Source organism: Bradyrhizobium sp. CCBAU 53340 (assembly GCF_015291645.1).
Classification (GTDB): domain Bacteria; phylum Pseudomonadota; class Alphaproteobacteria; order Rhizobiales; family Xanthobacteraceae; genus Bradyrhizobium.
The window spans coordinates 6377299-6607984 of the sequence record NZ_CP030055.1; the positions used below are offsets into that span (position 1 = coordinate 6377299).

A 230686-nucleotide genomic window follows, 5' to 3' on the forward strand; every position below is an offset into this window, starting at 1 on the left:
CCAATACGACGCGCATGGGACCAAGCTCGCTCAGACGATCACCCATTCGGACGGCTCGACGGTCAACGACACCTTCAATGCCTTTGGGCAGGTCACCAAGGATATCGTCACCAATGCGGACGGCTCCTCTTCGACGTCCCTGTTCGTGGACGGAGTGAGGACGAAGATGTACGTCCTGAATGCGGATCACAGTCAGGACAACTACGCTTACGGCGTGGTCGGCCAATCATACGTCAACGTCGTCCAGCATACCGATGCTGCCGGGAAGCTCACCTCGGCTATGCGCACCCATGCTGACGGTACGCTCGACTACACGCTTGCGACCGGCTCCGACGGCACCACGACTGCGGCATATTACGACGCGAAAGGCGTCATGGGATCGAAGGTCGTTACACAGACCACCGGTGCGAAGGACGTGTTCACGTTCCTGTCGACTGGCGTTCAGGACCAGAGCTACTCCGCATCGGGCGTGCTGCAGAAAACGGACCTGCTCAAAGCCGACGGCACGCATGTAGAGACGGCAAACGCCGCCGGCGTGACGCTTCGCGCCGGGATCGGAAACGACGTGTTTGCGTCGGATGGTTCAGCGACCTTCGTGTTTGACCGAGGCAACGACCAGATCCAGAACTTTCACGCCGGGGCAGCAGCGGATCACGATGTCATCAAGATCTCGCAGTCGCTGGTCACGGACTACAGCCATCTGAGCGTTACTCAGGCCGGAGCCGACGCAGTGGTGCATCTGGGTGATGCTGGATCGATCCTGCTCGCACACATCAACGCCGCTCAGCTTACGCACGACAACTTTCTGTTCGTGTGACCTGAAGAGAGCGCAGGCTTCGTCTGCGCCCTTCAGACCCGCCGCGGCAAAGCATGGCCCGGCGTCCATATCCGCATGACGGGCAAAATATGGGCGCCGCCTGCCGCAAGTCGGCGCAGCTCAGCATGCCTGCTTCGCGTCTATTTCGCCGGAGACGAGAAAAGCAGAGCATGAGGATCGGCCGTGGCCATGAATTGCCACAAATTTCCAGCTTAGTTGGGCCCGCCAACAAGAGGTTCGCGCTATCGCCTTGCGTGTGAGCGCAAATGCGGAATATGGTCGAAATCAGAGTGTTCTGTGGATTAGTTATGTCTCTATCAAGCCACTTTTCGAATGACGCATGATTTGTCGGGGCTGAGAATAGTCCATGTAGCCGAGACGGTTCGCGGTGGTATCGCAACCTATTTCAACGAACTGCACTCCCTTCAATGCCAGACTTTTAGTCAGGAAAACGTGCATTATGTCGTTCCGTTGGACCACCGGGACGATCTGATCGGAATCTCGGACGCGAACATCGTCCCTTTCGATCGCTCAGGTCGCAATTTCGCCAGCCTGATGCGGCTCGCTGTCGAGACGATGCAACATGTGCGCGCCACCCGACCCGACATTGTGCACGTTCACTCCACGCTGGCCGGCATAATCGTGCGCCTCATGTTGATGCTCGTTCGGAACCGGCCGGCAGTGGTCTACTGTCCTCACGGCTGGGCCTTTTCGCGCGACACGTCGTGGCTGAGCAATTATGTCGCCAAGTTGGCAGAGTGGTTGCTCGCCAAAGTCACAGACCGGATCATTTGCATCTCGAGGAACGAGTACTCCGCAGCACGGGACGCCGGCATTCCGGAGGAAAAACTTAGCCTCGTTCTCAGCGGCATGCGCAACGAACGCTTGAGTGTCGACCCTGATGCCCCCGATTGGGGCACAACGAAGCTGAAAGTGCTTTTTATCGGGCGCCTTGATCGCCAGAAGGGCTATGACTTCCTCATCGAGGCCGCTCAGGAACTCGACAGCACGATCGACGTCCGAATGATCGGATCCGCCGTTGTCAGCGAGGAAGGCGACCACAATCTGCCTCCAAACGTCACACTGCTCGGCTGGCTCGCGCGCACGAGCATCGAGGCGCAGCTCAACCTCGCGGATATTGTCGTCATTCCGTCACGTTGGGAGGCTTTCGGCTTTGTCGCACTCGAAGCGATGCGCGCGCACAAGCCAATTTTGGCATTTCGCGCAGGAGCGTTGCCGGAAATCGTCGAACACGGCGTGACCGGGCTGATTTGCGATCCTGTTGGGCCTCGAGCTCTCGTCACGGGATTGAAGGAAGCTGCGCGAATTGACCTGCCGAAGCTTGGAGAGGCGGGTTATCAGCGTTTCGTTTCGATGTTCAGCGTCAGCCGTACACACGAACAGCTGCTCAAGGTTTATGCAAACGCACTGAGGTCGACGTCGAAGCGATTGCCAAAATTGGCGCTGTGATCGACGCTCACGTGGCCCAAATGCAACAACGCGGTTTGAATCTTCCCTGCCGACGTGCCCAAACGCTGGTTCGAAATCCCGCTCCTGCTAAAAGGCATTTGGGCGGGAATTGAAGATAGGAAGCGCTTTGCTACAGCCAGTGTTACGAGTATCTCCAGCGCTTGTGATCTCAACCTTCATCCTTGCGGGTTGTGGAGGATTCACGCCACAAGATGCGCCGAATAGTGCAGCAATCGTGACCAATGCGGCGCTCACGGTAGCGCCGAGCCCGCCGCTTCCATACGCCGTTCTGGCCGTAGATCCCGGAATCCTGAAATGGGCTAACTCCATCAGCGATCGCGGTGGCGGCTCGTTCAGCAAGTTGCCGGGTGGTAACTACAAGGACATCACGATTGGCGTCGGCGATATCGTCGCCGTGACGATCTTCGAGGCCCAATCCGGCGGACTCTTTATTCCCAGGGAAGCCAGCGTCAGACCGGGCAATTTCGTCGACGTTCCTCACCAGCAGGTCGACCAGTCCGGGAACATCACGATTCCGTATGCCGGCTCGGTCAAGGTCGCCGGGCTCACCGCTCGCGCCGTCGGCGACATCATCCGTGAGCGCATCAAGAACCGCGCCATCGACCCGCAGGCCGTGGTTTCGGTTGTCGAGCAACGCGGGAACCAGGTCAGCGTCCTTGGCGAAGCCAACACACCGCTGCGGTTCCCGATCGATCCGGGCGGGATCCGGGTTCTCGGGGCCATCGCCCGTGCGGGCGGCCCGAAATATCCGTCGTGGGAAACGAAGGTCAGGATCAAGCGCGGAGGCCGAACCTTTATGGAGTCGATGAGCTCGATCGTCCGCCATCCGGAAGAAGATGCCTTCCTCGCCCCCGGCGACGTCGTCTATCTGTCGCGGGAACCTCGGATCTTCATGGTCTTCGGATCGACGCCGTCGCCCGGCTCGATCGGCGGCACCAACAACCGCAGGTTCACGTTCGAAAACGACTCGATGACCCTTGCCGAAGCGATCGCCAAGGCAGGTGGCCTGGATGGAGCCCGAGCAAATTCGACGTCGGTCTATGTCCTGCGGCTCGAACCGAAAAACCTCCTGAGATCGGCCGGTATCGATGTCGAGCGCTTCGGCGGCGAGCTGGTGCCGACCGTATACAATTTCGACTGGAGCAAGCCGGACGGAATGTTCTTTGCCGACTCGTTCCAGATCCGGGATCACGACGCGATTGTCGTGTCGGAATCGCCGAGCACCGAGCTGATCAAATTCTTCACCCTGATGATCGCCGGAACGGATACGGCTGTTAACATCCAGACACTGACGAGATAACGCGCGTTCACACTGGATGAGACCTGCACGCAGCGCTGCAATTTGCAGCGCTGCACATGCTTCCAATATCGCCTGAATTGTACGCGGCTTGGCTGCCGGGGCCTCGTTTTGGCTCGGCGGCAAGCCGCGCATTTGGCCTGGATAGTGCAGGATGGTCCGCGCACGTCATAAAAAGGCGCCGTGTCGGCGGCTAGACGAACCAGATCCCTGGTCATTTGGAGCTTGAGAGTATGCGCATTTTGGTCGTCTCGGCCATGTTCCCTCCGAACGTGCTCGGCGGTGCTGAAATTTCCGCATTCAACCTCTCATCATGGCTCCTGAAGCAGGGACATGAAATCGGCGTACTCACGGCTGCAAAGTCGCCCGCAGAGGAGAAGTTCGGCGAGATCGTCGACGGCATGAGAATATGGAGCATCTACATGCCGCGCCCCTACCCGATCTATGCGCAAGGCGCGGTTCAGCAGAAATATCTCAAGCCCGTTTGGCACCTCCAGGATCATCTCGACCCGCGCAACCGAAGTATGGTCGCCAAGGTCATCGAGGAATTCAGGCCTGACTTCTGCAACGTCCACTATCTCACGGGGATCGGCCACAATGTGCTTTCCGAGCTCGGCAAGCGCGACATTCCCGTCATGTATGTGATGCCGGACCTCGCATTGTCTTGCGTGCGCCTGACCATGTTTCGCGATGGAAAGACCTGCGAACGACAATGCTGGCCCTGCAAATTGTCGGCAGCCTTGAAACGCAGCGACTTTCGCACGGTTCGGCGTATCGGGTTTTGCGCGCCGTCGCGCGCAAATCTGGACCGCAACGCGCGTTTCCAGGCACTCGACGCTTATCCAACCGCTCATATCCTGAACGCCAACAAGTATCCGGCACCAACAGTTACGAGGACCCCGTCCGCCACGGTACGTTTCATCTACGTTGGGCGGCTGCATGCGGCCAAGGGCGTCGACATACTGATACAGGCCTCCGATATGATTCAGGGTCTGGATTTTTCCCTCACCATCGTCGGCGGCGGAGCGGAAGAAGAGGCCTTGCGACAGAAATACGGCCAACATCCGCGCATCGCGTTCACGGGCCACGTGCCGCTGCAAGAGGCCATCAATCGCATAGCCGAAAGCGACGTCCTCTGCATTCCGTCGATCTGGCTGGAGAATTCTCCGGGGGTCGTCATCCAGGCACTCGGCATGGGTGTCCCCGTCATTGGCAGCGAGGTCGGAGGCATCCCCGAGCTGGTTCAGCACGATGAGACGGGGCTGCTTGTGGCGCCGGGAGACATTGCGGCATGGAGCAACGCTCTCAAGCTGCTGATCGTCGACCGCGAGCGCCTCGATAAATTTCAACGGAATGCCGCGAGCCGCGCCAGCGAGTTTGACCAGGATTTCATCGGCAGACGCTATGTCGCGTTCATGGATCGGATCGTGAAATTTGGGGGCTTACCGGCGCAGTGACATGGAGGGCCGCAACTACATGACATTTCCGATAGCCCGCATCGTAAAGCCCATTGCGGCGACCATAGGCCTCGCCCTCCTCCTCGGGCGACCTGTGGCGGCAGAGACGAAGATGGTCGTTTTCGCCCATCGGGATGCACCTGCAACGGCACCGCGGCACGCCATCTACGGCGCCAACATCCACTATGGGTTGCGGCGGACGCTCGGCTACAACTCGGTCGAGCAGGGCATCAAGCAGCTCAACGCGATCGGCGCGGTCTCATTCCGCGATTATCTGCCTTGGCAGTCGTTCGATTTCAGGTCGGGGACTCCGTCTCTGGTCTACTCCGAGCGGTTGATGAGCTTTCTTCCGCAGGCAAGGTTCAAGCCGCTCCTCAACCTTGGAGGCGCCAACAGTCAGGTTCCGGGCGGCGTCCCTCCCGTCTCCGACGAAGGCCTGCAATACTTCGTTCGTTATCTGGAGGCGGTCGTCGGAGCCACGAAGCAATACGATCCGATCTACGAAATATGGAACGAATGGAATATGTACGTCGGCACGGGACCTCGTGCGCCGCGCATGCAGGGCGCGGGCGATACGAGTGATCCGCGAGCCGCGGTTCATTATGCGCGCATTGCGAGAACCGCAGTGGACGCGATCAAGAAGACAAATCCTCATGCAACCGTGATCGTGGGTGCCGTCGGCGACGATGCTGATTGGATGTGGGCCCAGGCCATCACGCGGTACGGCGCGCTCGATCACGCCGACGGCCTGTCGGTCCACCTCTACAACCAGTGCGCGAGGCTGGTGTCCGACCGAACGGCCAAGGAAATGATCGTTCGTCTGGAAAAGCTTCAGGACGCGTTGAGAACGATCAGAAATGGTCAGCCAACGTCCATTTACGTCACCGAGTTCGGCTGGCCGACCTCGCAAGGCAATTGTGGCATGCCTCTGGATGTTTCTGCTTACAATTTCGCCCACTTCATCTTACAGAGCGCCACGTTGCCATGGCTCAAGGGAGCGTGGATGCATGAACTGAAGAACATTGGGCCAGATCCAGTGGATCGCGAAAACAACTATGGCCTCTTCACATTCGACGATCAGCCAAAGCCTGCCGCCTGCTTCATGCGCGAGGCCATAGATCTGGTCAAATCTGCCAAGGTGCTGGAATTGCGCGAGCCGTTCCCGGATGTCTTTGTGCTACGGGCCATCTCGGCTGGACGACAAACCGTCGCACTCTGGACATCAGGACCCTTCAGACACGCGAGCTACAAATTCGAAGAGCCGGCATTGCGAGGCCGCATGATGTGCGGCGACACAATACCGACAAGCCCGCGTGCCAACCTGGGAGCGCAACCCGTAGTCTACGAGTTCGACCAAAACGCCCAAATAAGTGTAGCCGTGGATACGGGAGAACTCCCCGCTCTAGGGACGAAGTGAAGCGCGCGACTGGGCCCTGAAGCAATACGAGTTCCGATGCTGTTGTACTGCAAGACACTTATTTCAGAGCTGCGCAAGACGAAGCCCGGCTCGGCTCGATTGTGGTTCATCGGACCGATGCCACCGCCCATTCACGGGCAATCCGTCTACAATACAACCTTGCTGGAGTTCCTGCGGCATTATCGCGAGCCGACGTGCTTGCCGCTGGGTGGAACCCGGTCGGAGAAGATGGCCGGCGCGCTGCTGTTGCCCTTGATCATGCTCGTTTTCGCCCGCCGCGGCGACGACGTCTATACTTCGCCACCCGGCCAGGGCGGCGTCTGGGCGTTTCTGCTCACGATCGCAACGCTGCGCGTTCGCCGTCTCGACCACTACATCCACCATCATTCCTTCCGGCCCATCAATCAATCTCCGGCGCTGTCAGCAAAGCTGCTGGCAGGCATAGGAGGCAAATACCAGCATCATATTTTCCTGTCGGACGGCATGAGGGAACGATATGCGGCGCTCTATCTGAACGGCCAGCAACAATCTCAAAGCCTGGTGCTCCCCAATTCCTTCTTATTTTACGAGCCCATAGACCATATGCCCGAACGTTCGGGGCCCGTCACGCTGGGACATCTGAGCGTGATCACCCGTGAGAAGGGTATTGTCTACCTGATGGAGCTCGCCGATCGAATGTTCCGGGTGCGAAGCGATTTCCGCTTGGTGCTGGCTGGTCCGGTTCGCGACCCTTCCCTCAAGGAAGAGATACTTGCATTTTGCGCGCGCCATCCCGACAAGGCTGTGTACCTGGGGCCGGTCTACGGCAAGGAGAAAGCCGCGTTCTATCGGGCAATCGATATCTTCGTTCTTCCATCGCGCCTGCTCGACGAGGCCGACCCTCTCGTCCTGCTCGAGTCCTACAGCAGCGGCTGCGACGTCGTGGCTTCGAGCACCGGCTGTATTCCCGAGCGGATTCGCTCGGATGACAGACTGCTTTCCTTTGTTCCGAACGACGACTGTACCTTGATGGGTCGCATCATCGATCAATGCAACATAGATAGAGGAGGCGTCTCCTCAATGTGCGTGACGCATGCCCGGCAGCTCTATGCCGACGCACGACAGGCAGCCATGCGATTTTTTGGAGCATTGTCGATCTCGATTCCGGTCAATGCATTCCCCGATAGATCTGAAAGGGCTCAAAAATTGTGACCATGTCTGTCCGCCCAATTTGCCTGACGCTGCTGACATGGTGCATGCGCGACAAACCGAGAAGGTGATCGTGCAAGAACGATGTGCATCAAATTCATGCAGAAGATGACTCTAAAAGAGACGCCTCGCGACGGTGTTTGTTGCATGGTGTTCCAGGGATTTGTGATATGAGCCGTGACCTGAAGGCCATGGAAGGCAGAGCGCTGATGACCGGCACCGCGGTTAGCTGGAACGTCGGCATGACGTGTCCGTCCATTCGAGATTGCTCCGACCGGATCGATGACTTGCTACAGTTCTCACTCTGCAGGAATTTCGCTCAATGAGCTGCCCGAGTAAGCTCCAGGCGATCATCGTCAACTTCAGAACTCCTCAACTGACCATTCGCTGCATAAAGTCGATGCTGGAGCATCGCGTGGTGGACCGGGATGGTGTGCTGGTCGTCGACAATTGTTCCGGCGACAATTCGCTCAAGGAGATTCGCGAGGCTCTGCCCGACATCCAGACCATCGCTGCCGACCGCAATGGCGGGTTTGGCGCCGGTGTAAATCTGGGCGTGGCGAAGACGACTGCCGACTATCTTCTTATCCTCAATCCGGACACTTATTTCGAATTCAACAGCGTCGCGTCCGTCGTCGACTTCATGGAGCGGAGCCCTGACACCGCTCTGGTCGGGATGGATTTGGTCAATCCCGACGGCAGCCGTCAGTATTCGGCTCGCCGCTTTTACTCGGTGTTCGACGTCCTCGCCCGGCGTGTGGATTGGATCGGAGCGATGGTGCCTCAGCGTGCCAAGAGCCACCTGATGATGGACGCCTGGGAGACCGGCAAGCCGTTTGACGCTGAATGGGTGATGGGGACCGGCTTTGTCGTCAGGCGCTCCGCATTCGAGGAAATACGGGGAATGGACGAGAGCTATTTCCTGTACATGGAGGATGTTGATCTCTGCGCCCGCCTCTGGCGGGCGGGATACAAGATCAAAGGCATGCCCGGGGCCAAGCTGGTCCATGACCATCAACGATCAAGCGCTGCCGGCCCCCTCACATTTGCCGGCAGGACCCACATTCACAGCCTGTTCCTGTTCCGGTCCCGGTTTACGGTCCCGCTCTTCCGGCCACCGGGCGTCGGCAGAATCATCGGGCGCAAGGCTGGGCACTAGGTGTTCGGTATCGTCACGCCGCGACTTGACCGGGGGAGCGACCCTTCATGACGTACGAGCTTTCGAAAGAGGGTGTCCCGGCGCCGCGGCGAGGACAGCTGCTACAGCTGAACTGGGTCAGGGCCGTCGCAGCGTTGCTCGTCGTTGCCTACCATTGCGAAGTGACCATGGTGCTGCCAAAATATTTCGGCGTCAGCACGTTTCCGCTGTTCAAGGCCGGCCACTCGGGCGTTCAACTTTTCTTCGTTCTGAGCGGCTTCGTTATTTACCTGGCGCATCATCGCGATTCCGAGGCTGACGGCAGCATGGTCGCGCGATTTGCGGCCAAGCGATTCCGTCGCATCTATCCGTCGCTCTGGATCGTCCTCGTTCCCCTGATCATCCTGTCGTTTCTCGGCTTCGCAACAAGAGCGCCGAGCAACGCCGACGTCGCCTTGTCGCTGCTGATCTTGCCGGCAAAGGAAGAGGTGATCCTGGCCACGGAATGGACGCTCCGCCATGAAATTCTCTTCTACGCCCTGTTCGCCTGCTTTCTCTGGAATCGGAGAATCGGGTCCTGGCTTCTGCTGACCTGGGGCTTCATCGGCCTCCCGCTCGCCCTGTTCGACGACAAGGGTTGGCTGATCGACTTCATCTTCAACAACAACCATGTGCTGTTTCTGTGTGGAGTCGGTATCGCGTGGCTCTACATACGCGGACATTCTGCCGGCGGTCCCTATTTTCTGGTCGCCGGGCTGGTCATCTTCGCGGTGACCTTCTATTTCGCCATATCGAAGCGGATTCCTCCAAACGGCGAACTCCTGCTGTTCGGGCTGGGCGCCGCCGGAATTATCCACGGCGCATGCTCCATGCCATTGCTGAATCGGAAAATTGCTCCGCTGGAGGAGGCGGGGGCTGCGTCATACGCCCTCTACCTTCTTCATTATCCGCTGATCTCGCTGCTGGTGAAGGTTGCGGTCAAACTCAACGCAACCATCGCAGCGCCACGCGCTCTGTATTTCGTGGTCATTGTCGCGATCTGCCAGATGATCGCCATCCTCTTCCATCGCCTGATCGAAGCCCCACTGATGAAGGCGGCCTGGATGCAGAAGTTATTCCTCGCGAGCGGGGCCAAAACAATGGCCTCAGGCTTTCACGGAAGATCGCAGGGTATTGCGGACCGCAACGTGCCGGCGTCCTCGCCGGACTAAAGTGCGATGCGATGAAGATGAACCGTCATCGCGCTTCAGGTTATCGTTTGAGCATGATCGGGAAAACCGCTGCGCGCTCTTCCGGATCATGCTCTATAGGGAATCGACCAACGCCTGAGCCGACGAGATCCACGTATACCGCGACCTCTGCGCCAACTGGCGGGCGAGCTCGGCTTCAGACAGCGCTCCCTTTTCGATCCGCTCCCGCATCAAACGAGCCAGATGTTCGGGATCGGTCGAACTGCAATATTCGGCTGCATCCCCGCAAACTTCGCGCAGCACCGCAATGTCCGACACGATGACGGGACATCCGAACACCATGGCTTCCAGCGGAGGCACGCCAAACCCCTCATACAGGCTTGGAAAGATCAGCGCCGTCGCATGGCTATACAGGGCCGTGATGGACGCATCCGAGATGTGCCCCGTCGGGATCACCCGATCGTCGGCCGTTGCATCGTTGCGGCCAAAGACCCGCTCATTGACGCCGCCCACGATCACCAATGGGTAATCTCTGGGAAGAGATTTTATCGCACGGGCTACAAGCTCGATATTCTTGTTTCGCTTGTTGGAGCCGACAGCCAGAAAATATCGTCCCGGCACCAGGTTGAGCCTGCGCAATACCGCATCATCGGGCGGAATCCTGGCCAGATGCTCGGCGCTGTTTGAACAAACCGAGATATCGTCGACCGGAATGTTCAGGACGTCGGAGAGCTCTCGCCGGGAAAAATACGACACCGTTATGATGCGTGCGGTCCTGGCATAGAGCCAGCCGAGACAACGGTGAAACCATCCATAGCTGCGACTGAAGAACTCGGGATGCCGAAACACCTGCGCGTCATGAAGCACGATATGATGCCGACGATGGAGCACGGGCCCGGAATTGGCGAGGCTGACGAGAATGCCGCTCCGCGCGGCCATGGCGAGATCGATCTGGTCCCAGGCGTGCCCCGTCCGTTTTCCGATCTTGGCGACGCGGACGTGCTTCAGCGAAAGACGATCCTCGGCATTCGGAGGCACAAGGAGAGTCCAGTTCGCGCCGCGGAGACGTTCGGGCAGCTGCTGCCGATCAATCAACTGATCGATCGCCTCGACGATCTCCGCGGCAAATCGCTGAACGCCGCTGACGGGCTGCGAGAGAAAGCGACCGTTTATGAAAACATCAGGCATGCTTCTTGCGGCTTCGCTGGGTCTACGGCAGCTTCGAACGGCTCAGAACCATGAGAGACCATCCGCCGACAAGCCGGACCGTAGCGTCAGGGGCAGCGAGAAACGCCAGGCGCCGCGGCCATGCGGCGAGCCGCTTCTTCCAGGTCTTGTAGGACTGATCGATCGCCCATGCCGTGTAGAAGAAGTCGATCGTCTCCAGGCCCGACTCCGCAATCAGAGACAGCGCGCTGTCCCGCGAGAAATAGTGAATATGACCCAGTGTACGACGGGCTTCGGGCAGCACCCAACCGCGGCCGACCGCGAGGGCACTCATGTCGAGCGGAACATGAATGACTTGCCAGCGAGACATCTTGCCCATCGACCGGAGGAATTCGAAGGGATTCTCGACGTGCTCGATCACGTCGATCGCCATCGTCAGGTCGAATTGCTTCCCACTCTGAAAAGCATCCTCCATGCTGAAGCTCAAATTGTCCGACGCTCGCTTGAGGGACAATTCGTGCGCATAAGGCGAGACTTCAAATCCCTGCAATCTCGATTGCGGATATTGCCTGGACAGGATCTCGAGGATTGCACCTGTCCCACAGCCGATGTCGGCCAGCGTCCTCCACTGGAGACCGTTGCGATCGATGATCGTCCGGATATGCGCGGCCTTCCATGGCGCATCTTCTTCATGCCAATTCGGATTGTCGACGGCGTAGTCGTCCTGCCTGTATCGGCTCGTTGCGTCGGGCGCCGGCTGTTCCATCGAAGAATTCATGCCGGCTGCATCCTCACGCTCTCGTAGAAGGCAACGACCCGCCGCCCCAAAGTGTCCTGATTGAACTCTTGCATTGCCGCGCCGGCGCTGTCCTTGTACGCCTCGAGGCGCTCCGGATGATCGAGAATGCCTTCGATCGCCGCACCCCAGGCTCTTACATCGCCTGCCTCCACAAGGATACCATTTTTGTCGTGCATCACGAGCTCCGGAATTCCACCGGCATTGCTTCCCATGACGGGAAGGCCCTGCCCGAGCGCTTCGATGATCACCCCGGGAGAGTTTTCGAACCATATCGAGGGCACGAAAAGAAGGTCGCTTTGAGCCATGCGATTGGCGACTTCCTGCACCGAGACGTGTCCGGCGAACTCGATCCAGCGATGATGGCCAAAGCGCCGCTTGAGATCGTCTTCGCTGGGGCCAGTGCCCACCAGGGTCAGGTTGAACTCGTGGCGCGCCGCCAATGGCTCGAGGGCCTGGAGCAGGACGTAGACCCCTTTCGATTCATGCAGACGGCCGACATACAGGAAGCGGACGACCTTCGATGCAGTGGTCTCGACAGTCGGACTCGGCGGTTTGTTGGGATTCAGGATGTGGGCCTGGGGCCAGGCCTGGATCGGTTGAAACGCCGACAGCCGTCGGAGAATCGCGAGCGAAGGCGAGATGAATCCCAGCCGTGGCACCGAGCGTAGAAAAGCGAGCTTGGCTCTCGACGAAAACGCGCAGGGTGCGCATAGCTGCTCGCATTCGCGACCGGATTTGAACATCGCCATCCTCACACAAGCAAGGCTGAGGTCGTGAAGCGTGAAGACGACGGGTATGTTCCTGCCACCGATCATGCGGAGGGTATTCCAGCCGATACCCTGCAGAACGTGGATGTTGACCAGGTCGGGCGCAAATTCGTCGAGGACCTGACGCATGATCCGATCGTTGCGAGGATCAAAATGGTCTTGAAGATGCCAGATTGATTTCTGTAGACCGGACTTTTGGGCAGCTTCAAACACCTGATACGGCCGAGGCATGTGGATGCGCCAGACTTTGAGACCGTCAACAATCTTCCCCCTCACCTCGTCCGCGGGAGTCGGCGACGTGGTCAGAACGGCGACCTCATGACCGTTCGTATGAAGCCATGTCGCCAGATTGCGCGCGGAAAGTTCAGCTCCACCTTGGACAAAGGGCGGAAAGAAGGCTGAAACGATGAGAATTCGCATGTACGTTCGTTACCTGACACAATAAGGACGAAGATGGCCAAAGCGGCGAAAAGAGGGGTGGCACTCGCGATCATCGCAGCGGGTCTGCTCTTCGGCAAAATCTATGCTGCCAATGAAACGACATCCTTCTCGATTGGCAAGCAGCCGGTGGCCGAACGTGCCGATCGGCCGATCATCGGTGTTGGCGTACACTTCGGGATAGGCGGAGAATATGGCTATTCCCCGCAAAAGTCTGCGCTGATATTGCGTTCCGATGCCTTCGATTCGGTCAGAGACGATCTGGCCTGGAGCCTGTTTCAGGCCGGTCCTGCGGTTGGTGACACAGCAACTCAAGTCGCCCGCGAACCCGCCAAATTGTTCGACTTCCTGGATCAAACTCAGGCAAGGCCGCTACTCATTCTTGGCCATCCCAATCCTCTCGTTCCTGACGGCGCACCTCCCCTGGCCGATGTCGGCCGAAAGAGCTTTGGCGACTTTGCGGCGAAGGCCGTTCTGGCGACCGCGAAACGAAATCCAATCTACGAGATCTGGAACGAATGGAACATGAACGCCGTGCAGGGGCGCCCATTCCTGGTCGGCGAAGGCGATCCAAGCGATCCACGCGCAGTGAGCCATTATTCAGCCCTCGCGAAGGAGGCGCTCGCACGGATACGCAGCGTAGCGCCGAAAGCGCAGGTGCTGGTCGGAGCTGTCGGGATGGATCCCGATTGGAAGTGGACGATGGCGCTCGTGCGCTCCGGCGCGCTCGAGGGCGCCAGCGGCCTGTCCGTCCATCTCTACAATCATTGCGAGCGCGAGGTGTCCAACCGAACTGCCTCGGCTGCGATCCGGCAAATCAGCACCCTGCGCCAGTTGCTCGATTCGGCCGGATCGAACATCCCGATCTACGTCACCGAAGTTGGCTGGCCTACGACTTCGAAGATGTGTCCAATCTCGACGCAGGCAGCGGCAAACAATATCGCGCAATTCCTGCTCTGGACGGCGGCCACACCCTGGATGAAAGGGGCGTGGGTCTACGAAATGAAGGATCAGGGCCATGATCCAGCCGCGCTGGAGGATAACTTTGGCCTCTACGACTTTGCTTTTGCGCCGAAGCCGGCTGCGTGTTCAGCCCGCGAGGCGATCAGCATCATCAAGAGCGCAAGCTCGATGAGTTTTGAGCGTCCCCTTCCCGAACTGTCCGTCATCGAAGCAACGACCTCGGCAGGAAAGCGGCTGATTGCCTGGACGTCGCAAGAAAAAATCTCGGCAACCCTCGAATTTCCCGACGGCACGGAACCAGAATACGCCCCATTGTGCCAACAGAAGGCTGCATCGAAGACGATACAGATCGGGGCCACGCCCGTCGTGATCACATTGCCGACGACCGCTCCAATCGACTTGAAGGCAAAGATCGTTCGATAGAGATCGTTCGGTAATGCCCTGCGTCCACCAGGTCATCTCGCTGGAGACCTCGAGCTCCCTGACCTGAAGCAGCCGGGCGCTTTCCTCGCGGCGAGGCGCGTCGTCACGACTTGGCGGAGGGCATCAGGAGTAACATCGGCCGGTCAGCGCCTGCGATTTGCAGGGACCCCGGCAAGGCCTGTGGGGCGCGCCTGGCGCGACACCCAATGGCCCTCAGATATTCTAGGCGGGGAAAAGAACGAGCCGTCAGTACGCTTCCTGATGGACCAGCGCCAAGGCCGTCTTGAAGATGATCTTGATGTCGAGCCAGATGCTCCAGTTGCTGACGTACCAGACATCGTACTCGACGCGCTTCTCCATCAGATCAATGGTCGGCGTTTCGCCGCGGAAGCCATTCACCTGAGCCCAGCCCGTCAGACCCGGCTTCATATGGTGGCGGTAGACGTAGTTGCTGATCATCGGATCGTAGTAATTGTCGTGCGCCAGCGCATGCGGCCGCGGTCCGACCAGGGACATCTCACCGCGCAGAACGTTCCAGAGTTGCGGCAGCTCGTCGATGCTGGTCCGGCGCAACACGCGTCCGACGCGCGTGACGCGGGCGTCGCTCTTCGTCGCCTGCGTGACGGTGTGGCCGTTCTCTGCCACCGTCATCGAGCGGAACTTCCAGATCTCGAATGGCTTGCCGTTGAATCCGCGTCGAGACTGCTTGAAGATGACGTTCCCGACCGAGTCGAGCTTGATCATGATCGCGGCCGTCACCAGCAGCGGCGCCAGCAGCAGCAGGGCGAGCGAGGCGAGGCCGATGTCGAGGCAGCGCTTCTGCGCGCGCTCGAACACGGTGAGCGGCGCACGCTGAATTTCGATTGCGACAGTACCGCTGACAGGCTGGAACGGGCGCGACACCAGATCGGCGATCGGAAAATCGGGCAGGAGCCGGATCGGCTGCGGAACCACGCGCAAGTGCTGGCTCAACTTCTGCAGCAGCGGCATTTCATCCCAGTCGATGACCAAGAGATACTCTTCCGCGTCCGCGGTCCGCGCCTGCCGCACCACATCGCGAATCTCACGGTCCCATCCCTCGCCATCTTCAGAGGGCTCAAGCATGAAATGCCGCACGACGTTGAAGCCGTGCTTGCGGAGATCCTTGAAGCGGCTCGACGTAAAGTCGAGCGGCTTGAGACTGAGGAGCACGACTTTCCTGTCGACCAGGCGGCCCTTCGCATAGCTCGAGTTCAGGGCGATCCGCCACAGCACGCGGAGCCCTCCCAGGGCAATTCCGCCGGTCGCCGCAAACAGCAGCGTGGTGCCCCGCGACAGATCCGCGGAGGATTTCAGCAGGAACGCCTCGACCGCGAGAATGGTCAGCGAGATAACCCAGATCGCGAGCGTCTTGCGGAGCTGCCAAAGCGTATTCAGGAGACGGTGATGATCATAGATACCCTGGAGATACGAGATCATCACGAACACCGCGGCCACGACCAGACCAGCGCCGACGGATGAATCCTGCTCGGCCACCAGCAGGCGATACAAGCCGTTCGCCACAAAGTAGCTGAGCAGAAGTGTGAGGAAGTCGCACGCGATCAGAGCGATTTGGAGAGGTCTCTGGAGAGCGCCCCGGCGGTTCGATACAACCGGATAATAATTTTCCGAACCATAAGTCGCTACAGCCATCCGATCCTCGCTGCCTCGTCACGCGCTCGCAATCCAGAATTGCAAGGAGATCGATTCAATCGTCGATGTGTCTCGGGGAATGTCTTAACTAAACAAAGCAACATTGCGGCACTGCAACGAAAAAATCAAACCGATTTTCTGCAATACGTCGCACGCATACGTGCATGCTCAAACTGCTGTCACGGGCCTGACATTTAACTGAGCATCGCGGCGCGTTTTGCATCAATTCGAGATAATTTTACACGTCATCACGCGCGCATTTGAACGGTTGTTCAACCCTGTTGCTTAAGCCGTCCTTAGGTCAGCGCCATTAACACTCGTGGCAGTTTCGGGGGAGTTGTGCCGTGAGTACCGTTGCCGTTTTTAGCCTGCTGATCGGATCGTTGCTTGGAGGCCGATTCCGATTTTTCATCCTGCCTCCCGCCATCATTCTCGGTGCAGCGCTGATCGGCGCCGTCTCTGCCTGGCAGGGACAGGGGATGGCTCACACGGTCGTTATGATCCTTGTCTTTGCGACGGTGCTCCAGCTCGGCTATCTGTGCGGCGCGATGCTGGTCCGCGCTCGTGCGGCGATGTATCGCACCAAGGCCGCACCGTCGTTCGACCACCGCAGCTTCGGCTGATCCGGACCACGCGGGGCAAATCAACGCCTCGTCAAACCGCGCGGAGACGCAAGAGCCGCGCGAATGGGCGTTCACACGGCATGGACGAAAAAAAGCCGCTCATGCTGACCCGAATTGATCGATAGCATATTGACATCTCGGGCCAAGCTCTCTCCAAGAGTTGGACCCCATGGTCACAACCCCGACTCAAAACTCGCCCCGGCCGAAGCTGCCGAACGGCGTGCGGATTTACGCCCTCGCCGACATCCACGGCTGTGCGCATCTGCTTGAGCAGATGTTCGCCGTCATCGATGCAGATATGGCAAACAGCCGGCCCTATCGTGCGATCGAGGTCTTTCTCGGGGATTACATCGATCGCGGACCGGATTCGCGTCATACCCTCGATCTGCTGATCGACCGCAGCCGCCGCCGCAACACGGTCTTTCTTAAGGGCAATCACGAGGCCTATTTCACCTCGGTGCTGGACGATCCCTCGCGCACGGCCGATTGGTTTCAGTTCGGTGGCGTCCAGACCCTGATGTCCTACGGAATCTCGGCGAGCCCCGATCTCGGCAAGGACGAACAGTCCGATCTCGTGCGCGAGCTCACCGCCGCGATGCCGCGGCAGCACATCGCATTCCTGCGCCAGCTACGGCCGACATTCACCTGTGGTGACTTCTTCTTCGTGCATGCGGGCGTTCGTCCGGGAATCCCGCTATCCGAGCAGCGTGAGCAGGACCTGCTCTGGATCAGAGACGAATTTCTCCAAAGCAAGAAGCGCTTCGGGAAATACGTCGTTCACGGCCATACGCCGGTGCGCCAGGCCGAACTGCTCGAGAACCGCGCCAATATCGATACCGGCGCATATGCCACCGGCAATCTGACGCTGCTCTCGATTCAGGGCAACAGCATGCTCGCGATCTAGCAACGCGCCTTGCGCGCAGGGTCTCAGTTGGTCTGGCCTGCCTGCGGCCGGTATTCCGGAAACCGGCTGAGCATCGCCGCCTTCAGGAACTTGAAATGGGCGATCGAGGCACCAAGCTCCTTGAGCCTGCGCTGGCCATTCAGGATTTCCTTGTCGAACAGATCCTGGTGGTGATTGTCCAGCGCCTCGCGCTCGAGATATTCGTCATCGCCGTTGCCGATAGTCACGGCCGCGCGCGCCAGCACGTCTTCCACCCGGCGGTTCAGGCCGGACTGCTCCCGCTCCGCCGCATGCAGCGCATCCTCGATTGCAGCCATGATGGCCTCAATCCGCGCGCGATCGGTTTCGGCGTCGCGCTCCGGCGAACGGGCACGGAATGTCTGCTCTCCGCCGAAACGGTCCTTCAGGAAATTGTGAGTGCGGGCCCGCAAGAAGAGCTGAAACATGTGCATTTCCGGTTCGAGGCGCCAGACCGGAAAATGGGCCCTGGATGGTTAACAAAGTTTAAAGGCTTCAGAACCTTGTGCTCCGGCGCAGCCCCGAGAAACCGGGCGCAGGCGTTCAGATCGTGGCCTTCAGAACATCCAGCTCCCGATCGAGTGCTTGCTGCCAGCTGGGCGGCGCAATGCCGAACCGCTCGCGCAGCCGCGTGAGATCAAGGCGAGAATTGGACGGCCGCTTCGCCTTCACGGGAAATTCGTCCGAGCGGATCGGAACAATTTCCTTCACCGCGAATTTAGCGCCCCTCGATTGCAGCCCAGAAACGATTGCAGTCGCAAAGCCATGCCAGCTGGTCTCGCCCGCACAGACCAGATTGACGACGCCGCCTCGCGCCTCGAAGATCTTGCGAAGCTCTTTGTCACTCCGCGGCAGCATTGCAACCACCGCTTGTGAAATCGCATTGGCACTCGTCGGCGCACCGATCTGATCGGCGACGATGCGCAATTGCTCGCGTTCTCCGGCAAGCCGCACGATTGTCTTGAGAAAATTTGCGCCGGTTGCAGCGTACACCCAGGACGTGCGCGCGATCACATGCAGGGCACCGGCCTCGGCAATGACCAGATCGCCGGCGAGCTTGCTTTGACCATAAATCGATAGCGGCGCCGTCGCACTATCCTCGCGCCAGGGACGATCGCCGGAGCCGTCGAAAACATAGTCAGTCGAGAAATGCACCAGCGGCACGCCGCGGGGAGCGGCCCATCGGGCGATGGCCCTGGGAGATTCCGCGTTGATGCGAAACGCGAGCTCTCGCTCCTCTTCCGCGCGATCGACAGCAGTGTAGGCGGCAGGATTGATGATCAGATCCGGCTTGATCGACTCCAGCTTGCCAGCAAGCTCATCCGGCCGCGACAGGTCGAACTGTTCCCGCAACGGCGCCACGACATCGGCCCGCTCGCGAAGCAGCGGAAGCAGAGCTCCGCCCACCTGCCCCGCGGAGCCCGTCAGTAGGATCTTCATGTCAGATCTCTCTGTAACGCGGGAGATTCTTCACATCCGCGAGCAAGGGCGCGTCGGCATCCTTGGCAGAAAGCGACGGATCTGCAACACCCCAATCGACGCCGATCGCCGGATCGTTCCAGCGCACCGAGATCTCGTCTTTCGGGCTGTAGAGCGCGTCGCATTTGTAGAAGAAATCAACCGTCTCGGAGAGAACGGCAAATCCATGCGCGAAGCCACGAGGAACCCACAATTGTCGGCGATTATCCTCATTCAATTCGACAGCAACGTGGCGCCCAAAATTTGGGCTGCCGACGCGGACATCGACTGCAACATCAAGGACCCGACCGCGGAGCACCGTGACAAGCTTGCCCTGCGCGCCCGGATTCTGTAGGTGCAGCCCACGCAGCACTCCATAACGCGAGCGTGACAGATTGTCCTGAACGAACGGCTGTGCAACCCCGCTCTGCGCGTAGCGCTCGAACTGATAGGTCTCCAAGAAAAAGCCGCGTTGATCACCAAATAGCTTCGGCTCGATGATCAAAACCTCAGGCAGATCTGTCTTGATAACGTTCATTCCAGCGACTTCAGCTCCGCGCACACAACAATCTTGTGCAGCGCACACTATCTGATATTTTCGGAGCGGTAAACCAGAGGGACCTATGAAGGGAATTATACTCGCTGGCGGAACTGGCTCGCGCCTTTATCCCGTCACGACTGTGGTGTCGAAGCAGCTGCTGCCGGTTTTTGACAAACCGATGATCTACTATCCGCTGTCGACATTGATGCTCGCTGGGATTCGCGACATTCTCGTCATCTCGACACCGCAGGACAAGCCGCTGTTCCAGCGCTTGCTCGGCGACGGGTCGGAGATCGGCGTCGACTTCTCATACGCCACTCAGGAAACCCCGCGCGGTCTTGCCGACGCATTCATCGTCGGCCGCGAATTCGTCGGATCAGATTCTGTCGCTCTGGTTCTCGGCGACAACATCTTCTACGGCCACGGGCTTCCGGAAATGCTGGCCAAGGCCGCGGCACGCGAGAGCGGCGCCACGATCTTCGGCTACGTCGTCAACTCACCCGAACAATACGGCGTGGTCGAATTCGACAATGCCGGCCGCGCGCGCTCGATCGAAGAGAAACCCAAGCAGCCGAAGTCGAATGTGGCCGTGACCGGCCTCTACTTCTACGACAACAGCGTCGTCGACATCGCCGCAAGCATCAAGCCGTCGGCGCGGGGCGAAATCGAGATCACCGACGTGAACAACGCCTACCTCGCCCGGGGCGATCTGTTCGTCGAAGTGCTCGGACGCGGGTTTGCCTGGCTCGACACCGGCACGCACGCGTCGCTGGTCGAGGCCAGTCATTTCGTTCAGATCCTGGAGCAGCGCCAGGGCTTGCGCATTGCCTGCCCCGAGGAAATCGCCTTGCGGCGCGGTTACATCTCGCTCGACGCCTTCACCAAGGTGGCCGAGAAGACCGCAAAGAGCAGCTATGGCCAATATCTGCAATCGGTGGCCCGTTCCTTCGCCGCTCAAGACTGAGGCATATCATCCATGCGTTTCGACGGCTCCACGATTTTCGTCACGGGCGGTGCGGGTTTCATCGGCTCCGCAGTCGTCCGTCATCTGCTTCGCGACACGCGTGCGCGCGTCGTCAACATCGACAAGCTGACTTATGCGGCGAACCTCGAGTCGATCCCTGGCGCCGAAGCAAATCCGCGTTATGCGTTCGAGAGGCAATGCATTTGCGAAGCTGCGTCGCTGCGCAAGCTGTTCGAAAAGTATCAACCCGCCGCAGTGATGAACCTTGCGGCCGAGAGCCATGTCGATCGTTCGATCGACGGTCCCGGCGAATTCATCCAGACCAACATCGTCGGCACCTTCACGCTGCTGCAGGAAGCGCTGCGATACTGGCGGACTCTGACGCCCGACCGCCGTGCACAGTTTCGCTTCCTTCACATCTCCACCGACGAGGTGTTCGGCTCGCTCGGCAAGGACGGCTATTTCACCGAGACCACGTCCTATTCGCCCAATTCGCCCTACTCGGCGAGCAAGGCGTCGTCCGACCATCTGGTCCGCGCCTGGCGCGAGACCTATGACCTTCCGACGATGGTGACGAACTGCTCGAACAATTACGGGCCCTATCACTTTCCCGAGAAGCTCATTCCTCACATCATCATCAAGGGGCTCGCTGGGGAGCAACTGCCGGTTTACGGCGATGGACAGAACATCCGCGACTGGCTTTACGTCGAGGACCACGCCAAGGCGCTCACCCTCGTGCTCGAGCGCGGTGCGATCGGCGAGACGTACAATGTCGGCGGCCGAAACGAGCGAACCAACCTGCATGTCGTGGAAGGCATTTGCGACCTGCTCGACGAGATGTCACCGCGCGCGGCGGGCTCCTCCCGGCGTGGCCTCATTTCCTTCGTCGCCGACCGCCCCGGCCACGATCGCCGCTACGCCATCGATGCTTCAAAGCTCGAGCGTGAGCTCGGATGGCGAGCCGACGAGAATTTCGAAAGCGGTCTGACCAAAACGGTTCGCTGGTTCTTCGACAACAGGCAATGGTGGGAAGCCATTCTCAATCGCGGCTATCAGCAGAAGCGGATCGGCCTCGGCTAGCCGATAGACCGCCCTTTCGCCGGCGGCCGCCGTCTCGCAAGACGGCGCGCCGCAGAAGGCTAAAGATAAGGCCGATCAACGCGGCTCTGCGCCATCCAGACCTTCCATGCATCTTCATGTTTGGCATATAGCTCCAACCAGCGCCGCTCCCCCGGAGCTGGCTGAGAATCGCGCTCGATCCATATTGCTTCGGTTCGACTTTCATTCGGCTCTCTATCGAGCCGTTCGAACTCAAAGGTCTCCTCGGGCGTAAGACCGATCAGAACGCGCCTGCCGACCGCATCGACGAAATATCGCCGCGGCGCGTTGTTGCTCCTCACGCTGGTCATGGCGCACCTCCTTCGCGATCCACAGGTGGCTCAGATCAACAGGATATGCCCGCGACAACCGTGCGCGACCCGATGAGAACATGCGTGGGGAGCAATGTTCGGCGCGCCCTCGTCTGCCGGGTAAGGTTACCGTCGCATCGCATGCTCTGCGCTGACCTCATTCGCCGCGCACACATCGCGTAGCCGATACACACCAGGCCGGCAACGACCGAAATCAGCAACGAAACCCATATCATCCGAAGATCTCTCTGCTCGCCGCGCGTCTGCGCCTGCATCGGCCCCGCCAACATTCTCATCTTCGAGTTGTGTCGAGATCATGATTGCGGCTGCCGATTTTATCGTCACAGACGGGCATTTTTGGGCAGCAGCGTGCTTGCTTCCCGATCGTTCGCATCAACCGACCAGCCAGAAGAAGAACCTCACGGACAGCAAAATGACGAAATAGGCCCATCCCGCCATTGCGACCAGCGCAACACCGAGAAAGACACCTTCGAACGCCCGCTCTCTCATCTTCGTCAAAGGCTTGGCAGATAGTGTTTTTTGAAGCATCTCGATCTTCTTCTATTCGTATCGTTCGCGCGATCATAGCCGAACGAATTCGACGATCTCGTGACCAATGCAGGCAAGAAGCGCCTGACGTGCAGGCGAGCTCCGTCACGACATTGAACTTCAACGAATTTTGAGTCGGCGCGGCACGCAACATCGAGCGACGGAACAATATCTCCAATGGCGCGCTCGAGCGAGCGCCTGACCTGATTCGAGAAATTACAACTTACACGGGATACGATCCGACTGCATACGCAGATTTCGTCAGCGATCTTGCAGGGGCCCGCGTGCCGGTTCTGCGGACGCCAGCTCGGAGGACGATTGCCGGCGCCGATCGGCACGACATCAAGAAAACCCCGGAGTTGTACGGAGCGCCCGGCCCCGATTTCATCGCGGTAAGGTTGAGCGGTTAGCTTAATCCGCGTTGTTTGTTGCGAAGTCTCGCGGTTCGCATATCCATCTCTGCACTGGGCTTCCCCCAAAGCCCGGCCCACCCAAGCAAAGCCGTCGAGCGACATGGGTCCGCTTGGCGGCTTTGTCGTTGTGTCGATGCAGGAGGATCATTTCGGTTATGGCGCGGAAGCCCTGGTCGTTCAAGGAAGACCGCCGGCTCATGGAGCTGGCCAAGTCTTCGACGTCGCTGGAGGAAGCGGCGAAGCAGCTCGGGCGATCACCCGACGCGATCAAACGCATGGCCTTGCGTCTCGGCCTGGCGCTGAAATCGAAGGCCGCCAAGAAGGGCTAGCTCCCTTGCGCCGGACGGGCGGCAATTTGTGGCCACAGGCGATTGCCGTCGGCATCGGTTGTATCCGACGTTGTCCCGCGGGCCCGCCGCGCCTTTGCTGTCTGCCTTCAATGGCGTCGGCGCGAGGGTCCTCCAATCGGCGGTGAACGCCGCAGCGCGGCCGCATGCTGAAGCGATCGGCCTTGTGCGTGCTTCCATGGCCAACCAGCCGATGACGCGAATTTGGGCAATGATGACGACGGGTCCATCTCTGACGCGCGGAACTCCCGACCCGCCCCAGCATTGTTCGCCAAAGGAATGCGGGAGGCCATCATGGCAAATTCCTTGCTCATCATGGTGTCGATCTGGTTCGCCCTTAATGGCCTGTTCGTGGCGTGGAGATTGTGGGTGACCAGGCCGAACAGCCGGCAAATTAGAGCCCGGCCTCGCCGGCTCAGTCCCGTCAGCGTGAGATGGCATTTGCGTCGCCACGTCTGACGCTTTACCCGCCCCTTGGTGATCTGCTCGGCCTATTCTGGGACGCTCGAATTCAACAGGGCTGGGTCGACCGGGCAGACATGATTGCCTCGCGGGATTCGAAGCTGATGCTTCCGCGTCGAGCAGTTCGGCGGCGACGCAGTCGGGGACATCGGCGACAAGAAGGCGCTGGTCGCCGATGTGCGCCCCTTAACGATGTTCTCCGCTTTTGAGAGCGCGTGCCGGTCGAGCGGCTATGATGCCGCAATGCGCCGAAATCATCTCATCGCAGCTGCGGCCATCTGCCTTGCGCTGATCGTCTATGCCACGCTGGCCACGCTTGCGGGCAGGCCCGTGCTGGTGGGCCATGCAGAGGCCTATTGGGTCGTCGTCATCGAGCGCTTCAGCGCCTATTGCCTGCTCGGCTTCCTGCTGTCCTTCCTGCTGCCGGGACGCTTCAGGCTGGCTTGTGCATTCGTGATCGCCGTCGCCATCGGGCTCGAGATCTTGCAGGCGATCGTGCCGGACCGCGATCCGCGGCTCATCGACGTGCTGCAAAAGGCGGCCGGCGGCATCGTCGGCGTCATGCTCGCCCAGACCATTCTGGCTTTCCTGCCCAGACCACCGTCCTGACGCGCGCGACGTCGGCTCATATCGCGAGCGCGACGTACGGCTTAGCTGGTCCTCCCGCCCGGATCCCGGCGGTCTCGACTTGTTCCGGTGTGATACACCCGAGGTCGTAACCAGATTCCGGCTGCTCGATTATGCCTGATTCGAACGGAGCCGACCGCCGCCGAAGCGGCGGACTTACGCCACGCCGCGCCTGAAGCTCTCTTGGTCGGAGCTGATGCCGCGGGACATCTGCCGGTGCGTAGCGCGCAGTGCCGAGATCGCCTCATCAGGACCGAATTCGGCGTTGCGAATGGTCTCGAAGAACCGGCTCATCAAGGCGAAGTCCAGCTTGACGCGGGTGTTTCCATCGCGGCTCTTGCGGCGGTCGAGCGACATCTGTAGCGCCTGCAGCCTGGCTTCGGCAGCACTGCAGCCGCTTAGCGTCGCGAGTTCATCATAAGTCATCCAGATCTGAGGCATATCCCTGTCCTTCTTCTGTTATGAGCCTCAACCTAGATTTCACATCTAAAAGCACTCTTGCCGCAGTGCGGTGGCCACATGCTTTCGCGTGAACAGCGTCAACGCAAAGCTAAAGCGCTGTTAATGTCAGGACGCAGGAGATCTGGAGGACGCGAATGGAGGCCGCGGGCGCGACCGGCTGTCGAGCCCCTTGGGCAATTTGTCGGCATTGAGCTTCACGATCGCGCATTTGGTGTCGACTGGAACGGCTTCCTCCTGGCTGTAGATCAGCGTCGCCTCGAACTCGATCTCGGGCACCTCCCTCGCCGTCCCCGAGCAGGTCGCCATCGCGCCGCGGCACGTGCCGGCCAGATCGACATCGACCTCGTCAGGACCGAACACGCTCGGATTGCCCTCAGTATGCCGTCTCACGGTCAGAACAGCCGTGAAGCGCTGCTGGTCGACCTGATAGGAGCCACCGTAGGTGAAGAAGCTGTCGCTGCCCGAGATTCGTCCGTCGACCAACTCGACGAGGCCTGTGCCCTGACCACGTGAGGTCCTGAACCAGGCCGCGTATTTGCCGTCTCTCAGCATGAAGAACATCCGCCGTAAAATTCGAACGTATTTGCGACCAATTCTGGGGCGCGACAATGACCGATGCGGCGCGGATTCCGCCACGGTTAATGCACTGCAAAGTCAACTCGTCAAATTGCCCACGCCGCTGCGCAAGCGTCGGCGGCAGGCTCAAAACAGTTCGATGCCGTCATCCGCCGACGCGACCGCCTCGACCCGGCGTACGGCAGCAGTCGATGAAAGCCCGAGCGATCGCAGGAATTCGCGGTGGACGTCGCGCTCGCGCTCCATCGTGTAGCGCGCGAACAGATCGTCGAGCAGCATCTCGTCCTGCGGCTGCGGACGATGCGTGCCTGCGCTTGCGGTCTCAAGGCGTACGGCGACCGCGGGCAGCGTCACAGAGCTGTCGCCAAGCGAGCTCATCAGGCCTTGCGCCGAATTCATCAGCCCCTCGAACTCGGCACCTTCGTCGACGAGGCGGGTCATCAGCTTGCCGAGCCGTTCGTTGCCGGCTTCGACCTCGCGCAACGCCTGGAGGATCTGCGGCTCGAGCTTGGCGAGCTGGGCGGGATCGCCCTGGACGCGGAGCTCTTTCAGCTCGTTGGCCGACTGCTCGATACCGTCGAGGACCGGTCGCAAGCGTCTGGCGCCTGCCGAGACCTGGTCAGCCGTCGCCTTGAGCTCGTTGGCGATGACGACGAAAGCGCTGCCGCGGCTGCCGAGATGGCTTGCCTTGAGGCCCGCGTTCATACCGATCAGCGTGATATCGACCGTGGCTTCGGCGAGACCTGCGATGGCCTGGCGGAATTTCGCCAGCGTATCCTCGACAACCGCCAGTGCCTCGTCGACCGAACGGCCTGCGCTCTCGCAAGTGGCGATCAGGGTCGAGGCATGGGCCAGCGTCTGCTTGATGCGGGCGAGGAACGACGATGAGGAGCCGTTCTCACCGCCGAACAGCGAGCGGCCGTGACCGACGACGCTCCCCGCATCATTCAGGATCGCCGACAGCGCCCGGATGATCTGGCCGATGTCGCCGCCGAATTCGCGCTGGGCGTCCCTGAGCTGGGCCGCCTGCAGCTTGCAGATCGCGTGCGCGCCGTCTTCGCTTGCGACCGGCCCGGGAACGAGGCTCGGCGCCGAGCCCGAGGAGAGAGGCAGGCCGTGGCAGATGTGTTCGAGGCGTTGTCGCGTGCTGTCGCCGGCCTGCAAGGAGATGATCGCGCTGCCGACCGCATCGGCGATCTTCCGCGTGCTGGCGCTCGCGAGTTCGGCGAGATGGCTGCTCTTGCCGCGCTGGTCGCGCAGGCCGGAATAGGCCGCGCCAAGCTCGGCGCTCTCGGCGGCCAGCTGATCGCCGTAGCGGTTCTCGAACTCCTTCTGCCGGCCGGATGCTGTGGCGACCGCTTCCGACAGACGCTGCTGGTCCCGCGCGCAGCCTTCGATCGAGCCCTGCACAGCCTTGCCGAGATCGTAGGCTTCTTGCGTGAAGGCGAGAAAACCCTCGCGATCGCCATCGAGCGATGCCGCCTCGATCCGTGCGCTGCGTGCGATGATGGTGATCATCTGGATGTGCTTGAACAGCGGCTTCAGCAGCGCGGACGCCTCGGTCGTGCTCTTGCCGATCATCGCGAGCAGCGCGCTCTCGGCCGGAAGCGCGCGCGCAAGCTCGCTCAGCCGCGCACCGATCTCCTGAAGCGCGGTCGCAGCGCCTTCGATCTCGGTGCCGGAGAGTTCTCCGGAGAGAGACGCGAGCCCTTGATTCAGCTCCTTGAAGATGATGTGGCCGCGACCGAGATCATGACCGACGCGCGCAAAGACGTCCTCGATGCGCGACGAGACGCCTTCGACCGCGGCAATCGCATCCGTCAAATTGCTGGCGGGATTGGCGGTCATCGCCATCAACCCGCCACCGCCGGATGTCCGGCCTGATACCACTGCATGATCTCGCGCGGAATGTGATGCAGCGCGACCACTTTCTCGACACCGCCGTGAGCGATGGCTTCCTTGGGCATGCCGAACACCACGCAGCTCTCTTCGTCCTGCGCGCGGGTCGAGGCACCGAGCTTGCGCATCTCCAGCATGCCACGCGCGCCGTCATCGCCCATGCCGGTCATGATGACCCCGAGCGCGTTGGCGCCGGCATGCTGGGCTGCCGATCGGAACAACACGTCGACCGACGGGCGATGTCTGGACACCGGAGGACCGTCCTTGATCGCGATCTGGTAGCGCAGGCCGACACGCTGGAGCAGCATGTGGCGGGCGCCTGGAGCAATGTAGGCGCAGCCAGGCAATACCGGCTCACGATCCTCCGCCTCCTTGACGCGGATCTGGCAAATGCTGTCGAGGCGCTTGGCGAACGCAGCGGTGAAGCCCGCCGGCATATGCTGAACGACAAGAATCGGAGGACTGTGCGCCGGCAGCATTTCGAGGACGTCATTGAGCGCCTCGGTTCCTCCAGTCGACGCACCGATACACACGATGCGCTCCGTGGTCGGCCGAACCTTCCCTTGCACCGGCGGCGGGATGATGGCATCGGCCGTCAGCTTCTTCTCGATCACGCGTCGCTCTGCGCGCGGACGTACGCGGGCACGCGCCGCCGACTTGACCGCCTCGCGCAGGCGCGTCGAACATTCGAGCAGCGCCTGCCTCGTGTCGATCTTCGGCTTGGGCACGATGTCGACCGCGCCGGCCTCGAACGCCTCGAACATCACGTTCGAGCCTTCTTCGGTCAGCGAAGAGCAGATAATGACCGGGATCGGACGCTGTGCCATGATCTTGCGCAGAAAGGTCATGCCGTCCATCCGCGGCATCTCGAGGTCGAGGATCATGACGTCGGGGATTTCGTCCTGAAGGCGCCGTGCCGCAACGAACGGATCGGACGCCGTCGCCATCACCTCGATCTCAGGATCATCGTTCAGGATCGTCTGCAGGATTTGGCGCACCGACGCCGAATCGTCCACGATCAGTACGCGAACTTTCTCCCTCGGCATGTTGCAAAGTGCTCCCGATCAAACCTGAAAAATGGTCGGCTGAACCTGCTTCAGGCCCGGAACGGAACTGTGGATCATCGACTCGGAGTGTCCCACCAGCAAATACCCGCCCGGCCGCAAATGACTGCAAAGCTGTTCGACAACCTTGCGCTGCGTCGGCTTGTCGAAATAGATCAGCACATTGCGGCAGAAGATCATGTCGACGTCTCGGTCGACGGGATAGGATGAATCCATCAGGTTCATCCGCATGAAATGCGTCATGCGGCGCAGTTCGGGCGCCACCCGCACTTCGCCGCGCGACTTGTCGCGCGACGACAGGAAGTACCGCTTCACGAACGGTTCCGGCACCGGCGCGAGCACGTCGCGGGTGTAGATCGCGGTCTTGGCGAGGCGCAGCACCGCGGTCGAGATGTCGGTTCCCAGGATGCGATACTGAAACTTCGATCCGGCTCGCGTCATGTCGTCCAGCACCATGGCAACCGTGTAGGCTTCCATGCCGGTCGAGCTCGCCGAGCTCCAGACTTTCAGATTCGCATTCTTGCAGCCGTGCGACCTGAGAAGCGCGGGGATGGCGACCTCCCGCATGAAGGTGAAATGCTGCGGCTCGCGAAAGAAGTCGGTCTTGTTGGTGGTCACGACATCGATCAGATGGGTGAGCTCGGTGTCGAAATGATCGGCTTCGAACAGGTTCTCGACATATTCGTTGAGATCGGAGAAGTTCAGCGCGCGCACACGCTTGTGCAGGCGCCCCTCCAGCATCAGCCGCTTGCCCTGCGGCAGCTTGATGCCGACCTGACCCTCGATCAGTTCGGCAATGGTGCGGAAATGGCGGTCCGACAGATGCACAGCCGTATCCTGCATGGCGGGCATCATGGCCGCCAGCCCCGGCCCCGAAGGCCCGCATGCAGTGAATATCGGGCCATCGGGGCCATCTGGAATCCTACGCGGTTACGACAAAAGAAGGCAGGCCCACGCCTGGGCGAACCTGCCCCGAAAACCCTCAACGCTGAAAATCAGCGTCCCGATCATCCTCACCTTCGTGCATATCGAAAGCAAAGCCGCCGCCGCCCGCGACCTTCACGGCGCGCGCAGGCTTCGCCTGCGGCTTCCTGGCGGGACGCTCGACCGCTGCCATGGTCGCAGCCTTGGCGCGGAGCTGAGTGACGGCCCGATCGATCGACGCCGGCGCCTGGCTCTTGCTAGCGCGATCGATGCGGAAATAAGCGATCGTCGACTGAAGCTGTTCGGCCTGTGAGGCCAGCTCTTCCGAGGTCGAGGACACCTGCTCGGAGGCGCTGGCGTTCTGCTGCCCGACCTTGTCGAGCTGCTGGATCGCCTGGTTGATCTGCGAGGATCCGACATCCTGCTCGCGGCACGCGGCGGTGATCTCCTCGACCAGCTCAGCCGTCTTCTTGATGTCAGGAACGAGCTTGGACAACATCACACCAGCTTCCTGCGCGACCTTGACCGTGTCGGCCGACAGCGTGCCGATCTCGGCGGCGGCTGCCTGGCTGCGCTCGGCGAGCTTGCGCACCTCGGAAGCCACCACTGCAAAGCCCTTGCCGTGCTCGCCGGCGCGCGCGGCCTCGACCGCGGCATTCAGCGCGAGCAGATCGGTCTGACGCGCGATCTCCTGCACGATGGTAATCTTCTCGGCGATGGTCTGCATCGCGTTGACGGCGCGGCCGACCGCAGCACCGCTGGCCTCGGCATCCTTCGCCGACTGCGCTGCGATCTTCTCGGTCTGGTTGGCATTGTCGGCGTTCTGCTTCACGTTCGAGGCCATCTCTTCCATCGAGGAGGAGGCTTCCTCGGCCGACGAGGCCTGCTCGGTCGCCCCCTGCGACAGCTGCTCGGCGCTTGCCGACAATTCCTGGCTGCCGGCCGAGACGTTCTGCGCCGCGGTGAGAGCTTCCGACACAATCTGGCGGAGCTTCTCCACCATGCTCTCGAGCGCGAGGCCGAGGGTGTCCTTGTCCGACAGTGGCTTGGCTTCAATCGTCAAATTGCCCTGGGCAATCTCGTTGGCCACCGCCGCAGTGGCATTCAGGTTCTTGGTCATTCCGTTGAGCGACTTGATGAGATCGCCGATCTCGTCATTGCTGGTGGCGTCGATCTTGCGGCTGAGGTCTCCAATCGCAACCGCATCGGCAAGTCCGACCGCGCTGCTCAGCGCGCGGCTGATGCTGAGCGCGATCCATATCGCGGCCACGGCGGCAATCATGAGCGAGGCGATCACGAGGCTGAGCAGCATCAGCTCGGCACGGCTGCCCTCTTGGCGCGCCTGCTCGCTCTCCTCGGCCATCGCTTTCTTGACATAATTAATGTAGTCGTTCGCGGCGTTCAGTGCCACCGTCGTGGCCTTGAGGCCATCGTTCATGGAATGGTCGGTCGCCTTTGCCCTGTCCTGCCGGATCATCTTGATGGTCTGATCTTGCACCGTGTTTGCGTTGGCATAGGCGGCTCCAAACGCATCGAGCATCTTCCGGCCGGCTTCGCTGGCCCCGTTGTAAGCCTCGTCTTTGATCTTAATCACATGCTCGCGGAGCTCGGCGATCTGGCCTGCGAAGCGGTCCTGATCGGCCTCGCTCGCCGCAAGGATCGCATTCTTCTCGGCCCGCACCTGAAGCAGGACGCTCGCCTGCATGTCAGCCACCTCGGCGAGGCGAGCCGCTCTGGCCGACAAATGTTCGGTCGTGAGGACCGTCTCATTCAGCTTCAGATAGGCGACGCCGCCGGCGATCATGGAGAGGAGAATGACGAGGCCGAACGCGCTCGCGAGCTTGGCCTTGACCGTGAATCTCATGACAGGTCTCATTGGTTCAAAATTGATGTGCTTACGCCAGACTACGCTCTGTTCCAAATATCAGGCCGCGCGGGACGCATCCGCGGCCTTGTCTCTTCCTTCCGGGATCTCGTCGTTCGCCATCAGCTTGGCGAGATCGAAGATCACGACGAATTTCTCGCCCTTGCGGCCGATGCCGGCGGCGTAATCCGACTGCCACTTGCCGCCGACCTCGGGGATCGGCTCGATCGCCTGCTCGTCGATGTCGGTAACCTCGAACACGCAGTCGGCCACAAAGCCGACGCCGACCAGGCGGTCCTTCATCGGCACGTCGAGGATGATGATGCGGGTCGCCTCGGTGGCTGCGACCGCCGGAAGGCCGAGCTTGGTGCGGAGATCGACGATCGGATATCCCGCGCCGCGCACATCGATCATGCCGAGCAGGAAACTCGGCGCATGCGGCAGACGTGAGATCGGCCGCATGTCGAGAATCTCCCGGACATTGCGAATGCTGATGCCGAACGTCTCGCCGGCGAGCCCGAGGGTCAGATATTGCGAGGTTGCGGCCATTGCTAAAGTCCAGGGGTCAGATGGTTGTTGATGTCAGCGCTGAAATTCGGCGTCGCGATCGTCTTCGCTGTCGTGCATGTCGAAAGCAAAGCCACCGCCGTTGGCGACCTTGATCGCGCGAGCTGACCTGGGCACGGGTTTCTTCGCGCCACGTTCCGTCGCCTGCATCTGCACTGCCTTGCCGCGGAGCTGGGTGACGGCGCGTTCGATCGGCGCGGATGCGGCACGCTCGCCCCGCTCGGCTTGCTCGATACGGAAGAACGAGATGGTCGATTGCAGCTGCTCGGCCTGCGAGGCGAGCTCTTCCGAGGTCGAGGACACCTGCTCTGAGGCGCTGGCGTTCTGCTGGCCCACCTTGTCGAGCTGCTGGATCGCCTGGTTGATCTGCGTGGAGCCGACATCTTGCTCGCGGCAGGCCGCCGTGATTTCCTGGACCAGCTCGGCCGTCTTCTTGATATCGGGCACCAGCTTCGACAGCATGTCGCCGGCGTCCTGGGCGACTTTCACGGTCTCTGTCGAGAGCGTGCCGATATCGGCTGCAGCAGCCTGACTGCGCTCGGCAAGCTTGCGCACTTCGGAGGCGACCACCGCAAAGCCCTTGCCATGCTCGCCGGCACGCGCGGCTTCGACCGCCGCGTTCAGAGCCAGCAGGTCGGTCTGACGCGCGATCTCCTGCACGATGGTGATCTTCTCCGCGATGGTCTGCATCGCCTGGACGGCCCGGCCGACGGCGACGCCGCTGGCTTCGGCATCCTTGGCCGACTGCGCGGCGATCTTCTCGGTCTGGTTGGCGTTGTCGGCATTCTGCTTCACGTTCGAAGCCATCTCTTCCATCGACGAAGAGGCTTCCTCGGCGGAAGAGGCCTGCTCGGTCGCGCCCTGCGAGAGCTGCTCGGCGCTCGCCGAAAGCTCCTGACTGCCGGCCGAGACATTCTGCGCAGCTGTGATTGCTTCCGAGACGATCTGGCGAAGCTTCTCCACCATGGTCTCGAGAGCGATACCCAGCTTGTCTTTGTCGGAGATGCGCTTGGCTTCCACGGTGAGATTGCCGCGGGCGATTTCGTTGGCAACCTGGGCATTGGTGTTGAGGCTCTTGATCATGCGCTCGAGCGCGATCCCCAGGGTGTCCTTGTCGGACAAGCGCTTCGCTTCCACGTCCAGATTGCCCAATGCGATCTCGTTGGCAACCGCGGCTGTCCCGTTGAGATTCGCGGTCATGGCATTCAGTGCTTTGACGAGATCGCCGATCTCGTCGTTGCTCTTGACGTCGATGGTCTGGCCGAGATCGCCAACCGCGACGGCATTTGCCAAGCCAACGGCTTTCGTCAATGCTCGGCTGATGCTGAGCGCCATCAGGGTTGCGGCGGCAGCGCCGATGACCAAGGAGGCAATGAGGATGGCGATGAGGATCATCTGGGCGTGGCTGCTATCCGCCCTTGATTGTTCTGCCCGGTCATCCATGAGCTTCTTGAGGAAGCCGACATAATCCTCCAGGCCCTTTGACGCCTCGGCGACTGCCTTGCGGACCGGTCCGGTCGACTGCTCCAGAGCCTTCGCCTTGTCGGATCGCGCCAATTTGAGCGACTCATCCTGAGCCGCGTTTACGCTGCCATAGAGCGACGAGAGCCGGTCGAGCATCTTCTTTCCGGTTTCGGTGGCCGTCGCGTAGATTTCATCCTTGGTCTTGAGTAGGTCCTCGCGAATCTTGCGGACCTCGCTCACATAGCGATCAACGTCGCTATCCGACTGCGCCAGGATGGCGTTCTTTTCAGCGCGGACTTGCAGCAGGAGATCCTTCTGCAATTCGTCGGCCTTGATCGATCGACCTGCGGCCCCGATCAGGACCTCGGTCGTGCTCGCCATCTCGCTGAGCTTAATATAAGCAACAGTGCCCGCAATGATGGAGAGGAGAAGAACCACCCCAAAGGCAGTGGCAAGCTTTGCTTTGACGGTGAAGCGCATAGTCAAGACCTTCGGGCCTGGCCCGGTTTGATGTTGGAAACCACGAGCGACATCACCTGCTGCGCCCGTCCAGCACCCTCACTTAGCGTTGGAACTCGGCGTCGCGATCGTCTTCGCCGTCATTCATGTCGAAGGCGAAACCGCCACCACCCGCCACCTTCGTCGCGCGCGCCGGCTTGCGCGCGGGCACAGGCTTCTTCGCGCCGCGCTCCGCCGCCTGCATCTGTCCCGCCTTGCTGCGAAGCTGGGTGACGGCACGCTCGATCGGCGCGGCCGCGGCGATCTCAGCACGCCCGGCCTGCTCGATGCGGAAGAACGAGATGGTCGATTGCAGCTGTTCGGCTTGCGAGGCGAGTTCTTCCGACGTCGAGGACACCTGCTCGGAGGCGCTGGCGTTCTGCTGGCCCACCTTGTCGAGCTGCTGGATCGCCTGGTTGATCTGCGAGGAGCCGACATCCTGCTCGCGGCAGGCGGCGGTGATTTCCTGCACCAGCTCGGCCGTCTTCTTGATGTCGGGCACGAGCTTCGACAGCATGGAGCCGGCTTCCTGCGCGACCTTTACGGTCTCGCTTGACAGCGTGCCGATATCGGCCGCGGCAGCCTGGCTGCGCTCGGCGAGCTTGCGCACTTCGGAAGCGACCACCGCAAAGCCCTTGCCATGCTCGCCGGCGCGCGCAGCCTCGACCGCGGCATTCAGCGCGAGCAGATCGGTCTGACGCGCGATCTCCTGCACGATGGTGATCTTCTCTGCGATGGTCTGCATCGCTTCGACGGCACGGCCGACGGCAACGCCGCTGGCTTCCGCATCCTTGGCCGACTGTGCCGCGATCTTCTCGGTCTGGTTGGCGTTGTCGGCGTTCTGCTTCACGTTCGAGGCCATCTCTTCCATCGAAGAGGATGCTTCCTCGGCGGAAGAGGCCTGCTCGGTCGCGCCCTGCGAGAGTTGCTCGGCGCTGGCGGAGAGCTCCTGGCTGCCGGCAGAGACGTTCTGGGCGGCGGTGAGCGCCTCCTGGACGATCTGCCGAAGCTTCCCGACCATGGTGTTCAGCGACTTGATCAGATCGCCGATCTCGTCATTGCTGGCTGAAGGGATCGTCTGGTTGAGGTCGCCGTCGGCGACAGCGCCGGCAAGGCCGACGGCGCGGCCGAGCGACCGGCTGATCGAGATCGAGATCCACAAGGCCGCAGCGACAGCGACCAGGAGCGAGGCGCCCAGCAGCGTCATCAACATCAACTGCGCCTGATGCCCCTCCTCCTTCGACTGGACGGCCTGTTCAGCCATCTGCTTCTTGGTGTTCCCCACATAGACGCCCACAGCATCGAGGGCGTCCGCGACCACCTTGCGGCCTTCGCCGATGGTGCGTTCGGTTGCCTTGACCTTGTCGACCTTCGCCAGGCGGATGGTCTCTTCCTGGTAGGCATTCATCTTGCCGAGCGCGACGGTGAAGACATCCAGCAGTTTCTTGCCTTGTTCGCTCGCGAGCGCGTAGACCTCGTCCTTGGTCTTCAGCGTCTGCTCACGGCGGTTGGCGGCGTCCGTGACAAATTGCTCGTATTCGTTCTCCGAAACCAGGATGGAATTCTTTTCGGCCCTCAACTGAAGCAGGATGAGCTTCTCGATCTCGGCCGCCTTCTCCATGCGCTTGGCGCGCAGGACCATGGTATCGGCCGTCGCCATCATGTCGCCGAGCTTGAAGTATGCGACGCCGCCCGCGACCATACAGAGGACGATGACCAGGCCGAACGCACTGGCAAGCTTTGCCTTGACCGTGAATCTCATATCCAGCCCCTTGAATTCCAGTCTCGCCCCGAGACCTAGTTTCAATTCAGAATGCGTTCCATGTTCGGAACGATGACGAACTCTTCACGCCATTTCGCAATGAAGCGAATGAACTCGGGCTTCCAGTGCATGCCGACGCGCGGCGTCTGCTGCACAGCGGCCTGCGATATCTCGGTGACCTCGTAGACTTTGTCGGCGGTTACGCCGACAAGTACCGGTTCGTTGTCGAGTTCGATCTCGATCACCACGATCCGTGTTTCGGCGGAATCCTCGAGCTGCGGCATGCCGAAGCGGATGCGTAGGTCCGCAAGCGGGATGACATTGCCACGCACGTTGATCACGCTCGGAACGAAGGACCGCGCGCCGGCGACCTTCGTCACGGGCACGGGGTCGATGATCTCGCGGACTAGACCCGCGTCGAGCGCAAATTTCTCCTCGCCGAGGCCGATCATCACGACCTGCATTGCGCCTGACTGGTGTTCGGCTGCCTGTCCGTCCGTCATCACGCCGCCTCGCTGATGTGCTGCTGCTCGACCTTCGACTGCGCCAGCGTGACGAGCTGCGCGACATCGAGGATCAGCGCCGCTGTGCCGTCACCCAGGATGGTCGCCCCGGAGAAGATGGTGACGTCCGAATGCAGCTTGGACAGCGACTTGATGACGGTCTGGTGGTTGCCGATGATCTGATCGGCAACCAGGCCGACGTGAGTCTCGCCGGTCGAAATGATGATCGTCTTCTGGTGACGATCCGGCGCACCCGACGACGACATGATCTCGCGCAGGCGCAGAAATGGCACCAGATTGCCGCGCACATTGAGGAAGTTGCGGCCGCGCGAGCGCTCGTCCTCGGCGGTCAGCTCGATGCATTCCTCCACCGCCGACAGCGGAATGATGTAGCGGCCCTCGCCGACGCGGATCAAAAGGCCTTCGATGATCGCGAGCGTCAGCGGCAGGCGCAGCGTCACAGTAGTGCCCTGGCCCGGCCGCGTCGACAGGTCGATCGAGCCGCGCATGTTCTCGATGGTGCGCTTGACGACGTCCATGCCGACGCCGCGGCCGGACAGCGCCGAAATGGTCTGTGCGGTCGAGAAGCCCGGATGGAACAGGAACTGGTGGATCTCGTGATCGGTCAGCACGGCACCGGCCGCGATCAGGCCCTGCTCTTCGGCCTTGGCGCGGATGCGCGCGGTGTTGAGACCGCCGCCATTGTCCCTCACGGTGACGAGCACTTGCGCGCCGGAATGCACGGCCGCGAGCTCGATCCGGCCCTGCTCGGTCTTGCCGTTGGCAGTGCGGGTCGCGGTGTCCTCGATGCCGTGGTCGATGGCGTTGCGGATCAGGTGCACCAGCGGATCGGCCAGGCACTCGATCATTGTCTTGTCGAGCTCGGTATCCTCGCCCGAGGTGACGAACTCGACCGGCTTCGACAGATCGCGCGACAGATCGTGGATCAGGCGGCGGAAGCGACCGAACAGCGAGCCGATCGGCACCATGCGCGCGCCCATCGTGGTGTCGCGCAAGGAGGAGGCAAGGCGCTCGATCTCTTCAGCGATCATCTTGATCGAGAGATCCGAACCGGAGGCAGCAAGCTGGCTCAGCCGCGCTTGCGCGATCACGAGCTCGCCGACCCGGTCCATCAGCTCGTCAAGGCGCTCGGCCTGGACGCGGACCGTGGCGATGCCGCGCTCGTCGCGCTTGGCTTCGGCCTTCGGTTCAGGTTTCGGTTCGACTTTGACGTCGGGCTTGGCCTGCGGCGCGGGCTCTGCCTTTGCGACGGGCTGCTCGATGACGGGGGCTGCAACGGCCTCAACGACCGGTGCGGGCATCTCTGCCACCGAGATCGGCTCTTCGTCGAGCAGCTGGAACAGCGGCGCCGGCGCGGGCGCTTCGACGTGCTCCAGCGGCGAGAGTGTCAGCTTCATCTCGTCGGAGACGAACATGAAGACGTCGTCGATCGCGTCCTTGTCACAGGCCGCGTGCAGCTTGACGTCCCACTTCAGATAGCAATCTTCCGGTTCCATCTCGTCGAGGAACGGGACGCCGTCGGTCACGGGCACAACGAAGCAGGGACCGAGCTTGCAGAGATCCTCCAGCAGATCGAGCGGGTTCGAGCCATTGCGCAGGATGTGGGATTCGAATTCCAGGTAGAGATGCCAGCCGGCCTGCTTGCTCTCGACGGGCGCGAGCGGCGGCGCTTCAGCGATCTCGGCAACGGCAGCAGCGGGCTCATCCGACGACACGAAACGCTTGAGATCGTCGAGGATGGCTTCTCCGATGATGTCGTCGGTCGACTGCGGATCCTCGATCAGCGCGCGGATATAATCCTTGGCCGCGAGCGCGACCGAGATCAGCTCCTGAGTCGGCTTGATCTCGCCCTTGCGGACACGGTCGAAGGCGGTCTCGAATTCGTGGGTGAAGGAAGCGACCTTGTCGAAGCCGAACATCGCACCCGATCCCTTGATCGTGTGCAAGGCGCGGAAGGCAGAATCGACCAGTTCGCGGTCGTCGGGACGCTGGCCGAGGTCGAGCAGCGCCCCTTCAAGGACTTCGAACAGCTCGCTGGCTTCCTGGCGGAAGACCTCGGTCGGGTCCACCGCGCTCATGCGCGCACCAGTTTTGCGACGACGGCGAGCAACTGCTCAGGCTTGAACGGCTTGGTGATCCATCCCGTCGCCCCGGCGCTCTTGGCTTCCTGCTTCACCGTGTCGTTGGATTCGGTGGTGAGGAACACGATAGGCATGCCCACCGCGCTCGGCAGCTTGCGCAGCGCCTTGATCAGCTCAAGGCCGTTCATGACCGGCATATTGAGGTCGGTGATGACGAGGTCGAGCTTGCTGGCCTGTGCCTTGGCGAGGCCTTGCGCGCCGTCACCGGCCTCGATCACGCTGTGACCAGCCGGCTCGAGCACGACCTTGATCATCTGCCGGATGCTGGGAGAGTCGTCGACCGTGAGAATCGTGGCCATTAGATGCCATCTTTCTTTTGCGGGAAGTGCTGATCGATCATCGCTTCGCTGGCAAAGCCGGCGCGGCGAAGGGTGTTGCGCAGAGACTTGGAAAAAGAAGTCAGCACTACCGGGCGGCCTTGGGCGTCGCCGGTCTTGGCTGCCGACAGCAGTAGCTGGATCGAGGTCACGTCGGCCTTGTCGACGCTCGAGCAGTCGATCTCGAGTCGGTCCTGACGACTGAAAGCTTCGCGGATCAGGTCGTAGACGCTACGGATCGCAGCAATGCTGCAATCTGCAGGCAGCCGCAGGGACCACTTCGGCGTGGTGACATCAGACGACATTCGTCCCCCAAATTTCATCGGGATTCGCCGCGCGCAAGGCGCGAATCCCGCACGATGACTATCCGCATCGGAGAGTATGCAAACTCCTAATGGAGCGGGCCGTACAACTACGGGTCACATTCCTCATAACTTCGCCTATGCATGCAAGCGTGCACGGAAACGCTCAAATCTCGTGCGCTGCGCACAATGTTGAAGCAGATTGCGGCGGCCCGCGCGTTTGCTCCACGTTAAATCGCGGGGGTTATTTGTTGAGGCCATGCCTCGCCATCCGAACGAGTCCGGCCGCCGATGCTGACCCAAGCGCTTCTGGTTGATGACAGCCGCTCTGTCCTCAATTTCCTGAAACGTCTTATCGAAGCGGAAGGCCTCGTCGAGGCCACGACATTTCTCGACCCCGTCGAAGCCTTGGCCTGTGCGCGCGAGCGCGTCTTCGACCTCGTGCTTGTCGACTACGAAATGCCGCACCTGGACGGCATCAGCTTCATTCGCACGCTTCGTACGCTGCCTGGCTGCGCCGACATTCCGATCGCGATGATCACGTCGCGTCAGACCGACGACGTCAAAATGGAAGCGCTGCAGGCAGGTGCAACCGATTTCCTGCCCAAGGCACCGCAAAGCGTCGAGATGACGGTGCGCTTGCGGAATTTGATTCAGCTTGGTGCAGCCGTACGCAAGCTCAACGATCGCGCCGCGCATTTGGCGAGCGAAGTCGCCGCCGCAACACGCAAGCTCGGCGAGCGTGAGGAAGAGATCATCCTGCGGCTGGCGCTCGCAGTGGAATACCGTGACAACGATACGGGCGAGCACACGTTGCGGGTCGCCCGCTACAGCCGGATCATCGCCGAACAGCTCGGTCTTCCCGCCCGGCTCTGCCGTGACATCTATCTCGCCGCGCCCCTGCACGACGTCGGCAAGGTCGCCATTCCCGACAACATCCTGCTCAAGCCGGGCAAGTTGACCAGCGACGAGATGGCGGTGATCCGCACTCATGCGACGATCGGCGCGAGGATTTTGGCCGATTCCAGCTGCGAGCTGATTCAGCTCGGAGCGCAGATTGCCGCAGGCCATCACGAGCGTTGGGACGGCGCCGGCTATCCTGATGGCCTCAAGGCGGAGGAGATCCCGGTCGCCGCGCGGGTGGTCGCGGTCGCCGACGTCTTCGACGCCCTGACGACGCGACGGCCATATAAAGAGCCGCTGCCGCTGGAATCGGCGCGCGACTATCTGGTCGAAAACCGGGGACGGCAGTTCGACCCGGCCTGCGTCGAGGCCTTTCTGTCGCGCTGGGCGGAGGTGGCGGCGATCGCCGCCGGGCAAGCTGGGACAGCCTTGCTGAAATCCGAGACTGCGCTCGCGCCCTTTATATCCGGGGCGATCGGGGTCCATCCGGACCAGGACCGGGCACCGGAGACAGCCCCGGTCTGACCTTGAGCATGCAATGCCGGTTTGCCGCGGCGCCGTTTTCTGCCATCAACGGTTCAAACCTGTTGCTGCTAGGGTGCTGCAATGCCAAGAGTGATTCTGATCACACTAGCCGGAACGATCCCCTGCTAGGCTCGCGCCGGGACGTGGGTCCGTCTCCTATCGATCGAACTGGATGAGAAAGTCATGAGAAGCCTGATCGGCGCCATTGTCGGCCTGTTTTGCCTGAGTGCGCCGGCCGTCGCAGAAACGCCGGCCGCCATCGTCGAGGACGTTCAGGGCAAGGTCAACGGCATCGAATTCATGGACTATGTGGCGCCCGGCAAGATCATCAAGCTCGGCCCCAAGGCCGGCATCACGCTCTCCTATCTGAAATCCTGCCTGCGCGAGACGATCACCGAAGGCGTCGTGCTGGTCGGAGCGGAGCAGAGCACCGTGCAACTCGGCAACGTCGAGCGCGTCAAGGTGCCGTGCGATGCCAGCGCCGTGCAGCTCTCCGAACGCGAGGCGAACCAGAGTGCGGCGACCACGTTCCGCACCATGCGAGCCGATCCCGGCAGCGCGCCGGCCAAGCTGCCGACGATCTACGGTGTCGCACCGCTGATTCAGGCCAAGCGCGGCAGCACGTTGGTGATCGAACGCACCGACGGCAAGGAGCCCACGATCAGCGTGTCGCTCGGGAGCGACAACATGGTGGCCGGAAAGTTCTACGACTTTGCGAAAGCCGGAAAATCGCTGACCCCGGGCGGCAGCTATCTCGCCAAGATCGGCACCAAGCGCTACACCTTCCAGGTCGACGCCAGCGCGACGTCGTCGCCGACGCCGATTGTCGGCCGCCTGCTGCGGCTCGAATAGACGGCGCGCGTCAGCAGCGATGCGGCGGATCGGCAGGCGGAACATCGTTGCGGCGATCCTGATTGCGCTCGTTGCGGGCGCGGCGTTCTCGTCTCCGCCGCTCCAGAGACTGCAAGGTCTCTCGCTCGACATCCTCACGGCGCTGCGCTGGAAATTGATTGGCGACCGTCGCGATCCCGCCACATCGCCGGTGGTGGTCGTGGCAATCGACGGGGAGACCTACGACACGCCACCCTTCAAGGGATCGCCGACGCAGACCTGGACGCGTGAGATCGGCCGCGTGCTTGGGAGCATCACCGAGGGCGGCGCCAAGGTGATCGGATTCGATGTCATCTTTCCCAGCTCGATCGAGCAGTCCGAAATTCCCTTTGGCGACGCCTCATTCGGCAACCGTGTGAAGGGATTTGACCGGGACTATCTGATCGCGCTCAGAAAGCTCTCCGACAGCGGCAAGCTCGTGCTCGGCGAGATCCTGAGCAACGACCATCCGGACAGACCCGATCGTGCGCAGCAGCTGGCGGTGAAAGGCAATATCCGCGCCCTCAATGTCCATACCGACGCCGACAATGTGATCCGGCGGATGCCGCTGAGTTTTTCCATCGAGCGCCAGCCGGTACCGGCAATGGCCGTCGAACTCGCGGCGCGATCCCTGGATGCAAAGCCCGAGACCGGACCGAGCGGCGCGACGATTTTGTCCGGCTATGCGATCCCAAGCGCAGTCCCCAATACGCTCACCCTCAACTTTCGCGGCATGGGCCGCGACATCCCGGCCTACTCTTTCGCCGATCTGCGCGCCTGTATCGAGAAGGGAGACACCGACTTCTTCCGCCGCGCTTTCGACGGCAAGATCGTGCTGCTCGGCAGCATCCTCAATTTCGATGACCGCAAGCTGACCTCGATGCATCTGGCGGGCGGATATGACGGGGTGCCGGCGGCGCGATGCGCCCTGCCCAGCCCTGCAAGCGTACGGCAAATGGCCCGGAGCTCAGTAGCCGGCGTCTTCGTCCACGCCACGGCCGTGCGGAATCTGATCGAGCATGATGCCATCACCGAACTCGGCGTGCCGGCGCGGCTTATTCTGACGATCGTGTTCGCGGCCGTCATTGCCGCGGCCGCCTGCCTGCTCGCTCCGACCGGCGCGGCGATCACCTGGCTTGCGCTCACCGTCGCCTATACTGCCGTCGCCGTCAGCACCTTCGCGCATGCCATCGCGCTTCCTCTGACCGAACCCGTGCTCGCGGGCCTCGCCGCTCTCGCAATGATGATCGGCTACCGCTTCGTGATCGCCGACCGCGAGGAACGCTTCCTGCGCAAGAGCTTTGCGTTCTACCTCGCGCCCGAGGTGATCGACAGCATGGTGGCCTCCGGCAAGATGCCCGTGCTCGGCGGCGAGATGCGCGACATCACCATGTTCTTCTCGGACCTCAGCGGCTTCTCCTCGATTGCCGAGAAGATGACGCCCGCCGAGCTGGTCGCGTTGATGAACGAGTATCTCTCCGCCATGACGGACATCATCGAAAGCCATGGCGGCTATGTCGACAAATATATCGGCGATTCCATCGTCGCCATGTTCGGCGCACCAGCCGACGATCCCGACCACGCGCGGCACGCGGTCGCGGCCGCGCTGCAATGCCGCGACCGGTTGGAGGACCTCAACGACAACCATCCCGCATTCCGGGGCCGCGGCCTTGCCCATCGCATCGGGCTGAACAGCGGCGAGGCCGTGGTCGGCAATATCGGCTCACGCCGGCGCTTCAACTACACGGTCATGAGCGACACCGTAAACCTCGCCTCGCGACTCGAAGGCACCAACAAATATTATGGCACCGTAATCATGGCCTCTGAGGCAACTGTGAGCCAAAGCCGCGACGCCTATACCTGGCGCGAACTGGACCTGGTCAGGGTGCAGGGCCGCGACGAGCCGATCCGGGTGTACGAGCCGCTCGCCGAGAAGAACCGGGAGACACAGGAGCGAGGCATCCGCGCGGCGACCTACGCCAGAGGATTGGCATGTTGGCGTGCGCGCGACTTCGCCAAAGCGGCCGAACTGTTCGAAGCCGCCGCCGGCGATGATCCGCCGTCTCGATATTTTGCCCGGCGCGCCCGCGCATTGGCGACGAATCCACCGCCGGCGGACTGGACCCCAGTGAATACGCTGGAAGGGAAGTAGCGATCTCTTACCCTCCCCTGGAGGGGGAGGGTCGGCTCACATTGAGCGTAGCGAAATGTGAGACGGGGTGGGGTGATCTCTCCCCACGAACGCTGTACGTTGCGGAGAGACCGTCACCCCACCCCGCTCGCGCTTCGCGCGATCGACCCTCCCCCTCCAGGGGAGGGTGAGAGGCCGACGCTAAAACGGCAATCCCACATAATTCTCCGCGAGCAACCGCTGCGCCGTCTCGGACGAGAACAGGTACTCAAGCTCCGTCTGCTGGAGCCGGTCTTCATACTCGGAACGGTCGGGGAAACGATGCAGCATCATCGTCATCCACCACGAGAAGCGCTGCGCCTTCCAGATCCGCGCCAACGCTTTGGCGGAATAGCCTTTCAGCCCGGAATCGTCGCCCTGCTGATAATGGCCGAGCATCGCATGATAGAGATAGTAGATGTCGGAAGCAGCACTGTTCAGCCCACGAGCTCCGGTCGGCGGTACGATGTGGGCGGCATCGCCAGCGAGAAACAGGCGGCCATAGCTCATCGGTTCGGCGACGAAGCTGCGCAGCGGTGCAATGCTCTTTTCGATCGAGGGGCCGGTGATCAGCCGTGCAGCGACCTCGTCCGGCAAGCGACGTTTCAGCTCGGCCCAGAACGCATCGTCCGACCAGTCCTCGACCTTGTCGGTGAGCGGCACCTGGACATAATACCGGCTCAGCACCTGTGAGCGCAGCGAGCAGAGCGCAAAGCCACGTTCGTGCTTCACATAGATCAGCTCCGGGGACACCGGCTTGGTCCGCGACAGCACCCCTAACCAGCCGAACGGATAGACCTTCTCATATTCACGCAGTACGTCCTTCGGGATCGATTTGCGGCTGACGCCGTGAAAGCCGTCTGCGCCGACGATGTAGTCGCAATCGACGCGAATCGTCTCGCCGTTCGCGCGATACGTCACATAGGGCCGATCCGACGTCAGATCATGCGGCGTGACGTCCTCGGCATTGTGCACCACCTTGCCGCCGAGCCGATCACGCGCCTCGTAGAGGTCGCGCGTCAGCTCGGTCTGGCCGTAGACCAGCACCGAATTGCCGCCGGAATGCTTGTGCAGATCGATATGGGAGAGCACGCCGTCATGGGCGATCTCGAAGCCGTTATGGATCTCGCCCTCGCGGTCCATCCGCTCGCCGCATTGCGCCTCGCGCATCAGCCGTGCGAAGCCGTGCTCGAGCACGCCGGCGCGGATGCGGGCCAGCACGTGGTCGCGGCTGTACTTCTCCAGCACGACCGTGTCGATGCCCTTCAGGTGCAGGAGCTGGGACAGCAACAGCCCTGACGGCCCACCGCCGATAATACAGACCTGAACTTTCATTTTTCCGTCCTCCCGTCGGCACTTTTTTGCAGATTTTGCAGTCCGGACCGATGGAGGCTTTCGCCATTATCTTGTACTATTCGAACATGATAGGCGCAGCCCCCACTCCGGCCATCCGGGTCTACAATCTGTTCGGCGAAGCCGGCGACCTGCCTGACGTCGTCCATTGCGAGACGATCGCGTCCCGCTCGGTGCTGCATGACTGGACTCTTGCCGTGCACCGGCATGCCCGGCTGCACCAGGTGCTGCTGATCGAGCGCGGCGGCGGCGAAGCGACGCTCGACGGACGCCTGGTTCCCTTGAAGCCGATGCAGATCGTCAACGTCCCGGTCGGCCATGTCCATGGCTTCCGCTTCATTCCAGACACACAAGGCTGGGTCCTGACTATCGCCGCGGAAATCCTGGACGAGGCGCTGCTCGCCGCCGAGGGTCTGCGCAGCGTGCTGGCGCGATCCGCCGTGGTGCGCGGCACGCCGCAGATCCGTGCCACCATGAAGCAAATCTTCGCCGAGCATGCCGCACGCGATTTTGGCCGCGCGCATGTCCTGCGCGCATTGTCGGCAGCCATGATCGGCCTCGTGGCACGTGCGCTCACGGGGGAAAGCGGCGACAGCGGCAGCGCGGAATCAAATCTGTTCCGCCGCTTCGAGGTCCTGCTGGAACAGCATCATCTCGAGCGCTGGAGCGTTGCGGACTACGCGAAGGCGCTGGCGATCACGCCGACCCATCTCAACCGGGTCACGCGGGCAGCAACCGGCGACACCGCCTCGCACCTGATCCTCAACCGGCTGATCCGCGAGGCGCGGCGCAACCTCGTCTATACCAACCTGCCGGTCTCGACGATCGCCTACGCCCTCGGCTTCGAGGACCCCGCCTATTTCAGCCGGGTCTATGCCGCAGCCACCGGCCTTTCGCCACGCGCCTTTCGCGCGCAGCTTTACGGCGACGAATAGCGCCACCACTCGCACCTCTTGCAAACGGCGCGGTCCTCCCTTATGTACGCGCCTCACTTTGTAATCAGGCAACCGACAATGCGGCAGTCACAGCAAGCATCAGCGCTGATGATGACGGGAGGGCTAATGCCCTCGTCCGCCGTGGATCTGCTTTGCGCCTGAACGAACGTCACACCTGACAATCGAAGCGGCCCGGAGCGGATACGGCTCCGGGTGCCGAACGAGCTCTCGCGGTGCCCCGAGTCGTGCAAATCCAGCACGGGAGCTCGAGCACCACAGGTGTCCTATGTCCAAAGAGAAGTTCACTCGCCTCAAGCCCAACTGCAACGTGGGCACGATCGGCCATGTGGACCACGGCAAGACGACGCTGACGGCGGCGCTGACGAAGGTCTCGGCCGATTACGGCTGGGGCGCCTTCGTCTCCTATCAGGACGTCGCCAGGGCATCGGCTGCGCAAGGTACGCGTGACGATTCCAAGATCCTGACGATCGCGACAAGCCACGTCGAGTTTTCGACGGCGACGCGACACTATTCGCACGTCGACTGTCCAGGCCATGCCGATTATGTGAAGAACATGATCACGGGCGCGGCGCAGATGGACGGCGCGATCCTGGTCGTCTCCGCAACCGACGGGCCGATGCCGCAGACGCGCGAGCACATCCTGCTGGCGCGCCAGGTCGGCGTACCGCGTATCGTGGTGTTCCTGAACAAGTGCGATGTCGCTGACGATCCCGAGCTCATCGATCTCGTCGAGATCGAGGTGCGCGATCTCCTGTCGAAATACGCCTACGACGGGGACAACGCGCCGGTCATTCGCGGCTCGGCCATCCAGGCGCTGCGCGGCGAGACCGGTCCGCTGGCGGATCAGGCGATCCTGAAGCTGTTTGATGCGCTCGATAGCTATATCGAGGTGCCAGAGCGGCCGAAAGATCGTCCGTTCCTGATGCCGATCGAAGGCGTGCAATCGATCTCCGGCCGCGGCACCGTCGTGACCGGGCTGATCGAGCGCGGCACGGTCAAGCTCGGCGACGAGGTCGAGATCGTCGGCCTCGGCGAGACGCGCAAGTCAGTGGTGACGGGCATCGAGACCTACCGGAAGATCCTCGAGCAGGGGCAGGCCGGCGACAATGTCGGCTGCCTGCTGCGCGGGATCGACCGGGAGACCGTGCAGCGAGGCCAGGTGCTGTCGCGCCCGGGCGCTGCGAAGCCGCACCGGGCGTTCCGGGCGGAGGTGTACGTGCTGACGAAGGACGAAGGCGGGCGGCATACGCCCTTCTTCAAGAACTATCGTCCGCAGTTCTACTTCCGCACGGCCGACGTCACCGGCACCGTCCAGCTCGGCGATGGCGTCGAGATGATCATGCCGGGCGACAGCGCCGAGCTCTCGATCGAGCTCAACAAGGCGATCGCACTCGAAGAGCGGTCGCGCTTCGCGATCCGTGAAGGCAACCGCACCGTCGGTGCCGGCATCGTGACTGCGATCGTGGAGTAACGGATGGGGGCCGGATCAACCGGCCCCCATTCACGCGATGATCAAACTGAAGTCCCGGGCAATGCGCCTTACTGGTGCGCGGTCTCCCGCCCAGGCTCCGCGGACATATCCTCCGGGTGCCGCTTCTCGTAGTGCAGGAAGAGATCCAGCAGCGCCAGAAGCACGATGGCGATCCCGAAGCCGATGCTCAGATGCATCGCCCGCGTGTGCGGAAATCCGAGCAGCCAGGGCGAGGCGATGAGCCAGACGCCCATCAGGACGTTGGTCCATTCCTCCCAGTCCCGGTAAGCGATGATCGCCGCCAGCGAGAGCACGACGATGATCGCACTCGTAACCCATAGATCGATCTTGCCTTGGCTATTGGTCAGCTTGAACAGCCACGGCGATACGAAGAGGACGGCGGCGAGAAACAGATTGTAGACGTCAGGGGCCGTTTCGCGTTCTTGCAGCCTGCTCATGGCACAGCCTCCGCGAGGAATCTGTCAAAGCAAAGATCCGTAGGCGATTTGGTTCCTTTTCGTCGTGGACCAACTGGCTAGACTTTGGTCTCATTCACGAGCCGAAGCGGCGGCGATAATCCTGCGGCGCGGTCGCGAGCACGCGCAAAAAACTGCGGCGCATGGTCTCTTCCGACCCGAAGCCGCAACGCTGGGATATCCGCTTCACCGGCAGGCGTGTCTCCGACAGCATTCGCCGAGCCGCTTCCACCCGCAATCGTTCGATCGCGCGCAGCGGCGTCAGTCCGGTGGCCTTGGAATAGTGGCGGCTGAAACTGCGCTCGCTCATGCCGGCCTGATGAGCCAGTCGCGGCAAGGAGAGGTCGCCGGCGAGATGCTTGTTGATCCAGTCGTGCAGCGCGCCGAATTCGTCCTCGGCCGATTGCAGCGACAGCGCCTCGCTGAACTGCGCCTGACCACCCGGCCGCTTGAGGAAGACGACGAGATAGCGCGCCACGGCGAGCGCGGTGGTGCGGCCAAGATCCTCCTCGACCAAGGCCAGCGCCAGGTCGATGCCGGCCGTGACCCCGGCGGAGGTCCAGATGGCGCCGTCGCGCACGAAGATCGGATCGGACTCGACGCGTATGGCGGGGAAACGCTTCGCGAGCTCGGCGCAATATGACCAATGAGTCACCGCGCGCCGTCCGTCCAGGGCGCCCGACGCACCGAGCAGAAATGCGCCGGTGCAGACCGATGCAACGCGCCGCGCCTTTCTCACGCGCTGCCGCAACCAGCCCAGCAAGGCTGGATCGGATGCAGCGAGATCAACGCCCGGGCCTCCGGCGACCACCAGCGTGTCCAGCGCGCTGCCGCTGCGCGGAAGCGGCTCCGCTGCAATCTCGAGTCCTGACGACGCCGTCACGCGCGCGCGATCTTTCGCGACCACGCGAAGGACATAAGGCGGCGTTCCTCCGGCCTCCACGATCTGCTCGTTGGCGGTCGCGAATACCTGGAGCGGTCCGGTGACGTCGAGCAACTGCACCGACGGATAGGCCAGCACCTCGATCACGCGCGCGGAGCTGGCCCGCGCACGGGACAGTGAACTTGGCGAGAAGCGAGGGGTCTTTGGCATTTGCGCCACAGCGTGCCCGGTTAGAATGCCGCTGTCCAGCATCGAGTTGAGAGCGAAGCCATGATCCCGCCCGAGACCCATCTGCAAATCGGATCCCTGCTGTTCGACGACCTCGACCAGATCGACCTCACCGGTCCCTTCGAGGTGCTATCGCGCATCCCCAACGCGACCTATCGCGTCTATGCGAAAACGACCACGCCGGTGCGCGACCTCAAAGGCTTGCGGCTGACGCCGGATGCGACGCTCGCCGATGCGCCTCGGCTCGACGTGCTTCACGTGCCGGGCGGCTTCGGTCAGGAAGCCATCATGGAGGACGAGGAGGTGCTGTCCTGGATCCAGAAGCAGGTCGCAGGCGCCGGTCACATTTTCTCCGTCTGCACCGGTGCCCTGCTCCTCGGCGCGGCAGGATTGTTGCGCGAACGCCGGGCGACGACCCATTGGGCCTCGTTCCACCTGCTGCCGTTGTTCGGCGCCACTCCTGTCAATGAACGGGTGGTCGTCGACGGGAACTGGATCTTCGCCGCCGGGGTCACGGCCGGAATTGACGGTGCCCTCTGGCTCGCAGCCGAGCTCCGCGGCGACGACACCGCGCGCGCGATCCAGCTCTACATGCAGTATGCGCCGGAACCGCCATTCGACAGTGGCACGCCGGAACGTGCCCCGCGCCCGATCCTCGACCAGGCGAGGCGCGCAGTCGCCGGCATCACCGCACAGCGCGAGGCAACGGCCCGGCGGGTCGCGGCTCGGCTCGGAATCGCCGCCGCCAATCTCTAGCTCGCAACGCTCATATCGACCAACCGAAGGAGAACAGCATGAGCATAAAAACCTTTACCAGGACCGCTCCACCGGACTGGCTGCTCGCGATGTGGAAGGAGATCGACGACAAGACGTTCGGCAAGGGTTTCGACTGTTTCGCCGAAGATGCCATCTGCAATCTCGGCGTCGCCGATTGGCACGGCCGCGAGGCGATCCGCAACAATCTGCGTCAGTTCATCGACCGCGGCTTTACGGCGCTCCACGACGTCGTCGAGTTCTGGGATAGTCCAGAGCTCAAGATCTTTCACGGCAAGGTCGCGATGCGTTTCGACGACCCAAACATCGCACCCGTGAGACCGACGATGGTCCATTTCTTCTATATGGACGAAAAGGATCCCACCAGGGTCAAGCGCTGGGTCGGAGCAGTCGGACCGACGGGATTTTAGCTGGCGCGTCGCCGACGGAATTCGGCGATGCAGGTTCCTCCACGACAACAGAGCCGGCTGCATCTCGGGATGTGGCCGGCTCATTCCTGATCAGGTGACGCAAACATCGAAGAAGACAACCTCCTCCGGCCCCTGCAGATTGGTCGCGACGGAATACACGACCTTGACGCGCGCTCGTCGCTCGAAAATCGAAGACGGCTATCATCGGGATCAGACCAATTCGGACCGGGCCCGCCGCCATTCCCGCCGCTCCTACTTACCTTCGTATAGAGCGACCAATCCTTTGGATAGAGGTCCTTTACCTCCGTACAATTGAGCGTGAAACGCACACGTCTTAGCGTGGCTGCATTCGGTGCCCCGACGCCGGTGGCATGGACCTCCCATAGCCTTGGCGCAAGACGGCCATGCCTGTCCGGTCGTCTGCGCCACTTTTTCAACGGGCGATTGTCCCTTTTCAGTGTTTCATGGGGGCACACAGGACCCGGCACCTAGCAGCTTCCAGGCGGAACTGGGGATTTGTGCATCATGTCCTGGCCCAAGATCGCGCTCTTCATCGACGGCTCGAATCTTTATGCGACCACCAAGGCACTCGGCTTCGACATCGATTACAGGCGCCTGCTCAGCGAATTTCAGGGTCGCGGCACCCTGCTGCGGGCCTTCTACTACACGACGATCATCGAAGATCAGGAATATTCGTCGATCCGCCCGTTGATCGATTGGCTCGACTATAATGGCTACACCGTCGTCACCAAGCTGACCAAGGAATTCATCGACGCCACCACCGGCCGCCGCAAGGTGAAGCGCAGCATGGATGTCGATCTCGCCGTGAATGCGATGGAGCTCGCCGGGCACGTCGATCAGATCGTACTGTTCTCCGGCGATGGGGACTTTCGGTCGCTGGTGGAGGCCGTGCAGCGGCGTGGCGTCCGCGTGACGGTGGTCTCGACGCTCATCACCCAGCCGCCGATGGTCGCCGACGAGCTGCGCCGGCAGGCGGACGTCTTCACCGATCTGGCAGAACTAAAACCAAAAGTGGGGCGCGATCCGGCCGAACGGCCGGGATCGCGGGAAATACGTCAGCAGCCATCGCAATTCCTCAGCCGCGGAACGGTCAATCGAAGTGATCGGGTCGAATGATCCTGGCTGACGGCTGTCAGTTCGTCAGACGTCGAAGAACACGGTCTCGTCCGGCCCCTGCAGATTGACCGTGAAGGAATACACGACCTTGCCGGCACGCTCGCTCCGTGTGGCGATCAATGTCTTGCGACGCACTGGCGGCTCGACCAGGTTGAGCACGGGATCGGCGGCGTTAGCGGCTTCCTCGTCGGAGAAATAGAGTCGCGTGTTGAGGCCGATATTGATGCCGCGCGCGACGATCCAGAGGTTGACGTGCGGCGCGCATTTGCGACCCGTCCTGTCGACGATCGCGCCGGGCTTGATGGTCTCGAAAGTCACCACCCCGCTCTCGAAGTCGGAGCCGGCGCGACCCCAGCCGCGGAAGTCCTGATCCAGCGCACCGGTTGAGCGGTGGGCCGGATGGTTGTAGCGGCCGGCGGCATTGGCCTGCCAGATCTCGAGCAACACGTCGCGCAACGGCGTGCCGCTGCCGTCGAGCACCTTGCCTTCCAGCGTGATGCGTTCGCCTTGCGTGTTCGGCGTCACCAGCACGTTGGAAAAGTTCTTCTCGAAGATGTCGAAGCCGGCCATGGCCGGGATGAGGCCGATGTGGACATAGGGCCCGGCGGTCTGCGAGGCGGTTTCCTTGAGATAGTTGAGCGGCTGCGGCATTTGCTCAGTTCCCTTCGGGACGATTTTCGAAATAGGTGGAACGCTGGCCGCGCAGCACGATGTCGAAGCGGTAGGCGAGCGAGTCGAACGGCGTCGAGGCGTTGAGGTCGAGCGGCGCGACCAGACGGTCGAGCGCGTCCTTGTCCGGGATCGTCGTCAGGATCGGGCAGATCGGGATCAGCGGATCGCCCTCGAAGTACATCTGCGTGATCAGCCGCTGCGCAAAGCCCGAGCCGAACACCGAGAAATGGATGTGGGCTGGACGCCAGCTGTTGACGAAATTGCGCCAGGGATAGGGTCCGGGCTTCACGGTGCGGAAATAATAGTAGCCGGTGTCGTCGGTCAGCGCGCGGCCGCAGCCGCCGAAGTTTGGATCGATCGGGGCCAGATACGTATCCTTCTTGTGCCGGTAGCGGCCGCCGGCATTGGCCTGCCAGAACTCGACCAGCGTGTTCGGCACGCCGCGGCCGGTCTCGTCCAGCACGCGGCCATGGACGATGACGCGCTCGCCAACGGGATCGCCGTCCTTGGCGTAGTTGCGGATCAGATCGTTATCGAGCGGCCCGAGATCATTGTGACCGAACACCGGCCCTGTGATCTCCGAGACCGAGTTCTCGATCGACAGCAGCGACTGGCGCGGTGAGCGGAGCACCGAGGATTTGTAGCCGGGCGCATATGCCGGCGGATGGATCGAGCGGTCGCGCTGGAAGAAGCCGCCGTCGCGCGGCGTGAACGGCTCGGGGCGGTTGAGGCGAGGATCCTGCAAGGCTGGCGCCTGGACGTTCATCGGCGTTGTCTCTCCCTTGGGCGCCCCGGGGCCCGGGTGCGCGGCTTATTGAACGATAATGCCGCCCCCTATTCTCAAGATAAATAGATCGATTATAATGAATCCCATGAACAAAATCGATCATTTGGCCCTCGACGGCCACGCCCTCGAACTGTTCCTCGCCGTGCTGGAGGAAGGCTCGGTCACGGCGGCCGCGACGCGGCTCGGCCTGACGCAATCCGCAGTCAGCCACAGCCTCAACAAGCTGCGGCGGATCGTCGGCGATCCGCTGTTCGCAAAATCCGGCCGCGGCATCGTCGCAACCGCCCATGCCCAGGCGCTGGCCGCCAAGGCACGCGCGCTGATCGACGAGATGCGGAGCTTTGCCGGTGGCGTCACGTTCGAGCCGGCAAGCGCGCAGCTGTCGCTGACGATCGCCGCCAACGACTTCCAGCGCGACCTGCTGTTGCCGCGGTTCTTCGACCATGTCGCGGCGCAGGTAAAGAGCTTGAACCTGCGCGTGCTTCCCTCGCAATCTCCCACACCCGCGATGTTGCGCGAGAACCGCTGCGACCTTCTGATCACACCGCTGCCGCCGTCCGGCGTCGACATCGTACAGAAGCGCCTGCTGAGCGATCACTATGTCTGCTATTACGACGCCAAGGCGCGTCCCGCGCCAACCGACCGCAACGCCTATCTCGCGGCACGCCACATCACCGTGGTTTACACCGACAACGAGCGGCTCGACTTCGACCGTCGGCTCGCTGCCAACGGTTTCCATCGCGACATTGCCATCTCCGTGCCGAGCTTCTCCGGCGTACCGTCGTTTCTGCGCGGCTCGCAGATGCTGGCGAGCATGCCGAGCCTGCTCGCCTCCGGCGTCATGCACGGATTCGCACAGGCGCGGATTCCGCTAGCTTCACGCACGCGTACGCTAGCCGAGCTGCCGATGTTCATGGTCTGGCACCAGCGCTACCAGAAGGACCCGGCGCATCGCTGGGTCAGGGGCCAGCTCGAGACGATCGCAGCGACGGCCGCGGACGGCTGAACGCATCGGCTGCGTCCTATCGGCCACACCCACGTGCGGAAATGCTGCGCGGAGCGCAGTAGCAAGCCGACTTCAACCGAACGGTTGATGCGCAATCTGTGATTGCTCGTCACGGTCGCGCCACAGGCGTGACGAGGTGAATCAATGAAGAAAAGACTTGCGCTCATGATCGGTGCAATTGCGGCGTTGACGACGACTGGCACCGCTGCCGGTGAACTCGAAGACGTCAATGCGCGCCTTGAACAGCTGGAACGCCAGAATGCTGCAATTCGTAAGGAAAATGCCGCTTTGCGCGAGAACCAGCGATTGCTGGAAGAGAATAGCCGGCTGAAATCGCAGGGCACGCGCGCTTCGATCGAACCCGGCAGGACTCCGCTCCGATCGCACCAGGAAAAGGCTGCGTTCGCCTCGACCACCGTTCCTTCGCCACAAAGCCGCGATCCGTTGCAGGCCCATGCCGCCTTGGCGGTCAAGGCCCTGCCGACTGAAGCGCCGGGGCAGTTCAGGGCCTGGATCGAGGGCGGCGCGATCTGGAGCGGTGGGGATCCCGTATTCAGCAACTACAGCGGCAACAACAATGTCACAGGTGTCTTTGATCTGACGCCCAAGGTCGGCTGGGAAACAGCTGTCGGATTCGACCATCGCTTCGCCGGATCCTTCTGGCACATCGGCGGCCAATTCCGCTACGGCGAAGGCGGCAAGACCGACGGCACACGAACGATCGGCTTCAGCGGCGGTGGGCTGACGGGAACGCAGACTCTTGGGGCCGCTTACAAGGAGACCCACTGGCTTGCTGATCTTGCGGTCGGGCGTGATATCGCTGGACGCGGCCCAGACGCACTCCAGCTCAAGGCTGGTCTTCGTATTGCAGAGTTTGCCGTCCGGAGTTCGACTTCCAATGTCCAGGCGGCCACAGCCCCCGGCATCTCCGCCACGCAATCGAATTTCGATGATACGCGCGCGAGCTTCCTGGGCGCCGGACCGCTTATCGGTCTGGAAGGCTCGGTCCGATTCGCCGGCCAATGGTCGTTCGATTATAGCGGCGACGTCGCCTTGCTATTGGGTCGGCAGCAATCGCAGATCACAGCGAGGAGCTTGTTTGTTGGTAGCCCGCCCCCCACGGTGATCGATCAGATCGCTACAGGCAGTGACCGGCTGTTTGCCGGCGCGCTGAGCGCCGACATCCAGGTCGGCGTTTCCTATTGGGTGACGCAGAACCTCAAGCTTGGTGCCAGCTACCGGCTCGATGCCTTCGTCAACGTGTTCAACGAGACCGGCTCGTCCAACGCCGGTTTCACACCGGACCGCACGCACGGTCCGCGCGTCACGCTCACCGGGCAGTTCGACGCAATGTAAGGCACGATCGCAGAGGATCGTTTGGGTGCGCGGCACCCGGCTCGGCGCGCGGTCACCAGCGACGGCCTGTCCCGCCCGAAACCCACTGGTTGCGCGCGGGCGGCCACGCTAGAATTCGGTCATGACAGTGACCGACATTGCGAGCCGAACCTACAATCACAGCTGGCGGCTGGATCCCATCATCCGCAGCCTGCTTGATACCGATTTCTATAAACTATTGATGTTACAGATGATTCGGGAGGACTACCCGGATCAGCAGGTCACCTTCTCGGTGATCAACCGCTCGCGCCATGTGCGCCTTGCCGAGACCATCGACGAGGGCGAGCTGCGCGCCCAGCTCGACCACGCCCGGACCATCCGCTTCTCCAAGAAGGAGCTGATCTGGCTCGCCGGTAACACCTTTTACGGCAAGACCCACATGTTCTCGGCGGACTTCATCCGCTGGCTGGCAGAATTCCGCCTTCCCGAATACGAGCTGCGCAAGGTCGAAGGCCAGTACGAAATCCATTTCCACGGGCCGTGGACCCACAGCACGATGTGGGAGATTCCGGCGCTCGCCATCCTCAACGAATTGCGCTCGCGTTCGGCGATGAAGGGCCGCGGCCGCTTCGAGCTCGACGTGCTCTATGCCCGGGCCAAGGCCAAGCTGTGGACCAAGGTCGAGCGGCTGCGCAAGCTGGAGAATTTGCGGCTGTCCGATTTCGGCACGCGCCGTCGCCACGGCTTTCTCTGGCAGCGCTGGTGCGTGGAAGCGGTGAAGGAAGGTCTGGGATCGTCCTTCATCGGCACCTCCAACGTACTGCTCGCCATGGACAACGATCTCGAAGCCATCGGCACCAATGCGCACGAGCTGCCGATGGTCGCAGCCGCGCTCGCCAAGGACGATGAGGAATTGCGCTGGGCGCCCTATCGCATCCTCGACCAGTGGCGCCAGACCTATGGCGGCAATCTGCTGATCGCACTGCCCGACGCCTTCGGCACCAAGGCTTTCCTGCGCGATGCGCCGGAATGGGTGGCCGACTGGACCGGCTTCCGCCCCGACAGCGCGCCGCCGATCCAGGCCGGCGAGGAAATCGTCGCCTGGTGGCAGAAGAAGGGCCGCAACCCCAAGGACAAGCTGCTCGTCTTCTCCGACGCGATGGACGTCGGCTCGATCGAGGACACCTATCATCACTTCGCCGGCCGCGTCCGGCTCTCCTTCGGCTGGGGCACCAACCTCACCAACGATTTCGTCGGCTGTGCGCCGGACGGCTCGTTCAACCTCGATCCCATCTCGCTGGTCTGCAAGGTGTCCTCGGTCGACGGACGTCCGGCCGTCAAGCTCTCCGACAATCCGGAGAAGGCAACCGGCATGCCCTCGGAGATCGAGCGGTATTTGCGCGTGTTCGGCGATGCTGGTCGCGTGCGCAAGCCGGTGCTGGTCTAACGCCAGGCTGAAATTCTCTGGATCGGGTGAATCGCGAAGGCGGGATTTGCGACATGGGTGCGCAAGTTCCGGCTGCGTAGCATTTGCCGCGATCTGCGTGCATCCGTTTCATGGCGCTTTCACCCTGCGCGACGGTCTCGCTGCTATTTCAGGTAGAGTTAAGCAGCATTTCCCTCTGGTTCGCGTTATCAGCGAACGCTCCGCTGGGATCGTCGAGCGATTTGGGGAACGCAGTGTTTCACAGAACAGCAACGTCGGCGAGGGAACGCAGCTTCCTTCACGTCATCAAGCTCGTCTCGCCCTTCGTCATGGTCGTTGTGCTCCAGGCGACGATCGCGGGATTCAGCCTCGAGGTGATGTCATCGGTTCGCGCCTATGTCGCGGGCGAGGCGATGTGGTCGCGCTCGCAGAAGAACGCGGTCTATTTCCTCAACCTCTATCTGCATTCGGGCGAAGCCGGCCAGTTCGCACAGTACCAGACGGCGCTCGCGGTCCCCATCGGCGACGAATATGCAAGATGGGCGCTCGAGCGCGATCCGGTCGACGTCGAGATCGCCCGCATCGGCTTCCTGCAAGGCGGCAATCATCCCGATGACGTTCCCGGCCTGATCTGGCTGTTCCGCTATTTCAACCAGGTCAGCTTCCTCCGCGAAGCGATCCGGGAATGGGCCGCCACCGATCCGATGCTGCTGGAGCTCAGCGTCTTCGGTGAAGTCATCCGGAGCGAGCTGAAGCATGGTCCGATTCGCGACAGCGAGCGCCAGCAATTTCTGTCGTCGCGGCTCTCGGAGCTGAACCGGCAGTTCACGGGACATGCCGAGCGGTTCTCGACCGTGCTGGGCGAGGGCTCACGCGCCATCAAGCTGACGCTGACAAGCCTGAACGTCGCCACCGCCGCGACCCTGATCCTGCTCCTGATCTGGCACACGCGGCGGCTGGTGCTGCAGCGACAGGCGTTCGAGGATGCGCTACATGCCGAGAAAGAGCGCCTCGCCTTTCAGGCCTCGCATGACTGGCTGACCGGTATCGCCAACAGGCGCGCCTTCGAGGCGCGCCTGCAGCGCGAGCTCGATGGCGGCGGCGAAGGTGCGCTCAGTCTCATCCTGCTCGATCTCGACCAGTTCAAGAGCGTCAACGACAGCTGCGGCCATCTCGCGGGCGATCGGCTGCTGTGTCAGATCGCGCAGCTGCTGCAGCAGGATCGGCGGCCGCGCGATCTGGTCGCCCGGCTCGGCGGCGACGAATTCTGCCTGATCCTGCCGCAATGTCCGCCGTACGATGCCATCGATATCGCCGAGCGGCTGCGGCGGACGCTCGAGCTGTTCAACTTCGCCTGGGACGATCGCTGCTTTGCGGTGACCGCCAGCATCGGCGTTACCTGCATCACCGACCGCGACACCACGCTCGAGGAGGCGATGCGTCGGGCCGATGCGGCCTGCTATCACGCCAAGGAGAAGGGACGTAACCGGGTTCAGGTCGACAACGGGAAAGCGGACGTCGTCCTCGTCGCCGCGAGACCGCGCGAGGCCGCCCGCGCATGAGGGCGACCATCGCGTTTATCGTGCCGGCAGGATTCCGAGCCCGACGAGATGCGCGTCCAGGAACTGCGTCACCTGCTGGCGCAGCATCTGCGGCGGCACGGCGACCATACGTTCTTCAAGGCCGAGCGAGATGATTCCATGCACCGCGGAAAACAGCGTGCGTGACAGCAGCGCGATCTTCACGTCATCGGCATCCGGCAACACCCGCACCAGCGGCGGATGCATCAGCGCGAAGGCATCCATCACCATCTGAAGGATATCGTCGGGGTAAGGACGGTCGTCCTCCATTCGATGCTCGAACAGCGAGCGCAGCAAATTGGCGTGCTCGGCGAAGAAGTCGAGATAGGTCTCGGCCAGCCCATAGAGCTGGCGGACCGGATCCTCATCCGGAACCCCGCGCAGCCGCGCCGTCAGCGCCTGAACCGTCTCCCTGTTGACGGTCAGGATCACCCCGTCGAAGTCGCCGAATTCGTTATAGACGCTGCCGACCGAGCAGCCGGCAGCCTCGGAAACGTCCCGAACCTTCAACGATCTCAAGCCCTTAGTCGCGATAATGCGACGGGCGATCTCCAGGATCTGGAGCCGGCGCCGATTTTTTTTCTGATCCCGCACCGATTCTTCTTGAACATTGTTCATTTTCAAGCTACTCATGTGAACATTGTTCAAATTAACCTGGAGACCCGCAAAATGCAAACCCTCGCTGTTGATATCGCCTCCACCTTCGTCGACGACGCCGTAGCCCTCGTCACCGGATTCGGCCGCGCCCTGCTGCGGTTCGCCATGGCCCCGATCGATCGCATCGCGAATGCCTGCGACATTGCCGGCGTACTGGCTGAACGCCGTGCGACCTTCCGGATGTGGCGGGCCAGCCGCGCTCGTGCTCGCTTCGAGAGCCGCCGCTTCGGCCTGCTCGGCCGTTTCAATCCGTTTCGCCATCTTGCTGACCTCACTTGAGCGGAGGTTTGCGCGCATGCGAGTCCGTTCGAATGCGAGGGCTCGATGCAACAAAGGACTTACTATGTCCGGACATTCGCGGCCGATTCGCCCGATATCGACGATGCGGTTCAACGTTTCCTATCCGTTGGCGCGATACGGCGATCAGCGCGGCATTTCCGCCCACCTGCGCCCGCGACCGGATATTTGCGAACCTAACGGGACCACTTGAAGACCAACAGGATCGGAGGAACCGGGGGACCCGGCAGGCTGACGACCAAAGTCGCCCTGCAATCGCTCCTCCCACCCTCTTCCGGTCGTGACGTTCGACCAGCAACGTAATTTCCTCAGGCTGCCTCTCCAAATCAGGACTAGTCATGATCAGGGATTTGATGTCGTCACGCCGTTTCGCCCCGCTGTTCTGGGCGCAATTCTTCTCGGCGCTCAACGACAACGTGCTCAAGAACGCGCTCGTCATCATCCTGCTTTACAGCGCAGCGACAGGCCACGGTGATGCGCTTGTGACGGTGGCAGGCGCCGTCTTCATCTTCCCCTATTTCATCCTGTCCGGGCTCGGCGGCCAGCTCGCCGACAAATATGTCAAATCGGTCGTCGCACGACGATTGAAATTCGCCGAGATCTTCGCGGCAGGCTTTGCCGCCGCCGGCTTCTTCATGCACTCGGTGCCGCTGCTGTTCACATCGCTCGCACTGTTCGGCATCATCGCCGCGCTGTTCGGCCCCGTGAAATATTCCATGCTGCCGGACCAGCTCGAGCTCGGCGAGCTCGCGACCGGCAATGCGCTGGTCGAAGGCGCGACCTTCATGGCGATCCTGCTCGGCACCGTCGCCGGCGGTCAGTTCGTGGCCGGCTCCGCTCATATGGCCTGGGTCGCATCGGCCGTGGTTGTGCTGGCTCTGCTGTCCTGGGCCTTCGCCTCCCGCATTCCGCAGACGACGCCCTCGGCGCCCGATCTGCCCGTCGATGCCAATCCCTGGACCTCGACGCTGAGCCTGCTCAAGACGCTGCATGCTGACCATCGGCTGTGGGACGGCACCGTCATCGTCTCCTGGTTCTGGCTGGTCGGCGCCATCGTGCTGTCGCTGCTGCCGGCGCTGGTCAAGGACGTGGTCGGTGGCACCGAAGGCGTGGTGACGCTGTGCCTTGCGACCTTCGCGATCGGCATTGCCATCGGCTCGCTGTTCGCGGCCAGCCTGAGCCATGTTCGGCCGAACCTCGCCTTGGTGCCGATCGGCGCCATCATCATGGGCTGTGCCGGCCTTGACCTCGCCTGGGCCATCGCTGTGACCACCAAGGGCCAGGACATCGCAGCGGTCGACTTCGCGACCTCGTTCGCGGGCTTGCGCATGCTGGCCGACTTCGTCGCCTTCGCGTTCGGCGGCGGCCTGTTCGTCGTTCCTTCCTTCGCTGCCGTGCAGGCCTGGTCGGTCCCGAACGAGCGCGCCCGCATCATCGCCGCCGGCAACGTGTTGCAGGCCGCCTTCATGGTGGTGGGCTCGCTGTTCGTCGCGTTGCTGCAGGCGGGCGGATTGCATGTCGGCTGGATATTCTTCGGCCTCGGCATCGCCAGCTTTGGCGCGGTGTGGTTCGTGCTGACCAAATGGGGCAAGGAAGGCGTCCGCGATTTCGGCGGCCTCTTGTTCCGCGCGCTGTTCCGCACCGAAATACGCGGCCTGGAAAACCTGCCGCCTCCCGGCACGCGGATGCTGATCGCCCCCAATCATGTCAGCCTGATCGACGGCCCTCTGCTGCACGCCGTGCTGCCGATCGACGCGAGCTTCGCGGTCGATACTGGCATCTCGAAGGCCTGGTGGGCCAAGCCGTTCCTGCGCGTGGTCAAGCACTACACCATGGACCCGACCAAGCCGCTGGCCGCGCGCGACCTGATCAAGCTCGTCGCCGCCGGCGAGCCGGTCGTGATCTTCCCGGAGGGACGCATCACTGTCTCCGGCTCGCTGATGAAGGTCTATGACGGCACCGCGATGATCGCCGACAAGGCCGACGCCGTGGTCGTGCCGGTTCGCATCGAGGGCGCGCAACGCTCGCACCTCAGCTACCTCAACTCCAGCCAGATCAAGCGCTCGTGGTTCCCCCGGGTGACGGTGACGATCCTGCCGCCGGTCAAGCTGCCGGTCGATGAGCAACTGAAGGGCAAGGCGCGCCGCAACGCTGCCGGCGCAGCACTTCAGGACGTGATGATCGACGCCCTGGTGAAGAACGCCATGCTCGATCACTCGCTGTTCGAGGCGCTCGGACATGCCTATCGCGACCGCGACACCGGCAAGGTCATCATCGAGGACGCGCTGGGCACCAAGCTGACCTATCGCAAGCTGATCCTCGGCGCGCAGGTTTTGAGCCGCAAGTTGGAGGCCGGCACCTCGGCCGGCGAGAATGTCGGCGTGCTGCTGCCGAACTCGGCGGGCGTCGCGGTCGTCTTCATGGCGCTGCAGAGCATCGGCCGCGTCCCTGCGATGCTCAACTTCTCCGCCGGTCCGGTCAACGTCCTCGCCGCCATGAAGGCGGCGCAGGTCAAGACCGTGCTGACATCGAAGGCCTTTATCGAGAAAGGCAAGCTGGACAAGCTGATGGCCGCGATCTGCGACGAGGCCAACGTTGTCTATCTCGAGGATATCCGTGCCTCGATCGGAACAGTCGACAAGATCAAGGGCCTGCTCGCAGGCACCGCTCCGCGGGTCGCCCGCCAGGCCAACGATCCGGCCGTCGTGCTGTTCACGTCGGGCTCGGAAGGCACGCCCAAGGGCGTGGTGCTGTCCCACCGCAACATCCTCGCCAACGCGGCGCAGGCGCTGGCGCGGGTCGATGCCAACGCCAATGACAAGGTGTTCAACGTGCTGCCGGTGTTCCACTCGTTCGGGCTCACAGGCGGCATGATGATGCCTGTTCTCGCGGGCATTCCGATCTACATGTACCCCTCGCCGCTGCACTACCGCATCGTGCCCGAGCTGATCTACCAGACCGGCGCCACGATCCTGTTCGGTACCGACACGTTCCTGTCAGGCTATGCGCGCTCGGCACATGCCTACGACTTCCGCACCCTGCGCCTCGTCATCGCCGGCGCCGAGGCCGTCAAGGACCGGACGCGCCAGGTGTTCATGGAGCGCTACGGCATCCGCATTCTCGAAGGCTATGGCGTCACCGAAACGGCGCCGGTGCTGGCGATGAACACGCCGATGGCTAACCGTCCCGGCACCGTCGGCCGCCTGTCGCCGCTGATGGAAAGCCGCCTCGACCCGGTGCCCGGTATCGACGAGGGCGGACGCCTGTCGGTGCGCGGACCAAACGTGATGCTCGGATATCTCAGGGCTGAAAACCCGGGCGTGCTCGAAGTGCTCCCCGAGGGCTGGCACGACACTGGCGACATCGTCGCGATCGATGCGGCCGGCTTCATCACCATCAAGGGCCGCGCCAAGCGCTTTGCCAAGATCGCGGGCGAAATGGTCTCGCTGTCAGCGGTCGAGAGCCTCGCGACCACGCTGTGGCCGCAGGCTGCCTCAGTCGCCGTGTCGATCCCCGACCAGCGCAAGGGCGAACGCATCGTGCTGCTGACGACGGAGAAGAATGCCGAGCGCAGCGCAATGCAGGCCCAGGCCAAGGCGATCGGCGCCTCCGAGCTGACAGTGCCCGCGACGATCATGATCGTCGACAAGGTGCCGCTGCTCGGCACCGGCAAAACCGACTATGTCACGGCAACGACGATGGCTCGCGAGCAAGCGTCCTCGCCGGAGCGCGAGGTTGCGTAGCAGGGATGCACGAGGCGCCTGACATGCGCAGCGCGCGGTGTGCTGGAGTGGTTCTGCTTCATGGCATCGCGCGCGGCTCCTCATCGCTGATGAGGCTCGAGCGGTCACTCCAGACAGCCGGATTCGCAACGCTCAACCTCGACTATGCGAGCCGCAGCAAGCCGATCGCAGCGCTGGTCGACGATATCCACCCGGCGATCGCCCGCTTTGCCGAACGCGAGGCTCCGCTCCACTTCGTCGCGCACTCGATGGGCGGTCTCGTGACGCGCGCCTATCTCGCGAAATACCGGCCGGGCCGCCTTGGCGGCGTGGTGATGCTGGGCACGCCGAACGGCGGCAGCGAGGTTGCCGATCTCCTGAGCGGGTCTCGGCTCTACCGCGCCTTCTACGGCCCGGCCGGGCTCGAGCTTACGACAGCGAGGCGACCGAACGCCCTGCCCGATGTGGACTACCCTGTCGGGGTGATTGCAGGAAACCGCTTCATCGATCCCGTCGCCGGCCTCTTCGTTCTACCGAAGCCGAATGATGGCCGGGTCTCAGTCCAGAGCGCGATGTTGGCGGGCATGGCCGACCATGTCGTCGTGAAGGCGTCCCATACGGGACTGCCGCGCAACAGCGTCGCGATCGAGCGGACGATCGCTTTCCTGCGCGAAGGCTGCTTTAGGGCGTGCAATCATGAATCGAGGCGGCTCTGATCACGCGTTTTCGATGTGATGTCCGCTATGTTCCTGACAGCAACGAAAAAGCGGACATTGCCGTTGGGCCGAGATGGGCCACAAGCGGAACTCGCTTTTTCGATCACGTGGTCTGCGCGGCCGGCCAGCGTTAGCGTGGTGGCCAAGGTCGCTCTCCAAAGATGGGGATCAGCAGCGGGTGAGATAACGGCAGACCACTTCACGAACGAAGCGCAGGCGTCGATTGGCATAGGCGCGGCCGCCAAAGAGCCGGAAATCGACAAAACTGACCCGCGCCACGACGCCTTCGGTGATTGACATCGAATAGTTGCACTGAAAGACCGGGTTTAGCGGCGGGCCGGGACAGCGCGCTGAGAAAAACTCGTCGTCGGATCCACCGGCATAGTAGGAAAAGCTGGAGACGCCCCGGTAATGCGCCAATCCTTCAAAGCTGTCGTCTTGGCGATGCGGCGCGGACCGTGTCACGTCGGCACGCATAGCATCCGCATAGGCTGAAGTCGGAACGCTGCTGGGGCCGATCTGGACCGTCGTCTCTTCGGCGCGCATGCGATGACGGGCCGTGGTGGAGTCGATACCATCTCGCCGCGCTCGCTCCGCCACTGCGACTGTCCAGGCTTCACCTGTGCCGTCAACGAACATCAGCCAGACATCTTTCGAGCTGAGTTGCGAGGGCAAAGGTCCCTGGCCAGGTAGAAAACCACTGACGTAGTAAATGTAGGCTCGCGGCACCACGAGTTCGGGAAAATTCGCCTTCCCGATAACCTCGTGCACCAGACTGATCCGGATCGGAGTCATGTCGAGCGAGGAGAAGTGGAGATAGTCCGCGCGGGCGGAGCAGCTCCAGATGCCAGTTGGCACCGCCCACGCGACCATCGCAATAAGCGCCAGGTCTATGCGACGGCGCACCCGCGTCATGGACATACGACTCTGTAACCTCTAGTTGAGGCTACATTGCATTGCCAACTGTTAACGAAGGGTATTGACCATGTCGAGAAGAGCGCCGGAACTAGTGACCGCTTCGGGTCACAACCGGTAAAGCTCAGAACGAGCGCAAGATTTCCGCTTTGCCTCCGAAACCTGACGTATGCGGGTTTACGAGTACTCGGCCAAGTCTGCCGTAACCGCTAAGCCGCTGTTCGCCGCTCCTGCGCATAACGCACCAGCGCCACGAAGCGGTAGATGCCGTGCACGAACTTGCCATAGGGCATGGTGATGAACAGCGCGAACACCGCGCCGAGATGCAGTGCGAGTAGCGGCCCCATGGCCGCAGTCTCACGCAGGATGAGAAGCAGCATGCCGGTGAGCCCGGTGAGGAACAGCATCGCGATGAAGCCGACATCCATGCCATAGCTGTTCTCGTCGAGCAGCGCCCGATCGCGCCGCATCTTGGCCATGAACAGGCCGATGGGGCCGACGATGAGGCCGATGCCGCCGAGCGTGCCGAGCACGACCGGCAGATCCCACCACGGGTACGGCGCCTCGCGGCCGAGCAGATAGTGATAGAGCGTCGCCACCGACGTCGCGGCGAAGCACAGCAGGAAGCCGTAGAACGTCAGGTGATGGAAAAGCTTGCGCCGGTCAGTCGGCTTGTCGTCCTCGTTGTAGCAGCCGACGCCGCCGCCATGGAGATAGCGCAACTCGCCCGCGTCACGGATCGCCTGAAAGATCGAGCCGCCGTCGGCGCGACCACCGATCGGCGGGCCGATGTCGCGCCAGAACGCGCGCACGCTCATGGCCAGCGCGAAGATTGCGAAGAGGAACGCGGCACTGAACAAAGCGGCCATCGCGTTATGCGGCATCAGTCTATAGAAGGCGCCCGGCCCAGTATGCACGCCGAACAGCACGCTACGGTCGTTGAGCGCCACGAAGCCGAGAATGAAGGCCGCCATGCTGAGCGCGGCGATGATGCTGATGACAAGCCCGTTGCGCGCGAACGCACCAGACAGGGCCTGCGGCCAGGCATAGGCTGCATAGGATTCCGCGCGTGCGACCGCCAGCGTCTTCGGGACGTTGACATCGAATTCGTGCGGCGGCGAGAACTGGCAGTCGACGTAGCAGGCGCCGCAGGAATGGCAGAGATTGGCGAGATAGTTGAGGTCGCCGTCGGAGAAGGCGCGCCGCATCTCCATGGCGGGAAATACCGCACAAAGACCCTCGCAATAACGGCAGGAATTGCAGACCGTCATCAGACGGTCGGCTTCGTCGAGAATCCTAGTTCCGTGCATGTTTCGCCGCTTCCCGTCCTGCGATCCGCCCGAACACGCTGCCGATGGTCATGCCCATGCCGGCCGCATATCCCTTGCCCAGCACGTTGCCGGCCATGATCTCGCCGGCGGCGAACATGTTGGCGGACGGCTTGCCGTCGGCCATCAGCACCCGCGCTTCCTTGTTCACCCGCGTGCCGAGATAGGTGAAGGTGATGCCTGGCCGCACCGGATAGGCGAGATAAGGCGGCGTCTCGATCTTGCGCGCCCAGTGGGTCTTGGGCGGCGTGATGCCTTCGGTCACGCAATCATCCAGGATCGTGTGGTCGAACGTGCCAGGCCGCACGGCGGCGTTGAACTCGGTGATGGTCTTTTCCAGCGCAGCCGGATCAAGCTCCAGCTTGCCCGCAAGCTCGGCGACCGTCTGCCCGGCAATCGGCGGGAACAGGGTCGGCATAAAGCTCGTGACCACGGTTGAATCGAAGATGATGTAGGCGATCTGGTCGGGCTGCGCCGCGACCAGCCGGCCCCAGATCGCATAGCGCTTCGGCCAGATGTCCTCGCCCTCGTCGTAGAAGCGCTGGGCGTGCTTGTTGACGACGATGCCGAACACGACAGAGTCATGACGCGTGATGATGCCGCCGTCGAACTTCGGCGCGCGGGCGTCGATCGCGACCGCGTGGCACTGGGTGGGATCGCCGACCTCCTGCACGCCCTTGTCGAGCAGCATCTTCAGGATCGAGCCGCGATTATAAGGCGTGCCGCGGATCAGGAAATTGTCGGCCGCCTCGCCCCAATATTGCTTGAGCCATTCGATGTTGGCCTCGAACCCGCCGGCCGCGGCCACCAGCGCGGTCGCGCGGATCTCGGTCTCGCCCTTGATCGGCCGCTTCAGGCGCGCGCCGAGGAACATGCCGTCCTCGATCACGAGGTCGGTGACCTCGGCATCGTATTCGACGTCGACGCCAAGTTCTTCGGCCGTGAGATAAAGCGCGTTCAGCATCGCGCGACCACCGCCGAGGAAGAACGAGTTGGTACGGCCAAGGCTCAATGTACCGCCGAGCGAGGGCTGCCAGCGCACGCCCTGCTCCACGATCCAGTTGAGGATGTCCTTGGACTCCCGGATCATATGCCGCGCAAGCACCTCGTCTGTCTTCCCGCCGGTCACCCGCAACAAATCCTCCCAGAATTCCTCCTCGGTGTAGGGGCCGGTGAGGATCTCGGTCGCGGTGTCGTGGGCGCAACGCATGTTGCGGGTGTGGCGGGTGTTGCCACCGCGATAGAACTTTGGCGCGCCTTCGAGGACCAGCACCGAGGCGCCGCCACGCCGCGCCGAGATGGCCGCGCACAGCGCCGCGTTGCCGCCGCCGATCACCAGCACGTCGTATTTGCTGCTCATGCCGTCTGCCCGATGCGACGAAGTTGGAGACATTCTGCCCGCCTGCGGCCCCGGTCAACCGCGGCCGGCATTGCGTACTTTTGTATACAAAGATATACAATACCGGCGCAAGCGGCATCTCTGCATGGGCAGGATGCGGCCTGCGCTTCGAGGGACCATGGCGAGGCGTCCGACAAAGACAGGCGGATCGATTGCGCGCGGGGACGGCGTGGCGCTGGGCGAAGCCGTGTTCCGCTCGCTGTGCGAGGCGCTGCAGGCCGGCAGCTACCGTGCCGGCGATCGGCTGCGCGAGGAGGAAGTGGCGCAGCGGCTGAAGGTCAGTCGCACGCCGGTGCGCGAGGCGCTGGGCCGGCTCGCGGCGCGCGGCTTCGTCGAGCCCGCTGGCGGCCGTGGGCTGGTCGTGCGCAACCTCGACATCTCAGAGGTGCTCGAGCTCTATGCGATGCGGGAAATCATGGAAGGTGCCGCCGCGCGTCTCGCCGCCGAGCACGCCTCGGCGCCCGAGGTCGACGCACTCAGGGATATCGAGCAAGCTTTTGTCGAGGCGTCCGAGACCGATGCCGCCGAGATGGCTCGAGATAGGGCGCGGCTCAACCGCGCTTTTCACGAGGCGATCTGCCGCGCCGCGCGCAACCGCTATCTCGACAACGCTTCGCGGGAATTGCAGGACTGGATCGCCCTGCTCGGCCCGACCACCTTCACCGTAGCAGGCCGCCCCGCGACCAGCCACGATGAACACCAGGCCATCATCGAGGCGATCGCGACGCGCGACGGCGACAAGGCCGAGCAGCTCGCGCGCGGCCACATCCGCGAGGCGCTGCGCTGCCGGCTGAAACTGTTGCAGAAGCAGTGAAGGTTGTCTGCGGTACACAATGATGTACGAACGTGCTCTACGCAGAATACGGTATGTCCTGAGGGTCTTCGAGTTCTCTGATTTCCAAGGTAAGATTGATTCCGGCCAGCGCCGCCTTCTGGTGAATTTCCGTCAGTTTTGCGTCTTGCATTGTAATGAGGTCCCTCGCTGCTTTGCGAAGATCCGAGTCACCGATTGAGCCGATATTCTTTCGCCACTCACTGTCGACGGTGATTACCGTTGTTTGCGTGGTCGCAGACAGCATGTTCAGGTCGGCAGCCCGCTTTTCGAATTTGAACGCTGCTTCAATGCCAATGGCGGCGGTCGTTACGATGCCAAGCGCCGTAAAGATCAACAGGGCCGGAGTGAAGTCGGCTCCATAGACTTTGTCAGCAACACCTTTGGCAGTTGTTATCGCGGACAAGAGAATCGTTATCACTCGAAGGTAGTTCGATATTCGTTGCAGACGAAATGCATGCGCGCCCAGCAACGTAACCAATTGCCTCAGTTCTCGTTGGCGGTCGTTGATCCCGTTCTGAAGCGAACTCATCAAGTGATTCATTTTGCTCTCCGGAAGACAAATAGGCCTTTCTCAAAGGTAGATATTTTCTCAAGATTCAATTTTTGCGTCAAACTGTCTTCCGGTCGATCAGCCTCGCGATAACCGGGAAATACGCATCGCCCATGCCGCCTTCAATCGCCTCCTCGAAGATCGTACGAATCAGCGCGGCTCCGCGCATGTTGACGCCGGTCTGGCTGCCGAGTTCGAGCGCGTAGTTCAGATCCTTCAGCGCATATTCGGTCGAGAAGGCGCGCAATGGAAACTCGTTCGGAACGATGGCTTTCATGCCATGGTTACGTAGCGCAAAGCTGTCGGCCGAACCTTTCGACAGGGTCTCCAACAACAGCTTTGGCTCGACGCCGCTGCGCCTCGCGACCGCGACGGCCTCCGCCAGCGCATTCACCGTCTCGAACAGCACCATGTTGTTGAGGATTTTTGTGATCTGGCCGGCGCCGGTGCCGCCGCACAGGGTGACGTCGGTGGCGAAATGCCGGATCAGCGGCTCGACTTGCGAAAACTGCTCGGACGTTGCGCCGACCATCACGCTGAGCGTGCCGTCCTGCGCGGCCTGACGCGTGCGCGCGATGGGGGCGTCGATCCAGAGCGCGCCCTTCTCGGCGAGTTGGCGCGCAAATTCGCGCGTCATGCTGACCTCGGAGGTCCCGAGATCGACGATCGTCCGGCCACGCCGGACCGCCGGCAGAATGCCGCCCTCGAAGGCGGACAGCACGTGCTTCGCGCTGGGCAGACAGAGGAAGGTGACGTCGCTACCGGCGACAACATCAGCCACCGATTTTGCCGCGCTTGCGCCATCCGCCACGATCCGCGCGAGCGGCTCCGCGGCGAGGTCGAAGACCAACAGCTTGCGCCCGCTCTTGCGCAGCAAATTCCGGCAGATGGGCTCGCCCATGACACCGAGACCGATGAACCCGATTGCGTCAGTCATGCAGGCGCCCTCCCCGACGTCACGCGTCGCTGTTGTGTTTGGGCAAGCAATAGCCGTCGGGAGCGTCGACAGCCAGCGACGCTGCGTAGACCAGCCTTGCGGCCCACGCCGGTGTGGCGATCACTTCAGGCGAGTACGTCCGCTGCGATCGCCTTCACGACATCCCGCACATCAGTCGGTTTCATCCGCACCTGCAGGCCGCGCTGGCCGCCGTTGAGATAGACCAGCTCATGCGCGAGTGCGCTCTGCTCGATCACGGTGGTGACCTGCTTGCGCTGCCCGAACGGGCTGATGCCGCCGACCTTATAGCCGGTGACGCGCTCGGCCTCGGGCGGCTTCATCATCTGCGCCGACTTTCCGCGCGCTGCGGCGGCGAGCTTCTTCATCGAGACTTCCTGATCGGACGGAACGATCACGCAGACCGGCTTGCCGTCCACCAGCGCCATCAGCGTCTTCAGCACGCGCGCGGGATCTTCGCCGAGCGCAGCCGCCGCCTGCAGCCCGATGCTCTCGGCGTCAGGATCGTAGTCGTAAGAATGGACGGTGAAGGCAACGCCAGCGGCGGAGAGTGCGCGGGTGGCCGGGGTGACTTTCGACATGCGTCATGTTTACCACCATCAGCGCGGGCGGCGAAGCCGGGCGCTATTGATGATCATGCCCTTATACAGGTGTTTTGCCCGACGCCACAAGCAATTTTCGGAAATACCGAAAGTTACTCGCGCTTTTCAACCCCATTTCTACTGTGCATGGGGTTGTTTTGCGCGGATTGCTACTCCGCTGCGTCCCGCATCTCCGCCCGTTCTGCGCGCGCCGCGCAGAACTTGAACTCCGGGATCTTGCCGAATGGATCGAGCGCCGGGTTGGTCAGCAGGTTCGCGGCCGCCTCCGCGTAGCAGAACGGCATGAACACCATGTTCTCCGGTACGTCGCGATCCGACCGCACCTTGACCTCGACCGCACCGCGGCGGGTCTCCAGGCGGATGAAATCGCCGGGCACGAGCTGCTTCTTGCGCATGTCCTTTGGCGACATGAACGCAACCGCCTCCGGCTCGATCTGGTCGAGCACCTGGGCCCGGCGGGTCATCGAGCCGGTGTGCCAGTGCTCCAGCACGCGGCCGGTCGATAGCACCATCGGGTATTCATCGTCCGGCAGTTCGTCCGGCGGAACGACCTTGGCCGGCACGATCTTGCCGCGGCCGCTCGCAGTCGGGAAGCCCGTGGTGAAGATGATCTCGTTGCCGGGCTTGTTCGGATCATCGGCCGGATAGGTGACGGCGCCTTCGCGCACCAGCCGCTCCCAGCTGATGTTCTTCAGCGAGGGCATCAACTCCGCCATCTCGGTGTAGACCTCGCCCGGGCCGGAATAATTCCACGGCAGGCCCATGCGCTTGCCGATCTCCTGGATGATCCAGAGATCCTGCCGCGCATCGCCCGGCGGCTTGATGACCTGGCGCGCCAGCTGCACGCGGCGATCGGTGTTGGTGAAGGAGCCGTCCTTCTCGGCAAAGGCCGAGGCCGGCAGGATGACGTCGGCGTGGAACGCGGTCTCGGTGACGAAGAGATCCTGCACCACCATGTGATCGAGCATCGCGAGCGCCTGGCGCGCATGCTGCAAGTCAGGGTCGGACATCGCGGGGTTCTCGCCCTCGATATACATGCCCTTGATCTCGCCGGCGTGGATCGCGTTCATGATCTCGACCACGGTCAGGCCGCGGACGGGATCGAGATCCTGCTGCCAGAGCTTTTCGAAACTGCCGCGCAGATCGTCGCGGCCGACCGGCTGATAGTCCGGCAGGAACATCGGGATCAGGCCGGCGTCGGATGCGCCCTGCACGTTGTTCTGGCCGCGCAGCGGATGCAGGCCGGTGCCGGGACGGCCGACCTGGCCGGTGATCAGCGCCAGCGCGATCAGGCAGCGCGCGTTGTCGGTGCCGTGAACGTGCTGGCTGATGCCCATGCCCCAGAAGATGATCGAGGACTTGGCACGCGCGTAGGTTCGCGCCACCTCGCGCAGCGTCTGCGCCGGGATGCCGCAGATCGCCTCCATCTTCTCCGGCGTGAATTCCTTGATCTTCTCCTTGAGGTCCTCGAACCCCTCGGTGTAACCGGCGATGTACTGATCGTCGGTCAGGCCTTCGGTGATGATCGTGTTGATCATCGCGTTCAGCATGGCAACGTCCGAGCCCGGCTTGAACTGCAGATGCTTGGTCGCATGACGCGACAGCGACTGCCGGCGCGGATCCATCACGAACAGCTTGGCACCGTTCTGCTTGACCGCGTTTTTGATGAAGGTCGCAGCGACCGGATGGTTGACCGTCGGATTAGCGCCGATCACCCAGATCACTTCCGCATCCATCGCGGCGGAGAACGGCGCCGACACGGCGCCCGAGCTCAGCCCTTCGAACAGCGCCGCAACCGACGAGGCGTGGCATAGCCGGGTGCAGTGATCGACATTGTTCGAGCCAAAACCGGTGCGCACCAGCTTCTGGAACAGATAGGCCTCCTCATTCGAGCCCTTGGCCGAACCGAAACCGGCCAGCGCCTTGACGCCCTTTTCATCGCGGATCTTGACGAGGCCCTTGGCGGCGATGTCGAGCGCTTCGTCCCAGCTCGCCTCGCGGAAATGCGTGAAGGGATTGGCGGGATCGACCTGGTCGTTGGCATCCTTCTTCGCGTTCGGCAGCCGCACCAGCGGTTTGGTCAGGCGATGCGGATGGTGGACGTAATCGAAACCGAAGCGGCCCTTGACGCAGAGACGATTGTGATTGGCGGGGCCGTCGCGGCCCTCGGCGTAGATCACCTTCTCGTCCTTGACCTCATAGGTCACCTGGCAGCCGACGCCGCAGAACGGGCAGAGCGAGTCCACCTTCTTGTCGGCATAGGTGACGCGGGTCTGCTTGTCGTCGAGCATCACGGCCGGCATCAAGGCGCCGGTCGGGCAGGCCTGCACGCATTCGCCGCAGGCGACGCACGTCGACTCGCCCATGGGATCGTCGAAGTCGAACACGATTTTGGAATCGTGATTACGATAAGCCATGCCGATGACGTCGTTGACCTGGACCTCGCGGCAAGCGCGCACGCAGAGGCCGCACTGGATGCAGGCATCGAGATTGACACGCATTGCCGGATGGCTGGCGTCGGTCTCCCAGCGCTCGGCGGCAGGGAAACGGCTCTCGGTGACGCCGGTGGTCTCGGCCCAGTGCCAGAACTTCGAATCCGGATCGTGGCTGGTCTCGCGCGCCGGCTGGTCGGCGACCAAGAGCTCCATCACCATCTTCTGCGCAGCAGTCGCGCGCGCGGATTCGGTCTTCACCTTCATGCCGACCGACGGCGTGCGCTTGCAGGAGGCGGCGAGCACGCGCTCGCCCTCGATCTCGACCATGCAGGCGCGGCAATTGCCGTCCGGGCGATAGTCGGGCGCGGGCGAATAGCACAGGTGCGGGATGTCGCGGCCTTGGCGTTTGGCAACCTGCCAGATCGTCTCGCCGGGCTTGGCTTCGACCTGCTTGCCATCGAGCTCGAACGTAATCTTCGTCATTCGGCCGCTTCCTTGAACTCGTCAGGGAAATATTTGATCACGGAGGACAGCGGATTCGATGCCGCCTGTCCGAGCCCGCAGATCGAGGCATCGCGCATCGCCTGGCTCAATTCTTCCAGCAATGCGCGGTTCCATACCGGCTTCTGCATCAGCTGTGCCGCCTTCTGGGTTCCGACGCGGCACGGCGTGCACTGGCCGCAGCTTTCGTCCTCGAAGAACTTCATCAGGTTCAGCGCAGCCCCACGCACGCTGTCCTTTTGCGACAGGATCACGATCGCCGCCGAGCCGATGAAGCAACCGTATTTCTCCAGCGTGCCGAAATCGAGCGGGATGTCGTCCATCGACGCCGGCAGGATGCCGCCGGACGCGCCGCCCGGCAGATACGCGTAGAACTGATGGCCGTCGGCCATGCCGCCGCAATATTCGTCCATCAGTTCGCGCACGGTAATGCCTGATGGCGCCAGCTTCATGCCGGGGTTCTTGACGCGGCCCGAAACCGAGAAGCTGCGCAGGCCGTGACGCTCATGGCGGCCATGGCCCTTCCACCAGTCAGCGCCCTTCTCGACGATGTCGCGCACCCACCACAGCGTCTCGATATTGTTGATCAGCGTCGGCAGGCCGAACAGGCCGACCTGGAACGGATAAGGCGGCTTGTGCCGGGGCAGACCGCGCTTGCCCTCGATGCTTTCCAGTAGCGAGGACTCCTCGCCGCAGATGTAAGCGCCCGCGCCGCGGCGCATGTGCAGCGTCGGACCACCTGCGGGAAGTTTTGCGATCTCGCGCTCGAGGATCTCGCGCGAGGCGGGATATTCGTCGCGTAGATAAATGTAGACGTCCGAGGCCTGCACCACATGCGCGCCGATCAGCATGCCCTCGATAAAGCGATGCGGATCGGTTTCGAGATAATAGCGGTCCTTGAACGTGCCTGGCTCGCCCTCGTCGCCGTTGATCGCCATCAGCCGTGGGCCGGGCTCTCCTAACACCGCGCGCCATTTGCGTCCCGTCGGGAAACCGGCGCCGCCGAGACCGCGCAGCGAGGCGTCATCGAGTGCCTTCAGGAGATCGTCCGTCGACATCTCGCCAGAGCGCAAGCGGCCGAGCAGCTTGTAGCCGCCACCGGCGACATAGGCGTCGTAGTCGATATATTTGGGCAGATGCGCGTGGATGTCGCCGGCCTTTGCAGCTGCCAAGACGTTGGCGACCGTCGCGTGATCGACGAAGTTGTGCCCGACTTCAGCGGCAGGCGCGGTGTCGCAGCGACCGACGCAGGGCGCGCGCACGACGCGGATGCCCGGACCCGAGGCTTCTTGCAAATCCGCGAGCAGCTTCTCGCCGCCGAGCATGGCGCAGGTGAGCGAATCGCAAACGCGGATCGTCAGCGGAGCGATGTCAGGCTCGCCTTCCTTCACCACGTCGAAATGCGCGTAGAAGGTCGCAGTCTCGAACACTTCGGCGAAAGCGAGCTTCATCTCGTCAGCAAGGGCCGCAAGATGCGCAGCCGAGATCTGGTGATATTTGTCCTGGATCAGATGCAGATATTCGATCAGGAGATCGCGCCGCCGTGGGCGATCGCCGAGCAATTGCTCGATCTGATTTAGGGCGGTCGGATCGACCTGCCTGCCCTTGGGCGTGGCCTTGGCGCGCCGGCGCCCCTCGCCCGGATGCTCGAATTCCCTGACCTTGTGAACGTCGTCGTTGCTGCTCATGGAAACGTCGCGTTCTCCTCAAAAGCGCGATGATCTCGGGGCGGGATGACCATCGCGATCCGCCATTATTTCCAGACCCGACACTCGGGAACCGTCCCTCAGATCAGGTCTCATTCCAGGCGACTCTAGCTTCTGGTATACCAGACGCCAAGTGAATTTAGAACGTATCTATAATCATTTAGGGGGCGGGCAGCCGCCCTGCCACGCCCCCTTAGCGCGTTGACGGCGGAACCTCGTCAGGTCTTCTCCATGCAATCCTGGATATAGAACCAGCGATCGTCGCCGATCAGCCCTTTGGCCTTCACCTCGGCGCGGCACGCCTTCAGCTTCGGCTTGTTGGCGGACCACTTGGCCTTCATCTCTTTCAGCTTCTGCATGGTGAGCTTGATCTTGCCCGGCGGCTTGGCGTCGGTCGTCGCCGCAGGGGCCGCGGGAGTCGTTGCAGTCTGTGCCGATGCAGTGTGGAGGCTTGCTGCCAGCAACATGGCGGCAAGGCAGATACGGGTGCGAAGCATGAAATCCCCCTAGGTCCCATTCTCGATGATTGGCAGGCGAGTGCCGCGGGAGCCGACCTTCAGCCTCCCGCGGCCTTTTGGGTTGACGATCAGAAAATCTTGACCGCGCTCTCCAGCGTCTTCCAGACGCCCCAGGCCAGGGGAACGCCAACGAAAGCCCAGAACAGCGCCGCCTTGGCATCCAAGCCGCCCCTGCCGATGCCGAACGAACCGTGCTGGATTGACGCTTCGCTCTTCGCGCTGGCCGCCTGCAAGCGGGCAACCTCTTCCTGGCTCATGTTCCACTTGGGATCGACGGGCTTGATCAGATAATTGCAAATCAAGCCCGCGATCAGCATGGCGCAGAGGATGTACATCGTCGTGTTGTAGAGCTGGTCACGCGGCACACCGGCGGCGAGTTGGAACTCGCGGATATAGTTGACCACGACAGGACCGATAATGCCCGCGGTCGACCAGGCCGTCAGCAGCCGGCCATGGATGGCGCCGACGAACTGGGTTCCGAACATGTCCGCAAGATAGGCCGGCACCGTCGCGAAGCCGCCGCCATACATCGACAGGATGATGCCGAAGCCAAGCACGAAGAGCAGCTTCGAGCCCATCGCCGCGAAAGTGGGCGCGAGCGCGTACAGCACGATGCCGAGCAGGAAGAACGTATAGTAGGTGTTCTTGCGGCCGATGTGATCCGACAACGACGCCCAGAAGAACCGGCCGCCGATATTGAACAGCGACAGCAGTCCGGCGAAGCCCGCGGCAATGCCTGCGATGACCGTCTTTTGCTCAACCGAGAGCTGGCCGAAAGCCAATGCGGGTTGACCGATCAGCTTGCCGGCAAAGATTTCCTGAAGCATCGGCGAGGCCATGCCGATCACGCCGATGCCTGCCGAGACGTTCAAGCAGAGCACCCACCAGATCAGCCAGAATTGCGGCGTCTTGTGCGCATTGTTGAGATGCACGTGATGCTCGGTGATCATTGACTTCTTTTCGCTCGGCGGCGTCCAGCCCTCGGGCTGCCAGCCCACCGGTATGACGCGATAGGCGAATGCGCCGATCGTCATGAAGACGAAATAGATGACGCCCATGACGACGAAGGTTTCCCAGACGCCCACCGAGGTCGGCGTCTTGAAGTAATTGATCAACAGGTTTGCCAGCGGCGCACCAATCATAGCGCCGCCGCCGAAGCCCATGATGGCCATGCCGGTCGCCATGCCGCGGCGATCGGGAAACCATTTGATGAGCGTCGACACCGGAGAGATGTAACCCAGGCCGAGACCGACGCCGCCAATCACGCCGCAGCCCAGCCACATGATCCAGAGCTGGTGCACATACACACCGAAAGCGCCGATCAGAAGACCGCCGCCCCAGCACAGCGCGGCGACGACGCCCGCCTTGCGCGGGCCCACACGCTCAAGCCAGCCGCCCCAGATCGCGGCAGAGACGCCGAGCAGGACGAAGAACAGCGTGAACATCCACCCGAGGCTCGCGACCTTCCAGTCACAGGTCGTGGTGAAGAGTTCCTGGAACAGCGACATGTCCGGGCATGCCTTGCTCTGCGTGATTCCGATCGCGCGCGACAACGGCAGCCAGAACACCGAGAAGCCATAGGCCATGCCGATGCACAAATGGATGCAGAGCGCCGCCGGGGGTACCAGCCAGCGATTGAAGCCGGGCTTGGCGATCGTGTGCTCACGATCGAGAATTCCGGCGCCAGCACCCGAAATGCTTCCAGTGCCTTCGATTGTCGTCATGCATTCCTCCCCTGCCGCCACCCTTCTGAGCAGCCTGCCCTAACCATCCTGTTCCTCAGCCGTTGCAGTGCAGCCAATTGTCCCCGCTGCTCCGCACAATCATCCGACACGCGTCAGGATCGTCACGCGTGTCTGAAAAGTTAACCCCTCGATCGGGACTCTATGCCCGCCACGACATCCAGGCTTCGTGTGTGGCCCGCTGATCCGCGTATAGCAGACGAGACTCAACCTCCGCGCCCGCGCGGACAAAGTCAATTGGGACAGAAGCCGTGATCGATGTCGATAGTTAAATGGTCGGTATCCGCGCGGTAACGCGCTCAAGAACGCAGCGCAGCATTGGCGCCATCTATCGAACCATTCGCTTTTTCTATCAAGAACACGATGCGCGCGTCATTGCGCTCGGTGATCTCCACCGTGTCGCCGGTCTCGCGGATCAGGTTTGGAATGTCAATCACCGACAAAGGATCGGTGCAGTGGACTTCGAGCTGATCGCCCGGCTGCAATGGTTTCAACGCCTTGCGTGTTTTCAGGGCTGGTAGCGGGCATTTCAGCCCAGTGAGATCGAGCGTCGTTCGGGTCATCAACGCAACATGGCGGGAGGAATAGGGGACGTCAACGCAAGAGCTCAGAGCAAACTCGCATAGGACAGGAAACCTACGCTCTCGCCCGGCTCGACGGCCGTAATGTCTTCGCCGAGTTCAATCAGTCCATCGGTCTCCACCAACGACGACAGCAGCCCTGCCCCTTCGCGCGGAAACTTGACCGCTTCCAGCGCGCCATCCTGCGCGCGGCGCAAGGAGGCGCGCACATATTCGCGGCGGCCCGGCTTCTTCTTGTAGGTGAACGCCGCACGCAGCGGGATCGGCAATAGCGGTTCCTGCAGACTGCCGGCGAGCGCGAGCACGGTCGGCCGCACCACATGGACGAATGTGACGAAACTCGCGACGGGATTGCCGGGCAGCCCAATCAGCGGCGTGCCGCCGATGATGCCCATCGCCACCGGCCGGCCCGGCTTGATCGCCATCCGCCACAGCACCAGCGAGCCGACGCTCTCCACTGCCGCCTTGACGTGATCCTCTTCGCCGGTCGAGACGCCACCGGTGGTGAGGATCAGGTCATGTTGGCCTGCAACCTGCTTCAAACCATTCGCGAGCGAGGCGCGCTCGTCGCGCAGAATGCCGAGATCGTGCACCTCGCAGCCGAGCCGGCGCAGCATGGTCATCAACATGAAGCGATTGGAATCGAACAGCTGCGAGGCCGCGCGCGGCGCGCCGGGCGAGGCCAGTTCGTCGCCGGTGGAAAACACCGCGACGCGAATGCGCCTGACGACATCGAGCCGGGTCAGGCCGAACGCCGCTGCAAGCGCGACATGCTGCGGCCGCATCCGCTGGCCGGCGCGCAGCGCAATCTGCCCCACCGGGATGTCCTCTCCGGCCGGGCGGACGTTGGCGCCTGGCTTCAGCCCGAATGGCAGCACGACCCTGCCTGATACATCGATGCGGACGTCTTCCTGCATGAAGACGGTCTCGGCGCCCGGCGGCATCGGCGCGCCCGTGAAGATGCGCGCGGTGTGGCCCGGCTTGATCGGCGCCTGAGCAAGACCGCCGGCCTGGATGCGGCCATCGAGCGGGAATGCCTGCTCCGTTGTCTCCGGCAGGTCGGCATTGCCGACGGCGTAGCCGTCGACGGCCGAGTTGGTGAAAGGCGGCAACGGCAGCGGCGCGGCGATATCGTGCACCAGCACACGCCCGTCGGCTTCGACCAGCATCACGGTCTCGATATCGGCAATCGCGCTGACACGGGCCGTGATCAGGTCAACGGCCTCGTCGACCGACATCATCGGTCCACCGAAAGCAAAACAATCGTCCGACAGTTGAGCCATGGAGCCTCGTCAGCGCGTCGCCGCGCTTCTTGCAACCGCTTCCTCGACCGGCATCGCCGCACGCAGGAGCAATGCCGCTGCAGCCTGGATATCATCGAGATGGACGGTCGGCAGCCGTGTTTCAACCGCAGCGTCGGTCGCAATCCCGACGATGCCGGGATCATCAGGGAACAGCAGCGGCTTGTCGTTGGCGGCGCGATGCACCTCGATCTTGTGATGCGGCTCGCGCTTGAAGCCCTCGACCACCACGAGATCGACGGCGGACAATTTGCCCAGAAGTTCCGGCAGCCGCGGCTCCGGGGCGCCGCGCAATTCATGCATCAGCGCCCAGCGGTTCGACGACGCCACCAGCACCTCGGTTGCGCCCGCCTCGCGATGGCGCCAGGAATCCTTGCCGGGCACATCGACGTCGAACTGATGATGCGCATGCTTGATGACGGAGACGCGCAGGCCCTGCGCGCTGAAATGCGGGATCAGCCGCGCCAACAGCGTGGTCTTGCCCGCACCGCTCCAGCCCGCAAGGCCGATGACTTTCATTCCAGGTCCGTCTCTACGCACTGCATAGTCCTTGGTGGAACCACCGCTCCCTCCCCGTCATTGCGAGTGCAGCGAAGCAATCCAGAGTGTCTCTGCGGATGCATTTCTGGATTGCTTCGCTGCGCTCGCAATGACGAGCGGAGGCATTTTGCTCATTCCTCAGCATGCTTATATCGGCTTGAGGCGAATGTCATGCTAACGTCGCACCATGATGAAGATCGACAAAGCCCCGGTGCCCCTGATCGTCCCCAACCCGGACGACCCGCGCCTGACCCAGAGCGTGACCGGGACCGACCAGACTGGCGCAAAGGTCGAAATCAAGGTGCCGATGGAACGGCCGCTGACGCTATACCTGAATTCGCAGGAGATCGTCACCATGATGACGATCGGCGACTACCCGGAATATCTGGCGCTCGGCTACCTGCTGAACCAAAACATGCTGAAATATAATGACGCGGTCACCGAGGTCGAATACGACGACGACCTCCAGGTGGTCGTCGTGCGCACGGAACACCATACCAATTTCGAAGCCAAGCTGAAGAAGCGCACCCAGACCTCGGGTTGCGCGCAGGGCACCGCCTTCGGCGATCTGCTGGAAGCCGTCGAGAGCGTCGCACTGCCGAAGGCTGAGCTGCGTACCTCCTGGCTCTACCAGATGACGCAGACCATCAACACCATGCCGTCGCTCTATCTGGAGGCCGGCGCGATCCACGGCTGCGTGCTGTGCAAGGAGGGCACCCCGCTCTGCTACACCGAGGATGTCGGCCGCCACAACGCCGTCGACAAGATCGCGGGCTGGATGTACCGCCATGGCGTCGATGCCGCCGACAAGATCCTCTACACCACGGGACGTCTCACCTCGGAGATGGTGATCAAGACCGTGCGGATGGGCATTCCGATTCTGGTGTCGCGCTCCGGCTTCACCGCCTGGGGTGTCGATCTCGCGCGACAGGTAGGTCTGACGCTGGTCGGGCGCACCCGCGGTAAACGCTTCATCGCGCTCGCGGGCGAGGAGCGTATCGTCTACGACCAGAACCTCGCTTACGTCGAGGAGGAATCGGCAAAGCACAAGCGTAAGGGCGAAGGTGGTGACGACTAGTATTCCAGCAACGCAAGCCGTGGTGCTGGCCGGCGGTCTGGCACGGCGCATGGGCGGCGGCGACAAGCCGATGCGAACCATCGGCGGCCGCACCATCCTGGAGCGCGTGATCACGCGCCTGAAGCCTCAATGCAGTGGGCTGATCCTCAATGCGAATGGCGATCCCGCGCGTTTTGCGGCATTCGGATTGCAGGTCGTCGCCGACGACGTCCCCGGCTTTCCCGGCCCGCTCGCCGGCATCCTTGCCGCACTCGAATGGACCGCAGCAAACCGACCGAAGATCGAATGGGTGCTCAGCGCCGCTGGCGACTGTCCGTTCCTGCCGCGCGATCTGGTCGCGCGCCTGCATGAGGCGCGCGCGAGAGAGAATGCGCAGCTCGCGGTCGCTGCTTCCGGCGACCAGTCGCATCCCGTGATCGGCCTGTGGCGCGTTGCCTTGCGCGACGAGCTGCGTCACGCCCTGGTCGTCGAGGATCTCCGCAAGATCGACCGCTGGACCGCGCGCTATCCACTCGCGACGGTGACATGGCCGGCCGAGCCGCTCGATCCGTTCTTCAACGCCAACACGGTCGAGGACATCGCCGAGGCTGAGCGGCTCGCGGCGCTGGATGATGCGGCCTAGCGCTTAACGGGATATCGAACCGGATCGAGACGAGCTGCGACTACTGATCGGGACGCAGTCCGGATCAGCCATGGCCGACTCTCTTCTGAATGCCATATTCGCAGTCGTCGATTTCGTGTTCGATCTCTCGAAAGCGATCGACAGCACCAAACGGCTGAGCCAACAGGCCACGGGCAGCGACAAAATCGTCAACGTCCCGCCGGACCCGAAGCCGCTGCCGCCTGCAGCGCAGCGTGCGCTTGCGGAAGCCGAGGAACGCGAGCGTGCGCGCGAGCAGTCCCTTCAGGCCGCCAGCGGCACCGACCAGGCATCGTAGCCGTAGACCCAGCTCGTATCCGTCCGTTGTTTCAGCCAGATATTGGCGCGTGAGGTCTCCTGCACCCGGGTCGTCCGCTCCTTCCGTGTCGCCTCGAAGCGGCGGAAAGCATCTGCAACGCCATCGCGGTCGATGCCGTCCAGACAGCGCGACAGCACTGCGGCATCCTCGATCGCCATGGCCGCGCCTTGCGCCATATAGGGCGTCATCGGATGGCAGGCGTCGCCGAGCAGCGTCACCTTGCCGTCGGCCCAGCGCTCCAGCGCATCGCGATCCATGATCGCCCATTTGTGCACGTCGGGACATGCCGCCAGCACCTGTCCGACCTGCGGATGAAAGCCTTCGAATGAGGCGCGCAAATCGCGCGCGTCGCCCTTCGCCGACCAGGACTCGATGCGGAAGTCCGGCTCCGGCTGGCTGGTGACGAGATAGACCTCGCTTCGATCAGGCTTGACGTAATAGATCACGATGTGACGGTCCTCGCCCCACCATTTGGTGCAGTCGTCGATCTTCTCGCCAAGCAGCGCAGCCGGATAGGTGGTACGATAGGCGATGCGGCCCGTGAATTTGACGGGCGCGGTATCGAACAGGATGTCACGCACCGCCGAATGCACGCCGTCCGCGCCGACCACCGCGTCCGCAACGGCGCTGGTGCCATCGGCGAAACTCATCCGGACGCCTTCGCCGGTCTCGTCGAGGCCGACGAGCTTGTGATTGAGCCTCACAAATTCATCCGGCACCGCGCTTGCCAGCGCCGCATGCAGATCACCGCGATGGGCGAGCAGATAGGGCGCTCCGAACCTCGCTTCCGCGCTCTCGCCAAAAATCATGTCGAACTTGATGTCGCCGCTCTTCCCATCGCGGTTGTTCCAGGACCGCGGATAGAACGCGTGCTCGCGCATTCGCGCCTCCAGCCCCAGCGCACGCAGCACTTTCATCGCGTTGCAGCCGATCTGGATACCGGCGCCGATGCGCGCAAACCGGGAGGCCTGCTCGTAGACCATCACGTTGATGCCGACCCGTCTCAGCGCCGCGGCGGTCGCAAGACCGCCCATGCCAGCACCGACGATCGCAATCGATAGCGGCCGCGCCATCGTGTCCCCTACCCTGTCTGTCGCGCGGTTTGAATGCCACGTCGTCGTCAGTCGCCTTACGCGGGCCGGAAGCCTGCGCGCTCCAGTGCAGCTCTGGCTTCGACCGAGCCGAGTGCATCGAGGAACGTTTGCACGGCGAGACGCTGCTTGCGCGACGTCACCAGGGCAAAATCATAATGCTCTTCCGCAAACGGAATGAAACCGAGATTGGCCGCATGGGCGACCGGCGCAATGGTCATGCCCCAATCGGCGCGATGCTGCGCGACAGCCGCGGCGACCGCGTTGTGCGAGCGCGGCTGGTTCCAGTAACCTTCCGGGCGCGCGCCGCCGAGCAGCCGGTCGATCAGGATACGCGTGCCGGCGCCCTGGTTGCGATTGACCATGATACAGGCGGGATCAGCGAGCGCAGCGGCAACGGCCTCCTTCACGCCGAGCCCCTCGAACCGCTTGTCGCCCTTGCGGAAGACGATGCCTTGCATTCGCCGCCAGCCCGGCACGAGTTCGAGCCCTTCGACGAGATAGGGCGTGTTGTAGGTCTCACTCTTGTCGTCGAACAGATGGATCGGCGCGAGATCGCATTCGCCGCGCTTCGCCGCCGCAAGCCCGCCGAGGCTGCCGACGGCAATTGAGCGCACGACGAGACCTGCGTGGGCAAGCTGCGCGGTGACGAGGTCGAGGCCGGTGCAATGGCTGCCGACGATAACGAGATCGGGCACCCGCACGTGCGGCGTGAACAACGTCACCTCGGCTGCGGTCCCGGCCGGCATCTGGTCGGTGAGCGCATCGATGCGCACGAAGCCGTCGGCCTGGGCGAACGAGGTGATCGCGCCGGAGCCCTTGCCGGAGGGATAGGCGATCAGGCCGTCCCTGCCCTCGACCAGCGAGACCATGACGAACTCGGTGCGGCCGAGCTCGGAGGCAATGCGCACCGGCACGGTCGCACTCACCTTGGCATCGGAGCGCGGCGGCAGTCCGGCCATCCTGCGCAGCACCGGCACGATCATGTCGTGGAAGGTGAACATCGCCGAGGTCGGAAAGCCCGGCAGGAGCACCACCGGCTTACCGTCGCACACCGCAAGGCACAGTGGCTTGCCCGGCTTGAGTGCAACGCCATGCGCGATGATGCCGGGCTGGCCGAGCCGGCTGATGATACGATGGGACAGATCGCCCGCGCCCTTCGATGTGCCGCCCGAGAGCACCAGCATGTCGGCATCCGCCAGCGCGCGCCGCATCGTAGCTTCGAGCTTGGCTTCGTCGTCGGGAATGGCGCCGAGAAACACCGCCTCGCCACCATTCTCGTCGATCGCGGCTGTGACAATGGCGCCATTGGTGTCGTAGATGGCGGCGGGCCCAAGTGGCTCGCCGGGCTGCACCAACTCGTCGCCGGTGGAAATCACGGCAACGCGCGGCCTGCGCGCAACCTTCAGCTGGGCGATGCCGCAGGCCGCAAGCATGCCGATCTCGCGCGAGCCGATGATCGTGCCGGCACGCAGGAGTGCCTCGCCGCGCGCGATATCCGATCCGGCGCAGGATACGAATTGCCCTGGCGAGGCCGCGCGACGGACATCGATCGCACCAGCGTCAGCCGGTTGGGTATGTTCAACCATGACCACGGCATCGGCGCCACGTGGCAGCGGGCCGCCGGTCGCGATGGGCGTTGCGGTTCCCACGGCTACCTGCAGCACCGGCGCCGTGCCGCAGTGAATGGTCTCATCGTTCAGCGCAAGGCGCACGGGCGCGCCTTCGCGGGCTGCCGCAACATCCGCCGAACGCACGGCAAAGCCATCCACGTTGGAACGGTCGAACGGCGGCACGTCGATTGGTGCAGTGATGTCTTCGGCGAGGGCAGCGCCGAGCGCATCGGCAAGCTTGCGGGCCTCATTCGGAATGGAGCGCGGAAACAGCGCAGCGTCGAAGCGTGCCAGTGCCTCCTCGCGCGAGAGGATTTTTAGGAATTGCTCCTGCTCGAGAGCGCTGCGATCTGGCGGCTTTGGGATCATCGTCATGCCGGAACCCATATCATTCCCGCATCAGATAAGCATCGACCCGCTCGCCCGCTGCAAATCCCTCGTGGCTGGCAGGAATGAGCAGCCATGCATCCGCGCGGGCGATGGCGTGGAGCGGCCATTCGCCCACGGCAAGCGGCATCCACGCTTTATGTTCCTCGGCCAGCAAAGCGATCTCGGCGATGCCGACGCTGGAGGCGATCTTCCGTGCCAGCGGCAAGGTCACCGTGCGGCGCGGCTGTCGCGCCGACAGTCGATCAACCAACGGAAGCACCAGTGCAAGCCAGGCCGCAAGTGCCGGACCGGGCGCCCCGGGTAAGGCGGCGGCAGGAACTTTTCCGAGTTGCCCAGCGGCTGCGGTGCGTCCGGGCTGGAGCGCAAGGCCGTGAACGAACTCCGCTCCGCGCTGCGCCAGCGCCATGACTGTGGCATCCCCGCGACCGCCGCCGCTGCCGCCAACGGTCAGCAGGAGGTCGCAGGCGGTGACGTCGAGCGCCTCCGCGATCGATGTCACATCGCGCGAGCCGGCTTCATGCGTGCTCACATCGAGTCCCGCCGCGCGCGCGAGATCGGCAATCATCTGCATCGTCACCGTTGCGCCCGGCACGTTGACGATGCGCAGCCGGGGCCGCCTGACGCTGAGCTTGTCACTGCCGGCGGCACGCGCGAGCAACAAGGCTGCAGCACCGACGGGATATCCCGCCGCGGCCGCGGGCGAGCTTTCGGCGATGTCACTCCCACGACGGCCGACGCCTTGCCCCGGAACGCCTTCCGCCAGCACCTGGGCGAGCGGACCCGACACCTCGACAGCGTCAATGTCGAGCACGCAGTCGCATCCCGCCGGCATCACGTCGCCGGCGTCGACCCACGCTGGAAGCTCGGCCAGCGGCAGCGGCGAATAAGAAGACGCGCCGACAAGATCGTTGGCGCTGAGCGCCCAGCCGTCCACAGCGGCGATGTCACGCGGCGGATGGGCTGGCAGCAGCGGCATCCCCGCCGAGATACAGCCCGCCGCTTCGGTCAAAGACAGTTCGACTGGTGCGATCGGATCAACGGTCTTCAACAGCGCGGTGAGCGCTGTATCGAGCGGCGTGAGCGAGGGCGGCAGGCGCTGGGTCATGCCTCATGATGGATCACGCATCGCGCGGTTTGGCAACCGCCGGTGCCTCGACCGTCAACCGCCCGGCTTGTCCGCATTCGGAAAGAACAGCTGATGTCCGTCGACCTTGTAGCCGGCGATGGCCGCCTGTCCCTCCGACGAGATCAGCCAGTCGATGAAAGTCTGCCCCAGCTCCTTCTGGACGTTCGGATGCTTCTCCGGATTCACCAGCATCACGCCATATTGGTTGAGCAGACGCTTGTCGCCCTCGACGACGATGTCGAGATCGCCGCGATCTTTGAACGCGATCCAGCTGGCCCGGTCCGAGAGGACATAGGCATTCGCCGTCCGTGCAGCGTCGAGGGCGGCGGTCATGCCCTGCCCGCTCTCGCGATACCAGGCCCCCTTGGTCTTGGCGATGTCGATGCCGGCGACGATCCAGAGCGCAAGCTCCGCCGCGTGGGTGCCGGAGCGATCGTCGCGCGTCACGAATGGCGCGCCCTTGGCCTCGATCGCCTTCAGCGCTGTGGCGATGTCCTTGCCCTTGACGGCGGCGGGATCGCTCTTTGGTCCGATCAGCACGAAGTCGTTGTACATCACGTCAAAGCGCTTGGTGGCGAAACCGTCAGCGACGAACTTCTCCTCCTGCGGCCGGGCATGCAGCAACACCACGTCGGCCTCGCCTCGTCGCGCGCCATCGAGCACCTCGTCGCTGCGGCGCGCGATCACCGTCACCTCGATGCCGGTCTTGGCGCGGAAGATCGGCAGCAGATAGTCGAGAAGGCCGGAGTCCTGCGTCGACGTCGTCGAGGCCAGGACGATCGCGCGCTCTTCGGCCGCCGGGGCTGAAATGGTCCCGGCAAGGCCGCAGAGAAGCGCAAGTGCAACGGTCAGACGGCGAACAGCCATGCGGGGTTCCCTCGGATAGGCCCCGATCATGATGATCGATTGCGCCGCACTCGTGACAATCTGGTCGCGAAAACACCAGGAAATAGAGCCCGGATTTGGTCACTACCGAGAGGCAGGCTTGCAACGCATCCGCGAGCCCGCCGAAGCGATCGTATCGGGAATTTTCGGCAATCAATCAACCGGCGCGTTGATTGCAGTTGCGCCCACAATCACGGGCCGCAAGGCTCGCGCCATTCGAGCCTCGCAAGATCGTCAACCAAAACCAAAACACGTGTCAGGATGTGTTGCAAAGCAACGAGATCATCGGGCATGGTTCGCGCGGACAAAAATCGAAGTGCAGAATTCCACCTGCGTTGAACGTCAAAAAGAAGCAAGAATTTGCATAGGAATGCAGGATGGAATTCCTGACGACCAGCGAAGCCGCTGACTATCTCCGCTTAGGCGAACGCAAGCTCTACGAACTCGTCACCACCGGCGCGATCCCCTGCACCAAGGTGACCGGCAAATGGCTCTTCCCGCGACACGAGCTCGATCTCTGGGTGCTGTCCGGAATGGCGCGTCCGGCAGGGATGCTGATCGCTGAGCCGCCGCCGGTGGTGGGCGGCAGCCAGGACGAGCTTCTGGATTGGAGCCTGCGTGAGTCCGGCTCCGGCCTGGGATCGATGACCGAAGGCAGCGCGCGCGGGCTCGAGCGGCTGCAACGCGGCGAGGTCGTGGCGGCCGCGGTGCACTTCCACAGCCTCGATGCCGAGGGCAATCTCGCCCCCAACGCCAGCGTAACGGCACTGCGGGACGCGCCGGATCTGCATGACGCGCTGCTGGTTGCCTTCGTGCGCCGCGAGCAGGGCCTCGTACTGCAGCGGGGCAATCCGAAGCAACTGCGCAGTCTCGACGACGTGCTCGCGCTCGGCGCCCGGATGGCGATGCGGCAACGGGGCACCGGCGCGCAGATGCTGCTCGACATGCTCTTGACGCGCGCAGGTGCCTCGACGCGTGATTTGCGACGGGTGGAGACGTCGGCCCTCACGGGTCCGGATCTTGCCGAGATGGTCCGCGCCGGACAGGCCGATTGCGGTGTCGCAACGCGCGCGGCGGCGCGCTCGGCCGGGCTCGATTTCGTGCCGCTGGCCTGGGAGAATTTTGACCTTGCGATGCGGCAACGCAGCTATTTCCGCCCGGCCATGCAGGCCCTGATCCGATTCCTCAGCGAACAGCGGCTGCGCCAGCGCGCCGAGGAGTTCACCGGCTACGATCCCTCACCCGCCGGACAGATCCGCTTCGCGGCCTGAGATTGACGCCCACCCCAAAATAGTTGCAAAAGAAACCAATTCAGCCGGGCCATACCCGGCATAGCAACTTTCGGCCAATGCGCCGGATCAGGGGAGGACAAGCGTGAATCCAGCGAGATTTGGACTGCCGGTCGCGGCCGCCTTGGCGGCGGCGCTGCTATCGGGGGCCGCAACGGCGCAGGTATCCGACGACGTCGTCAAGATCGGCGTGCTCACCGACATGAACGGCCCGGCCTCCGCGCCGACCGGCCAGGGCTCGGTGACGGCGGCGCAGATGGCGATCGACGATTTCGGCGGCACCGTGCTCGGCAAGCCGATCAGCATCGTGATCGGCGACCACCAGCTCAAGGCCGACATCGGCGCGGCGATCGCGCGGCGCTGGTACGACGTCGACCAGGTCGACCTGATCGTCGACGTGCCGGTCTCGGCCGTGGGCCTCGCGGTGCAGAACATCGCCAACGAGAAGAAGCGGCTGTTCATCACCCACTCCACCGGTACCGCCGATTTCCACGGCAAGTTCTGCTCGCCCTACGCGATGCAGTGGGTGTTCGACACCCGCGCGCTCGCGGTCGGCACCGCGGACGCCGTGGTCAAGCGCGGCGGCGACAGCTGGTTCTTCATCACCGACGACTACGCCTTCGGTCACTCGCTGGAGCGCGACGCCTCCAGCGTCATCACCGCCAATGGCGGCAAGGTGCTGGGCTCGGTGAAGCCGCCCTTGGCAACGTCCGACCTCTCCTCCTTCGTGGTGCAGGCGCAGGCCTCCAAGGCCAAGATCATCGGCATTGCGGCTGGCCCCCCCAACAACATGAACGAGATCAAGACCGGCTCGGAATTCGGCGTGTTCAAGGGCGGCCAGCAGATGGCGGCGCTGCTGGCGCTGATCACCGACATCCACGGCCTCGGCCTGCAGGCCGCGCAGGGCCTGCTGCTGACGACCTCGTTCTACTGGGACATGGACGACAAGACCCGCGAATGGTCGAAGCGCTATTTCGCCAAGATGAACAAGATGCCGACGATGTGGCAGGCCGGCGTCTATTCCAGCGTGATGCACTATCTCAACGCCATCAAGGAAACCGGCACCGACGATCCGCTCAAGGTCGCCGCCGCCATGCGCGCAAAGCCGGTCGAGGATTTCTTCGCCCGCCACGGCAAGCTTCGCGATGACAATCTGATGGTGCACGACCTCTGGCTGGTGCAGGTGAAGACGCCGGAGGAGAGCAAGTATCCGTGGGACTATTACAAGATCCTCGCGACGATTCCCGGCGACAAGGCCTTCGGCCCGCCGGACCCGGCGTGTCCGATGCTGAAGAAGTGAGAACCTGACGGTCGCTTCAGGCGACCGTCATTTCACCATCCCGATCTCGCGAAAATACTTCATCACGCCCGGATGAATCAGCTCCGGCTTCGGCGCGGCCGCGACGGTGTTTGCAGCCGTGGTTTCGCAGGCTTGCGCGAGCTTCTTGCAGAACGCCGGCTCGACACCGTGCAGCGTCTTCGCCAGGCGATAGGCGATATCGTCGGGCAGATCCTCGCGCGTCAGCACGAAGCTCCAGGAGCCGAGCGAGGCGATCGGCTCGGACTGTTTTGGATAGGAGCCGCCCGGCACGGTCAACGGCTTGAGGAACGCGTGCTTGGCACGGATGCGTGCGATCTCCTCCGCGTCAGGCGCGATGAAGCGCGCGCCTGACGCGCTGGAGGCCACCGCCGCGAAACCGGGCCAGCCGATGCCCGCGCCCCAGAGCGCGGCGACGCGACCGTCCTCAACCATCGCCGGCCCATCGCCGGCACGGTCGAGATAGATGGCCTTGAAATCCTCGTCCTGCTTCAGGCCGAGGCCATCGAGCACGTAGCGCGCCAGGATCGGCAGGCCCGATCCCTTGGCGCCGAACGCGACCGGCTGGCCGACGAGATCGCGGATGGTCTTGTAGGGACTGTCCGCGCGCACGACGAACATGCCGGGGTTGGAATAGATCGCGGTCAGGATCTTCAGCCGCACGGGCGCGCGGCCGATGCCGGCGAAGGCCTCATAGGCCGGCTCGCCCGCGACCAGCGCGAGATCGAGCTCGCCCTTCTCCAGGAGCGGAATGTTCTCGTTGCTGCCCTTGGTGTTGCGCGGGGCGATGGTGAGCGAGCCATCCGCCGCATTCATCACCTCCGCGAAGGCGTTGCCATAGAGCGGGAAGCCGCCGCCCGGCGTCGCGGTGCCAAGACTGATGGCATGGCTGATCGTCGTGGTCGAAATGGCATTGCCTCCGGTTTGAGCCTCAGCGGGACTGGCGAAGAGTGCGGCGCCGAGAAGAAGGGGAAAAGCGAATTTCATGGTCGTTCCGGCTGTGCCTGCGTCAACATCGACTTTGCGGCGATGTAGGCAGCGGGCGGATTTTGTGAAAGCATGCCCTCCAACAATAAGGCAATGGGAGGCGTCATGTTGCGAATTTTGCGGTGTGCTGTTTTCGGGCTGGTCGTGCTGTCAGGGCTCCTCACCGCCACGCCGCCCGCCTCCGCCGCCTACCCCGACCGCCCCGTGCACTGGCTGATCGGTTTTGCCGCCGGCGGCCCGGTCGACATCGTCGCGCGCATCATGGCGCAGTGGCTGTCGGACCATCTCGGCCAGCAGTTCATCGTCGAGAACCGCACCGGCTCCGGCGGCAACATCGCGGCCGCCGCCGCGATCAACTCAGCCCCCGACGGCTACACGCTGCTGTTCGTCGCCCCCAACAACGCGATCTCGACCTCGCTCTACAAAAAGCTGCCGTTCGACTTTTTGCGCGACACCACGCCCGTCGCCAGCATCATGCAGCTCACCAACATGCTAGTCGTCTCCAATGCGATGCCGGTGAAGACGGTCCAGGAGTTCATCGACTATTGCAAAGCCAACCCCGGCAAGATCTCGTTTGCGTCATCCGGCAACGGCACCTCGGTGCACATGTCGGCGGAGCTGTTCAAGGCGATGACCAAATGCGACATGGTGCACGTGCCCTATCGGGGCTCTGCGATCGCCTTCCCCGACATCATCTCCAACAAGGTGCAGCTGATCTTCGACAACCTGCCTTCCGCGCTCGAGCAGTCGCGCGGCGGCAATGTCCGCGCGCTCGGGGTGACCTCGCCGCAGCGCTGGCCCAGCCTGCCCGATGTGCCCGCGATCGCCGAGACCGTGCCGGGCTTCGAATCGGTCGGCTTCTACGGCATCTCCGCGCCGAAGGGCACGCCGCCCGAGATCGTCGAGCTCCTCAACAAGGCCATCGGCGACGCGCTGAAGGACCCGAAAGTGGTGGCACGGCTGACCGAGAACGGCGGCATCCCGAGGCCGATGACGCCGGCCGAGTTCGGCAAGCTGGTCACTGATGAGACCGACAAGTGGCGCAAGGTCGTGGAGTTCGCCGGGGTCTCGGTGGACTGAGGCGCAGGCGGCGACTTCAATGCCCCTCACCTCAAAAACACCAAAACAACCCCATGCACAGTAGAAAGGCAGGCGATTACAAAGGGTTACAACAGCAAAGATGAACGCCACGGAAAAACCGGTTGTGACGTCGGGCAAAACAGGCGTATAAGGGCATCATCGCAAAAATTCGGTAATTTAGAAATCACCCTCGGCGCCGCACCGACGTTCTGCGTCGCGTGCCCCGGCATTGCACCCCCGCCTCCATCCCTGTAAACGAACCGCGCACCGTTGCCGGCCGCGCGTTTCGCGCGGACCGTCTCGCGGCGGGGCCTGTAGCTCAATGGTTAGAGCCGGCCGCTCATAACGGTCTGGTTGCAGGTTCGAGTCCTGCCGGGCCCACCACGCTTCGCCCTTCGTCGGGCTACGCGTGGCGCAGCCGCGCGGAGAGCGAGGGCGAAGCGTGGTGTCCGGCGTAGCTTGAACGAAGTGAAAGCGAAGATGGACTGGAGTGAGCCTCCCCTAAATCGGTGGACACCTATAGCTTAGGCAGCGAGAGGTGTCAGATGGCGAAACGGCGGCGTCGGTCCTATTCGGACGAGTACAAGCGGCAGGCAGTTGATCTGGTTTTGTCGAGCGGCCGCTCGGCGAAGTCGGTATCGAAGGAGCTCGGGCTTGACGGCTCCGTGCTCAGCCGATGGGTGAAGGAGCGGAGCACGGTGGTAGCCGGCGGCAGCGCTGCGGCGCCCACGTCGCAAGCGGCGGTGCCGTCGGCGGACCAGGCTGACGTGATCGCACGGTTGCAGCGGGAAAACGAACAGTTGCGCATGGAGCGCGACATTTTAAAAAAGTCGATCGCGATCTTTGCTGGACCCCGGACATGAGGTTCCGCTTCATCGAAGATCGCCGTGCGGACTATCCGGTCCAGATCATGTGCCGTGTGCTCGGCGTCTCGCCCGCGGGCTACTATGCCTGGCGGTCGCGGCCGGAAAGCCCCCGGGCCGCTGCCAATCGAGAGTTGTTGGAGGACATCAAGCGGGTTCATCGCGACAGCCATGGCCGCTATGGCAGCCCGCGCATCCATGCCGAACTCAAAGCCCAGGGCCATCGTGCAAGCCGTGGCCGGATCGAGCGGCAGATGCGCCACCACGCTGTTCGGGCCGTCTCGGCCGGGCCGCGACGATGCCGCACCACCGACAGTGGGCATGGCTTCCCGATCGCGCCGAACCTGCTCGGCCGGAACTTCTCGGCCGCCATGCGCAATCAGATTTGGCTCGCCGACATCACTTATGTCTGGACCGGCCAGGGATGGTTGTACCTGGCCGCCATCATGGATTTGCACAGCCGCCGTATCGTGGGGTGGGCGATGGACGAACATCTGCGCGCCGAACTACCGCTTGCCGCATTGCGGATGGCGATCAAGGGACAAAAGCCCAGCGCCGGTTTGATCCATCACTCCGATCGCGGCACTCAATATGCTTCAACCGAGTACCGCCAGGCGCTGCAAGCCGCCGGCTTCCGGCCGTCGATGAGTCGCAGAGCCGATTGCTACGACAATGCCCCGATGGAAAGCTTCTTCCACACGCTGAAGACCGAGCTGATCCATCACTGCCAATATGCAACCCGCAATGACGCAGAGCGCGACATCTTCACTTACATCGAGGGCTTCTACAACAATCACCGCAGACACTCGGCCATCGGCTATATCAGCCCAGCCGAGATGGAGCTAAAATCGGCTTGATCCCTGTCCACTTTTTTGGGGGAAGATCAGGAGCGGCGAGCTTCAGCCCGGCAAGCCGGTGCCACACATCAAAAAGCGGAGCGAGGGGCTGCCGCGCCGAAGTCCAAAGGCGATAGTGCGCTCAATGATCGACCGCTATCGAGCATCCAAGTCTCGTGAATTCGAGTGCACCGTCGCCGTAATCCGTAATCCTCGGCAGTCGACCCACCAGTGCCGATACAACAGGCCTCGCCGCACCACCGGCACTGCGAGCTGGCCTTCGGTCCGCCTTTGCGTTCAACCGCGCCTTGCCTGCCTGAACCGCTCCGCTATGCTGGCAGCATTGCATCGATCAAGGACATTTGCATGCGCTTGCGGGCCCTCTGCCTCTTTCTCGCCTTTGCCGCCAACCTCGCCCCGGCTGCGGCCCGCGACACCAAGCGTTGCCCGCCGGACTTCAGTGTGGAGCACCGTCTGGACGCCGAACAGAAGGCCGCCCTCAATCTCAACGCCCGCGAGCGTGCCGCCATCGCGGACTTAAGATCCGTCACCATGGCGCCGATCAGGGAGAAGTACGACAAGAGGGAGATCGATCGCGACGAGTACAACCGCCTCACCAAGCAGCGCGACGACGCGTTAGACTGCATCGAGGCCGACAACAACCTGAAGGACCAGCAGTCCTACTACACCGAGCAGACCAAGCTGATCGAGGCCGGTTGCAGGACGGGCCCGGTCGACAAGATGTATGCCGGCTGGCTGAAAGAGGGCGATGAGCGCAAGGCCAAGGCCTGCGCGAAGGCCGATCTCGAATATCTGGCCCAGACCGTCAAGCGGCTGAAGGAGATCCAGGCCGACAAGCTCGCCAAGGAGGAGAAGTCCACGCCGGCCGTCAAGACAGCCGATGCCAGCCAGAAGAACGCCCCATTCTGCGATCAGATTCGTGCCGTGAAGAGCCACGCGGCGAACCTGTTCGCCGGCATCACCAAGGAAAAAAGGGAGAAGTGGTTCATCGAACCCGGCACGCTCGGCAGCAAGGGCGTCAAGATCAGCGACATGGCGGCGATCGACGAATACGCCACCCCCATCGCCGTCTCCCAGGATTTTCTCGCCTCCCGAGCGGAATGCTCCATTGAAGTCGGCACCGAAAAGAACATCGCTCTCCGCATCGTGCCGACTTATGCCTGCGACTGGCAGTACGACAAGACTAACCGCCGCGAGCTCGAAGAGCGCACGGACCGGCTGCTCAATCTCGTCCGTGGCTGCTTCGTGTCAACGACGGAGGCCGGCGAATTCTATCGGCACCAGTTCGTCGGCGACGACGCGGTCGACGTGTCAGGCGATCTCTATTATGGCGAGGGCAAGCCGTCGCGCATCTACCTGAAGATCGCAAAGCACACCCCGACCGAAGACCGGGCCTGCATCGACTATAGCTTTCAGCGCAAGGAGCAGGACCGAAGGCTCTGCATGTCCCGGCTGAAGCCCTGACGGCCGCCGGTCCGCCGATCAAGCGGGGATTGATTACGTTGAAAGTGCACTCAATGCCGGCCTCGAAAGCTCGTCAGTTGAGTGCACTATCACCGTAATTGCATCACTACTTGCCTGCAGCGCCGAAGGCGGTCGGCGATTGTCGGTCGGTTTTGCAGGATTGCGCCGTTACGCGGTCGATAATCTCCGGATCGTGCAAAGCGCTTGAAGGCCGCGCGAGATGGGTCACTTCGCTCATCATCCGATGCACCGCTGCATCCTCCGCAGCGAGCCGTAGCAGCGCAGAGTTGAAACTCTGCCGTTCCTTAAAATCATTCGGACGTAGTCCGCGCGTCTTTTCATAGACGAAATCGCCCTCAGCCGTCGCCCAGGGCGCGGCAAGAAAGTCCTGAACTGCCGCGAAGAAAGGCCGCGCGATTCCACTGAGCGGATCGGCATTCGACGTTCGCGCTTCGACAAGCCGTCTCAGGGCAACGGCTTCCTGCGCGGCGACACTCATGCCCTGGCCGAATGCGGGATTGAATCGGCAGATCGCATCGCCGAGCGGTAGCAGACGATCCGGAAAACGCTCCAGCGCCGCGAAATGCCGGCGAAGGCTGCGCGGAAATGCAAACCGGTAGATCGGTCCGACAGGCCTTGCGCCGGCAATCGCGTCATGGATCGTTTGCCTTCGCAACGTTTTCGCAAAGGCGACGAATTCTGCGACGCTCTCCGGTACCGGCTCGCCATGAAGGGCGGTCAGGTTGACCTGCCAGCAATTCTTCTCGACCGGGACAAGCAAGCCGCCACGGCAGTTGTCGACGGAGGGCCGGTGCAGCACCGCGCGCCAGTCGGGCGGGTCGCCCGGCGGTATCTCGAACGTCGCGGTCGCATAGCGGAGGTCGATGCCGATGTCCGTCTCCTCGGGCTTCGGCAAGCCGACCCGGTCCAGAAAATCCAGTGTGAGCGCCCCGCGCGACGATGCGTCGACGACCAGGTCAGCCGCAAGCTCGTGGCTGGCGTTCCCACGTTCGTAGCGCACGCCTGCCACGGCGTCCTTGCCTGGCGCTTCCAGAAATCGCGTGACGCGACAATGTTGGTCCAGCACGATGTTGCTCTGTCGCTGGACAGCGCGCCTCGCCGTGAATTCCAGCAGTGGCCGTGTCATGCTGAGATAATCGAACCCGAGATCGCGCCGAGGAAACGGATCGAAGCCCGGCAATTCGAGCAGCGATTGAGAGCCTACCCGCACGCGAACGGCCCCGGCGCGCTCAAGCTCCGTTTCGAAATCCGGGAAGAGTTCGCCCAGCGCGTCGAGGCCGCCTCTGAGCAGAACATGAATTTGCCGGGCCTGGGGCGTGCCACTTCGCGCGATCGGCGCAGACGGCAGCGCGTCACGTTCCAGCACCGTGACGGTTTCGAAGGACGATGCCAGGGCTTTCGCGGCGGCGAGTCCTCCTATGCCGGCCCCGACAACGATGGCGCGTCGGCCGATCGATCTTGCCATGGTCCGTTCCGGTCCAACTGCGTCGAACATTCGCTTGCGATGGACTTAAGCGGTCATGCCCGGGCGGTCTTGGACCGGAGGGAAGGCCGGCTTGGACTAAAGTGCCCTGTTTGCTAGACTGCAGAGCGGACTGTATCGGCCCTTGCAGGGGGATGGCTGATGGTGACGTCGACGCCAGACTACACTGTCATTCGGTTCTCGAGCCGCGCTTTGCCGGAAGACGCACGAGGCAAGACGCTCGAAGAGCTGCATGAGCGCGGCCTGCTGCCGACAAAATTTGTTCGCTACGGCAGCGCCGTGCCCCGGGTTGATCTCGTCAACCGCACAATGCCCGGGCTCCGCATCCTGACGGCGGGCTATACCAGCATCCGCCGCGAGGGCGTGCGGCAAGAAGGTGACCACCTCTACCTCTGCATGACCCTGACCGGGAGAACCGTGGGAAGCCGGCGCGGCCGCGAGATGACGCTCAGCGACGGGGATGCCGTGCTGATGACCAACGAGGAGGCTACATGGACCATGACCTCGCCGTCATCCGTCAACATCGCGGGACTACGCGTGCCCCGGTCTGCAATTGCACCGCTTGTGCCCAAGCTCGAAAATGTAACGATGCGACGGATTACGAAGGATTCGAGCGGGCTGAGACTCCTCAGAAAATATCTTGACGTCGTCGCTGACGACGAGGCGCTGGCGGCGCCTGCCTCGCAGCGCCTCATCGTCAGCCATTTCCATGATCTCGTTGCGCTGGTGCTTGGGGCGAGCAGCGACGCCAAGGCGCTTGCCGCGGACAGAACCGTGGGCGCGGTCCGCCTGGCGGCCATCAAGGCCGACATCGTGGCCAATCTCGAGGATGGCACGCTGAGCGCGACGATGGTCGCGACCCGCAATGGCGTGACGGTGCGCTATCTGCACAAGCTGTTCGAGAGCGACGGCATCACCTGTTCGGAATTCGTTCTCGGCCAGCGCCTGGCGCGGGCCTATCATCATCTGAGAAGCCCCCTCCATTCCCGCCGCGCAATCAGCACGATCGCGTACGAACTCGGCTTCAATGACCTCTCGTACTTCAACAGGGCGTTTCGCCGGCGCTACAACGCGACACCGTCCGAGATCAGGGATGGCGTGGGGACGACATAGCGTCGTCCCCGAAGACCGAACCAAATCGCCGGTCCCGCGTTATCCCCGCGCTACGGAGCCGTTTCGTGGGGTCTAGCCATGGAAGACCAGAATCGGACAACCCTGGTTTTGAGCGCGATCGCCTTGGCCATCGCCATCGTCGTGGCATCGACAATCACGATCGAACACGTCAACACGCGCACGGCCGGCAACGACACGCCTCCCGGCACGACCGGCCTTGCGAGGCCACACCCGCCGCTGGACCGTGCAACCGGCGAACCGATACAGACCACGGGAACGCCGTCCAGCGCGAACGTTCGGCAGCGTCCCTACAACTGAGCAGGCCGGTAGCGCCGGCTTTCACCGGGGATGGCGACGGCGAACTCAATGATCGACCGTTATCAAGGCGAAGCTACCGCGGGCCGGCCGCGTCTCGGCCCGAAACCTATCTGACCGGTATCCTGATTTCGCCCAGCCCCTCGGCTCCTTCATCACCTGGCCTCGCTGCACGGGGCCAACACCCTCCGGCGTTGCCGTCATGATGACGTCGCCGGGTTTGAGCGCCATCGCCTGCGAACAGATCGAGACGATGTCCGGCGCAGGCCAGATCAGCTGGGAATATCAAAGGACTTTCACTCAGTTCCACGCAGTCGAGGTTCGGTCATCGGCTCCCAGACCGATACCAAGCATTAACCATTTCATCCTTCTGCTTGCAGAAACTTGATTGCACAATCGATCTTCACTCTACCTTAGATTATTCGCCGTAAAGTTTTGAGGAAATGGACGACGACCGACGGCAGAGCAGCGGCGCACGTCTGACCTGGAAATATTGGAATGAACGATTGGAATTTCCGGATGCTCCAGAATTTTGCTGGACCATCCGGAACGACGCCGTCATCGACGTTGGGAACGTACGTCTTCCTGATCTCGCTCTTGAGCGTATTCTACCTATCCAACGCATCACTCATTTTGAGTCACTACGACCTCGGCTGGCACCTGGCCGCTGGTGAGTTGATTCGAAGCGAAGCGCACGTTCCGTTCCAGGATCCCTGGTCATTCACGCTCGGGACCAAGCAGTGGTTCAACCTCTCCTGGCTATGGGATGTTATCGCCAGCCTGATTTTCGAGTACGCCGGGTACGGGGGTCTTGTCGGCCTGGTCGTCGTGTGCGGCGCGCTGATCATCTGGTATTTGACGTCGGCCTGCCTGGGGACCGGAGCTTCGGCCCTCGCCATCTGCGTCGCGATTTTCGCAGCATGCGTTTTCTATCCAGCCTACGAGGCCGCTCCCAATTCATACCTGGCGGCATCTCCGAACGTTTCGACAATGCTGTTCAGCGTCATTTTCTACCGGGAATGCCTGCGGCCTTCGAAACTGTTGCTGTTGCCCTTCTTGATGATCTTGTGGGTCAACCTGCACGGAGGGTTCGTGCTGGGCTTCATGATCCTCGCAGTCTTTGGCGCAGGGGCCCTGTGGCGCCGCGACTCGAGAAGACTCAAAGCCATAACGCTGGCGGGGTTCGGTTGCTTCGCCGTGACCTTCGTCAATCCATTGGGTTGGCAAATCTATGAGGGGGTGACCGCAACCTTGGGACACTTTGTCCAAAGGAATATCGGCGAGTGGCTTCCGTATTCTCACAACGTCGAAATCCCAGGCAGCATTCCCGGAATGGTCTACATTCTCGCGTTCGTTGCGCTCGAATTGCGCGACGGAACGTCGACGAAGATCCGTGCGGAGGCCCGCATTCTTTCCTGGGTCTTCCTTGCCCTCGGGCTCTATCAATTTCGATACATGTCGTTTTTCTTCATCTTCTCGACAATCCCGATGGCTCTGCATCTGGATCGGATCATTCCCAGGCATTTGCCTCAGCTCCAGATTCAGCGAGCCCTCGTGACTGCGGCGATCTTTGGCGCATGCGTGCTCCCTCTGACGTTCATCCAGATCAGGCCCGCTCTGGCGTTACCCGAGATGATATCGGAGCAGGACGCCGAATATCTGCAAACGCATCTCGCGCATGCGCGGGTCCTCAATCACTGGAACGTCGGAGGATACCTGATCCTCCGGACCCATGGAACGGTCCCCCTGTTCGTGGACGGACGGGCTGCTACCGCCTATCCCGATGAACTGTTGCGGGATTACTTCAGACTGGTTCGCTGGGAGATCGACGAAAACGCCTGGGATGATGTGCTCGAAAAATATCACATCGACGCCGTGCTATGGCTCAAGGGACATGAAGAACTAAGGCAGTTTCTCGTGGGAAAACGAGGGTGGAAAGAGGCCCACACCGGTGTCTACGAAAGCGTATACGTCAGATCAGTTCCGGCACGTTAACGCGTGATCGTCCAAGGCGCGCATTGGAGATCAATAGACGCGCAAGACTATCGCTTCGTCGTCCGAGCTGACCTGCCTGTAGGTTCGGAGATAGTCGTCAAGGGTGCCGTCAGTCTCGTTCCAGACGAAGGAGTGGTCTTTGGAGCGGCGCAGCACGATATATTTGACATGAGCTGCCGTGAGTTGACGCTGCTGGAGCGCGAGATTGTCCGTTACGAGCTGGTCGGCCAGCGTGACACCCAATTTGCGCGATGTCTCGCCAGCAACGATGGGATGACCATGGCAGGCTGACAGTGCCATGGCGATGTTCCCCGCAATGTAGCCGCGCGGCAGATCCAGAACGCCGAAGCTATCGGAATCATTGGCGATCGCAGTCAGCGCGGGCGAGCAGCGTACCGGTGTCGCAGTGAGGTTCGTCGGAAAAAAGTCGAACAGGATCGCCATCGCGGCAAGCGCCATGCAGGCGCGCTGCCTCATGCCGACCCGACGGACGGCAATCACGCAAGCCTGTGCCAGGCCGAGCCCCAGGAACATGTAGACCATGACAATGGCACGGGCCGGCGTGCGCACATTCCCGAAGAAAGGCAGCTTGGCCAGAACGAAATAGGGCAGAGGCAGCCCGGAAGGACGCCCGCCGATGTGGAGCGTCTCACCGGCGGCAAGCACGAGAAAGAACAGCATTCCGGCCAGCGCGTAGTGCATGATCCGCTTGTCGGTCTCCATCTTGCTGGCGAACGCCCAGGCCAGTGCCGCGAGATTGGCAAGACCCAGATAGACCGTGGCCTCCCAGGGATTACCGGTCAGGCGGGCATAGATGCCCTCTCCGAGCTGAGCCAGAAGATGGGTCGGCGGAAAGACGACCAGGGCCAAGAAGTCGGCGACGAACGCGTTGGTGCCTCCATAAGCGGGACCGCGGGCCATGATCATCGGTATCAGCCACGGCGAAAGCAGGAGAATGCTGCCGATCACGCAGAGCATCGGAGCAGCCAGCTGCCATTTTTCCGGCCATGTCCGATCCCGGTTGCATCGAAACACAAGATCAAAAGCCAAGAAGTAGAACGCGTAAAACAGATAATACCAGCATGACAGCGCGCTGAGTGCCATCATCCCGCTTGCCGCGGCGAGATCGAGATAATTCCGCTGTTCGAGTGCCCTCAGATAGAACAGCACAAAGAGCGGCAGGAATTCGATCGTCGCGACATGGGCGTGGTGCATCACTTGCGCCACGTGCCAGGGGTTGAAGGCAAAGACGAAGCCAGCCAATACCGCCCCCGCGTTGCATCCCGCGCGCTCGCCCAGGAGATGACGTGCCAGCAGGAACATCGCCGCAGCAGACAGCGGAAAGGAAGCCAGCAATGTCAAATTGTGGAAGAGGATCACATCGGTAAGGCTGGTGTCGAAGACGTGGCCAAGCAGCATCACGGCTGCGACCTGCGGCCAGGCAAACGAATGGTAGCTGAGCGATGTGCCCTCGGGGTAGCGGATTTGGTTCGTGAACAGAAAGTCGCGCCAGCCGTGGGCTGTTGCCGCGTGCCAACTGTTCCAGAAATCCTGCATATTGTCTTCCTCGGGCCCGATCAGCGCCGATGACAGATGCCCGAGCAATGGCCAGAAGAACAGGATGGTCAGGACGACAAAGCCGCCGACAACGAATAGCATCGTTGGCGTGCTGAAAGGCCGGCGCGTGACCGCGCCCACGCTCGTGTCCAGCGCAACCATCACGAGGACCGCCTTGAGTTGGACTGAAGATGCGGCCCGCCGGCTCGTTCTCTTATCGAGAATTCCCTGTCTGAAATAACGGCGCGATTGGACGGCATGACAAATGCGGGCATGCCACCTGGATAGCCTATCGGCTATTTACAACAACTTAAGGTAAGAGAGCGCAGGCCGACGAGCGCCCGTTAGGCGCGGATTTGCCAAGATGGGCTCGCTGGAACTTTCACCAAACGGTCGACCGTCGAGCGACGGTCGACCTTGTGTTCGGACAGGTCCGCTCTTCCGCTTGGACAGACCTATCTGACGGGTATCCTGATTTCGCCCAGCCCCTCGATTCCGCCCGTCATCACCTGGCCGCGCTGCACGGGGCCGACGCCTTCCGGCGTTCCCGTCATGATGACGTCGCCGGGTTGGAGCGCCATCGACTGCGAGCAGATCGAGATGATGTCGGCGACAGGCCAGATCAGCTGCGAGATGTCGGAATCCTGCTTGAGCGCGCCGTCGACGGCAAGCCAGATGCGCCCGGCGTTGGGATGGCCGACCTCCGAGACCGGTCGCAGCGGGGCGATCGGCGCCGAGAGGTCAAAACCCTTGCCCCAATCCCAGGGACGCCCCTGCTCGCGGGCCTGAAGCTGCAGATCGCGGCGGGTCAGATCGATGCCGACGCCGTAGCCCCAGACATGATCGAGCGCACGCGCGGTGGGAATGTCCGTCCCACCCTGCCCGATCGCAACGATCAGCTCGATCTCGTAGTGGAAGTTGCTGGTCTGCGGCGGATAGGGAACACTCGTGCCGTCGTCCACCACCGTGTCGGCGGGCTTCATGAAGAAGAACGGCGGCTCGCGATCGGGATCGCGCCCCATCTCGCGGGCGTGCGCCGCGTAGTTGCGGCCGACGCAGATGATCCGGCGCACCGCAAAGCGCGCCGACGAATTGTGGACCGCGACGGAAGGTTGCGGCGGCGGAGGCAGAACGAAGTCGGAGTGCGAGATGGTGTTAGGCATTGCCACGGTCCTCTCGGAACAGATGCAGGGCTTCCTGAATGGGTCGGTCGGAATAGGAGAAGATCACGGCGTCGCCGTCGATCGCCTCGTGACGCACGCGGTGCCAGGAGGGAACGACGAAGATGTCGCGCTTGCCCCAGTCGACCACGATGTCCTCGCCTGTCCGAGACGAGATGATGCTGCGGCCCTTGCCCTCGATCGGCACGAACACGGTAGCGTCCGTCGAGCGGTAGGCGGCAGTGGCAAAACCCTTCGGCAGCAGCTGGATGAAGGTCGCCATGGTGGCCATGGCATGATTGCCCGTGATCGGGTTGGTGTAGCGCATCTTGAGACCGTGGCAGGGATCCCAGGCGGCAGCGCGCCGCAGGCGTTCGAGCGCCTCGCGCGTGCGGCCATAGGGATAGTTGAACACCGGCGAGGTGCCGCCGCCGCCCTTGTGATCGACCGGGAGCAAATTGTGGCCATAGCGGGCGTCGCTGTCGCCGACGGGCCTCGTGATCGGCTGCTCGTCGACGTCGAGATGCTCGGCGAAGGATGCATCCAGCATCTGAATGACGGGAATGTCGAGACCATCGAGCCAGAACACCGGATCGGAGCTGGGGTTGCCGTGATCGTGCCAGGCCCAGGGCGGGGTGATGATGAAATCACCCTCATGCATGATGGTGCGTTCGCCGTTCACCGCCGTGTAGGCGCCCTCGCCTTCGAGGATGAACCGCAGCGCGGATTGCGTATGGCGATGCGCCGGCGCGACCTCGCCCGGCATCACCAGCTGCACGCCGGCATAGAGATCCGTCGTGATCTTCGACTGGCCGCGAAGACCAGGATTTTCGAGGACGAGAACCCTCCGCTCCGCCTCCTTGGCGGTGATGAGACTTCCGGCCTCGAGCATGTAGGCGCGGATCTCGTCGAAGCGCCAGGATGCGGGGCGGCACGCGCTTCTCGGCTCCGGCGTGACGAGATCGGCCAGCGACAACCACAAGGCCGTCAGGTTTCTCTTGTCGATCTTGTCGTAGAAGGCCCGGCGCTCCGGCGTGTCGGCGGTTGGCGCCATGATGGCTTGATGGGACATGGTCTGTCTCGCTGTTAGTGATGGAGTGTCGCCGCCGACGGCACGAGCTTGAGCGACGGCTCGCGTCGGCGCAGGGCGATCACCGCAAGGCCCGCCAGCACCGCCGGCACCGCCGCAGTCAGGACGACGGAGTGCGCATCCCATCCAAAGCCGAGCAGCATGCCGCCCGCGACCGGACCGATGATCGAGCCGATGCGGCCGACGCCCAGCGCCCAGCCCACGCCGGTGGAGCGGATCTCGGTCGGATAGAGGCCGGCGGCCAGCGCGTTCATGCCGATCTGCGCACCGACCACGCCGAACCCGGCGAGGAAGGTCGAGATCATCAAGGTCCAGACATTGGCCGATCCGAAGGCAATCCCCGCGATGAAGAGGGCCGAAGCCAGATAGGCGCCGCCGAGCACGAGATACGGATCGAGCCGGTCGACGAAGCGGCCGAGCGCGATCGCGCCGACCACGCCGCCGGCATTCAGCACTGCCGTCGAGAGGATCGCGGTGTTGAGGGGCAGGCCGCTCGCCTTGAGCAGCGAGGGCATCCAGTTCACCAGGAAGTACATGACGAGCAGGTTCATGAAGAACGCGACCCAGAGCAGCACCGTCATGGCTGCGCGGCCTTCGGCGAGGAGCTTCGTCACCGGGAAGCCGGATCCTTGCGAACCATGTACGACATAGCGGCTCGCAGCGGTCACGGAGATGTTCGGATCAAGCCTTGCGAGCAATGTCGCGATCCGGCTATCCGCGGCGTCGCGGGTCAGGAGATAGCGGATCGACTCGGGCAGCCAGGCGAACAGCACGATCAGGGTGAGCAGCGGGAGCACGCCGCCCACGACGAAGACCGCCTGCCAGCCGAACGCTGCGATCAAAGGCGCGCTGATCAGGCCGCCGATGGTCGAGCCCAGCGGAAAGCCGCAGAACATGATGGCGATGAGCAGCGCGCGCATCCGCTTCGGCGCGTATTCGCTGGTCAGCGCGACGATGTTGGGCATGGCGCCGCCGAGGCCAAGGCCGGTCAGGAAGCGGTAGACCAGTAGCTCGTTCAGCGTGGTCGCGCGCGCCGTGACGAGTGCGAACACCCCGAACAGCAGCACCGACAAGAGGATCACGCTCTTGCGGCCGAACCGGTCGGCCGCCGGGCTGAGGACGAAGGCACCGACGGCGAGTCCGCCAAGGCCCGCGCCGAAGATCGGACCGAAGCCGGCCATGGCGATCCCCCATTTCTCGGCGATCACAGGCGCGACATAGGCGATCGCCTGCGTGTCGAAACCGTCGAGCAGCGCGATCCAGGCGCAAAGAACGAGGATCAGAAGCTGGAGGCGTCCGAACCGCGCCTCTTCGATGACCTTGGTAACGTCGACAATATCAGCAGCGGACATCACGAACTCCAGTGAGCGTGGGTTTCTAGGCTGTGACTTTCAGGAGCCTTGCGAGAGGAGGCTGCGTTCAGGCCACCAACGGGGCGCTGCGCAGCTTCTGCCGGTCGATCTTGCCCGTGCCCGTCTTCGGCAGATCGGACCGGTATTCGATCAGGCGCGGATATTTGTAGGGAAGCAGCTTCGACTTGACGTGATCCTGCAGCTCCCGCGTCAGCCCTTCGCTCGCCGCGTGACCGTCCCGAAGGATGACGAATGCTTTCGTGGTCATGCGGCGATCGGGAAGCTCGAGGCCAAGGACCGCGCATTCGCGGACGGCGGGATGGTCCGACAGGCAGAGCTCGATCTCGACCGGGTAGATCCACTGGCCGCTCACCTTGATGAGATCGTCGACGCGGCCGACGAAGGTGAAGAAGCCGTCGGCATCCTCGACGAGCCTGTCGCCGGTCCAGATCCAGCCCGCCTCGCGCATGGTCTGCGCGGTCTTGTCGGGCCTGTTCCAGTAGCAGGGCGCGTTGGAGTGACCGCGGACCCACATCACGCCCTCTTCGCCTTGCGCGACGGGCTCCCCTTCGGGCGTGGTCAGCCGGATCTCATAACCGGGAACGCGTTTCCCCGCGGTCCCGGTCTTCTTCTGCTCGCGCGTGTTCGACAGATAGATGTGCAACACTTCGGTCGATCCGAGGCCTTCGACGATCTCGAGGTCGAAGCGTCGCTTCCAGTCGTTGAAAATGTCCTGCGACAGCACTTCGGCGGCCGACAGGCTGAGGCGCACGCTCGACAGATCGGCAGTGTCGATGCGCGGATGATGCAGCATCGCGTTGTAGAGCGTCGGCAGGCCGAAGAAGAGCGTCGGCTTGAACCGCTCGATCAGGTCGAGGACGGCGCCCGGCTCGGGCCGCCCGGCGAGCAGGATCGTGCTGGCTCCGACCGAGAACGGGAACGTGATCGAATTACCGAACCCGTAGGCGAAGAAGATCTTTGGTACCGAGAAGCAGATGTCGCGCTCGGTGATGCCGAGGATATGGCGGCCGAAGCTGTCAGCCGTATAGGCCATGTCGTGCTGCAGATGCACGATGCCCTTCGGCCGGCCGGTGCTGCCCGAGGAGTACATCCAGAATGCCATATCTCCGCGGGACGTCGGCGCAGCTTCCAGCTCGGAGGGAAATTGGGCAAACCATTGGTCGCCGTTGAGAACCTTGACCGGGGGCTCGCCCGCCACCTCGCCGCCAAGCATCACCAGCGTATGCAGCTGCGTTCCCGCGACCGTCTCCTGGTCGAACAGGGCAGCATATTCGGCGTCGACGACCGCGACCGCCGCGGCCGAGTCCTGCAGGTAGAAGCCGATCAGGTCCTTGGGCGACAGCGTGTTGATCAACATCGGCACGAAGCCGGCACGGACCGCGCCGAAGAACATTGCGGGATAGGATGCCGTGTCGTTCAGCAGGAGCAGCACGCGATCGCCGCGGCGAAGCCCGAGCGACGCGAGCGCGTTGCCGCATTGGGCGGCCCTCGCACACAACTCGCCATAGCTGGTGTTGCCGGCCGCGGTGTAGATCGCGACCTTGTCGGCGCGGCCGGCGGCGAGATTGCCGAACAGGATGTCGCTGGCGTTGTAACGCTCGGCGATTTCGAAGCCGATCTCCTGGGCGCAGAGCGCATCATCAGGCACATGGTCCGCGATCGCATTCAAGAGCGTTTGGTCTATTCCGTCCGTCATGGGAGCGCTCCTCGTCATGTGCTGGGGACCAATGGGCTCGCGTCGTAACGCGCCATGAAGCGCGGCGACATCGCACGGAGCTGGCTGTCGTCGATCCGGCCGGAACGGGTGATGTAGCTGTAGCCGAAATCCAGCGGAGCCAGCTTCATGTGTTCGGCAAACCGCAGGTACCAGGCCGCGCTGGTCCTTGCGGCCTTGACCAGCTTCTCCACCACCGGGCGGCGCGTGGCTTCGTAGTGCTCCAGCGCATGGCGGAGACTGCGCGGTTCACCGTCCAGCGCATTGACGAGGGCGACGACGTCCTCGAGGGCGAGGCGCGTGCCCGATCCGATCGAGAAATGCGCGGTGTGGAGCGCATCGCCAACGAGGACCATGTTGCGGTGTGACCAGCGGTCGTTCCACAGCCAGGGAAAATTACGCCAGACCGATTTGTTGCCAACGAGAGGATGCCCTTCGAGCGTGTCGGCGAACACCTTTTCGCAGAGCGCCCTGCTCTCTTCCTCGGTCTTCTCCGCAAAGCCGGCGCGGAGCCAGGTGGCACGATCGCACTCCACGATGAACGTGCTCATCGTCGGCGAGTAGCGATAGTGATGGGCGTTGAAACAGCCGAACTCGGTTTCGACGAAGGTCTGGGTCAGCGTCTCGAAGCGCTTGGTGGTGCCGTACCAGGCGAATTTGTTGTCGTCATAGGACAGCGACGTGTTGAAGTCGCCTTCGTAGCTCCGTCGCACCAGCGAGTTGACGCCATCGGCGGCGACGATCAGATCGTACCCCGCGAGTTCGTCGACGGAACGCACGAGCTTGCCGAAATGCAAATTCGCGCCGGCGGATCGCGCGCGTTCGGTCAATTGCGTGATGAAATCGAGCCGCCCGACCGCGGAGAAGCCGACACCGTCGAGCACGACGCGTTCGCCGCGATGAACGAGCGTGATGTCGCGCCATGTCTCCATGCGAGCCGAAACGGCCTCGGCCGTATCTGGGTCATCAGCGCGAAGGAAGTCGAGCGCCTTGTCGGAGAAGACGACGCCGAAGCCCCAGGTCGCGCCCTCAGGGTTCTGCTCGAACAGATCGACATGGGCCTGGGGATGCCGACGCTTCCAGAGGGCGGCGAAATACAGGCCCGCAGGACCACCCCCCATCACCGCAATGCGACTGAGCCGCATGACCTTCCCTTCCCTGTTGCGCTTGTTCGTCCGCTTCTGTTTGCGTATTATGCAATAGATTTCCTTTTGTGCAATATGTTTCTTGCACTACGAGGAATCATTTTTCTTATGCAGAATTCGCGCGGCGCGGTTAGACTTCGCGCCGACGTGCTTGGCGGGAGGGTTTTCGGATGTTCGAGACAGCTTTCACGATCGAATGGGGCGATTGCGACGAAGCCGGAATCGTCTTTTATCCCAACTACTTCTACTGGTTTGACTGCACCTGGCAGCGCTGGCTGCGCAGCCACGGCTTGAGCCAGCGGGAGCTCAAGCGGCGCTTTGGGAGCGTCACGCCGCTGGTCAATGTCGGGGCCAAGTTTGTGGGGCCCGCCCGCTACGACGACGAGCTGGTGATCCGGGCAGAGGTGACCGAGTGGCAAGAGCGGCGGTTTCGAATCGACTACAAGCTATCGGTCGGAACCGTGCCGATTGCGAACGGCTTCGAGCAGCGCGCCTGGGCCATTGTCACGGACGCGGGCGAACTCCGCGGCGCGAGCGTGCCGCAAGAGTTCAAGGACATGTTGAGATGAAAAAGACGCGGGCGAAAGAGACTGACGAGGAGAGCGGCGGGACGGCCCCCGGCGGCATCCAGGCTCTCGACGCCGCACTTTCGGTCCTGCGAGTCCTGCGGTCCTTCGATGGACCGGCGACGCTATCTGACATCGCGCGCGAAGCCGGCATGCCGCCGAGCAAGGTGCATCGCTATTTGGCGAGCTTCATTCATGCCGGCCTTGCCGTGCAGAAGGAACGGTCCGGCCGCTATGACCTCGGCCGCGAAGCCGCAGAACTGGGTGTCGCCGCCATCAGCCGGAACAATTTCGTCGTCCGCGCCTCCGACGAGCTCGAGGAATTGGCCGCAACGACGGGCCAGGCCGCGCTGCTCGCCGTCTGGAGTCACAACGGCCCAACCGTGGTCAGACTGGAGAGAGGCCCGCATCTGACGACCACGTCGATCGGACTGGGCAGCACGTTTCCCTTGCTGGACTCCGCGACCGGACGCGTCTTCCTCTCTTATCTGCCGCCAGCGCAACTGGCCGTGCGGCTGCAAAACGAACTCGAGCGTGCCGCTTCCGTCGGCGTCAGCTGGCCGGATCTCAATCCCGACATGGCAAGCGTCGAGGCCGTGACGATGAAGATCCGGCGCGAACGCATTGCCTATGTCGACGGACGTTACATTCCGGGCCTGGTCGCCATCTCGTCCGCGATCACGAACTGGCAGGGCGAGATCGAAGTCGCCGTGACCTTGTTCGGCACCCACAGGGACCTGCTGCAGCCGGATAGTCCCGCGCGCGGCGCCCTGATCGATTTTGCCGCCCGTCACTCGATCGTCCCACCGGCACAGCTCGGCCATTCGCGCGGCGCGGCAAGCGATAGATGACGCCTGCGATACACTTGGCTGCCAATTGACCGCCTCACCTGACGGCGGGACGCCCCTAAGAGCTGCATGGCCTGTAACGAGAAGGCGAACGGTTCCTCTCATCAGGTGCGTTGCTAAAAATGAAACGCCGTTCTATAAATCTTCAGATCAATTTGGAGGCGAGCCGATGGCTGTCGGATTCAGGGTCTTGAAGCGCAACAGGAAGATCGGCACCGAGGTCGTCGAGCGTTTCGCGCGCCTTCCGGTCGCCAATGTCAGCGATAGCATGTCGCGCCTGACGGCCGGCGGTGCGCGGCTTCGTCCGATGCATGGCAGCGGCGGGCTCGCTGGTCCCGCGCTGACGGTCAAGACGGCGCCGGGCGACAATCTCATGGTGCACAAGGCGATCGCGCTGGCCGAGCCCGGCGACGTCATCGTCGTCGATGCCGGCGGCGACCTGACCAATGCCATCACCGGCGAGATGATGTTGATGCAAATGGTCAAGCGCGGTGTGGCGGGCCTCGTCATCAACGGCGCGATCCGCGATGCCGGCTTCATCCGCAGCCAGACATTTCCTGTCTTCGCGGCCGGCGTCACGCATCGTGGCCCCTACAAGAACGGGCCCGGCGAAATCAACGTTGCGATCGCGATCGACGGCATGGTGATCGAGCCCGGCGACCTCATCATCGGCGACGATGACGGCCTGCTCTGCGTGCCGTTCGATCAGACCGAGGCGGTGTTCAAGGCGGCCACAGCGAAGTTCGAGGCAGAGCAGAAGCAGATGGCCAATATCGAGGCCGGCACCCATGATGCTTCCTGGGTGGACAGGCAATTGCGCGAGCTGAAGTGCGAAGGCATGGATTGAGACGCTCCGCTTCTCGGCCTCTCCCGCTTGCGGGAGAGGCCGACACGCTCGTAGAGCGTGGCGGGTGAGGGTTCTTTCCTCTTGGGGATTGTCCCGTTGCGGAGACACCCTCTCCCCAACCCTCTCCCGCAAGCGGGAGAGGGAGCTCACTGCCAACGCTGCAGTATCGCGCACAACATATCCGATTGCCCTCCGCCGCGAGGGGGAATGCACTCACGTCGGCGCGCTAGTCGAGCTCATCCCATCCGGCTCTAGAAGCCGAACAGTTCGGCGGGATTTTCCACCAGGATGCGCCGGCGCGTTTTTTCGTCCGGCGCCCAGTCCGCGAGAAGATCGAGCAGCAGGGCATCATCAGGCTTGATGCCGCGCTGGGTCGGATGCGGCCAGTCCGTGCCCCACAAGATGCGCTGCGGCGTTGCCTGCACGTAAGCACGCGCAACTTCGCTGGAATCGGCATAGGGCGGCCCAAGCTTGCTATCCTCATAGGGCTCGGTGACCTTCACCCAGGTGCGGCCCTCATCGAGCATACGTCGGACAGCGGCAAACGCTGGATGCTTGATGCCATCAGGCTGGGGAATACGCCCGAGATGATCGATAACCACCTTGGTGGGTAGCGACCGGATGGCTTTCTCATGAGCGACGATCTGATCGCCGGTCATCAGGATCTGCACATGCCAGCCCAGCGGGCTGACCCGCTTGGCGAGAGCGACAAGCATCTCCGGCGTTGTCGTCCCCCAGGTCTGCGGCGACACGAAATTGACGCGGATGGCGCAGACGCCGGCATCGGCCAGCGCGTGCAGCTCTGCTTCCTCGACGTCGGTATCGACCACGGCAACGCCGCGTGACGAAGAGCCGAGCTGGCCCAGCGCGTCCGCGAGACACCGGTTGTCGACGCCATATGTCGATGGCTGCACCACCACGCTTCTGGTGGTGCCGAGCCGGCGCCGGAGATTTCGGTAATCGGCGACGGTTGCACCGGGCGGAAAGCCCTGGTGCCAATGCGGCGACACGGGAAACCGTCCGTCGTAAATATGGTGATGGCAATCGCATGCGTCCGCGGGCGCATTCAAGCGCGGCGGCGCCGACCCGGTGCTGTTGGGCACCGCCTGCTCAACCCCCCCGGCCCAGGCGCCGGTGCTCGCAGCCAGCATGCCCGCGAGGACGCCGCGCCGGGTGATGGCGTGCCGTGACGTCTTGCTGCGCTCGCTCATGATTTCACCGCCACCATGTCGGCGGCGCGCGCGACGTTGCGACCGAGCACGAGCACGCAGGTCGCGGCCACGGCACACAGCAGCGCAAGCGGCAGCATCCCGAGCACGAAGCTTCCGGTCGATTGCTTGACCAACCCGACCACGTTCACCATCAGGCCGCCGCCGATCAAATTGGAGATCGCGTTGATGCCGGCAAGGCCCGCCGCGAGCGTGCTCGTCGACAGCCAGCTTGCCGACAGCGCCCAGAACGGCCCCTTGAAGGCATAGGCACCGACCAGGCAGAACGTCACCATGACGATGGTCGGCGCGACCGCCGTTCCCGTCAGGCCCAAAGCGGTGAAGCCGCCGGCTGCGAGCAGCAGCGGAATCGCCGTGTGCCAGCGGCGCTCACCTGATTTGTCCGAATGACGCCCCCAGAGAACCATCAGCACGGTCGCGACGCCGTAGGGGATCGCATTGACGAATCCGGTTTGCAGATTCGAAAGGCCGAACGATTTCAGCAGCTGCGGTTGCCAGACCGACAGCACACTGCCAGTGGCGGAGGCACCGGAGCAGACCAGGGCCATCACGAGGAAATATTTGTTGGTGACAAGCTGCCAGAGCGAGAGGTGCCCGACCGGCGTGCGCGCGGCTGCATCCGCCGCCATGCGGGCCGTCAACCAATCCCGCTGCTCGTTGGTCAACCAGCTCGCCCCTGCGGGCCTGTCGGTCAGGACGAACAGGCAGGCAAGACCAAGCAGGATGGTCGGCAATCCCTCCAGGATGAACAGCCACTGCCAGCCGCGCAGACCGAGCGCGCCGTCGAGCTCGAGCAGGCCGACCGAGAGCGGCGACCCCAGGAAGGTGGCAAGCGGGATCGACACCGTGAACGTCGCCAGGATGCGCGCCCGATATTCGGACGGCAGCCAGTAGGTCAGATAGAGAATTGCACCGGGAAAGAAACCGGCCTCCGCCGCGCCCAGGATGAAGCGCATCGCGTACAGCGAGTATGGTCCCACGACGAACGCCATGCACGCCGTCACCAATCCCCAGGTGATCATGATCCGGGCGATCCAGCGCCTGGCACCAACCTTCTGGAGCGCCAGATTGCTCGGCACCTCCACCAGGAAATACGAGACGAAGAACAGGCTGGCGCCGAAACCGAAAATGGCGGGCGTGAGCCCCAGATCCTTGTTCATCTGCAGCGCCGCGAAGCCGACATTGACGCGATCGAGCAGCGCGAAGAAGTAGCAGATCATCAGGAACGGCACGAGGCGCAGGATGACCCTGCGCATCGTCGCCTTCTCTATCGGGTCGATGTCGGTTCGAGCAGCCGTCACGTTTCTCTCCCTGTTGTTGTTGATTCTATTCGGCCGCTTTGGCCCCGGCCTGCATCCTGGTCACGATCGCATCGATGGCGATCTTGTAGTTTTCCGGAACGACGCCCTTGAAGTGCTCCTTCAAGCCGAGGCTGTCCTTCCAGCGCAGCCGCGCCGCCGTCGCGCGCGCCATCAGGGGCTCGATGCCGGCATCTTCGACCGCCTCCGCCGCCATCTCGACCTCTTCGCTGCGCCGCTTGGCGTGGATGACGCCTGATGGCGTCAGGCTCTCGACCGTGTCCATGAACGGACGCGTCAGCGTCTTCGATGCCGACGCCAACACGGTTTCGTCGAGGCCGTAAGATCGGGCGGCGAGCAGCGTCTCGTCGATCAGCGCCTCGATGCCCTTGATCAGGACGGAGCGAAGGATCTTGATGCCCGAGGCCGTCCCAAGCTTCTCGCCGGCAAATGCAATGCTCATGCCCCAGGGCACCAGCAGGTCGACGACGCGCTGCCCGGCGGGACCGCTCGACATCATGTGCATTGCATAGCCATGCAGCGGCGTGCCCATGATGGAGCCGTCGCCGAGCGTGGCGCCCGTTCCGGCAAGCCGCTCGGCGACGCCGTATTTCACCTTCGGCGTGGCCGAGGCGAAGTCGAGGAAGGTGTGGCGGCCATCGAGCACAGGCGCAAACGCGGCTGCGCTTTCGAGCGACCTCGAGCCCGGCGTGACGCTGAAGATCAGTTCCGCGGCATCCGCCAGTTCCTTGTTGGACGTCACCAGGGTGACGCCCGCCGCCTTGGCGCGGCTCTGGATCAAATCGGCATACGGACCGTCGAAGGCGTATTTGTCGTAGCAGAAGATCTGCTGCAGGCCGGCCTCGCGCAGTCCCTTGCCCAGCGTGCTGCCGATCTCGCCATAACCGACCAGACCGAGACGGAATTGCTTTCGCTCGCTCATTTTCAAATTCCTTTCGAGAGGGATGCGATCGGGCTCGTGCGGCTTTCGGCCGTTCCGGCCTGTCGCTGCAGACTGGCGCCGACCAGGCGGATCAGGATGGCAGCCAAGGCAAGACATGCAGCCACCGAGATCAGGGCCCATGAGAAGCTGTCGGTCGACTGCTTGATCACGCCAATGAGATAAGGACCGACGAAGCCACCGAGATTGCCGATCGAGACGATCATCGCGAGGCCGCCGGCGGCGGCGCTGCCGGTCAGGAAGCTCGACGGGATCGGCCAGAAGGTCGACTGGTAGCACATGATCCCGATCACGGCGCCGCACAGCGCAACGATCGAGACCAGCGCGGACGATGTCGCGTAGCCGCAGACGACCAGCGAGGCGGCGCCGACGAGCAGCGCGGATGCCACGAACCAGCTGCGCTCGCCGCCTTTGTCCGACAGACGCGCCCACAGCATCATCGTGATGGCGCCGCAGATGTAGGGAATGGCTGCAATGAAGCCGACGGCAAGCACGCCAAAGCCGAGGCCCTTGATGATCTGCGGCATCCACAGACCAAGGCCGACGGAGCCGATGATGGCGCAGAAATTGACGGCGGCGCAGACAAGGACGCGCCAATTCAGGAACGCATCCTTGAGCCGGGACGAGTGCCTTGCGGCAATCGCCTCGCGCTCGGACGCCAGCACGTCTGCGAGCCACTTCCGCTCCACAGGGCTGAGCCAGCTGGCTTGATCGGGCTTGTCGGTGAGCGCAAAGAAGCAGACGAGGCCAAGCAACGTGGCCGGCAGGCCTTCCAGGATCAGGAGCCACTGCCAGCCATGCAGGCCACCGAGGCCGTCCAGCGTGAGCAGCGAGCCCGAGATCGGCGCGCCGATGATATTCGCAATCGGGATGCCAAGCAGGAATGCCGCAGTCGCCGTGCCGCGGATGCGCGCCGGAAACCAGTAGGTGAAATAGAGGAACACGCCGGGCGTGAAGCCGGCCTCGCCGAGACCAAGCAGGAAGCGCATGACGCCGAAGCTCGCAGGGCCAACCACGAAGGCCGTTGCGGCCGAGATCAAGCCCCAGGTGATCAGGATGCGGGCGATCCATTTGCGGGCTCCGATCGCCTGCAGGGCGAGGTTGCTCGGCACTTCCGCCAGGAAGTAGCCGAAGAAGAACAGCCCGGCGCTCCAGCCGAATTCGGACGGCGAGATGCCGAGATCACGGTTCATCGTCAGGCTGGCGATGCCGACATTCACCCGGTCGAGATAGGCAACGATGTAGCAGAGCAGCAAAAAGGGAACGACCCGCCACAGCACCTTGGAGAGGATCTTCGCCTCTTCGACCGTGAAGTCCGATCCGGCTGGGGCGGCTGTGACGCTTGCCATTGGGTTCCTCCGTGGCCGGTGTGCCCCGGCCGCGCAAGCGCCTTAGCAAAAACAGAACGCCGTTGCAATTTATTTTGAAACGGCGTTTCGTTTTGTGAGGAAGCGTCGCGGCCACTGCGCCGCCCAATTGGCGGGTTCCCACAAAAAAGTGGAGCGCCGGCTGTCGGTTAGCGGCTCCCAAGCGGAAAGCATCTGCTCGGGTTGAGCTTTACCGCTTTCCCCAAAGCAGACATTGCCCCAGCTTGATTATCAGGGCTGCTGCGCTACGGCGGCGAGCGTTTGCCGAAGCCAGACGTGGCGCGCGTCGTCGCTGACACGTGGATGCCAATTGGCCACGACTTCGATTGGTGGAATATCCAGACCCGTCTCGAATTTCTTGATTTCAATCTGCCGTCCGCGCAGGATCCGCTCGGGGACGAAGGCGACAAAATCATCGGCGGCGAGCAGCTCAAAAAGCATGTGAAAGGTCGGTACGGCGACTGCGACCCGACGCTTATGGCCAATCGCGGCAAGCACTTCGTCAGCTGGGCCCCACATGCTACGTCCTGTAGGATGCACAAGCAAATGATCGAACTTGCACAATTCTCGGAGTGAAAGTCGCCGCCCATTGAATGGGTGACGCTTGCGGGCAACGCAGACAAAGCGGTCACGGTAAAGCGGAAGCGACGGCAGGTCCGGATCGGACACATCGCGCGAGCTGATGTAGAGGTCGATCTCGCCGCGCGCCATTCGCTCGGTCACTCCAAGTTCCTGTCGCGGAGCAACCAACACTTTGAGCTTTGGTGCGTGTCGTCGCAATGCGCCGATCAATGGCGTAACCACCGCGTGCTGGATGTAATCGCTTGCCATCAGCTTTATCGTGCCTTCGGCCTTCACTGGCGAGAACGAGCTGGCGCTGACGAGCAAGTGTGCTCTCTCGAGCAGCTCCTTGATAGGACCGGCAACGGCTTCGGCGCGCGGGGTCGCGACAATCCCGTGTGAGGAGCGCACAAAGAGCTGATCCGAAAACATATGGCGCAATCGGAGGAGCATGCCGGATACGGTCGGCTGCGTGAGCGCAAGCCGCTTCGCGGCGCGCGTGACGCTGCGCTCATCGTACAGCGCGTCAAAAGCGGAAAGCAGGTTCAGGTCGATGCTTCTGATATTGGTCAAAGCGATATCACCGATTTTGAAATACGATTTGTATTATAATAGCCTCATGCCGATACTCAATGGGGACCGGCGCGGGCCTCCTGTCGGTTCTTGGGTATGCTCCGAACAGGATAGGACTAACTGGGATTGACCGGGGCAACGTCGGTCGGTTGCGCGTCAACAAGGAGGAGGCGACATGTTAAGTGGAAGCTGTGCGTGCGGTGCAGTGGCCTTTGAGGCGGATGCGCCCCCTGCGCCCATAGCCTTTTGCAATTGCCGCACGTGTCGCAAAGTGAGCGGCACTGCCTTCGGCGCAAACATGTCCGTGCCGCGTAATTCTTTCCGCTGGCTGCGGGGAGAAGACCGCCTCATTGGTTATGAATCGTCGCCTGGCAAGGTCCGAAGGTTCTGCGGGACTTGCGGCTCAGCAATGACGGCCGAGCGTCTCGGCAACCCGGACGCAGCGGTTCGCATCCGCCTCGGCACACTGAACACACCGATCTGCAATCCCACCTTTGTCGGCCACATTTGGCGTTCGGAAGCGGCTGATTGGTTTAACCCGAAGCAGATAGTAGCGGAGTGGCCAGAGGCGGCTACAGCGTGACGGGCTGCGACCGCGCATATGGTTGGTCGGCTTGGCTAATGTCAGCTTGTGGGCCCCAAGCGGCGGTTGAGGGACGTCCGCTATTCCGCCGATATCGGGCGTAGAGCAGACATCGACGCGCTAATCCGCAGCAGGCGTTTATGAGTACACGCCCTAATCGGCGTGCGAGAACATCGCCAGGCCCGGCGTCTCCAGCTCGGCGCGCAGAAGAGTTCCGGTGCGGCTCTCGGTGATGAAGAGGCTTTTTCGCTCCGGTCCGCCAAAAGCCAGATTGGTCGTACCGACGCCCGCGCAGGAGACGATGCGGTCGAGCGGCTCGGCCAGCGGCGACAGCCGCCACACCGAGCCGAAACCGGTGTGACAAACGAGCAGGTTGCCTCCGTCGTCCAGCGCCAGCCCGTCGGGACCGCCGGGACCGCCATGCAGATGCGAAAAGATGCCGACCTTCGTGGTCAGGCCGCTCGCCGGCAGCGGCACGCGCCAGATCTGGTTCGCCCGCGTCACCGCCACGAGCAAAAAACTCTCCTCGGCGTCGACGACGATGCCGTTCGGACTCGGAATCGTATTGATCAGGCAGGTGAGCCGGCCGTCAGGCGTGAGCTTCCAGACCCGGCCCGTCGGATCGTGCATCCCGGTCTGGCCCTGGTCGGTGAAATAGAGATTGCCCGATGGCGCGAAGACCAGATCGTTCACGCCCTTGAAGCTCTCGCTCGCGGCCGTCTCCAGGAACGGCGTGACGTTGCCGCTGGACGGATCCAGCAACATGATCCCGCGCTTGTAGTCGGTGATGAATACGCGGCCGTCGCGATGGATCTTCAGTCCGTTCGGCCATCCATCGTACTCGGACACGAGGTCCCATGCGCCTTGCGCATTGACGCGGAAGATGCGTCCATAGGGAATGTCGGTAATGTACAGCCGGCCCTGCCGATCGAAGGACGGTCCTTCGAGGAAGGAGTCGATCTCGCGTCCGCCCTGGTTCGCATCCGCCCATGCGGTGCGGCGCGGTTTGCGGAATTGATCGGGAAGCCGCGTGAAGATGCTGGTTTCGATCCGGCGCGGCGGGCTGAAGAACGTCATGGCGCGACCTTTGGTGCGACCTTGGGAAAGCCGTAGAGTTCGGCAGGATTGTCGACCAGGATGCGCTTGAACGCTACCTCGTCGCCCGCGCATTGCGCGAAAAGATCGAACAGGCGCGCATCGTCCGGCTTGTGCTCCTTCGACTCGGAGGGATGCGGCCAGTCGCTGCCCCAGACCAGACGCTCCGGCGCAGCCTTGACATAGGCCGCTGCAACGGCGCCGGCGTCGGCATAATCCGGCGCGCCCTGCTTGCTCGACACATACGGACCCGACAGTTTCACCCAGGTCTTGCCGCGATCGAGCAGGCCACGGATGATCTTGTAGGGCGCACTCTCGACACCGGCCGGCTGCGGCACCTGGGCCAGATGATCGAACACCAGCCGGCCAGGCAGCGACGTCAGCAAATCCGCATTGTCCTCGATCTGCTTGGGACGCATGTTGATCTGGCAGTGCCAGCCGAGATCCGCGAGCCGCGGTACAAGCGCAAGCAGCGAGCTCACCGTCAGCACGCCCGGAAAGCCGAGATTGAAGCGGACGCCGCGGACACCCTGGTCGTCGAGCCGTCGCAGCTCGGCATCCGATATGTCCTCGGCCACTACCGCGATCACACGAAAATTCTCCGCGCCCAGCGTTTGTCGCGACGCGATCTGCAGCCGATTGTCGGTGCCATAGGTGGACGGCTGGATGATCACGCCGCGCGTCGTGCCGATCCGGCGCTGTAGCGCCCGATAATCATCGGGTAAGGCGTCATCTGGCAGCAGCGTCGCGCCCTTGGCGACCGGATAACTCTTGTCATAGGTGTGGAAGTGGCAATCCGTCGCGCCGGCCGGCGGAATGACGCGCGGCTTGCCGACGCCGCTGGACCAGCGCACCTCCTGCGCCTGCGTGGCCGCAATCGGGCCAAGAACGGACGAGGTCAGTCCAGCCAGAACTGTTCTCCGCGTGAGCGATGCTGTTGGCACGACGGTTCGCCCTCCCCATGGTCTGTTATGGAGAGGCTTATAAGCCCGCGGCGGCTCACGCTGCAACATAAAACGAAACGACGTTTCGTTTTACGTGAGAGTAGCAGTGCGCTTGCGCGCGCCCTTGGCGGGGCCGGAAAACGGGGTTCCGCCACATGCCAAGGTGAGCTTGGCCGCGGCTTCGACCAACGCGCCTTTGACTTGCTCGGCCCGTGCTGGCGTAAGCCTGCTGACCGGTCCGGAGATCGACAGCGCCCCGACCAGAGACTCGCCAATTCCGAAGACGGGCGTCGCAAGAGCAGCCGCATGAGGATCCGTCACGCCGGACGTGAACAGCGGCAGTTCGTCGTCCGGCCCAGGTGGTCCGGACTCGTATCGACGGAGCGTTTGAGCAATGGCGGACTTGTCCATCGGACGGGTATCGCCCGGCTGCACGGTCATCCGGATCCGGTTGGTGCTCTCCACACGGAAGAGGCAGAGCCGCTCGTCGCCATTGCGAACGTAGAAGGACGTCGTCTCGCCGGTCTTCGCCGCGAGCTGCTCGAGCACGGGCATGACGTGATCGGAGAGGCGAAACGCCTGCTGATAGGCCGTGCCAAGACGCAAGGTCTCGGCATCGAGCCGATAAGATCCATCTGGCAAGCGTGCGAGCAGCCGGTAACGCTGCAGCGAGAGCGCCAGCCGCAGGATCGTGCTCTTGACCAGCCCGGTCCGTTCGGCGAGTTCGGCCAGGCTCAGGGCGCTGTCGCCGCGACGGAACGCAGTCAACACTGCGAGCGCCCGTTCGGCCGCCGAAACGCCCTTGAGTGCCGCCGGCTTCTTCTCGGTGTTCTTTGCCATCTCAAATCCTCTTCGATCCATCTCCTACGTTATTCCCGCGGCCGTTAGAAGGGCTGGGATGCCGTGGCAAAGGAACGACAAGCATGGATGACCGGGAGCCGCGCGCCAGCCTCGCACCAGCCTGGCACCGGAAAATACCGCGGACGGAACGTCCATTTCTGGTCAGCTTATGAACCGCCAAGAGCGCCGGGCCACGGCCAAACAATCGCCGAAGGCTGCGCCGCAAGGTCTGGCGGCCGCAAGGAGCCTGGAAGCCGCAAAGCAGGGCCAGGCGCTGTTCAAGCTCGGCCGCTATGCCGAAGCCCTGGAATGCTTCAACCTATTCGCCAGGCTCAATCCTGACGTCGCGCCCCTGCATCAAACGCGCGGGCTTTGCCTGCAGCGGCTGGGCCGGTTCGAGGAGGCGCAAGCCGACTTCGAACGTGCCATTGCGCTGCATCCCAGCGAGGCGGAGACGCACAAGAATCTCGGCACGCTGCATTCGCGGCCGGGGCGGATGGAGCAGGCATTTGCGAGCTTCGACCGCGCACTCGCGCTCCGTCCAAACTTCTCCGCGGCGCTCAACGAGAAGGCACGGGCCCTGTGGAGCGTGCAATTGCTAGATCAGGCGTTCGCGACCTTTCACCAGTCGCTGGCGATCGACCCTGGCAATGCGGACACGATCTGGAATCTCGCGCTGCTGCAGATGCTGACCGGGGATTTCGAGCGGGGCTGGCGCGGACGCGAGGCGCGCTGGACAGCGCCGTCTCTCGGCCTTGCCAAGCGCGACTTTTCGCAAGCGCTCTGGCTTGGCGGCCGGCCGCTCGACGGCAGGACCATCCTGCTTCATGCCGACGAGGCACTGGGCGACTCCATCCAGTTTGCGCGCTATGTGCCGATGGTGGCCGCGCTCGGAGCTCGGGTCATCCTGGAGGTCAGGCCTGCGGTCCGGCGACTGCTGGCCGGGGTGAGCGGCGTCGCAGATTGTGTCGACCGATCGTCGACGCCGTCACTCGCGTTCGACTTGCACTGTCCCCTTGGCAGCCTGCCGCTGGCGTTCGGGACGCGGCTCGATACGATTCCGTTCGCGCAAGGCTTTCTTTCCCCGCCCCCGGCGGAGCGCGTGAAAGCGTGGGAGGACCGGCTTGGGCCCCGCACCCGCTTCCGCGTCGGCCTGGTCTGGTCGGGCGATCCGGGTCACAACAACGATCACAATCGATCGATGGCCCTGCACGCACTGGCGTCGCTGCTGGATTGCGACGTGCAGTTCGTCTCGCTGCAGAAAGGCATCCGGGATCAGGACCGGGCCTTCCTCCGTGAGCGCTCCGACATCCTCGACCTGACGGACCAGCTCATGGATTTCAGCGAAACGGCAGCGCTGGTTTGCTGCCTCGATCTGGTGATCTCGGTCGACACCAGCGTCGTGCATCTCGCCGGCGCGCTCGGCGCGCCGGTCTGGACGATGCTGCCCTTGAATCCGGACTGGCGCTGGCTGCTCAACCGCGACGACAGCCCCTGGTATCAGTCCATGAGGCTGTTCAGGCAAGCCAAGCGAGGCGACTGGACGAGCGTCGTGGATCGGGTCCGGTGCGAACTCAAGGCGTTGTCTTCGGCGTGGCACAGTCGCGGCAGAGTGGGCGACGAGCGCGCGAACCATCCAACGCCCTGACCAGCCCTCACCTCAGAACCGGACCACGGTGCGCAGACCCAGTACCCACGCGTTGTCGGTCTTGACTCCGGCGGCGTTGAACCCGCGTCCGCCGGGATTGATGACGTACTGGGCGTCGAACTTGAGGTTCATCCAGCCGGTCGCCTGCAATCCGTACCAGAGCTCGATCGGAACTTCGTTGCCGCCTGCATTCGGGCCGAGGACTGCCGAGTTCACATGCGTCGTGCCCACCGCGAAGCCGACCTCGTCATCGGGGCGCGAGGCGAACGTTCCGCTGTGCTTGACGCCCCAGGAGATCTGGTAGTCCTGGAACGAGGTCCGGTGATCGGCCACGGTCGTATTGAGGAACGTGTACCAGCCCTGCGCCTTGGGACCATCGACGGTCAATCTCTGCAGGATCGACTCATAGACGCCGAAGCGGCCGCGCGGATCTCCCAGGTTTTGATCCGGCACACCACCGACGCCCGGAATGGTCGCAACGATGCCCGGCAGGCCGCCATCGATCGTCGAGGCGCTGTCGTACCAGCCGCCGAATCTCCAGGTCCCGTTCAGGGGACCGCTCGGAGTCCAGGTCAACTCCACCGGGACCATCACACCCGCCGCAGGGGTCGAGGCCGGAATGCCGGGCAGGAAGTAGATCGCTGAGTCTGACGTCGTCAGATAATTCGGATTGGCATCGTAGACGCCAACCGAAATCTTCCATTCCTTGGTCAGGTTGAAATGGGCCAGGCCAGCCCATTGGCTCACCGGCCAGTTGAAGATGTAGCCGCCCTGGATGTTGCCGGGTTGGCCGCCGCAGAAGGTCAGGTTGATGAAATCGCACTCGCCGAAGAAGAAGTCGGAGCCGACAGGGAGACGGCCGGCCTTGAGCTCGAGGCGATCGTCGAGAAGCTTCTGCGAATAATAGAGCTCGGTCAGGCGCAGAATGTTGCCTCGGCCAAAGACCTCATTGGTCAGCTGCAGGGCGGGAATGTCAGCCTCGGTATTCAGATTTTTGCCGAAGCGGTCGACCAGCGTGAGGCCGACAGTGCCGCCCTGGACACCGGCCAGCTTGGCCAGGTCGAATTTGGCCTGAAACGCCAGCTGACCGGCGTTGGCGCCGGTGTTTCTGGCTCCGCCCGACAGGTTGGTGACGGCTTCGTCGCCCAGCGTCAGCGCCAGCGAGATGCCCTGCTCCTTCAGCTTCGTCCTGCCGAGATCGCCGAACAGATAGGGTCTCGTCCAGAAATCATCGGCAGCGTAAGGAACAGGCGGAGCTTTCTTCAGAAGATCGGCTGCATGCGCTCCGCTGCCCAACAGTGACGACAACACAATCCCCGCGCCGCACAGCCGTGCGACGCCTGCAGACCTATCCAACGACATCTTTTACTCCCAGGGTCTCAGGCTTCTTCTGTTTTGCGTCACGTCGCCGCCCCACGGCGACGCTGCCGCGCGTCAAAGCGCGTTTGCGCGTATCCCCTGGTGAGGGATCAATCCGAGTTTGTGTTTATTCCCGCCCCGAAGGCATTCGACGAAGAAGAATGGCGAGACAGGCGGAAAGTCTCGGCCAGAAGGGCATCGCCCTCAATCTTCCACGCGATACAGCCGCCACCGCGCCGGCACGCCCTTGAGCTGGTGGCTGCCGTGATCCCTGAGGCGGATCTGCGATTGCGATGCGAGCAGGTCTTTCACCGCGCTCGAAACCAGGACTTCGCCGGAGCGCGCCTTCGCAGCGACGCGGGTGCCGATGTGGAACGCGAGGCCGACCATCTCGCCGCCGCTCATCGTGTACTCGCCGGCGTGCAGGCCCACCCTGATATCGAGGCCGAGCGTACGCACGGCCTTCTTGATCGCGGTCGCGCAATTGATGCCGGCGGCCGGCGCCTTGAAGGTCGCGAGCACGCCGTCACCTGTCGTCACGACCTCCTTGCCGCGCGAAGACTTCAATTCCTTCCGGACCGCCGCGTAATAAAGGCCCATCACCTTGGTCCAGCGCGCATCGCCGAGCTTTGCGGCTTTTGCCGTGGAGCCGACGATATCGACGATCAGGATCGTGGCAAGCGCCTGCTTGAGCTCCGCGCTGCCATTGGCAGACTTGCGCCGGGTCGCGATGGCGCCGGTGAGCGGTTGATAGTCATGACTGCGGCGCCGCGCGATCGCCGATCTGGTGTAGTCCTGGGCGCGCTGCACGGTGCCGCAGCGGACCGTTTTCTCCTGCGGCAGATGCGTCCAGTAGACCTTGCGTCCCTTGCCGGCGCCCTGGACCTCCACGGCCCCCCATTTCAGGAACACCGCCGTGCCGACCCGCCGCACGCACCACGCCTTCGATGTGTATCCTGATACGTTCGACTGATGCAGGCCGATGCGAAGGAATTTGGGCATGATCGTGCGGCAAATCGATGGGCCATTTTGGCGGACCTGGGATGGAGCGTAATTGGACGCTCCCGCCTTGGCAACAGCGCGCGTTCGAGCAGCGCGGTTTTGCGTTCCGGCGCCGGCTAGAACGCGAACAGCTCGATCGGCTCGCTGAAACCCCGCACGGCATGTTTGCCGACCCGCTCCAGCTCGAACTCCCGATCCACCAGCTCGGCAAAGTCGCGTGACAGCAGCACCTTCTTGCCGATCTGCTTGGTGAGCGCCTCGAGACGGGAGGCCATGTTGACGGCGGGGCCGATCACGGTGAAGTCGAGCCGGGTGGTCGAGCCGATATTGCCGTACATGACGTCGCCGACATGGACGCCGATGCCGTAGTTCAGCGGCGCGCGGCCCGTGCTGGTGTTGCGCTCGTTCAGCGCGGCCATGGCCTGGCGAGCCTCCGTCACGGCCCGCAGCAGATTGGCGCAGGCGTTGGGCTGATCGAGCGGGAAGATGGCGAGCAGGCCGTCGCCGATGAATTTCAGGATCTCGCCGCCATGCCGCGCGATCGGATCGGACATCGCGTCGAAATAGTCGTTGAGGAGATCGATGACGTCGTCGCGCGGCCAGTTGTCCGAGATTTTGGTGAAATCGCGCAAATCGCAAATCATGATCGCGGCGCGCACCGTCGTGCCCGTACCGCGCCGCGTCGCGCCGGCGAGGATCAGCTCGCCGGCATGGGTGCCGACATAGGTCTCGAGCAGCGTGCGTGCCAGGCGATTCTTGATGCGGATCTCGCTGACCAGCGCCAGCACCGGCAGCACGTTCTTCAGCGCCGCGATATGCGAATCGTCGAAGCCGCCGGGACGGTCGGTCGCGAAGGTGATGAGATGGCGCTTGCCGAGGGTGTGATAGAGCGGCCAGGCGACATAGTCGGTCAGGCCCTTCTCGCGCATCTCGGCGTAAAGGGCGTGCTTGCGGCCGAGCGCCGGATCCTGTTCCAGCTTCTCGCGCACTTCGGTTGCACCGTCGAACATTTCGTTGGCGGGGCTGCCGATATATTCGGGGCGTCCCATCACATCGAAATCGACCCGCCCGATCTCGGCCTCACGCATGCCGTCGGACCACATGATCCGCGCCCCCAGCCATTGCGGGTGCTGGATCCGCACATGAAGCGTCGAGCGCTTCAGCGGAATGCCTGCCTGCTGGAGGCGGATGCACATCTCGGCGAAGATGTTGTCGATGAAGCGCTGGTCGCGCGTGCCGTTGGTCAGCCAGTCGACGACGCTATCGGCTTGCGTGGCTGCGGGAAGCTTGTCTGGCGCGCTCATATCCTGGCCTTCGGCGGCGGTCTGCAACGCAGCACATATCGTGTTCTGACGCGGCCCCGTCAACCTAGCCAGTTGCACGGATTGTGCGCATTTGCAGATCGCTGTCTAGCCGACGAGCTGGATCGACCCCAGCACGGCCAGGCCCGACATGAGCGCCAGCCGGGACGCCGCGGAAAGCTCGATCTTCAGCGTGCCGCTGCTGGGAACGACAAATTCCTCGCGCTCGAGACGAATGCTGCAATCGCCGGAAACCGCGTAAACCAGATGCGTGCCGGCCGGCAATGGCCGCTCGCCGGGTTCCTTCAGCGCCACCAATTCGATCTCCGCCGCACCGCGCCGCGCCATCAGATTGACAACCTCGACCGGGCCGGCCTCGAGCTCGGTCACGATCTCCATCTCGCCGGTGAAGCGGACGGTGGTGAACGGTTCGCGCTCGTCGAACTCCTGCCCGGGCGCCTTGAGCACCAGCCCGCGCCCGCCAACGACCATCTGCAAGCGGTCGATGCCGGGCATATGGGAGAACGGCCCCGGCGCCACGATCGGCGTGGAAGCAAAGCGCCACAGCAGACTGTCCCAGTTCTTCACCGCCGTGCCGGGCCGATGCGCATCGGCGATATCGGTAAAAATGCCGCCGCCATTCTTCCAGGGCGAGCGGGTGTAGTCTTCGGATTTCAGCAGCATGGTTTTCATGAGGGCGGGCGTCCCATAGAGATCACCCGCGCATCATTAATCGTCTCACGCCTCGACGTCGAGCTGAAGCCTGCCAAAGCCGTCGTCCTGGCGAAAGCCAGGACCTATTACCCCGACGGTCCGTTGTCGAAGTGAACTGTGGCCGCCCGTCTTCGAGCAATGTGGAATGGTGGCTATGGGTCCTGGCTCCCGTGCGCAATTGCGCACCAGGCCAGGACGACAACGGGAAGATACCGCATCCTTCACTCGCCCTTCCCGCCATTCAGCTTCGGCAGCGTTTCCACGATCTTCTGCTTGCCGTCGACGATCTCGGCCAGAAAGCTGGCGCGATCGATGTCGCCGTTCTGGTCCCAGCTTGCTTCCATCAGCATGCCAGGGGCCTTGTCGGGTGTCAGCGTCAGGCCCTTCATGGCTGCGCCAAAAGCCTTGCTGTCGAATTTTCCGATCTTCTCGGTGACGTATTTGACGAGATAGACCGCGGTATAGCCCTTGATGCCGTTGTGGTCGGGCCGGTACTTGAAGCGCCCGGTGAATTTCGTCGTGAACTCCTCGATCGCCGGCACGGGCGCGTCGGCGCTCAAGCCGACATGGCCGCGCACGCCATTGGCGGCGGCGCCGGCGAGCTCGACCACCTTCTGGCTGAGCAGCGTGGTCTCGCCGAACAGCGGCGTCGACAGCCCCTGCCGCTTCGCCTCGATCAGGAAGCGGGCGCTCTCCTCCTCATTGGTGTAGACAAAGACGGCATCGGCCTTGGCGCTCTTGAGCTTGATGACGTCGGAGCCGAAATCGACCTGGCCCTGCTCGGTGGAGATGTCGGCCGCGATCTCGATGCTGCGCGTCTTCATCTCCTTCACGAAATTGTCGTGGCCGCCCTTGCCGAAATCATTGTTGACCCAGAGCACCGCAACGCTCTTCACCTTGAGCTTGTCGTGCAGATAATTGGCGATCTTCGGCATCGAGAATTGCTGGCCGAAGGCGGTGCGGAACACCCACGGATTGCCCTGCGTCGTGATGTCGGCGGCCTCGGCGCCGACGATCTGCGGGATCTCGGCTTGCTGCGTCAATGCCATGTTGACCTTGACCGAGCCGGAATAGATCGGCCCGAGCACGACATACGGATCCTTGTCCAAGACCTTCTGCACCTGCGCGCGCGAGATGCCGGGGTTGCTCTGGGTGTCCAGATGCTCGGTCTGGATCTTGCGACCTAGGATGCCGCCAGCAGCATTGATCTCGTCGACCGCCAGCGTAACGCCGTCACGCCAGTTGGTGCCGGAGACGGCGCCGGGGCCAGAGAGTTCGATGACGTCAGGAATATAGACCGTGCTCTGCGCGCGGGCGCCTCCGGTCGCAAGCGTTGCCGTGGCGACGATGGCGAGCGCTTCTGCAAGATGCCTCATGATGTCCTCCTCCCTTGCTTTCGTTCTTATGATCCGTCGACGCCGAGCAGTTTGGCCGGCGTTCGCCACAAGAGGCGATGCTGATCGCCCGGATCCGGAAACAGCTGTGCCAGCACCGCCAGCAGCGGCCCGTAGTCGAGCCGTTCAGGGGCGCGCAGAAACGGATAGTCCGAACCCCAGACGCAGCGATCGAGCGTGAAAGCCTCGACCAGTGCCGCGATGAACGGCCAGGTGTCTTCGTAGGGGTGCGGCTGCTGCGAAAACTTGTAGCAGCCGGAGAGTTTGACATGCGCGTCGCGCTCGCGGCCGATCGCCAGCAGCGCCTGGAAGGCCTTGCCTGCCACGCCATGCGCCACCGACGGCCGCCCGCAATGGTCGAACACCAGGCGCACCGGCGACTGCTCGATCAACGGCAGCAGATCGAGCAATTGATCGTTCTCGACCTGGATCTGGAGAAACAGGCCGAGGCTCGTCAGCTTCTCCAGCAGTGGCGCTGTGTGGCGATAATGGTCGGCGCCGTGGAACGGCACGTTGAAGGCGACGCCGATCACGCCGGCGGCTTTCAATCGTTCGAGCTCGGCGATGTCGACGTCGTTCTCGACCACGGCGACGCCCCTGAAGCGGCCGCCACCCTGCCTCAACGTATCGAGCAAGATGCGGCTATCGCTGCCATAGCCGGTGTTGGTGGCGACCACGAGCGCATGGCTGATATCGAAGACGTCGAACACGCGGATCAGCTGCGCGGCCGTCGCGATTTCCTGCCCGCTCGGCCGATATGGCGTGTCGGCACCATAGGGAAAACGGACGGGATCGAGGGCGTGGATGTGGCAGTCGATCCTGGGGCCGGCCGGCAAGGTCATGCGCAAAGCTCTCCCCGCGCGGTTCAGAACGTGGCCTCGATGGCCTTGATCAGCTCGAGCGTCACATCAGGCATCACACCGAACCAGGCTTTGAAGGCGAGCCGCGCCTGGTTGAGCAAGAGGCCGAGCCCGTTCACGGTGACGCAGCCGCGCGCGCGGGCCTCGGCCAGGAACGGCGTTTCCAGCGGCGTGTAGATCAGATCGGCGGTCAGTGTCGTGGACTTCAGGCGCGACAGGTCGATCTCGAGCGCGTCCTTGCCGACCATGCCGCGGTCTGTGCAATTGACGAGCAGCGCGACATCGCCGAGCGCGGCGGCGCGATCATCCCACGCAACGGTGCTGACGGCAGAGCCGAATTCGTTTGCGATCGCCTGCGCCTTCTGCGCAGTGCGGTTGGCGATGCGGATCTCCCGCGCACCGTTCTCGAGCAGGGCCACGACCACCGCGCGCGAGGCGCCGCCCGCCCCCAGCAGCAGGATCGGACCGGCATCGCCGCGCCAATCGGCCTTGGCGTCGCGCAGGCTCTGCACGAAGCCGTTACCGTCATTGTTGAAGCCGGACAGCGTGCCGTCCTGTTCGACCACGATGGTGTTGACGGCGCCGATGCGCTTTGCGGTCTCGTTGACGCGGGCAAGCATCGGCATCGCCGTCTGCTTGTGCGGCATGGTGACGTTGCAGCCGCGGAACCCGAGCGCGACGAGGCCGCGCAGCGCATCCTCAAGCCGTTCCGGCTGCACCGCGAGCGGCACATAGGAACCTCGGATGCCGTGAGCCTTCAGCCAGTAATTATGAATGACCGGCGAGCGCGAATGCGCCACCGGCATGCCAATGACCCCCGCCAGCCCAAAACCATCCGCCTGCGACATGCTGCGTTCCCGTCCCCGGCCACGCCTTCGGCGCGCGACCATGTTATTTGGTCAGATGTACAAGACATCTAGAGGGAATGGCTAGCGAGTGCAATCTGAATCTCGCAAAGGCGAGGCGCCCGGGGGCGGGGCGATGGCGTCATTTCGACGCCAACGCGGCCACCGGCTTCCAGGCGGCATCGGGCGCGGAGGCGGCGAGCTGCCGACAGCGCTCACGCATCAGCTCGGCCGGGCGATCCTGGCCGCGCTGCTTCAACACGGCATCGAAATCGGCAAGCGCTGCGGCAAACCCGCGCGCGCGATAATTGGCGAGACCGCGCTCGTAATCCTCGACCCAGCCGGCCGCGACCGCGCCGTCACCCACGATTCCCAACAGCTCATAGACCGAGAGCCCCTCCTCCCGTCCATAAACGGCGATGCTGTCGATCTCGCGCGTGACGATGGTGCCACGCGCCAGGCGTTCGGTCGTCTCACCGATCAGGATTTGCGTGCCAAAGGTTTTGTTGGCGCCTTCGAGCCGGCTCGCGACGTTCACGGCGTCGCCGATCACGGTGTAGTTCAATCGCAGCTCCGAACCGATATTGCCGACCAGCATGCGTCCTGAATTGATGCCGATCCTGATCTGGAGCGGCTGGCCGAGATCGTCGGTGAGCCCCGACTGCTCGATCGCCCTGCGGCAGGCGAGCGCAGCGCGGCAGCAGCGCACCGCGTGATCGGCCTGCGGCTGCGGCGCGCCCCAGAACGCCATCACGGCATCGCCGATGAACTTGTCGATGGTGCCGCCATTGGCAACGATAATCTCCGAGGTGACATCGAGATAGCGCGACAGCAGCGGCACCACGCGATCGCCGAGCCGCTCGGACAGCCCGGTGAAGCCGGCGATGTCGATGAACATCACGCTGAGCTCCTGGATGCTCCCGCCGGGCCTAGCCTCCACGCCCTGACGAAGAAGTGCGCGGACGAGATCGGCCGGAATGAACTTGCGAAAGGCCGAGAGTCCGGCCGCCATCTCGGCGATCGCGCCCGACAGGCTCGCGATTTCCTTGAGCCGCGACGGATGGCGGCGGACCTGCTCCAGTGCGAACGCTTCGACATGGCGAAGCTCGCCGACGACGCGCGACAGCGGCGCGGCGATGACCGAACGCGCCAGCACTGCCGACGCCAGCGCCGCGAGCACCGCGCCGATGGCAAGGCCAATGATCAGGTGCCGCAGCGTGGACTCGACCGGCCCGAGAAACTCGGCCTCCGGGATCACCGTTGCCAGCGACCAGCCCGGAAACGGCAGCGGCGTCAGCGCGACTTCATAGGCCGCGCCTTTCGCAGTGAGCCGGCTTCGCCAGGCCTCCTTGCGGCCGGCCTCTCCTGCTTTCGCGAGTGCCGTCCGCGCCAGCGGCAACAACGCGGTATCGCCCTTGGCCGAATGCAGCTCGTCGGCGTCCTTGTCCGGCGCAGCGACGAGCTCGCCGCTGTCGTCGATGATGAAAGCCGTTCCCGTGCGCCCGACTTCGAGCTGTGACAGGAAGCGCGCAAGCCTTGTATATTCGATGATGACGGCGAGAACACCCTGTCGCTCCTGGTAGACGTCGATCGGTCCCGCAAAGGCGATCGACGGCCGCTGGCCGGTCGGATGGTCCACGACGCGGAACCATTGCGGGTCATCCGCGGCCAGCCCGGCCTTGAACCAGGCCTGATCGGCGACGCGGAATCCGGTCGGCTCGAAGCGACGATTGGCAAATTCGATATCGCCGGGCACCACGTCATATTCATCCACGCGACGCTCGCCCGGATGATCGGTCAGCGAAATCTCCATCATCTCCAGGCGCCGGTCTCCGAGCTTGTGCGCGGCGAAGAACGAGCCATCAGGCCAGCCGAAGGCAACCCATGAAATCGTCGTCTGCGATTGCAACTGCGACAGGAACACGAACTCGCGCTTGTCGGCTTCGCGGGTATCGAGCACGTTCTGGAGGAACAGCGTGCGAATCGCGGTGTGCGCGGCGCGCGCCTCGTCGACGATGGCCGCGACCTCCTTGCGCACCGCCGCCACGATCTGCTCGTTGATGGTGGAGGCGAGCTGCCGGCTTGTCGCCTCAGCCGTTCGCCACCACAACAGGCTGGAGAGGGCTGCCGTCAGCAGGATGGCCGCCAGGACGAGTGCAGACACGGCAAGGCGGATACTGACGGTCATTCGTGCGATCGTCTGAAGCCGCTGCTCGGAAAAGTCCATCATCGCAGTTTCCGCCTGTGGCCGCCTGATAGCTTTACGCCCCGCGCGCCCGTTCGTTACCGCTCGCAAACCTCCGCCGATAAATCCAATGCTCGCCGGCTAGCGTGTCGATAGAGCCAAGGCATTGGATTTAGGCGGACGCTTGCCCGCTAATCCTGCTTCAAGCGCACCACAAATGCGCTTGACCAATAGGTCTCACAGACTCGTGAGCGGTCCGGCGGTAACGGGGCCTCCGTACCGAGCGAACCAGACCATGCGCTTTCGCCTGCCAGGCGATGTACCCCAAAAGGAGAATCCTGATGTCCGTCAAACTTGCCGTCACCACGCTCGCTCTCGCCGGCGCCATGTCGACCGCGCTTGCGACCCTCGCCGCCGCCGCCCCGCTGACCAAGGCCGAAGCCGATGCCGCCGTGGCCGCCAAGAAAGAGAAGTGTTTTGGCGTCGCCCTGAAGGGCCAGAACGATTGCGCCGCCGGGCCAGGCACGACCTGCCAGGGCACCTCGACCGCCGACTTCCAGGGTAACGCCTGGAAATTCGTCCAAGGCGGCACCTGCACCAGCATCGAGTTGCCGGGCGGCAAGAAGGGCTCGCTGAAGCCGGTCTGACGCGGTCGAACCGACCTTCACCCTACACCAAGGAAACGGAGCAGCATCATGATCACGGCCACCAAGCCAGCCCCCGTGCCGCTCCGCTTCTCGCCGCCAATCGGCGGTCTCGCCGGGACCAGCTTCAAGCACGAGCACCTCGCGACCATCCTCGCCAATGGTCCGCAACGCGGCTTCTTCGAGGTTCATGCCGAGAACTACATGGGCGCGGGCGGACCGCCGCACCGCGCGATAGAGGCGATCCGCCGCGACCATCCGCTCTCGCTGCACGGCGTCTGCATGTCGATCGGCGGACCGCAGCCGCTGGACAAGGCACATCTGGCTCGCTTCCGCGGCCTGGTGGCGCGCTATCAGCCGGCCATGGTGTCCGAGCATCTCGCTTGGTCGACGCATGAGACCAGCTTCTTCAACGACCTGCTGCCGCTGCCTTATACCGAGGCGACGCTGCGCCAGGTCTGCGATCACATCGACCAGATGCAGGAGGCGATCAGGCGTCCCATCCTGCTGGAGAACCCGTCGACCTATCTTGCTTTCGCCGAGACGACGATGAGCGAGACCGATTTCATCCGCAGCGTCGCCGCGCGCACCGGATGCGGCTTGCTGCTCGATATCAACAATGTGTTCGTCTCCGCTACCAATCATGGATTTTCTGCGCTCGACTATCTCGCCGATTTTCCACTCTCGCGCGTTGGCGAAATTCACCTTGCAGGGCACGACGAGCAGGCGGACGACGATGGCGAGCCGCTCCTGATCGACAGCCATGACGGCCCGGTCGCAGACGCCGTGTGGAAGCTCTACGAGATCGTGATCGCACGCTGTGGCGCAGTGCCGACGCTGATCGAATGGGACTCCAACATTCCGGACTGGCCGGTCTTGCAAGCAGAAGCCGCCGCCGCACAGGCGATCCTCGATCGCTGCGAAATCGCCAGGACCGCGGAGGGCCGTCATGCTGCCTGAACCAGTCGTCTCCTTTGCCGCGGCCTTCGCGCCGGCGCTACTGGATCCCACGCGCGCCACGCCGCCGGCCGTGACCGGCCCGAACGGCCGGGCCGCCGGAAAGCGCTACGATGTCTATCGCAATAACGTCACGGTGAGCCTGATCGACGCGCTCGCCGCAATCTATCCGGCGGTGCAGCGCATCACCGGCACGGACTTCTTCCGCGCCATGGCGCGTTTCCATGTTCGCGAGAGCCCGCCGACCTCGCCGCTGCTGTTCGAATATGGCCGCGCCTTTCCGGACTTCATCGCGCGGTACGAGCACGCGCAGGCCATGCCCTGGCTCGCCGATGTCGCCCGCATCGAGCGGGCCTGGCTCGATGCCTACCACGCGCACGATGCGGCGCCGCTGGCGCCGGTTCAGCTCGCGGCAATCGCGCCGGAGCGACTGGCCGATCTGATTTTCAAACCGCACCCCGCAGCGCAGATCGTGCGCTCGGAATTTTCCGCGGTGACGATCTTTGCCGCCAACCGCGACAGCGCGCCCATGAGCCGCATTGACGCCTCGAAGGCGGAAGATGCGCTGATCACGCGGCCGGGATTCGATGTCATCGTGCGACACTTGCCTCCCGGCGGCGCGGTCTTCGCGATCTGCCTGGTGCAAGGCCGGCCGCTCGGCGAGGCCGCTGCATCCGCGCTGGCGGCATCGCCCGATTTCGACATTGCAGCCAACATTGCCGGCCTGACCGAGGCCGGCGCATTCACCTCGATTGCCTTCGGAGACGCATGATGATCACGGACCAACGCATGTCGGCAGTTGGAAGCCTGCCGCCGCTCGGGTTGCTCGTCGATAGGGCCAATCATCTGGTGCAGACGATCGCCACCCCCTCACTGGTCCAGCTCGTGCTGCGGCTGGCGCTGGCCGTGCCGTTCTGGCGCTCCGGCATCCTGAAATGGGGCGGCTTCCTCAAGTTGAACGACACCGCGGTGACGCTGTTCACCGACGAATTCATGCTGCACCTACCTGGAGGCCCCTATCACTATCCTGCACCCGCAGCGATGGCCTTTCTCTCCGGATGCGGCGAGATCGCGTTTCCGATCCTGCTCGTCCTCGGCCTCGGCACGCGGTTCGCTGCGCTGGGCCTTCTGTTCATGACGGTGATCGTCGAGCTTACGGTGCCCGACGGCTGGCCGTTGCATATCACCTGGGCGGCGATGGCCCTGGGCATCATGGCCTATGGTCCGGGGCGCATCGCGCTGGACCATTTGATCGGCCGGTCGCTCTCGCCCGAGCAATAGGCGCCTCACATCCCGCTCAGCCCACTATCGACCGCCAGCGTCTGCGCGGTGACGTAGACGCTTTCGTCCGACAGGAAGAAGAGCACCGCATAGCCGATCTCCCAGGCGGTGGCTTGACGGCCGAAGGGGATGTGGCCCTTGCCGCGGCTGGGGCGGCCGGCGCCGGCTTCGCGGCCGTTGGGGGTGTCGACGAGGCCGGGATAGACGAGGTTGGCGCGGATGCCGCGGCGTGCGCCGAGATGGGCGATGTTGCGCATCAGGCCGCCAAGCGCGGCTTTGGAGGAATCATACACCGCCATCTGCGATCCCGCTTTCAGGGCAGCGATGGAGGAGATGAAGACAATGGAGCCACCGTTGTCGAAACCCGGCATCGCGGCGCGGCAGCACAGCATGGGACCGCGGACATTGACGTCGTAGACCCCATTCCATTCCTCTGGACTGACATTGTCGAGCCCGACCTTGCCGAAGGTGCCGATGTTCAGCACCATGCCGTCGAGCCCGCCCATGGCGCGATGCGCTTCCTCGATCATGCGCTGAACGTCGGCCTCTGACGTGACGTCGGCCGCAATGGCAAAGCCCTCACCGCCTTCGTCGGTGATGCGCTTCACCGTCTGCTGCGCGGCGCCGTGGTTGAGATCGGCCACCGCGACCTTCGCGCCCTCGCGTGCGCACAAGATGCTCATGGCACGGCCGTTGCCGATCGGATCGGTCGCGGCGTCGAACACGCGCTGGCCGCCGCCGACGATCAGGACGCGGCGTCCCTTCAAGCGTCCCCTGCCCGCCGCTTCGCCAAGCGATTCCGCACTCGGCGGGCGAACGTACCGTTCCGGCTTGCCATCGGCTTCCGTCATCGCGCCGCCCTACGTCTTGCCGCTGTCATAGACCTTCATGCCGGCCGCAGGATCGAGATCGGTCTCGGTCGCCTCGGTGACGCGCGCCATCATCATGTAGAATCCGAGCGCGACGATGGATTCCACGATCTCCTGATCGCTGAAATGTTTTCGCGCGGCAGTGAAGGTCGGCTCGGGCACGCGGACGCTCTCGACCACCTCGCGGCCGAACTTCAGCAGCGCGCGCTCGGCTTCGTTCAGCGCCGCGGCATCGTAGTCACGGCGCTCGACCGCATCGACCTGGGCTTGCGTGCAGCCGACGCCGAGTGCGATCGGCACGTGCTGGCGCCACTCATAGGCGCCGCCTTCGAGCTGCGCGGCCTGGAGGATCAGGAGCTCGCGGTTGACGGCCGAGAGCTTCTGCTTGTGCAGGATCGAATTGCCGAGCCGCATCGCCGGGATCATGTTGGCCTCGGCATGGGCCATCATGCGGAAGATGTTGAGCTTGACCGGCATGCGGTCGAACGAGGCGCGGATGTCGCCGCTCGTCGTCTCCGGATCAATCAGGGGCAGCCTTGCCATGGTTCACTCCCTTGGTTTTTCTCTTCTTGTTGCCGTGGCTCCTGCCATCCGCCGCAATCAGCGACAGGAAGAAGGCGAGATAACGGTCAATCGCCTCGATCACCCTCGGCCGCGGCGACGGCGCCGCGCCCATCACGTAATGCTCGAGCCTGATATAGATGAGCCCGGCCGCGAACAGCCGCGCGGTCTCGCGCGGATCGGGCGTCGAGACCAGGCCGGCCAGCGCAAAGCCGCGAAAATAATCCGTCATCAGGCGCTGCTCGCGGTCGTAAAAGTGGTCGGCGAATTTGGCGCGGATGCCGGGCACGCGGTTACGCTCCGCGGTGATGACCTTCTGGAACTGGTGTTCGCGCGGATCGGACCATTGCTCGACGAGGTCCAATGCGAACTGCCGGCAGAACGCGGCGGGCTGGTGCGCCAGCTGCCTGTAGCGCGGCGCCTCCAGCCGGCTCGCCGAGCTCGCAGGGCCATGCTCGCTGACGATCGCTTCCAGGATCGCGGCCTTGCCGGAAAAGTGGTTGTAGAGGCTGCTCTCACGAATGCCGACGCGGCGCGCCAGCTCACGCATCGAGGCGCCGCCATAGCCGCTCTGTGCAAACAGATTGAGCGCTTCGTTGAGGATGCGCTCGCGGGTGGTGGGCGCGGCCGCTTCCGCCGCGCTGGTGGTGTGAACAGCCATCAGGATTGACTAACGAACGATCGTTCGTTAGTCAATCGGGCGACTTTCAACTCCGCGCATTCGAAACGTGGAGGGCATCAGGGAGACGACGTCATGGCGCGCTTCGCCCCGCGACATCAACGCACGCGACGTCGCAGCCTGGAAACAGGTTGCCAAGGACGCCGGCATCGAGGTGAAATGAGCAGGAACGTGGCGCGAAGCCTGCGTGCGGCCATCCTTCGAGACGCCCGCCTCCGGCGGGCCCTCAGGTTGAGGTCCCGTTTTGCGGCGAGATATCAGACCCTCATGGTGAGGAGCCCGCCAAAGCGGGCGTCTCGAACCATGCAGGCCGAGCTCGTCCGGCAGCCCTCCGCTGTCATGTACCATGGAAAGGGAGCGCGGGCATGAGCCGCATCTTCGGCGCGGTGCGCCAGAACGGATATGTGGTGCGGGACATTCACGCCGCGATGAAGCACTGGATCGAGGTGATGGGCGTCGGCCCCTGGTACTACATGGACCGCGTCACGACCGACTGGTTCCGTCATCGCGGCCAGGACTCCGTGGTCGAGATGAGCATCGCGCTGGCCAATTCCGGCGATCTCCAGATCGAACTGATCCAGCAGCGCAATGACGCGCCCTCGCTGTACAAGGAGTTTCTGGTTGCCGGGCACGAAGGCCTCCAGCACATGTCCTATTGGAGCCGCGACTATCAGGCGCTCTACGACAGGGCCCTCGGGCTCGGCTACAGGATCGGCCACGAGGGCCAGATCGGCGGCGACAAGGGACGTTTTGCCTATTTCGACACGCAGGCGCATCCAGGCACGATCGTCGAGATCTCCGACATCAGCGGCACCAAGGGCCCGTTCTTCGAGAAGGTGCGGCTGGCGGCCTTGAGCTGGGACGGCACGCGGCCGATCCGCGAGGTCGGCGGCAGGACGACGTAGCATCACGCCGTTGCCGGACCGACGATTTATGGTAGCGTATTGCCTCCCGTCCCAGAGTTCAGCGAGGCAGGCATGTCTGCGACTGACAAGGTTTTCGCCGGCTCGGTCCCGAAACTCTACGACGAATATCTCGTCCCGCTGATCTTCTCCGTATATGCCGACGACCTAGCCAGGCGCGTCGCTGCGCTGTCGCCCTCGGACCTGCTCGAAATCGCCGCCGGCACCGGAGCGGTCACGCGGGCCGTGGCAGCGCTCTTGCCTGCCGGTGTCCGCTACACCGCGACCGATCTCAACGAGCCGATGCTCGCGGTGGCCAAGCAGCGTCAAGGTGAAGATCCCCGCATGACCTGGCGCCAGGCCGATGCGCTGACCCTGCCGTTCGACGATTCCGTATTCGACGTCGTCTGCTGCCAGTTCGGTGCCATGTTCTTTCCCGACCGCAGCCAAGGCTACGCCGAGGCGAAGCGGGTGTTGAAACCGACCGGAACGTATCTGTTCAGCGTCTGGGATCGCATCGAGGACAATGTCTTCGCGGATGACGCGACGACCACGCTCGGCAAGATGTTTCCCGACAATCCGCCGCGCTTCATGGCGCGGACGCCACACGGCTATCACGACAAGGCGGTCATCAAGGCCGACCTCGAACGCGGAGGTTTCAAGGACATCTCGATCGAAACGCTGACGGCGACGAGCTGCGGGCCCTCGGCGGAATACGTCGCGATCGCCTACTGCCAGGGAACGCCGCTGCGCGGCGAGATCGAGGCCAGGGATGCAAACAAGCTCGAGGCCGCAACCGACGCCGTTGCCGAGACGATCCGGAAGCGCCACGGCTCCGGACCAGTCGAGGCCAAGATTCAGGCCCTGGTGATCACGGCACGGCCGTAGTGGGAGAGCCGCTATGCTCCGACGTCACGCCTACCAGAAGCTCCGCATCGTCGGCTGGGTCGATTGATAGTACTGGTACTGTCCGCCGCGCCGACGCGGATTGACCGGTTGCACATACGGATCGCGCGGCTGGAAGAAGAAGCCGAAGCCGTTGCCGCCATTGTCCCAGCCATCGTCGCTGGCAATCGCCATCGGCGCGGTCGGCCTGCGGGTGATGAAGCCGCCCTGGGGCTGGTTGCTCAGGACCGCAACGAACTCGGTGCGGTAGTTGGTCTCGGCGCTCAGCGGTTCGTCCGAGATGATGATCGACGAACGCGGCATTGCCGTCGGCCCGATGCGATCCCACACCTCTTGCGGGATGGTGATGCGGTCGAGCGCGTCCTTGGCGTTGTCGCCTTCATCGATGCTGACGACGCTCCAGCGCAGGCCCGTGTCGTTCTTCGCCATCGCCGTGAAGATGTGCGTGCCGAGCGGCTGGTCCGGATTGCGGATGGTGACGGGAACCTCGATGCTGGTGTCGAACACCTCGCCGCCGCCATCCGGCGCCGGCTTGTGGGTGTTGCGCCGCACGTAGAGCTTCTGCGTTGCGCGGCTGATATAGACCGAGACCGGCTCCATCGCGAGCTTGGCGTCGGTCGCGGCCTTCACGGCCTCGGTCTTCTTGGCGGCGGCGACCTTGGCCGCCTCCTTGGTGGTGGCAACCGCGTCGCGCTTGGGCTGCGCCGCGGCCTTGGCAGCATCGAGCTGGGTTGCCGCGTCCGCGGCCTTGGTTGCGGCCTTCTGCTTCAATTCGTCGGCCTTTGCCTTGGCCTGATCGTTCTTGGCATTCGCGACCAGCTTGTCGGCATAGGCGTTCTCGGAATCCGCGCGGGCCTTCTGCTGTTCGAGCTTGCGCAGCAGGGCCGGGATTGACTGCGCATCTTTCGCCGCCGCCGCCGCGGCCTTCTTGGCTTCATCGGCGGCCCGGACAGCCTCCTCCGCCTCTGCGGACAGCTTGTCGGCACGCGCGGGCGCGGCCGCAATGGCCTCCCTGCTCGGCACGAACAGCGACGGATGTGAGAAATCGGCCGGAGCAGCGTCGTTCGGCGAGATGATCACCCGCATGCCGATGCTGGTCTTGTCGAACAGGCTCTCGGCGAAACCAAAGGGCATGCGCACGCAGCCGTGAGAGGCCGCGTAGCCGGGTAGCGGCCCGCCATGCAGCGCAATGCCGTTCCAGGTGATGCGCTGCATGTTCGGCATCCAGGCATCGTCATACATGGAGGAGTGGTGATCCTTGTCCTTTTCGACCACGGCGAAGACGCCGGCCGGCGTCTCGCGACCAGTCGTGCCGGTCGAGACCGGGGCGCGCAGGATCCAGCCCTCGGAATCGTAGAAGGTGACCTGCTGGCTCTTGATCGACACGATCGCCATGATCGGCTCGCCGGCCTCGCGCTGCGCCACGGCCTCGGCGGTCTGGCGCGGCTGCTTCGCCGCCATGGCAGCCGGGGTCAGGGTGGTCAGCGCAAGCGCCGCTGCGAACATCACGATTCCGGGAGGCCCCCAACGCCGCATCGCTCCCTTGGATTGCGCCGTCATTCTCAGGTCTTTCATGCCATTCCCCGGGGTGCCTGTCCGCATTTGGTCCATCATCAGTCAGATTGCGATCTTTGGATTAAGAATTCGCAGCCACCATCCGTTCCGTTTCCGGCGATATCAGGTCCGTTCCGGCGGCAAAACTCTCATATACGACGGCCCATGCGGGCGGAAGGGCGCTCCGCGGCCGAGGCTGACCCGGAGCTGGCGGGCGCGCTGCGGCGGACCGCCCGCCCTAAAACGGTGGCAGGGGTGTGATCCGAATCACAGAGAATTGGTTCACGCGCCGATGCGCTGGTCAGTGCTCAGACTTCGAGCCATTCCTGCCGCACGGCAGTATTGGCCTTGAGCTCATCAGGCGTGCCTTCGAACACCACGCGGCCATGCCCCATGATGTAGACGCGCTTGGAGATGCGCATTGCGATCGACAGCTTTTGCTCGACGAGGAGAATGGCGACGCCGGCCTCAGCGATGCGGGCGATGAGATCGCCGACCTGCTGCACGATCAGCGGCGCGAGGCCTTCGGTCGGCTCGTCGATCATGATCAGATCAGGATCGCCCATCAGCGTGCGGCACGTCGTCAGCATCTGCTTCTCGCCGCCGGACAGCACGCCGGCGGCCGTATCGGCGCGCGCGGCGAGATTGGGGAACATGTCGAGCATGTCCTGGAGCCGCCATTTGCCGGGCCGGCGCGTATCCTTGATGCCGAGCAGCAGATTTTGCCGGACCGTCAGGCTCGGGAAGATGTCGCGATGTTCGGGGACGTAACCCAGCCCGAGGCGCGCGATCTTGTAGCTCGGCAGGCCGGCGATGTCCTTGCCCTTGAAACGGATCGTGCCTTGCGGAGCGACCTCGCCCATGATCGCCTTGACCGTGGTGGAGCGGCCAACGCCGTTGCGTCCGAGCAGGCTCACGACCTCGCCGGCGGCGACGTCGAGGTCGACGCCCTGGAGGATGTGGCTCTTGCCGTAATAGGCGTGGAGATCCCTGACCTCGAGCATCAGTGCGCTTCCTCGCCGAGATAGGCTTCCTTGACCTTGGGATCGCGCCGGATATCTTCCGGCGTGCCCGAGGCGATGATGTGGCCGTAGACCAGCACCGAGATGCGATCGGCGAGGCCGAACACGACGCTCATGTCGTGTTCGACGATGACAAGCGTCTTGCCTTCGGTCAGTCGCCGGATCAGCGACACCGCGCGATCGGTCTCGGCGTGGCTCATGCCCGCGGTCGGCTCGTCCAGCATGACGACGGTGGCGCCGCTCGCGATGGTGATGCCGATCTCGAGCTCGCGTTGCTCCGCATAGGTCAAAAGCCCGGCCGGAACGTCGCGCCGGTGTGTGAGATGAATGTCGTCGAGGATCTGCGCGGTGCGCTGGCGCACCTCGGGCAGGCTGTCGACATTCTTCCAGAACGCGTAGCGATGTCCCGTCGCCCACAACACGGCGCAGCGGACGTTCTCCCAGACCGTCATGCGCGCGAACACGTTGGTGACCTGGAACGAGCGCGACAGGCCGCGCCGGTTGATCTCGAAGGGCCTGAGGCCCGAGATGACATCGCCGTTCAGCTTCACCTCGCCCGAGGTCGGCTTGATGTGGCCGCTGATCAGGTTGAAGGTCGTGGACTTGCCGGCACCGTTCGGACCGATGATGGCGTGCCGCTCGCCCTTCGCGACGATCAAGTTGAGGTCGCGGATGATGCCGACATTGCCGAAGCGCTTTTCGACGGCGCGAACCTCGATAGCTGCGGGCATGCCAGATACCGCTTCGCTCATCCCAGATACCGCTCCGCTCATGCCAGATACCCCCGGTCACGGGCGATCGTCGCAGCCTTGTCCCATGCATCAGCGATCCGCCGCCAGGTCAGCCGCGCGACGAAAGCGCCACCGATCACGAGAACCGCAGCGACCATCCATGTCGCCGGCGACGTCGGCTTGAAGGCGATGCCGAACAGGTTGATGGGATCGCCGCCCGAGAAACGTGCGACGGTCTCGATCGTCAGGATCACGCCGCAGGCCAGTGCAACCGTGGGCACGATCGCAACAAGGTAGGATGGGATCACCGTCCACAGCGTCCCGGCACGGATCAGTGGCCGGTGCATCATCAACAGGCCAGCGATGCCGCCGGGGGAGAACATCACGATGCCGATGAAGATGATGCCAAAATAGAGCTGCCACACGCTGGTAAGGTTGGTCAGCCCGAGCTGGAGGTAGGTCACCAGGATGGCGCCGAGGATCGGGCCGAAGAAATAGGCGGTGCCGCCGATGAAGGTCGAGAACAGCACGAGGCCGGATTGAATCGCACCGAGATAGGCGGCGTTGGCGATCTCGAAATTGATCGCGGCAAGCCCGCCGGCGACGCCGGCAAAGAAGCCGGCAAAGCAGAAGGCGAGATAGCGGACGACGTGGGGATCGTAGCCGATGAACTGGACGCGTTCCGGATTGTCGCGGACTGCATTGCTGATCCGCCCGAGCGGCGTGCGCGTCAGCGCGTACATCGCGATCGCCGACAGCACCAGCCAGAAGGCGATCAGATAATAGACCTGAAGCTGCGGACCGAACGACCAGCCGAACATCTTCGGCAGCGCGGTGCGGTCCGTGGTGATGCCGGATTCGCCGCCGAACACCGAGCGCAGGATCAGCGAGGACGACGCCACCAGTTCGCCGATGCCGAGCGAGATCATTGCGAACACCGTGCCGGCACGCTTGGTCATGACCCAGCCGATGATGACAGCAAAGACGAGACCACCGAGGCCGCCGAACAGCGGAATGAACGGCAGCGGGATCGGCCAGCCATGCGACACCACGGCATTCATCATGTGGCAGGCCGCGAAGCCGCCGAGGCCGTAATGCACGGCATGGCCGAACGACAACAGGCCGGTCTGGCCAAGCAGGATGTTGTAGGACAGCGCGAACACGATCGCGATGCCGATCAGGCTGAAGGAGGTGAGCGAGCCGCCCGAGGAGAAGATCATCGGCAGCACGATCAGCGCGATGATACCGAGCAGCCAGACGCCGTAAAAGCGCAGGCTCCCGCCGGCCAAATCTGTCGCCACCTTGGACGTCGAAGTCGCGGCCGTGGTCATGATTCACGCGTCCCCATCAGGCCCATGGGGCGTACGATCAGAATGATCACCAGCAGAACATAGGGGACGATCGGCGCGACCTGCGCGATCGTGACGTCCCAGATGTCGGTGAGAACCGACGGTCCCGCCGACGGGTCGAGCGGGCCGAAGGCGCTCGCGAGCGAGCCGTTCAGCGCGACCGCAAAGGTCTGCACCAGGCCGATGACGAGCGAGGCGATGAAGGCGCCAGGCAAGGAGCCGAGGCCGCCGAACACGATGACCACGAACAGGATCGGCCCGAGCGCCGCGGCCATGTCGGACTGCGTCACCAGCGCCGGCCCCGCGATGACACCGGCAAGGCCTGCCAGCGCGCTGCCGACACCGAACACCACCATGAACACGCGCCCGACATTATGGCCGAGATGCCCGACCATATGCGGATGCGTCAGCGCCGCCTGCACGATCAGGCCGACCCGGGTGCGCTTGAGCACGATCAGGAGCGCCACGAAAATGATGACCGATACCGCCAGCATGAAGATCTTGTAGGCGGGATAGTTGGTCGAGAAGATCGTGAAGGCCGGGAAATCCAGCAGTGCCGGCACGCGATAGTCGAGCGGGCTCTTGCCCCAGATCATCGAGACGATCTCTTCGATCGCGAAAGCCAGGCCGAACGTCAGCAACAGCTCGGCGACATGGCCGTGCTTGTGGGTGTTGCGCAGGCCGTAGCGCTCCACCGTCATGCCCATGACGCCGACCAGAAGCGGCGCCAGCACCAGCGCCGGCCAGAAACCGATCCATTTGGTAAGCTGGAAGCCGAAGAAGGCGCCGAGCATGTAGAAGCTGGCATGAGCGAAATTGAGCACGCCCATCATGCTGAAGATGACGGTCAACCCGCTCGACAGCAGGAAGAGCAGCATGCCGAACAGCACGCCATTCAGGGTCGAAATGACAACGAGTTCAAGCACAGCGCACTCATGGATATCCGGGGCCACATAGCTCCGGCGAGCATCGTCCAAGCGATCAAATGCATTCCGGCCGCCGCCCTCCCGCAACCAATGGAAGCGGGACGGCGACGAGCTTAGAGATTAGGGCCGTACCATCTTGCAGGTCGTGGAGACCATGGCCTGCGGCGTATCGACCTTGGAAACCAGATGCCAGCCCCAACCGGTGCTCTCCTCGTCGAACGGCTCGTTCGCGGCAAGCTTGCCGAAGGAGGAAACGTAGATCGGCTGGAAGAACTGGTGGTCGTCCTTGCGCATGAGGCCCTGGCCGCCGTCGAGGACATCGAACTTCATGTCCTCGAGCGCCGCCGCCACCTTCACGGGCTCGATCGAGTTGGCCTTCTCGGCGGCGGCCTTGAACATGCGCATCTCATTGACGGCACGCGGGTACCACAGCGACATATTCACCTTGGCGCGGAAGGCCTTCTCGAAGTCCATCGCACCCTGGTTGCCGGAATTGGGGAAGCCTTCGGTGATCTGGAAGACCTGGTGGTCGAGGCCGGTCTGCTTGATCGCGGTGGGACCGCCGGCGCCACCCGCATAGTACGTATACCAGTTGACCTTCAGGCCGGCGTCGGCCGCGGCCTTGAGCAGCAGCGCGAAGTCCTGGCCCCAATTGCCGGTGACGACGCTGTCGGCGCCGGACGCCTTGATCTTGGCGATGTAGGGCGAGAAGTCGGTGACCTTGAGCAGCGGATGCAGTTCGTCGCCGACGATCTGGATGTCAGGCCGTTTCGCGCCGAGCATCTTGCGCGCATCGGATCGCACCGACTGACCGAACGAATAGTCCTGGTTGATCAGATAGACCTTTTTGATCGACGGGACGTCCTTCATATAGTTGGTGAGCGCCTCCATCTTGATGTCGGAGCCGGCATCCCAGCGGAAATGCCAGTAGCTGCATTTCTCATTGGTCAAGCTCGGATCGACGGCGGCGTAGTTGAAGTACAGAACTTCCTTGCCGGGATTGCGCGTGTTATTCTTGGTGACGAAATCCGAGAGCGCCGCGGCGACGGCGGAGCCGTTGCCTTGCGTGATGTAATGGGCGCCGGCATCGATCGCCTTCTGGGCCTGCACCAGGCTCTCCTGCGGATTGGTCTTGTTGTCCAGCGGCAGGATCTCGATCTTGTGGCCGAGGATGCCGCCCTTGGCGTTGAGCTCGTCCGCCAGATACTGGAACGTCTTGAGACCGCCCTCGCCGACACTGGCCCCGCCGCCGGAGAGCGGATCGATATAGCCGATCTTGATGGTGTCCTCGGCCGAGGCGGCATGACCGAACATCGGAGCGATCACGGCAATGGCCAAAGTAAGCTTGCGCATTATTTCGTTTCCTCACTGGCTATCGACTTTAGTCGATGGGCTTTTTGCGCATGATGAAGCGCAATTTCAACGCCCTTATGAGCAGAACGAACTTTGCTTTTCAAGCGCGACGGAACATGGCCCGGTGCAGACGCCACCAAATGTGGTGCGGCTGCCCAGCTCGTCCGCGACATTCCGTGACAAGGAATAGAACGCAAAGGAAACCTGTACGCGGCAGGCGTCGCTTGGGAGGGAATCGCGCTCCGTCGGGCGGTCAGACGCCCAGCGCCTTGCGATTGAACGTCCGCAGGAAGCGCAGCGACAGCGTCCGCACATTGGCAACGTTCAGCAGCCACGCAGCGGTGACGTAAGCGAGACCGCCCGGGATACTCACGATGATCAGCGCCACGATGCCGGTGCCGCTGACCTGCGAGCGCGCCAGGAGGATCGTGCCCGCCATGGCCGCGGCGGATGCCGCAACTCCGACGAGCCTGAGGAGATCGAACGGGACAGGATAGGCCCGACGCATCAGCACGACGGCGACGACGAAGCCGATCGCCTCGGTCGCGAGCGTGGCCAGCGCCGCGCCGTAAATGCCGTAGCCCGCGACCAGCGTGAACATCAGCGCCACGCTGATGACCAGCGTGAGAAACGACTGCGCCGCCAGCATGAACGGGCGCTCGGCGAGCTGGAAGCTGATCTGGACGTAGAATTGATTGGCGATGCCGAAGAAGCGGGCCAGCACCAGCATCGGCAGCAGTGCCGACACGCCGGCGCGGAAATCGACGCCGACGAGGGTGCCGGCGACCTGGTTCGCCGCGAGCGCAAGCCAGACCGCGACGGGCGCGACGACGACGAGCAGCAGTTCGAGACTTTCCGACAGACGCTCACGCGTCGTCTCGTTGTTCTTCTCGGACAGCGAACGGAACACCAGCGGAACAGTGGCCGCGGCAACGCTGGAGGCGATCATGACCATGAACTGGCGCGGCAGATCGGCGGCGACGCCGAAAATGCCGGCGGCATCCTTGCCGAGCAGCCAGGCGACGATCAGCCGGTCGCTGGCCGAGTAGACCGCGACCGAAAGTCCAGCCAGCGTCAGCGGCAGGCCATAGCGCGCCAGTTGCATGAACTGGCCGCGCGAAAAGCCCGCGATGCTGGTGCGGTCGCCGACGAGATTGAGAATGATGCCGGTGAGCGAGCCGAGGCCGAACGCCGCGAGCAGGCCCATGCCGCCCCAGCCGAGCCAGATCCCCAGCAGGCCGAAACCCACGCTCGACACGCTGCGCACGATCGAGATCGCCGCGAAGCGATAGGGCCGCAGCTTGGCGCGTTCGAACTCCTGGCCGACATCGACCGCATTCGACATGATCGCGACGAACATGCTGGCGAGCACCAGTCCGACACTGACGTCGCTGCGAAACAGGAACACCAGCGGGGTCGCGGCGCACATGGCGACGACGGTCAACGCAAAAGCGACCATCGCCGTCCCGCGAAAATCCACTTCCGCCGACATCGCCTGGTAGCGCGACACCGACAGCTTGATCCAGGCGAAGAAGATCGCGCCCAGAATCCCGGCAATGCCGATGCCGACGACGTAGACGCCATACTCCGCCGGCGTCAGCAGCCGCGTGTAGGCGGTGACCGCAAAGAAGCCCACCGCCGCAGGCAGGATGTAGGCGACGAGATAAATGGAGAAATGGCGATTCAACATGCGTGCACGGGACCAGCAACTCTCAAATCGAGCCGCCGTTATCAGTTGGACCTTGGCGCGACGATCAAGGGCGTGACGATCAAAGGCTTGACGACCAGAGGCTTGGCAATCGGACGGCGCCGCAGCATCTCCCAAGATAGTCATTTAAGTCTGCAGATCGGCTGCCGAATGGGGCAGCTCCGCCGCTTTCGCGCGTTAGCGTTAAATTTGCCCTGTCCTTGAACGGGCCGCCGCGATCACCGAAAAGAAACCATGATTTCAAGACGCCGCCCGACCTCCGGATAGTGCGTGGACATGACCAAAATGGACGTTGTCGAGCGTATACGGGCAAATCCGGCCTCCCTGCCCCATGGTGGCACAGCTGCGTCCCTCGTCCCGGCGGGCCCAGTCGACGGGGCCGAGCGGATGACGCTCAATTTGTTCTTCGAGGAGCGGGACGACCGCTGGTTTCCCGGCGACCGCCACGTCCGGCCGCTGCTGCGGCGCCTGCTGCTCGGCAAGTCCTGGATCAGCGGCCAGCGGCGTGTGTTCCTCAACCTCTGTGCCGGCCTCGACAGGGTCGGGATCCGCTATCGCGTCAACGATTACGGCTATATCCGCAAGCACCCGGACGAGCTCGCCTGCATCATCGGGCGTCCCTTCGTGCTTGATTGGTTCGAATGGAAGAACCCGCTTCTGCTGGGCGTCGCCATGTACAACCATCCGGTGGATGCACCGGGACATCTGAAAGACCTGCACGCCAGGACCATCCTGGTGCCCTGCGACTGGTACGCCGAGATGTGCCGGCCCTCCTGGCCTCTTGTCGAAGTCTGGCCGGTCGGCATCGAGACCGATCTGTGGACGCCAACGCCGGCCGCACAGAAGAGCGTCGATGTGCTGCTCTACGACAAGGTGCGGTGGGCGCACGAGCGCCATGAGAGCGGATTGATCGACCCGATCCGCAGGCATCTCGAAGCCAGTGGCCGCTCGGTCGAAATGATCCGCTACGGCCATTACAAGGAAGACGACTACAAGGCGGCGCTGGCGCGCTGCCGCAGCATGGTCTTCCTTTGCGAGCACGAAAGCCAGGGCATCGCCTGCCAGCAGGCGCTGTCGAGCGGCGTACCGGTGTTCGCCTGGGATCGCGGCGGCCCGTGGCAGGACCCGGAATATTATCCAGACAGGGTGAGATACGAAGGCGGCGTGTCCTCGGTGCCCTATTTCGATGGACGCTGCGGCAGCAAATTCATCGACGCGGCAGACTTCATCGCCGGCTGGAGCGACTTCTGGTCGCATGTGAGCGCCGGCGACTTTGCGCCTCGCGATTACGTGATGGACAACCTCACCCTCGAAAAGGGCGCCCTGCATTATTACGACATCGCCGAAGCGGTGGTGCAGCGTCAGGCGCGCTGACAATACGGTTCGCGAAAGTTAACCCAACAAGGGGAAACCGCGGCGCGACAAGGCGCCGCTTGGTACGATGGCGCGTTGGCTCCGAAAGGACGACCGCGACGTGACAAAGCTCGACAGACGCGAATTTCTCCTCGGCAGCGCCGCCACGCTCGCGGCGGGCGCGTCCGTATCCGCAGCGCCAGTGTCGAAACTTGTCCAGCGCCATCAGGGCTACGGCGCGGCCGCCACGCTCTGGGACCTGCAGGCCGATCCGCGGCTCGGCGAGGCCATCAGCACCTATTGCACCCAGGTGGTGCCGGTGCTCGAGCTGAAATGGCCGATGCTGCGGCCGGATGCGCACACCTTCGCTTTCGAACGCGCCGACGCCATCTATGATTTCGCGCAGAAGAACGACCTGACCATGCGCGGCCACACCCTCGCCTGGTATCACGACATTCCTGACTGGACCAAGCAGATCAAGGACACCAAGGGCGTCGAGCGTGCCTATGTTGATCACATCTCGACCGTCGTCTCCTACTACAAGGACAAGCTGACCTCGTGGGATGTCGTCAACGAGCCCATTCCCGACAATCCCAAAGGCGTCACCGACCGGCGCGACACGTTCTGGACGCAGCATCTCGGCAATCGCTGGATTCCGCTGGCCTTCCGTACCGCAGCCGCGGCTGATCCTTACGTCAAGCTCGCGATCAACGAATACGACATCGAATCGGCGAAGGACTCGTTCATCGCCAAGCGCGCGGCCTACCGCAATCTCATCATGGAGCTGCTCGATCAAGGCGCGCCGCTGCACGCCGTCGGACTGCAATCGCATCTGCATGCCGAGCTCGAGATCGACACCCACGGGCTCGCCGAGTTCGTCACCGAGCTGCGGTCGTGGGGACTTGAGGTATTCGTCACCGAGCTCGATGTCGACGATCAGAAGCTGACGGGAAGCCCCGCCGAGCGCGACGCCATCGTCGCCAAGCGTGTCGACGATCTCCTGACGGCGATCTCGACCAGCGGGCCGGTCCGCTCGATCCTGACCTGGGGCATTTCCGACCGCTACAGCTGGATCAACGGCACCTTCACCCGCAAGGACAAGCAGACCAACCGGCCGCTGCCGCTTGACGGCGAGTTCAAGCCAAAGCCGTTCATGGACGTCATCAGCAAGTTCACGAAGGACGCGTAAGGCCAGCCGCGCCTTCTAGCGCGTCTTTTAGCGTGTCTTTTAGCGTGTCTTGGGCATCTCGAACGCAGTCGCATCGCCCATATGGTCGGGAGACAGGCTCGGACCGCGGCGATCACGCGAGTTCAGGCGGAAGACGTCCCTGATATCGTCGATCGAGGTCGACGAATAGGACTGGATGCAGAGCGCGACCTGGTCGGGCGATGCGGCGCCCATCATGGCTTCGATCGCCTGGCGGTCGAGGCGGGTGTCGTCCCAGTGCGAGACGGCAATGCTGTCTTCCGTCACGCGATGCGCCGCCAGATGTTTGGGCGAGTTCGCGACGAAATTTCCGTAGAGCAGATACTCGGAGAACTTCTTCTTCCGGCACAGCGCCAGCGCCCAGCTGAGGCCCGTTGCCGAATTGATGGCGTCGGTCATCGCGCGCGCAGCGTCCTTGTCCCAGACCAGCGCATTGCCGACATAATCGTCGGCCGGGAACGAGCGTTCCCTGATCCCGAGGAGCTGATCGACCGTGCGGAGCCACAGCACATGCAACGGGTGATCGGCGTCGATCCCCTTGCGCGTGACGAACAGCGGCGTCTTTTCGCCGCCGGCATATTGGCCGACGTCGAATTCGCGGAAGAACAGATTGTCCGAGTCGAGAATGCAGACACGCTGTTCCGGCGCATTGAGCACACCGGCGATCTTGAGGATCTGCTGGATGTGCCAGCCGTGTACGGGCGACGACAACAGCGACAGCCAGACACGCCGGCTGCTGATGAACTGCAGCGACGGCGGCAGCGCCCACAGCCATTTCGGCAAGTACCGCGAGGCCGGAACGATGACGCGCTTGTCGGACGCAAACTGCGCGAACAGCGGCACGTCCTCATCGTTAACGAGAACATAATGCCGCGTGTATCCCGTGAGCCAGGTGTCGATGCTCTCGCTGAGCAGCGAGAAACGCTCGATATCCTTGGCATAGCTGGCGGTCAGCAAGGCAACGGAATGCATGATGCGTGCTCAAATGGCCATCGAACCGCCCTCATACAAGCGATAGGAGACGTTGGAAACTTCGAATCGCAATCAAGGTAAAATGAAACGAATCATTAGCCATCCGACGGCAGCCCCTGCGCGAGATCGCGAAAGCGCAGCGGCGCCAGCGACGATGCGCGCTGCCACCACTCCGCGACACGATCGTCGAGCGCCGTCACGCCGCGGCCTTGGCCGGGAAAGATACGGATCTGCTGTACAGCTTCCGCCTCGAACCCCTTGCCCCTTCGCGTGACCTTGAGGGCGGCACCTTCGCGGTCCCGCTGCGTCAGCGGCACCAACAGGCGACCGCGCGGACGGAGCGACTGCAGCCAGAGCGGATGTGGATGTGAGAAGCCGGCATGCACGATGATCACATCGGCCGGCTCGCCGATGTCCCGGCACCCGTCGCCGTGGACGACCTCGACATTCCGATAGGCGCGGAGATAGGTCGCAGCGCGCTTTGCCAGCCTCGCCTCGCATTCGATGGCTTGCACCCTGCCGTTCGGACCCACGATCTCCGACAGGATCGCCGAGAAGTAGCCGAGCCCACAACCGATCTGGACCACGCGATGCTTTTCCCTGACATCGAGCAGGTCGATGAAATGCGCCCACAGGCTCGGCAATCCGGTGTCGAGCTTGCGACGCGCGTCGATGGCGACCAGTACGTTGTCGTAGAGATGAACGGGATCCGCATCGGGCGTCAGCCGATAGCTGCGCGCCGCCTCGGTCTTGACGCGCCAGGGCCCCCGCGCCAAAAAATTTTCGCGCGGCACCGTCGCAAGGGCTGCAAGCAGACGCTTTGAGGCGATCCGCTCGCGCCTTGCAATCAGCTCGACGTATCGCGCCCGCGCGGCGGACAGATCGCTCATCTCACCGGATCGGCGTGTGGACGAGCGGGCGTGTCGCCGCCGAGCTCGTGCACGAGCTGCATGGCCAGCTTCAGGTCCGGCGTCAAAAAACCCTCGTTGAACTTGCCGACGATCGGCAGCAGCAGAAGGCTCGCATGTTCGCGCTTGCCGGCCTCGTGTGACAGCCGCGCGAGGCTGATAGCGGTCCTGAGCTCCCACGACAGCGCACCCTGCTTGCGCGCCGTCTCCAGCGACAGGCCGAACAGCTCCTCGGCCTCCTGCACCGACGCCGGACTACCGTCCGACATGGTGATCTCGCCTTGCAGCCGATAGACCTCCGCGAGGTAGGAGTGATCGCCGGTGCGCCTTGCGGTCGCAAGCGCACCATCCAGCGCGCGCAAGGCCGCATCGCGCATGCCGACCTTGGCGTAGGCCTCCGCGAGCAGGCAGCGGAACCAGCAGCCGGCGAGCCAGGAATCCATCGCCTCATATTCGTCGAGGCCGAGGCGCATCTGGCTGATGCCCTCGTCGACCTCGCCGAGCTGCGCCAGCGCCCAGCCGCGCAAGATCGCGGCCTGCTGCCTCCAGTGCAGGAAATTGTGCTCGGTGGCGATGATCATGGCACGATTGGCGTAATCGCGCGTGCCCTCGATGTCGCGCAAATGCTGGCAGAGATAGGCGCCGAACACCAATGCGAAGGCGAGCGAGAACGGATGGCGGATCTTCTCCGCGAGCGCAATCGCCTGCTCGCTGTGCTGCCGCGCCGCGTCGGGCTGGCCGAGGAACCAGAGCAGATAGCCGAGATAGGACAGCGAGACCACGCCGGGATCGGTGCCGTGCCGCACCATCAGATCTGAATGCAGATCGGGGCTATAGAGATCGATGCAGCGATGCAGATGATGCTGCGCGGCGGCGAAGCGCCCGCGATAGAGCATCGTCATCGCGATCGAGCGATGCGCCTCGATCAAATAGCCGGTCTGCTGCGCCGTGTCCTCGTTCAGCCGCTCGCGCTTGGCAAACTTCAACAGCTCGACGCTGAGATCGTGCGCACGGGTGAGATCGGCGCGGATGAAATGGCAGACCCAGAGCCCGCGGGTGGCGGCAAAGGCCTTTTCATCGTCGTCGAGCTGCTGGCCGAGCTCGAGGGCCCGGATGTAGTTCTCCTCGACCTCCTGCACGGCGTAGCCCTTGGCGGCGATCAGCGCGTTGCCGAGCGCGATGCGCAGCTCCAGCTCCATCTCGTCGGCGCCCTGCATGCGCGCATTGGCCTGCACGACGCTCAAGCCGCGATGCAGATGGCCGATCGCCTCCAGGTTGGCGCCGCTCCTCGCCGCCTGCTTGCCGGCCTTGAGCCAGAAGCTCGCAGCGCCCTCGCTCTGGCCGGATTCGGTCAGATGATGGGCCAGCAGCTCGGGCTCGCGCTCGGTCTTCTCCGGATACATCTCGGCAAGGACCTGGGCGATGCTGGCATGCAGCTTGCGCCGCTCGCTGTGCAACAGGCTCGCATGGGCCGCGTTCTGGATCATCACGTGCTTGAACGAATAGAGCGCGTCGGGCGGATGACCACGGCGCATGATCAGTCCGGCATCCTCCAGATGCGTCAGCGCCGCCTCGATCTGCTCCGCCGGCGTGTTGGCGACCGCGTTCAGGGTCTCGTAGGAGAATTCGCGGCCGATGGTGGCGCCGATCTGCGCGATCCGCTTGAACGGTCCCATCCGGTCGAGACGCGCCATCAGCGAGTCCGTCAGCGTCGCCGGGATCGCGAGCTGCCGCCACGGGCCCGACAGCACGTAGCGCCCGTGCCGCTCGGTCAGGAGGTTGGATTCGAGAACCGTCTTGGTCAGCTCCTCCAGGAACAGCGGCACGCCGTCGGTCTTGACGATGATCTCCTCGACGACCTCCTTGGGAAGCTCGCGCCCCGCAACGCGCTCGACCAGCGTCGTGCGCAACGGCTTGCTGAGCCGGTTCAGCACCAGCGTGGTGATATGCGAATGCGCGTTCCAGCTCGGCTGGAATTCGGAGCGCGCGGTGATGATGGCCAGGATCGGGCGGTTCTGCACCCGGTCGACCAGCAAATCGACCACCTCGCGGGAGGTCGGATCGATCCAGTGCAGATCCTCGAAGGCCATTACCAGCGGCATCTCGCGCGCGAGGCCGAGGAAGTGGTTGACCAGCGCCGCGACGGTCGCGTCCTTCTGCTGCTGCGGTGACAGGTCGAGCGGCGGATAGCGCTCCCCGGTCGGAATCGACAGCAGCGCAGCGAACAGCGGCGCCACCTGCTCGATATCGCCCTGCGCAGCGGTGATTGCTCTCTCCAGGCTCGCCAGCGACAAGGCGGACGCATCTTCGCGGTCGAGACCGAGCGAGAATTTGAGCTGTTCGACGAACGGATAGAATGCGGTCGAGGTGTAATAAGGCGAGCACTGGAACGAGACCTGTCCGTGCCGGTCGCCCGCGATCCGCTCGAAGATCTCCTGAATGATGCGCGACTTGCCGATGCCGGGCTCGCCGAACTTGACGACGACCTGACCGTCGCCCTCCTTGACCTGCTGCCAGCGCGCCATCAGCAGCGCGATTTCCTCCTCGCGATTGACAAGCGGGGTCAGCCGCGTGCCCATGGCGGCGGCAAAGCGGGTCTCCGCGCGCGTGGCGCGCACGACGTGCCAGGCCTGGGCTTTTTCCGAGATGCCCTTCAGCGCGTGGACGCCGAGATTGCGGTAATCGAACTTGCCCTTCAGCAGCGATTGCGTCGAGGCGGAGATCACCACGCCGTTGGGCGGCGCCAGCGCCTGCAGACGCGCGGCGAGATTGACCGTCTCGCCGACGGCGGAGTCGCGCTCTTCGGTGCCCTGGCCGACGAGGTCGCCAACCACGACGAGGCCGGTCGCAATCCCGATGCGAACGGCGGGCGCGTGGCTGAGCGCGCCGCGCGGCTCGATCGCGCGCGCCGTCGAGAGCACCCGCACGATCTCGAGCCCGGCGCGCACCGCGCGTTCGGCGTCGTCCTCATGTGCGGTCGGGTAGCCGAAATAGACCAGGATGCCGTCACCGACGAAGCGGGCGGCAAAGCCTTCGTAATGCTTGACCACGCGCACGCAGGTCTCGCGGAAGCTCGCGATCATATCGCGCACGTCTTCCGGGTCGAACTGGGCGGAAAGCGCGGTGGAGTCCACCATGTCGCAGAACATGGTGGTGAGCTGGCGCCGCTCGGCGCCGACCTCGGTGCGAACAGGCGGACGCGGAGGCGCGGCCGGTGCCTCCGCCGTCTCGGCCTGAAACAGCGCGGCCATCGCTCGCTGGAGCCGCTTGCGATCGCCGAGCGGCAGTCCGAGCTCGGCAAGGTCGGCCTCGGTCAGGTCTCCCATGACGTCGAGATCGAGGCGGTGCTGCGCGAACAGATCGGTATAGTGGCCAAGACCGACCCCTTCGAGCCAGCGCTTCAACCCGACTTCCGTCTCCGGCTCATTCTCCAGCATGGTGATCCGCCCAACATTCCCTACGTCGAAGGGCTTAAGGTCCCTCAACCACAGATTTTGGGACCAAACTTCACCTCAGACTGGACGCGTTCCCTAACTCTTGGGAAGAATAGCCCAATCGGATCAAAAGGGAATGGCATTGTCGGGAATTGCATCCGGGGCGAGAGAGGGATCGGCCGACACGGGCGCCGAAGCCAATACGATCGGCGGCCTCCTCGCCTTGCACGCGCGTTCGACACCGGCAGCGCCCGCCCTGCTCGCCCCCGGCCGGCCGCCCCTGACTTATGGCGCTCTCGGCGCCAGAATCGAGCATCTCGTCCGTACCTTGCGCGGGCTCGGAATTGCCCCCGCCGACCGCATGGCTGTTGCGCTGCCGCGCGGGGCCGACAGTGCGCTCGCCCTGATCGCGGTTGCATCGACCTGCGCCTGCGTTCCCGTCAACCCTGATCTGACGGCGGATGAGCTGCAACGCTATTTCAGCGAGATGAAGCTGTCGGCGCTCGTAACGCGGGCCGACATGAACTCGCCGAGCCGGGACGTCGCCAGAGCGCTCGATATCGCGGTCATCGACTTCGTGCCCGGTCCGGAGGCGGATCTCGGCGGCTGCGAGTTCGTCGGCCCGACGGTCGGCCCGCCCGGCGCAGGCGGAGCTGCGCGTGCCGAGGACGATGCATTCATCCTGCTGACATCAGGCACGGCGGCGCGGCCGAAAATGGTGCCCCTGACGCACCGCAATGTATGCCTTTCCGCGCAAAATGCCGGCCGCGTGCTCTCGCTCACATCGCACGATCGCCTGCTCAACGTTCTGCCACTGTTTCACGCCCACGGCCTGATCTCCGGGTTGCTGACGGCGCTTGCGGCGGGCTCCAGCGTGATCGTGACCAGCGGTTTTGACGCGCCATCCTTCTTCGGCTGGATGCGGGATCTGCAACCGACCTGGTACACGGCGGTGCCGACCATTCATCGTGCGCTGCTGACGGCTGCGGAAGCCAACCCGCAAGCCGCCCGATCATCATCGCTGCGCGTGATCCGCTCCGCCTCATCCTCGCTCGCACCCGCGATCCTCAACGGACTGGAGGCGGCCTTCGGCGTTCCCGTTCTCGAGACCTACGGCATGACGGAAGCGGCCTCGCAGATCGCAGCCAATCCGTTCGAGTTGCGCAAGATCGGCTCGGTCGGCCGCGCCGCCGGTCCCGACATCGCGATCATGGACGAAACGGGCCGCGAGCTTGCAAGCGGCACGCGTGGCGAGATCATGCTGCGCGGACCGAATATGAGCCGCGGCTATTATAATGACGAGGCGGCGACGCAGGCCGCATTCCACAACGGCTGGTTCCGCACCGGCGATCTCGGCTATCTCGACGCCGACGGCTATCTCTTCATTGTCGGCCGCATCAAGGATGTCATCAACCGCGGTGGCCAGAAGGTATCGCCGCTGGAGGTGGAAGAGGTGCTGCTGGCCCACCCGGCGGTGCTGGAAGCCGGGGTCTTCGCCGTTCCGCACGCAAAGCTCGGCGAGAACGTCGCCGCCGTCGTGGTGCTGCGTTCCGATTCCGGGGCCAGCTCCGACCAGCTGCGCCAATTCGCGCGCAAGCGTCTCGCCGCCTACAAGGTGCCGAGCCTGATCCGCAGCGTGGCGGCGCTGCCGAAGGGTGCCAGCGGCAAGGTCAAGCGCAATGCGCTCGCCGAGCTGATTTCGGCGGAACAGGCCGACGACGAGACGCAACTACCGCGCAACGCGCTGGAGTCCCAGCTTGCGGAGATCTGGGCCAATCTGCTCGATCTTCCGCAAGTCGGCCTCGATCAGGACGTCTTCGCGCTCGGCGCGGACTCGCTTGCGGTCACGCAGATGCGCTCGCGCCTGCGCGAGCGGTTCAACGCGGAGTTCTCGTTCGAAGACATCTTTGATTGTGCCACCGTCGGCGCTCTTGCCGCTCGGCTCGAGGCCACGGCGCATCGGGACGCGACGCTGCCGGCATGGCGCCAGGCTGCCCCTGACGGAGACGCGCCGCTGTCGTTCCAGCAGCAGCGGATGTATGTGCTCTCGCGGCTCGATCCGACGCGCTACAATTATAATGTGGTCGAGGTCGCGCTGCTGAAGGGCCATGTCGATCTGGCAGCGCTCCGGGCAGGCCTTGCCGCGGTCTGCGAGCGCCACGAGGCGCTGCGCTCGGTCTTTCTCGAGCGCGATGGCGAGCCCGTGCAGCGCGTGCTTCGGACGCTGCCGCAGCTCAAGCGGATCAAGCTCAAGCCCTGCCCCTCACACCGGCGGGCTGCGGTCGTCAGGCGCGAGGCGCGGAAGCTTGCCCAATATGCGTTCGATCTCGCCCACGAGCCGCCGCTGAAGGTCACGCTGCTCTCGTTCGGCAGATCCAGCCATGCGCTGGTCGTCAACGTCCATCACCTCGTTACAGATGGCTGGTCGCAGCGGTTGTTCTGGGAGGCGCTCGCCGCCGGATATGCGGCAGCACGCAAGGAAAGCACGGTGGCGCTGCCCTCGCCCGGCTTCCAATATCGCGACTTTGCACGCTGGCAGCAGAGCTGGGCGCAGACTGCTGCGGCAAAGGAGCAGCTCGACTACTGGCGGGCGCAGCTCGACGGCGTCTCCACGCTGCCACTGCGGACCGACCGGCCAAGGCCTGAGGTCTGGAGCGGTCACGGCGCGCGTCATTATTTCGAGTTCTCCAAGGACCTTTCGGCCGACATCCGCGCAATGAGCCAGGACCAGGGCGTGACGCCCTTCATGTCACTGCTCGCAGCCTTCCAGTGTCTGCTGTTCCGTCATACCGGGCATGAGGATGTCGCGACGGGATCGCTGATCGCAAACCGCAACCAGCTCGAAAGCGAGCGCCTGATCGGGCTGTTTGCCAATACGCTGATCCTGCGCAACGATTTCGGCGGCGATCCGACCTTCGGCGAAATGCTGCGCCGAGTGCGCCAGGTCACACTGGATGCCTATCGCAACCAGGACCTTCCGATCGAGGAAGTTCTGCGCGCGCTGCAGATCGCGCGAAGGACGGATGGCAATCCGCTGTTCCGGATCATGTTCATTCTCCAGAACGCCTCGATCGAGGCCGCGCGCTTCCCTGGCCTGTCGACGCGCCGGCTGGAGGTCGATCCAGAAGTCGCGCGCTTCGACATCACGCTCGAGCTGGTCGAGGCCGAGGGGCGCTTCACCGGCTTCTTCGAATACGCCACCGATCTGTTCGACGAAGGCACGATCGAGGGCATGGCGGATCAGTTCAAGACCCTGCTCAAGGCGGTCATCGCCAATCCCGAGCAGCGCATCTCGCGCCTGCCGCTGCTCACCGCCGCCGAGCGCCGGCAGCTGCCGATGAAAGGCCGTCCTGCCAATTTCACCACACGTGGCAATCTCTGTGAGCGTTTCGGGCAGCAGGCGAAAAAGACACCGAATGCCATTGCGATATCCGACGGACTGATGTCCCTGAGCTATCGCGAGCTGGCGCGCCGGAGCCAGGCGATCGCGCGCTGGCTCGCCCGCGAAGGCGTCGGCGCGGAAACGGTGGTCGCACTGCTCGCGGATCGCGGGCCCAACCTGCTCGCGGCGATGATCGCGGTGCAGCGCGCCGGCGCGGCGTTCCTGAACCTCGATCCCGACCAGCCGCCGGCGCGACTCGCGACCATCCTCGGATCGAGTTGCGCAACCGTGTTGCTGACGGGGCGCGCGCAATCCGCCATGGTCGAGGCGCTGCTCGAACCACTGGTCGCGCGCATCGAGGTGGCCGACATCGAGGATGCCATTGCGCTCGCAGCGACACCACCGGCCCGTGCGGCGCGGCGCGCAAGCTCCAGCCTTGCCTACCTCATCTATACGTCCGGCTCTTCCGGTGCGCCGAAGGGCGTCATGATCGAGCAGCGGGGGCTATCGAACCATCTGGCCTCGCTCATTTCCGAGCTGGGCCTCACACCCAAGGACGTGATCGCGCAGACCGCGCCGCAGAGCTTTGTCATATCGGTCTGGCAGTTCCTTGCCGGTCCCATGGTCGGTGCACGCGTCCATGTCTGTGCCAGCCCTGTCGTCCAGGACCCGATGCTGCTGGCACGGGAGATCGAACGCGAGGGCATCACGGTGCTCGAGATCGTGCCGTCGCTGCTGCGCGTCATCGTCGAACGTCTCGACGAAGCACCGATGCGGCGCGCCTTTGCCCGGCTGCGGCTCCTGATCTCGACCGGCGAGCCGCTGCCGGTCGAGCTCAGCCGCGCCTGGTTCGACCGCAGCCCGAAGGTACCGTTGATCAATGCCTATGGTGCTTCGGAATGTTCCGATGACGTCTCGCTGCACCGGCTGACCCGGGCACCGGATGTGACGACGACCAACGTCTCCGTCGGCGCGCCTCTGCCGAATACCCAGCTTTACGTGCTCGATCCGAACCTTGCGCTGCAGCCGATTGGCGTGGTCGGCGAGCTCTGCATTGGCGGCGACGGCGTCGGCCGCGGCTATGTCAACGATCCCGCGCAGAGCCGGCAGCGCTTCATTCCGGATCCGTTCCGGCGCCGCGAAGGCGCACGGCTCTACCGCACCGGCGACCATGCCCGCCGCCGCGCCGACGGGACGATCGAATGCCTCGGCCGCGCCGACCTTCAGGTCAAGGTTCGCGGCTATCGCATCGAGCTCAAGGAGATCGAAGCTGCGCTTGCCAACCACGAGAGCGTCCGCGCCGGCATCGTCGAGCCGCGCCGCGACGCCAATGGCGACGTCAGGCTGATCGCCCATGTCGTCGCGAAGTCCGGCAGCCGGACCAGCGCCAGCGAGCTTCGCGACTTCCTCAAGAGCCGGCTGCCTGTGCACGCGATCCCGTCCGCGTTCCTGTTCCTGGATCAGGTGCCGCTGAATGCCCACGGCAAGCTCGATCGCTCCGCCCTGGTCCCGCCCGCGCAACAGGAGGCCGGAAGTGTCGAGGCGGCCGTGCCGGCGCGGCATTTCACCGAAAAGGTCCTGTCCGACATTTGGATCGATCTGCTGAAGGTCGAGAGCCTCGGTGTCACCGACAATTTCTTCGACCTTGGCGGCCATTCGCTGCTGGCGGGCCAGGCGATGGCGCGTGTGGCCCGCGCGCTCGGAGTATCGTTGCCGATCAAGACCATCTTCGAAGCGCCGACGATCGAAGAACTGGCCAGGCTGGTCGATGCGGCGGTGGCCACCAAGCTGCAAAAGCCGGCCTCCAGCGTCCCACGCCTCATGGAAAGCGGACCTCCCACGCTGTCGATCGCGCAGGACCAGATGCTGCGGATCGAGCAGAACCTGCCCGATCTGCCGCTGTTCAATCTGCCCTTCGCCTTTCATCTCGAAGGCCCGATGGATCCGCGTCTGCTGGCGCAGGCGATCGACGACATCGTGCGCCGGCACGAATCGTTACAGACGGCGTTCGGCCGGAACGGCGAGGAACCGGTCAGCGACGTCGTCGCGCCAGCCACGTTCGGGCCGATACTGACCGTCGAGACCATCGGCGACGGCCGGCCCCACAACAACAAGCGGCGCAAGGCGCTCGAACTCAGGAAGATCGAACTCCTGATCGCGCAGGAGACCTGTACCCCTATTGGTACGACGCGGGCGCCGCTGCTGCGGGCACGGCTGCTGCGGCGTCACGCCGAGGATCACATCCTGCTGCTGACGCTGCATCATGCCATCGCCGATGGCTGGTCGATCGGCGTGCTGTTCGAGGAATTGTCCAGCCGCTACGCCGCACTGGCAGGTCATCCATCGCCACCTTTGCCAAAAATACCGCTCGCGTTCTCCGACGTCGCGCGCTGGCAGCGCTGGTGGTGCGGCACGGAGGCGGCCCGCCGGCAGGCGGCCGACTGGACCGAGAATTTGCGCGGCGCGCTGCCCCTGTTCGACGGAAAAGCACCTCCGGGCGCGCCGACCGGCCATCATCCGCTCAGCCTGGAGCACGACCTGGTCGCCCGACTCGCGGCCCATGCGCGCCAGCACAACGCCACCCTGTTCATGTGCCTGCTCACCGGCCTGAAGGCGCTTCTGCTGGCGCGGACCGGACATACCGACATCTCGGTGGCCACCGCCATGGCCAACCGCGCCCAGCCGGATACCGAACAGATCGTGGGGCCGTTCGAGAATACCGTGATCGTCCGCAGCCGAATCACGCCGGATTTGTCCTTCACGCAAGGATTGCTGCGGGTGCGCCAAAGCGTGCTCGATGCTCATGCGCGGCAGGAGCTGCCTTTCAACATGCTGGCCGACCATCTGGAACAGGAGGGCATCGATACGGCTGCCCTGCTTCAGGTCTATTTCACGCTGCAAAATCCGCTGCGCCAGCCGCTCGACCTGCCCAACGTCGCGGTGCGATCGATCGGGAACGTCGCGCGGGAGGGCCAACCCGTGCTGCCGATCGACCAGACCTGGCTGTCGCTGATGCTGAAGGAGCGGCCGACCGGAATCACCGGTTCATGCAATTACAAGGGCGAGTTGCTCGACGGCGGCATGGTCGGCGCCTGGATGCAGGATCTCATCGCGCTGCTTGCGGCGGCTGTCGCCCAGCCGCATACGCCGCTTGGCCGATTGCTCGATCGCCGCGCGGCATGACCGTCGTTGGCCCGCTCCGAGCAGATGTTCACTCGCCAGAGCTGTGAATGAGCAAGTTGCATCTTGATTATTTGCCGCCAGCGAGCAAGATATTCTCGTGTTTTGATTTGGACTGATATTTTCAACCGGGGGAGTGTTATGGGTTTCATCAAATTTACCAAGGGTACCTCGCTGAGCGACAAGGACCGCAAGGCCCTGCAGAAGCTGCTCACCGACGAGAAGAAGAAGCTCCAGTCCGCACTAAAGGAAGTCGATGCCAGCCTTTCGATGCTGGGCGGCAAGAAGGCCAAGAAGAAAAAGTAAGATTCGTCGGTCGGGACGCCGTACGAATTCTTGGATTTCATTTTCAAAATCTGGCCGCTCGCCTGTCGAGTTGGGGTCTCGCACAAGCTTGCGCCTGTAAACCGGCCAGCGATCGACAAGAATTTGCCCGGGTGGACCGCTAGAAGCCGTCCGCTCAGTTGTTTCCTGCTCGGTTGATTCTTTCGGTCAGACCGGATTTGGCCTCCACCTGACGCTATGGGCCCATTTTATGGCAGACGACGAAATTGAACTGTTTGTCGGACTGATCGAGAGCATCGATTCGCCGGGCGCGGTCGATGCGTGCCGGCGGCTGCTTTCGGTCGAGGAACGGATACGTGCCGACCGCTTCATGTTCGAGCGGCATCAGCGACAATATATCTTCGCGCATGCGATGTTGCGCATGGCGCTCTCGCATGCCGCCCCCAATGTCGAGCCGACCGACTGGTCGTTTTCGACCGGCCGCTACGGGCGGCCCTTTATCGCATCGCCCAAGAGCTCGACAGCATTGCATTTCAGCCTATCCCACGCCGACGGGTGCGTTGCTTGCGTCGTATCGAAGCATGAGGCGGTCGGCGTCGATGTCGAGACCGTGTCGCGGCGCGTCGCACCGCTGTCGACCGCGCTCCGTTTCTTTGCGCCGGAAGAGGTCGAAACGCTGCGCAATCTGCCGGAGCCTGCCGCAATCGAGCGCTTCTTCGACTATTGGACGTTGAAGGAGGCCTATCTGAAGGCCAGAGGGTTTGGGCTCAATCTGCCGCTCGACGCATTCGCCATGCAGATCTCGCGGGAGGCGATCGGGATCAGGTTCAAGCCTGACATCGCCGACGATCCTGCCGGCTGGCGCTTCTCACTGTGCTCGCCGTCGCCCTCGCATCGCCTCGCGATCGCGGACGGCTCGCGCGCCGCTGGCGGCCTGCGCATCAGCCGCAATGCCTGGCCGCTCCAGGAAGCGGCAGAATGAGCCCGGCGCGGTTGCGCGTCTTTCCGGCAATCTCGCGCAACCGCGATCCCAAGACATATATTGGCGAACTGATGCGGGTGGCGGAGTTCGCCGACCGCAACGGCTTCGAAGGCATCTTGCTGTTCGAAGGCAACGACGTGTTCGTCGAGCCCTGGGCCATGGCCCAGCACATCATCGCCGCGACCACACACTCTTCGCCGCTGATCGCCGTCAATCCGGTCTACATGCACCCGTTCACGGCTGCGAAATTCGTCTCGTCCTTCGCGCAGCTCCACGGCCGCAGGGTCTATCTCAACATGATCACGGGGACTGCGATCAGCGACTTGCAGGGGCTGGGGGACGAGCAGTCGCATGCGGACCGCTATGTCCGGCTCAGTGAGTTCGTCGCCCTGACGCGCCAGTTGCTCGCAAGCCCACGGCCGGTGAATTTCGACGGCCGGTTCTACCGGGCCAGCAATCTGCAACTCCGACCGCGGCTGCCGGTCGAGTTGATGCCGGAATTTCTCGTCGCGGGGCAATCGGAAGCGGCACAGCGCGTCGCGGCTGAGACCGGCTGCATCAAGATGCAGATGCTGCCGCCCGATCTCGACCGCGGCCTCACCGCATCAGGCATGAATTTTGGCATCTTCGCGCGCGAGAGCGGCGAGGAGGCTCGACGGGCGGCGATGGCGCGCTTCCGCGACGATCCCGATGATCGCGAGTTGCTCGCGCTCACTGTGGAAAACTCGGATTCCGTCTGGAAGCGGAAGCTCTATGACGGCCAGAGCGGCGAGCTTCACGACAATGGCTACTGGCTCCTGCCGTTCCTCACTTTCCAGGCCGACTGCCCCTATCTCGTCGGCAGCTATGCCGAGATCGGCGCGAAGCTCAGGGATTTCGCGGCGAAGGGCCTGACCACTGTCATGCTCGACATGGTCGCGGACGAGGCCGAGATGCAGCACGTCTGCAAGGCGCTCAGGGCGAGCGGGATGTTTTGACGACTGATCACACTGCCTCCGCATCGTCATTGCGGGCGGAGCGAAGCAATCCAGGATCTTTCCGTAGAGGCAGTCTGGATTGCTTCGCTCCGCTCGCAATGACGGAGGGTCTATCCAGCGAAAATCACCGCGCCTCTTCGAAACCCGCCAGCACCGAGGTCAGGTTCGCGCCGAGGATGTCGGAGAGATAGCCGCCCTCCTGCACGAACACGGTCGGCAGGCCCATCTTCGCAATGGCCTGGCCGATGCGGCGGAAGCCGGGCGTGGTGACGGCAAGGCCCTTCAGCGGGTCGTGCTCGGAGGCATCGAGGCCGAGCGCAATCACGAGCGCGCCCGGCGCAAAGGATTCGATCGCCTTGCGCGCGACATCCATCGCCTTGATATAGCCGTCATCGCCCGTGCCGATCGGCAAGGGAATGTTGAGATTGGCGCCGAGGCCAGGGCCCTCGCCGCGCTCATGGGCATAGCCCCACACATAGGGATAATAGGCGATCGGATCGGCGTGAATCGAGACCGTGTAGACGTCAGGCCTCGCGTAGAAAATACCCTGCGTGCCATTGCCATGGTGAACGTCGACATCGAGGATCACGACGCGCTCGTGCTTCTGCCGCAGATGCGCGGCGGCGATCGCGCTGTTGTTAAGGAAGCAGAAGCCGCCGGCCATGTCGCGATAGGCGTGATGGCCTGGCGGGCGGCAGAGCGCGTAGGTCGCGTCTTCGCCGTCCATCACCATCTGCGCCGCCGTGACTGCAACATCCGTCGCGGCACACGCCGCGGCCCAGGTGCCCGGCCCGATCGGTGCTGCGGTATCGGCGGTGTGCCAGCCGAGCTTACCGACGATGTGCGTCGGATAGGTCGCGGCATGTCGCACGGGATGGATGTTGCCGATCATCTCCGGACCGGAATCGCCGAGCGCCGTCCAGGCATCCCAGGCTTCGCTCAGGAACGACAGATATTCCGGGCTGTGAATGCGCGCCCGCGGACCCTGGCCGAATGTGGTCGGCTCGACCAGTTGGTGCTTGCCGTCCTTCAGCCCCTTGAGCAGACGGTCGGCGCGCTCAGGCTGCTCGGTGGTACGCTTGACAACGCCGCGGACCAGGAAGAATTGCGGATCGTGGCTGCGGTGCAGTTCGGTATGGACGGCTTTCACTCAAACACTCCGTGCTCTTTAAATGTGCCGCAGAGTTTCTTGATCCTTGCGGCGGCCAGATGCAAGCAAGAAGAATGCCGCCTCTGTCGCGCGGCTCTGCGCGGGAAGCAGATCGCCTTTGATGCTCAGCAACGGCCACGCTGAAGACAGTGTTCGCGGCCCTGCTGATCGGTGCGGAAGGATTCGATGAAGCCGCCCTGGCGTTGCGTGACGAAGACGGTCTTGCCGTCGCTGCCACCGAAGGCGAGATTGGTCGGCTCCTTGCCCTTCAGCGCGATCTCGCGCTCGACTGCGCCGTTGGGCTTCATCAGCGCGATCGTGCCCCTGAGGATGCGCGCGACATAGAGTCGGCCGCTGACATCGGTGCGCAGACCGTCGATAGTATCAGGCTGGAACGCCTTCACGAGCTTGGCCTCGGCGAGTTCGTTGCCGCGGATGGCGTAAGACCACACCTGCCCGTTGCTGGATTCCCCGACATAGAGCGTCTTGCCGTCGGGGCTGAGATCGATGCCGTTGGTGGTGCCCATCGCGCGCGGCGCCGGCATGATTTGTCCTTGCACCACACCGTCGGCACCCTTGCCGATGCGCCAGATGTGGCCTTCGCGGCCCTTCCAGTTGGGATCGCTCGCATAGATCGTGCCGTCGCGGGCGATAGTGATGTCGTTAGGCTGGTTCATCTCGTCGGAGTGAAACCAGACAACCGGCTCCGTCGCGCCCTTCGCGATCGCAAAGATATTGTGCTTCTTGTAGTCGGCGATGAACATCGTGCCATGGCGATCGAAGCGGATGGCGTTGCCGACGCTTCCCTCGGGAAGCTCAGTGAAGGCTTCAGACGCCGCAGCGCCCGCGGGCAATCGGCCGATGGTGCCGGGCTTGCCGAAATTGACGACGAAGAGGTTGCCATCAAGATCGGCCGCGGGCCCCTCGATACCGTGTGTATATTCACCGTCGGGCGTGGCCTGCACGCTTTCGAACAGCTTCGTCTCGGCTGCGGCCGGCGGTGCCGCGACGATCAGCAGCAGGCTACTGCACAGGCACCAGAAACTCCTGCCGAATGTAATAGCCATCGTCGTCGCTGCACTCGCCATTCAAATACGGATCGGCCGGGCGGAAGAATCGGCTGAAACCCGGTTTGTCTACAGCGTTCCTTTGTGTCACGACGACGACCTTGGCAGCCGGTATTTCGCCGCATTCCTTGTTGGTTTTGCTGAAAAATTTGCGCTGCGGCAGACCGAGCTTGATGCGCATCGGCGTACCCGGAACCATCTTCGCGACGAGCAGATCCGCGGTCGTCAACAGAGCGGGATAACCTGGCTCGGTCTTCGGCAGGCTCTCGCCGCCGGGCGGCATCAGCTTTTCCGCGCCGATGCCACGCAACCGCGTGCGCAGCTTGCCGGACTCCGGATCGCCCGGATAGATCCAGCCGTCCTGCGCAAGCATGAAACGGAGCACGGTCGCGTCCTTGTCCGCATCCGATTGGCCGGCCTTCAGGCCGAAATCGGAGTGGCAGCCGACGCAGTGCTTCTCGACGAGGTTCTTGCGCAAGCTGGTGAGCCGGACCTTGTTCTGCGTGTCCTTGGCGACGAAGGCCGCGAACTGGTCGATCAACGCCTGGCTGCGCGTATCGCAGGGCAGCGGCGGCGGCGGATCGCCCGCGGCGCGATCGATCCGGATGATCGTCTGGTTCTTGTCCTCGACCAGCCAGATCGCGCCGTCCTCCGCGACTGTCATGCCGACTGGCGCGCCTTGCGGCCGCGCGCCGTTGACGCGGTGCCAGCCGGCGATCAGTTCCTCGAACGGCGCGGCGGCGACGTCACCGGCCTCGGTCTGAAAATTGTGGGTCGGATCCGCCGCACAACTGACGTGGTAGCGCACCGGCGGAGGCGCGGGCTTCGGGAAGCCGTGGTCATCAACGTCGTAGATCAGCACACGGCTGCCGGTCGGGCGATAGCCGTGCAGGCCGACCAGGAGCTTGCCTTCGAGCTCCGGAAACTTGGCGCCGTGATAATACAGCATCGCGAGCGGCGCGCCGTGCGGCGGCAGCAGCGAGAAGGGCTGCTTGTAGAGGGCATTGGCCGTGCAGAGCGATTTGTACGTGCCCGATTGCAGCACGCTTTTGAACTCGGGGCTCGGCGTCGACAGGTCGTAACAATAGGGCCAGCCATAATGCCTGCCCTGCTCGATCGCGTTGATCTCCTCATTCGGCTTGAAGATATCGGGCAGGTCGCGGCCGTTCTCCCCTTGCAGGAAGGCGTAACCCGCATCGGGAAAATTCGGATGCAGTGCCAGCGCCATCGAGTTGCGCAGGCCCCGCGCGTAAATCGTGTGGGGCGGATCGGGATCGCTCGGCTTCAAGGCAGGGAAGACGCCGCCGGACGGCGGTGTGAACAGCCGGATCGCGGCCATGGCGGAGGCGCCTTCGGCTGCCGCGCAAGGCCTGGTGATCGGCGCCGGCGTGATGCAATCGTCGCTATGGGCACCGACACTGACGAACAGCCGCCCATTACGATCGAACACGAACTGCTTCAGCGGATGGGCGGCCTCGTCGAGTTTCGTTCCATCCGGCAGCGTGATGCGGCGGCCCGGCATATGACGGATAATGGTTTCGACGGTACCACGCGGATTGTCCGCAAGCGGATCGAAGCGGAAGATGGTCTCGGCGGTCGAGGCGTAGAGTTTCTTGTCCGGACCGATCACGAGGCCGAACGGATATTCCACCCCGGTCAGAAGCTCCTTGAATCGCTGGCCGGCGGGCGCGTGCGGATCGAGCAGCAACAGTCGCCCGTCGGTGTGACCCCAGCCGCCCATGTCGGCGACCACGAACAGATCGCGGCCGGGCACCTGGATGATCGACCGCGGAAACTTGAGGTGATCCTCCTCGCTGGCGACGAGGCCGGCGCAAAAGCCTGCCTTCATGTCGATCTGGATCTTGGGAAAGGCGAGATCGCCGCTGCCGCACGTCTCCGCTCCCAGCGCGTAGCCGCTTTTCCTCACCGGTTCGGACGCGGCCGGGGCGACGCCGAGCAGCACTCCAATCAAAGCCGCTGCGAACATGCGCAGATTTCCGCGTTCGCTCTCAAATGTGAACTGGTTCACGGTGCCCTCGACTTGCCAGTGTGACTTTTTTCACGCCGCCTGGGCGCCGTCCAGCCATCACCAGCCCGTGATTAAACCTGTAACGATCTTCGTGGCGACCAACCTCCGTAAATTCCCTTACCGGGCTCAACCCGAATGTTTCGGGAATGCTTGGGGTGGTATCGCTTTGCCGTCCCAATCGCTTTCCAGAGGAGGCGCTTATGGTCCAGGTCTACTTTCACTGCTCCAACACCGAGGGCACGCTGATCGACCGCTACGGCGCCGCCGTCGCCAATCTGACCGAGGCGCGCGACCGTGCCGCTCAGATCATGAATTCGATGATCCAGACGCCCGGCAGTGAGGACTGGCGCGACTGGGTGATCCATGTCGCCGACGACGACGGCGAGGAGATCTTCGATCTCCCCTTCACCGCCATGCTCGGCAAGCCCCATTGAGGTGATGTCATGCTGTTCGCTTCCCTGACCCTCTTCCGCCAGCCCCTCACCTTCGTCGCCACCAAATGGCAGACGCTGATCCGGGTCGCCGGTGATCCCTACCGCCCCGAGCTGCATTACATGCGCGGGCCTGGCCCGAAATGGCGCGCCAAATATCAGGCCAGCCGCGTGAACCGCGGGCTCTGAGCTCGGCGGCTTTTGCTGCTTTCCTGCGAGTCTCCTCCTCAACATGGCCGGGCTTGACCCGGCCTTGTTGCGTTTAGGAGCTGGCCCCGCTCCTCACCTCCCCGTGAACTTCGCCTTCCGCTTCTCAACGAAGGCCTTGCGGCCCTCGATGGCATCGGCACTTGTGCGGATCGTGGCCTGAAGCTCGATCTCGCGACGGAACTGGGCCTCGTAGCTCGCGTGCTCACTCTCTTCGAGAAGCGCGCGGGTCGCGACCAGGGCGCGCGTCGGCCCCTCCGCCAGGCGGCGCGCCAGCGTCAGCGCCTCCTCCATCAGCCGCTCGTCGTCGACGACCTGCCGCACCAGACCGATCTGCTGGGCGCGTTCGGCCGTGAGCGGCTCGTTCAAAAGCATCAGCTCGAGCGCACGCTGCCGGCCGATCAGCCGCGGCAACAGCCAGGTCGATCCGAGGTCGGGCACCAGCGCAATGCGGCTGAAGACTTGAATAAAATTTGCCGAACGCGCTGCAACAATGATGTCGCCGGCCATCGCCAGGCTGAAGCCGCCCCCGGCCGCGACGCCGTTGACGGCAACGACGACGGGCACGCGGCACTCGCGCAGCGCCTTGAAGGCCGGCCAGTACAAGCGCATGACGCCTGCCGCGAGGTCCTCGCCCAGCGCACCGGCTGCCTTCAAATTCTGTCCCGAGCAAAAACCGCGTCCGGCACCGGTGAGGATGAGGGCACGGACCGCGTCATCCCCGGTCATCTCGGCGACCCCCGTCGCGAGCGCGCCGAGCAGGTCCGGCGTCATCGCGTTCAGGCTTTCAGGCTCGTCGAGCGTCAAAATCCCGACAGCGCCATCCCGCGCCTGTTTCACACCTGCCATGTCGCCTCTCCCTTTCGATGTTCTCGTTGCCGGCAATGTGTCATCCTTCGTGGGCTCCGCCAATGACGGAGCGTCAAGGTCAGCGCAACAAAGCCAAAGCAAGCACAAGCGACACCATGCCTCATCAGTTCAGCCTCAACCAAATCGTCCGCAAACCCGCCGTGAAATCCAAGGGCGGCATCGTGGCTTCGCAATCGCGGCGGGCGGCCGAGGTGGGAGCGCAGGTGCTGGCGGCAGGCGGCGACTGCGTCGACGCAATCGTGGCGACGACCTTCGCGCTGAACGTGCTCGAGCCCTGGAATAGCGGCATCGGCGGCGGCGGCGCGATGGTGCTCTACCGCGCCAAGGAAAATCGCTACGAGGTGATCGACTACGGCATGTGCGCGCCGCAAAGCCTGCGCGCCGCCGATTATCCCATCACCGGAGACCGCGTCGCCACCGACCTGTTTCCCTGGCCGCGCGTGAAGGACGATCGCAACGTGCACGGTCCCGCCGCGATCGCGGTGCCTGGTGTCGTCGCCGGCATGGAGGAGGTGCACCGTCGCTACGCCAGGATGCCGTGGAAGGACCTGGTCGAGCCGGCAGCGAAACTCGCCGGCGAAGGCCTGCTGGTCGACTGGTGGACCGAGCTGACCATCACGGGCTCGGCGGCGGACCTCCGGCGCTACCCCGCGAGCGCCGCCATGTTCTTGAAGGACGGCCTGCCTCCCAGCCCACCCTGGAGCATCGAGGCTGAGATCCGGCTGCCGCAGGACAATTTGAAGGCGACGCTGTTGCATCTTGCCGAGGCCGGGCCGCGCGATTTCTACCAGGGCGATCTCGCCAAGAGCATCGCGTCCGACATCAAGGCCGATGGCGGCTCGCTGTCGGTCGAGGATCTCGCCGCATTCCGCGCCCATCTGCGCGAGCCGCTGGCGATCCCGTATCGCCGCGGCAAGGTGCTGGCGACGCCCGAGCTCACGGCCGGCCCGACCATGGCGCACGCCCTTCGCCTGTTGCAGGCGAGCCTGAAACCGGCGAGCGCGCCGGATGCGGCCGCCTACCTAGAATATGCCGCCGCACTGCAAGCCGCCTTCCGCGAGCGGCTCAAGGACATGGGCGATGCCGACGGCAAGCGCTCGCTCGGCGCCGAGTATCTGGCGCCGGCCTGCACCACGCATTTCTCCGTGGTCGACCGCGACGGCAATATCGCAGCAGTGACGCAGACGCTGCTCTCCTCGTTCGGCTCGAAATATGTGACGCCACACAGCGGCATTCCCATGAACAACGGCATCATGTGGTTCGATCCAACGCCGGGCAGCACGAATTCACTCGCCCCCGGCAAGCGCTGCCTCTGCAACTACACGCCTGTCATCGCCGAGACCGGGGACGGCAAGCGCCTTGCGGTCGGCGCCTCCGGCGGCCGCCGCATTCTGCCTTCCGTCATGCAGCTCGTGTCCTTTGCGATGGATTTCGGCATGGACCTCGATGCCGCCATCCACCAGCCCCGCATTGATTGCAGCGAGGGCGCGATCGTGCTCGGCGACATCAGGCTGCCGACGGATGTGCGCAAGACGCTCGCCGCACGCTTCGATTACAGGGAAGCGCCGGTGCAGACGCTGCCGATGAAGTTCGCCTGCCCGAGCGTGGTGATGCGCGATGGCGACGTCAATTCCGGCGCGGTCGAGATCTTCCAGCCCTGGGCCGATGCGGTGGCGGAAGGCTGAGCAGCCGCGGGACAAGCACGCGCCAGCGATAACGACCCGCCGATCAATGCGAGACGATACCAGCGCTCGTTGAGCGAGCGCGCAGCTGCTTATCTGCGCGAGCGCCACGACTTCCCCACATTTGCAGGGAACTTGCCTGCTCACAATTCGTTCATCGAACGGACAAATGCGCTCACCCTGAATTGGATTCACTGGAGGACACGATGAAAAAACTCGCGCTCGCCGCATCGCTGATCGTTGCGGCCGGCCTCACGCTTACCAGCCCTGCGCTCGCCAAGGGCGGTCACGGAGGCGGACATGGCCACGCGATGGGCCATTACCATGGCACGCCGCCCGGATGGTCGCATGGACGCAAGGTCGGTTGGCGCGGTCACGGGTGCCCACCAGGCCTGTGGAAACAAGGCCGCTGCTGACCTTCAATCCGCAATTCACCCACAGCGCCGCCCCTCAGAAGGCGGCGCCTTCTTCATAAGCCGAGCCGGTCCCGCACGCGGCCCGCGATCACAGCTGTCGTTACGCCAACCGGCCAGAACGCGTGCATCGGGATCGGCTTGATGCCAGTGATCGGCATGTCGATCTCGGCCTTGGCGCCACCGATCAGTCGACGCGCGAGTTGGGCACCCATCGCGGTCGAGAGCGCGACGCCGCGACCGTTGCAGCCGAGCGAGATCAGGATGCTTTCGGCCGGCTCGTGCACGTGCGGATAATGATCGCCGGTGATGGCGAGCCGGCTGTTCCAGCCGTGAGTCCAGGCCACGCCCTTGAGCTGTGGCCATAACCGCTCGGCGTAACGCATGAGATAGGCGACGTCTGTGGGCGACTTGATCCAACGCATCGGGCCGCGGCCGCCCATCAACAGGCGGTTCTGCTGGTCGATGCGGTAGTAGACGGTGATGTGACCGCTCTCGTAGAGCACGGGACGCGTCGGCATGATCGAGCGTGCGATCTCGTCGGAGAGCGGCGCGGTCGCGGCAATCGAGGAAAACACCGGCACGATGGTGCGGCGGAGCGCTGGCCAGAGATCGCCGGTGAAACCGTTGGTCGCAAGCAATACCTTGTCGGCGTGCACGACTGCACGCGGCGTCTCGATGCGCCAGCGGCTGCCCTCGCGACGCAGCGACAGTGCCGGCGTCTCGCCATGGACCTTCACGCCGACGGAAATGGCCGCGCGCGCGAGGCCGCGGGCATAGCTGAGCGGATGCAGATCACCGCCGCGGCTGTCCAACATGGCGCCGATGTAACGGTCGGTTCCGGTCATCTCGCGCACCTGCTCGCGATTCAGATACGACACCGGCATGCCGCGACGGATGCATTGCTGCGCGGTCTTCTCGATCGCGGCAGCGCTGGCCTCGTTGTAGGCCGCGCGGAGCGTACCGTTCTGCCGGGCTTCGCAGGGAATCTGGTAGCGGCGGATCAGATCGTGCGTGAAGTTCGGCGTGCCGTAGGAAAACGCGATCATGCGGCGGCCGAGCTCGGGGCCGAAATCGGCCTCGATCTGATCGGGGTCGTGCTTCAAGCCGGGATTGGTGTGGCCGCCATTGTTGCCGGACGCGCCCCAGCCCGGCTCCTGAGCCTCCAGCACCAGTGCCTCGACGCCCTGCTCGGCCAGATGCAGCGCCGTGGACAAACCAGTGTAGCCACCACCGACGATCGCGACGGAAACATTCTTGTCCGTGTCGAGCGGCGGCGTCGCAACCGGCGCGACGGCGGTGTCGGCATAGAGCGATGGCGGCAGAGGCAGGCGCGTCGTCATGAAAGAGCCCGGTCAGAGCGGATGCAGCACACGGCGCAGAAAATCCTGCGTGCGTGGATGCTGGGGTTGATTGAGCAGCGTCTTGGCCGGCCCCTGCTCGACGATGACACCGCCGTCGATGAACAGCACGCGATCGGCGACGTCGCGAGCAAAGCCCATCTCATGGGTGACAACGACCATGGTCATGCCGTCGTCGGCGAGCTTGCGCATCACACCGAGCACGTCGCCGACCAGCTCGGGATCGAGCGCGGAGGTCGGCTCGTCGAACAGGATCGCCTTCGGCTGCATGGCGAGGGCCCGCGCGATCGCGACACGCTGCTGCTGACCGCCGGAGAGCTGCGGCGGATGCGCATCGGCCTTCTCGGCGAGGCCAACCTGGGTGAGCAGCGCACGGCCGCGCTCGAGCACCTGCGCACGCGGCTCCCTCTTCACGAACAGCGGCCCCTCGACGACGTTTTCCAGTACGGTCCTGTGCGGGAACAGGTTGAAGCGTTGGAATACCATCGAGACTTGGGTACGGACCTTCACGATCGAGGGCGCATCGCGATCGACCTTGAGGCCCTCGACGCTGATCTCGCCGCGGTCGTAGCTTTCGAGCCCATTGATACAGCGCAGGATGGTGGACTTGCCTGAGCCCGATGGCCCGATGATGCAGACCACCTCGCCCTTCTGCACGGAGGCAGATATGCCCTTGAGCACCTCGACCTTGCCAAAGCTCTTGTGGACGTCGCTCAGCTCGATCATTTCTTGCCGACCCGCTTCTCGAAGTGACGAACCAGCAGGATCAGCGGGATGCTCATGGTGAGATACATCAGCGCCACCAGCGTGAACACGTTGGTGTTCTTGAAGGTCGAGGAGGCAATCAACTTGCCTTGAAGGGCGAGCTCAGCGACCGTGATGGTCGAAGCCTGCGAGGAGTCCTTCAGCATCATGATCATGACGTTGCCGTAGGGCGGCAGCACGATGCGCACGGCCTGCGGCAGCACCACGCGGCGCATGGTCAACCACCAGCCCATGCCGATCGACTGCGCCGCCTCGATCTGGCCCCTGTCGATGGCCTCGATGCCGGCGCGGAAGTTCTCCGCCTGGTAGGCCGAGTACGCAATGCCGAGGCCAAGGATGGCAGCCTGCAAGGCTGACAGCGTGACGCCGAGATCGGGCATCACAAAGTAGAGGTAGAACAACAGCACGATGATCGGGATGCCGCGGATCACGTTGATTAGGCTGGCGCTGAGCATCGACAGCGCCTTGATGCCGGAGACCCGCATCATCGCCCAGATCAGGCCAAGCACCGTCGAGAGCAGCAGCGAGCCGATGGTGACGATGATCGTCAGCGCGACGCCGTTCATCAGGATCGGGAAGAACTCGGCGGTGTCGTGCCAGAAGCCTTTCATCGGGTAACCTTCGATGAGTCGTTATCAGCCTCTATCAACCTTGCGCCTTCTGGCCCCATTTCTCGAGGATCTTGTCGATCGTGCCGTTGGCCTTGAGCTTCGCCAGCGACGCGTTGATCTTCGCAAGCAGCGCGGTCTCGCCCTTGCGCACGCCGATGCCGACCGAGCCGATGGTGACGGGCTTGTAGCCGTCGACGAGCCGCACCTCGGGAAAGCCGCCCTGCTTTAGATTGTAGGCGAGGATCGGATAGTCGGCGTAGCCGGCCTTGAGGCGGCCAGTGTTCACGTCGCGCAGGATGTCGGGGATAGTGTCGTACGCCTTCACGTCGGCAAACAGGCCGGTCTTCTTCAACGCATCGACGAAGGCCGTGCCGACTTGCGCGCCCACAGTCTCCCCCTTCAGATCGTCCTGTGTCGTATAGGCCTTGGTGTCGGTCTTCGGCACGACCAGGCCTTCGCCATAGGTGTAGATCGGGTCGGAGAAATCGACGACCTCCTTGCGCGGTGCGGTGATGAACATCGCGGCGGCGATGATGTCGATCTTGCTCGAGGTCAGCGAGGGGATCAGCGCCGAGAACTGCATCGGCTCGATCTGCACGTTGAGGCCGGCATCCTTGCCGATCTCGGTGATGAGATCGACCATGATGCCCTGGATGGTGTTGGTCTTGGTGTCGAGGAAGGTGAAGGGAATGCCCGTCGGCGTCGACCCGACCTTCAGCACCTGCTGTGCCTGAGCCGGCATCATCGCTGCTATTGCGAGCGCCGCGACCGCGGCCAGACCAAAACGCTTCATCGCATCCCCCTTTGGGTCCGGCCGTTGTCGGCGCTCGCACGTCCTGATCGCAGACGTTGCGGACCGACCCGTTTCGGCCTATTTTCACCAATATGAAAATTTGGCCACACTTTCATCGACGACGCAAGTGGTTTTCATGCACATGAAGGAAGCGGTTTGACGTGAGCGGTGGCAAAAGAATGCGCAAACCGGCCGCGGCGAAGCCGGCCAGGAATGGCAATACGCGCGGGAAGAAGGCTACCGCGAAGCCAGCGGAGCCGGCAATGGACGTCACGGTCGGCCGCCGCATCCGGGATCTCCGGCGCGTCAGGCAGTTCTCGCTCGAAACGGTTGCAACGCGCACCGAGCTTTCGATCGGCTTCCTCAGCCAGATCGAGCGCGGCCTGTCGTCGCCCTCCTTGCGCGTGCTGGCGACGCTCGCCGACGTGCTCGGCGTCGGCATCGCCGCGTTGTTTGGCGCCAGCCCGAGTGCCGACGGCACATCCGATCAGGTCGTCACGCGCGGACTGCAACGGCCCGAGTTGAAGCTTTGGCGCACCGGCGTCTCGAAACAGCTGCTGAGTCCGGCGAGCGCCGACAACAAGCTCAACCTGTTCCTGGTGCATCTGGAGCCCGGCGGCTCCGCCGGCGACGAGCTCTACACCCATGACGGCGAAGAGGCCGGCCTCGTGCTCGAAGGCGAGATGATGCTGACGGTGGACAGCGAGACGTGGTCGCTGAAGACCGGCGACAGCTTTCGTTTTGCCAGCCGCAGGCCACATCGGTTTTCCAATCCGGCGCAGGATGCGAAGGCCGTGGTGCTGTGGGTGAATTGCGTGACGGGGGCGTAGGCTCTCTCCCACGTCATTGCGAGCGAAGCGAAGCAATCCAGAGTCTCACCGCCGAGGCAGTCTGGATTGCTTCGTCGCAAGAGCTCCTCGCAATGACGAGGGGATAAAGTCTTACCCAAACCGGTGCTGATACCGGTCCACGGTCAGCTCGCTCACATCGACCTCAGGCTTCCTGCCCGAGAGCATATCCGCAAGCACGCGCCCCGAACCGCAGGACATGGTCCAGCCGAGCGTGCCGTGGCCGGTGTTGAGGTGGAGATTGGCATACTTCGTCGGGCCAATCACGGGCGGGCCATCCGGCGTCATCGGACGAAGACCGCTCCAGAACGTTGCCTTCGACAGATCGCCACCGCGCGGGAATAGATCGGTCAGCGAATGGTCGAGCGTGGCGCGGCGCGCCTCATAGAGCTTGGTCGAGAAACCGGAGATTTCAGCGGTGCCGCCGACACGGATGCGATTGCCGAGGCGCGTGATCGCGACCTTGTAGCTTTCGTCCATGACGGTCGATTCCGGCGCGCCGGAGGCCTCCTTGATCGGCACCGTGATCGAATAGCCCTTCACCGGATAGACCGGCAGCGAGATCCCGAGCGGCGCGACCATCCGGGACGAATGGCTTCCGAGCGCAAGCACGTAACTGTCGGCCTGCAACAGGCCTGCGCCGGTCGCGACACCGCTGACGCGCCCGCCGTCGGTCTCGATGCGGTCGATGCCTGTGTTGAACAGGAAGCGCACGCCAAGCGCCTGCGCATGCTTGGCCAGCGCCTGGGTGAACATGTGGCAGTCACCGGTCTCGTCCTGCGGCAGGCGAAGGCCGCCGACGAACTTTTCCTTCACGCCCGCAAGCGCCGGCTCGACCGCGATGCAGCCTTCGCGGCTCAGCGTCTCGTAAGGCACGCCGTACTGCTTGAGCACGGCGACGTCTTCGCCGGTGCCGTCGAGCTGCGCCTGGTAGCGGAACAGCTGCAGCGTTCCTTTCGAACGTTCGTCATATTGAATGCCGATGTCGCGGCGCAGATCGCGCAAGGAATCGCGGCTGTATTCCGCGATCGGAATCATCCGGCTCTTGTTGACCGCATAGCGCGCGCTGGTGCAATTGCGCAGCATCTTGAGCAGCCAGACCCACATCACAGGGTCGATCTTCGGCCGGATCACCAGCGGGCCGTGCTTCATCAACAGCCACTTGACCGCCTTGACCGGCACGCCGGGGCCGGCCCATGGCGAAGAATAGCCGGGCGACACCTCGCCGGCATTGGCAAAGGAGGTCTCCAGTGCTGGCTCCGCCTGACGGTCGACGACCGTCACCTCATGGCCGGCACGGGCGAGGTAGTAGGCAGAGGTGACACCGATGACACCGCTGCCGAGGATCAGAACTTTCACGCTTGGTCAAACTCCCGCGGCATCACGCTCGCCGCTGCAAGGTAAAACTCCGCAACGGCGAGAGCAATTATCAGGCCACCTTCTTGATGGCGTCGCCGAGGATCGAGACCATCTGGTCGATGTGGCTCTTCTCGACGATGAGCGGGGGCGACATCGCGAAGCTGTCGCCGCTCATGCGCAGGTAAAGGCCGGTGTTGAAGCAGTCGACCATCACGTCGTAGCCGCGCGCGCCGACGACGCCATCACGCGGCGCCAGCTCGACCGCACCCATCAGGCCACAATTTCTGATATCGACGACGTTGGGCAGGCCTTTGAGCGAATGCAGCGCATCGCGCCAGTATTCGGCCATGGTCGCACCACGCGTGAGCAGGCCCTCGTCCTTGTAGATGTCGAGCGTGGCGATACCAGCAGCGCAGGCGGTCGGGTGCGCCGAATAGGTGTAACCGTGGAACAGCTCCATCTGGTTCTCGGGGCCGACCATCATGCCGTCATGCACCTTGCGGCTGGCGAACACCGCGCCGCAGGGAATGGTGCCGTTGGTGATGCCCTTGGCCGTCGTCATCAGGTCCGGCGTAACACCGAAGAAATTGGCGGCGAAAGGCGTGCCGAGACGGCCGAAGCCGGTGATGACCTCGTCGAAAATCAGGAGAATGCCGTGCTTGTCGCAGATCTCGCGCAGACGCTGCAGATAGCCCTTCGGCGGCGGCAACACCGCGGTCGAACCGGGCACCGGCTCGACGATGACGGCGGCAATGGTCTCGGCACCGTGCAAGGCCACCAGACGCTCGAGATCATCGGCGAGCTCGGCGCCATGCTCGGGCTGGTCCTTGGCGAAGGCGTTGCGGGACAGATCGTGGGTGTGGCGGATATGGTCGACACCAGGCAGCAGGGTGGTGAAGGCGCGACGGTTGGCGACCATGCCGCCGACCGAGGTGCCGCCGAAGCCGACGCCGTGATAGCCGCGCTCGCGTCCGATCAGGCGGGTGCGGCTCGCCTGGCCGGTGGCGCGATGATAGGCGAGCGCGATCTTCAGCGCGGTGTCGACCGATTCAGAGCCGGAGTTGGTGAAGAAGACGCGGTCGAGACCCTTCGGCGCGATCTCGGCGAGACGCTCGGCGAAGTCGAACGCCAGAGGGTGCCCCATCTGGAAGGTCGGCGCGAAATCCAGCGTCATCAGCTGCCGCTCGACCGCAGCGGCAATCTGCTTGCGGCCGTGGCCGGCATTGACGCACCAGAGGCCCGCGGAGCCGTCGATCACCTTGCGGCCGTCGACGGTGGTGTAGTGCATGCCCTCGGCCGAGGAGAACAGGCGCGGCGCCTTCTTGAACTGGCGGTTGGCCGTGAACGGCATCCAGAACGAGTCGGTCTTGATAGTGTTCGGAATCTGATGAAGGGTCACGGGCCACGCTCCTTTGCTGACGGCATAGCAGAGCCACGGCTTCGATAGCGCAACAAGTCCTTTTCTGGCAACCTGCAAGCCATTGATTTTACTGGGCCAGCGGGTCCATATTTGCGCGATCCGCAACATCTGCAACAGGGATTCTGCATGAGCGTCGACATCGGTGGACGGTTGCGATTCATCCGGGCGCGCCAGAAGCTGTCGCAGCGCGAGCTGGCAAAGCGCGCCGGGGTCACCAATTCGACGATCTCGCTGATTGAATCCAACCAGATGAACCCCAGCGTCGGCGCGCTCAAGCGCATCCTCGATGGCATCCCGATGGGGCTCGCCGAGTTCTTCGCGCTCGAGCCGGAGTCGCGGCGCAAGATCTTCTATCGCGCAGAGGAGCTGACCGAGGTCGGCAAGAAGCCGATCTCCTATCGGCAAGTCGGCGACAATCTGTTCGGCCGCAGCCTGCAAATTCTGAAAGAGCGTTACGAGCCCGGCAGCGACACCGGGCGCGTGCACCTCGTTCATGAGGGCGAGGAGGGCGGCATCGTGATCTCAGGCAAGCTCGAGGTCACCGTCGAGGACGAACGCCGCATCCTCAATCCCGGCGATGCCTATTATTTCGAGAGCCGACGCCCGCATCGCTTTCGCTGCGTCGGCGGCAAGCCGTGCGAGGTGATCTCGGCCTGCACGCCGCCGACGTTTTGAGGCGCCTTCACGTTCGCTCCAACCTCTTTGCGATGGCTCAAGGAATTCGGTCCGGACGAATACGGAAAGAAAACGAAATGAAATCGGCCGCGCTTGAGCCACCTCAATTTCCGCACGCCGAATCCCGCCTATCGTCAATCTTGTAGCCGAGCAGCCTCGCGCAAAGGTGCTGAGGTTATGGCCCCGGACTCCTAGGCACTCCGGGGCCGCTTCGTCGGAGGGCTCCCCCATGAAGACCACTCTCGCCAATGCCGAAGCCGCGCTCGACAAGGTTCAGCAGGATACCGACAAGCTCTACTCGCGCGAGCTGCGCAAGGCTCTCGCGGAGTATATCGAAAAGCAGCGAGAGCAGGTCAAAGCTCTCCGCCGGATGATGAACTGACCCGGCCATTAGGGCGGACGCAACGCCCCCGCTTCCTGAACCAGAGCGACGGAACGGGCGACCAAGGAGCAGATCCTGACCTGCTTCGACCAAGGACCGTCCATGTCCGTGCCAGTGCGCCTTACGCTGCTTGCAGCCGCGCTGCTCTGTCCCGCCGCCGCCAACGCGATGGACGATACCTTGCGCGCCAGCAGCAGAGGGCCGATGGCGATGACGCTCTGCGCGCAAAACTCCGACGGCAGCAAGATCGAAGGCACCAGCGAATTCTGCAAGGCAAACGGCTACGACAAGCTGGTCGCCGCGGTCGACGCATCCTTTGCGGCTGCGGTCACCAAGGCCCCGGCCAACATCCGGCCCCTGCTCAAGCGCGACCAGGCCTGGTTCAACGAGATGATCCAGGAGGCTGCCTATACCGTCGAGCAAGCCGACGAGGCCGAGCTCCGCCAGAACCTGGCCGACGCGCTGCGCCGGCGCGCGACTGCGCTCGATGATCTCGCACGCGGTTTCGGCCGCGACGGCCTGGGGGGCGCCTGGGCCAACGCACTCGGCGGTGTCACTGTCACCGCAACCGAGTCGGGCAGCTATCGTCTCGACGCCGAATTGAACTCCGACTATGGCAGCGACAAGCATTGGGAATGCAAGCTCAACGCCACTCTCAAGCCGGGCGCAGATGGCTGGCTCGCCGGCGTTACGGTCCCGACGCAACCCTCCGAGCCCGGCGCGAAGCCTGCCGATCCGGTCTCGATCAAGTTGCGACGCCAGGGCGATACGCTCCGCGTCGTTCTCCAGGCCACCGAGGAGCAATGGTTCTCGTCGAATGATCCTGATTGCGATCACCCCGGTCAGATCACCGGCACCTATTTCGCGAGCGCCAAGCAGGATGGGACCGACAAGGTCGATACAAGCTTCGTGACGCCGACCTTCGACTGCGTGCGACCGGAAACGGCCACTGACGAGGAGATCTGCGCGGACCCGGATCTGGCCGCGAACGACCAGCGGCTCAACCGCGCATGGAAAGCACTGCTGCCGCGCCTGGACGACGCAACGCGGCGCGCGCTGACGGACGACCAGCGCCACTGGGTGAGCAGCCAGACCCTGCAATATCCCGAATTCCTGCATCCGGCCTGGGAGAAGCAGACCTCGGCGATGCACTATACGGTGTCCGGACGCGATCATCTCAACAGCCTGCAACGCGAACGCATCGCGTTGCTCGAGGGTTTCGACGACAAGCGCGTCGGCCTCGCCGGCACTTGCTCGCCTACAATGCCATCATCAGGATCACCGTGGACAAGGACGGTGCGGTCGACGCCCAGGGCTGGAAATGGTGGCAGGCCGACTGGAAGGGTGGCTGCGACTACGAGATCAGCGGTGACTTCAAGGGCGCCGTATTCCGTTCAAGCGAGCAGGGCAAGAATCCGGACACGCTGGAGCGCGATCACGCCATGCTCGTCGTCAATCGACTCGACGACGTCTTTGCCGCCAAGCGCGAGAGCAAGAGCGACAGCGACGAGTCGAAATGCAAGCGCAACATCACGATTTCTTCGACCGCGCGGCTGTTTCCGGTAAAGCCGTCCGCAGACATCGACAAGCCGTCGGACGCGATACGCTAAAGCGCGATGAGATTCCGATGAATCATCATCGCGCTTGCGGCAGCATCGATTCGTCGGACCTCAGCGCTGCGTCAGCAGCTCCTCGATCCGGATCGGGAAACGGCGCACCCGCACGCCGGTCGCGTGCCAGACCGCATTGGCGACCGCGCCGGCGCTGCCGGTGATGCCGATCTCACCGACGCCCTTGATGCCGAGCGCATTCACATGCGGGTCGTGCTCCTCGACCGTGATCACGTCGAGCGGTGGCACGTCGGCATTCACCGGGATGTGGTACTCGCCGAGATTGGCATTCATGATCCGGCCGCTGCGGCGGTCGGTGATCGCTTCCTCGTGCAGCGCGAAGGACATGCCCCAGATCATGCCGCCGAACAGCTGGCTCCTCACCAGATGCGGATTGACGATGCGTCCCGCCGCGAAGGCGCCGACCATGCGGGTGACACGGATCTGGCCGAGCTCGGGATCGACCTTCACTTCCGCAAACACCGCGCCATGGGCGTGCATCGCGTATTCCTCCATCGCCGCCGGATTCGGCGCGCCGGTGCCGCGCGCCTCGACTTCGGCGACGCCTGCGCGAGCGAGGATGTCGCCATAGCTCTCGCTGCGGCTCTCATCGTCACGCCGGATCAACTTGCCGTCGCGCGCGATCACGCCGGCATTGCCGGCGCCGAACAACGGCGATCGCTCGTCTTTGGTGGCAAGATCGGCGAGCTTTGCGATCACCGCGGCGCCGGCACTGTGGATCGCAGCCCCCGCGGTCGCCGTATGGGCCGAGCCGCCGGCGATGCCAGCATCAGGCAGATCGGACGTACCGGCCTTGAACGTGACGCGGTCGATATCGAGACCGACGGCATCGGCGGCGATCTGGGCCAGCGCCGTCCAGGCGCCCTGCCCCATGTCATGCGCGCCGATCTCCATTGCGCCGGTGCCGTCACGACGGATCACGGCACGCGCTTCAGCCTGGAACATCAGCGCGGGGAACGTCGCGGTGCCCATCCCCCAGCCGACCAGCAGTCCGGCATCGTCGCGCATCTGTCGCGGCTGAAGCGAGCGCTTCGCCCAGCCGAAACGCGCCGCGCCCTGATCGTAACAGGCACGCAGCGCTTTCGAGGAAAAGGGTCTTCCCGTGATCGGCTCGACCTCGGCATAGTTCTTCAGGCGGAAGGCGAGCGGATCCATGCCGCAGGCCCAGGCCATCTCGTCGATCGCACTTTCCAGTGCAATCGAGCCCGTCGCCTCGCCCGGCGCACGCATGAACAATGGCGTGCCGGTGTTGACGCGCACCGCGTCATGCGAGGTGCGGATTGCGGGCGCCGCATAGAGCGTGTGCGAGGCATCCGCCGCCGGCTCGTAGAAATCATCGAACGTGCTCGACACCGTGCGCGCGTGGTGATCGAGCGCGGTCAGGTGCCCTTCGGCGTCGGCCCCGATGCGCAAGCGCTGGCGTGTCGGCGCACGGTGGCCGACCGGGCCATACATCTGCTCACGGCGTAGCACCAGCTTGACCGGCCTGCCGACCAGCTTCGCGGCCATGATGCCAAGGACCGGAGGACCGGCCATCAGCCCCTTCGAGCCAAAACCACCGCCGAGGAACGGACTGCGGATGTGGATCTTGTCATGCGCAATACCGAACAGCTCGGCAACGCGCGCCAACGACAGCATCAATCCCTGGGTCGGCATGTCGATCTGAAGATGGTCGCCGTTCCAGTGAGCCACGATCGCATGCGGCTCCATGGCATTGTGATATTGCGCCGGCGTCTCGTAAGTCGCGTCGATCTGCTTGTCGGCTGACGCGAGCCCTGCCGCGACATCGCCACGATGATTTTCCGCGGGATTGCCGACGCCAACGACGGGGGGCACGTAGCTCTTGCCCGCATCAAGCCCGATCAGCGCGGGCAGCATCTCATATCGAGGCGCCAGCAGCACCGCGCCTTCCGTCGCCGCCTCCAGCGTCTCGGCGATCACGACCGCGATAGGCTGATTGGCGTAGCGGACTTCATTGCTTTGCAGCACCTCCATCCGGAACACGAATGGATTGGTCTTGATTTCAGGGTCGATCGCGAGCTGCGGCTTGTGATCCGGCGTCATGACGTCGACGACGCCGGGATGACGCTTCGCGGCAGCGACATCGAGCGAGGTCACGCGGCCATGCGCGATGCTGGACACGGCCATCACCGCGAACAACATGCCGGGCAGATGGTTGTCAGCAGCGTAGGTCGCCTGGCCCCTGACCTTGAGCACGCCATCGCGACGGGTCAGCGGCTGGCCGATGCTCGAGCCGTGACGGAGGTGGGCGGGAGCACTGGTGAGATTGAGCTCAGGCATGAATGGCTCCAGAGGTCGAAGGAAAGGGAGATGCCGGCAGCGCGGGGATGCGCGCAGGTGTCCCGGCAGCGGCAAGGGTCAGTGCGCGCACGACGATGCGGCGCGCCAGCTCGATCTTATAGGCATTGTCACCGGACGGCTGTGCGTCGGTGAGCGCGCGCCAGGCGGCTTCCTGGAAGGCATCTGCGGTGGGCGCGACGCCCCTGAGGACATCCTCGGCGGCGCGAGCACGCCAGGGCTTTGCGGCAACACCGCCAAGCGCGAGCCGGGCTTCCGCGACCTTGCCGTTCTCGATCCGCAGCGCCGCCGCGGCCGAGACAATGGCGAACGCGTAAGACGTTCGCTCGCGGACCTTGAGATAGCGCGTATGTGCGGCAAACCCACGTGCCGCGGGCGGCAGACGCACGGCGACGATGAGGTCACCGGGTTCGAGCGCTGACTCACGTTCGGGCGTATTGCCCGGCAGACGATGCAGTTCCTCGAGCGCGATCTCGCGGCGACCATTCTTGCCTTCGATCTCGACAATGGCATCGAGCGCAACCAGCGGCACATAGAAGTCCGAGGGGTGGGTCGCGATACAGCTCTCGCTCCAGCCGAGCACGGCATGGGTGCGGCTCTCGCCATCGCGGGCGTCGCAGCCGCTGCCGGACTCGCGCTTGTTGCAACGGCTGGCCGTGTCGTAGAAATACGCGCAACGTGTCCGCTGCAACAGATTGCCGCCCACGGTCGCGGCGTTGCGCAATTGCGCGGAGGCCCCGGAGAGAAGCGCTTCGGCGATCGCCGGATAGGCCTTCGCGAACTCCGCATCATGCGCAAGGTCGGCATTGCTCACGAGTGCACCGATCCGCAACGAGCCGTCCGCGAGGCGCTCGATCCGATCAAGCCCTTCGAGATGCGTGACATCGACCAGACGATCCGGACGACTGACGTTACCCTTCATCAGATCGAGCAAATTTGTGCCGGCGGCAAGATAAGCGGCGCCCGGCTGGGCAGCGGCGGCAACGGCTTCGGTGACCGTGGCCGGCTTGACATAATCGAACTGTTTCATGCGGAGCGCCTCTGGTTGGTTGCGTCGGCACCGGCCTGGGCCTCAAGCACGGCATCGACGATGCCGTCATAGGCGCCGCAGCGGCAGAGATTGCCGCTCATGCATTCGCGGATGCGTTCGGGATCGTTGCCGGCCTGCGCCTCCTGCATCATGCCGATCGCGCTCATGATCTGGCCGGGCGTGCAGAAGCCGCACTGGAATCCGTCATGGGCGATGAAGGCGGCCTGCACGGGGTGAAGCTGGTCGCCGCGCGCAATGCCTTCGATGGTAAGGATGTCGGCGCCGTCATGGCTGATGGCGAGCGCGAGGCAGGAATTGATCCGCTTGCCGTCGACGAGAATGGTGCAGGCGCCGCACTGGCCGCGGTCGCATCCCTTCTTGGTTCCTGTGAGATGGAGGCGCTCACGCAGGAGATCGAGCAACGTGACGCGAGGATCGTCGAGGACGAAGTCGCGCCGCGCACCGTTCACGGTGAGGCTGATGGAGTGGTTCATACAAGGCTCCGATCAGATTTGGACATGGCTCATCGTTCGGCGCGCCACCGCCGTGGCCACCGTCGATATCGCGCCGGCGTGGACATGTTCCGGGCCGACACCCGCGAAGATACGGAGGCACCCTCCGTTTAACAAGAGCCGCCGAAAAATATTTGGAATTCGTCAAAAGCCCGTGCGCTGACAACGCGATGCAGCCCTGCAAGGGTTCAATCTAACCAATTCGTGATCTACATTGCCTGATATGGACGACCACACCGACCAGACCCGCAAGCCCCGCGCCGATGCCATGCGCAATCGCGAGCGCGTGCTCGAAGCGGCCAAGGCCGTGTTCAGCGCGGGTGGCCCGGAAGCAAGCCTCGAGGCCGTGGCCAAGCGCGCGGGCGTTGGCATCGGCACGCTCTACCGGCATTTCCCGACGCGCGAGGACCTGTTTGAGGCGGTGTACCGGCGTGAGGTCGAGCAGCTCAGCGAGCTCGCCGAGCAGCTGAAGCACGTCAATGATCCGGTCGAGGCGCTCAGGCGCTGGCTGCGGTCGGGTGTGGAATTCGTCGCCACCAAGAAGGGCATGGTGGCAGCCTTGGCGCTCGCGGTGCAGAGCGGGTCCGAGTTGCATGCTTTCTCCTTCGAGCGCCTGACCAAGGCGGTCGGCTCGCTGCTCGATCGCGCGGTCGCAACCGGCGTGATGCGCGCCGACATCAGTCCCGAGGACTTGCTGCGCGCGTTCTTCGGCATGTGCTACATGCACGACCAGCCCGGCTGGCAATCCTCGGTGCTGCGGATGCTCGACGTGTTTGTGGACGGACTGCGCGTGCAGCCCGACGCGAAGGCCACGACGCGCACGGTCAAGCCTGCGAAGGCGGCGGTGAAACGGAAGCGATAGCCCGTCCGTACTTTCCAAGATCGTGTTAGGGTCAGTATCGCCGGGATATCAACGCGGAGCCTGCCATGCGCATTGCCGCCTTGCTCGTCGCCCTCGCTCTTGCCTTCAGCCCCCTCGCCGCGCGCGCCGACGACGTCACGGCGGCGCAGGGCGTGATCCGCGCCCAGGAGCAAGCCTTCGTCCGTGACGATGCAAGCGCGGCCTATTCCTATGCCGCGCCGTCGATCCAGCAGATCTTCCCGGCGCCCGACATCTTCATGTCGATGGTGCAGAACGGCTACGCTCCGGTCTATCGCCACAAGAGTTTTGAGTTCGGCGACAGCAAGACCGAGGGTAGCTCAATTGCCCAGCGCGTTCACATCATCGACGCCAATGGCGAAGCCTGAGAAGCGCTCTACACGCTGGAGCAGCAAGCGGACGGAAGCTACAAGATCACTGGCTGCTCGCTGCTGAAGGCGGGACAGGCGGTTTAAGCCGCCTCGAGCATTAGGGACACCACGGTCGTGATGGCGCCCAGGGTGATGGCCGTGTCGGCGACATTGAAGATGGCGAACGACCAGTCCTTGTAGGAGAAATGGACGAAATCGATCACCGAGCCGAGCCGGGCACGGTCCAGCAGATTGCCGAACGCGCCGCCGATGATCAGCGCAAGTCCGGTTGCCAGGATCGGCTGGCGCGGCGGCACGCGGCGGAGCCACCAGCCCAGCAGTCCGCAGGCCAGAAGGGACAGAGCGACCAGCGGCCAACGCTGGGCATTGTCCGCGAACCGCAGAAGGCTGAACGAGACGCCTTTGTTATAGGACCGTAGAAAATCGATCGACGGCAGTGCCGTGGACGACAGAATGAGCACCGGACGCTCCGGCTCCAGCAGATTGACGACGAGCTGTTTCGTGCCCTGATCCAGCAGCACGACAGCGAGGCTCAACCAGATCCAGCGGAGGCTCGCACGTGGCGCCGTCCTAGGTTGCAAAACCAGGTCCCGTCTTGGCCGCGTTCATCCGCGAGCGGATCAGCAGCGTCAAGACGATGCCGACATTGAGGGCGTTCCACGCAACGCCGTTTGCGAACGCCGCGGCGTAGGAGCCGGTGGCATCGAAGATGATGCCGGACACCCAGCCGCCAAAGGACATGCCGAACACGGAGGCAAAGATCACGATGCCGACGCGGGTTGCGGCTTCGCTCGCCGGCATCGCCTCGCGCACGATGATGGCGTAGCTCGGCACGATACCGCCCTGGAACAGGCCGAACATCGCTGAGATCAGATAAAGCGAGGAGAGGCTGTCAAAGAACAGGTAGAACACCAGGGCAAAACCCTGCGCCACCGACCCGATCAGCAGCGTGCGGATGCCGCCGATCTTGTCGGCGAGATAGCCCGAGCCGATCCGGCTGACGATGCCGCAACCCATCATCAACGACAGCATCTCGGCGCCGCGCGCCACGCCGTAACCGAGATCGCCGCAATAGGCCACGATATGCACTTGCGGCATCGCCATGGCGACGCAGCAGGAAATACTGGCGATCGAGAGCAGCACGGTCAGCGTGTTGGTCGAAAGCCCGAGATCGATGCGCGGCGGCGGCGCATTGGCGTGATTACGAACCTTGTCGTCGCCCATCTGCGCACGCAGGACCAGTACCAGCGCCGTCATCGCGCTCGCACAGGCGATGCCGATGCCGATATGAGTGGTGCGCCAGCCGACAGTCTGCGTGCCCCAGCTGACGAGCGGCGGCCACATCGTGCCGGCGACGTAATTGCCGCTCGCGACGATGGTCACCGCGAGCCCGCGATAGCGCTCGAACCAGTGCGAGGCCTCCGCCATCAGCGGCGCGAAGGTCGCCGATGTGCCGAGCCCGATCAGGAAATAGGCCGCTACGAACTGCCAGAGATGACCAGACAAGCCCGCGAGCACGTTGGCGACGCCGAGAAAGGCGATACTGATCGCCATCGCCGGCACGATGCCGAATCGGTCGGTGATCTTGCCGGCGATGACGCCGCCAAGTCCGAAGCCGAACATCATCAGCGTAAAGGCGAGCGACACCGCGCCGCGCGTCGCCGCGAACTCGGCCTGCACGATGGGAATCACCACCACGACCGCCCACATGCCGACGGCCCCGATCGAGCCGATCACGAGCGCAATCGCGAGCCGCACCCAGGCCTGACGGGAGTCAGGGCTGAAGGAGGCCGGTTTCTGTCCTGGGTGATTTGGTGCGTGCACGGCGGGAACCATGTTCGCTACGCGTCTCATGGTCAAGCATCCTGCCGCGATATTGGGCATGCGCGGTGCGCTGCGGTAAGAAGGAGCTTGGCGAACATGTGTTTTGCCATTAGTTTGCAATCTGCGTGTGCAACATTGCCGCGCGGAGCATGACAGCGGAATGTTGCTGCAATTGACGCGATCGATGCGGATCAGGGTGGGGCGCCTCGTCGCGCTCGCCTACCTGTTCTGCGTGCTCGCGCCGGCGGCAAGCCTTGCCTGGGGCAACGGCCCGGCGCCATGCCTCGATGACGCACTGCTCGCCGAGCTCGCGCCGGCGCGCCAGCAGCTGGCAACCGGCCACATGCATGGCGGCACGTCGCATGATCACGCCGGGATGCACGCGCACCAGCATGTCGCCGCTCAGGACGTCCCTTCACCGCATCATCATGACGGCAAGGGCTCACCCGGCCCGTGCTGCGCGATGATGTGCGTCGTCGCGCTGCCAGCCGACCTGCCCAGCGTCGCGACGCCGCTCCAGCCGATCTCCGCCTGCGCGCCCGAGATCGTGACCAGCCTGCGCAGCGAGGCGCCGCCCCTGCTCTACCGCCCCCCCATCGCCTGAGCTGATACGACGATTTGAGGCCGCGCGCGCCTGTGCGTGCACGGCTTTGGTCATCTGCCAGATCAGGGATAACTCATGCTGACGCTTTCCGGGGCGCAGTCCGCTGCATCTTTGGTGCGCGGACGACACGTCCGATTCCATTGGCCGTTGCTCGCCATGATCACGCTGGCGCTGTCCGGCTGCATGCCGGCGGCCGCGCCGCTTGTCATCGCCGACCCCGCCGATCCCGCGGCAAAGGTCACACGGACCGGCTATCGCTCCACGACTGCGCCCTACACGGGCTTGCGGCCTGCGACGCCGGCCCCATGGCGGGACCGCAACGACGCCGTCGCGCCACAACACAAGCAAGACCGGTAGGAGCGCGCCATGATACGCCATCTCGCTCGAGGTCTGCTCGTTCTTGCCACGTTCGCTCTGTCCGGCTGCGCGGCATTCTCGCCCGACGGCGGCATGACGACGGTTTCGGAGCTGACGAGCCGGACCGTCAAGAAGGATGTCGCCTTCGTCCGCTCGGCCGAGGGCGCGGAAGCCGTCGACGCAACCGTCCGCCGGCTGCTGTCGCGGATGCTGAGCATCGAGGCGGCCGTGCAGATCGCGCTGCTCAATAACAAGGGGCTGCAGGCCGCCTATAACGAGCTGGCGCTGGCCGAGACCGATCTGGTCGAGCAGAGCCTGCCGTCCAATCCGGTGTTCTCGGTCTCACGAATCTCGGGCAATGGCGCCAGCGAAATCGAACGCCAGGTGGTCGGCGACATCCTGGCTTTGGCCACGCTGCCGTTCCGCTCCGAGATCGCACGCGATCGCTTTCGCCAGGCGCAGTTGCGCGCAGCACTGGCGACGCTGCGGCTCGCGGCCGAGGTGCGGCGCGCCTATGTCCGCACGGTCGCCGACAACGAAATGGTGGCGCTGCTGACGGACGCAAAGGCGACGGCGGAATCGACCGCCCAGCTCGCCGTCAAGCTCGGCGAGACCGGCTCGGTCAACAAGCTCGACCAGGCCCGAGAGCAGGTGTTTTATGCCGAGACCACCGCCGATCTCGCCACTGCGCGCCAGGCAGCGACCAGCGCGCGCGAAAAGCTGGCCCGGCTGATGGGGCTGTGGGACGACGGCCTTGATTTCCGCCTGCCCAACGCATTGCCGTCGCTGCCGCGCCGGCCGCAGGCCCTGCCCTCGATCGAAGCCGATGCGGTCGCCCACCGCATCGACTTGCAGATCGCGCGGCTGGAGCTGGCGGCCCTGGCGAAATCGCTTGATCTCACCGAGGCGACGCGTTTCGTCACGTTGCTCGATCTCGCCGGCATCTCCCGCCGGACGCAGGATCCGGAGGGCGCGCCGTTCCGCGAACGCGGTTTCGACGTGCAGTTCCAGATCCCGATCTTCGACGGCGGCGAGGTGCGCGTGCGTCAGGCCGCGGAGACCTACAACCTCGCCTTCAATCGCCTGACCGAGCGCGCCGTCAACGTCCGCTCGGAAGCGCGCGATGCCTATCGGGTCTATCGCTCGACTTACGACATCGCCAGCCATTATCAGCGCGAGATCCTGCCGCTGCGCAAGATTATCACCGAGGAGATGCAGCTTCGCTTCTCCAGTATGCAGGTCGACATCTTCGCGCTCCTAACCGAAGCCCGGCAGCGCCTCGCCTCGCTGCGCGGCGCCATTGACGCCAAGCAAAACTTCTTCCTTGCCCAGTCCGAGTTGCAGACAGCCGTCAACGGTGGCGGCGCGGCTGGTTCTGGCGAGGATGGTCCAACCACAATTGCCGCGGCAGCACCTGCCGATGGCGGTCACTGACATGGAGACCAGCATGTTTTCCCGCCGAGGATTTTTGGGCACCGCCGCGCTTGTCAGCGCGTCGGCCGTCAGCGGCCGCGTCCAGGCAGCATCAATTCCGGAAGCAGCCCACATGGACAAGGCTGTGATGCAGCCGCCGCTGCACCCCAGCAGCGGTCCTGACTACCGGCCCGTCGTCACCTTGAACGGCTGGACGCTGCCGTTCCGCATGAACGGCGACTGGAAGGAATTCCATCTCGTCGCCGAACCGGTGGTGCGCGAATTCGCCGAAGGCATGAAGGTGAATTTGTGGGGCTACAACGGCCAGTCGCCGGGACCGACCATCGAGGCGGTCGAAGGCGACAAGGTCCGCATCTTCGTCACCAATCACCTGCCCGAATACACCACCGTGCACTGGCACGGCATGATCGTGCCGAGCGGCATGGACGGCGTCGGCGGACTGAATCAGCCGCATATCGAGCCAGGCAAGACCTTCGTCTACGAGTTCGAGATGAAGAAAAGCGGGACCTTCATGTATCACCCGCATTCGGACGAGATGGTGCAGATGGCGATGGGCATGATGGGCATGGTCGTCGTGCATCCGCGCGATCCGAATTTCCGGCCCGTCGATCGCGACTTCGTCTTCGTGATGAGCACCTATCGGATCGATCCCGGCACCTATCTGCCGAAGGTCAACGAGATGACCGATTTCAACATGTGGGCCTGGAATTCACGGGTGTTTCCCGGCATCGATCCCTTGGCCGTGCGGCTCGGCGACAAGGTGCGCGTGCGCATCGGCAATCTCAGCATGACCAACCACCCGATCCATCTTCACGGCCACAGTTTTGCGGTGACCTGCACCGACGGCGGCTGGATTCCGGAGAGCGCGCAAATTCCCGAAACGACCACCGACGTTCCCGTCGGCGCAGTGCGCGTGTTCGACGTCCTCGCCGACAATCCCGGCGACTGGGCGTTCCACTGCCACAAATCGCACCACACCATGAATGCGATGGGCCACGACATGCGCAACATGATCGGCGTGTCGCGCAAGGACCTTGCCAAGGCGGTCGGCAAGCTCGCGCCCGACAGCATGGCGATGGGCTCGACCGGCATGGCGATGGGCAACATGGAGATGCCTGCGCCCGATAACACGCTGCCGATGATGACGGGCGCCGGCCAGTTCGGCCCGATCGAGATGGGCGGCATGTTCACGGTGATGAAGATCCGCGAGGACCTCGCACGCGACGACTACCGCGATCCCGGCCCTTATCAATTCCCGCAAGGCACCGTCGCCTACGAGGTCGCCGCGCCCACGGCGGAGCCGGCGCGGCAGCCGGCCACGCCGGCGCACAAGATGAAGATGTAACCACGCGTTTCGATCAACCACCAACCGGAGACGACAATGACAAGAACAATCGGCACCGTGCTGGCGCTGGCCGCGCTTTCAATCGGGCCCGCCCTCGCGCACGAGGGGCACGACCATCACGGCTTCTCGGCCGGCGAACCCGGCGATCCCAACAAGCCCGCGCGCACCATCGAGATCGCGATGAGCGAAATGTCCTACGAGCCGTCCAAGATCGATGTCAAACGCGGCGAGCAGATCCGCTTCGTGCTGCGCAATGTCGGCAAGGAGGACCACGAATTTCTGCTCGCCACCACCAAGGAGAATCTCGCGCATGCCGAGGTGATGAAGAAGCACCCGCATATGGAGCATGACGACCCCAACGGGGTGCGCCTTGCCCCGAACAAGACGGCCGAGATCGTCTGGAAATTCACCAAGCCCGGTACTTTCGAATTTTCCTGCCTGATCCCCGACCATCGCGATTACGGCATGGTCGGCCACGTCACCGTGAAATGAAGACAATGGAGACATCAATGAAACCGATCATCCGCATCGCCACAGCGCTCGCGCTGACGCTGGGTCTGACCGTCGGCGCGGTGGCGCAGGCCGCTTCCATCAGCGGCGAGGTCAAGAAGATCGACGAGGGCGCCGGCAAGATCACGCTCAAGCACGGCCCTGCCAAGAGCCTCGGCATGGACGAGCCCATGACCATGGTCTACCGCGTCAAGGACCCCGCCATGCTCAAGCAGGTGAAGGTCGGCGACAAGGTGACTTTCGAGGCCGAGGAGGCGGCCTCGGGGTATACGGTGACCAGCATGCAGAAAGCAAAGTAGGGGCATCCCCCCTCAACTGTCATTCCGGGGCGCGCGTCTTGGCGCGAGCCCGGAATCCATTTCCCTCGACCCCTGCGGCACGATGGATTCCGGGCTCGCCCTCTGGGCGCCCCGGAATGACGACCGGATGCCCCCCGAAACACCCCGGTCTGACCTCCTCCCACCCCCTCCGTTAACCCTTTGCTAACCATACACCCGGCAAGAATTGCCGGGTGAAGTCGAGTGTCGTCAGCCGCGTAGAACGGGAGCTCCCGTGGACGCCAGTGCGGTGCCTCACTTTCGGAACGGCGGCCCATCGGCCGCCGCGCAGACGTTTGGGGCGCGCGGACGGCGGTCGCGCGGGGAGGCAGCTACCATGGTCGACGTCACCGCGGGACAGGGCGTAGGCGGCGGAAAGCCCGGGATCCCCTCCCTTTCCGAAATCGTCACCATCCTCAAGCGCGGCGACATTGCGCTGGCGCTCGGCATCCTCACCATCCTGGTGGTGCTGATCCTGCCGCTGCCCGCGATCGTGCTGGACCTGTTCCTGGCGATCTCGATCACGCTGTCGATCCTGATCCTGATGACCTCGCTGTTCATCCAGGCGCCGCTGGAATTCTCCGCCTTCCCGACCATCCTGCTGATCTCGACCATGCTGCGGCTGTCGCTCAACATGGCCTCGACGCGCCTGATCCTGTCGCACGGGCACGAGGGCACGGATGCGGCCGGTCACGTCATCGAAGCCTTCGGCAGCTTCGTGATGGGCGGCAATTTCGTCATCGGCATCATCGTCTTCGCCATCCTGATCATCGTCAATTTCGTCGTCATCACCAAGGGTTCGGGCCGCATCGCCGAAGTCGCCGCGCGCTTCCACCTCGACGCCATGCCCGGCAAGCAGATGGCGATCGACGCCGATCTCTCCGCCGGCCTGATCGACGAAAAGATCGCCAAGGAGCGCCGCAAGGCGCTGGAGGACGAGAGCGGCTTCTTCGGCGCCATGGACGGTGCCTCGAAATTCGTCCGCGGCGATGCCATCGCCGGCCTTCTGATCGTCTTCATCAACGTCGTCGGTGGCATGATCATCGGCGTTGCGCAGCAGGGCCTCTCCTTCGCCGACGCCGGCCGCAGCTACACGCTGCTGACCGTCGGTGACGGCCTCGTCACCCAGGTGCCGGCGCTGATCGTCTCGACCGCGGCCGGCCTGCTCGTCTCCAAGGCCGGCGTCTCCGGTGCCGCCGACAAGGCGCTGATGAAGCAGTTCTCCGGCTATCCGCAGGCCCTCGCGATGTCCTCGGCGGTCATGCTGGTGCTGGCGGCGCTGCCGGGCATTCCGACCATCCCTTTCCTGGCGCTCGGCGCCGGCGCCGGCGCGCTGGCCTGGACCGCGCGCAACCACAAGCGCACCACCGTCAAGGCCGAGGAAGCCGCCAAGGCCGCGCCCGCTTCCGGTCAGCCCGGAGCGCCGGGCGCTGCGGCTGCGGAGGAGCCGATCTCGGCGGCGCTGAAGATCGACGACCTGAAGATCGAGCTCGGCTATGCGCTCTTGCCGCTCGTCAACGGCCCCGACGGCACCGACCGCCTCACCGAGCAGATCAAGGCGCTGCGCCGCTCGCTGGCGATCGAGATGGGCTTCGTGATGCCGGCGGTGCGCATCCTGGACAACGTCCAGCTCGAGGCCAACACCTACATCATCAAGATCAAGGAGGTCGACGCCGGCACCGGCAAGATCTGGCCGAACCACTTCATGGTCATGGACCCCGGCGGCAGCCAGGTGCAGGTGCCCGGCATCCATACCACCGAGCCGACCTTTGGCCTGCCCGCGACCTGGGTCGATGCCAGCCTCAAGGAGGAGGCCTCGCTCAAGGGCTACACCGTCGTCGACGCCGCGACCGTGCTCTCGACCCACCTCACGGAGCTGCTCAAGGCCAACATGTCGGACCTGCTCTCCTATGGCGAGGTGCAGAAACTGCTCAAGGAGCTGCCGAAGGAGCAGAGCGAGCTGGTCAAGGACATCGTGCCGGCGCAGGTCACGGTCTCCGGCATCCAGCGCGTGCTGCAGCTGCTGCTCGCCGAGCGCATCTCGATCCGCGACCTCTCGACCATCCTCGAAGGCATCGCCGATTCGCTCGCCTTCTCACGCAACCCGGCGACCATGGTCGAGCATGTCCGCGCTCGCCTCGCCCGGCAGATCTGCGCGCAAAACACCTCCTTCGCCGGCTATCTGCCGCTGATCGCGCTGTCGGCGAAATGGGAGCAGGCCTTCGCCGAATCCATCATCGGCCAGGGCGAGGAGCGCAGCCTCGCCATGCAGCCCTCGAAACTGTCGGAGTTCATGACCGCCGTGCGCGAGGCCTTCGAGCGCGCCGCGCGCGAAGGCGAGGCGCCGGTGCTGGTGACCTCTGCGGCAATTCGTCCCTTCGTCCGCTCTCTGGTTGAGCGGTTCCGCGCCCAGACGACCGTGCTGTCGCAGGCCGAAATCCACCCCAGGGCGAGGCTGAAAACGGTCGGAAGCATCTGATTTGTCTTAAGAAGCCGTGTGTTTTTCGGCCACAGGCAAATGGTTTTTGAGTTCCTGGCGCCTTATCGACCAAATGCTGACAAGGCGCCTTACATGCACATTACAGCGTTGAAATCATTAGTAAATCTAGCGACAAACCGCTGCTTTTGATCGCGATCTTTCACGTCCTATCACGCTCTTGTGATGGCCTCTTGGGAACGAATCCTCCCAATACTAGGTTGTTGGGCACCGGAAGCATGAACCTGCCTGAACAGGCCGGCGACTACTTCGGGTAGGTGGCGGCAGGAGGCTTCCATGAACCACTCGATCTACAGCGCGGATCGCTCGACCCATTTGAAGATCGTGGTCGTAGCCCTCGTCGCAGGGATCGCGGTTGCTGGCTTCGGTATCACGGCCCGCACTGGTTCGGACGACGGCCTCACTCAGACCGCCCGCGTCATCAAGGCCGGCAAGCCGGTTGTGATCACCAGTTCTGACGTATCGCTGGTTCGCTAGGGAGATTTTGAGTTTTAAGGAATTCACGCGGCTCTTTACCAGCCCCCCAAAGTCGCCACGTGGATATGTAGACGACCCCAACCCCAAGTCGACTACAGAAAGCGCCCGCCCCCCACGGGCGCTTTCTCATGTCTGGGTATGTCGGGTCGTTGCGGCGCACTCGTTTCAAACTCGCCAATCTCTCCTCTCGTGTCCCGGACGCGCTGCAACGCCCTTGCGTTGCTGCGCAGAGCCGGGACCCAGAAGGCCATCGCATTCGCTGATGCATGGGCCCCGGACGCAGCGCTCCGTCGAAGAGACGCTGCGCTGCGTTCGGGGCACGAGACCTGAGTTTCCGCGGACAACTGCCTCCACATCGTCATTGCGAGCGCGGTGACTTGTCCGCCGAAGCCTTGGCGAAGGCGGAAGCAATCCAGAGTCTTTCCGCGGAGGGACTCTGGATTGCTTCGTCGCAAGGGCTCCTCGCAATGACGAGTTCGAGGTGGCGACGTCGCTCTTTCAATCCGCATCTTCATCGCTGACACACCATCGCATCCTCGCGGCTCATCTCGCCCGAGTTTTGTCCGTTGCCTCACCCTCATCTGAAAGAGGGCGCAGGGAAGGCCGGGTGCCCGGCTGGCACCCGCGGTCCACTGTGCGATGGTTGCGCTACAAGAGGCTGCACAGCGGCATACAGGTGAAGCCGAAACATCCGGCCTTCCCTGCGCAGTGGTTTGACGGCTTATGTCGCGATCTCCCCGGGGAGCGATGCACTATTGCCCCCGTCGCCTCGCAGATGACTGATGTGCGCATCCGGTTGGACATCGCACATCACCACGAGCCTTGGCGCACAGGCTCCGGGCGCCAGGACCACACGATTTTGCCGTACGCCGATCACACCGGTCGTTTGCGCGGCGGCCTCGCTCACGGTTGCCCGCCCTGCAAAGCCCGTCGCGCCGATGTGACTAGCGTCCACCGCCGTCCGGCCCGCGTCGTGACGATCGCGATACGCCCCTCTTCCTTGGGCCGGGTTGCCGCGATACATACGCCATTTCCGAATTTCGGTAAAGCGGAATATCTTTGGCGTGAGGAATTGACCAATCTTTGGCGTGTTTTGCCCGTCGAGGCTGGGCAAGAATTGGTCGTTGGCGCCCTCAGGCCGGAGCGAACCGGCCGATTGCTAGCCGTGGCTGTATATTGGCCCAGAAGGCCCCTAGAGCAACCTGGATGCCCTTCAGCAGGGCTGCGAGGGTGGATCGGCAAGGAGCGAGCGTCTTTGCCAGCGCAGCCAGAAACGCGTCGAACCCAAGGATGTTGAGCACGCGTGTGAAGTTGTAGCAGAGCGCCATCAGGCTCCACTCGCCGCGGACCTTGTCGAAACCGCGGACCAGGAAATGACGGTAGCCGGCACGGCATTTGAGCGTGCCAAACGGATGCTCGACAATCCCCGAACGACGGCGCATCAGCTCGCCTGCGCCCTGCATCCGCGCGCGGTGACGTTCAAGAACGTCTTCATGCTCCCAGCGACCGATCGTCCGGTTGGTCGCGTTCGACGCGAGGCAACAGACCTTGAGTGGGCAGGTCTTGCAGGTCGCTCCGCGCGCCGCGTAGCGGATCTCGATGCGGCCACTGGTGTTCTTCTGCCTGCTCTTCATCGGATGTAGCTGATGGCCGGCGGGACAACGGTAGGTGTCGGATGCGCCATCATAGTTGAAGTCCTTGAGGGCGAAGCGGCCTTGCTTCTCGAGCCGGGCGTTGCCCTCCGGCACCGGAACATAGGCCGTGATGCCATCGTCCTCACAGGCCTTCAGTTCGCGACTGCTGTAATAGCCCTCATCTGCCAGCGCCTGCAGGGCCTTGACCTCAAGGGACTCCTTTGCCGCTACGGCCAGTGCATGTAGCTGGCCGACATCGCTGCTGTCGTTCACCACCTCGCTGGCGACAATGAGCTTGTGCTTGTCGTCGACTGCGGTCTGCACATTGTAGCCTGCAACCCCTTGGCCGCTCTTGACCAGAAGCCGGGCATCCGGATCTGTCAGGGACAGCTGCGTCTGGTCATTCTCTTCCAACCGAACAAGATCGGCTTGGGCGCGCGAGCGCTTTGTCATCAGCGCCGCAACCTTCTCGCCGATGTCGCCACCATCTCCGTCGTCGCCATCGGCCCCATCCTTGCCCGGCTTCTTGGCTTCCGCGGCATCATTGTCCTCAAGAGACTTGCCGTAAGCCTCGATCTCCTGGTCCAGCTTTGCGATCTGATCGGCAAGCCTCTTGCGCGTAAAGATGCTGGCCTTGCTGGCGTTGCCATGGAAGAACGAGCCGTCAATCGCAACAACGCTGCCGCCGACAAGACCGAGCTCGCGCATCAGCAGCACGAAGCTGCGGTTGGCCGCCTTCAGAGCCGCCCAGTTCTCTTTGCGGAAGTTGCCGATCGTCCGATAACCCGGCTTCAGATTCTTCAGAAGCCAGATTAGTTCCAGATTGCGGCAGGCCTCCCGCTCTAACCGACGCGACGACCTGATTTGGTTGATGTAGCCGTAAAGGTAGAGCTTCAGCAGATCGGCCGGATCGTACGGCGGCTGGCCGGCCCCTTCAGCCTTGCGGCCCGCATGGCGAAAGCCGAGTTTGGCAAGGTCGAGGACATGAACGAAGCTCTCGATCGCCCGGACCGGATTGTCCGGCCCGACATAGTCCTCAATCCGAGCGGGAAGCAGACTGGGTTGCTCCCGGCTCTCTCCGGTCTTGAATGTGCGATTCGCCATAAGACGAATCCTACATCAACTCCTGAGATCCAACGTTCTTGCCCAGCCTCGTCGGGCAACGCAAGGGCTTGTAGATAAGGCGTGACTTTGCTCGGCCAGGCCAGAACGAAAGAGGCCGCCAGTTGAGGCGGCCCCCATCGTGCGCATGATTGCGCGTTCTAGTGCTTGATCTTGCCGGGCGCGTAGCCCGATGCGCCGGGATGTGCCGTCACCGATCCGGTGGTCTGCATCTGATGGCCGGGAGAATAGCCGGAAGCGCCATGCGTGCCTGACACCGGGCCGCTGGTCTGAAACGAATGTCCCGGCGAAAAGCCCGATGCGCCACCACCACGCGCATGAGCCGCGGACGTCACGACGGCCAACGCAGCTGCGATTACCAACATCTTTTTCATTTGAGCCATCCTTGGTTCTTCTTAGATCCCCTGTCAGTCCATCGATTCGATGGGCTTTCCATATCGGGAAAAAGTAGAAATAGGCCGGTGTGTTCCAAATATGTCGCCGCAATGTTCATTAAATGAACGGAACTCGACGGCTGCGGCTTACTGCTCGATATTTTGGGGAAAAATCGCTGGCGTCCGCGCTGTCGCCAACGCCTCGGAGGACCATTGCAGCCTCGAGACGGGCCTGATCGGTATTTGGGACCAGGCAAACGATTTAATCAGGAAAATCTAGCAATCAGCTGGTTCGCATCTTGCGTCACGCCATCGAAGTCCTGTCCTCAGGAGGTGACAAAGCGGACATTGTTTTCGCCGCATTTATCGTTTCGTTTGATGGATGGGTAAACGGCCGAGCTCATCGACGCGGTGCCCCATAGGTCGGCGGCGGCGCCTGCACCGTTGGCGCTGCCGCAGCGAACAGCTCATCCTTGCTGCCTGAGAGCGGCGGGTAGATGCGCTTGCGGTTGATGGTCTGCTTGGTCGCCTTCGCAGCCTCGCCCGTCGTCCGCACCTCGCGATTCCATCCTTCCGTGTAGAGCGCACCCCAATCGCCGAGATCGAGCACGGTGACGTACCAGTCGATCCTGAGCGGCAGCATCGGCCGGCCGGCGAGATCGGCCACCACATTGTGGCCGGCGAAGCGGCCCATGGGGCGGGCGAACTGGCAGGACATCACGGTCGGATGCAGGCCGTCGATCACGCTAGAGGCGACGTCGCCGGCGGCGAAGATTCCGGGCAGATCGGCGACCCGCATGAACGGATCGACCAGGAGGCGCCCGAGACGATCGCGCGCGCCCGGAAAACTTTCAGCGAGCCGGCTTGCGCGCATGCCGGCGCACCAGATCACCGTTCGCGCCGGGATGAACTCGCCCGAGCTCAGGCGAACACCTGAAGCCTCGACCGACGCGACGCGCACGCCAAGCCGCGTCTCGATCCCAAGCGACGATAGCGCCGTCTCGATGACGGGGCGTGCTTGGTCACCGATCGTCGCACCGACAGCGGGATTGGGATCGACCAGGACGATGCGACGATCGCCGGTGATGCCGACGCGCACCAGTCGGTCGGGCATTTCGGCCGCAACCTCAATGCCGGTGAAGCCGGCACCGACCACTGCGATCGTCGACCGTCCCGGCAACGGCGCACTGCGTCCGAGCGAAGTGAGATGCTCCTCGAGGCGAAGCGCTGCAGCATAGGTGTCGACGTCGAACGCATGCTCGGCGAGGCCCGGAATATCGGGACGCATCACCTCGCTGCCAAGCGCAAGCACGAGGCGATCGTAGTTCAGCGTCTCCTTGCCGCCGCCCGTGACCAGCGAGATTTCACAGCGCGCCGGATCGACCGCCTTGACCTCGCCGATCCCGTGCGTGACACCGATGGGATCGAGCAGCTGCGACAGCGGCAGCGCGACCCCGCTGAGGTCGACCTCGTAGTTGCGCACGCGGATGTTGTGGTAGGGATTGCGGTCAATGAGATGGATCTCGATGTCGCGGCCGGCATCACCGATCGCCTCGCGCAGACGCGCGGCACCGATTGCCGCCCACAGGCCTGCAAACCCGGCGCCGAGCACGACGATACGCGCCATGTCCGTTGACTTCGCTGCTTCCAAGGATCCGGTGATCCGACCCGCGTGGGCAGATATAGCTCATTCAGCCGGATCGACCAAATGCGGGCAGCCGAGCGCCGCTGCAGACCTCACCCCTCGCGCAGTTCCGACGGCGTCGCGCCAAAGCGCTTGCGGAAGGCGCGGTTGAAATAGGACAGATCGGAGAAGCCCGAGGAGTGCGCGATGTCGCTGATCTTGCGCGCCCGCGCACGGGGATCGCCGAGCAGTTTGCGCGCCAGCAAGAGACGCTGCTCCAGCACGAATTCGGTGAAGGTGGTGCCGGCCTGTTCGAACAGCCGCTGCGCCTGGCGCGGGCTGAGGCCAGAGCGGGTTGCGACCTCGGACAGGCAGAGATCGTTGCGGCTGAGTGCGGCCATCACGTCGGCGCGCATGAGATCGAGGCGGGCCGCCGCATGGCCGCGGCCGCGCGCGAGCGCAGCGTGCTCGGCGTCGGTGCCGAGCAGGAGGCCGACGAGATCGACCATGTGCTGCGCGGTCAGGCGCTGGCCGACGGCGTCGAGATGCGGTGCGTGATGAGCGGCAAGGGCGTGATAGCGGAAGATGGTCTCGGCGACCGCGCCGTCGGACAACACTTGCGAGAGCTTCTCCTCGGCGCGCGGATTGATGTCGAGCAGCGCGCGGCGCGGCATGCGGATGGTGGTGAAGCGGTTCTCGTCGGTATGGCCGACGCTGCCGGTGATGCTCATGTCGGCCAGCACCATCTGCTCCGGCGCGAGCTCGACGGTATGGCCGTTCTGCCGGACGCTGACGAGGCCGGCATGCGCGGCGATCAGCACGAGATCGTCGCTGCCATCGGCGAGGCCGCTCTGCGTGCGGGAGTATTGCGCGGAGGCCCCTTCGGGAATCGCGAGCGTGATGTTGTCGACCACGCTGACCTGCAACCGGCAATCAATGCTGTCGCCATGGCTCGGCCCGATCTCGAGGCCACAGGCCCCCAGGGCCCGATCGCGCCAATGTTCGAAGGCCGGACCCTGCGGCAGGCCCGCATATTGGTGAACAAAGATGCCCGGCGACTTGGCTGCATCCATCTGATTTCTAGCCCCTCTCCGGCACCATGATCAGCCGTGCCGACTGCAAATTCCGGGCATTTGACGCCGCGAAATGGATGGAGGTTCAAATCAGCGGCGGATTTGGCGGGACTTGTCGGATTGCGACGGCGAAATGGACCGTGGCGACAGGTTTGTGCGCGGTTCGCAGGCCTCAAGGTCGTACTCGCGAAAGCCAGGACGACGATGGAGAGCTACTTCTTTGCGGGCGCCTGCGGCTGGGAGGGCGGCACGGTCTCGATCAGCTTGCCAGAAAACACTGGCGCCGAGGTTGGCTGCCCGTTGGGCGAGCCGCCCGATTGCTCGACGGTGACGGCATAGGTCGCGCCGTTGACGACATCGGCATCGTAGCCGGCGAGCACCGGGCGCGCGGTGAAGTCGCCGGCGCCGATTACACCCAGCGAACGCGGCCGCGGCAGCCTGTCGGAGATCAGCCAGAGCTCGAAGCTCTTGCCCGGCTCCGGCGGCGCGCCGACCTTGCGCACCGTGAAATTCTTGGTGGCGCCATCGATGGTGAGGATGAAGGCGGGACCGCCGCTCTGGCCCTGCAACAGCGCGACATATTGCGCGGGCGAAGACAATGGCGTGGCCGGTGTCTTCACCTCGACCGTCTGGATGCGCGGTGCGGGCCGTAGCGCGCCCGGCAGCGCATCGGGCAGGAAGATCTGAAGCGACAGGGTCACCAGCAGCGCGGCCGCAAGCGCGCCCATGGCGGAGGCGATCGTGCGCCAGCGCTTCACGTGGCCCTGCAGCCGGATCACCTTGGTGTTGTCGACGACCGGGATCTGCGTCACGGGCACGATGCGCGGATCGGGCGCATGAGTCTGCGGAATGAATTGCGGCGCCATCTCCGGAATGACGTCGGCGTCGGATTGCGCTGAGGTCGGCGGCTGCACGATCGGCGACGGAGGCTGTTGTGCTGGAGTCTCCGGCGAGACAGGCTGCGATGAAGCAATCTCCGGCGGCGGCGGTGGCGCATCCGACAGCACCGGCGGCGCCTCGGGCGAGCCTTGCTGAGACTCCTGCGTCGATACAGTCTGCGCGATCTCGCGCCTGATATTCTCCCACACGATCGGCCGCGGCTCGATCGTGCCGACCATCTGGTTGAGGGCGCCGAGCCGGTATTCCCAGGCCCGCACGATTGCGGCGAACCCCTCGTCCACCGCCATCATGGTCTCGACCTGCGCGCGCTCGCCGGCATCGAGTGTGCCGAGCGCATATTCCGCGGCGAGCGCGATATGGTCCTCGCTATAGGCCATCAATAGCAGTCCAACACCACCCTCATAATCCGAGGCACTCCCGGATATCCAGCATGCTGCGCCGAAGCCACGTCTTCACCGTGTTGACGGGCGCTGCGAACTTCTCCGCCAATTGTTCGCGGCTCCAGCCGTTGTAATAAGCGAGAAGCACGAGCTTCTGCCGGTCCGGCTCGAGCCGGCCAATACATTCCAAGAGCCGCTTCAACTCCTCGGACATCTCCCGGCGCGCCAGGGGATCCGGACTGTCGGAGGCGACTTCCATCGCCTGCGGCTCCTCCTCGAGCGAGGCTTCCGTCTTCTTGCGCACGATATCGATGGCGCGGTTGCGCGCGATCGAGGCCATCCACGTGATCGGCGAGGACAGCGTCGGATTGAACTGGCCGGCACTGTTCCAGATCTTGACGTAGGTCTCCTGAATGACCTCCTCTGCGAGATCCTGTCGGCGCAAGATACGGAGCACGACGCCGTAGAGTTTCGCGCGCGTGGCGGCGTAGAGGCGCTCGAACGCGGCCTGATCGCGCCCCGCGACCGCCTCAATCAGCCCGACCAGCTCTGCTGGCGTCAGCATTCAGCCCCCCAACGCGCAGCCCCGTCGCATCCCGCACGGACCCCGTCGCTCCACCACCATAGCGCGCGGCCAAGCCCGTCACCAAGAGGCGGCGCGCCACACTGTGGACAGGACACGCAAAAACCCGGACCTTGCGGGTCCGGGCTCGCAAATTCTCTGATGTCTTGATCGCGGGCTGCCGCTTACGCGACGGCGCCGATGCGGGAGCGCATCAAGCCGATGCTGTCGAGATCGGCCTGCTCGCGGGCATTTTCCTCGGCGCGCTCGCGGGCCTGGTCGCGCTCGTCCAGCAGCTCGACCTTCTTCAGCTCCTCGAAGGCCTCACCGAGCGCAGCCTTGGCTTCCTCGAGCTGGCCCTTCAGCTCGTCGGCCGAGCGGGTCAGGTTCTCGCGGCGCTGGATGGCGGCCTTGGCATAGGTCGGATAGGCGAAATGCGCGGGATCGTTGATCCCGGCGCGGTCCTGCTCGGTCTGGATCTCGCGTTCAAGATCGACCGACATCCGCTGGAAATCGGCGATCATGGACTCGATCTGGGCGACCCGGCGGCGCTTCTCGTCGACCTGAAACTTCTTCAGGCGAATGAGGGTATCACGTGACTTCATCGACTCGTACTCCCCAGAAGTCCCTTGGCTGCAGGATATACACACATTGGGACGGCACCGGTCTCCCCACTGGCCCCGTTTGGGCCAAGACCGGCTCTGCTACTCTGTGGGAACGGATGATGACGCGACAAAGTTAGCGTTCCGTTTCCAAATTACCGAGGATTTGCGCCAACTGCCGGTAGCCATCGGCCAGCGAGGCATTTTCGTCCTTGCGTTGGCGCAGGAAAGCTTCCAGCGGCTCGTGCAGGCGGATCGCCTCGTCGACCTCGGGGCTGGAGCCGGCCCGGTAGGCGCCCAGCCGGATCAGTTCCTCCATGTCGGCATAGGTCGCCATCACCGCCCGCGCCTTCTGGATCACCGGCCAGAACTGCGGATCGGCCGATTTCGGCATGGTGCGCGAGACCGATTTGAGGATGTTGATGGCGGGGTAGCGGCCGCGCTCGGCGATCGAGCGCTGCATCACGATATGGCCGTCGAGGATGCCGCGGACGGCGTCGGCGATCGGCTCGTTGTGATCGTCGCCGTCGACCAGCACCGTGAAGATCGCGGTGATGGCGCCCTCGCCCAGCCCCGGGCCGGCGCGCTCCAGCAGCTTCGGCAGCTCGGTGAAGACGGTCGGCGTGTAGCCCTTGGCAGTCGGCGGCTCGCCGGCGGACAGGCCGATCTCGCGCTGCGCCATCGCAAAGCGCGTCACCGAGTCCATCAGGCAGAGCACGTCCTGGCCCTCGTCGCGAAAATATTCGGCGACCGCGAGCGTGAGGTACGCCGCCTGCCGCCGCATCAAGGCCGGCTCGTCGGAGGTCGCGACCACCACGACGGAACGCGCGAGGCCCTCTTCTCCAAGGTCATCCTGCAGGAATTCCTGCACCTCGCGGCCACGTTCGCCGATCAGGCCGATGACGCTGACGGCGGCATCGACGTTGCGCGCCAGCATCGACAGCAGCACGGATTTGCCGACGCCAGAACCAGCAAAGATGCCCATGCGCTGGCCGCGGCAGCAGGTGAGAAAGGTGTTCATCGCGCGCACGCCGAGATCGAGCGGGCTGCCGACGCGCTTGCGCGAATGCGCCGGCGGCGGCGTATTGCGGAACGGCATCGGCGAAGCGCCTTGCGGCAACGGCCCCTTGCCGTCGATCGGCTCGCCCAGCGCATTGACGACACGACCGAGCCAGGCCGACGACGGACGCACCAGATTGGCGGCATTGGCGATCACGGCCTTGCAGCCGCGACGCACGCCCTCAAGCCCGGCGAACGGCATCACGACAGCGTTGCTGCCGGAGAAGCCGATCACCTCGCAGGGAATGCAACGGTTGGCGCCGGTCTCGATCACCAGTCGCGCGCCGACCGACATCGCGTGGATCGGGCCGGCCACCTCGACCATCAGACCGCGCACGCCGACGACGCGGCCATAGATGTTGATGCCGTCGATGTCGCCGATCTGTTCGGCAAGAGCCTTCATAGAGCAGCCTTCATTGCTCAGCCTTCATAGGACGGCCATCATAGAACGCGCCTTCATCAGAGGACCTTCATTAAGATGGTCCACCTTCGATATCCGGGCCTTCACGGTGAAACTCTTAAGTTTCGCCATATTTCTGAACGGCGCTTAACTTCGTGTTTACCCGCATCATTAATCATTGCGTCACTGTCTTTGTGACTGAGCGTGGCTCCCCTTCAGAAGAAGGCTGAGTCGCGGGAGTCGGTTAGGCCCGTCTCTTAAAGTGGAACTTGAACGGAATCGGGTAACGAAAGCTGCTTCGCGCGCAAGACCTTAGGGCGATTCGACAAAAATTGCACCGGGGGGACTTGCGTTCCAGAATCAGGATTTGTTAACCATCTGTTGTCAGGATCCGAATCAGTTGTTCAAAGGCGTTTTGTTGAGTGCCGCGAATGCGGCCGACCTGACGCCCAGGAGCGGCGACTATGGGGAACTGGCATGCGCGTTTTGCTGATTGAAGATGACAGCGCCGTCGCGCAGTCGATCGAGCTGATGCTGAAGTCTGAGAGCTTCAATGTCTACACGACCGATTTGGGGGAAGAAGGCGTCGATCTCGGTAAGTTATACGATTACGACATTATCCTTCTCGACCTTAACCTGCCCGACATGTCCGGTTACGACGTGCTCAAGCAGCTTCGGGTCTCCAAGATCAAGACACCGATCCTGATCCTCTCCGGCCTTGCCGGCATCGAGGACAAGGTCAAGGGTCTCGGCGTCGGCGCCGACGACTACATGACCAAACCCTTCCACAAGGACGAGCTGGTTGCCCGCATCCACGCGATCGTGCGCCGCTCCAAGGGTCACGCCCAGTCGGTCATCCAGACCGGCGACCTCGTCGTCAACCTCGACACCAAGACGGTCGAAGTCGGCGGCCAGCGCGTGCACCTGACCGGCAAGGAGTACCAGATGCTGGAGCTGCTCTCGCTCCGCAAGGGTACCACCCTGACCAAGGAAATGTTCCTCAACCACCTCTATGGCGGCATGGACGAGCCCGAGCTGAAGATCATCGACGTCTTCATCTGCAAGCTCCGCAAGAAGCTGGCCAACGCTTCCGAAGGCCGCAACTTCATCGAGACCGTGTGGGGCCGTGGCTACGTGCTGCGCGAGCCGCACGAGGCCGACGAGCGCATCCCCGCCTGATCCGTTCACGTCGCGAGCCCCTGTCGGGCTCGCTCCTCCCAGCCTGGACCCCGCCGCAAATGGCGGGGTTTTGTTTTTTGGGATAGCGTCAGGTGCCGGCGAGGGACGGCGCCATGAAGTCCGGCTTCCAGACCGGGCTGCGCGCGGCTGCCTCGCGCAGCCGGCCGATCATCGCGTAGCCGATGACGAAGCCGAACGCGAAAGTCGGCAGCACGAAGGACAGCAGGAACGCCCCGGCGGAGACGTGGTCGACGATCTCCATCACCGGCATCGAGATCATCCGGTGGATGGCGAGCAGCAGCCACAACATCACCGTCATGCCGGCACCAAAGACCAGACCATCGCGGATCCGCCGCGTCTTGCGCGACCGCCTGCCCCAGGTCGAATCCTGCACCAGCAGCGCGGTCATCGCCCCGACGCCCCAGGGGAAGATCAGAAGCGGCAGCTCGCGCAGGACGACGTCGGGATAGGATCGATCGGGAAACTGGTAGTAATCGAACGTTGCCTGGATCGGGAAGAAGATCAGGGCGCTACAGAGACCGATCGACAGGATGAATCCCACCGGCAGGTGGCCGAAGATGGTCTCGTTCGCAAAGCCGTAATACCTCTTGAAATAGTAGATCAGCCAGAAATTCAGGATGAACTGCAGCGGCGTCGTGACCAGCGTCCGCAGCACGCCGGCGGCCTGGTCTCCGGGAACGTGAATGACCTTGCCGGAGCCAAGCAGCCACAGCAGGCACCAGCCGAAGGTGAAGGCGGCAACGGTTGCCACGAACTTCGCAATTCCGGGCGGCGGCGGCTCCAGCGTGAAGCCGATCGCGCCCAGCCTGCGCTGGCTGCGCGCCAGCGTCCATTCGCCGGCGAGCGCGGCGCGCGCTGCGAACAAAAGCAGATTGTTGAGCAGCGAATCCATGTCCTTGCGCAGATCCTCCAGCATGCATCCCGCGGCGGTCTGTGCGGCGAGCTGAAGCTGGCTGACCGCGCTGCGGCGGGTCGAGAGCTGGTCGAGCGCCTGCCAGTCGTCAGGCTCGACCCGGCTGTCCTCCATGATCCCACCATAGATCTCGGCGCAGCTCTTGAGCACGCGCACGGTGCGGAAGCAGAGCTGGTCGTAGACCGCGAGCAGCTCCGCATAGAGCTCGGAGTTGCGATCCATGAAGGCCTCATGCTCGGAGGTCCAGCGCTCGAGATGGAGCATCAGCGCGGAGATCTTGAGGAAGCGCGACTGGATCGCGGTCGATTGCGTGGCGCGGAAGTCGTCGATCTGGTAGCCGATCCTGGACAGCTTGCGCTGCAGGCTCGGCATGTCATCCGGACCAACCTGGAACGGCGCCGCAGCCAGCACGTCGCGCAGCGCGAGTGCGCGCACAGGTATCCCGGCCAATCCATGACAGAACGTCCGCCACGCTTTCGGCGCGAACGGAACGAGCCAGGCGAGCATCAGCAGCCAGACCGCGGCGAGCGGCGACAGCTTGTCCGGAAGGACGGCGTAGATCACCAGGAACGGCGTGACGAACACCGCGAGGCCGAGCAGAAACAGCGGACGCGTCGTGAACGAGCGGGTCCCCTTCAGCGTGTGAAACCTGAACCAGTAGAACAGCACGACCAGAAGCGGTCCGCCGAACGACTCGAAGATTGCATTCAAGGATTCTACGACATGAGCAAGCGGCACGATGAACTCCTATTGCTAGGGTTCGCTGTTGAAAGGCGCGCCGGACACAGCGGCATCCGGCGACGTGCGTGAGCGTCACGCAGCCTGGGCGACCATCTTGGCCTTCTGGACCAGGAGATCGATATTGTCGGGGGCCAGCGCAATCGCGCTGTCCATATCGTTCTGGGCCTTCGCCACGTCCTTGATCTGGGCATAGGCATTGGCCCGCGACACCAGATATTTCGGCTCGTTCACGTCGGTCGCGATCGCCGTGCCGAAGGCCTTGATCGCCTCCTCGACATAGCCGCGCTTGTCGTCGGTGCCGGCCGCCGTCATGCTGACGATGCCCTTGATCCAGTAGAACTCGGCGCTCGTCGGCTTGAGCTTGATCGCTTCGGTGATGTCGCTCAGCGCGTTCTCGTAGAGACCGACCGTGACGTTGAAATTGGCGCGGCGCACGAAATATTCCGGCTTCGCCGGATCGAGCTTGAGCATGTAGGCGAAGCTCGCGGCGGCCTTCGGAATCTGCTTCTGCTTGTGCTGGAGCGTGCCGAGATCGAAATAGACTTTCGCGAGCCGGACCGAGAGCTCGGAATCGTCGGCGAGGAGGCCATGCAGCTCCTGCCCGCGCCGGGTCAGGTCCTCAAGCGCCTCGATCGTCATCGGGGTAGTCGGCAGCGCCTCCATGAACTCGTCGCGGCGTCGTTGCAGCATTTCCTTCGAGGGGCGCGCCGCCTCGGGCGGCAGTGCCAGCGGCTGCGGCGCCTCGACGTCGAAGATCCTTCCGTCCGGCGAGCGCATGTAGAGGACGGGAATTCCCCACTCCACCCGCGACTTCTCCTGGATGAACTTGCGCGCGAGCGTCACCGCATCGTCGATCGGACGGTTGCCGGCGAGCGCGGCGTAAAAGCCTTCCGACATCGAGATCGCGGCGTTGTCGGTGATCGGAAACTGCATCGCCACCACGGCCGGCAGCCATCCGGTCTTCATCAAGCCGATCGCCGGATTGCCGAAGCGGTCGCCGACGTTGATCCTCGCGCTCTCGCAGCAATTGAGCACGATCAGGCGCAGGCTGCGCCGCGCCCCCGTCAGCATCATCGCAAGGTCGGAGGCGAACTTCTTCACCGGCCTGCCGTCCTCGTCGACCATGACGACGAAGCCGCTGGCACCGGCGCCGGGCGAGGCTTCCTCGACGCCGCCATGCCCGATGAAGTGGAAGATATGCCATTCGCCTTCGAGCAGCTTCTTCATCAGGTCCTTGCCGGTGCCGCCGGGGACCCACTGGAAATCAACCTTGCCTTCGTGCTGGAGCGCATCGATGCCCTTGTTGATGCGGTCGCGCTCCTTGACCACGTTGAGCTTCGGCCATTCGCTGGTGGAGGGATCGGCGATCATGCCGAGGATGCGCAGGGGTCCCTTGACACCCATCCGGCTGACGCCGCCTGCCGTCTCGAGATAGCGCACGATCGGGCGCGTCAGGCTGACGAAGCCGGGCATGTCGTCTTCGTCGTAGAGATATTCCCACGGCAGTCCGGCAAGGTCGGCCGCCTCGATGCGCAGCTTGATCCTCAGATCCTGCGCCGCGCCCTTGCTGCGCTCGTAGATCCGCTGGATCGACGGCACGTCGGTGAAGACGCTGCGGAACACGCCGCGGCCGAAATCGCGCAGCACCTGCTCGCCGCGCGTGGTCGGGCCCTGGCGATTTTTCTCGTCAATCTCGAGGACGGCGTTTTCCAGTTCGCCCCGCAACTTGGCCAGTTCGCCCGGCGCGGAGAACCAGAACTTGACCTGGCTCTTCGGCGCCTCGCCCGCCGGCGACCTGACGACCCGGCCGTAATATTGCTGAGGGCCGCCGCCCACCGGCAGATCGGAGCCGATCTCGAGCTCGAAATCTTCGTATTCGGCAACGGGCATTTTGAGCCTCACTCAACAAGATCTTGATCTGAACGAAGCATCCCTCGAATGAGCGCGGCCGGTCGAAATCACGTCGGCCGCAATACAATGCCTCGGACTATCGCACACAACCAGGAGAGGCATTTGTGAAGCATGTCTCATACAGCCCGAAAATTTGTGCGGCGCCCCGCGCGCGCCGCGGAGCCCGCTTGTTTCTGGGGATCGAACCTGCCGGCCCCGTGCAGCGACCAAGCGATCGTGCCAGAATTCGCGCGCGCCAAATTCGGACCTCCCCATGATCCTGCAATCGCTCGCCGGCCTGCCCGCCTTCCTGGTCTATTTCTGCACCGGGTTGGTCGCGATAGTGGCATATCTGTTCGTCTACACGCGGATCACGCCGCACAACGAGTTCCAGCTGATCCGGGACAACGATCCTGCCGCAGCGATTGCGCTCGGCCTTAGCCTGCTCGGCTTCGTCGCACCGCTGTTCAGCGCGATCGCGCATTCGGCCAACGTGCTGGACTGCCTGATCTGGGCTATCATCGCGCTGATCGTGCAAATCGCCGTCTTCTACATCGTGAAAATTCCGGTGCCGAACCTGTCGGGGCGGATCGCCGCCGGCGAGCTCGCGCCCGCCATCTGGCTCGGCCTGTCCTCGCTTGCCGCGGGCCTCCTCAACGCCGCCTGCATGATCTACTGACATGGTCGCGAAGTGACATGGTAGCGAAGTAACATGGCCAACAAGCCGCCCAGCCAGGAGTTCGGCAAGCGCCGGCCGCGCCTGCCGGCGGACCTGCCGCTGCCGCCACGCGAGCCGGTGAAGCGCTCAGGGCATGTGGCGCTGCTGGTGATGGGGACGATTGCGGTCGGTACCACGGCCTTCGCGTTGATGCCGCGGCGAACCTGCGAACCGACGCCTCCCGGAGCGACAGTCTCCGGGGCGACAGTCGCCGGGACAACGGCGCCTGCGCAGGCCAGCACCAATTGTAGCAGCAGCTCATCCGGCGGCAGCGGCTCGCGCTGGTCGTCGCGATCAGGCTTCTACAGCAGCGACTCGTCAAGTCATTCCTCGTCGGGTGGCTCGTCCGATGGAGGCTCCGGCGGCGTCACGCGCGGCGGCTTCGGCTCGTTCGCGCATGCTTTCTCGGGCGGCAGCTGACGCGCGAGGTTTTGAATTCAACGCCGCGCACCGGTCTGTTTTAAAGCGCGCGGGAGGACACACCATGAAACGCTCGCGAAGGGTCATGCTCACGCTGATGGGAAGCGCCGCGGTCAGCACCGTCTCGATGGGATTCACGAAACGCGAGCGTCCCTGCGGCTCCGGGCTCGAAGCCGTGCCCGGCATCGACGGCGAGCCGTATTGCCGGCCAAGCTATGGCGGCTTCGGCGGCACGCTGCATCGCATGCACGGCCATGGCGATCATGGGCACGCCGGTCACGGGCATGGCGGCCACGGCGGCGGCTGACACATGCAACGCATCCCTTGTCCCGAGCGCGACGACTGGCAACAGACCGCCGAGCAATGCGGCTTCGCCTTCCACACCATCGACGGCGAGCGCTATTGGGACGAGCGCGCCTATTACGCCTTCTCGCTCGACGAGATCGAACGCGGCATCGAGACGCCAACCGGCGAAATCGACGCGATGTGCGTTGAACTCGCCGGCCGTGTGATCGGCGACGAGCAGCACCTGCGGCGCTTGAAGATTCCGGAGGCATTCTGGGATCTCATCACGGAAAGCTGGGAGCGCGATGACCGCAGCCTCTACGGCCGGCTCGATCTGAAGTTCGACGGCGAAGGTCCGGCAAAACTGCTCGAATACAATGCGGACACACCGACCTCGATCTTCGAGGCCGCGGTGTTTCAATGGACCTGGCTGGAGCAGGCGATCGAACGGCGCATCATCCCTGCGCGCGCCGACCAGTTCAATTCGATCCACGAGCGGCTGATCGAGGCCTGGAAGCGGATCGGCGCGGGTCACCATCTGCACCTCACCGGCACCACCGGCAACGAGGAAGACGCCGGCACGCTTGCCTATCTGGAAGACACCGCGCGTCAGGCAGGCCTGTCGACGACGCTGCTCGACATCGAGCAGATCGGCTGGCGCGACGTCGGCGGCTTCGTCGATCTGGACGATCGCGACATGGAGCTCGTCTTCAAGCTCTATCCCTGGGAATGGATGTTCCACGATGCCTTCGGCGCCAAGCTCAAGGAGGCACCGACGCGCTGGATCGAGCCGCCCTGGAAGGCGGTGCTCTCCAACAAGGGCATCCTGCCGCTATTGTGGGAGATGTTTCCGAACCATCCCAATTTGCTGCCGGCCTTTTTCGAGGATGACCCGCGCGCCGCCGAGCTCGGCAGCTCCTATGTCCGCAAGCCGCTGCTGTCGCGCGAAGGCGCCAATGTCACGCTGGTCTCTGGCGGAATGTCGCTCGACGAGCACGAAGGCCCCTATGGCGCCGAAGGTTTCGTGCGCCAAGCGCTGTCACCGCTGCCGAACTTTTCCGGTGTCTATCCGGTGGTGGGAAGCTGGCTGGTGAACCACGAGCCCTGCGGGCTTTCGATCCGCGAGGACGAAAGCCCGATCACGGGCAACAGCTCGCGATTTCTGCCGCATGCGATCCTGTGAAACGCCGCTCGCGCACCCACCGGTGAAGGCGCGCGAGCGCGAAGATCATCGCGTCGGATCAGGGTGTCTTGACGATGAATCGTCCATCATACAGGAAGGCGCCCTTGAACCCGCTTTGCACACTCTCAAAGCCGCCGGTGCCGGTCGCGTTCGCGTACATTCCGGTGCCCGACAGGATCGTGTATTCGCCCTTCGCCTTGCCGTCCTTGATCGCACCGGTGTAGCGCGCCGTGATCGAGGAGCCATCGTCGAAGGTGTAGGTGCTGTAGCCGAACATCGGCCCCGAGCCCTTGAGCAGATCACTGGAGTTGACGAAATCCTTCACGGCAATTCGGCCATCCTTGAAGACGGCGACGCCGAACATCTTGCCGGACATGACAGTCTGGCCTTCGACATTCGCGACCTCGGTGACCTTGACGTCCACCGGCCTGGTGACGAGCTTGAATTCGAGCACTTGCTCGCCGGCGCGAGCAGTCGTCGGCAACGAAACGGCAATCAGTAAGAGGTACGAGGCACAAGACATTCGCATGGTATGTCCTCCTCAAATTCGTTCATGATGGAATGGAATCCCGCCTCGGTTGAGTGGGACCATCGGCAGCATAGCACAACCTTCAGATGCTCATGGAGTCGCGATCATGCCGCATCGCAGCGCAATCTCCGTTGCGCGGTAGTGGAGTAATTCGCGAGCGCTCAAACGCTGTGCAGCGTCGCGCACGATGGCGAAAGATATCTCGTCAGATGTTGCCGATCGGCGACAACGACCGCGCTCTCGCGGAGCGCCCGTCGTTCGGCCATCTCACCTTGCCGCGGCGACTTTCAGCGGCTGCGGCATCAAGCCGCCCATCGGGCGGCCGGAGCGCGCGGGGTTGAGCTGATAGAGACCACGCCGATCGGAGATGGGGCGGAACACATCGGTGATGCCGACGACGGATTCCGCAGCACCCAGGAGCAGCGTGCCATCGGCTTCCAGGCCCTTCGCCATCCGCTCGAAGGTCACCGCCTTGGTGTCCTGATCGAAATAGATCAGCACGTTGCGGCAGAAGATCACGTCGAACGTGCCGAGATGGGAGAAGTCCTGCAACAGATTGAGCTGACGGAATTGCACCATCGCGCGGACATCGGCGTTGAGCTGCCAGACATCGCTGCATTGGGTGAAATATTTCATCAGCAGCTGGATCGGCAGGCCGCGCTGCACCTCGAACTGGCTGTAGACGCCGGCTTTGGATTTCTCCAGCACCTCCTGCGACAGATCGGTGGCAACAATCTCGATGCGCCAGCCGGCGAGCGCCGGGCCCATCTCCTTCAGGCACATCGCGATCGAATAGGGCTCCTGCCCCGTCGACGAAGCCGCTGACCAGATCCGTAAGCTCTTGCGCGCGGCGCGGGCCTGGATCAGGCCGGGCACGATGCTGTCGCGCAGATGATCGAACGGGATTTTGTCGCGGAAGAAGAAGGTCTCGTTGGTGGTCATGGCCTCGACCACGTCGGTCGCGAGCCGGCCATCGCCGTTCCTGATCTTGAGAACGAGATCGGGAATGCCAGGCAGACTCGCCTTGCGGGCCAGCGGCAGCAACCGGCTCTCGACCAGATATTGCTTGTCGGGCGAGAGATCGAGACCGGAGCGTTCTTTCAGGAACTTGCGGAGGTAGTCGTAGTCCGCGGGCGTCACGAGCGGTCTCCCGCGAACAGGCGGGTGACCTTGGCGCCGATCTGGTTGAGCGGCAGGATCGCCGCGCAGATGCCGGCATTGGCGGCCGCCCCCGGCATGCCCCACACCACGCTGGAGGCTTCGTCCTGCGCGATCACGCTGCCGCCGGCGGCAACGATGTCCTTGCCGCCGCGCATGCCGTCCGAGCCCATGCCGGTCAGGATCACGGAGAGAATGTTGCCGTGCCAAACGTCGATGGCAGAGGTGAAGAGCGGATCGACCGCGGGCTTGCAGAAATTGACCGCGGGACCGTCGTCGAGCGCGATCGCGGCCTCCATGCCGTTGCGTACGACGCGCATGTGCTTGCCGCCGGGCGCGAGATAGATCCGCCCCGGCTTGACCGGCTCGCCATCAACAGCCTCGGCTGCCGGCTTGCGGCTCGAACGCGCCAGATGCTCGGCGAGAATGGTGGTGAAGGTCGGCGGCATGTGCTGGGTGATTAGCACCGGGAAGCGATCAATCACCGGGCCCAGCTCGGTGACCAGCGCCATCAGCGCCTGTGGGCCACCGGTCGAGGAGCCGATCAGCAGCACCTTCGGCGCCTGGGTCGAGAACGGACGCGTGGAGAGCGAACCGGACGATGGAGCATGCGCGGCCGGAGCGGGCGCGGCAGGCCGAGCGACAACGGGCGCACGCGCAGCCGGTGCGGCAGGGCTCGCGGGCGCCAGCGGCGGGCTCGCCACGGCCGGTTTCCGGCGCAGCCGCGCACCGAGGTGGCGGATCTTCTGGATCAGGTCGTGATGGAAGATATCGGCGGCCGACGTCTCGCGCGTCGATTCCGGTTTGGGAATGTAGTCGGCCGCGCCGAGCGACAGCGCCTTGAAGCTGATCTCCGCATTGCGGCGGGTCAGCGTCGAAGCCATGATGATGACGAGATCGCGCTTCTTCGCCAGCAGTTGCGGCAACGCCGAGATGCCGTCGAGCTGGGGCATTTCGATATCAAGCACGGCGACGTCAGGGTTGATGCGTTCGAGCTGGTTGACCGCCTCGAGTCCGGTGCGCAGCGACGCCGCGACCTCCATGTCGTGCTCGGCGCCGATCCAGCGCGAGATCAGACCGCGTATGACGACGGAGTCGTCGACGATCATCACTCGCAGCGGCCCGGCTTCGCGCGACGGGCTCATGATCGAATTACCTGCGAACGCCACACTCATTACTCACCAACTCAGACTGACACGGCTCAGTTGACAACAAACGCCGAAGGAGCCGTCCAGCCTCCGGGGGTTCGCTCAGATCAAGCCGACTTCCTGGAACTTCGCCGTCACGATGTCCTTGTCGAACGGCTTCATGATGTACTCGTTGGCACCGGCATGCAGCGCCCGCGCGATATGCGCGACGTCGTTCTCGGTGGTGCAGAACACCACCTTGGGCTGGTCGCCACCCGGCATGCGGCGGAGGTGGCCGAGAAATTCGTAACCGTCCATGACCGGCATGTTCCAGTCGAGCAGCACGGCGTCGGGCAGGCCGCGCTTGCAGGCCTCCAGGGCCTTCTCACCGTCCTCGGCTTCGAGAATCTGGAAGTCGAGGCCTTCCAGGATCCGGCGCGCAACCTTGCGGATGACGCTGGAATCATCAACGACGAGACAAGTCCGCATGTGAACCTCTACTTCCTATCCCCTGTGCGGGGGCACTTCCAATTACAGGTACGTCGGCGGGTGCGCCGGCGTATCAAGCCGCCATCATCTCGGGCGCGAGCTCGAGGACGCGATCGACGTCGAGGACGACCATGAGCTGGCCGTCGAGACGGTGGACGCCGCCGGCGAGCTTGGCCATGCGGGGGTCGAGGTTGACGGGGTTCTCTTCCTTGCCGTCCTCGGGCAGGCGCAGCACCTCGCCGATCTGGTCGATCAGCAGGCCATAGGATTCACCACGAAGGTCGACGCCGACAGCCATGGGGGTCTTGCCGTCCTCGTCCCTGGGCAGGCCGAGACGGGCGCGCATGTCGACCACGGTGACGATGCGGCCGCGCAGGTTCAGAACGCCCGAGATCTCGCGCGAGGACAAGGGAACGCGGGTGACGCGCTCGGGCATGAACACGTCCTGGACGCGGGAGATCGGCAGGCCGAACAGCTGGCCGCCGATCATCGCGGTGACGTATTCGACCATGGCGCCTTCGGTGGACTGGGTCTTCTTATTGCTCATTGCGATCTCTCCTCAGGTCCCGCTCAGGCTGCCGCGCGGCTCAGCTCGGAGGCGCCGGCGGCGCCCGCGGTCTGCTCCTTCAGCGCCGCGATCAGGCCGGGACGGTCGAACTTGGCGACATAGTCGTGGAAGCCGGCCTGACGGCCGCGCTCGATCGCCGCCGGCGACACCAGCGCGGAGAGGCCGATGATCGGCATCGAGCCCAGATTGCTGTCGGACCGGATAACTTCCGCAAACTCGAACCCGTTCATGTCGGGCATCTCGATGTCGGTCAGCACCACGTCGAAGCTCTGCGCACGCAGCGCCGCAAGTCCCTCCTGCGCGGTCGGCGCGGTGCGGACGCGGTAGCCGGCGGCCTTGAGCACCGGGGCCAGCATGTTGCGGAAGAAGGCGCTGTCGTCGACCAGCAGCACCGACTGCGAATGCATCGACGGCTTCATCTCCTTGCGGGTGAACCAGTCGGCGAACGCCATCGGGAGGAAGTGGCCGACGTCGATCACCTCGGTGGCCTGGCCCTTGATCACGGCCGAGCCGAGGATGCCGCTGGCCGAGCCGCCGACCTCGATGTTGAGGCGTTCCTCGACGATGTCGATGATCTCGTCGACGACGAGGCCCATGGAGCGGCCGTCATCGGCGAACACCAGGATCGGCTGGGCGCCCTGGCTCGCAACGGTGACGCCCTCCATGGAGACGAGCGGCATCAGCTGCTCGCGATACTGCACCATGTGGCGGCCGTTGGAGAACTCGATCTTGTCGGCGGGGAGCTCTTCGAGGCGGGTGACGAGGCCGAGCGGGACCGCCTTGGGCTGCGCCGAGCCGGCGCGGAACACCAGGAGCGAGGTGGTCTGCTCGCCAGAGCCGATGTGGAGCGCGCCATTGTCGTCGCCCATGTCATGGGCCGAGGAGCCGGCGGCGCCGAGCGCCTTGGCAATGCCGTTGGGGTCGATGATCATGATCACGGCACCATCGCCCAGGATGGTGTTGCCGGAGAACATGTCGATGTGACGCAGTTTCGTCGACATCGGCTTGACCACGATTTCTTCGGTGTGGAAGACGCCGTCGACCACGATGCCGAAGGTCTGGCTGCCCACTTGCGTGACCACGATGAAGCCGTTCTCGGGATCGCTCGCCGCGCCGTCGTCGATCTTGAGCAGCTTCTTCAGGTGGATCAGCGGCAATAGCTTGTTGCGCAGGCGGAGCACAGCCGTGTCCTTGATGCGCTCGATGCGGTGCTCGCTGTTGGCGCGGGCGCGCACCAGCTCGACCACCGAGAGCTGCGGGATGGCGAAGCGATCGCCGGCGGCTTCCACGATCAGCGCCGAGACGATCGCGAGCGTCAGCGGGATCTTGATGGTGACGGAGGAGCCTTCGCCGGCGACGCTCTTGATGTCGATGGTGCCGCCAATCTGGTCGATATTGGTACGCACCACGTCCATGCCGACGCCGCGGCCCGAGACCGAGGTGATGGCGGCCGCGGTCGAGAAGCCCGGCGCGAAGATGAACTTGTGGATCTGGGCTTCGCTCATCTTCTCCAGCTCAGCCTCGGTGACGAGACCTGAGGAGAGCGCCTTGGCCTTGATCTTCTCGGTGTTGAGGCCTCTTCCGTTGTCGGCGATGCAGATGATGATGTGACCGCCTTCGTGATAGGCGGAGAGGCGAATGGTGCCCTGCTCGCCCTTGCCGGAAGCCAGCCGCTCGGCCGGCGTCTCCAGGCCATGATCGGCGGAGTTGCGCACCATGTGGGTGAGCGGGTCCTTGATCAGGTCGAGCACCTGGCGATCGAGCTCGGTGTCGGCACCGTGCATCTCCAGCTCGATCTGCTTGCCGAGTTCGCTCGAGAGGTCGCGGACGATGCGGGGCAGCTTCTGCCAGGCATTGCCAATCGGCTGCATGCGCGTCTTCATGACGCCTTCCTGCAGCTCGGCGGTGACGTTGGAGAGGCGCTGCAACGGCACCTTGAACTCGGTGTCCTCGTTGCGGCGGGAGATCTCCAGGAGCTGATTGCGGGTCAAGACCAGCTCGGAGACCATGGTCATCAGATGCTCCAGCGTATCCACGTTGACGCGGATCGACTGGTTGGCAATGCGGTCGCCTTCGACCGCACTCTCGTCGGCCATCGACTTCTTCGGCGCGGCCTTCTCCTTGGCCGGCTTGGCAGCGGCCGGGGCTTCCGCGACCGGCGCGGGCTCGGCCTTCACTTCGGCCTTGGCAACGGGCGCAGGCGCCGGGGCTTCGATCGCGGTCTCGCGGAAGGCGCGCTCGAGCTCGTCGAGCGAGACTTCGCCCGGACGCAAGGGGCGCTCCAGGGTCTGGTCGACCAGCGAGCCCGTGGTCATCTCCTTGGCGGGAGCGGCAGCAGGTTCTTCCGGCACCAGCGGCGGAGCGTCAGCGACAGGAGCAGCACCGGCCGCCATAGCGGCCATGCCCTGCTCGACCATCGCTTCCAGCTTGTCGATGAGATCGCGGTCGTTGCCCTCGGGCTCGGCTTCGGTCGCTTCCAGCCCTGCGAGGATCTCCTTGATGCGGTCGATCGAGGACAGGATCACCGTCACGGCCTGGCCGGTCACCGGCATGCCGTCGCGAAATTTGCCCATCAACGTCTCGCCGGCATGCGCCAGCGCTTCGAGCCGCGGCAACCCTAAGAAGCCGCACGTACCCTTGATGGTGTGGACCAGGCGGAAGATGTTATCCAGGATCTTGGCGTTGTTCGGCTCCTGCTCGAACTTCACCAGCTGATTGTCGACGGTGTCCAGGCTCTCGCTGGTCTCCGTCAGAAACTCCCGCAACAGATCATCCATGAAAACAGGCCTTCATACAGGGAGGGCACGCACGTGTCGTGATACGCCACGTCAGAATGGGGCCAGCTTCACCGCAAAGCGTTTAATATTGGTTGAGTATGTGCAAAAGAACGGAACCAACAAAGACATAAGGCGCTCCGGACAAGCCGAAGCGCCTCGTAAAGGTTCGATTAAGATCTGAGAGCGATCGAGGCGTTTACGAAGCGGTAACGATGATCGCTTCGCCCTCGGGCTTGAGCGTCACGGTGAGACCGCAGGCCTGCGCGAGCAGCCGCGTATAATAAGGCTGGATCGCGTGCGCATCCGCGGCAGGTCCCCGCGCGCCGCTCAGAAGCTCGGAGATGTTCTGCGGCAGACGTGCATTATGTCCGGTTGCGTTGATGCGGAAGCTCATCGTCTCGCCCTCGCCGATCGGATCGACCGTCAGCATGCCGCCACGCGGGATCGTGTGCTGGGACACGACCAGCATGTTGAGCAGCAGCTTGACGCGGTTCTTCGGCAGCAGCAGCCGCGGCAGATTCCACGTGATCGTGCACTTGCCGTCCTCGATATGACCGCGTGCCATGGTCTGGGCGTCGCCGAGGTCGATCTGCGCACCGGAGGAACCGGCCGCGCCAAAGGCGAGGCGGCAGAATTGCAGGCGGGCGGAGGCGGTCTTGGCGCTCTTGCGGATCAGGTCGAGCGCGAATTCGCGGTCCTCGGGCTTGGGATCGTCATCGAGCACTTCGAGCCCGTTGACGATGGCACCGACCGGGCTGATCAGATCGTGACAGACCCGCGAACACAGCAGTGCCGCGAGTTCGAGCATATCGGGAGCGGAAGCGGTACCTGAAGACGGAGCGTCAGACATAAAGGGTTCCTGGAATTGCACGGCGTGGATGCGGCGAATCACGCATGGCTTAAACTGTTGCTGCGGGTTCTATCATTCGCCAGCCCGTGGCAGGAAGCTTGCGATAGGTTCAAAGCGGCCATAAGGGGACACGGACGAATCACGTGAAGCGAGGCAGATTTGCCAATGAATGAGGCATGCAAGTGAGGATCATCGACGGCGCCGCCGCTGACCGGCTGATGGAGCCCCTGACCGCGCTGGTGGTGCAGGCCAGCGAGGCGATTCTTGGCGTCAACCGCGCATCGATGCGGGTCGAAGGCAAGCAGGACGGCTCGCCGGTCACCGAAGCGGACCTCGCCGCCGACCGGATCATTGCCGAGGGGCTGGCCAGACTTGCGGGCGATGTGCCGACGCTCTCGGAAGAGCGGACCCACCTCGCCTCGCCCCCGTTTCGCGGCAGCTTCTTCTTGATCGATCCGCTCGACGGCACCAAGGAGTTCGTCGCCGGCCGCGACGAATTCACCGTCAATCTCGCGCTGGTGACCGAGGGCGTGCCGCTGCTCGGCATCGTAGCGGCGCCCGCGCTCGGATTGCTCTGGCGGGGGATCGTCGGCCGCGGCGCCGAGCGGGTGACATTTGACGGCACCGGCATCGGCGAAGCCGAACCGATCCGGACCCGCAAATTGCCCCGGCAGGGCGAGCCCTGGATCGCCGCGGTAAGCCGCTCGCATGGCGATCCAAAAAGCGAAGCATTCATCGCCAGCAGGCCCAACGCCGTCAGAAAGACGTGCGGCTCAGCGGTCAAATTCGGCCGGATCGCGGAGGGCAGCGCCGACATCTATCCCCGCTTCGGGCCGACATCGGAATGGGACGTCGGGGCGGGTTGCGCCGTGGTGACGGCCGCCGGCGGCAAGGTCACCGACGGCAAGGGCGGCGAAATCAGGTTCGGCGAACGCGGCGACACTGGTTTCATCATCCCGGCTTTCATTGCCTGGGGCGACGCCGGAGCGGTAGCGAGCTACTGACTGAGCTTGTCCTGCAGCGCCGGCCAGCGCTTGCCGACTTCGTAGAGGAAGCGTTCGGCGTCGGCGGCGAAGGCGTCGCGGTTGTGCTCCCGGCTGAACAGATAAAGCCGCTGCGCCGAGATCGCGAAGAAGCGGGGATTGCCGGCGATGGTCACGCCGCGGGCGATGTCGACGGGGTCATAGCCGCCGAATTGCGGTCCATAGATCTCGGGATGGGACAGGAACTCCGCCCGGTTGCCCTCATTCCGGAAGCGCCAGACCGCGCCCCAGAGGTTGGCCTCGAACTCCGCGCTACCCAGCCTGGGCCTGCGATCGACGAAATAGGCCACGGGGTCGAAGCCTTCGATGGCGACGCCCGAGAAGCGATTGACAACGATGCGCTCGGTGGTGGCGGCCTGTGCAGGCAACCAGGACAGGCCGAGCCAAATGCCCGTCAGCAGGCAGATCAGACGGCCGATCAAGGCAATTCCGGGGCGTAAAGGGTTATCTTCCTGCCGTTGTGCCGTCATAGTTGCTGCGGATAACATCCGAGTCGAGGGGACATCCGGCGCAACCTAGAGCCGTGCCTAATAGCATCAGGTTAAGGGAAGCGGACCGGGATCGATACCAGGGGTTCTTTTTATGACTTTCGCATCACGCCTTGCCGCAGTGGCGCTCATCGCGCTGGCTGGCTGGACCGTGCCGGCCTCCGCCCAGACCGCCGCGCCGTCGCCGGACCTGCCGCCGCCGCAGCGGGCCCCGTCCCCGAACACCTACGGGCCGGACGAGCTCGTCACCGCCGGCCATCGATTCTTCGGCAATGTCTCGCGCGGGCTTGCCTCGATCATCGAGAAGGCGGTCAGCCAGTGGGGCCTGCCCAACGGTTACATCCTCGGCGAGGAAGGCTCGGGTGCCTTCGTCGCCGGCCTGCGCTATGGCGAGGGCACGCTCTACACCAAGAACGCCGGCGACCTGCGCGTCTACTGGCAGGGTCCCTCACTCGGCTTCGACTGGGGCGGCGACGGCGCGCGCACCATGACGCTGGTATATAACCTGCCGGCCACCAACGCGATCTACCAGCGCTTCGCCGGCATCGACGGCTCGGCCTACATCATCGGCGGCTTTGGCATGACGGCGCTCACCGCCAACAACATCGTGCTGGTGCCGATTCGGTCCGGCCTCGGCCTGCGGCTCGGTGCCAATATCGGCTACCTCAAATACACCCCGCGGGCGACCTGGAACCCGTTCTAGGATTCTGTCCTCCCATCCGGCCCTCGGATTCACGTTAACGACAGGGCGGGGCTGGCTTTTTGCCGGCCCGCCATGCATTGTCGTTGGTAAATTTTTCCTTAGTTCTGGGAGTTCTGGCCCATGGTCGAACCGATCATGTACCTCGCGATCGGTTTCCTGCTGGCGATGTTGTGCGGTCTCGCCCTCGTGCCGCTGGTGCATAACCGTGCAGTGCGCCTGACCACGCGACGGCTCGAGGCCGCGACGCCGCTGTCGATGGCGGAGATCCAGGCCGACAAGGACCAACTCCGGGCCGAGTTCGCCATGTCGGCGCGACGGCTGGAGATGAGCGTCGACCAGCTCAAGAACAAGACGACGAGCCAGCTCGCCGAGCTCGGCAAGAAGACCGACGCCATCAACCGCATGAAGATCGAGCTCGGGGAGAAGAACGCTACGATCTTCGCGCTCGAGGCCCGCGAGAAGGCGGTGAAGGAGCAGCTCCGCGCCACCGAGGAGGAATTCAACGCCAAGACCGAAGCGCTACGCGAGGCCGAGATCGCGCTGAGCAACAAGCAGGGCGAGCTCGCCAAGATCAACTCTGAACTGTCCGACCGTTCGATGATGGCGGAGACTCGCCAGGTCGAGCTGGTGGCGGTGCGCGCGCAGATCGAGGAATTGAAGAACCGCGTCGGCGATGCCGAGAAGGAGTTCGCCGCGACGCAGGCCCGCCTGACCCAGGAGCGCGCCGAGTCGGAGACCGTCTCGCGCGATCTCGGCGACGCGCGTGGTCGCGTCGAGAGCCTGAGCCAGCGCGTCACCGAGCTCGATCGCCAGCTGATCGTGCAGGTCAAGGAAGCCGAGATGCTGTCGGGCCGTGTCGCCGACCTCGAAGGCCGCCTCGCCACCCAAGGCAAGCTGCTGGCCGAGCGCGACTACGAGAACAACCAGCTCCGCCAGGGCAATGAGAGCTCCGAACGCACCATCAAGGAGCTGCGCGTCGAGCTCGCCGCCTTGAGCGGCGGCAAATCGTCGGCCGCAATGGAGCAGCTCCGCGCAGAGAAGGCCACGCTGGAAGAGCAGCTCCGCACCGCGCGCGACGAGCGCGCCAAACTTCAGCGCGACATCAACGCGATCCAGCAGCAGGCGGAAAGCTCCTGGGCGACCGAGCGGATGGAGAACGCGCTGCTGCGCGAGCGCATCAACGACATCGCCGCCGAGGTGGCCAAGCTCGCGATGCAGCTCGAGGGTCCGAACTCGCCGATCGAGGCGCTGCTGGCGGCCGAGGCGGGCCAGACGCCGAAGCCGGCCCCGCGCCCGGCCAATGGCACCGGCACCAACGGCGCCACAGCCACGCTGCCCGAGGGCGGCGGAACGCTGGCCGAGCGCATCCGCGCGCTGCAGGCCCACGCCTCCCGCGCCCGCCAGCAGGGCGCGTAATCAGCAAAAATCCGGCCGCGCCGCCGAATTGTGACACCGAGATAAGGTTTTCCGGCCCCAAGCCGCCTGAAAACTTGACACTGATAGCCCGCACTTCTAAATCGCGGGCTCCAATGCGCCGGCCGGCCGATGAGGTCCGGCCGTCTGCATGATGGTCCCGGGCGCATAGCTCAGCGGGAGAGCGTTCCCTTCACACGGGAGAGGTCCAAGGTTCGATCCCTTGTGCGCCCACCACGCTTCGCCAAATGGCTTCGCGTGGCGCAGCCACGCCCAATAACGGCGAAGCGTGTCCGGCGTAGCTCGAAGAGCGTAGACGGACTGGGGGCTTGCTTCCGCTCTGCCAAAAATTCGAAAACAACCCCATGCACAGTAGCCGGCGTCCGCCGGACCAGCGAACTACGATTATTCCGAAATTAACTTGCTCCGTCGGGCAAAACACGGGCAAGATGGCATCATCGGAGACGACAAGACGTCATGACCTCGCTGCTCGTAGCCGCCGCCGATCCAAGCGCGACCCAGGGCCGTAAAGCGCTATAGTCTCATCCGCTGAACACCAACATACATAAGATCCAGGGAGAGTGAGCGACCGATGGGCAGCACAGTTTTCGATTCGGCTTTGTTCCGCGACATGTTCGGGACTGCCGAAATGCGGGCGGTCTTTGCCGACGAGGCGCTCATCGGGCGCTATATCGAAGCCGAAGCCGCACTTGCCCGCGCCCAGGCCCGATTGGGGGTGGTGCCCAAGGCCGCGGCCGACGCCATCGAGGCGGCTGCGCACTCCATCAAGATCGACTTCGAGAAGCTGCGTCACGAAACCGAGATCGTCGGCTACCCCATCCTGCCGCTTGTGCATCAGCTCTCGGAAGCTGCGGGTGAGGCCGGTCGTTACGTTCATTGGGGGGCGACAACCCAGGACATCATGGACACTGCCAACGTCCTGCAGATCCGCGCAGCGCTCCAGATCGTTGCACGCGACCTGCGCGAGGTCCGGGACATCCTGGCGACGATGGCTCGGAAATATCGCGACACGCCGATGGCCGGGCGAACCCATCTGCAGCAAGCGCTTCCAGTGACGTTCGGCTACAAGGCCGCGGTCTGGCTGTCCTCCATCGACCGGCATATCGAACGTGTCGATCAGGCGCTTCCGCGAATCCTGCTCGGCGAATTCTCCGGGGCAGCCGGCACGCTCGCCTCTGTCGGTGCCGCCGGCCTCGAAATGCAGAAACTGTTCTGCGAGGAACTGGGACTGCGTCAGCCGCCGATCACGTGGCATGTCGCCCGGGATGGCATCGCTGAATCGGTGACGTTGCTGGGTCTCATCACCGGCACATTGGGGAAGATCGCGACCGACGTGATGCTGATGTCGGCGTCGGAATTCGGCGAAGTCTCCGAGCCATTCGTGCCCGGACGCGGTGCCTCCTCGACCATGCCGCAGAAGCGTAATCCAATCTCCAGCGAGCTGATGCTCGCGGCGGCGAAGGCCGTGCGGCAGCACGTCGCTGCGATGCTGGACGGCATGATCCACGACTTCGAGCGGGCTACCGGCCCCTGGCATCTCGAATGGGTGTCCCTGCCGGAAAGCTTCCTGCTGACGGCCTCGTCACTGGCCAACGCCAAGTTCATGCTCGCCGGCCTCGTCGTCCACGAGCGGCGAATGCGGGACAATCTCGATCTCACCCAAGGCCTCATCGTTGCGGAGGCTGTGATGATGGCCGCCGCACCAAAGCTCGGGCGGCAAAAAGCGCACGACGTCGTCTATGACGCCTGCCGCAAGGCCATCGAAGGCGGCGGACAACTCGCCGACATTCTGGCGGACCAGCCGGAGATTGCCGAGGCCCTCGGTGGCAAGGCCGCGATCCGGGACAAGTGCGATCCGGCAAACTATTTGGGCCTGTGCGGCCCGATGGTCGATCGCGTTCTGGACATTTCAGGCGCGAATGCCGCCCGCAAGGGCTGACATCGCCCGCGCATTGCGAAACTGCGTATCGAGCCTCGAACGCCCTTCTGCTCGCGACCGCCCTCACTCCGATCCTTGGTTACGACAAGGTCGCGAAGATCACCGCCAAGGCGTTAAGCGATTCCACGACACCGCGCGACTCCGCGGTGGCCCTCGGTCTTCTTGAGTGCTGAGGACAATGATCGTCACGTCGATCCCTACCTTATGGCAGGGATCAGAAACAGAAGTCGCCAGTAGCGCCTCTGATTGCGGCAAGGCTCGCCTGGCGCCTACCCGATCGCCAGAATCTCGATCTCCTGCGCGCCCGCGCCCACGACGTCCGCGACGCCCTTCCCCATCAGCGACCTCGCAACAGGCGATACGAACGAGATCGAGCCGGCCTTCGGATCGGCTTCGTCCTCGCCGACGATGCGGTAGGTCTGCACGCGGCCGTCCGTGCGGCTGAAGGTCACGGTGCTGCCGAAAGCAACCGTGTCGTTCGACGCTGGGCTGGCAACCAGTTGCGCCGTGCGCAGCCTTTCACCGAAATACCTGACATCGCGCAAGGGCACCGCCGACTGCCGGCGCTTCTCGTTGACGTCGTCGATGGCCTGCGCGGCCTCATAGGCTTCGCGCGCTTGATGAAGCTGCGCCTGCAAGGTCTGCAAGCCCGTCTCCGTCACGAGGTTCGGATGCGGCGAGATCGGACGATCCGGCAGCAGCGTTTCGGAGGCGGTCTCGGCGCTCTCTTCTTTGGTAAAGGCGACGCTCAATTCAAAAATCCCGTCGAACGTTCTTGGAGCGACCACCGCGGCATCAGGACGTGATTCACCGAGGGTGAATGGCAGCCCGTCGCCGGCGATCGTCCTCGACTATATCTCAAGTTCGACGAATCGGCGCAGCTTGAAGATGAGGTCGGGCAGCGCCTGACGGAACCGCGTCGCGTTCTGGAACGTGGTCGAGAACGGAGCGAAAGTGAGCATCGCGTTCCAGTTCCGGTAGCCATAGACCGTCACCGAGACGCCGGCCGGGGGGAAATCCTCGAGCTTGCGCAGCTCGCCGAGCACGAGCTCGGCAATCGCCTCCGCCGGCAGCAGTCGCTTGCCATCGGGCGTCATGGATTGACTTGCAGGCGGCGCGACCGGCTTCGGAGCCGCCGCCGCTTGATCGGATGCCTCCTGGAGCTTCGGCGACTCCGCTTCCGGGATCTCGGGCACCACGGGGACCGGCTCGCCCGCCGGCGCGGCCGGCATGACCTCAGCGAGCGGCGGCGGGCTGGCAGCCTCTGTGCGCTTGTTGCCTCCCAGGATGCTGCTGATCATGGCCACAAGGCCAGCATCCTTCGCGTCGTCGCTCATCACGGCCTCCCCCCCGGGCTCGGGCCACTCTAGCATCGGCACGCGCGACTGCCACAGGGTCAGCTGATCAGATCGAGCCCTCGCTGCTGCATGGCTCCCAACCAGATCCGCCACGGCGCAACACGGGGGCAGCTTGCGCCGCGGTGTGACCGGTCACTGTTTCTCGAACGGAATATATTGCTGGTACTGCTTCGGCACCGAGCTGCGATAGCGGGCCGGGACGGTGCCGGTGTCGATCGAATGATCAATCTCCTGCTGCCGCGTCATCTTCTTCTTCGGTTTTTTCTCGGCGCTCTTCTTGGTGGCGGCCGGCGGGGTCGACGTGTCGGTGGCGGCAGCCGGAGCTGTGGTCGCAGCCGGCGCTGTGTTCGCAGCAGGTGCCGTGGTGGTTGCTGCGGCCGGCGGCGTGCCTGATGCCGCCGGCGCGCTCTGCGCCAGCGCGAGCGGTGTCTGCATGATGAGCGCCAGTGCCGCGGTCGCAGCCAGCAAATATGATTTTTGCATCAGAACCTCCAAAATGCCCGATCCCCAATGACGGGTGCCTGATCCCGCGGGATCGACGCGTGCAAGTTCACCGAAGATAAGCGGGGCCACGGCTGCAAACTGTGGCCGAGATCACATGCCCATGACGGCTTGCCGCATCATAGGCGCATGCCGAACCCAGCGCACGCGACGAGACCAGGACGCGTGCGACAATGTGTCGGGCGAGTCCCGGAGCACGCGGGGCAATCGTGTGGCGCCTTCGCGCCAGCCAGCGGTCGACGAGGCGGTGTGCGCATGCCATTGCAATTTTTGCGCGAACACGATGCTCGCCACGCCGATCGCGTCGCCGCTTAGGTCGGTGACGCTGACATTGCTTTGAATCGCCGATGTCGATGACGAGAATGTTATTCGGCATCGCTGCGGGAAAAATTTGCAAAGCACATCCACAGCTTGATCGCAGCGCGGCCCCATGGAACCCGATCGACGTCTCACAATGTGTGAAGCAATGCATTGCGACGCTCAATTCCGCGATCTAGCCTCACATGCATATCTTATCACGAACAACTTTAGCTTTAGTTGCTTACCGCCGTAACTTTTCATGGAGGATTCTTTATGAGCAGTCGTCACGCCATTACGCCCCGCGGTCTCAACGCAACCCGCTCACCGCTGTCACAAGGCCGCTTCGGCCGCATGTTTCGCACTCTGACACCGGCGACATTCGGCCCGAATGAGGCCGACAACATCGCCAACCTCTCTGCGCTGGCCGACAACATGGTCGGCGATTTCGACGCTCCCAAGGACAATCCCGATGCCGAGGAGAGCGGAATTCCCGCGCTCTACACTTATTTCGGCCAATTCGTCGATCACGACATCACCTTCGATCCGGTGAGTTCGCTGACCAAGCAGCAGGATCCGGACGGGCTCATCGATTTCCGCACGCCCTCGTTCGATCTGGACAATGTCTACGGGCGCGGTCCGAACGACCAGCCCTACATGTACGACAGCAACGGCAAGTTCCTGCTGGGCGAGACGCTCACCGGCACCGGAGTCTCCAGCGCCTTCGACCTGCCGCGCTTCAAAGGCCGCGCACTGATCGGCGATCCCCGCAACGACGAGAACAGCATCGTATCCCAGCTGCAGGGACTGATGCTGCGCTTCCACAACCGCATGGTCGACGACAATGAAGGGCTCTCCTTCCAAGACGTGCAGCAGCGCGTGCGCTTCCACTACCAATACGTCGTGCTGAACGACTTCCTGCCGCGCATCGTCAACGCCAGCGTGTTGAACGAGCTCAAGACCGGCGGCCATTACGATCGCAGCAAGCTCGCCTACTATCACTGGCACACGTTCCCGTACATGCCGGTTGAGTTTTCGGTCGCGGCCTACCGGCTGGGGCATTCCATGATCCGGCCCGGCTATCGGCTGAACGACGCCGATAACATGCTGCTGCAGATCTTCCCCGATCCCAACAACCCCGACAACAACGCGCTGACCGGCTTCCGTTCCATGGGTCCCGGCCGCGCCATCGACTGGGGCCGCTTCATCGACGTCGACACCCGTGCCTATGGCGTCGACGGCGACAGCACCAACCCTGATAACAAGCGGCGGCTCCAGTTCGCCTATCGCATCGACACCTCGCTGGTCGACCCGCTGCGCAAGCTGCCGCCGGAGGTCGCCTCCAATCCGTCATCGCTGGCGCTTCGCAATCTCGAACGCGGCTGGCGGCTTGGCCTGCCGTCGGGCCAGGCGGTCGCCAAGGCGATGCACCAGACGCCGCTGACCGACGAGCAGATCATCATCGGCCGGGCCGTCGACGTCCCCGGGACAGGCGATCCACAAGTTCCGATCGCCTCGATCGCCAATGGGGCATTCAAGGGCAATTGCCCGCTCTGGACTTACATCCTGGCGGAAGCGCGCCAATTCTCGACCATGGTTGCGGTCCCGGCCACCGGTGCGCCGGCGGGCGGCATCAACACGCCGCAGCTCGGTCCGGTCGGCGGCCGCATCGTCGCCGAAGTCTTCCTCGGCATGATGTTCGGCGATGCCTCCTCCATGCTGTCGCTCGACCCGAACTGGGCGCCGGTGAGCGGTCCCGATTTCAAGCTGAAGGATCTCGTGACTTACGCGCTCGGGAACGGCGCTCCGCTGCATTGAAGTCGCGACGGTTGAGAATGCAGGGGCCGCCCGTGTGATCCGGGCGGCCTCGTGGTTCACGTCTCCTCAACGGGATGGGATGAACAGCGTCCCGAGCGCAAACCGAACGTGCTTGAAGTCACAGTCGGGCGTCGTCGCACGGTCCATGCTGCGAGGGGTCGATAATGACATCGACCAGCCATCAGAGAGGAACGATCCATGTTGCGCAAATTCTCACTTCTTGCAGTTGCCGCGGCCTTATTGGGCACGGCCGCTTTGGCCCCAACCTCCGCCTCCGCATTTGAGTTCGGCGGCTCACATCATCGGGGTGGTGTAACCATCGTGCTCGGCTCCCCCGGCTACTATGGTCATGGTTACGGTTACGACGACTGCGATCACGACTACGATTATTACCGGCACCATCCGCGTCGCTGGCGGCCGCTCTGAACGGTTGTTCAGCCGAAGCCCGTGAATGTGTCTTGAGGCGCGCGAGTTGTGCAAATTCGCGCGCCTCTGACGCGGTAAGTGGACGCTCTATTTCATCGCCCCAAGACCGCTCTCCTCGAGCCGCGCCGCGAACCATCGCGACTGCTGCTCATCGACGATGCCGCTGACATAGACTTCCGACGACGTCACGCTGTGCCTGTCCAACACCAGCAGCACGCCGATCCAATAGGCGAACCAGACATGCGGATCGGTCATCGCCTTCAGCTTGTGCTGGTCGTGCTCGAGCGGCGTGTGATTGCTCGCCTTGCGGATCTCGACGGTGAGCAGATTGTTCGGGATCTCGCGCTGGTGCACGACGACGTCAGGATAGATCGACTTGCCGAGATGATCGTCGGTGGAGATGATCGTGCCATGCGGCAGGTGCAGCGTGCGCTCGCCGAGCCGGTCGTAATTGCAATCGACCGCCCAGCCCTGGAACTGGCGCTCGAGATAGACGGCGAAGCGGTGCGTGATCGCGCGCTCGCCGATGTCCTTCTCGAACAGGAATTCTTCGTGGGCGTAGAACTCCCTGAGCGCCGCGATCACCTTGTTCAGCTCGGTCTGCATCGTGCCTCCCGACCCCGGCGCTCCGGATGATGCCTACATCTGCACTTCGATCAGCCGCGGGCCCGGCTCGGCGACGGCTTCAGCCAGTGCCTTGTTGAACTCGTCGGCATTGGTGACGGCCCGGCCCGGCACGCCCATGCCCTTGGCCAGCGCGACGAAATCGAGCGTCGGGCGGTCGAGGCGGAGCATGTCGTTGGCACGCTGGCCGGGCTCGCCGGCGCCGACATTGTCGAACTCGCCGCGCAGGATCTGATAGATGCGGTTGGCGAACACGATGGTGACGATGTTGAGGTTCTCTCTCGCCTGCGTCCACAGCGACTGGATCGTGTACATCGCGCTGCCGTCGCCGACCATGGTGATCACCTTGCGGTCCGGGCAGGCGATCGCGGCGCCGATCGACAGCGGGGTCGAGAAGCCGATCGAGCCGCCCATGTTCTGCAGCCAGTCGTGCGGGGCGGCGGCCGCCGTCGGCGGGAAGAAGCCGCGGCCGGTGGTCAGCGACTCGTCGACCATGATCGCGTTCTCGGGGATCGCACAGGCGATCGCCTGCGCGATCGAGGCGAAGGTGAGCGCGCCGGTCGGCTTGACCAGTTCCTGCAAAGCCTGCGGCTTGACGTCCCTGGCGCTGGCCTTCACGGCACCGGCAAGCGCTTCCAGCGCTGCCACCGAATTCTCGCCCCAGGAGGTCATGCGATGCACCTCGCAGCCCTCAGGCTTGAGCATGCTCGGCTTGTTCGGATAGGCAAAGAACGCGACGGGATCGTCGGACTCGACCAGCACGATGTGACGGAACTTGGCCAGCATCGGCAGCGCGTTCTCGATGACGTAGTGGATGCGGTCGATCGAATAGCGGCCGCGGCCGCGCGCCATTTTCGGGCGGAAGGTCGGGCCCATCACGGTGCAGCCGGTCTTGCCTGCGATGCGCTCTGCCAGCGCCAGGCCCTTTTCGCTCAGTGCGCTGCCGGTCATCAGCAGCAGCGTGCCCTCGCCGTCGCCGTGCAGGATTTTTGCGGCCTGCTCGACTGCCTGCGGCGAGTAGCTGGCGCGCTGCT

Annotated in this window: 213 protein-coding genes, 2 tRNA genes and 1 pseudogene (2 of these 216 running past the window's edge); 92 read left to right on the forward strand and 124 right to left on the reverse strand. The window is 63.5% G+C overall.

All coding sequences use genetic code 11. The features are described 5' to 3' along the window. From XH89_RS30150 to XH89_RS30185, 8 genes are all read left to right on the forward strand, one after another. Nucleotides 1–817, forward strand: partial view of an RHS repeat protein gene (locus XH89_RS30150; RefSeq protein ID WP_194463980.1) — the 3' portion only. It extends 2549 nt beyond the left edge of the window; only the last 817 of its 3366 coding nucleotides appear in the window; its start codon lies beyond the left edge, outside the window; the stop codon is at nt 815–817. A 333-nt stretch (nt 818–1150) separates the two neighbouring features. Beyond that, the gene (locus XH89_RS30155; RefSeq protein ID WP_246767655.1) at nt 1151–2287 is read left to right on the forward strand and encodes a glycosyltransferase; all 1137 of its coding nucleotides are present in this window, start codon (nt 1151–1153) and stop codon (nt 2285–2287) included. Between the two features lie 235 nt (nt 2288–2522). Next, a complete protein-coding gene (locus tag XH89_RS30160) occupies nt 2523–3608 on the forward strand; it encodes a polysaccharide biosynthesis/export family protein (RefSeq protein ID WP_246767656.1) in 1086 nt (361 codons plus the stop codon). 230 nt (nt 3609–3838) lie between these two features. Further along, on the forward strand, nt 3839–5062 hold the full coding sequence (locus tag XH89_RS30165) for a glycosyltransferase (RefSeq protein WP_194463982.1): 1224 nt from the start codon (nt 3839–3841) through the stop codon (nt 5060–5062). Between the two features lies 1 nt (nt 5063). Then, a complete protein-coding gene (locus XH89_RS30170) occupies nt 5064–6479 on the forward strand; it encodes a cellulase family glycosylhydrolase (RefSeq protein ID WP_194463983.1) in 1416 nt (471 codons plus the stop codon). A 36-nt stretch (nt 6480–6515) separates the two neighbouring features. Then, nucleotides 6516–7670 (forward strand): glycosyltransferase family 4 protein, encoded by a 1155-nt coding sequence (locus tag XH89_RS30175; RefSeq protein WP_194463984.1) that lies wholly within the window; start codon nt 6516–6518, stop codon nt 7668–7670. A 397-nt stretch (nt 7671–8067) separates the two neighbouring features. After that, nucleotides 8068–8826 carry a glycosyltransferase family 2 protein gene (locus tag XH89_RS30180; protein WP_371825183.1) on the forward strand — a complete coding sequence of 253 codons (759 nt, stop codon included), beginning with the start codon at nt 8068–8070 and terminating at the stop codon, nt 8824–8826. Between the two features lie 47 nt (nt 8827–8873). Further along, nucleotides 8874–10016 (forward strand): acyltransferase, encoded by a 1143-nt coding sequence (locus XH89_RS30185; RefSeq protein WP_194463986.1) that lies wholly within the window; start codon nt 8874–8876, stop codon nt 10014–10016. A gap of 93 nt (nt 10017–10109) precedes the next feature. On the opposite strand, the gene XH89_RS30190 is transcribed toward XH89_RS30185, so the two are convergent. The 3 genes from XH89_RS30190 to XH89_RS30200 are packed head-to-tail and all read right to left on the reverse strand — an operon-like array spanning nt 10110 to nt 13148. Further along, entirely contained in the window at nt 10110–11183 is a 1074-nt protein-coding gene (locus XH89_RS30190; RefSeq protein WP_194463987.1) for a glycosyltransferase family 1 protein, read from the reverse strand. Between the two features lie 22 nt (nt 11184–11205). After that, nucleotides 11206–11940 carry a bifunctional 2-polyprenyl-6-hydroxyphenol methylase/3-demethylubiquinol 3-O-methyltransferase UbiG gene (locus tag XH89_RS30195; RefSeq protein ID WP_194463988.1) on the reverse strand — a complete coding sequence of 245 codons (735 nt, stop codon included), beginning with the start codon at nt 11938–11940 and terminating at the stop codon, nt 11206–11208. Beyond that, nucleotides 11937–13148 carry a glycosyltransferase family 4 protein gene (locus tag XH89_RS30200; RefSeq protein WP_194463989.1) on the reverse strand — a complete coding sequence of 404 codons (1212 nt, stop codon included), beginning with the start codon at nt 13146–13148 and terminating at the stop codon, nt 11937–11939. The genes XH89_RS30195 and XH89_RS30200 overlap by 4 nt, the downstream gene beginning before the upstream one ends. Before the next feature lie 33 nt (nt 13149–13181). Between XH89_RS30200 and XH89_RS30205 the strand changes: the two genes are divergently transcribed. Next, complete coding sequence (locus tag XH89_RS30205; protein WP_194463990.1) at nt 13182–14552, forward strand: hypothetical protein; 1371 nt, start codon at nt 13182–13184, stop codon at nt 14550–14552. Nucleotides 14553–14798: 246 nt separating this feature from the next. On the opposite strand, the gene XH89_RS30210 is transcribed toward XH89_RS30205, so the two are convergent. Beyond that, nucleotides 14799–16223, reverse strand: a complete 1425-nt coding sequence (locus XH89_RS30210) for an undecaprenyl-phosphate glucose phosphotransferase (protein ID WP_371825184.1) — start codon at nt 16221–16223, stop codon at nt 14799–14801. Nucleotides 16224–16567: 344 nt separating this feature from the next. Between XH89_RS30210 and XH89_RS30215 the strand changes: the two genes are divergently transcribed. Together XH89_RS30215 and XH89_RS30220 are read left to right on the forward strand one after the other, a co-directional pair. Then, a complete protein-coding gene (locus XH89_RS30215; protein WP_194463991.1) occupies nt 16568–16846 on the forward strand; it encodes a hypothetical protein in 279 nt (92 codons plus the stop codon). Nucleotides 16847–17015: 169 nt separating this feature from the next. After that, the gene (locus XH89_RS30220) at nt 17016–17750 is read left to right on the forward strand and encodes a metallophosphoesterase family protein (RefSeq protein ID WP_194463992.1); all 735 of its coding nucleotides are present in this window, start codon (nt 17016–17018) and stop codon (nt 17748–17750) included. A 23-nt stretch (nt 17751–17773) separates the two neighbouring features. Here the strand turns inward: XH89_RS30220 and XH89_RS30225 are convergent, their stop codons facing one another. The 3 genes from XH89_RS30225 to rfbC form a co-directional block, all read right to left on the reverse strand. Continuing rightward, complete coding sequence (locus XH89_RS30225) at nt 17774–18196, reverse strand: hypothetical protein (protein WP_194463993.1); 423 nt, start codon at nt 18194–18196, stop codon at nt 17774–17776. A gap of 115 nt (nt 18197–18311) precedes the next feature. Then, nucleotides 18312–19208 (reverse strand): dTDP-4-dehydrorhamnose reductase, encoded by an 897-nt coding sequence (gene rfbD / locus XH89_RS30230; RefSeq protein WP_194463994.1) that lies wholly within the window; start codon nt 19206–19208, stop codon nt 18312–18314. 1 nt (nt 19209) lies between these two features. Further along, entirely contained in the window at nt 19210–19764 is a 555-nt protein-coding gene (rfbC, locus tag XH89_RS30235) for a dTDP-4-dehydrorhamnose 3,5-epimerase (protein WP_194463995.1), read from the reverse strand. Nucleotides 19765–19849: 85 nt separating this feature from the next. On the opposite strand from rfbC, the gene rfbA reads away from it, so the two are divergent. Next, nucleotides 19850–20731, forward strand: a complete 882-nt coding sequence (gene rfbA, locus XH89_RS30240; protein WP_194463996.1) for a glucose-1-phosphate thymidylyltransferase RfbA — start codon at nt 19850–19852, stop codon at nt 20729–20731. A 12-nt stretch (nt 20732–20743) separates the two neighbouring features. Further along, nucleotides 20744–21811 carry a dTDP-glucose 4,6-dehydratase gene (gene rfbB / locus XH89_RS30245; protein ID WP_194463997.1) on the forward strand — a complete coding sequence of 356 codons (1068 nt, stop codon included), beginning with the start codon at nt 20744–20746 and terminating at the stop codon, nt 21809–21811. 59 nt (nt 21812–21870) lie between these two features. On the opposite strand, the gene XH89_RS30250 is transcribed toward rfbB, so the two are convergent. Both XH89_RS30250 and XH89_RS30255 read right to left on the reverse strand, forming a co-directional pair. Then, on the reverse strand, nt 21871–22140 hold the full coding sequence (locus tag XH89_RS30250) for a hypothetical protein (RefSeq protein ID WP_194463998.1): 270 nt from the start codon (nt 22138–22140) through the stop codon (nt 21871–21873). 393 nt (nt 22141–22533) lie between these two features. Beyond that, nucleotides 22534–22689 (reverse strand): hypothetical protein, encoded by a 156-nt coding sequence (locus tag XH89_RS30255; protein WP_194463999.1) that lies wholly within the window; start codon nt 22687–22689, stop codon nt 22534–22536. A gap of 568 nt (nt 22690–23257) precedes the next feature. On the opposite strand from XH89_RS30255, the gene XH89_RS30260 reads away from it, so the two are divergent. Together XH89_RS30260 and XH89_RS30265 are read left to right on the forward strand one after the other, a co-directional pair. Next, nucleotides 23258–23431, forward strand: a complete 174-nt coding sequence (locus XH89_RS30260) for a hypothetical protein (protein WP_188097628.1) — start codon at nt 23258–23260, stop codon at nt 23429–23431. A 723-nt stretch (nt 23432–24154) separates the two neighbouring features. Further along, nucleotides 24155–24520 (forward strand): VanZ family protein, encoded by a 366-nt coding sequence (locus tag XH89_RS30265; RefSeq protein ID WP_194464000.1) that lies wholly within the window; start codon nt 24155–24157, stop codon nt 24518–24520. Nucleotides 24521–24694: 174 nt separating this feature from the next. On the opposite strand, the gene XH89_RS30270 is transcribed toward XH89_RS30265, so the two are convergent. The 13 genes from XH89_RS30270 to XH89_RS30330 all read right to left on the reverse strand — a co-directional run bounded on the left by XH89_RS30270 (nt 24695) and on the right by XH89_RS30330 (nt 38905). Continuing rightward, nucleotides 24695–24979 (reverse strand): hypothetical protein, encoded by a 285-nt coding sequence (locus XH89_RS30270; RefSeq protein ID WP_194464001.1) that lies wholly within the window; start codon nt 24977–24979, stop codon nt 24695–24697. 126 nt (nt 24980–25105) lie between these two features. Beyond that, nucleotides 25106–25552 carry a hypothetical protein gene (locus tag XH89_RS30275; protein WP_194464002.1) on the reverse strand — a complete coding sequence of 149 codons (447 nt, stop codon included), beginning with the start codon at nt 25550–25552 and terminating at the stop codon, nt 25106–25108. Nucleotides 25553–25702: 150 nt separating this feature from the next. Beyond that, nucleotides 25703–27424, reverse strand: coding sequence for a chemotaxis protein (locus tag XH89_RS30280; RefSeq protein ID WP_194468679.1), 1722 nt, complete (start codon nt 27422–27424; stop codon nt 25703–25705). Nucleotides 27425–27429: 5 nt separating this feature from the next. Continuing rightward, nucleotides 27430–28521 carry a chemotaxis response regulator protein-glutamate methylesterase gene (locus tag XH89_RS30285; protein ID WP_194464003.1) on the reverse strand — a complete coding sequence of 364 codons (1092 nt, stop codon included), beginning with the start codon at nt 28519–28521 and terminating at the stop codon, nt 27430–27432. A gap of 18 nt (nt 28522–28539) precedes the next feature. Then, nucleotides 28540–29394 carry a protein-glutamate O-methyltransferase CheR gene (locus XH89_RS30290; RefSeq protein WP_194464004.1) on the reverse strand — a complete coding sequence of 285 codons (855 nt, stop codon included), beginning with the start codon at nt 29392–29394 and terminating at the stop codon, nt 28540–28542. Between the two features lie 127 nt (nt 29395–29521). After that, nucleotides 29522–31327 carry a methyl-accepting chemotaxis protein gene (locus XH89_RS30295; protein ID WP_194464005.1) on the reverse strand — a complete coding sequence of 602 codons (1806 nt, stop codon included), beginning with the start codon at nt 31325–31327 and terminating at the stop codon, nt 29522–29524. Between the two features lie 60 nt (nt 31328–31387). After that, nucleotides 31388–31876: a chemotaxis protein CheW gene (locus XH89_RS30300; protein WP_194464006.1), complete on the reverse strand. Its 489-nt coding sequence runs from the start codon at nt 31874–31876 to the stop codon at nt 31388–31390. Between the two features lie 33 nt (nt 31877–31909). Further along, the gene (locus tag XH89_RS30305) at nt 31910–33838 is read right to left on the reverse strand and encodes a methyl-accepting chemotaxis protein (RefSeq protein ID WP_194464007.1); all 1929 of its coding nucleotides are present in this window, start codon (nt 33836–33838) and stop codon (nt 31910–31912) included. An 82-nt stretch (nt 33839–33920) separates the two neighbouring features. Then, nucleotides 33921–35618 (reverse strand): methyl-accepting chemotaxis protein, encoded by a 1698-nt coding sequence (locus tag XH89_RS30310; protein WP_194464008.1) that lies wholly within the window; start codon nt 35616–35618, stop codon nt 33921–33923. 41 nt (nt 35619–35659) lie between these two features. Beyond that, nucleotides 35660–36121 (reverse strand): chemotaxis protein CheW, encoded by a 462-nt coding sequence (locus XH89_RS30315; RefSeq protein WP_194464009.1) that lies wholly within the window; start codon nt 36119–36121, stop codon nt 35660–35662. Beyond that, nucleotides 36121–38220, reverse strand: a complete 2100-nt coding sequence (locus tag XH89_RS30320; RefSeq protein WP_194464010.1) for a chemotaxis protein CheA — start codon at nt 38218–38220, stop codon at nt 36121–36123. Before XH89_RS30320 ends, XH89_RS30315 begins: the two co-directional genes overlap by 1 nt. Continuing rightward, complete coding sequence (locus XH89_RS30325; RefSeq protein ID WP_194464011.1) at nt 38217–38582, reverse strand: response regulator; 366 nt, start codon at nt 38580–38582, stop codon at nt 38217–38219. Before XH89_RS30325 ends, XH89_RS30320 begins: the two co-directional genes overlap by 4 nt. Then, nucleotides 38582–38905: an STAS domain-containing protein gene (locus XH89_RS30330; RefSeq protein ID WP_194464012.1), complete on the reverse strand. Its 324-nt coding sequence runs from the start codon at nt 38903–38905 to the stop codon at nt 38582–38584. Before XH89_RS30330 ends, XH89_RS30325 begins: the two co-directional genes overlap by 1 nt. A 288-nt stretch (nt 38906–39193) precedes the next feature. Between XH89_RS30330 and XH89_RS30335 the strand changes: the two genes are divergently transcribed. The 3 genes from XH89_RS30335 (at nt 39194) to XH89_RS30345 (ending at nt 43352) form a co-directional block, all read left to right on the forward strand. Continuing rightward, on the forward strand, nt 39194–40330 hold the full coding sequence (locus XH89_RS30335; RefSeq protein ID WP_194464013.1) for an HD domain-containing phosphohydrolase: 1137 nt from the start codon (nt 39194–39196) through the stop codon (nt 40328–40330). Nucleotides 40331–40513: 183 nt separating this feature from the next. Next, the gene (locus XH89_RS30340; protein ID WP_194464014.1) at nt 40514–41182 is read left to right on the forward strand and encodes a hypothetical protein; all 669 of its coding nucleotides are present in this window, start codon (nt 40514–40516) and stop codon (nt 41180–41182) included. A 19-nt stretch (nt 41183–41201) separates the two neighbouring features. Next, nucleotides 41202–43352: a CHASE2 domain-containing protein gene (locus tag XH89_RS30345; protein ID WP_194464015.1), complete on the forward strand. Its 2151-nt coding sequence runs from the start codon at nt 41202–41204 to the stop codon at nt 43350–43352. 180 nt (nt 43353–43532) lie between these two features. Here XH89_RS30345 and pobA read toward each other — a convergent pair whose 3' ends face one another. Continuing rightward, a complete protein-coding gene (gene pobA / locus XH89_RS30350) occupies nt 43533–44705 on the reverse strand; it encodes a 4-hydroxybenzoate 3-monooxygenase (RefSeq protein WP_194464016.1) in 1173 nt (390 codons plus the stop codon). Nucleotides 44706–44755: 50 nt separating this feature from the next. On the opposite strand from pobA, the gene XH89_RS30355 reads away from it, so the two are divergent. Both XH89_RS30355 and tuf read left to right on the forward strand, forming a co-directional pair. Next, nucleotides 44756–45658, forward strand: a complete 903-nt coding sequence (locus XH89_RS30355; protein WP_194464017.1) for a helix-turn-helix domain-containing protein — start codon at nt 44756–44758, stop codon at nt 45656–45658. A gap of 286 nt (nt 45659–45944) precedes the next feature. Then, nucleotides 45945–47150, forward strand: coding sequence for an elongation factor Tu (tuf, locus tag XH89_RS30360; RefSeq protein ID WP_194464018.1), 1206 nt, complete (start codon nt 45945–45947; stop codon nt 47148–47150). Nucleotides 47151–47218: 68 nt separating this feature from the next. Here tuf and XH89_RS30365 read toward each other — a convergent pair whose 3' ends face one another. After that, entirely contained in the window at nt 47219–47608 is a 390-nt protein-coding gene (locus XH89_RS30365; RefSeq protein ID WP_194464019.1) for an SPW repeat protein, read from the reverse strand. Between the two features lie 94 nt (nt 47609–47702). Beyond that, entirely contained in the window at nt 47703–48719 is a 1017-nt protein-coding gene (locus XH89_RS30370; RefSeq protein ID WP_194464020.1) for a GlxA family transcriptional regulator, read from the reverse strand. 60 nt (nt 48720–48779) lie between these two features. Between XH89_RS30370 and XH89_RS30375 the strand changes: the two genes are divergently transcribed. The 3 genes from XH89_RS30375 (at nt 48780) to XH89_RS30385 (ending at nt 51058) form a co-directional block, all read left to right on the forward strand. Further along, a complete protein-coding gene (locus XH89_RS30375; protein ID WP_194464021.1) occupies nt 48780–49493 on the forward strand; it encodes a DJ-1/PfpI family protein in 714 nt (237 codons plus the stop codon). Between the two features lie 38 nt (nt 49494–49531). Continuing rightward, a complete protein-coding gene (locus XH89_RS30380; protein ID WP_194464022.1) occupies nt 49532–49921 on the forward strand; it encodes a nuclear transport factor 2 family protein in 390 nt (129 codons plus the stop codon). A gap of 525 nt (nt 49922–50446) precedes the next feature. Further along, nucleotides 50447–51058 carry an NYN domain-containing protein gene (locus XH89_RS30385; RefSeq protein WP_194464023.1) on the forward strand — a complete coding sequence of 204 codons (612 nt, stop codon included), beginning with the start codon at nt 50447–50449 and terminating at the stop codon, nt 51056–51058. Nucleotides 51059–51082: 24 nt separating this feature from the next. Here the strand turns inward: XH89_RS30385 and pcaG are convergent, their stop codons facing one another. Next, nucleotides 51083–51709, reverse strand: a complete 627-nt coding sequence (gene pcaG, locus XH89_RS30390) for a protocatechuate 3,4-dioxygenase subunit alpha (protein ID WP_194464024.1) — start codon at nt 51707–51709, stop codon at nt 51083–51085. Between the two features lie 4 nt (nt 51710–51713). Next, nucleotides 51714–52496 carry a protocatechuate 3,4-dioxygenase subunit beta gene (gene pcaH / locus XH89_RS30395; protein ID WP_194464025.1) on the reverse strand — a complete coding sequence of 261 codons (783 nt, stop codon included), beginning with the start codon at nt 52494–52496 and terminating at the stop codon, nt 51714–51716. A gap of 97 nt (nt 52497–52593) precedes the next feature. Here pcaH and XH89_RS30400 point away from each other — a divergent pair, with 97 nt between their 5' ends. The 4 genes from XH89_RS30400 to XH89_RS30415 all read left to right on the forward strand — a co-directional run bounded on the left by XH89_RS30400 (nt 52594) and on the right by XH89_RS30415 (nt 57846). Continuing rightward, nucleotides 52594–53523, forward strand: coding sequence for a LysR family transcriptional regulator (locus tag XH89_RS30400; protein ID WP_194464026.1), 930 nt, complete (start codon nt 52594–52596; stop codon nt 53521–53523). A 144-nt stretch (nt 53524–53667) separates the two neighbouring features. Next, on the forward strand, nt 53668–54879 hold the full coding sequence (locus XH89_RS30405; RefSeq protein WP_194464027.1) for an Lpg1974 family pore-forming outer membrane protein: 1212 nt from the start codon (nt 53668–53670) through the stop codon (nt 54877–54879). Between the two features lie 121 nt (nt 54880–55000). Continuing rightward, nucleotides 55001–56305 (forward strand): nicotinate phosphoribosyltransferase, encoded by a 1305-nt coding sequence (gene pncB / locus XH89_RS30410; protein WP_194464028.1) that lies wholly within the window; start codon nt 55001–55003, stop codon nt 56303–56305. Nucleotides 56306–56538: 233 nt separating this feature from the next. After that, the gene (locus XH89_RS30415; protein WP_194464029.1) at nt 56539–57846 is read left to right on the forward strand and encodes a GGDEF domain-containing protein; all 1308 of its coding nucleotides are present in this window, start codon (nt 56539–56541) and stop codon (nt 57844–57846) included. 15 nt (nt 57847–57861) lie between these two features. Here the strand turns inward: XH89_RS30415 and XH89_RS30420 are convergent, their stop codons facing one another. Further along, nucleotides 57862–58482: a TetR/AcrR family transcriptional regulator gene (locus XH89_RS30420; RefSeq protein ID WP_194468680.1), complete on the reverse strand. Its 621-nt coding sequence runs from the start codon at nt 58480–58482 to the stop codon at nt 57862–57864. A 674-nt stretch (nt 58483–59156) separates the two neighbouring features. On the opposite strand from XH89_RS30420, the gene XH89_RS30425 reads away from it, so the two are divergent. Together XH89_RS30425 and XH89_RS30430 are read left to right on the forward strand one after the other, a co-directional pair. Further along, nucleotides 59157–62561: an acyl-[ACP]--phospholipid O-acyltransferase gene (locus XH89_RS30425; RefSeq protein ID WP_194464030.1), complete on the forward strand. Its 3405-nt coding sequence runs from the start codon at nt 59157–59159 to the stop codon at nt 62559–62561. A gap of 5 nt (nt 62562–62566) precedes the next feature. After that, nucleotides 62567–63256 carry a triacylglycerol lipase gene (locus tag XH89_RS30430; protein ID WP_194464031.1) on the forward strand — a complete coding sequence of 230 codons (690 nt, stop codon included), beginning with the start codon at nt 62567–62569 and terminating at the stop codon, nt 63254–63256. Nucleotides 63257–63424: 168 nt separating this feature from the next. On the opposite strand, the gene XH89_RS30435 is transcribed toward XH89_RS30430, so the two are convergent. The 3 genes from XH89_RS30435 to tcuA form a co-directional block, all read right to left on the reverse strand. Beyond that, complete coding sequence (locus tag XH89_RS30435) at nt 63425–64171, reverse strand: hypothetical protein (protein ID WP_194464032.1); 747 nt, start codon at nt 64169–64171, stop codon at nt 63425–63427. Between the two features lie 209 nt (nt 64172–64380). Beyond that, nucleotides 64381–65481: a tricarballylate utilization 4Fe-4S protein TcuB gene (gene tcuB, locus XH89_RS30440; RefSeq protein WP_194464033.1), complete on the reverse strand. Its 1101-nt coding sequence runs from the start codon at nt 65479–65481 to the stop codon at nt 64381–64383. Continuing rightward, on the reverse strand, nt 65468–66859 hold the full coding sequence (gene tcuA / locus XH89_RS30445) for an FAD-dependent tricarballylate dehydrogenase TcuA (RefSeq protein WP_194464034.1): 1392 nt from the start codon (nt 66857–66859) through the stop codon (nt 65468–65470). Before tcuA ends, tcuB begins: the two co-directional genes overlap by 14 nt. Nucleotides 66860–67016: 157 nt before the next feature. Between tcuA and XH89_RS30450 the strand changes: the two genes are divergently transcribed. Continuing rightward, entirely contained in the window at nt 67017–67712 is a 696-nt protein-coding gene (locus tag XH89_RS30450; RefSeq protein ID WP_194464035.1) for a GntR family transcriptional regulator, read from the forward strand. A gap of 37 nt (nt 67713–67749) precedes the next feature. Here XH89_RS30450 and XH89_RS30455 read toward each other — a convergent pair whose 3' ends face one another. From XH89_RS30455 to mobB, 10 genes are all read right to left on the reverse strand, one after another. Then, the gene (locus XH89_RS30455; RefSeq protein ID WP_194464036.1) at nt 67750–68274 is read right to left on the reverse strand and encodes a hypothetical protein; all 525 of its coding nucleotides are present in this window, start codon (nt 68272–68274) and stop codon (nt 67750–67752) included. 67 nt (nt 68275–68341) lie between these two features. Further along, on the reverse strand, nt 68342–69220 hold the full coding sequence (locus tag XH89_RS30460; protein WP_194464037.1) for an NAD(P)-dependent oxidoreductase: 879 nt from the start codon (nt 69218–69220) through the stop codon (nt 68342–68344). A 125-nt stretch (nt 69221–69345) separates the two neighbouring features. Then, a complete protein-coding gene (gene ybaK, locus XH89_RS30465; protein WP_194464038.1) occupies nt 69346–69819 on the reverse strand; it encodes a Cys-tRNA(Pro) deacylase in 474 nt (157 codons plus the stop codon). Between the two features lie 170 nt (nt 69820–69989). Beyond that, complete coding sequence (gene fdhF, locus XH89_RS30470) at nt 69990–72758, reverse strand: formate dehydrogenase subunit alpha (RefSeq protein ID WP_194464039.1); 2769 nt, start codon at nt 72756–72758, stop codon at nt 69990–69992. Continuing rightward, the gene (locus XH89_RS30475) at nt 72755–74464 is read right to left on the reverse strand and encodes an NADH-ubiquinone oxidoreductase-F iron-sulfur binding region domain-containing protein (protein ID WP_194464040.1); all 1710 of its coding nucleotides are present in this window, start codon (nt 74462–74464) and stop codon (nt 72755–72757) included. The genes fdhF and XH89_RS30475 overlap by 4 nt, the downstream gene beginning before the upstream one ends. A gap of 236 nt (nt 74465–74700) precedes the next feature. Then, nucleotides 74701–74979, reverse strand: a complete 279-nt coding sequence (locus XH89_RS30480) for a hypothetical protein (RefSeq protein WP_194464041.1) — start codon at nt 74977–74979, stop codon at nt 74701–74703. A gap of 89 nt (nt 74980–75068) precedes the next feature. Beyond that, on the reverse strand, nt 75069–76724 hold the full coding sequence (locus XH89_RS30485; RefSeq protein ID WP_194464042.1) for an OFA family MFS transporter: 1656 nt from the start codon (nt 76722–76724) through the stop codon (nt 75069–75071). Nucleotides 76725–77041: 317 nt separating this feature from the next. Further along, entirely contained in the window at nt 77042–77305 is a 264-nt protein-coding gene (locus XH89_RS30490) for a sulfurtransferase TusA family protein (protein WP_194464043.1), read from the reverse strand. Between the two features lie 44 nt (nt 77306–77349). After that, nucleotides 77350–78606 carry a gephyrin-like molybdotransferase Glp gene (glp, locus tag XH89_RS30495; protein WP_194464044.1) on the reverse strand — a complete coding sequence of 419 codons (1257 nt, stop codon included), beginning with the start codon at nt 78604–78606 and terminating at the stop codon, nt 77350–77352. Between the two features lie 9 nt (nt 78607–78615). After that, on the reverse strand, nt 78616–79143 hold the full coding sequence (gene mobB, locus XH89_RS30500) for a molybdopterin-guanine dinucleotide biosynthesis protein B (protein ID WP_194464045.1): 528 nt from the start codon (nt 79141–79143) through the stop codon (nt 78616–78618). 208 nt (nt 79144–79351) lie between these two features. Between mobB and fdhD the strand changes: the two genes are divergently transcribed. From fdhD to XH89_RS30515, 3 genes are all read left to right on the forward strand, one after another. Next, nucleotides 79352–80242 carry a formate dehydrogenase accessory sulfurtransferase FdhD gene (gene fdhD, locus XH89_RS30505; protein WP_194464046.1) on the forward strand — a complete coding sequence of 297 codons (891 nt, stop codon included), beginning with the start codon at nt 79352–79354 and terminating at the stop codon, nt 80240–80242. Next, nucleotides 80229–80864 carry a molybdenum cofactor guanylyltransferase MobA gene (gene mobA / locus XH89_RS30510; RefSeq protein ID WP_194464047.1) on the forward strand — a complete coding sequence of 212 codons (636 nt, stop codon included), beginning with the start codon at nt 80229–80231 and terminating at the stop codon, nt 80862–80864. The genes fdhD and mobA overlap by 14 nt, the downstream gene beginning before the upstream one ends. Nucleotides 80865–80934: 70 nt before the next feature. Next, the gene (locus XH89_RS30515; protein ID WP_194464048.1) at nt 80935–81180 is read left to right on the forward strand and encodes a hypothetical protein; all 246 of its coding nucleotides are present in this window, start codon (nt 80935–80937) and stop codon (nt 81178–81180) included. Here XH89_RS30515 and XH89_RS30520 read toward each other — a convergent pair. From XH89_RS30520 to XH89_RS30535, 4 genes are read right to left on the reverse strand one after another with little or no spacing between them, the layout of a single operon-like run. Further along, complete coding sequence (locus XH89_RS30520; RefSeq protein ID WP_194464049.1) at nt 81147–82274, reverse strand: FAD-dependent monooxygenase; 1128 nt, start codon at nt 82272–82274, stop codon at nt 81147–81149. The two genes, XH89_RS30515 and XH89_RS30520, sit on opposite strands and share 34 nt — an antisense overlap. A 56-nt stretch (nt 82275–82330) precedes the next feature. Continuing rightward, nucleotides 82331–84280 (reverse strand): molybdopterin biosynthesis protein, encoded by a 1950-nt coding sequence (locus XH89_RS30525; RefSeq protein WP_246767658.1) that lies wholly within the window; start codon nt 84278–84280, stop codon nt 82331–82333. A 13-nt stretch (nt 84281–84293) separates the two neighbouring features. Then, on the reverse strand, nt 84294–85400 hold the full coding sequence (locus XH89_RS30530; protein WP_194464051.1) for a molybdopterin-binding protein: 1107 nt from the start codon (nt 85398–85400) through the stop codon (nt 84294–84296). 54 nt (nt 85401–85454) lie between these two features. Then, a complete protein-coding gene (locus XH89_RS30535) occupies nt 85455–86288 on the reverse strand; it encodes an extracellular solute-binding protein (protein ID WP_194464052.1) in 834 nt (277 codons plus the stop codon). Between the two features lie 28 nt (nt 86289–86316). Here XH89_RS30535 and XH89_RS30540 point away from each other — a divergent pair, with 28 nt between their 5' ends. The 3 genes from XH89_RS30540 to XH89_RS30550 all read left to right on the forward strand — a co-directional run bounded on the left by XH89_RS30540 (nt 86317) and on the right by XH89_RS30550 (nt 88895). After that, on the forward strand, nt 86317–86715 hold the full coding sequence (locus XH89_RS30540; protein WP_194464053.1) for a hypothetical protein: 399 nt from the start codon (nt 86317–86319) through the stop codon (nt 86713–86715). Next, nucleotides 86684–87577, forward strand: a complete 894-nt coding sequence (locus XH89_RS30545; RefSeq protein ID WP_194464054.1) for a helix-turn-helix transcriptional regulator — start codon at nt 86684–86686, stop codon at nt 87575–87577. Before XH89_RS30540 ends, XH89_RS30545 begins: the two co-directional genes overlap by 32 nt. 103 nt (nt 87578–87680) lie before the next feature. Further along, on the forward strand, nt 87681–88895 hold the full coding sequence (locus tag XH89_RS30550) for an ABC transporter substrate-binding protein (protein ID WP_194464055.1): 1215 nt from the start codon (nt 87681–87683) through the stop codon (nt 88893–88895). Nucleotides 88896–88922: 27 nt separating this feature from the next. On the opposite strand, the gene XH89_RS30555 is transcribed toward XH89_RS30550, so the two are convergent. After that, nucleotides 88923–89900, reverse strand: a complete 978-nt coding sequence (locus XH89_RS30555) for a TAXI family TRAP transporter solute-binding subunit (protein WP_194464056.1) — start codon at nt 89898–89900, stop codon at nt 88923–88925. Between the two features lie 105 nt (nt 89901–90005). On the opposite strand from XH89_RS30555, the gene XH89_RS30560 reads away from it, so the two are divergent. The 4 genes from XH89_RS30560 (at nt 90006) to XH89_RS30575 (ending at nt 94164) form a co-directional block, all read left to right on the forward strand. Next, on the forward strand, nt 90006–90980 hold the full coding sequence (locus XH89_RS30560) for a tripartite tricarboxylate transporter substrate binding protein (RefSeq protein WP_194464057.1): 975 nt from the start codon (nt 90006–90008) through the stop codon (nt 90978–90980). Between the two features lie 308 nt (nt 90981–91288). Continuing rightward, nucleotides 91289–91364: transfer RNA gene (locus XH89_RS30565), tRNA-Ile, on the forward strand. Between the two features lie 161 nt (nt 91365–91525). Next, nucleotides 91526–92700 (forward strand): IS3 family transposase gene (locus XH89_RS30570; protein ID WP_194462646.1). Its coding sequence is split into 2 segments (ribosomal slippage): nt 91526–91835 and nt 91835–92700, totalling 1176 coding nucleotides; the frame shifts between segments, so codons are not numbered across the junction. A gap of 345 nt (nt 92701–93045) precedes the next feature. Continuing rightward, on the forward strand, nt 93046–94164 hold the full coding sequence (locus XH89_RS30575; RefSeq protein WP_194464058.1) for a hypothetical protein: 1119 nt from the start codon (nt 93046–93048) through the stop codon (nt 94162–94164). Between the two features lie 106 nt (nt 94165–94270). Here XH89_RS30575 and XH89_RS30580 read toward each other — a convergent pair whose 3' ends face one another. After that, nucleotides 94271–95650 carry an NAD(P)-binding protein gene (locus XH89_RS30580; protein WP_194464059.1) on the reverse strand — a complete coding sequence of 460 codons (1380 nt, stop codon included), beginning with the start codon at nt 95648–95650 and terminating at the stop codon, nt 94271–94273. 162 nt (nt 95651–95812) lie between these two features. On the opposite strand from XH89_RS30580, the gene XH89_RS30585 reads away from it, so the two are divergent. Together XH89_RS30585 and XH89_RS30590 are read left to right on the forward strand one after the other, a co-directional pair. Further along, the gene (locus tag XH89_RS30585) at nt 95813–96781 is read left to right on the forward strand and encodes a helix-turn-helix domain-containing protein (RefSeq protein ID WP_194464060.1); all 969 of its coding nucleotides are present in this window, start codon (nt 95813–95815) and stop codon (nt 96779–96781) included. 78 nt (nt 96782–96859) lie between these two features. Beyond that, nucleotides 96860–97099, forward strand: coding sequence for a hypothetical protein (locus XH89_RS30590; RefSeq protein WP_194464061.1), 240 nt, complete (start codon nt 96860–96862; stop codon nt 97097–97099). Nucleotides 97100–97144: 45 nt separating this feature from the next. Here XH89_RS30590 and XH89_RS30595 read toward each other — a convergent pair whose 3' ends face one another. Next, complete coding sequence (locus XH89_RS30595; RefSeq protein WP_246767659.1) at nt 97145–97327, reverse strand: hypothetical protein; 183 nt, start codon at nt 97325–97327, stop codon at nt 97145–97147. A gap of 267 nt (nt 97328–97594) precedes the next feature. Here XH89_RS30595 and XH89_RS30600 point away from each other — a divergent pair, with 267 nt between their 5' ends. Continuing rightward, on the forward strand, nt 97595–99091 hold the full coding sequence (locus XH89_RS30600) for a hypothetical protein (RefSeq protein WP_194464062.1): 1497 nt from the start codon (nt 97595–97597) through the stop codon (nt 99089–99091). A gap of 30 nt (nt 99092–99121) precedes the next feature. On the opposite strand, the gene XH89_RS30605 is transcribed toward XH89_RS30600, so the two are convergent. The 6 genes from XH89_RS30605 to XH89_RS30630 all read right to left on the reverse strand — a co-directional run bounded on the left by XH89_RS30605 (nt 99122) and on the right by XH89_RS30630 (nt 107130). Continuing rightward, on the reverse strand, nt 99122–100750 hold the full coding sequence (locus tag XH89_RS30605; protein WP_194464063.1) for a hypothetical protein: 1629 nt from the start codon (nt 100748–100750) through the stop codon (nt 99122–99124). Nucleotides 100751–101103: 353 nt separating this feature from the next. Then, nucleotides 101104–101811: a fumarylacetoacetate hydrolase family protein gene (locus XH89_RS30610; protein ID WP_194464064.1), complete on the reverse strand. Its 708-nt coding sequence runs from the start codon at nt 101809–101811 to the stop codon at nt 101104–101106. Further along, a complete protein-coding gene (gtdA, locus tag XH89_RS30615) occupies nt 101804–102880 on the reverse strand; it encodes a gentisate 1,2-dioxygenase (RefSeq protein ID WP_246767660.1) in 1077 nt (358 codons plus the stop codon). The genes XH89_RS30610 and gtdA overlap by 8 nt, the downstream gene beginning before the upstream one ends. Nucleotides 102881–102894: 14 nt before the next feature. Continuing rightward, nucleotides 102895–104250, reverse strand: a complete 1356-nt coding sequence (locus XH89_RS30620; RefSeq protein WP_194464065.1) for an MFS transporter — start codon at nt 104248–104250, stop codon at nt 102895–102897. 67 nt (nt 104251–104317) lie between these two features. Further along, on the reverse strand, nt 104318–105967 hold the full coding sequence (locus XH89_RS30625; RefSeq protein WP_194464066.1) for a benzoate-CoA ligase family protein: 1650 nt from the start codon (nt 105965–105967) through the stop codon (nt 104318–104320). 14 nt (nt 105968–105981) lie between these two features. Then, entirely contained in the window at nt 105982–107130 is a 1149-nt protein-coding gene (locus XH89_RS30630) for an FAD-dependent monooxygenase (protein ID WP_194464067.1), read from the reverse strand. A 170-nt stretch (nt 107131–107300) separates the two neighbouring features. On the opposite strand from XH89_RS30630, the gene XH89_RS30635 reads away from it, so the two are divergent. From XH89_RS30635 to XH89_RS30645, 3 genes are all read left to right on the forward strand, one after another. Further along, complete coding sequence (locus tag XH89_RS30635) at nt 107301–107699, forward strand: thioesterase family protein (protein WP_194464068.1); 399 nt, start codon at nt 107301–107303, stop codon at nt 107697–107699. Beyond that, nucleotides 107696–108547 (forward strand): IclR family transcriptional regulator, encoded by an 852-nt coding sequence (locus XH89_RS30640; protein WP_194464069.1) that lies wholly within the window; start codon nt 107696–107698, stop codon nt 108545–108547. The genes XH89_RS30635 and XH89_RS30640 overlap by 4 nt, the downstream gene beginning before the upstream one ends. A gap of 166 nt (nt 108548–108713) precedes the next feature. Further along, nucleotides 108714–109391 (forward strand): RraA family protein, encoded by a 678-nt coding sequence (locus XH89_RS30645; protein ID WP_194464070.1) that lies wholly within the window; start codon nt 108714–108716, stop codon nt 109389–109391. Nucleotides 109392–109642: 251 nt separating this feature from the next. Here the strand turns inward: XH89_RS30645 and XH89_RS30650 are convergent, their stop codons facing one another. The 5 genes from XH89_RS30650 to XH89_RS30670 form a co-directional block, all read right to left on the reverse strand. Next, nucleotides 109643–110602: an amidohydrolase family protein gene (locus tag XH89_RS30650; protein ID WP_246767661.1), complete on the reverse strand. Its 960-nt coding sequence runs from the start codon at nt 110600–110602 to the stop codon at nt 109643–109645. Then, complete coding sequence (locus tag XH89_RS30655) at nt 110599–111921, reverse strand: MFS transporter (RefSeq protein WP_194464071.1); 1323 nt, start codon at nt 111919–111921, stop codon at nt 110599–110601. The genes XH89_RS30650 and XH89_RS30655 overlap by 4 nt, the downstream gene beginning before the upstream one ends. 25 nt (nt 111922–111946) lie before the next feature. Further along, the gene (locus tag XH89_RS30660) at nt 111947–112861 is read right to left on the reverse strand and encodes an NAD(P)-dependent oxidoreductase (protein WP_194464072.1); all 915 of its coding nucleotides are present in this window, start codon (nt 112859–112861) and stop codon (nt 111947–111949) included. Nucleotides 112862–112863: 2 nt separating this feature from the next. Then, the gene (locus XH89_RS30665) at nt 112864–114228 is read right to left on the reverse strand and encodes an MFS transporter (protein WP_194464073.1); all 1365 of its coding nucleotides are present in this window, start codon (nt 114226–114228) and stop codon (nt 112864–112866) included. A 249-nt stretch (nt 114229–114477) separates the two neighbouring features. Then, a complete protein-coding gene (locus XH89_RS30670) occupies nt 114478–115380 on the reverse strand; it encodes a LysR family transcriptional regulator (protein ID WP_194464074.1) in 903 nt (300 codons plus the stop codon). Between the two features lie 298 nt (nt 115381–115678). Between XH89_RS30670 and XH89_RS30675 the strand changes: the two genes are divergently transcribed. After that, on the forward strand, nt 115679–115963 hold the full coding sequence (locus XH89_RS30675) for a GFA family protein (protein ID WP_246767920.1): 285 nt from the start codon (nt 115679–115681) through the stop codon (nt 115961–115963). A gap of 153 nt (nt 115964–116116) precedes the next feature. On the opposite strand, the gene XH89_RS30680 is transcribed toward XH89_RS30675, so the two are convergent. The 3 genes from XH89_RS30680 to XH89_RS30690 form a co-directional block, all read right to left on the reverse strand. Then, nucleotides 116117–117040, reverse strand: coding sequence for an SMP-30/gluconolactonase/LRE family protein (locus XH89_RS30680; RefSeq protein WP_194464076.1), 924 nt, complete (start codon nt 117038–117040; stop codon nt 116117–116119). Continuing rightward, nucleotides 117037–118002 (reverse strand): amidohydrolase, encoded by a 966-nt coding sequence (locus XH89_RS30685; protein WP_246767662.1) that lies wholly within the window; start codon nt 118000–118002, stop codon nt 117037–117039. Before XH89_RS30685 ends, XH89_RS30680 begins: the two co-directional genes overlap by 4 nt. 90 nt (nt 118003–118092) lie before the next feature. Next, entirely contained in the window at nt 118093–118842 is a 750-nt protein-coding gene (locus XH89_RS30690; protein ID WP_194464078.1) for an IclR family transcriptional regulator, read from the reverse strand. 169 nt (nt 118843–119011) lie between these two features. Between XH89_RS30690 and XH89_RS30695 the strand changes: the two genes are divergently transcribed. Next, nucleotides 119012–120490 (forward strand): tetratricopeptide repeat protein, encoded by a 1479-nt coding sequence (locus XH89_RS30695; protein ID WP_194464079.1) that lies wholly within the window; start codon nt 119012–119014, stop codon nt 120488–120490. Between the two features lie 12 nt (nt 120491–120502). Here XH89_RS30695 and XH89_RS30700 read toward each other — a convergent pair whose 3' ends face one another. The 8 genes from XH89_RS30700 to XH89_RS30735 all read right to left on the reverse strand — a co-directional run bounded on the left by XH89_RS30700 (nt 120503) and on the right by XH89_RS30735 (nt 130195). Continuing rightward, entirely contained in the window at nt 120503–121852 is a 1350-nt protein-coding gene (locus XH89_RS30700; protein ID WP_194464080.1) for a carbohydrate porin, read from the reverse strand. A 201-nt stretch (nt 121853–122053) separates the two neighbouring features. Beyond that, complete coding sequence (locus XH89_RS30705) at nt 122054–122851, reverse strand: adenylate/guanylate cyclase domain-containing protein (RefSeq protein ID WP_194464081.1); 798 nt, start codon at nt 122849–122851, stop codon at nt 122054–122056. A gap of 116 nt (nt 122852–122967) precedes the next feature. Continuing rightward, a complete protein-coding gene (locus XH89_RS30710) occupies nt 122968–124155 on the reverse strand; it encodes an adenylate/guanylate cyclase domain-containing protein (RefSeq protein ID WP_194464082.1) in 1188 nt (395 codons plus the stop codon). A gap of 105 nt (nt 124156–124260) precedes the next feature. Then, nucleotides 124261–124845: a HutD family protein gene (locus XH89_RS30715; protein WP_194464083.1), complete on the reverse strand. Its 585-nt coding sequence runs from the start codon at nt 124843–124845 to the stop codon at nt 124261–124263. Nucleotides 124846–125087: 242 nt separating this feature from the next. Beyond that, a complete protein-coding gene (locus XH89_RS30720; protein WP_194464084.1) occupies nt 125088–126242 on the reverse strand; it encodes an ABC transporter substrate-binding protein in 1155 nt (384 codons plus the stop codon). A gap of 26 nt (nt 126243–126268) precedes the next feature. After that, nucleotides 126269–127102: an amidohydrolase gene (locus XH89_RS30725; protein WP_194464085.1), complete on the reverse strand. Its 834-nt coding sequence runs from the start codon at nt 127100–127102 to the stop codon at nt 126269–126271. A gap of 23 nt (nt 127103–127125) precedes the next feature. After that, on the reverse strand, nt 127126–127968 hold the full coding sequence (locus XH89_RS30730; RefSeq protein ID WP_194464086.1) for a shikimate dehydrogenase: 843 nt from the start codon (nt 127966–127968) through the stop codon (nt 127126–127128). Nucleotides 127969–128107: 139 nt separating this feature from the next. Next, nucleotides 128108–130195 (reverse strand): adenylate/guanylate cyclase domain-containing protein, encoded by a 2088-nt coding sequence (locus tag XH89_RS30735; protein WP_371825185.1) that lies wholly within the window; start codon nt 130193–130195, stop codon nt 128108–128110. Between the two features lie 296 nt (nt 130196–130491). Between XH89_RS30735 and XH89_RS30740 the strand changes: the two genes are divergently transcribed. From XH89_RS30740 to XH89_RS30755, 4 genes are read left to right on the forward strand one after another with little or no spacing between them, the layout of a single operon-like run. Next, entirely contained in the window at nt 130492–130797 is a 306-nt protein-coding gene (locus tag XH89_RS30740) for a DUF2282 domain-containing protein (protein WP_194464087.1), read from the forward strand. Between the two features lie 48 nt (nt 130798–130845). Beyond that, nucleotides 130846–131754 (forward strand): DUF692 family multinuclear iron-containing protein, encoded by a 909-nt coding sequence (locus XH89_RS30745; protein WP_194464088.1) that lies wholly within the window; start codon nt 130846–130848, stop codon nt 131752–131754. Beyond that, a complete protein-coding gene (locus XH89_RS30750; protein ID WP_194464089.1) occupies nt 131744–132523 on the forward strand; it encodes a DNA-binding domain-containing protein in 780 nt (259 codons plus the stop codon). Before XH89_RS30745 ends, XH89_RS30750 begins: the two co-directional genes overlap by 11 nt. Further along, nucleotides 132523–133032 carry a DoxX family protein gene (locus XH89_RS30755; protein WP_194464090.1) on the forward strand — a complete coding sequence of 170 codons (510 nt, stop codon included), beginning with the start codon at nt 132523–132525 and terminating at the stop codon, nt 133030–133032. Before XH89_RS30750 ends, XH89_RS30755 begins: the two co-directional genes overlap by 1 nt. Nucleotides 133033–133037: 5 nt before the next feature. Here the strand turns inward: XH89_RS30755 and XH89_RS30760 are convergent, their stop codons facing one another. Genes XH89_RS30760 through XH89_RS30770 form a run of 3 tightly spaced genes read right to left on the reverse strand, consistent with a single transcriptional unit; the run spans nt 133038 to nt 135123 of the window. Beyond that, complete coding sequence (locus tag XH89_RS30760; protein ID WP_194464091.1) at nt 133038–133883, reverse strand: SDR family NAD(P)-dependent oxidoreductase; 846 nt, start codon at nt 133881–133883, stop codon at nt 133038–133040. Between the two features lie 9 nt (nt 133884–133892). Beyond that, a complete protein-coding gene (locus XH89_RS30765; protein WP_194464092.1) occupies nt 133893–134444 on the reverse strand; it encodes a carboxymuconolactone decarboxylase family protein in 552 nt (183 codons plus the stop codon). Beyond that, nucleotides 134422–135123 (reverse strand): TetR/AcrR family transcriptional regulator, encoded by a 702-nt coding sequence (locus tag XH89_RS30770; RefSeq protein ID WP_194464093.1) that lies wholly within the window; start codon nt 135121–135123, stop codon nt 134422–134424. The genes XH89_RS30765 and XH89_RS30770 overlap by 23 nt, the downstream gene beginning before the upstream one ends. Before the next feature lie 383 nt (nt 135124–135506). Between XH89_RS30770 and XH89_RS30775 the strand changes: the two genes are divergently transcribed. Next, entirely contained in the window at nt 135507–136046 is a 540-nt protein-coding gene (locus XH89_RS30775) for a VOC family protein (protein ID WP_194464094.1), read from the forward strand. A 72-nt stretch (nt 136047–136118) separates the two neighbouring features. Then, entirely contained in the window at nt 136119–136931 is an 813-nt protein-coding gene (locus XH89_RS30780) for a class I SAM-dependent methyltransferase (protein WP_194464095.1), read from the forward strand. A gap of 30 nt (nt 136932–136961) precedes the next feature. Here XH89_RS30780 and XH89_RS30785 read toward each other — a convergent pair whose 3' ends face one another. The 6 genes from XH89_RS30785 to XH89_RS30810 all read right to left on the reverse strand — a co-directional run bounded on the left by XH89_RS30785 (nt 136962) and on the right by XH89_RS30810 (nt 143884). Beyond that, a complete protein-coding gene (locus XH89_RS30785) occupies nt 136962–138524 on the reverse strand; it encodes a L,D-transpeptidase (protein WP_194464096.1) in 1563 nt (520 codons plus the stop codon). Nucleotides 138525–138811: 287 nt separating this feature from the next. After that, nucleotides 138812–139507, reverse strand: coding sequence for an ABC transporter ATP-binding protein (locus XH89_RS30790; RefSeq protein ID WP_194464097.1), 696 nt, complete (start codon nt 139505–139507; stop codon nt 138812–138814). Then, the gene (locus tag XH89_RS30795; RefSeq protein WP_194464098.1) at nt 139507–140256 is read right to left on the reverse strand and encodes an ABC transporter ATP-binding protein; all 750 of its coding nucleotides are present in this window, start codon (nt 140254–140256) and stop codon (nt 139507–139509) included. Before XH89_RS30795 ends, XH89_RS30790 begins: the two co-directional genes overlap by 1 nt. A 38-nt stretch (nt 140257–140294) precedes the next feature. Beyond that, on the reverse strand, nt 140295–141587 hold the full coding sequence (locus XH89_RS30800) for a branched-chain amino acid ABC transporter permease (RefSeq protein WP_194464099.1): 1293 nt from the start codon (nt 141585–141587) through the stop codon (nt 140295–140297). Continuing rightward, nucleotides 141584–142531, reverse strand: a complete 948-nt coding sequence (locus tag XH89_RS30805) for a branched-chain amino acid ABC transporter permease (protein ID WP_194464100.1) — start codon at nt 142529–142531, stop codon at nt 141584–141586. Before XH89_RS30805 ends, XH89_RS30800 begins: the two co-directional genes overlap by 4 nt. 120 nt (nt 142532–142651) lie before the next feature. Further along, nucleotides 142652–143884 (reverse strand): branched-chain amino acid ABC transporter substrate-binding protein, encoded by a 1233-nt coding sequence (locus XH89_RS30810; protein WP_194464101.1) that lies wholly within the window; start codon nt 143882–143884, stop codon nt 142652–142654. Here XH89_RS30810 and XH89_RS30815 point away from each other — a divergent pair. Beyond that, on the forward strand, nt 143862–144074 hold the full coding sequence (locus XH89_RS30815; protein WP_194464102.1) for a hypothetical protein: 213 nt from the start codon (nt 143862–143864) through the stop codon (nt 144072–144074). The two genes, XH89_RS30810 and XH89_RS30815, sit on opposite strands and share 23 nt — an antisense overlap. A gap of 63 nt (nt 144075–144137) precedes the next feature. Here the strand turns inward: XH89_RS30815 and XH89_RS30820 are convergent, their stop codons facing one another. Then, nucleotides 144138–145574 (reverse strand): lipopolysaccharide biosynthesis protein, encoded by a 1437-nt coding sequence (locus XH89_RS30820; RefSeq protein WP_194464103.1) that lies wholly within the window; start codon nt 145572–145574, stop codon nt 144138–144140. 303 nt (nt 145575–145877) lie between these two features. On the opposite strand from XH89_RS30820, the gene XH89_RS30825 reads away from it, so the two are divergent. Further along, on the forward strand, nt 145878–146966 hold the full coding sequence (locus XH89_RS30825; RefSeq protein WP_194468684.1) for a glycosyltransferase: 1089 nt from the start codon (nt 145878–145880) through the stop codon (nt 146964–146966). Nucleotides 146967–147066: 100 nt separating this feature from the next. Then, entirely contained in the window at nt 147067–148134 is a 1068-nt protein-coding gene (locus tag XH89_RS30830) for an endo-1,4-beta-xylanase (protein WP_194464104.1), read from the forward strand. Nucleotides 148135–148173: 39 nt separating this feature from the next. Here XH89_RS30830 and XH89_RS30835 read toward each other — a convergent pair whose 3' ends face one another. The 3 genes from XH89_RS30835 to XH89_RS30845 form a co-directional block, all read right to left on the reverse strand. After that, nucleotides 148174–149124: a DUF6492 family protein gene (locus XH89_RS30835; protein WP_194464105.1), complete on the reverse strand. Its 951-nt coding sequence runs from the start codon at nt 149122–149124 to the stop codon at nt 148174–148176. 95 nt (nt 149125–149219) lie between these two features. Then, nucleotides 149220–150014, reverse strand: a complete 795-nt coding sequence (locus XH89_RS30840; protein WP_194464106.1) for a protein-L-isoaspartate O-methyltransferase — start codon at nt 150012–150014, stop codon at nt 149220–149222. Next, nucleotides 150011–153469: an AAA family ATPase gene (locus XH89_RS30845; RefSeq protein WP_194464107.1), complete on the reverse strand. Its 3459-nt coding sequence runs from the start codon at nt 153467–153469 to the stop codon at nt 150011–150013. Before XH89_RS30845 ends, XH89_RS30840 begins: the two co-directional genes overlap by 4 nt. A 133-nt stretch (nt 153470–153602) precedes the next feature. On the opposite strand from XH89_RS30845, the gene XH89_RS30850 reads away from it, so the two are divergent. The 4 genes from XH89_RS30850 to XH89_RS30865 all read left to right on the forward strand — a co-directional run bounded on the left by XH89_RS30850 (nt 153603) and on the right by XH89_RS30865 (nt 162272). Next, nucleotides 153603–160031, forward strand: coding sequence for a non-ribosomal peptide synthetase (locus tag XH89_RS30850; RefSeq protein ID WP_194464108.1), 6429 nt, complete (start codon nt 153603–153605; stop codon nt 160029–160031). 138 nt (nt 160032–160169) lie between these two features. Next, nucleotides 160170–160334, forward strand: a complete 165-nt coding sequence (locus XH89_RS30855; protein WP_194464109.1) for a hypothetical protein — start codon at nt 160170–160172, stop codon at nt 160332–160334. Between the two features lie 229 nt (nt 160335–160563). Then, complete coding sequence (locus tag XH89_RS30860; protein WP_194464110.1) at nt 160564–161295, forward strand: 4'-phosphopantetheinyl transferase superfamily protein; 732 nt, start codon at nt 160564–160566, stop codon at nt 161293–161295. After that, nucleotides 161292–162272 carry an LLM class flavin-dependent oxidoreductase gene (locus XH89_RS30865; protein ID WP_194464111.1) on the forward strand — a complete coding sequence of 327 codons (981 nt, stop codon included), beginning with the start codon at nt 161292–161294 and terminating at the stop codon, nt 162270–162272. Before XH89_RS30860 ends, XH89_RS30865 begins: the two co-directional genes overlap by 4 nt. A 124-nt stretch (nt 162273–162396) precedes the next feature. Here the strand turns inward: XH89_RS30865 and XH89_RS30870 are convergent, their stop codons facing one another. The 3 genes from XH89_RS30870 to XH89_RS30880 all read right to left on the reverse strand — a co-directional run bounded on the left by XH89_RS30870 (nt 162397) and on the right by XH89_RS30880 (nt 166476). Then, a complete protein-coding gene (locus XH89_RS30870) occupies nt 162397–163422 on the reverse strand; it encodes a histone deacetylase family protein (protein WP_194464112.1) in 1026 nt (341 codons plus the stop codon). 125 nt (nt 163423–163547) lie between these two features. Then, entirely contained in the window at nt 163548–164489 is a 942-nt protein-coding gene (locus XH89_RS30875; RefSeq protein WP_194464113.1) for an SMP-30/gluconolactonase/LRE family protein, read from the reverse strand. Further along, nucleotides 164446–166476, reverse strand: coding sequence for a sorbosone dehydrogenase family protein (locus XH89_RS30880; protein ID WP_194468685.1), 2031 nt, complete (start codon nt 166474–166476; stop codon nt 164446–164448). Before XH89_RS30880 ends, XH89_RS30875 begins: the two co-directional genes overlap by 44 nt. A gap of 242 nt (nt 166477–166718) precedes the next feature. On the opposite strand from XH89_RS30880, the gene XH89_RS30885 reads away from it, so the two are divergent. Next, nucleotides 166719–166952, forward strand: a complete 234-nt coding sequence (locus tag XH89_RS30885; RefSeq protein WP_194464114.1) for a hypothetical protein — start codon at nt 166719–166721, stop codon at nt 166950–166952. A 9-nt stretch (nt 166953–166961) separates the two neighbouring features. Then, entirely contained in the window at nt 166962–167138 is a 177-nt protein-coding gene (locus XH89_RS30890) for a hypothetical protein (protein WP_194464115.1), read from the forward strand. Between the two features lie 93 nt (nt 167139–167231). Here the strand turns inward: XH89_RS30890 and XH89_RS30895 are convergent, their stop codons facing one another. Continuing rightward, nucleotides 167232–167963, reverse strand: coding sequence for an enoyl-CoA hydratase-related protein (locus XH89_RS30895; RefSeq protein WP_246767663.1), 732 nt, complete (start codon nt 167961–167963; stop codon nt 167232–167234). A gap of 158 nt (nt 167964–168121) precedes the next feature. On the opposite strand from XH89_RS30895, the gene XH89_RS30900 reads away from it, so the two are divergent. Together XH89_RS30900 and XH89_RS30905 are read left to right on the forward strand one after the other, a co-directional pair. Continuing rightward, a complete protein-coding gene (locus XH89_RS30900) occupies nt 168122–169711 on the forward strand; it encodes a gamma-glutamyltransferase family protein (protein ID WP_194464117.1) in 1590 nt (529 codons plus the stop codon). Nucleotides 169712–169914: 203 nt separating this feature from the next. Next, nucleotides 169915–170124, forward strand: a complete 210-nt coding sequence (locus XH89_RS30905) for a hypothetical protein (RefSeq protein WP_194464118.1) — start codon at nt 169915–169917, stop codon at nt 170122–170124. Between the two features lie 53 nt (nt 170125–170177). Here the strand turns inward: XH89_RS30905 and XH89_RS30910 are convergent, their stop codons facing one another. The 5 genes from XH89_RS30910 to XH89_RS41430 all read right to left on the reverse strand — a co-directional run bounded on the left by XH89_RS30910 (nt 170178) and on the right by XH89_RS41430 (nt 173925). Beyond that, nucleotides 170178–171464, reverse strand: coding sequence for an FAD-binding oxidoreductase (locus tag XH89_RS30910; RefSeq protein WP_194464119.1), 1287 nt, complete (start codon nt 171462–171464; stop codon nt 170178–170180). A gap of 12 nt (nt 171465–171476) precedes the next feature. Further along, nucleotides 171477–172208 (reverse strand): amino acid ABC transporter ATP-binding protein, encoded by a 732-nt coding sequence (locus XH89_RS30915; protein WP_194464120.1) that lies wholly within the window; start codon nt 172206–172208, stop codon nt 171477–171479. Next, a complete protein-coding gene (locus XH89_RS30920; protein WP_194464121.1) occupies nt 172205–172858 on the reverse strand; it encodes an amino acid ABC transporter permease in 654 nt (217 codons plus the stop codon). The genes XH89_RS30915 and XH89_RS30920 overlap by 4 nt, the downstream gene beginning before the upstream one ends. 34 nt (nt 172859–172892) lie before the next feature. After that, the gene (locus XH89_RS30925; RefSeq protein WP_194464122.1) at nt 172893–173651 is read right to left on the reverse strand and encodes an ABC transporter substrate-binding protein; all 759 of its coding nucleotides are present in this window, start codon (nt 173649–173651) and stop codon (nt 172893–172895) included. Between the two features lie 112 nt (nt 173652–173763). Then, the gene (locus tag XH89_RS41430) at nt 173764–173925 is read right to left on the reverse strand and encodes a hypothetical protein (RefSeq protein WP_246767664.1); all 162 of its coding nucleotides are present in this window, start codon (nt 173923–173925) and stop codon (nt 173764–173766) included. Here XH89_RS41430 and XH89_RS30930 point away from each other — a divergent pair. Then, a complete protein-coding gene (locus XH89_RS30930) occupies nt 173915–174481 on the forward strand; it encodes a helix-turn-helix domain-containing protein (protein ID WP_246767665.1) in 567 nt (188 codons plus the stop codon). The two genes, XH89_RS41430 and XH89_RS30930, sit on opposite strands and share 11 nt — an antisense overlap. A gap of 111 nt (nt 174482–174592) precedes the next feature. On the opposite strand, the gene XH89_RS30935 is transcribed toward XH89_RS30930, so the two are convergent. Both XH89_RS30935 and XH89_RS30940 read right to left on the reverse strand, forming a co-directional pair. Further along, nucleotides 174593–175858, reverse strand: coding sequence for a D-amino acid dehydrogenase (locus tag XH89_RS30935; protein WP_194464124.1), 1266 nt, complete (start codon nt 175856–175858; stop codon nt 174593–174595). Between the two features lie 70 nt (nt 175859–175928). Further along, nucleotides 175929–177257: an aspartate aminotransferase family protein gene (locus tag XH89_RS30940; protein WP_194464125.1), complete on the reverse strand. Its 1329-nt coding sequence runs from the start codon at nt 177255–177257 to the stop codon at nt 175929–175931. Between the two features lie 147 nt (nt 177258–177404). On the opposite strand from XH89_RS30940, the gene XH89_RS30945 reads away from it, so the two are divergent. From XH89_RS30945 to XH89_RS30955, 3 genes are all read left to right on the forward strand, one after another. Further along, nucleotides 177405–177953 carry a cupin domain-containing protein gene (locus tag XH89_RS30945; RefSeq protein WP_097665749.1) on the forward strand — a complete coding sequence of 183 codons (549 nt, stop codon included), beginning with the start codon at nt 177405–177407 and terminating at the stop codon, nt 177951–177953. 229 nt (nt 177954–178182) lie between these two features. Further along, nucleotides 178183–178335 (forward strand): hypothetical protein, encoded by a 153-nt coding sequence (locus XH89_RS30950; RefSeq protein WP_194464126.1) that lies wholly within the window; start codon nt 178183–178185, stop codon nt 178333–178335. 102 nt (nt 178336–178437) lie between these two features. After that, nucleotides 178438–179901 carry a lysozyme inhibitor LprI family protein gene (locus XH89_RS30955; RefSeq protein WP_194464127.1) on the forward strand — a complete coding sequence of 488 codons (1464 nt, stop codon included), beginning with the start codon at nt 178438–178440 and terminating at the stop codon, nt 179899–179901. 104 nt (nt 179902–180005) lie between these two features. Here XH89_RS30955 and XH89_RS30960 read toward each other — a convergent pair whose 3' ends face one another. The 3 genes from XH89_RS30960 to XH89_RS30970 are packed head-to-tail and all read right to left on the reverse strand — an operon-like array spanning nt 180006 to nt 183809. Further along, complete coding sequence (locus XH89_RS30960; protein ID WP_194464128.1) at nt 180006–182267, reverse strand: xanthine dehydrogenase family protein molybdopterin-binding subunit; 2262 nt, start codon at nt 182265–182267, stop codon at nt 180006–180008. After that, nucleotides 182260–183315: a xanthine dehydrogenase family protein subunit M gene (locus tag XH89_RS30965; protein WP_194464129.1), complete on the reverse strand. Its 1056-nt coding sequence runs from the start codon at nt 183313–183315 to the stop codon at nt 182260–182262. Before XH89_RS30965 ends, XH89_RS30960 begins: the two co-directional genes overlap by 8 nt. Further along, a complete protein-coding gene (locus tag XH89_RS30970; protein WP_194464130.1) occupies nt 183312–183809 on the reverse strand; it encodes a (2Fe-2S)-binding protein in 498 nt (165 codons plus the stop codon). The genes XH89_RS30965 and XH89_RS30970 overlap by 4 nt, the downstream gene beginning before the upstream one ends. A 241-nt stretch (nt 183810–184050) precedes the next feature. On the opposite strand from XH89_RS30970, the gene XH89_RS30975 reads away from it, so the two are divergent. After that, a complete protein-coding gene (locus XH89_RS30975; protein WP_194468686.1) occupies nt 184051–184689 on the forward strand; it encodes a TetR/AcrR family transcriptional regulator in 639 nt (212 codons plus the stop codon). Nucleotides 184690–184754: 65 nt separating this feature from the next. Continuing rightward, a pseudogene (locus XH89_RS30980) lies at nt 184755–185162 on the forward strand (DUF4864 domain-containing protein). Here the strand turns inward: XH89_RS30980 and lspA are convergent. Together lspA and XH89_RS30990 are read right to left on the reverse strand one after the other, a co-directional pair. After that, nucleotides 185159–185614 (reverse strand): signal peptidase II, encoded by a 456-nt coding sequence (lspA, locus tag XH89_RS30985; protein ID WP_194464131.1) that lies wholly within the window; start codon nt 185612–185614, stop codon nt 185159–185161. The pseudogene XH89_RS30980 and the gene lspA sit on opposite strands and share 4 nt — an antisense overlap. A 34-nt stretch (nt 185615–185648) precedes the next feature. After that, on the reverse strand, nt 185649–186914 hold the full coding sequence (locus XH89_RS30990) for an MFS transporter (RefSeq protein WP_194468687.1): 1266 nt from the start codon (nt 186912–186914) through the stop codon (nt 185649–185651). Between the two features lie 148 nt (nt 186915–187062). Between XH89_RS30990 and XH89_RS30995 the strand changes: the two genes are divergently transcribed. The 8 genes from XH89_RS30995 (at nt 187063) to XH89_RS31030 (ending at nt 194443) form a co-directional block, all read left to right on the forward strand. Continuing rightward, a complete protein-coding gene (locus tag XH89_RS30995) occupies nt 187063–187506 on the forward strand; it encodes a hypothetical protein (RefSeq protein ID WP_194464132.1) in 444 nt (147 codons plus the stop codon). 75 nt (nt 187507–187581) lie between these two features. Continuing rightward, entirely contained in the window at nt 187582–187863 is a 282-nt protein-coding gene (locus tag XH89_RS31000; RefSeq protein WP_194464133.1) for a hypothetical protein, read from the forward strand. Between the two features lie 9 nt (nt 187864–187872). Then, the gene (locus XH89_RS31005) at nt 187873–189297 is read left to right on the forward strand and encodes a TolC family protein (RefSeq protein ID WP_194464134.1); all 1425 of its coding nucleotides are present in this window, start codon (nt 187873–187875) and stop codon (nt 189295–189297) included. 13 nt (nt 189298–189310) lie between these two features. Next, a complete protein-coding gene (locus XH89_RS31010) occupies nt 189311–190642 on the forward strand; it encodes a multicopper oxidase family protein (protein ID WP_194464135.1) in 1332 nt (443 codons plus the stop codon). A gap of 36 nt (nt 190643–190678) precedes the next feature. After that, the gene (locus XH89_RS31015) at nt 190679–191134 is read left to right on the forward strand and encodes a cupredoxin domain-containing protein (RefSeq protein WP_194464136.1); all 456 of its coding nucleotides are present in this window, start codon (nt 190679–190681) and stop codon (nt 191132–191134) included. A gap of 17 nt (nt 191135–191151) precedes the next feature. Beyond that, nucleotides 191152–191451 carry a copper-binding protein gene (locus XH89_RS31020; RefSeq protein ID WP_194464137.1) on the forward strand — a complete coding sequence of 100 codons (300 nt, stop codon included), beginning with the start codon at nt 191152–191154 and terminating at the stop codon, nt 191449–191451. 355 nt (nt 191452–191806) lie between these two features. Continuing rightward, nucleotides 191807–193948, forward strand: a complete 2142-nt coding sequence (gene flhA, locus XH89_RS31025) for a flagellar biosynthesis protein FlhA (protein ID WP_194464138.1) — start codon at nt 191807–191809, stop codon at nt 193946–193948. A 294-nt stretch (nt 193949–194242) separates the two neighbouring features. Next, a complete protein-coding gene (locus XH89_RS31030) occupies nt 194243–194443 on the forward strand; it encodes a hypothetical protein (RefSeq protein WP_194464139.1) in 201 nt (66 codons plus the stop codon). 721 nt (nt 194444–195164) lie between these two features. Here XH89_RS31030 and XH89_RS41435 read toward each other — a convergent pair. The 9 genes from XH89_RS41435 to fliI form a co-directional block, all read right to left on the reverse strand. After that, entirely contained in the window at nt 195165–195557 is a 393-nt protein-coding gene (locus XH89_RS41435) for a hypothetical protein (protein ID WP_246767666.1), read from the reverse strand. A 19-nt stretch (nt 195558–195576) separates the two neighbouring features. Beyond that, nucleotides 195577–197181 carry an IS1182 family transposase gene (locus XH89_RS31040; RefSeq protein ID WP_194464140.1) on the reverse strand — a complete coding sequence of 535 codons (1605 nt, stop codon included), beginning with the start codon at nt 197179–197181 and terminating at the stop codon, nt 195577–195579. Between the two features lie 158 nt (nt 197182–197339). After that, a complete protein-coding gene (locus XH89_RS31045; protein WP_194464141.1) occupies nt 197340–197573 on the reverse strand; it encodes a hypothetical protein in 234 nt (77 codons plus the stop codon). Between the two features lie 400 nt (nt 197574–197973). Beyond that, nucleotides 197974–199200: an NAD(P)/FAD-dependent oxidoreductase gene (locus XH89_RS31050; RefSeq protein WP_194464142.1), complete on the reverse strand. Its 1227-nt coding sequence runs from the start codon at nt 199198–199200 to the stop codon at nt 197974–197976. A 110-nt stretch (nt 199201–199310) separates the two neighbouring features. Further along, entirely contained in the window at nt 199311–200270 is a 960-nt protein-coding gene (locus tag XH89_RS31055; RefSeq protein ID WP_194464143.1) for an AraC family transcriptional regulator, read from the reverse strand. Between the two features lie 212 nt (nt 200271–200482). Then, on the reverse strand, nt 200483–201547 hold the full coding sequence (locus XH89_RS31060) for an anti-sigma factor domain-containing protein (RefSeq protein ID WP_194464144.1): 1065 nt from the start codon (nt 201545–201547) through the stop codon (nt 200483–200485). A gap of 22 nt (nt 201548–201569) precedes the next feature. Next, nucleotides 201570–202115, reverse strand: a complete 546-nt coding sequence (locus XH89_RS31065; RefSeq protein ID WP_194464145.1) for a sigma-70 family RNA polymerase sigma factor — start codon at nt 202113–202115, stop codon at nt 201570–201572. A gap of 182 nt (nt 202116–202297) precedes the next feature. Beyond that, entirely contained in the window at nt 202298–202717 is a 420-nt protein-coding gene (gene fliJ, locus XH89_RS31070) for a flagellar export protein FliJ (protein WP_194464146.1), read from the reverse strand. 133 nt (nt 202718–202850) lie between these two features. After that, a complete protein-coding gene (fliI, locus tag XH89_RS31075) occupies nt 202851–204176 on the reverse strand; it encodes a flagellar protein export ATPase FliI (protein WP_194464147.1) in 1326 nt (441 codons plus the stop codon). 474 nt (nt 204177–204650) lie between these two features. Here fliI and ctrA point away from each other — a divergent pair, with 474 nt between their 5' ends. Continuing rightward, complete coding sequence (gene ctrA, locus XH89_RS31080) at nt 204651–205352, forward strand: response regulator transcription factor CtrA (RefSeq protein WP_016848562.1); 702 nt, start codon at nt 204651–204653, stop codon at nt 205350–205352. A gap of 88 nt (nt 205353–205440) precedes the next feature. Here ctrA and XH89_RS31085 read toward each other — a convergent pair whose 3' ends face one another. After that, nucleotides 205441–207024: a hypothetical protein gene (locus XH89_RS31085; protein ID WP_194464148.1), complete on the reverse strand. Its 1584-nt coding sequence runs from the start codon at nt 207022–207024 to the stop codon at nt 205441–205443. A gap of 75 nt (nt 207025–207099) precedes the next feature. Continuing rightward, nucleotides 207100–208917, reverse strand: a complete 1818-nt coding sequence (locus XH89_RS31090; protein WP_194464149.1) for a CHAT domain-containing protein — start codon at nt 208915–208917, stop codon at nt 207100–207102. Nucleotides 208918–209191: 274 nt separating this feature from the next. On the opposite strand from XH89_RS31090, the gene XH89_RS31095 reads away from it, so the two are divergent. The 4 genes from XH89_RS31095 to XH89_RS31110 all read left to right on the forward strand — a co-directional run bounded on the left by XH89_RS31095 (nt 209192) and on the right by XH89_RS31110 (nt 211523). Further along, nucleotides 209192–209596, forward strand: coding sequence for a DUF350 domain-containing protein (locus tag XH89_RS31095; RefSeq protein WP_194464150.1), 405 nt, complete (start codon nt 209192–209194; stop codon nt 209594–209596). A gap of 33 nt (nt 209597–209629) precedes the next feature. Continuing rightward, on the forward strand, nt 209630–210055 hold the full coding sequence (locus XH89_RS31100) for a hypothetical protein (protein ID WP_194464151.1): 426 nt from the start codon (nt 209630–209632) through the stop codon (nt 210053–210055). Between the two features lie 64 nt (nt 210056–210119). Further along, nucleotides 210120–210362, forward strand: coding sequence for a hypothetical protein (locus XH89_RS31105; RefSeq protein ID WP_194464152.1), 243 nt, complete (start codon nt 210120–210122; stop codon nt 210360–210362). Between the two features lie 3 nt (nt 210363–210365). Then, the gene (locus XH89_RS31110; RefSeq protein ID WP_194464153.1) at nt 210366–211523 is read left to right on the forward strand and encodes a glutathionylspermidine synthase family protein; all 1158 of its coding nucleotides are present in this window, start codon (nt 210366–210368) and stop codon (nt 211521–211523) included. Nucleotides 211524–211581: 58 nt separating this feature from the next. On the opposite strand, the gene XH89_RS31115 is transcribed toward XH89_RS31110, so the two are convergent. From XH89_RS31115 to chpT, 7 genes are all read right to left on the reverse strand, one after another. Then, the gene (locus XH89_RS31115) at nt 211582–212007 is read right to left on the reverse strand and encodes a hypothetical protein (protein WP_246767667.1); all 426 of its coding nucleotides are present in this window, start codon (nt 212005–212007) and stop codon (nt 211582–211584) included. 312 nt (nt 212008–212319) lie between these two features. Continuing rightward, nucleotides 212320–213192 carry a protein-glutamate O-methyltransferase CheR gene (locus XH89_RS31120; RefSeq protein WP_194464155.1) on the reverse strand — a complete coding sequence of 291 codons (873 nt, stop codon included), beginning with the start codon at nt 213190–213192 and terminating at the stop codon, nt 212320–212322. Next, nucleotides 213189–214385 (reverse strand): chemotaxis response regulator protein-glutamate methylesterase, encoded by a 1197-nt coding sequence (locus tag XH89_RS31125; RefSeq protein WP_194464156.1) that lies wholly within the window; start codon nt 214383–214385, stop codon nt 213189–213191. Before XH89_RS31125 ends, XH89_RS31120 begins: the two co-directional genes overlap by 4 nt. A 75-nt stretch (nt 214386–214460) precedes the next feature. Next, complete coding sequence (locus tag XH89_RS31130; RefSeq protein ID WP_007600538.1) at nt 214461–214826, reverse strand: PleD family two-component system response regulator; 366 nt, start codon at nt 214824–214826, stop codon at nt 214461–214463. A gap of 73 nt (nt 214827–214899) precedes the next feature. After that, a complete protein-coding gene (locus XH89_RS31135) occupies nt 214900–215373 on the reverse strand; it encodes a chemotaxis protein CheW (RefSeq protein ID WP_194464157.1) in 474 nt (157 codons plus the stop codon). A gap of 23 nt (nt 215374–215396) precedes the next feature. Then, nucleotides 215397–218171 (reverse strand): hybrid sensor histidine kinase/response regulator, encoded by a 2775-nt coding sequence (locus tag XH89_RS31140; protein WP_194464158.1) that lies wholly within the window; start codon nt 218169–218171, stop codon nt 215397–215399. A gap of 196 nt (nt 218172–218367) precedes the next feature. After that, entirely contained in the window at nt 218368–219021 is a 654-nt protein-coding gene (gene chpT, locus XH89_RS31145; protein WP_194464159.1) for a histidine phosphotransferase ChpT, read from the reverse strand. Nucleotides 219022–219197: 176 nt separating this feature from the next. Between chpT and XH89_RS31150 the strand changes: the two genes are divergently transcribed. After that, entirely contained in the window at nt 219198–220025 is an 828-nt protein-coding gene (locus XH89_RS31150; protein WP_194464160.1) for a 3'(2'),5'-bisphosphate nucleotidase CysQ, read from the forward strand. Here the strand turns inward: XH89_RS31150 and XH89_RS31155 are convergent. Further along, on the reverse strand, nt 220019–220534 hold the full coding sequence (locus XH89_RS31155; protein ID WP_194464161.1) for a YHS domain-containing (seleno)protein: 516 nt from the start codon (nt 220532–220534) through the stop codon (nt 220019–220021). The two genes, XH89_RS31150 and XH89_RS31155, sit on opposite strands and share 7 nt — an antisense overlap. Nucleotides 220535–220646: 112 nt before the next feature. Between XH89_RS31155 and XH89_RS31160 the strand changes: the two genes are divergently transcribed. From XH89_RS31160 to XH89_RS31180, 5 genes are all read left to right on the forward strand, one after another. Next, nucleotides 220647–221255, forward strand: a complete 609-nt coding sequence (locus tag XH89_RS31160) for a DUF1134 domain-containing protein (RefSeq protein WP_194464162.1) — start codon at nt 220647–220649, stop codon at nt 221253–221255. A 120-nt stretch (nt 221256–221375) separates the two neighbouring features. Next, on the forward strand, nt 221376–222671 hold the full coding sequence (locus XH89_RS31165) for a hypothetical protein (protein ID WP_194464163.1): 1296 nt from the start codon (nt 221376–221378) through the stop codon (nt 222669–222671). A 159-nt stretch (nt 222672–222830) separates the two neighbouring features. Then, a tRNA-Val gene (locus XH89_RS31170) sits at nt 222831–222905 on the forward strand. A gap of 355 nt (nt 222906–223260) precedes the next feature. Beyond that, nucleotides 223261–224628: an adenylosuccinate lyase family protein gene (locus XH89_RS31175; RefSeq protein WP_194464164.1), complete on the forward strand. Its 1368-nt coding sequence runs from the start codon at nt 223261–223263 to the stop codon at nt 224626–224628. Continuing rightward, the gene (locus XH89_RS31180) at nt 224565–224801 is read left to right on the forward strand and encodes a hypothetical protein (RefSeq protein ID WP_246767668.1); all 237 of its coding nucleotides are present in this window, start codon (nt 224565–224567) and stop codon (nt 224799–224801) included. Before XH89_RS31175 ends, XH89_RS31180 begins: the two co-directional genes overlap by 64 nt. A gap of 96 nt (nt 224802–224897) precedes the next feature. On the opposite strand, the gene greA is transcribed toward XH89_RS31180, so the two are convergent. From greA to XH89_RS31200, 4 genes are all read right to left on the reverse strand, one after another. Beyond that, entirely contained in the window at nt 224898–225380 is a 483-nt protein-coding gene (gene greA, locus XH89_RS31185) for a transcription elongation factor GreA (protein ID WP_194464165.1), read from the reverse strand. Nucleotides 225381–225479: 99 nt separating this feature from the next. Then, nucleotides 225480–225965: a hypothetical protein gene (locus XH89_RS31190; protein WP_194464166.1), complete on the reverse strand. Its 486-nt coding sequence runs from the start codon at nt 225963–225965 to the stop codon at nt 225480–225482. Nucleotides 225966–226118: 153 nt separating this feature from the next. Then, nucleotides 226119–226469: a hypothetical protein gene (locus XH89_RS31195; RefSeq protein ID WP_194464167.1), complete on the reverse strand. Its 351-nt coding sequence runs from the start codon at nt 226467–226469 to the stop codon at nt 226119–226121. Nucleotides 226470–226580: 111 nt separating this feature from the next. Next, entirely contained in the window at nt 226581–226919 is a 339-nt protein-coding gene (locus tag XH89_RS31200; protein WP_194464168.1) for a hypothetical protein, read from the reverse strand. Between the two features lie 141 nt (nt 226920–227060). On the opposite strand from XH89_RS31200, the gene XH89_RS31205 reads away from it, so the two are divergent. Beyond that, a complete protein-coding gene (locus tag XH89_RS31205) occupies nt 227061–228602 on the forward strand; it encodes a heme peroxidase family protein (protein WP_194464169.1) in 1542 nt (513 codons plus the stop codon). A gap of 198 nt (nt 228603–228800) precedes the next feature. After that, nucleotides 228801–229028: a hypothetical protein gene (locus tag XH89_RS31210; protein WP_194468744.1), complete on the forward strand. Its 228-nt coding sequence runs from the start codon at nt 228801–228803 to the stop codon at nt 229026–229028. Nucleotides 229029–229115: 87 nt separating this feature from the next. On the opposite strand, the gene XH89_RS31215 is transcribed toward XH89_RS31210, so the two are convergent. Both XH89_RS31215 and XH89_RS31220 read right to left on the reverse strand, forming a co-directional pair. Beyond that, on the reverse strand, nt 229116–229634 hold the full coding sequence (locus tag XH89_RS31215; RefSeq protein WP_194464170.1) for a hypothetical protein: 519 nt from the start codon (nt 229632–229634) through the stop codon (nt 229116–229118). Between the two features lie 33 nt (nt 229635–229667). Next, on the reverse strand, nt 229668–230686 hold the 3' portion of the coding sequence (locus tag XH89_RS31220; protein ID WP_194464171.1) for an acetolactate synthase large subunit. 529 nt of this gene lie beyond the right edge of the window; 1019 of the gene's 1548 nt are visible here — the last part of the coding sequence; its start codon lies off the right edge, out of view; its stop codon occupies nt 229668–229670.

Coding starts and splice junctions, on each gene's coding strand:
- XH89_RS30155 (WP_246767655.1), top strand. CDS start 1,151: ATGACGCATGATTTGTCGGGGCTGAGAATAGTCCATGTAGCCGAGACG.
- XH89_RS30165 (WP_194463982.1), top strand. CDS start 3,839: ATGCGCATTTTGGTCGTCTCGGCCATGTTCCCTCCGAACGTGCTCGGC.
- XH89_RS30170 (WP_194463983.1), top strand. CDS start 5,064: ATGGAGGGCCGCAACTACATGACATTTCCGATAGCCCGCATCGTAAAG.
- XH89_RS30175 (WP_194463984.1), top strand. CDS start 6,516: ATGCTGTTGTACTGCAAGACACTTATTTCAGAGCTGCGCAAGACGAAG.
- XH89_RS30180 (WP_371825183.1), top strand. CDS start 8,068: ATGCTGGAGCATCGCGTGGTGGACCGGGATGGTGTGCTGGTCGTCGAC.
- XH89_RS30185 (WP_194463986.1), top strand. CDS start 8,874: ATGACGTACGAGCTTTCGAAAGAGGGTGTCCCGGCGCCGCGGCGAGGA.
- XH89_RS30190 (WP_194463987.1), bottom strand. CDS start 11,183: ATGCCTGATGTTTTCATAAACGGTCGCTTTCTCTCGCAGCCCGTCAGC.
- XH89_RS30195 (WP_194463988.1), bottom strand. CDS start 11,940: ATGAATTCTTCGATGGAACAGCCGGCGCCCGACGCAACGAGCCGATAC.
- XH89_RS30200 (WP_194463989.1), bottom strand. CDS start 13,148: ATGCGAATTCTCATCGTTTCAGCCTTCTTTCCGCCCTTTGTCCAAGGT.
- XH89_RS30205 (WP_194463990.1), top strand. CDS start 13,182: ATGGCCAAAGCGGCGAAAAGAGGGGTGGCACTCGCGATCATCGCAGCG.
- XH89_RS30210 (WP_371825184.1), bottom strand. CDS start 16,223: ATGGCTGTAGCGACTTATGGTTCGGAAAATTATTATCCGGTTGTATCG.
- XH89_RS30220 (WP_194463992.1), top strand. CDS start 17,016: ATGGTCACAACCCCGACTCAAAACTCGCCCCGGCCGAAGCTGCCGAAC.
- XH89_RS30225 (WP_194463993.1), bottom strand. CDS start 18,196: ATGTTTCAGCTCTTCTTGCGGGCCCGCACTCACAATTTCCTGAAGGAC.
- rfbD (WP_194463994.1), bottom strand. CDS start 19,208: ATGAAGATCCTACTGACGGGCTCCGCGGGGCAGGTGGGCGGAGCTCTG.
- rfbC (WP_194463995.1), bottom strand. CDS start 19,764: ATGAACGTTATCAAGACAGATCTGCCTGAGGTTTTGATCATCGAGCCG.
- rfbA (WP_194463996.1), top strand. CDS start 19,850: ATGAAGGGAATTATACTCGCTGGCGGAACTGGCTCGCGCCTTTATCCC.
- rfbB (WP_194463997.1), top strand. CDS start 20,744: ATGCGTTTCGACGGCTCCACGATTTTCGTCACGGGCGGTGCGGGTTTC.
- XH89_RS30250 (WP_194463998.1), bottom strand. CDS start 22,140: ATGACCAGCGTGAGGAGCAACAACGCGCCGCGGCGATATTTCGTCGAT.
- XH89_RS30255 (WP_194463999.1), bottom strand. CDS start 22,689: ATGCTTCAAAAAACACTATCTGCCAAGCCTTTGACGAAGATGAGAGAG.
- XH89_RS30260 (WP_188097628.1), top strand. CDS start 23,258: ATGGCGCGGAAGCCCTGGTCGTTCAAGGAAGACCGCCGGCTCATGGAG.
- XH89_RS30265 (WP_194464000.1), top strand. CDS start 24,155: ATGCGCCGAAATCATCTCATCGCAGCTGCGGCCATCTGCCTTGCGCTG.
- XH89_RS30270 (WP_194464001.1), bottom strand. CDS start 24,979: ATGCCTCAGATCTGGATGACTTATGATGAACTCGCGACGCTAAGCGGC.
- XH89_RS30275 (WP_194464002.1), bottom strand. CDS start 25,552: ATGCTGAGAGACGGCAAATACGCGGCCTGGTTCAGGACCTCACGTGGT.
- XH89_RS30280 (WP_194468679.1), bottom strand. CDS start 27,424: ATGACCGCCAATCCCGCCAGCAATTTGACGGATGCGATTGCCGCGGTC.
- XH89_RS30285 (WP_194464003.1), bottom strand. CDS start 28,521: ATGCCGAGGGAGAAAGTTCGCGTACTGATCGTGGACGATTCGGCGTCG.
- XH89_RS30290 (WP_194464004.1), bottom strand. CDS start 29,394: ATGATGCCCGCCATGCAGGATACGGCTGTGCATCTGTCGGACCGCCAT.
- XH89_RS30295 (WP_194464005.1), bottom strand. CDS start 31,327: ATGAGATTCACGGTCAAGGCCAAGCTCGCGAGCGCGTTCGGCCTCGTC.
- XH89_RS30300 (WP_194464006.1), bottom strand. CDS start 31,876: ATGGCCGCAACCTCGCAATATCTGACCCTCGGGCTCGCCGGCGAGACG.
- XH89_RS30305 (WP_194464007.1), bottom strand. CDS start 33,838: ATGCGCTTCACCGTCAAAGCAAAGCTTGCCACTGCCTTTGGGGTGGTT.
- XH89_RS30310 (WP_194464008.1), bottom strand. CDS start 35,618: ATGAGATTCACGGTCAAGGCAAAGCTTGCCAGTGCGTTCGGCCTGGTC.
- XH89_RS30315 (WP_194464009.1), bottom strand. CDS start 36,121: ATGACGGACGGACAGGCAGCCGAACACCAGTCAGGCGCAATGCAGGTC.
- XH89_RS30320 (WP_194464010.1), bottom strand. CDS start 38,220: ATGAGCGCGGTGGACCCGACCGAGGTCTTCCGCCAGGAAGCCAGCGAG.
- XH89_RS30325 (WP_194464011.1), bottom strand. CDS start 38,582: ATGGCCACGATTCTCACGGTCGACGACTCTCCCAGCATCCGGCAGATG.
- XH89_RS30330 (WP_194464012.1), bottom strand. CDS start 38,905: ATGTCGTCTGATGTCACCACGCCGAAGTGGTCCCTGCGGCTGCCTGCA.
- XH89_RS30335 (WP_194464013.1), top strand. CDS start 39,194: ATGCTGACCCAAGCGCTTCTGGTTGATGACAGCCGCTCTGTCCTCAAT.
- XH89_RS30340 (WP_194464014.1), top strand. CDS start 40,514: ATGAGAAGCCTGATCGGCGCCATTGTCGGCCTGTTTTGCCTGAGTGCG.
- XH89_RS30345 (WP_194464015.1), top strand. CDS start 41,202: ATGCGGCGGATCGGCAGGCGGAACATCGTTGCGGCGATCCTGATTGCG.
- pobA (WP_194464016.1), bottom strand. CDS start 44,705: ATGAAAGTTCAGGTCTGTATTATCGGCGGTGGGCCGTCAGGGCTGTTG.
- XH89_RS30355 (WP_194464017.1), top strand. CDS start 44,756: ATGGAGGCTTTCGCCATTATCTTGTACTATTCGAACATGATAGGCGCA.
- tuf (WP_194464018.1), top strand. CDS start 45,945: ATGTCCAAAGAGAAGTTCACTCGCCTCAAGCCCAACTGCAACGTGGGC.
- XH89_RS30365 (WP_194464019.1), bottom strand. CDS start 47,608: ATGAGCAGGCTGCAAGAACGCGAAACGGCCCCTGACGTCTACAATCTG.
- XH89_RS30370 (WP_194464020.1), bottom strand. CDS start 48,719: ATGCCAAAGACCCCTCGCTTCTCGCCAAGTTCACTGTCCCGTGCGCGG.
- XH89_RS30375 (WP_194464021.1), top strand. CDS start 48,780: ATGATCCCGCCCGAGACCCATCTGCAAATCGGATCCCTGCTGTTCGAC.
- XH89_RS30380 (WP_194464022.1), top strand. CDS start 49,532: ATGAGCATAAAAACCTTTACCAGGACCGCTCCACCGGACTGGCTGCTC.
- XH89_RS30385 (WP_194464023.1), top strand. CDS start 50,447: ATGTCCTGGCCCAAGATCGCGCTCTTCATCGACGGCTCGAATCTTTAT.
- pcaG (WP_194464024.1), bottom strand. CDS start 51,709: ATGCCGCAGCCGCTCAACTATCTCAAGGAAACCGCCTCGCAGACCGCC.
- pcaH (WP_194464025.1), bottom strand. CDS start 52,496: ATGAACGTCCAGGCGCCAGCCTTGCAGGATCCTCGCCTCAACCGCCCC.
- XH89_RS30400 (WP_194464026.1), top strand. CDS start 52,594: ATGAATCCCATGAACAAAATCGATCATTTGGCCCTCGACGGCCACGCC.
- XH89_RS30405 (WP_194464027.1), top strand. CDS start 53,668: ATGAAGAAAAGACTTGCGCTCATGATCGGTGCAATTGCGGCGTTGACG.
- pncB (WP_194464028.1), top strand. CDS start 55,001: ATGACAGTGACCGACATTGCGAGCCGAACCTACAATCACAGCTGGCGG.
- XH89_RS30420 (WP_194468680.1), bottom strand. CDS start 58,482: ATGAACAATGTTCAAGAAGAATCGGTGCGGGATCAGAAAAAAAATCGG.
- XH89_RS30425 (WP_194464030.1), top strand. CDS start 59,157: ATGATCAGGGATTTGATGTCGTCACGCCGTTTCGCCCCGCTGTTCTGG.
- XH89_RS30430 (WP_194464031.1), top strand. CDS start 62,567: ATGCACGAGGCGCCTGACATGCGCAGCGCGCGGTGTGCTGGAGTGGTT.
- XH89_RS30435 (WP_194464032.1), bottom strand. CDS start 64,171: ATGACGCGGGTGCGCCGTCGCATAGACCTGGCGCTTATTGCGATGGTC.
- tcuB (WP_194464033.1), bottom strand. CDS start 65,481: ATGCACGGAACTAGGATTCTCGACGAAGCCGACCGTCTGATGACGGTC.
- tcuA (WP_194464034.1), bottom strand. CDS start 66,859: ATGAGCAGCAAATACGACGTGCTGGTGATCGGCGGCGGCAACGCGGCG.
- XH89_RS30450 (WP_194464035.1), top strand. CDS start 67,017: ATGGCGAGGCGTCCGACAAAGACAGGCGGATCGATTGCGCGCGGGGAC.
- XH89_RS30455 (WP_194464036.1), bottom strand. CDS start 68,274: ATGAATCACTTGATGAGTTCGCTTCAGAACGGGATCAACGACCGCCAA.
- XH89_RS30460 (WP_194464037.1), bottom strand. CDS start 69,220: ATGACTGACGCAATCGGGTTCATCGGTCTCGGTGTCATGGGCGAGCCC.
- ybaK (WP_194464038.1), bottom strand. CDS start 69,819: ATGTCGAAAGTCACCCCGGCCACCCGCGCACTCTCCGCCGCTGGCGTT.
- fdhF (WP_194464039.1), bottom strand. CDS start 72,758: ATGACGAAGATTACGTTCGAGCTCGATGGCAAGCAGGTCGAAGCCAAG.
- XH89_RS30475 (WP_194464040.1), bottom strand. CDS start 74,464: ATGAGCAGCAACGACGACGTTCACAAGGTCAGGGAATTCGAGCATCCG.
- XH89_RS30480 (WP_194464041.1), bottom strand. CDS start 74,979: ATGCTTCGCACCCGTATCTGCCTTGCCGCCATGTTGCTGGCAGCAAGC.
- XH89_RS30485 (WP_194464042.1), bottom strand. CDS start 76,724: ATGACGACAATCGAAGGCACTGGAAGCATTTCGGGTGCTGGCGCCGGA.
- XH89_RS30490 (WP_194464043.1), bottom strand. CDS start 77,305: ATGACCCGAACGACGCTCGATCTCACTGGGCTGAAATGCCCGCTACCA.
- glp (WP_194464044.1), bottom strand. CDS start 78,606: ATGGCTCAACTGTCGGACGATTGTTTTGCTTTCGGTGGACCGATGATG.
- mobB (WP_194464045.1), bottom strand. CDS start 79,143: ATGAAAGTCATCGGCCTTGCGGGCTGGAGCGGTGCGGGCAAGACCACG.
- fdhD (WP_194464046.1), top strand. CDS start 79,352: ATGATGAAGATCGACAAAGCCCCGGTGCCCCTGATCGTCCCCAACCCG.
- XH89_RS30515 (WP_194464048.1), top strand. CDS start 80,935: ATGGCCGACTCTCTTCTGAATGCCATATTCGCAGTCGTCGATTTCGTG.
- XH89_RS30520 (WP_194464049.1), bottom strand. CDS start 82,274: ATGGCGCGGCCGCTATCGATTGCGATCGTCGGTGCTGGCATGGGCGGT.
- XH89_RS30525 (WP_246767658.1), bottom strand. CDS start 84,280: ATGACGATGATCCCAAAGCCGCCAGATCGCAGCGCTCTCGAGCAGGAG.
- XH89_RS30530 (WP_194464051.1), bottom strand. CDS start 85,400: ATGACCCAGCGCCTGCCGCCCTCGCTCACGCCGCTCGATACAGCGCTC.
- XH89_RS30535 (WP_194464052.1), bottom strand. CDS start 86,288: ATGGCTGTTCGCCGTCTGACCGTTGCACTTGCGCTTCTCTGCGGCCTT.
- XH89_RS30540 (WP_194464053.1), top strand. CDS start 86,317: ATGATGATCGATTGCGCCGCACTCGTGACAATCTGGTCGCGAAAACAC.
- XH89_RS30545 (WP_194464054.1), top strand. CDS start 86,684: ATGGAATTCCTGACGACCAGCGAAGCCGCTGACTATCTCCGCTTAGGC.
- XH89_RS30555 (WP_194464056.1), bottom strand. CDS start 89,900: ATGAAATTCGCTTTTCCCCTTCTTCTCGGCGCCGCACTCTTCGCCAGT.
- XH89_RS30560 (WP_194464057.1), top strand. CDS start 90,006: ATGTTGCGAATTTTGCGGTGTGCTGTTTTCGGGCTGGTCGTGCTGTCA.
- XH89_RS30575 (WP_194464058.1), top strand. CDS start 93,046: ATGCGCTTGCGGGCCCTCTGCCTCTTTCTCGCCTTTGCCGCCAACCTC.
- XH89_RS30580 (WP_194464059.1), bottom strand. CDS start 95,650: ATGGCAAGATCGATCGGCCGACGCGCCATCGTTGTCGGGGCCGGCATA.
- XH89_RS30590 (WP_194464061.1), top strand. CDS start 96,860: ATGGAAGACCAGAATCGGACAACCCTGGTTTTGAGCGCGATCGCCTTG.
- XH89_RS30595 (WP_246767659.1), bottom strand. CDS start 97,327: ATGGCGCTCAAACCCGGCGACGTCATCATGACGGCAACGCCGGAGGGT.
- XH89_RS30600 (WP_194464062.1), top strand. CDS start 97,595: ATGAACGATTGGAATTTCCGGATGCTCCAGAATTTTGCTGGACCATCC.
- XH89_RS30605 (WP_194464063.1), bottom strand. CDS start 100,750: ATGCTATTCGTTGTCGGCGGCTTTGTCGTCCTGACCATCCTGTTCTTC.
- XH89_RS30610 (WP_194464064.1), bottom strand. CDS start 101,811: ATGCCTAACACCATCTCGCACTCCGACTTCGTTCTGCCTCCGCCGCCG.
- gtdA (WP_246767660.1), bottom strand. CDS start 102,880: ATGTCCCATCAAGCCATCATGGCGCCAACCGCCGACACGCCGGAGCGC.
- XH89_RS30620 (WP_194464065.1), bottom strand. CDS start 104,250: ATGTCCGCTGCTGATATTGTCGACGTTACCAAGGTCATCGAAGAGGCG.
- XH89_RS30625 (WP_194464066.1), bottom strand. CDS start 105,967: ATGACGGACGGAATAGACCAAACGCTCTTGAATGCGATCGCGGACCAT.
- XH89_RS30630 (WP_194464067.1), bottom strand. CDS start 107,130: ATGCGGCTCAGTCGCATTGCGGTGATGGGGGGTGGTCCTGCGGGCCTG.
- XH89_RS30635 (WP_194464068.1), top strand. CDS start 107,301: ATGTTCGAGACAGCTTTCACGATCGAATGGGGCGATTGCGACGAAGCC.
- XH89_RS30640 (WP_194464069.1), top strand. CDS start 107,696: ATGAAAAAGACGCGGGCGAAAGAGACTGACGAGGAGAGCGGCGGGACG.
- XH89_RS30645 (WP_194464070.1), top strand. CDS start 108,714: ATGGCTGTCGGATTCAGGGTCTTGAAGCGCAACAGGAAGATCGGCACC.
- XH89_RS30650 (WP_246767661.1), bottom strand. CDS start 110,602: ATGAGCGAGCGCAGCAAGACGTCACGGCACGCCATCACCCGGCGCGGC.
- XH89_RS30660 (WP_194464072.1), bottom strand. CDS start 112,861: ATGAGCGAGCGAAAGCAATTCCGTCTCGGTCTGGTCGGTTATGGCGAG.
- XH89_RS30665 (WP_194464073.1), bottom strand. CDS start 114,228: ATGGCAAGCGTCACAGCCGCCCCAGCCGGATCGGACTTCACGGTCGAA.
- XH89_RS30675 (WP_246767920.1), top strand. CDS start 115,679: ATGTCCGTGCCGCGTAATTCTTTCCGCTGGCTGCGGGGAGAAGACCGC.
- XH89_RS30680 (WP_194464076.1), bottom strand. CDS start 117,040: ATGACGTTCTTCAGCCCGCCGCGCCGGATCGAAACCAGCATCTTCACG.
- XH89_RS30690 (WP_194464078.1), bottom strand. CDS start 118,842: ATGGCAAAGAACACCGAGAAGAAGCCGGCGGCACTCAAGGGCGTTTCG.
- XH89_RS30695 (WP_194464079.1), top strand. CDS start 119,012: ATGAACCGCCAAGAGCGCCGGGCCACGGCCAAACAATCGCCGAAGGCT.
- XH89_RS30700 (WP_194464080.1), bottom strand. CDS start 121,852: ATGTCGTTGGATAGGTCTGCAGGCGTCGCACGGCTGTGCGGCGCGGGG.
- XH89_RS30705 (WP_194464081.1), bottom strand. CDS start 122,851: ATGCCCAAATTCCTTCGCATCGGCCTGCATCAGTCGAACGTATCAGGA.
- XH89_RS30710 (WP_194464082.1), bottom strand. CDS start 124,155: ATGAGCGCGCCAGACAAGCTTCCCGCAGCCACGCAAGCCGATAGCGTC.
- XH89_RS30715 (WP_194464083.1), bottom strand. CDS start 124,845: ATGAAAACCATGCTGCTGAAATCCGAAGACTACACCCGCTCGCCCTGG.
- XH89_RS30720 (WP_194464084.1), bottom strand. CDS start 126,242: ATGAGGCATCTTGCAGAAGCGCTCGCCATCGTCGCCACGGCAACGCTT.
- XH89_RS30725 (WP_194464085.1), bottom strand. CDS start 127,102: ATGACCTTGCCGGCCGGCCCCAGGATCGACTGCCACATCCACGCCCTC.
- XH89_RS30730 (WP_194464086.1), bottom strand. CDS start 127,968: ATGTCGCAGGCGGATGGTTTTGGGCTGGCGGGGGTCATTGGCATGCCG.
- XH89_RS30735 (WP_371825185.1), bottom strand. CDS start 130,195: ATGATGGACTTTTCCGAGCAGCGGCTTCAGACGATCGCACGAATGACC.
- XH89_RS30740 (WP_194464087.1), top strand. CDS start 130,492: ATGTCCGTCAAACTTGCCGTCACCACGCTCGCTCTCGCCGGCGCCATG.
- XH89_RS30745 (WP_194464088.1), top strand. CDS start 130,846: ATGATCACGGCCACCAAGCCAGCCCCCGTGCCGCTCCGCTTCTCGCCG.
- XH89_RS30750 (WP_194464089.1), top strand. CDS start 131,744: ATGCTGCCTGAACCAGTCGTCTCCTTTGCCGCGGCCTTCGCGCCGGCG.
- XH89_RS30755 (WP_194464090.1), top strand. CDS start 132,523: ATGATCACGGACCAACGCATGTCGGCAGTTGGAAGCCTGCCGCCGCTC.
- XH89_RS30760 (WP_194464091.1), bottom strand. CDS start 133,883: ATGACGGAAGCCGATGGCAAGCCGGAACGGTACGTTCGCCCGCCGAGT.
- XH89_RS30765 (WP_194464092.1), bottom strand. CDS start 134,444: ATGGCAAGGCTGCCCCTGATTGATCCGGAGACGACGAGCGGCGACATC.
- XH89_RS30770 (WP_194464093.1), bottom strand. CDS start 135,123: ATGGCTGTTCACACCACCAGCGCGGCGGAAGCGGCCGCGCCCACCACC.
- XH89_RS30775 (WP_194464094.1), top strand. CDS start 135,507: ATGAGCCGCATCTTCGGCGCGGTGCGCCAGAACGGATATGTGGTGCGG.
- XH89_RS30780 (WP_194464095.1), top strand. CDS start 136,119: ATGTCTGCGACTGACAAGGTTTTCGCCGGCTCGGTCCCGAAACTCTAC.
- XH89_RS30785 (WP_194464096.1), bottom strand. CDS start 138,524: ATGAAAGACCTGAGAATGACGGCGCAATCCAAGGGAGCGATGCGGCGT.
- XH89_RS30790 (WP_194464097.1), bottom strand. CDS start 139,507: ATGCTCGAGGTCAGGGATCTCCACGCCTATTACGGCAAGAGCCACATC.
- XH89_RS30795 (WP_194464098.1), bottom strand. CDS start 140,256: ATGCCCGCAGCTATCGAGGTTCGCGCCGTCGAAAAGCGCTTCGGCAAT.
- XH89_RS30800 (WP_194464099.1), bottom strand. CDS start 141,587: ATGACCACGGCCGCGACTTCGACGTCCAAGGTGGCGACAGATTTGGCC.
- XH89_RS30815 (WP_194464102.1), top strand. CDS start 143,862: ATGGCCAAAGTAAGCTTGCGCATTATTTCGTTTCCTCACTGGCTATCG.
- XH89_RS30810 (WP_194464101.1), bottom strand. CDS start 143,884: ATGCGCAAGCTTACTTTGGCCATTGCCGTGATCGCTCCGATGTTCGGT.
- XH89_RS30820 (WP_194464103.1), bottom strand. CDS start 145,574: ATGTTGAATCGCCATTTCTCCATTTATCTCGTCGCCTACATCCTGCCT.
- XH89_RS30825 (WP_194468684.1), top strand. CDS start 145,878: ATGGACGTTGTCGAGCGTATACGGGCAAATCCGGCCTCCCTGCCCCAT.
- XH89_RS30835 (WP_194464105.1), bottom strand. CDS start 149,124: ATGCATTCCGTTGCCTTGCTGACCGCCAGCTATGCCAAGGATATCGAG.
- XH89_RS30840 (WP_194464106.1), bottom strand. CDS start 150,014: ATGAGCGATCTGTCCGCCGCGCGGGCGCGATACGTCGAGCTGATTGCA.
- XH89_RS30845 (WP_194464107.1), bottom strand. CDS start 153,469: ATGCTGGAGAATGAGCCGGAGACGGAAGTCGGGTTGAAGCGCTGGCTC.
- XH89_RS30850 (WP_194464108.1), top strand. CDS start 153,603: ATGGCATTGTCGGGAATTGCATCCGGGGCGAGAGAGGGATCGGCCGAC.
- XH89_RS30855 (WP_194464109.1), top strand. CDS start 160,170: ATGGGTTTCATCAAATTTACCAAGGGTACCTCGCTGAGCGACAAGGAC.
- XH89_RS30860 (WP_194464110.1), top strand. CDS start 160,564: ATGGCAGACGACGAAATTGAACTGTTTGTCGGACTGATCGAGAGCATC.
- XH89_RS30865 (WP_194464111.1), top strand. CDS start 161,292: ATGAGCCCGGCGCGGTTGCGCGTCTTTCCGGCAATCTCGCGCAACCGC.
- XH89_RS30875 (WP_194464113.1), bottom strand. CDS start 164,489: ATGGCTATTACATTCGGCAGGAGTTTCTGGTGCCTGTGCAGTAGCCTG.
- XH89_RS30880 (WP_194468685.1), bottom strand. CDS start 166,476: ATGTTCGCAGCGGCTTTGATTGGAGTGCTGCTCGGCGTCGCCCCGGCC.
- XH89_RS30885 (WP_194464114.1), top strand. CDS start 166,719: ATGGTCCAGGTCTACTTTCACTGCTCCAACACCGAGGGCACGCTGATC.
- XH89_RS30890 (WP_194464115.1), top strand. CDS start 166,962: ATGCTGTTCGCTTCCCTGACCCTCTTCCGCCAGCCCCTCACCTTCGTC.
- XH89_RS30900 (WP_194464117.1), top strand. CDS start 168,122: ATGCCTCATCAGTTCAGCCTCAACCAAATCGTCCGCAAACCCGCCGTG.
- XH89_RS30905 (WP_194464118.1), top strand. CDS start 169,915: ATGAAAAAACTCGCGCTCGCCGCATCGCTGATCGTTGCGGCCGGCCTC.
- XH89_RS30910 (WP_194464119.1), bottom strand. CDS start 171,464: ATGACGACGCGCCTGCCTCTGCCGCCATCGCTCTATGCCGACACCGCC.
- XH89_RS30915 (WP_194464120.1), bottom strand. CDS start 172,208: ATGATCGAGCTGAGCGACGTCCACAAGAGCTTTGGCAAGGTCGAGGTG.
- XH89_RS30920 (WP_194464121.1), bottom strand. CDS start 172,858: ATGAAAGGCTTCTGGCACGACACCGCCGAGTTCTTCCCGATCCTGATG.
- XH89_RS30925 (WP_194464122.1), bottom strand. CDS start 173,651: ATGAAGCGTTTTGGTCTGGCCGCGGTCGCGGCGCTCGCAATAGCAGCG.
- XH89_RS30930 (WP_246767665.1), top strand. CDS start 173,915: ATGGACGTCACGGTCGGCCGCCGCATCCGGGATCTCCGGCGCGTCAGG.
- XH89_RS30945 (WP_097665749.1), top strand. CDS start 177,405: ATGAGCGTCGACATCGGTGGACGGTTGCGATTCATCCGGGCGCGCCAG.
- XH89_RS30950 (WP_194464126.1), top strand. CDS start 178,183: ATGAAGACCACTCTCGCCAATGCCGAAGCCGCGCTCGACAAGGTTCAG.
- XH89_RS30955 (WP_194464127.1), top strand. CDS start 178,438: ATGTCCGTGCCAGTGCGCCTTACGCTGCTTGCAGCCGCGCTGCTCTGT.
- XH89_RS30960 (WP_194464128.1), bottom strand. CDS start 182,267: ATGCCTGAGCTCAATCTCACCAGTGCTCCCGCCCACCTCCGTCACGGC.
- XH89_RS30965 (WP_194464129.1), bottom strand. CDS start 183,315: ATGAAACAGTTCGATTATGTCAAGCCGGCCACGGTCACCGAAGCCGTT.
- XH89_RS30970 (WP_194464130.1), bottom strand. CDS start 183,809: ATGAACCACTCCATCAGCCTCACCGTGAACGGTGCGCGGCGCGACTTC.
- XH89_RS30975 (WP_194468686.1), top strand. CDS start 184,051: ATGGACGACCACACCGACCAGACCCGCAAGCCCCGCGCCGATGCCATG.
- XH89_RS30990 (WP_194468687.1), bottom strand. CDS start 186,914: ATGGTTCCCGCCGTGCACGCACCAAATCACCCAGGACAGAAACCGGCC.
- XH89_RS30995 (WP_194464132.1), top strand. CDS start 187,063: ATGTTGCTGCAATTGACGCGATCGATGCGGATCAGGGTGGGGCGCCTC.
- XH89_RS31000 (WP_194464133.1), top strand. CDS start 187,582: ATGCTGACGCTTTCCGGGGCGCAGTCCGCTGCATCTTTGGTGCGCGGA.
- XH89_RS31005 (WP_194464134.1), top strand. CDS start 187,873: ATGATACGCCATCTCGCTCGAGGTCTGCTCGTTCTTGCCACGTTCGCT.
- XH89_RS31010 (WP_194464135.1), top strand. CDS start 189,311: ATGTTTTCCCGCCGAGGATTTTTGGGCACCGCCGCGCTTGTCAGCGCG.
- XH89_RS31015 (WP_194464136.1), top strand. CDS start 190,679: ATGACAAGAACAATCGGCACCGTGCTGGCGCTGGCCGCGCTTTCAATC.
- XH89_RS31020 (WP_194464137.1), top strand. CDS start 191,152: ATGAAACCGATCATCCGCATCGCCACAGCGCTCGCGCTGACGCTGGGT.
- flhA (WP_194464138.1), top strand. CDS start 191,807: ATGGTCGACGTCACCGCGGGACAGGGCGTAGGCGGCGGAAAGCCCGGG.
- XH89_RS31030 (WP_194464139.1), top strand. CDS start 194,243: ATGAACCACTCGATCTACAGCGCGGATCGCTCGACCCATTTGAAGATC.
- XH89_RS31040 (WP_194464140.1), bottom strand. CDS start 197,181: ATGGCGAATCGCACATTCAAGACCGGAGAGAGCCGGGAGCAACCCAGT.
- XH89_RS31045 (WP_194464141.1), bottom strand. CDS start 197,573: ATGAAAAAGATGTTGGTAATCGCAGCTGCGTTGGCCGTCGTGACGTCC.
- XH89_RS31050 (WP_194464142.1), bottom strand. CDS start 199,200: ATGGCGCGTATCGTCGTGCTCGGCGCCGGGTTTGCAGGCCTGTGGGCG.
- XH89_RS31055 (WP_194464143.1), bottom strand. CDS start 200,270: ATGGATGCAGCCAAGTCGCCGGGCATCTTTGTTCACCAATATGCGGGC.
- XH89_RS31060 (WP_194464144.1), bottom strand. CDS start 201,547: ATGGCCTATAGCGAGGACCATATCGCGCTCGCCGCGGAATATGCGCTC.
- XH89_RS31065 (WP_194464145.1), bottom strand. CDS start 202,115: ATGCTGACGCCAGCAGAGCTGGTCGGGCTGATTGAGGCGGTCGCGGGG.
- fliJ (WP_194464146.1), bottom strand. CDS start 202,717: ATGAAGTCACGTGATACCCTCATTCGCCTGAAGAAGTTTCAGGTCGAC.
- fliI (WP_194464147.1), bottom strand. CDS start 204,176: ATGAAGGCTCTTGCCGAACAGATCGGCGACATCGACGGCATCAACATC.
- ctrA (WP_016848562.1), top strand. CDS start 204,651: ATGCGCGTTTTGCTGATTGAAGATGACAGCGCCGTCGCGCAGTCGATC.
- XH89_RS31090 (WP_194464149.1), bottom strand. CDS start 208,917: ATGCCCGTTGCCGAATACGAAGATTTCGAGCTCGAGATCGGCTCCGAT.
- XH89_RS31095 (WP_194464150.1), top strand. CDS start 209,192: ATGATCCTGCAATCGCTCGCCGGCCTGCCCGCCTTCCTGGTCTATTTC.
- XH89_RS31100 (WP_194464151.1), top strand. CDS start 209,630: ATGGCCAACAAGCCGCCCAGCCAGGAGTTCGGCAAGCGCCGGCCGCGC.
- XH89_RS31105 (WP_194464152.1), top strand. CDS start 210,120: ATGAAACGCTCGCGAAGGGTCATGCTCACGCTGATGGGAAGCGCCGCG.
- XH89_RS31110 (WP_194464153.1), top strand. CDS start 210,366: ATGCAACGCATCCCTTGTCCCGAGCGCGACGACTGGCAACAGACCGCC.
- XH89_RS31125 (WP_194464156.1), bottom strand. CDS start 214,385: ATGAGTGTGGCGTTCGCAGGTAATTCGATCATGAGCCCGTCGCGCGAA.
- XH89_RS31130 (WP_007600538.1), bottom strand. CDS start 214,826: ATGCGGACTTGTCTCGTCGTTGATGATTCCAGCGTCATCCGCAAGGTT.
- XH89_RS31135 (WP_194464157.1), bottom strand. CDS start 215,373: ATGAGCAATAAGAAGACCCAGTCCACCGAAGGCGCCATGGTCGAATAC.
- XH89_RS31140 (WP_194464158.1), bottom strand. CDS start 218,171: ATGGATGATCTGTTGCGGGAGTTTCTGACGGAGACCAGCGAGAGCCTG.
- chpT (WP_194464159.1), bottom strand. CDS start 219,021: ATGTCTGACGCTCCGTCTTCAGGTACCGCTTCCGCTCCCGATATGCTC.
- XH89_RS31150 (WP_194464160.1), top strand. CDS start 219,198: ATGCAAGTGAGGATCATCGACGGCGCCGCCGCTGACCGGCTGATGGAG.
- XH89_RS31155 (WP_194464161.1), bottom strand. CDS start 220,534: ATGACGGCACAACGGCAGGAAGATAACCCTTTACGCCCCGGAATTGCC.
- XH89_RS31160 (WP_194464162.1), top strand. CDS start 220,647: ATGACTTTCGCATCACGCCTTGCCGCAGTGGCGCTCATCGCGCTGGCT.
- XH89_RS31165 (WP_194464163.1), top strand. CDS start 221,376: ATGGTCGAACCGATCATGTACCTCGCGATCGGTTTCCTGCTGGCGATG.
- XH89_RS31175 (WP_194464164.1), top strand. CDS start 223,261: ATGGGCAGCACAGTTTTCGATTCGGCTTTGTTCCGCGACATGTTCGGG.
- XH89_RS31190 (WP_194464166.1), bottom strand. CDS start 225,965: ATGAGCGACGACGCGAAGGATGCTGGCCTTGTGGCCATGATCAGCAGC.
- XH89_RS31195 (WP_194464167.1), bottom strand. CDS start 226,469: ATGCAAAAATCATATTTGCTGGCTGCGACCGCGGCACTGGCGCTCATC.
- XH89_RS31200 (WP_194464168.1), bottom strand. CDS start 226,919: ATGGGGCCGCGCTGCGATCAAGCTGTGGATGTGCTTTGCAAATTTTTC.
- XH89_RS31205 (WP_194464169.1), top strand. CDS start 227,061: ATGAGCAGTCGTCACGCCATTACGCCCCGCGGTCTCAACGCAACCCGC.
- XH89_RS31210 (WP_194468744.1), top strand. CDS start 228,801: ATGTTGCGCAAATTCTCACTTCTTGCAGTTGCCGCGGCCTTATTGGGC.
- XH89_RS31215 (WP_194464170.1), bottom strand. CDS start 229,634: ATGCAGACCGAGCTGAACAAGGTGATCGCGGCGCTCAGGGAGTTCTAC.